The sequence below is a fragment of the Kitasatospora sp. NBC_00039 genome, from assembly GCF_045160625.1.
Taxonomy (GTDB): domain Bacteria; phylum Actinomycetota; class Actinomycetes; order Streptomycetales; family Streptomycetaceae; genus Kitasatospora.
Genome location: NZ_CP108289.1, coordinates 5533049 through 5763037, shown reverse-complemented (window position 1 = coordinate 5763037; position 229989 = coordinate 5533049). Strand labels below are relative to the sequence as shown.

The following is a 229989-nucleotide window of genomic DNA, read 5'->3' as shown; positions in this document are numbered from 1 at the left end:
TCCGGATCAGCCACTGGGGCAGCCAGGACACCCGGCTGCGCGGCTGGCTGCCCGATGGCGAACTGCTCGCCGTCACCTCCTACCACGAGCCGTTCGGCCACTACACCTGGGCACACGCCCTGCCGCCGGACGGCTCGCCCGGGCGCCGGATGCCCTGGGGGCCGGTCGGCGACGCCCAGATGAGCCGGGCGCACACCGTCCTGCTCACCGGCACCGCTCCGCACGAACCCGCCGCCTGGAAGCGCTACCGGGGAGGCGCCGTCGGGCGGCTCTGGGTGGACGGCACACAGGTCCTGGAGGGCCACCGGGGGCACCTCGCCTCCCCGATGCCGGTCACCGCCGCCGAGGGCGACCGGGTCGCCTTCCTCTCCGACCACGAGGGCATCGGCAACGTCTACTCCTGCCGCCCCGACGGCACCGACCTGCGCAGGCACACCGACCACGCCTCCTACTACGCCCGCGAGGCCGCCACCGACGGGACCCGGATCGTCTACCAGCACGCCGGCGACCTCTGGCTGCTGGAGAGCCTGGACGCGCCCGCCCCGCACCGGCTGCGCGTCCCGCTCGGCGGCGCCCGGGCCGGCCGGCGGCCGTACCAGGTGAACGCCGCCTCGCACGTCAAGGACCTCGCCTGCGACCAGACCGGCCGCGCCGGGGTGATCACCGTGCGCGGCAGCCAGTACTGGCTCACCCACCGCGACGGCCCGGCCCGGGCGCTCGCCGACACCCCGGGCGTGCGCACCCGGCTGCCGGTGGTGCTCGGGCAGACCGGCGAGGCCGGCTGGATCACCGACGCCGAGGGCGAGGACGCGGTCGAGATCGTTCCGCTGCCCGGGCACGAGCACGCCCCCGGCCGCCACGGACACCGGCTGCTCGCCGCCGCCCGGCTCGGCCGCGTCCTGGAGCTGACCGCCGCCCCCGACGGCGCCCACCTGGCCGCCGCCGCCTCCGACGGACGGCTGCTGCTGGTCGCCACCGCCGACGGGGCCGTCCGCGAACTGGCCTCTTCCGACCACGGCCCGGTCTCCGGTGCCCGCTTCTCCCCCGACTCCCGCTGGATCGCCTGGTCCCAGCCGGTGGCCGGCCGCTCACTGCGCCGGATCCGGCTCACCCGCACCGACGCGCCCTCGGCGATCACCGAGGTCACCGACGGCCGGTTCGAGGACGAGCAGCCCGTCTTCACCCGGGACGGCCGTTACCTGGCCTTCCTCTCCTGGCGCGGCTTCGACCCCGTCCACGACGTGCACACCGGCGACCTCTCCTTCCCGCTCGGCTGCCGCCCCTACCTCGTCCCGCTCGCCGCCGACACCCCGTCCCCGTTCGCCGCGCCCGCCGAGGACGGCGCCCCGCGCGGCGACGGCGGCGGCGACGGCACCGTCTACGTCGACCCGGAGGGCATCGGCGAGCGGCTGCTCCCGTTCCCCGTGATCGCCTCCAAGTACTCGGCCACCGACGCCGCCCGCAGCGGGCTGCTCTGGCTGCGCTGGCCCATCTCCGGCACCCTCGGGCAGACCTTCACCAACCCGGACGACACCTCCGGCCGCCCCTCCCTGGAGTACTTCGACCTGGCCCGGGGCACCCGCTCCACGCTGGCCGACAAGCTGGACGGCTACGCCGTCTCCGGCGACGGCGGCTCGGTCGCGGTCTACTCGGCCGGCACCCTGCGGATCGTCCCGGTCACCGCCCCCTCCGCCGGCACCACCGTGGACCTGCGCCGGATCACCCACACCGTGCACCCGGCCGCCGAGTGGCGCCAGGCGTACGGCGAGGCGGCCCGGATCGTCCGGGACCAGTTCTGGGACGCCGGGATGTGCGGGCTGGACTGGCCCGCGCTGGTCGCCCAGTACCGGCCCCTGCTGGACCGGGTGGCCGGCCCGGACGACTTCGCCGACCTGCTGCGCGAGCTCCTCGGCGAGCTCGGCACGTCGCACGCGTACGTCACCCCTGCCCGGCGTGGCGAGGGGCCCTCGCTCGCGCAGCAGCCGCTCGGGCTGCTCGGCGCCAACGCCCACCGCGCGGCCGACGGGCGCTGGCTGGTCGACCGCGTCCTGCCCGGCGAGTCCTCCGACCCGCGGGCCCGGGCCCCGCTCGCCGTCCACGGCGTCCGCGACGGCGACGAGCTGCTCGCGGTGGCCGGGCGCCCGCTGGACCCGGTCCGCGGCCCGGGTCCGCTGCTGGCCGGCACCGGCGGCACCACGGTCGAGCTCACCCTGCGCAGCGGGCCCGACGGCCCGGTCCGCCGGATCACCGTCTCCCCGCTGACCGACGAGCGGCCGATCCGCTACCAGGACTGGGTGGCCAAACGCCGCGGCCTGGTCCGGGAGTTCAGCGACGGCCGGTGCGGCTACCTGCACATCCCGGACCTCGGCGGCTCCGGCTGGGCGCAGTTCAACCGGGACCTCCGCCGGGAGCTGGACAAACCCGCGCTGGTGCTCGACGTCCGCGGCAACGCCGGCGGCAACGTCTCCGAACTGGTGCTGGAGAAGCTCACCCGGCGGGTGCTGGCCTGGGACTTCAGCCGCGGACGGCAGCCGGTGCGCTGGCCCCGGGACGCACCTCGCGGGCCGGTGGTCGCCCTCGCCGACGAGGCGACCAGCTCGGACGGGGACGTCATCATCACCGCGATCAAGCTGCTCGGGCTGGGGCCGGTGGTGGGCAACCGGACCTGGGGCGGGGTGGTCGGCATGACCGGGCGGCACACGCTCGGCGACGGGACGCAGATCTCGGTGCCGAAGAACGCCTCCTGGTTCACCGGCGGGCTCGGCTGGTCGGTGGAGAACCACGGGGCGGAGCCGGACGTGCACGTGCTGCGCACCCCGCAGGACTGGGCCCGGGGGCGGCACGTCGAGCTGGTCACGGCGGTGCGGCTCGCGCTGGACCTGCTGGAGGACGCGCCGGCCGCCGCCCCGCCACCGGACGACACCCCGCGCCCGGACCTGCGGCGGCCGCCGCTGCCACCGCGGACGTGACGAGGGGCGCGCCCTCGGTGGGCGCGCCCCTCGTGCGTCAGCACGCGGCCGGTTCAGGGTCCGGGGGTTCGGGGGCCGGCCTTCAGTCCCAGGGGTCGCCCTCGGCCGTCATGTCCTCCCGGGCCCGTTCCTCGGCCTCCCGGTCGCTGAGGCCGGCGGCCTCCTGTGCCTCGCGGGCCTTCTCGATCTCGGGGCCGAACGCGTCGGCGGCCTCGTCGTGGGCGAGGGCGGCCCGCTGGGCGGCGTCCGTCATCGCGGTGGTGTCCTGTTCGTGGCTCCCGCCGAGGGAGGACCTGGCCTCCCCGGCGTCGTCGTGCGCCCTGTGGCGGAACCTGTCGAAGATGCCCATGACTCCTCCTCCGGACGGATACCGGGCTGTCCCCACTCTCACACCGGGACGGAAGGAACGCATCCCCAGGCCACGGGCCCCGGGGTGGCGCCCCGGAGCCCGTGGCGGAGGGCTCAGCCGCTGATGCTGGCCGCGCCGGTCTCCAGGTGGCCGGTGAACCGCTGGGACCATGTGGTGTCGGCGTCCACCGTGACGGTGAAGTCGTACCAGCCGTTGTTGTACGCGACCGCGTTGAAGTAGTCGCTGACGCTGCCGCCGGCCGGCACCTGGTACGTCCAGGGGCCGTCGGTGCGGTAGTTGTTCGAGGCGATGGTGAAGGTCAGCGGGGTGGCGCCGGAGTTGGCGAGCCTGAACCAGACCGCCGGCTTGCCGGTGCCCGGCTCGACCGCGTACGAGGCGGTGACGGCCGCGTTCTTGCCCGCCTTGGTGGCGTCGCCCTTGAAACGGCGCAGGAAGCGGTTGGGGCCGACCACGGAGAGGTCGTACGGGCCGTTGCCGAAGTTGGTGCCGCAGTTGAAGAAGTCGCTCTGGTTGCCGCCCGGGTCGACGGTGTACTGCCAGGGTCCGCCGCTGCGGTAGGCGTTGGCGTAGGCCGCGAAGTGGACCGCCTTCTGCGCGGCCGTGCCCTCGTTGGCCATCGTCAGCCAGACCTTCATCACCCCGCCGGAGCCGAACTCCAGGTGGTCGAGGTTGGCGTTCGGCTGGTACGGCAGCGCGCGGGCCTGGCGGGTGCCGGACTCCTGGACGGGCAGCTTGTTGTCGACCGGGGCCGGGTTGGGCAGCGGGCCGCAGGTCGACATGCCGATCACCGCGTCGGTGTTGGGCAGCGCCGGCAGGCCGTGGACCGGGTTGGCGAAGTCGAAGAGGCCGGTGAGGTCGCCGCAGACCTTCCGGCGCCAGTCGCTGATGTTCGGGCAGGTGGCCGGCTTGCCGATGGCGGCCGTCCACTTCTCCAGGAAGCGCAGCACCGAGGTGTGGTCGAAGACCTCGGAGTTGACCCAGCCGCCGCGGGTCCACGGCGAGATGGCGATCATCGGGACGCGGAAGCCGAGGCCGATGTTGGTGCCGTTGTAGAACTCGCCCGGAGTGCCGGCCGGGGCGGCGGGCGGCGGGACGTGGTCGAAGAAGCCGTCGTTCTCGTCGTAGTTGAGGAAGAGGACGGTGGAGTTGAACACGTCCGGGTCGGCGGCGAGCGCGTCGATCACGTTGTGGACGAAGTGGGCGCCGTCGGCCGGGGTGGAGTACGGGTGCTCGGAGGAGCCCTGGTCGGGGACGATCCAGGAGACCTGCGGGAGGGTGCCGTTCAGCACGTCGGCCCTGATCGCGGCGACGATGTCGTCCGGCGTCTTCCCGGTCTTCTTGGGGACGGAGCCCATGCCCTTGACGGCGAGCGGGCTGCCGGCCGGGGCGGAGCTGAACTGGGTGAAGTAGGCGAGCGCGTTGTCGCCGTAGTTGTCGGCCGCGTTCTGGTAGACCCTCCAGCTCACGCCGGCGTTCTCCAGCGCCTCGGCGTAGGTCTGCCAGCGCAGGCCCTTCTCGTCGCCGCCGTCGTACGCCGGTCCGCCCGCGGCGCCGGCCGGGTCTATCTGGCCGGACCAGTGGTAGGTGCGATTGGGGCCGGTGGCGCTGAGGATGGAACAGAAGTAGGCGTCGCAGATGGTCCAGTTCTCGGCGAGCGCGTAGTGGAACGGGATGTCCTGGCGGGTGAGGTAGCCGAGGGTGCGGACGTTGCCCTTGGCGGCGACCCAGGAGTCCATCTTGCCGCCGTTCCACGCCCAGTGCTGATCGGACCAGCCGTGCGCGAGGTCGCCGTTGCACTGCGCCAGGCGCTCGGGGTCGGCGCCGCCGGCCGGTTTGGTGGCGCTGAACTGCCACGGGTACTGCCGGGAGAACAGGCCGTTGGGCTGGTTGAAGACGCTGTAGCCGCCCGCGATCTGGATCGCGCTGCGGTCGGCGAAGCCGCGTACGCCGCGCAGCATCCCGAAGTAGTGGTCGAAGCTGCGGTTCTCCTGCATCAGGATGACGATGTGCTGCGCGTCCGCGATGGTGCCGGTCTGCGACAGCGCCGCCGACGGCGCGGCGGCGGGAGCACCCGGCGCCGCACCCGCACCGGTGGTCCCGGCCACGGCCAGACCGGCCGCGGCCGCCCCGGACAGTGCGACGAACTTCCTACGACTCAGCTCGGCCATCAGCCCAGCCCGTCCCTTCACTGGCGATGTTGTGCAGACAAGTCGGGACCCCCGATCGCGCAGCATCCTCCACCCCGGCCGAACCTCCCCACCAGAGGGCCTCGTCAGGGTTGGCGGACTGTTCGCCCCGCCGTCACCGAGCGACGTACGGCTGAACGCCCGGGCTCAGTCCTTCACGGTGATGCCCAGAGCGTGGGCGAACTGCGGTGCCAGTTCGAGGAGTTGGGTGGAGCTGATGACGGCCCCCTTCAGCCCCTGGTGACCGTCGGGCAGGCCGAGGCGGACGGCGCCCCGCAGGTCGACCCTGCTGAGCCCGGCACCGCGCAGGCGGACCTCCTCCAGGGTGCAGCCGGGGAAGGAGACGTCGGTCAGCTTGGCCTCGCCGAAGTCCACGTCGCGCAGCAGGCAGTCCTCGAAGACGACGTCGCGCAGCACGGCGGCCCGCAGGTTGACCGCCTCCAGCTTGCAGCCGCGGAAGACCGTGCGGCGCAGCGCCGAGCCGTGCACGGCGACACCGGCCAGCACACCGCCGGTGATCGCACTGTCCTGCCACTCGGACTCGCTGAGATCACAGCCCACCCAGCGGCCGGCCTGCGCCCAGACCTCGTTGAAGCGGGCTTGGCGGAGCCTGACCCCGCTCAGTGCGACGCCGGTGAACGCGCACTCCAGGAAGGTCGCGCCGCCGGCCGACTGGTCCGTGTACTCGCCACCGTCGAAGTGCACGGTGTCGTAGCGCTCGTCGCTGCGCAGCACCCCGGTGTGCGGGGTCAGCAGGTGGGCGTAGGGCAGGTCGGCCAGGCGGTCGGGGACGGAGAGCGGCATGACGGGTGGCACCTCGCGATCGGTGGACGGGTCTCGCCCGCATGCTCGCACGCGGCACCGACAGGGCCCGGCCGCCCGGGCGGGCGGCCGGGCCGTTCCGGCTCCGGAGCGGTCGGTCAGCCGCGGGCCCAGAGGGAGTTGACCCGGCTGCGCTCGGCCGAGTTCGGGTACGGGTTGGTGCAGGAGGTGCCCGGGCCGCCACCGGACATCAGCTCGCTGCACGGGCCGGAGTAGTGGTCCGGCAGGCCGAGCACGTGCCCGGTCTCGTGGGCGGTGACCCGGGTGGAGTTGTACTGCCGGTTCTGCTGGTAGTCCAGGAAGATGTAGCCGCGGCCGTGCCCGTCGGTGCTGGCGTAGGAGCCGCGCGAGTCGTTGCCCTCGTAGTAGCGGAAGTCGGCGTTGGTGCCGGCCTGCAGCCGGACGTTGCCGACCGAGCCGTTCCAGATCTGGGCGCTCTGGGCTATCTGGTTGCGGAAGGTCGGCGCGCTGCCGGCGTCGTAGGTGACCACGACGGCCTTGAGGTACGGCGTGGCCGCCTGCTTGGCGAGCGCCGACTTCATCACGGCCTCGTAGAACGCCTGGTTGTCCGCGTCCTCGGCGGCCGAACCCGCGTAGCCGGCGGCGGCGGTGTAGCCCTGGACGGACGCGGCGGCCGGCGCGGGCGCGGCAACGGCCGCGGTGGGCAGGGCGGCCAGACCGGCCGCGAGCACCAGGCCGACGGCGGCGGAGAGCGTGCGGGACATGCGGTTCACGTGGGGGCTCCTGTTCGCGGGTGCCGCGGCCGCTCTGGGGGTGGGCCGCGGTGAACGGGTGAACGGTGGAACGGTGGTGGGACAGGCCCGGACGGTCCTCGGGTGTCGGGACCCGGCCTCGGGTGTTACGGACGGTCAGGCCTCGGGTGTTCCGGACGGTCCGGCCTCGGGTGTTCCGGACGGTCCTCAGGGCGTTCCGGACGGTCGGGGCGGCCGGGAACTGTCCCGAACGGGGCGGTGGTCAGCGCGCGGTGGCGGCCAGCCCGTTCTGCCAGAGGGAGTTGACCCGGCGCCGCTCGGCCGAGTTCGGGTACGGGTTGGTGCAGGAGGGGCCGGGGCCGCCGCCGGACATCAGCTCGCTGCACGGGCCGGAGTAGTGGTCCGGCAGGCCGAGCACGTGCCCGGTCTCGTGGGCGGTGACCCGGGTGGAGTCGTACTCCTTGTTCTGGGTGTAGTCGAGGAAGATGTAGCCGGAGCCGTGGCCGTCGGTGCTGGCGTACGAGCCGTTGCTCGGGTCGTCGCCCTCGTAGTAGGAGAAGTCGGCGTTGGAACCGGCCTGCAGCCGGACGTTGCCGACCGAGCCGTTCCAGATCTGGGCGGACCGGGCTATCTCGGACGCGAAGGACGGCGCGTTGCTGGGGTCGTAGGTGACCACAACGGCCTTGAGGAACGGCGTGGCGGCCTGCTTGGCGCGTGCCGACTTCATCACGGCCTCGAAGAAGGCCTGGTTGTCGGCCTTTCCGGCGCTCTTCTGCCCCGACGCGGGGGCCGTGTAGTGCTGCGCGGCGGCGGTGCCGGTGACCGGTGCGGCCGTCGCGGCGGTGGGCAGGGCGGCGAGGCCGGCGGCCAGGGCGAGGCCGAGGGCAGCGGAAAGGGTCCGCGGGATGCGGTTCATGTGGGGGGCTCCGATTATGCGAATGCCGCGGCCGGTGGGGGCCTGCCGCGGGGCACCGGATGATTTCCTGCCCCAGAGCTTCGGTCAGGGCGGCGGCCCGGCGGATGATGTCAACCGGCGATAGCGCGGGCCAATCTCCCCCGGGAGGCGGGGGTCGAGGCCGTCCGGGGCACGGGGCAGCTTCCTGTCATGTCCCTGGCGTCACACCCATTCGCCCGTTATGCTCCCGATGTGGAGCTCGACGTGAGACACCTCCGGGTGCTGTGCGCGATCGCCGACACCGGCAGCCTCCGCAAGGCTGCGCTGCACCTCGGCATGACCCAGCCCTCCCTCACCACCCAGCTGCACCGCATCGAACGGACCGTCGGCGGTGCGCTGTTCACCCGCGAGCAGACCGGCAGCCGGCCCACCGCGCTCGGCCACTCGGTACTGTCCCGGGCCCGGCCGGTGATCGCCGAGATGGCCGCCCTGGTCGCCGCCGCCCGGCAGGAGGCCCGGGAGGCCGCCGGCAGCGAACGCGCCCGACGGCTGCGGATCGGCAGCGTCGGCAGCCGGGCGGTGGCGGCCTGGCTGCGCCGGGTGCACGAGCGGCTGCCGGAGACGGACACCACCATCCACATCGACATCTCGGCCAACGCCCTGCTGCGGATGGTCGCCGCCGACCAGCTGGACGTCGCCTTCGTGCACGAGAGCGAGGGCTTCCCGCTGCGGGTGCCGCCGGACGCCGAGCACCGCGTCCTGATGGCCCGGGAGCCGCAGTTCGTCGCACTCGCCGCGGGCCACCCGGCCGCCGCCCGTCCGGTGGTGCACCTGGCCGACCTCGCCGAGGACACCTGGATGGTCGACCCGACCGCCGACCACGAGTACGCGGCGATGCGCCGGGTGTTCACCGAGGCCGGGCTCAACCCCCGGGTGGTGCAGGTGCGCGACAACACGACCGCCGCCGAGCTGGTCGCCTCCGGCGAGGCCGTCCGCCCCTGCCAGCCGACCTCCGCCGCCGGACCGGGCACGGTCGTCCGGCCGGTGCACGGCGACCCACTGGCCGTCCGGTTACTGCTCGCCTGGCGGCCGCGCGCGCTCAGCCCGCCCGCACTGGACGCGCTGTACGGGGAGCTGCGCGCGGCCTACCTGGATCTCGCACAGGTCAACCCGGCCTACCGGGCCTGGCTCTCCCGGCAGGACCAGGCGCTGCACCACCTGCTCGGCCACTCCCCCGAGGGGGACCCTCGCGACGGGCAGCCGCCGGGGTCCCGCCCCTCGCTCGGCCGGGAGGGTCACGCGGGCACCCCGGCCCGGGAGGGTCACGCGGCCCGGTCCGGCGAGGCCGCGCGGGCGTGCAGCGTCACGCCCAGCGCCACCACGGCCGCGCTCACCAGACCCGCCGCCAGGACACCGGAGTCGCCGGCCGCCGTGCACGCCAGCACCGCCACCGAGGCGGCCGGCAGCAGCGCCTGCTCCGCCCCGGTCTTGACGTGCCGGGCGTGCAGCAGCCAGACGGTGAACAGGTAGAGCGCGGTCGGCACGGTCACCGTCGCGGTGGCCGCCGCCTGGGAGATGTGGGCCTTGTGCACGGCCGACTCCACCGCCACCTCCAGCCCGGCGCCGATCGCCGCCGCCGAGCCGAACACCAGGTAGTGGCCGTACCCCCAGAGGAACGCCTGCCGGTTGGAGCGCAGGTGGTCGTGGACCGGCCGGGCGAAGTAGATCCACCAGGCCGAGAAACAGATCAGCAGGCCGCCGGCGGCGACCGGAAGCAGCCGGCCCAGCCCCTCGTGCTCGTCCACCGCCGACTGCACGGCGACGGTCGCCGCCGCCACCGTCTCGCCGAGCACGATCAGCGTGAACAGGCCGTACCGCTCGGCGATGTGGTGCGGGTGCCAGGGGGTCTGGGTGCGCAGCTCGGCGATCACCGGCACGGACAGCTCGGCCAGGATGCCCAGCGGGATGACGTACGACCGGACGCTGTGCGGCAGCAGCAGCACCACCACCCAGGCGATCTGGCAGACCGTGATCCCGGCCGCGTACCGCAACGCGACCGTGCGCGCCTGCCCCTCCTCGCTGGCGGCGGCGCGCAGCCACTGGGTGACCATGGCGAGGCGCATCACCACGTAGCCGACCACCGAGAGCACCAGGTCCTGGTCGGCGAACATCCTCGGCACACCGGCCGCCAGGATCAGGACGCCGGCGATCTGCACCAGCGTGGTGATCCGGTACAGGACGTCGTCGCAGTCGTACGCGGAGGCGAACCAGGTGAAGTTCATCCAGGCCCACCAGATCGCGAAGAACGCGAAGACGTAGCCGGTCAGGCCGTCACCGTAGTGGCCGTCGGCCAGGTCGTGGGCGAGCTCCCGGCCCGCCTGGCCGACCGCGACCACGAAGCAGAGGTCGAAGAAGAGCTCCAGCGGGGTGGCGACCCGGTGCGGCTCGTCCCGGCTGCGCGGGACCATCCGGCGCAGCGGGTGCCGGTCGACGGGGTGCGGGCGGTGGGCTGCGGCGGATTCGCTGGCCATGGGCGGGGTCTCCGGGCTCCGGGACGGGCGGGCTGCGCCGTCCCGCCGCATCCTGGCAGCGGCCCGGTGCGGGCGCACGCACCGGCGCGGCCGCCGTACGGCGGGGCCCGCGCCGGCAGCCCGCGCCGGAGGCCTGCGGGGCCGCCACCGGCGTGCCGCCCGGGCCGTGGCGGAGCCCGCCCAGGAGCCGCCCGCATGCCCGGTTTCGTCCGATTTGCCGTGCCGTCAGCGAGAGTTGACGCCCGGGTGCGCGAACCGGGTGACAGCTCGACGGGTTTCCGGCGCGCCCGCCGCGTACGGCACGGCGGCCCGGATCACCCCGCTAGATTCTTCCCCGGTTGGAAGCGGGCGGGTCCGGAGGGGACCCCACGACACGGGTGGCCTGCGGGCATCGCGGAAGGTCAAGGCCGGTGGCAGGAGAGCGGGGGGCGGCAGAGCCGTCCTCCCCGTGTCCGCACCACCGGCCTCGTGATCACCGCGCTGCTCGCCAGCGCCTGCCGTGCCGCCCCCGCCACCCCGGGGCCCGCCGAAGCGGACGCGGTGGCTACTTCTCCCAGCCCACCTTGGCGTAGTCGGCGCCGGCCAGGCCGAACGCACCGTAGTTGGCCAGCCCCTTGCGGACCGCCACCACGGTCGGCCGCTGGTACAGCTCGACGGTGTGGCCGAGCTCCCAGATCCTGGCGTCCGCCTGGTTGTAGAGCTTGGCGGCCTCCACCGGGTCGACCGTGCCGGCCGCCTTCTTGAGCAGCGCGTCGATCTCGGGCGTACCGAGCTTGGAGTAGTTGCCGAAGACGTTGTCGCCCTGCGGCAGCCGGAAGTTGAGCAGGCTGCTGGAGAGCGGGAACGAGTCGGTGTTGCGCCAGCTCGCGATGTCGAACTTGCCCGTGTTCACGTACTTGGTGAAGAAGTCGTTGGACGGGACCTTGTCGAGTTCGACCTTCACGCCCGCCGCCAGCCACATCGCCTGGGCGGCGGTGGCGAGGTCGAGCTGGGCCTGCGGGGTCGCGTCGTTGATGACGAAGTGCAGGGTCAGCGGCTGGCCGTCCTTGGTGCGCGGCTGGCCGCTGCCGGCCTCCTTCCAACCCGCCTCGTCCAGCGCCTTCTTGGCGGCGGCCAGGTCGAACTTGGCCCACTCGCCGGAGTTGTCCTGGTAGCCGGTCTGGTTGGGCATGAAGATGTGGTTGCCGAGCGGCTTGAACTCCACCGGCACGCCGTTGTTGGCGATCTTGATCAGCGCGGAGCGGTCCAGCGCCTTGCCGAGCGCCTGGCGCACCTTCTGGTCCGCCAGCGCACCGCCGCCGCCGAACGAGAGGTGCACCTCGTCCCACGGACTGGCGGATCGGATCACGGTGTCCTTGGCGTCCTTGAGCTGCCCGTACGCCGTCGCGGTGCCCGCCGTGGCGAGGTCGATCTCGTTGTTGAGGAACGCCTGCGTGGTCGCCGACTGCGACATCACCCGGAAGGTGATCTTGTCGGTCTTGACCTTCGCCCCCCACCAGGCCTGGTCCGGGACGAGCGTGATGGTCTGCGCCGTCTTGTCCATCGTGCCGATCTTCAGCGCCCCGGCCGTGATCGGGATCTTGTCGATCCAGCCCTTGTTGAAGTCGTCCGCGGTGCCGATCCCGGCCGCCGGGACCAGCGGGCGGAACAGGTTCTGCCAGTCCGCGTACGGCTCCGAGAAGGTCACCTTGACCTCGCTCGCGTCGGCGCCCTGCTCGACGCCGGAGATCAGCTCGTAGCCGGCGGAGTCGGCGATGTTGTAGCCGTCCTTCTTGCCGTTGCTGGCCTCCCAGTCCGCCTTGAAGTCCAGGTAGCCGAGCGGCTTGCCGTCCGACCACGTGGCCTTCGGGTTGAGCTTGTAGGTGATCACCTGCGGGGAGGTCGAGGTGACCTTGGCCTCCAGCAGGTAGTCGGTGACCGGCTTGAACGTGCCGGACTCGTCGGTGGTGAAGAGGTTCGGCTCCAGCGCTCTCATGATCTCCACGCCGTCGCCGTAGCGGCCGTCCACCTGGAACGGGTTCCACTGGGTGATCCACTGGTACAGCGGGAGCCGGACCTCGCCGCCGTCCCGCAGCTGGTCCGGCGACTTGGCGTTGATGTCGATCGAACCCTGCTTGGGGGGCTCACTCTTGGCCACGCCGTCGGCCGACCCTCCGCCGCCCGAGGTGCACGCGGTGGCCGCGAGCGCCACGGCGAGAGCGAGCGCGGCGGCCCGGCCGAAGCCGCGGGCGGATGTGCTGGAAGCGTCCATGAGGGGTCCCCCCGTGAAATGACTGGTTGTGAGAGTCGGGCGTCGCAAGGTGTGGCGAGGCTTGAGCGTGGGCAGCCAAGTCGGTGCCGGGCGGACCGAACGTAACAGCGGATCAGGACGAGTACCAGGGGGAGGAGTTCACCTCTGATCCAAACGAAACAGGCCGCAACACTGCCGCAATACCGCGGCCGTGCACCGGTGCCACACTCGTGACCTGCACCTTTCCCTCACGGCTCGAACAGGGCCACCGACCGAAGGCCACCCACCGATGCCCACCAGACGCGTCGGCCCCGCCCCCACCCCGGGCGGCCGCTGATGCTCCGCTACCTGGCGAAGCGGCTCAGTTACTACGCGATACTGCTGATCGCCGCCGTGTTCCTGGCGTACGCGCTCTCCGCCGCCGCCCTCCAGCCGCGCACCTACTTCGAGGCCAAGGTGCCGCGGCCGTCCACCGCCTCGGTCGAGCGGCAGCTCACCGACCTCAACCTGAACGACCACACACCGGTCGTCGAACGGTTCGGCCACTGGGCGGGCGGCCTGCTGCTCCACGGCGACCTCGGCCGCACCATCCACGACACCCCCGTGATGGACGACTTCCGCCGCCGGATCTGGGTCTCCCTGCGACTGCTGCTGATCGGCAGCCTGCTCGGCATGGCCCTGGGCGTCGCCGCCGGAGCCTGGAGCGCGGTGCGCCAGTACCGGATATCGGACCGGCTGCTCACCGCCTTCTCCTTCCTCCTGCTCTCCACCCCGGTCTTCCTGGTGGCGCTCTTCCTCAAGAACGGCGCCATCGCCGCCAAGGACGTCGCGGGCCACGAGGTCGTCCCGTTCACCGGCTACGAGACCCCCGGCCTGACCGGCGGCCTCGGCACCCACCTCGGCGACTGGGCGCTGCACCTGCTGCTGCCCACCCTCTCGCTGGCGCTCGGCGGCCTCGCCACCTACAGCCGCTACCAGCGCGGCACCATGCTCGACGTGCTCGGCTCCGACTACCTGCGCACCGCCGAGGCCAAGGGCCTCACCCGCAACCGCGCCCTGCTCAAACACGGGCTGCGAACGGCGGTGATCCCCATGTCGACGATGTTCGCCTACAGCTTCCTCGGCATCTTCACCGGCGCCGCCTTCACCGAGACCATCTTCGGCTGGCACGGCATGGGCGAGTGGTTCATCCAGTCCATCAACGAACAGGACGTCAACGCGGTCGTCGCCGTCAACCTGTTCGCCGCCGTCGTGGTGCTCGCCTCCGGCTTCCTCGCCGACACCCTGCACGCCGCCCTCGACCCGCGTGTGCGGTCATGACCGGAGGAGACCTGCTGTGACCACCGTCGTCGCGGAGTCCTCCGCGCCCACCCCCGACCCCGCCGCCGCTCCCGGGCCCGCCCCGGCCGTGGCCGGCCGGGGCCGGATCGTCCTCGCCCGGCTGCTCGCCGCCCGCTGGGCGGTGGCCGGCACCGTCATCGTCCTGCTGCTGTTCGCCCTCGCCTTCGGCGGCCAGTACCTGACGCCCTGGGACTACGCCGCCCCGGACTACAACGCGCTGCGCCAACCCCCCTCCGGCACCCACTGGTTCGGCACCAACGGGGTCGGCCAGGACGTCTTCGCGCAGACCGTCCGCGGCCTGCAGAAGTCGCTGGTCATCGGCCTGCTGGTGGCGCTCTTCTCGACCGTGCTGGCGTCCCTGTTCGGCGCCTGCGCCGGCTACTTCGGCGGCTGGACCGACCGGGTGCTGATGTTCGCGGTGGACCTCATGCTGGTCTTCCCCAGCTTCCTGATCATCACCATCATCTCGCCCCGGCTCAAAGGCGCCGGCTGGATCGCCTTCGTGCTGCTGCTCGCCCTCTTCAACTGGATGATCACCGCCCGGGTGGTCCGCTCGATGACCATCTCCCTGCGGGAGCGCGAGTTCGTCCGGGCCGCGCAGTTCATGGGCGTGCGACCGCTGCGGATCATCACCCGGCACATCCTGCCGAACGTCGCCTCCTTCCTCATCATCGACGCCACCATCGCCGTCGGCGGCGCCGTGATGAGCGAGACCGCGCTCTCCTACTTCGGCTTCGGTGTGAAGGCCCCCGACGTCTCGCTCGGCACCCTGCTCGCCGCCGGCACCTTCGACGCCCCGACGTTCCCCTGGCTGTTCTACTTCGCCGCCGGGCTGCTGGTGCTCTTCGTGCTGGCCGTCAACCTGATCGGGGACGGGCTGCGCGACGCCCTCGACCCCACCGCCGAGGCGGCCCGGGCCCCTCGCCGCCGCCCCCGTTTCCGGAAAGAGCGGAACCGCACGTGACCACCACCGTCGAAACCCCGCTGCCCGCGGCCCCTCTGCTGCACGTCCGCGACCTGCGGGTCGACTTCGCCGGGCCGCGCGGCACCGCCGTCCCCGCCGTCCGCGGCGTCGAGCTCACCCTGCGGCGCGGCGAGACCCTGGGCATCGTCGGCGAGTCGGGCTCCGGCAAGTCCGTCACCGCGCTGGCCGTCCTCGGCCTGCTGCCCGGCACGGCGACCGTCCACGGCTCCGTCCGGCTGGACGGCAAGGAGCTGATCGGCCTGCCCGGCCGCGAACTCGCCGCCCTCCGCGGCCGCCGGGTCGCCATGGTCTTCCAGGACCCGCTCTCCGCCTTCACCCCCGTCTACCGGATCGGCGACCAGATCGTCGAGGCCCTGCGGATCCACCAGCGCCTCGACAAGCCGGCCGCGCGCAGGCGGGCCGCCGAACTCCTCGACCTCGTCGGCATCCCGGCGCCCGACCGCGCGCTGGACAGCTTCCCGCACGAGTTCTCCGGCGGCATGCGCCAGCGCGCCATGATCGCCATGGCCATCGCCAACGACCCCGACATCCTGCTCGCCGACGAGCCCACCACCGCGCTGGACGTCACCATCCAGGCCCAGGTGCTCGACGTGCTGCGCACCGCCCAGCGGGAGACCGGCGCCGCGCTCGTCCTGGTCAGCCACGACCTCGGCGTCATCGCCGGAATGGCCGACCGGGTCGCCGTGATGTACGCGGGCCGGGTGGTGGAGACGGCCGGCGTGGACGAGCTGTTCGCCGCGCCCCGCCACCCGTACACGCTCGGGCTGATCGGCGCGGTGCCACGGCTGGACGCCCGCGGCGGGCCGCTCGTGCCGATCCCCGGCACGCCCGCGCCGATGGCCGAGCTGCCGGCCGGCTGCCCGTTCGCCGCCCGCTGCCCGCTGGTCGAGGACCGGTGCCGGACGGCGGAGCCCGGGCTCGGGGTCGCGGACGCGGGCCGGGGCGGGGGCGGGAGCCGACTCGACGGGGACTCCGACGTTGCGGGCTCCGGCGATCATCTGGCGGCGTGCGTCCGGGCCGGGGAGCTGGCCGAGCGGCGGCCGGCGCCGGCCGAGGTGTACCCCGTGCCGGTGGTGCCGCCGGCTTCGGCCGGGAGCACTGCCGGTGTGGATGCCGCCCGGGAGGAGCGCCCGCCGGTGCTCTCCGTCACCGGCCTCACCAAGACGTTCCCGCTGCTCAAGGGCACCGTCTTCAAGCGCCGGATCGGCGAGGTCTACGCCGTGGACGGCGTCGAGCTGGACCTCCGGCAGGGCGAGACCCTCGGTCTGGTCGGCGAGTCCGGCTCCGGCAAGTCCACGACGCTGTTCGAGCTGCTGCGGCTCGCCGCCCCCGAGTCCGGCCGGATCGAACTGCTCGGGCAGGACACCGCCGCACTCTCCCGGGCCGACGCCCACCGGCTCCGGGCCGAGCTGCAGATCGTCTTTCAGGACCCGATGGCCAGCCTCGACCCGCGGATGCCCGTCGGCGACATCGTCGCCGAACCGCTGCGCGCCCAGCGCGCCGCCCGCGAGGAGATCGCCCGCCGGGTGCCCGAACTGCTGCGGCAGGTCGGCCTCGACCCGGCGCACGCCGTCCGCTACCCGCACCAGTTCTCCGGCGGACAGCGACAGCGGATATCGATCGCCCGCGCGCTCGCCGTCCGGCCCAAACTGCTGGTCCTCGACGAACCGGTCTCCGCGCTGGACGTCTCCATCCAGGCCGGCGTGCTCAACCTGCTCCAGTCCCTCAAGGCGGAGCTGGGCCTCTCCTACCTCTTCGTCTCGCACGACCTCTCGGTGATCCGGCACCTCGCCGACCGGGTCAGCGTGATGTACCTCGGGCGGACCGTCGAACAGGGCGAGGTCTCCGCCGTCTTCGACCACCCCCGCCACCCCTACACCCGCGCGCTGCTCTCCGCCGTCCCCCTCCCGGACCCGGCCGCCGAACGGGCCCGCACCCGCATCCTGCTGCCCGGCGACCCGCCCTCGCCCACCGCGCGCCGCACCGGCTGCCCGTTCCGCACCCGCTGCCCCGTCTACGCCGGGCTCGACGCCGGGGCACGCATCCGCTGTGAGACCGAGGCCCCGCCGCTGACCGGCCCCGCGCCGGACGTGGACCACCGGGCGGCCTGCCACTTCCCGGAGTAGCGGCCCGCCGGCACGGTCCTCCGTGAGCAGCAGGAGCAGGCACCGCCGCGGGAAGTCGGACCGGCCGACTTCCCGCTCCGAGGGCTTCGGTCGCGGCTGCAGCTGCAGCTGTGGCTGTGGCTGTGGCTGTGTACCGGCGGCTCGGGGCCTGGTGTGCCAACGCCCGCCGACTTGGTCACGGAGCGTGTCCGGCCGGTGGCGATTCGGCGGATCGAGCCGACCCCGTGTAATGTTCTCCAGGTCAGCAGGCGCCGCTAGCTCAGTTGGTTAGAGCAGCTGACTCTTAATCAGCGGGTCCGGGGTTCGAGTCCCTGGCGGCGCACATGGCAAGGTCTCAGGCCGTCCACTCCGGTGGGCGGCCTGAGGCGTTTCCGGGCGGGTAGGTACCAGGGGTACGCGGTGTCGCTCGCCGCCCGACCGTTGGAGGTACCCGTCCGTGACTCCGCCGAACGCGCGCTCGATCCCCGAGGAGCTGTTGCTGCTCTGCGCCGATCCGGTGCGCGGCCGACTGCGCACCCCGCACTCCACCCTCCACCGGGTGATCGCGGGCGGCGTCGTCGCGGAGATGCTGATGAGCGGCGCGATCACCGTCGAGGGGCGGCGGATCACCGGGTTCCAGCCGCTGGGCGCGCATGACGAGGTCGGGGCCGGCGTGCTCGCGCGACTGGAGAAGGCGGGCAAGCGCGATCAGCGGCTCGGCCTGGACCTCGTGATCCGCCGGGTCCCGCGCAAGCCAGGGCCGGCCCCCTTCCTCGACCGGCTGACCTCCGACGGCCTGCTCGTGGTGGAGACACGCCGCTTCCTCGGCCTGCCCTACCGGCGCCATGCGGCAACGCGGCCGACCATGGGGCAGGAGATCGCCGCGCGGGTGGCCGCCACGCTCGCGCACGAGGGCGATGAGTCACCGGCGGCCGAGCGGGACCGGCAGCTGGCCGGGCTGATCGGTGCGGCGCGGCTGGAGCGCCGGCTCTACCCGGGGTCGGCGGGTGCCCCGACCCGGCGGGCCGTACGGCGGCTCACCAGGGAACTGCCGATCGCCGGGGCGGTCCGGCGGGTCATCACCTCGGACTCCGCGGCGGGCAGCGCGAGCTGAGCCGGGTTGCCCCGGGCTGTCGGGCTGCCCCGGCTGCCCCGGGGAGGGACGCGGGCGAGCGGTCGTGCCCGGGGCGCGGGGCGGCCGGCGCCTCACCGGCGAGCAGCCGGGCGCCTCGTCGGGCAGCCCGGCTCAGCACGTGTCGAGGATCGCCGAGGCCACCGCGTCCGGGCGGTCGAACATCATCAGGTGGCCGGCCGGCGCGGTGGTGCGGAAGTCGGCCCCGAGCAGCGAGGCGAGGTCCCGCTGGCTGCCCAGCCGCTCCTGGGTGCGGCGGATCCGGCACCCGTCGTCGGCGGCGAGCACGGTGACCGGCAGTTCGTCCGGCAGCGGCGCGGCGACGCGCAGCTCGGCCAGCGCGGCGGCCAGGTCCAGGTAGGCCGCGTTCTCCCGGAGCAGGGCGCGCAGGGCCCGCCCGGTCCGGTAGCAGTGCCGGACCAGCGGTGCCGGCGCGAGGTCCTCGCGGCGGACGGTGGACGCCCGGGCGACCAGCCGCCGCACGGTGGGCCCGATCAGGTACGGCACCGCGACGGCCGTGGCCGCGCCCGCGACCGTGCGGGCCGCCAGGTCACGCAGCCCCGGCGCCGGAAGCGGCCGCGGATCCGGTTCGACGCTGCCGTCCAACAGGACCAGTCCGGCCGTCCGCTCGGGGTGGAGCCGGGCGAAGGCCTCCACGTGGAACCCCGCCAGTGAATGGCCCGCCACCGTGCACGGCTCACGCAGCCCGAGCGCATCCAGCACGCCCCGGATGCGCTCCGCCTCGCCCACCAGCGTCGGGCCGGACCGGCCGGCGGCCTCCGGCGCGCTCAGCCCGTAGCCGGGACGGTCGAAGCGGACCACGGTGCGGTAAGGGGTGAGGAAGGGGACCACCAGATCCCAGTCGAACCAGCTGCTGCCGAGCCCGCCGGTGAGCAGGCAGACCGGGCCGCTGCCCTCGGTCCGGACGTGCAGGGGCGTGCCGTCGATGCGCAGGAACATCGCCGTCGAGGCCGCTCCGGCCGCCACCCCCGTGCCCGGTCGCGGCCCTGCCCCCGAGCCTGCCCCCGGCCTGGTCATCGCGGCTCCGCCTCTTCGCTGCGGGCCTCTCGTTCGCTGCGGGCTTCTCGCCCGGTCCCCCGCTCTTCCCCGGCCGGTTCCTCGCCGGCACGGACCTGGCCGGCACGGACCAGGCGCGCGGCCGGCACGGCCGACCAGAGCGCGACCAGGACCACCTCCAGCACCCAGGCCGTGTACGCCACCACGCTGAGCAGCAGCAGAGCGGCGACGACGACGGCGAGCCGAGCGTTCCGGCGACCGGGGCGGGGGCTGGACACGTTTCCACCCTAACCGGGCAGAAAAGTCCGCCCCAACCGGGTGGAAACGGGCATCCCGGCTCGGCAATGAACACTCGGCCGCCCCCGGCGGTGCGAGGCACCCCTGCGGACCGTGTATTGTTCTCCGAGTCAGCAGGCGCCGCTAGCTCAGTTGGTTAGAGCAGCTGACTCTTAATCAGCGGGTCCGGGGTTCGAGTCCCTGGCGGCGCACAGACATTGGGGAGCCTCTCGCAGCAGCGAGGGGCTCCCCGATTTTTTTGCCCATCGACGTCCGTTTTGTGTGTGATGTCGGTCTCGCTTGCCGCTCCGGTGGAGCCAACCGACCCGTTCGGCGCGTTTTGGGCTGTAAACCGGAAATGGGACAAAGGGCCCCGACCCCCGATGTCCCACGCCGTGCAGGCCGGCACGGTCCGCCCGCAGGAAAGGCCGCCGCTTTGTCCAGAAACGCCCGGAGCGGCCGCCGCGTGCCGACCGTCCGTCTCCGCCCGGTGAAGAGCCTGAAGCGTTCGTCGGAGCGCCCCGTCGGCGGCGCCGGAGGCACGAACGGTGGCGGGACCGGCGGCAGGAAGGCCCGCCACCCGAAGCGCACCGGCTGGCGCCGGCTGATCCCGACCTGGCGGCTCACCCTGCTCGGCTTCACCGCCGCCCTGCTCCTCGGCGTCGGCTTCTTCGCCCTGGGCATCACCCTGGTGAAGGTGCCGGACGCGCACGCCGCCGCGACCGCCCAGAGCAACACCTGGCTCTACCAGGACGGCTCGGTGATCGCCCGGACCGGCCAGACCAACCGGCAGAACGTCCCCCTCGACAAGGTCTCCCCCGCCGCCCAGCACGCCGCGCTCGCCGCCGAGGACCGCAACTTCTACCACGAGGGCGCCGTCAACGTGCCCGGCCTGGTCCGCGCCGCCGTCAAGACCGCCAAGGGCGAGGGCACCCAGGGCGGCTCCACGATCACCCAGCAGTACGTGAAGAACACCTACCTGAGCCAGAAGCAGTCCATCACCCGCAAGGTGAAGGAACTCTTCATAGCGATCAAGGTGGATGCCACCCAGTCCAAGGACGACGTCCTCTCCGGCTACCTCAACACCTCCTACTACGGGCGCGGCGCGTACGGCATCCAGGCCGCCGCCCAGCAGTACTTCGGCGTCGACGCGTCCGCGCTCGACCCTGCCCAGGGCGCCTACCTGGCCACCCTGCTGAACGCACCGAGCGCGTACGACGTCGCCACCGCGACCCCGGCGGGCAAGCAGAACGCGGTGAACCGCTGGAACTACGTCCTGGACGGCATGGTGAAGGAGGGCTGGCTCTCCGCCGAGGAGCGGACCGCCACCACCTTCCCCGAGGTCAGGGACCCGCAGGCCCAGCTCGGCCTCTCCGGCCAGGCCGGCTACCTGGTCAACGCCGCGACCGAGTACCTCACCAGCAACCAGATCATCGGCGAGTCCGAGCTGGCCAAGGGCGGCTACACCATCAGGCTGAGCATCGACCCGGCACGCCAGCAGGCCCTCCAGGACTCCGTCCAGGTGCAGTTGCACGACACCCTCAACCCGGACCAGCGGAAGAAGGACGCGGCCGCCCAGGCCGGCGCCGTCTCCGTCGACCCGAAGACCGGCGCCGTGGCCGCCCTCTACGGCGGGGCCGACTACACCAAGCACTACATCGACAACGCGGCGCGGCGGGACTACCAGGCCGGCTCCACCTTCAAGGCGATCGCCCTGGCGGCGGCCCTGGAGAACGACGCCAAGACCCAGTCCGGCCAGACCGTCACCCCGCGAACCGTCTACGACGGCACCAGCGGCCGCAAGGTCCGCGGCGGGAAGGGCACGCCCTACGCACCGCCGAACGAGGGCGACAAGAGCTACGGCCAGATCACCCTCCAGCAGGCCACCGACTGGTCGGTGAACTCGGCGTTCGCCCAGCTCGCCCAGGACACCGGACTGCAGAAGGTGCGGGACACCGGCATCGCGCTCGGACTGCCCAGCAGCACCCCCGGCCTCGACCCGGTACCGTCCATCCCGCTCGGCGCCGCCACCCCGAGCGTGCTCGACATGGCCGGCGTGTACGCCACGCTGGACAACGGCGGCAAGCAGATCACCCCGTGGCTGGTGCAGTCGGTGGACCGCGAGGGCGAGGCGCTCCAGCTGCCCGCCCACAAGACCACCCAGGCCATCAGCGAGGAGACCGCGCGCGAGGTGACGGCCATGCTCCAGGGCGTGGTGAGCGACCCGGGCGGCACCGGCTGGCGCGCCAAGTCCCTCGGCCGCCCGGTGGCCGGCAAGACCGGCACGACCGATGACCAGAAGTCGGTCTGGTTCGTCGGGTACACCCCCGAGCTGGTGACCTCGGTCGCCCTGTTCGGCCAGGACCCCGCCAGCGGCGCCCAGGTCAGCCTCAGCGGTACCGGCGGGATCGACGGCGCGGCGGGCGGCCAGTACCCCGCGCAGATCTGGACCAGCTACATGAAGGCCGCGCTGAAGGGCCAGCCGGTCACGGACTTCCCCTCGCCCTCGGACAAGGGCGGCTCCTGGTCGGGCGGCAGTGACACGCCGTCGGGCGGTTCGGACAGCCCCTCCACCCCGTCCGGGGCTCCCTCCGCCCCGGCCTCGCCGGACGGCGGCACGGGCTCCGGCGCCTCGCCGACCGGCTCGGGGACGTCCGGCTCCTCGGGGACGTCCGGTGGGCAGGGCGGCTCGCGCCCCGGCGGCGGGGCGACCACCGAGCCCACCCAGTCGACCGCCCCGCCCACGTCCCCGCCGACCACGCAGCCGACGACCCAACCGACCGGCAGGCCCACCCGGACGCCGACGCCGACGACCGGCCCGACCAGCGCGCCGACCACCGGCCCGACCACTGCGCCCCAGCCGACAGGCGGCACGGGCGGCGCGGGCGGGTCGGGTTCGGGCACCGGGGCGAACGTGCCTGCGGGGGCCGGGCAGTAGCGGAGCGGCCGGTCGGCGGCCGGTCGGCTGGGCCGGTCGGTCGGGGTACCGGACGGCTGCTGGTCGGGGTGCCGGGCGGCCGTTGCGCGGCGGTGGGCAGTCGTCCGTAAATCTGCCGTTGCGCACAGTTGGAGGCAGGACCAAATGCCGGAATGGCGCCTTACCGAACCGATGGCATGACTGTCACAATGCGTCGGTGTACAGCTCAAAGCCCCTGCTCGGCCGGTCCTCGGGCAGAACCCTCGGTCTCACCCTCGCCCTGGTCTCCGCCGTCTCCTTCGGAGGCTCCGGCACAGCCGCCAAACCGCTGATCGAGGCCGGCCTCTCGCCGCTGCACGTGGTCTGGCTCCGGGTGACCGGCGCCGCCGTGGTCCTGCTCCCGCTCGCCTACCGCCACCGCGGCGCGGTGCTCCGGCGGCCCGGCGTGCTGCTCGGCTTCGGCCTGCTCGCCGTGGCCGGTGTCCAGGCCTGCTACTTCGCGGCCATCTCCCGGATCCCGGTCGGCGTCGCACTGCTCATCGAATACCTCGGGCCCCCGCTGCTCATCGGTTATGTGAAGTTCGTCCAGCGCAAGCCGATCAGCCGGGGCTCGGCCATCGGCGCCGGCGTCGCCGTGGCCGGACTCGCCTGCGTGGTGGAGGTCTGGAACGGCCTGAGCTTCGACGCCCTGGGCGTCCTGTTCGCCCTCGGGGCGGCATGCTGCCAGGTCGGCTACTTCGTCCTGGCCGACGCCGGAAGCCGGGGTGACCGCCCCGTCGACCCGCTCGCCCTCAGCGCGTTCGGCCTGCTGATCGGCGCCGTCGTGCTCACCGCGTTCACCAGCCCGTGGAACGCCGACTGGGGCCTGCTCGGCGGGAACGTCGTCATGAACGGGCACTCGCTGCCCGCACTGATCCCGGCCGCCTGGATGATCCTCATCGCGACCGTGCTCGCCTATCTGACCGGTGTGATCGCCGTCCGGCACCTGTCGCCCCCGGTCGCTGGGGTGGTGGCCAACCTGGAGGCGGTCGTCGCCACCGTCCTGGCCTGGATCCTGCTCGGCGAACACCTGGGCGTGCCGCAGATGGCCGGCGGCCTGCTCGTCCTGGCCGGCGCCTTCGCGGCCCAGGCGAGCAAGCCCGCCACGGCATCCGCGGAGGTGGACGCGGCGATGGGCGCGGCAATGGGTGCGAAGATGCCTGACGCGGGCGCGGCGGCGGGAGAGGCGGGCGCGGCGGCGGGCGCAACCGCGCTGGGCGAGCGGCTCACACGGGCTGCCGCGGAGCGGGGCGTCGGAGGGCAGGACATCGCAGCGCAGAGCATCGGAGAGCACGGCGTCGGAGGGCAGGGTGTCGAGGACCGGCCCGTTGTCGACCAGGGGGTCAGTGGCCGACCCAGCCGAACCAGTCGAGGTGATTGAGCGGCCACACCACGGCCGAGACCGGCCCGACCACGTTGTCCACCGGCACGGCGCCGCCCCCCGGGCCGCGCTGGTGGTAACGCGAGTCGGCGGAGTCGCTCCGGTGGTCGCCCTCCACCCAGACGTAGCCCTGGGGCACCGTCACCGGGCCGAAGTCCAGCCCCGCGCAGGAGTCGTCCCCGGGGTGGAGGTACGGCTCGTCCACCTTGGTTCCGTTGACGGTCAGCGTGGTGCCCGAACACTGCACGGTCTGGCCGCCCGTCGCGATGACCCGCTTGACCAGGTAGTTGTCGTCCTTCGGCGGCACCAGGCCGACGAAGCTGAGCGCCGAGCCCACTGCCCGCGAGATCGGGTTGCCGTCGGTCGGCTGCGGCGGCAGCCAGTCCCCCGGGTCCTTGAACACAACCGGCTCGCCCTGCTTCGGTTCCCAGCCGGTGAGCGGGGCGAGCTTGTTCACGCCGACCCGGTCGCCGATCCGCAGCGTGTTCTCCATCGACCCGGAGGGGATGGTGAACACCTGGAACAGGCAGGTCTTGATCAGCAGCGCGACCACCAGCCCGACCGCCGCCATCGCGGGGATCTCTATCCACCACGGCCGCTGACGACGCCCCGACCGCCGGTCCTTCGATCCTCTCGGCGGCTTCGGGCCGTTCGATGACCTCGCGCCCTTGCGCGCCTTCCGGCTGCGCGCCCGCCGCGCCGCGGCACGGCCGCCGACGGGCGCATCGGAATCGCCGGGATCACCGTCGCCGGCGCCGGCGGCCCAGGCCTGGCCGGTCCCGGCATCGCCGTGCGTATCGGGCAGGTTCACCGCCATCGTCGCTGCTCCACCTCTCCGGCTGGGGGAACCTGCACGCTACGCCAACCGCGAAGCCTCGCGAAATCGGGCATTTACCCGCGCCAGACATCACGCCCTGGGTATGGGCCTCCGCCGTGCCCTCTGCGGTCGGCGAGTCCGGAGACGATCTCGAGGGTAGTCCGCCGATGCCCGGGAAGGCCCGGAATCCCCCTGAAGGCACGGGAACCCTCTGAAGGCCGGGAAGGCCCGGGAACGACCCGGAAGGCCCGAGAATGGCCCTGAATGCCTCTGAATGACCCTGAAGGCCCGGGCCGCCTGGAGGCGCCCCGGGGGGCGCCGGGGCGGATTCGTCAGCCGGCGACGTTCTGGCCGGTCACCGTATCGCTGGCGATCTTCTCGTGGTGCCGGATGACTTCAGCGATGATGAAGTTGAGGAACTTCTCCGCGAACACCGGGTCCAGGTGCGCCCCGGCAGCCAGCTCCCGCAGGCGCTTGATCTGGTCCCGTTCCCGCGCCGGGTCGGCCGGGGGAAGCTTGTGCTCGGCCTTGAGCCGACCGACCCGCTGGGTCGCCTTGAACCGCTCGGCCAGCATGTGGACCACCGCGGCGTCGATGTTGTCGATGCTCTCGCGCAGGCTGGTCAGCTCGGCCCGTACGGCATCGTCGATCCCCTTGGGCAGTCCGGCATCGGGGGTCGTGGGGTGATCCGTCATCGGGGCGGCTCCGCGGCTCTCAGATTGGTGGGCACCCAGCCGTCCGAGGCCGGGGATCAGGCCCGGGCAAATCTAACAGGGCACCCGGTCCGGATCCGCACCATTTGGCGTATCCGTCCACGATCCGGACAGCGCGTGGAGCAGCGGTCGCCTCCGGCCCCGAGCCTGCCGGTTTCCCGCCACGGCACCTCCGGGCGCTTCCTGTGATCCGCCCCCGGCCTGCCCGTAGTCTGGTGCGCGGCATGACCGGAAGTGACGACTCAGCAGTTCCTCAGTGATGGAGGTACCGATCGTGGCAACCACTCGCACCGCACGCACCGCCTGGGAAGGCAACCTGCTCGACGGCAAGGGCCAGGTGACCTTCGCCTCGTCCGGCATCGGCGAGTACCCGGTCTCCTGGCCGGCCCGGGCCGAGGAGCCGAACGGCAAGACCAGCCCGGAGGAGCTCATCGCGGCCGCTCACTCCGCGTGCTTCTCGATGGCCCTCTCGCACGGCCTCGCCGGCGCGGGCAACCCGCCCACCAAGCTCGACACCCAGGCCGATGTCACCTTCCAGCCGGGCACCGGCATCACCGGCATCCACCTCACCGTCATCGGCGAGGTGCCCGGCCTGGACGAGACCGGCTTCGTGAAGGCTGCCGAGGACGCCAAGGCGAACTGCCCGGTCAGCCAGGCCCTCACCGGAACGACCATCACCCTCACGGCCAAGCTGGCCTGACCCTCCGACGATTTCGGCGGGACCGCGACCACGGAGCGTTGCGGCCGCGCCGGACGGCGCGTTCCGGCGCTCGACAAGCGCCCTGGGGCGCACTGTGGAGCACGCGCCCCTGGTACACATCATGTGATGTGCACCAGGGGCGTCCGCATGTACCGCCACACATAATCGGAAAGCGGGCGAATCACCCTGGCGGCGGTTACCGCGCGTTGCCGCCGCGTCCTATGATCGGCCGCAACGCCCTGTTCTTCACGCGGATCCCCGCCCGAGCGCTCCTCCGCGAGCGCTCCGCACCGGACTGCGAGGACCTCGACAGAGTGCGGGAGCCGGCCGCCGCAGTTCCGGGTGACCGGCCGGACCAGCGTCAAGCGTCAGCAGCGGACGGGAGCATGCCGTGCCGGGCCAGAACGAGGGGGCCGACGCACACCACCCAGGCGTGCGGCACGAGGAACCGCAACACCACCGCCGCCTCCGGTCTCCGATCCTCCGGCCCGCCGACGACAGCGCCACCGGCAGCGCGACCAGTGGCGGGCCCACCGACTTCGGCCCCGTCAACGGCGGCTCCGGCAAGGGCGGCTCCGGCAACGGCACTCCGGCCAACGGCGGCTCCGGCAACGGCAGTCCGGCCCACGGCGCGGCCGTCGGCACCGCTCTGGACGACACCCGCGGAAGCGCCGTCGACACCGTCGACGGAGTCGACACCGCGAACGGCGGCCCTTCTCCGGTACTGCCGAAAGCTCCGCCCGGCGCCGACGCCGGCCCCCGGGACACGGAGCGTGCGGGTGGCACGGACGGCGCCGACATCGTCCTCTGCCCGACCTGCGCGGCCCCGCTCGCCAGTGGCACGCACCGGCCCGCCGACGTGGTGGGCCTGCCACCCGGAGGGCCCGACCGGCTGCTGGCCGCACTGAGCGCGAGCGAGTCCCGGTTCCGCGCCGCCTTCTGCGACGCCGGCATCGGCATGGCCCTGATCGACCCCGAGGACCGGATCATCGAGGTCAACCCCGCCTTCGCTGCCCTGATCGGCTGCGGGGTCGGCGAACTGGTCCGCACCCCCATCCGTGAGCTCATCGACCCGGAGGGCATGCCGGACCGGCTCTTCCCCGCGCTGGTCCGCGGCGAACGCGAACGGCTCCGTGTCGAGAAGCAGCTCAGGCACCGCGAAGGCCGCACGGTCTGGAGCAAGGTGACCATCTCCCTGATCCGGGACGGCTCGGGCAGTCCGCTCTACACCCTCGCGATGGTCGAGGACATCACCGAGCAACGCCGGCTCGGCGACCGCCTGGAGTACCAGGCCCTGCACGACCCGCTGACCAGGCTTCCCAACCGGACGTTCTTCTTCGAACGGCTCGACGCCGCCTGCCTCGCGGTGACAGCCGGCCCGGTGGCCGGGAGCGGGGGCACGGTCGGCGGCCCGGGCGCGGGGGCGGACCCTCGCGGGGACTCCGGGGCGGCGGACGCGGGGGCGGGTACTCCGGCGGCGGGTGCATCCGGAGCGGGCGCATCCGGAGCGGGTACCGCCGCGGCGGACGGCCGCCGGGTGGGCGTCTGCTATCTGGACCTCGACGGCTTCGCCGCGATCAACGAGACCCTCGGACACCACATCGGCGACCAGTTGCTGATCGCCGTCGCCACCCGGCTGCGCCGCGGGTTCTCCGAACGCAGCGCCCATCTGGTGGCGCGGATGGGCGGCGACGAGTTCGCCGTCCTGGTGACCGACAGCCGGGGCAGCGAGCAGCTGACCGAGCTGGCCGCCCGGATCCTCGAAGCGCTGGAGCGCCCCTTCGACGTGGCCGGGCACCGGCTGGTGGTGACCGCCAGCGTCGGCGTCGTCGAACGCTCCGTGCACGAGACCACACCGACCGACCTGGTCAAGGACGCCGACGCCACCCTCTACTGGTCCAAGGCGGACGGCCGGGCCCGCTGGACCCTCTACGACCCGGACCGGGGCGCCCACCAGCTGACCCGCCAGCTGCTCACGACCGCACTCCGCCCGGCTCTGGAACGCGGCGAGTTCACCATCGAGTACCAGCCCCTCGTCGGCCTCGCCGACGGGGCGGTGCACGGCGCGGAGGCCCTGGTCCGCTGGCGTCACCCGCGCTACGGGACGCTCTCCCCGGACCGCTTCATCCCGCTCGCCGAGGAGTCCGGCGCGATCGTGCCGCTCGGCAAGTGGGTCCTGGAGGAGTCCTGCCGTCAGGCGCACCGCTGGCTCACCGAGTTCCCCGACACCGAGACCTTCGTGAGCGTCAACCTGGCCGCCCGCCAGATCTGGGACTCGGACGTGGTCGCCGACGTGGCCCAGGCGCTCGACAGCACCGGCCTGCCGGCCCGGCTGCTGCAGCTGGAGATCACCGAGAGCGCGTTGCTGGGCCCCGGAGGGCGACCGCTGCAGGCTCTGCAGGCCCTCGCCGACATGGGCGTCCGGATCGCGATCGACGACTTCGGCACCGGCTACTCCAATCTGGCGTACCTCTCTCGGCTGCCGGTGCACGTCCTGAAGCTGGACGGCACCTTCATCGAGGGATTCCGTGACCCGGCCCCCGCCGGCCGGCCGGAACTCCCCGCGTTCAGCTCCCGCCGGAGCGACGCCGACGAGCAGATCGTCGGCGCGATGGTGCAGCTGGCGCACACCCTCGGCCTGACCGTCACCGCCGAGGGGATCGAGAGCGCGGCCCAGGCCGAACGGCTGCGGCTGACCGGCTGCGACACCGCCCAGGGCTGGTACTTCGCCCGGCCCGGCGAGGCCGAACTCGTCGCGGCCATACTCCGGGAGAGTCGCCCGGGGGTGGACGGAGCGCCCGGCGGCGCCTGAGCGGTAGGGCGCCCCGAGGAGGAGCGATCGCCCGCCAGGCTCCGCCGACTGTGCTGCCGGTCCGGGCGTAGGGGCGGAGCGGGGGCAGGGAGGACCGGGCGCAGGGCGGACCGAACTGCCTGGTCCGCTACGCCCAGGCCGCCCCTACTCCCCGGTCAGCCCGTACGCCTGGGCGATCAGCCCGTACGAGCGATAGCGGGCCTCGTGGCCGTGGATGTGCGAGGTGACCATCAGCTCGTCCACCCCGGTCCGCTTGCGCAGCGCCTCCAGGCCGTCGGCCACCTCTCCGGGCGAGCCCAGGACGACATTGCCCAGCCAGTCGTCGACGAAGTCCGCCTCCACCGGGCTGTACGGGTAGGCCTCGGCCTCCTCCGGTGTGGGGATCGGGCCCGGATTTCCGCGCCGCAGCCGGAGCATTCCGAGCGCCGCCGAGCGGGCCAGCCTGCGGGCGGAGGCCTCGTCGTCGGCCGCGACCGCGCTCACCCCGATCAGGGCGTACGGCTCGTCGAGCACGGCCGAGGCGCGGAACGACGAGCGGTAGAGGTCGAGGGCCGGGATGGTGTTGGTGCTGCTGAAGTGGTGCGCGAAGGCGAATGGAAGGCCGAGTCGCCCAGCCAGCTGGGCACTGAAGCCGGACGAACCGAGCAGCCAGACGGGCGGACGCCCGTCGCCCTTCGGAACGGCCGTGAGCCGTGCATAGGAGTGGCCGGCCGGGAAGTCACCGTCCAGGAAGTGGGTCAGCTCGGCCAGTTGCTGGGGAAAGTCGTCGGCCCCCTCGGCCAGGCCTCGGCGCAGGGCCCGGGCGGTGGCCGGGTCGGTGCCGGGCGCGCGGCCGAGCCCGAGGTCGATACGGCCGGGGTGCAGCGCCTCCAGCAGGCCGAACTGCTCGGCGATCGCCAGTGGGGCGTGGTTGGGCAGCATCACCCCGCCCGAGCCGAGCCGGAGCGACGTGGTGTGGGCCCCGAGGTGGGCCAGCAGGACCGCCGGGGTGGAGCTGGCGACGCCGGGCATGCCGTGGTGCTCGGCGACCCAGAAGCGGTGGTAGCCCCATTCCTCCGCGCTGCGGGCCAGTGTCGTGGTCGCGGCCAGTGCCTCGGACGGGGTGTAGCCGACGCCGACGGTGGCCAGGTCCAGGATGGAGAGCGGCGCGGGGGCCGTGCCGCGGACGGTGCCACGGATCGCCGCACCGGTCTGCGGCTCGGGCCCGCGCTCCTGCTGGTCGTCGGTGGTCATGCCGTCCGCCCTTCTGGCCGCCCTGGCGGCCGCTCCTGTGGCCGTCGTGACGGCCGCCGTCGAGGCCATCTCTCCGGCGTCTTCATAGCCGTCGTGATGACCGTCGTCATGGCCGTCTTCATAGCCGTCTTGATCGCCGACTTGATCGCCGACTTGATCGCCGACTTGATCGCCGTCTTTTCGGCTGCGAACGACCGCGTCCTTGGCCGGCGGTCGCTGCTGCCGACGGACGTCAACCACGCCACCGGTCCGGGTGTTCCCGGCTCCCGGAGCCCGGTCTCCGTCGCAGCGGCCCGGCGCGGGCCATGTCGCCACGCGACGGACCGGCGCGAGCCGTGCCGCTGCACGACCGGCGAGCGACAGCCTGCCTACCGACCGTTCGGCTGACTCACAGCCAGCAGGCGGACACGCGTGGCGACTTCACGCCACCGCGGGAAGTCGCCAGCCGCAGGGCTCGCGACCGGCGACCGGCGTCCGGCAGGCTAGGGAGCAGAGCGGATCACCCAACCGGATCCGTCCTCAACAGCAAGGTCATCGGGCTGGACCAGCGCCGATCGATCCCCACGAGCCCCCGGAGCGGCACCCCGCCCCGGGGGTTCGCGCCTTTGTGAGGTCCGGCACAGCCGGGGTGCTTCATGGCATGAAAAGTCGAGGCGCTAGCGTTGTCCCCTGCAGCCATCTGCTCCCCCTGGGCAGCCTGGAGGGAGTCGGACCTTGGACATCTCAGCGGTGATCGGATCCTCATGGATCTGCGCCCTGGCGCTCTTCGCCGTACTCGGCGACGCCTTCCTCCCCTTCATCCCCAGCGGGACGCTGGTCATCCTGGCCGTGCTCAAGACGGCCCAGATAGACGGCGCGCCACTGCTACTGGGGCTCGGCGTCGCCGTGGCCTCGTTCCTCGGGGACCTGCTTCTCCTCCAGCTCGCCCGCCGTGGCGCCCCTTCGGTGCAGCGACGACTCGAACACCGCCCCAAGCTGGCCGCCAGCGTGGCCCGGGTCCAGCAGGCGTTGGACGGGCGGACCACCGGGGCGGCCGCCGCGATGGTGGTCGTCGCACGCTTCGTGCCGGCCGGGCGCACCGTCCTCGACCTGGCCATCGGCCACTCCCCCGGCCAGCCGCACCGGTTCCTCCGCTGGTCCGCCCTGGCCGCGCTGATCTGGGCCGCCTACATCGTCACGCTGGGCTGGCTCAACAGCCACTGGTTCGACACTGCCTGGCTGAGCCTCGCGGTCTCCTGCACTGCCGCCACCGCGGTCAGCACGACGATCGCCCGGATCGTTCGCCGCCACCGCCGGCTCGCCACCGCCTGACGCCCCGCCGGCTCATCTCCCGGCGGTTCATCGCCGACAGGCCGTCGACTCACCCTGCGACACACCCGAGCAATACCAGGGTGGGTGGAGCCGAGCGTCACAGGACGGCAACAGAAGGACTGTCTCCGCAGCCCCTGCGCAGGCATTCTGCGTATTGACTGTCAATGGACCTCGGCGCCTTGGTGCCCCCTGAGTCCACATGGCATGCTAAAAGCGCAATAATCATCAATTGCCCGATTTGACCGGTACGGCCCACGGACGCCATCACCACCCGGCCAGCGGCACCCAGGGGAGACCATGACCAACATCTCGCGCAGGACCGTGCTCAGTGCCACCGCCGCGACCGTGGCCCTCGGCGCAGTGACGGCGTGCTCCAGCGGCGGATCGGGTTCGGGGTCGGGCTCAGGGTCGAGTACCGCCCCCACCCCGGGCAGCAGCAGTGCAGACAACGGACCGACGGGCAGTGGCTCTCCGAGCAAGGGTGTACCCAAGGGGACTCCGATCGGCGACGGTTCCACGTCCGACACCGGCCCCCAGCCGAACCAGCCCAAGCCGGAGAAGCTCAAGCCCGGTGAGCGCCCGCCGCAGTTCGTGGTGTTCTCCTGGGACGGCGCCGGCGCCACCGACGACGGCCAGTTCCCCCGGTTCCTCAAGCTGGCCGAGGAGCACAAGGCGTCGATGACCTTCTTCCTCTCCGGGATCTACACCCTCCCGAAGGGCAAGTCCGACCTGTACCACCCGCCGAAGCACTCGGTCGGCGCGTCCGACATCCCGTACCTGTCGGACGGCGCGGTCAAGAACACGATCAAGCTGATCAGCCAGGCCTGGCTGGCCGGCCACGAGATCGGCACCCACTTCAACGGTCACTTCTGCTCGACCCGCTCGGACGGCAACGGCGTCAACAAGTGGACGCCGGAGGACTGGCAGAGCGAGATCGACCAGGCGATCGGGTTCGTCACCCAGTGGCGGACCAACACCGGCTTCACCGACGTCGACCCGCTCCCCTTCGACTACAAGAAGGAGCTCATAGGCGGCCGCACCCCGTGCCTCGAGGGGCAGAAGGCCCTGCTTCCGACCGCGGCCAAGATGGGCTGGAAGTACGACGCCAGCTCCTCCGGCGGCCAGCAGATATGGCCGCAGAAGGTGCAGGACGGCAAGGTCTGGGACTTCCCGCTGCAGAGCATCCCGTTCCCGGGGCACGCCTTCCAGGTCCTGTCGATGGACTACAACATCCTGGCCAACCAGTCGGCCGGCAGCACCAAGGGCGACCCGGCCAAGTACAACGACTGGCGCACCCAGGCCCGGGACGCCTACCTCGCCGGGTTCGACCGGGCCTACAACAGCAACCGCGCGCCGTTCTTCATCGGCAACCACTTCGAGCAGTGGAACGGCGGCATCTACATGGACGCCGTCGAGGAGACTCTCAAGACCATCGCGGGCAAGCCGGACGTCCGGCTGGTCTCCTTCCGGCAGCTGGTCGACTGGCTGGAGGTGCAGGACCAGTCCACGATCCGCAAGCTTCGCTCGCTGAACGTGGGGCAGGCGCCGACCGGCGGGTGGGAGTCCTTCCTCGGCACCGCCGGCTGAGCCGCGCGCACTGCCCCCACAGTCAGGCACGACCGTGACGCACCGGCCGGCGCAGGCGTGAGGGACCGGCCGACGAGGCCGCAACAACCAGCCCTGCCTACCGGTTCCCCGACTGCTACCCGGCCGCCGGCCCGGTGCCGAGCAGGCTCTGCACCACGGCCTCGCTGCCGGCCCGTCCCCAGAGGATCGAGTAGTGGTTGGTGTCGGGCACCAGCGACGACGCCACCACCCGGGCCTTGTCCAGGCCTGCCATCGCGATCCGCTTGTCGTCGTAGAGGCCCTGCGGCTCGTCGAGCAGGCCGCGTTCCGCCCACAGCAGTTCACCGGGGCAGGGCAGCCGGTGCACCGCGGCGGCCGCGTCCTGGTCCAGCAGGACCTGCGCGCCGTCGGTCTGAACCGCCTCCAGGACGCAGGCGGAACGCAGTTCGGGCTCGGTGCCGATCAGATCGCGCTGGGTGTAAGCATCGATCTCCTCCGACCAGTCGGCGTTGAAGGCGGGGTGCTGCTGCCAGAACGCGCGGTAGGCGGCGCGGTCGGGAAAGGTCATCGACAACCGGGCCAGGGCCGGGCCGAGCACCGCGGCCAGCGCCTCCTCCTCCCGGACGCCCTCCGGAAGCGGGAAGCTGACCGCCCCGTCGACCAGCACCACGCGGCTGACCAGCTCGGGGTGGCGCACCGCCGTCAGCGCCGTGATCCAGGCGCCCATGGAGTGCCCGACGACCGGCGTCGGCCCCAGGTCGAGCGCAGTGATCAGGGCGGCCATGTCGTCCGCGTGGCGGGCCAGGCCGTACGGTCCGCCCACGGTCCGGCTGGCCCCGCGTCCACGCAGGTCGGGCGCGAGCAGTGTGGCCCGGCCGGCGAGCCTGCGGGCGACCTCGAACCAGGCGAGGCCGTTGGCGGTGATGCCATGCACCGCCACGACGGCATGCGCCCCCGGCGCAGTGGCGGGCCAGCGGAGCACCGCCAAGTCGCCCCCGGGAACGGGGGCCGTCAGCTGCTCGGGCTGCGGAAATGACCGGCTCACGCGGGGCTACCTCCTGTGGGGCGGGCACCGGGGGCACCGGCGTGGCCGGTGGCCCGGGCCGATCGGCCGGAGCGGGCGACACGGATGCGGGCAGGCAGTCTGGCCAGGCCGCCGGGCAGCAGGTAGACCACGGCGACGAAGAGGCCGCCCAGCAGGAAGAGCGGCTGGGAGAGCGGGACACGCAGGACGGCGGGAAGGCCGGCGATGGCCTCGGAGTTGGCGAGGTCGCCGAGCCGGTGACCAGCCCAGGTGTAGATGACGCCGCCGAGCAGCGGCCCCCAGCGGGTACCGGATCCACCGAGGACGACCATGACCAGCAGTGAGAGCGTGGCGTCGGAGGTGGCGGCCTGCGGAGTGGCCCCACCGGTCAGCAGGAGGTAGACGACCCCACCCACCGCGGCGAGGGCTCCGGCGAGGACGAAGGCCATCAACTTGTAGCCGTAGGGGCGGAGTCCGAGCACCTCGACCCGGCGCTCGTTCTCCTTGATGCCCTCCCAGACCCGCCCGGCCGGGGAGCCGACGACCCAGTGGACCGCAGCCAGGGTGAGCACCAGGTATGCGATGGCAATCCAGTAGAGGTTGGCGGTGTTCTCGATGCCCAGGAAGGCGGAGGGCAGTTGGCCGGCCGGCGCCGACCGGCCCTCCTCGCCACCGGTGACGCCGCCGGGGTTGCGCTGGACGAGGATCGAACCGGCCTGCGCGAAGGCCAGGGTGACCATGGAGAACCCGATGCCGGTGACGCGGAGGCTGACCGAGCCGAGCAGCAGGGCCAGCGCGACGGCACAGGCGACGCCGAAGGGCGCCGCCGCGGCGAACGGCAGTCGGAACTCCAGCATGCCGACGTTGGTGGCGTAGAGGCCGGTCGCGAAGTAGAGCGCGTGGCCGAAGGAGAGCAGTCCGGTACGGCCGAGCAGGAGGTCGTAGCCGGTGGCGAGGGCCCCGTAGAGCAGGCACAGGGCGATGAGTTGGAGGCTTCCGGGGCTGCCGAGCGGGCCGTCGAGCAGTCCCGGGACGGGAAGCGCACTGTATGGGGCGACAAGGAGCAGGATCAGCAGAGCGATCGGCCACCAGCGTAGCGCTCGGTGCACCGCTGTCGAGCGCTCAGTGATTGATTCACCTGTTCGAGGGATGGCGCCGGCCTCGCCCGTCCGTCCAGAATGTCTCTCGGCAGGGCTGGTGTCAGTCCCCCCTGCTGAAGTGGCGGCAGTGCGGTCGGCCGCGGTGCCACCGGTGCTCGTGGTGGAGGTGTTGGTGCTCACGCGAGCCTCCCGGTGAGTCCGCGGGGTCGTACGAGGAGCAGTACGGCCAGCAGGACGACGACCGACAGGTCGCCGAGCCCTGCAGCGGTGTAGTAGTTGGCGAACTGCTGGACGAGGCCGACACAGACCGAGGCCACGGCGGCCCCGGTGACGGAACCCATACCGCCCATCACGACAACAACAAAGGCGAAGATGAGCAGGCTGGTCCCCTGGCCGGGGTTGACCGAGCCGAAGTAGAGGCCGCCGAGGGCACCGCCGAGAGCGGCGGCGGCGCCACCGAGGGCGAAGACGAGGGTGAACGCCTTGCGGACGTCTATGCCGAGCGCCGTGACCATCGCCCGGTCCTCGACGCCGGCGCGGACGATCAGCCCGTAGCGGGTACGGGCGAGGAACAACCGAAGAGCGAGCAGCAGCAGGGCCGCCGCGGCCACCAGCACGAAGCGGTTGACCGGGACGGTCGCACCGAACAGGCGCCAGGTGCCGGCGAGCAGCTCCGGCTGCGGGAAGGGCCGGGCGTCCGCGCCCCAGATGCCCATGAGGAGAGCGGGCACGGCCAGCCCGACGCCGACGGTGGCGAGGATCTGGTCGCGCGGCCGGCTGTAGAGCGGCCGGATCAGGAAGAGCTCCAGCAGGACGGCGGCGGCCGTCCCGACCAGCGTGCCGAACGGCACGGCGAGCCAGAAGGGGAAGCCGGCCTCCGTGCCGGCCCACCAGGTGGCATAGGCGCCGATGGAGAGCAGGGCGCCGTGCGCGAAGTTGAGCACGTCCATCAGACCGAAGATCAGCGAGAGACCGGAGGCCACCAGGAAGTACAGCGCACCCAGACCGAGTCCGGTACAGGTGAGGAGGACGATCGTGTCCATCAGGGGTTCACCTCCGTGGTGACAGCAGGGCCGGGTGGAGCTTGGCCGGCCGCCGGGGAGCCGGTCACCTGACGGCCGTCGACCGCGGCGCCGGCCGTCAGAGGGGCGGTCACCACGGGACCGGCTCCGGATCGGCGGCTGCCGACGCCCAGCAGGCGGCGGGCCGCCGCCTCGTCGGCCAACAGCTCGGCGGTGCCGCCCCGGTGGGCGGTGCGGCCGTCGGCCAGCACGGCGCAGGTACCGGCGAGCCGGCGAACGAGGGCGAGGTTCTGCTCGACCAGGAGAACGGGCACGGCCTCGGCCGCGCGTGCCAGCACGTCGGCCACCTCAGCCACGATCTTCGGCGCCAGGCCCTTGGTGGGCTCGTCGGCGATGATCAGCCGGTTGCGGTTGAGCAGGGTCCGGCCGATCGCCACCATCTGCTGTTGGCCGCCCGAGAGGGTTCCGGCCAACTGGTGGGCCCGCTGCTTGAGTTCGGGAAACAGTTCATGGACGAGGTGGTAGGCCGGTTCGGCGTCGTGGTCCCGCTCGGCCAGACGCAGGTTCTCGGCGACCGTGAGGCCCGCGAAGATACCGCGGTCCTCGGGGGCGTACCCGATGCCCTGACGGACCACGAGGTGTGTGGACAGAGAGGAGAGTTCGGCACCCGCGAACAGCACGCCGCCGGTACGCGGTACCAGGCCCATCACGGCCTTGACCGTGGTGGTCTTGCCCGCGCCGTTGCGTCCGAGCAGCGCGGTGACGCCGGTCGGCGCCACGTCGAAGTCGACCCCGTGCAGGATGTGCAGTCCGTTGATGACCACCCGCAGATCGCGAACGGAGAGGAGGGCCCCGTCGACAGCCGGTGCTCCGGATGGGGCACCGGGCCCGGCGGTGTCGGCGACACCCGCCGGCCCGCCGACAACAACACCGGAGGAGGTAGTGGGGAAGGCAGAGTCGGTCACAGCGCCTCGCCCAGGTAGGCCTGTTGCACAGTGGCGTCCGCCATCACTGCCTCAGGGGTGTCCAGTGCGAGCAGGGTTCCGTGGTGCATCACGGCCAGGCGGTCGGCCAGGCCGAGCAGGACATCCATGTGGTGCTCCACCATCAGTACGGTGCGGCCGAGGTCGCGGTGCACCGAGCGGATCAGCTCGGTGAGGGCCGGCACCTCCTCCGCGCTGACCCCGGCCATCGGCTCGTCCAGCAGGATCAGCCGCGGGTCGGAGACGAGCAGGACGGCGAGTTCGAGCTTGCGCTTCTCACCGTGGGAGAGCGCACTCGCCAAGGAGCCTGCCCGGTGCCGGAGTTCGGTGCGCTCCAGGGTCTCGGCCACCTGCTCCGCATAGCGGTCGGCGCGGCGCCAGATCCGGTACGAGGCCCGCGGCCCGGCCGCGGCCTGGGCGGCCAGCCGGACGTGGTCGGCCACCGTCATGCCCGGCCAGAGAGAGGAGGTCTGGAACGTACGACCGAGCCCGCGGCGCGCCCTGGCGTGAACGGCCCCGGAGGTGATGTCGGTGCCGTCGAGTTCAAGGGTGCCGTGGCTCGCCGGGTGGATACCGGAGATCAGGTTGAAGAGGGAGGTCTTGCCGGCACCGTTGGGCCCGATGAAGGCGATGAACTCGCCTTCCCCGACCGAGAAGGAGACGTCTTCGACGATCGGCACACCGCGGACGGACCAGCCGAGGCCGGTGAGCCGCAGCACCGGCGTGCCCATGGCGGACGAGGATGCGACCTTGGTGAATGACGCCGTAGCCCCGGTGGGCGGGGTCATGACCCCGGCGGGCGAGGGCGTGGCCCCGGCCGACGCGGGCGAGGGCCCAGCGGGCGAGGGCGTGCCCATGGCGGACGAAGCAGGACCGGGCATCGGGGTCAGCCCGCCATCGGGGTGACCGGGGGCGCCGCCTCGTCCGCGGTCAGCGTCTTCTCCACGGTCGGCTTGGCGGCAGCGCCGGTACCGGTCAACCGGACCTGGAACATCGGCTGGAGCAGGGCGTGGTCCTCGGCACGCACCGTGGCCCGCCCCTTCACCGCGTCGAAGCTCCAGCCCTCCAGCGCGTTGACCAGCGCCGAAGTGTCATCGGTCGAGCCGTGGTTGGCCTCGATCGCGTGCACGACCATCTGGGCGGCGGTGAAGCCGTCCGGGGTGAAGATGTCGGACTTGCCGCCCCCGGCGGTGACGGCCTCGTCCATGGCCTTCTCCACCGGGGTGCCGGCGGCACCCCCGAAGTAGTGGTCCAGGAAGGAGATCTTCTCGCCCGCCGGGCCGAAGAGCGGGTAGGAGGCGGCGAGATCCAGGCCGGTGACGACCTTGGTCTCGGCGAAGACGTCCTGCTGGTTCAGCGCCGTCCACAGGGCCGACGAGGTATCGCCGGCCCAGGCGACGAACAGCAGGTCGGGCTTGGCGGTCTTGGCCTGGGAGGCGAAGGGGGTCAGGTCGGTCGCGCTCGGCGGGGCGAGCACGGCGTCGACCGTGGCGCCCTGGGCGCCGAGCACGGCCTTGACGGCGGCCACATTGGCCTGTCCGAAGGCGTTGTCCTGAGCGAGCACGGTGACCTTCCTGCCCTTGGCGTCACCGATGAACGAGGCCGCGGTCCTGATGTCCTGGTAGGACTGGCGGCCGGAACGGAAGGTGTACTTGTTCAACCCGGTGACCTTGTCGGCGGCGGCCGGGCCGCTGATGAAGAGCACCTTGTTCTGGGCGGCGATCGGGCCGACCTGGAGGGCGACGCCCGAAGCGGTGGAGCCGGCCAGGATCTTGTGCCCCTTGCCGATGAGGTCCTTGGCGGCCGACACCGCCTTGGCCGGGTCACCCGCGTCGTCCTGCTCCTCGAACTCGATCTTGTGCCCGTCGACCGCGCCGGTGCCCTTGGTCGCGTAGTTCAGACCGGCCTTGAAGCCCTCCAGGTACTGCTTGCCGTACGCGGCCAGCGGCCCTGTCCTGGAGTACACCAGCCCGACCTTGACCGGACCCTTGGAGCCGCCACCGTCAGCCGCGGTGGTGCCCGCCGTACCGGCTTTGGCGCAGCCGGCCGCGAGGAGGGCGCAGGCCGCGATCGCGGCAAGTCTGCGGCCGGGGCCGGCAGCTGCCTTGCAGGCCGTGCCGGCAGCTCCGGCTGCGCCTGCGGTGGCACCGGAGGCGGTCCTGGTGAGGGCTGTCGAGCTGCGCATGATGACCGACTCCTGGGGTGCTGCGGGGGTGGATGCCGGAACCGTAGGTGTGGCGCGAAAGCTGCAACATGTGCCCGGTCGACGTATCAGCCCGCCCGGATATGGCTGCGCCCGCCATACCACCGCACCTGCGGCCCACCGGCGATCACCCGGTGTGGGCGGCCGCCACGGGTCGGCGTACGTGCGTGGCGTCGCCCGCCATGGCACGGGCAGGGTGCGCACGGTGACGGTGGTGGCGGGCGAGGGCACTCCCCTCCCTCCACCCACCCCCGTTCACCCACACCCCCTCACGAGGTGACCCTTTGGACAAGGTCCTGGAATCCGCCGCCGCAGCGGTCGGGGACATTCCCGACGGAGCGGTACTGGCCGTCGGCGGCTTCGGCCTCTGCGGCATCCCCAGCACCCTGATCGGCGCCCTGGCCGCCACGGACACCACCGGTCTGCGGGTGGTCTCCAACAACTGCGGGGTGGACGACCGGGGGCTCGGACTGCTGCTGCGGGCCGGGCGGATCGCCCGGATGACCTCCTCCTACGTCGGCGAGAACAAGGAGTTCGCCCGGCGGTACCTCTCCGGCGACCTGGAGGTGGAGCTGACGCCGCAGGGCACCCTCGCCGAGCGGCTGCGGGCCGGGGGCGCCGGCATCCCGGCGTTCTTCACCCCCGCCGGGGTCGGAACCCAGGTCGAGGAAGGCGGGCTGCCCTGGCGGTACGGGGCGGACGGCTCGGTGGCACTGGCCTCACCGCCGAAGGAGGTCCGGGAGTTCGGCGGCCGCCGCTACCTGCTGGAGGAGGCCATCACGGCCGACTTCGCCCTCGTCCGCGCCGAGGTGGCGGACCGGTACGGCAACTGCGTCTTCCACGCGGCCGCCCGCAACTTCAACCCGCTCTGCGCGGCGGCCGGCCGGATCACCCTGGTCGAGGCGGACCGGATCGTCGAGCCGGGCGAGCTCGGGCCCGACGCCGTCCACCTCCCCGGCGTGTACGTCGACCGGGTGGTCGCCGCCGATCCCTCGGACCGCCGCATCGAGCGTCGGACCGTTCGCACCACACCTCAGGAGGCCTGACCGCGATGACCACCAGGACGACCACCGACACCACCGAGCCGATCACCGAGCCGACCTCCGCCACGTCCGCCGAGCCGACCGCCGCCGTGTCCGCCCTGGCGCCCATCCACCCCGCAGAGGCACTCACCCCGCTCGCCGCCGGAAGCCCACCAGCCCCCCGCGACCCGCTCGACCCACGCGGCCCGCTCGACCCCCGGAACGCGCTCGCCGCGCGGGCCGCCCGCGAGCTGAGGGACGGCCAGTACGTCAACCTGGGTATCGGTCTACCGACCCTGATCCCCAATCACCTTCCGCCCGGCGTCCACGTGGTGCTGCACTCGGAGAACGGCATCCTGGGCGTCGGCCCGTACCCGGAGGACGGGGCCGAGCACCCCGATCTGATCAACGCGGGCAAGGAGACCGTGACGGTCGCCGCCGGGGCCTCGTACTTCGACTCCGCGTTCTCCTTCGGCATGATCCGGGCGGGCCGGATCGACGTCTCGGTGCTGGGGGCGATGCAGGTCTCGGCCGCCGGGGATCTCGCCAACTGGATGATCCCGGGCAAGATGGTCAAGGGCATGGGCGGAGCCATGGATCTGGTGCACGGCGCCCGCCGGCTGATCGTCGTCATGGAGCACACGGCGAAGGACGGCTCGCCGAAGATCGTCGACGAGCTCTCGCTCCCGGCGACCGGCCGACGGGTTGTCGACCGGATCGTCACCGATCTGGCGGTCATCGACGTCACACCGGCCGGGCTGCGCCTGGTGGAAACGGCCCCGGGGGTGGGATTCGAGGACGTCCGGGCGGCGACCGGGCCACGCCTTCTGCCGATCGGCTGAGAACGACCGCCCCAGCAGCACGCACGCGAAGACGAGAAGGACGGACACGCGTGCAGGGACACGCGACGTACGGACACGCCAACTACGGAGACGCGAACCACGGACGCGCAGAAGAGGCACGCGACGGCGACCCCGGCGGCGACATGCGGAGACACGAAGGTCGGACTGCCCGCGCGGCGGTCCGGCCTTCGCGCATTTATTCGACCGACTCGGAATGCCCGGACGTGAATCCACCCCCATAGCACCGTCGGCGACCCAAATGGCCGGGAACCGTCATATCTTCATGCTTGCGCAATGATCGTTTCTCAGATCGGTTGCGATCACGCCTGCGCTCCGGGAGAGTTGGGGCAGCCAAGGGTCCCACACCCCCGGAGGGGAGTCCGGAGAACGAGCGGGATCCCGCATTCGAGGCAGGCGCGCAGATACACGACAAAATCGATCGTATACGTTTTAATGATTGACTGCCCGGAAACTGCCTGGAAACGGCGCAGTTCACCGGGCGGTGTTCTGCTTCGAAAGCAAGGCTCTGGGGGGAGCGCTCGATCCCAGCGCGCACAGTTCGCAGCGCGGGACTCCAGGTCCATCGCATACCCCCGGTCGGAGCACGCACGAACGGCCGGCGCAAGCGGCCGGCCACGGGGGGAGCCACACATGATCAAGCTGTTCTCGCGACAGACGGACGCCGAAGCCGGAGCCGCCCCGGAAGCACCCACCTCGCCGACACCCACCCCGGCAATGCACGCTCCGGAGGCCGCCGCTCCGGAAGCCACGGTCGAGGACGACCTTCGCTCCGTACCGGTCCCCGAAGCCCCTTACGACTACGTCCACTTCAGTCGCCTGGCCGGCCCGGCCACCACCCCCGAAGTCACCGATCCCGCCAAGACCACCGATCCCGCCAAGACCACCGATCCGGCCAAGGCCGCTGATCCCACCACGGCCCCCGAGCCCACCGAAGCGTTCGAGCCCACCGAGACGTCCTCCCCTCCCTACCGCGTCCGGTACCGCAGCCTGCTGGGCCGCGAGCCGCACCGGATCCGGGCGGCGCTGCTCCTGCTGGCCGCGCCGCTGGTCGAGGCGGTGCTGCTCGTCTGGCTGCTGCTCCCCGGCCACTGGCCGGTCCGGCCGGGCGAGACGCACGCCTGGCTGCTGCTCGGCGACAAGGTGATGATCGGGATCATCGCGGTGGTCGAGGTGTTCCGGCTGGTCAACGTGGTCTCCAACACCCACGCCACCCTGGTCGCCCGCGACCCCGTCCCGGTCACACCCGAGGCGGGCACCCGGGTCGCGTTCATCACCACCTGCGTGCCGGGCAAGGAGCCGCCGGAGATGGTGCGCACCACGCTCACCGCCGCATTGGCCGTCCGGCACGACGGTCCGTACGACGTCTGGCTGCTCGACGAGGGAAACGATCCTGCTATGCGCGCGCTCTGTGCCGAGCTCGGTGCACGGCACTTCAGCCGGCGCGGGGTCGAACAGTGGAACCAGTCCAAGGGCCGGTTTCGCGCCAAGACCAAACACGGCAACTACAACAGCTGGCTCCAGGCCCACGGCGGCGCCTACGACTTCTGGGTCTCGGTGGACACCGACCACGTCCCGCTACCGGAGTTCTGCGAGCGGATGCTCGGCTACTTCCGCGACCCGGACGTCGCGTTCGTGGTCGGGCCGCAGGTCTACGGGAACTACCGCAGCTCGGGGTCGGCGGTCACCAAGTTCTCGGAAAGCCAGCAGTTCCTGTTCCACGCGCTGATCCAACGGGCCGGGAACCGTTACGGCGCACCGATGTTCGTCGGCACCAACAACGCCGTTCGGATCAGCGCGTTGCAGTCGATCGGCGGCCTGTACGACTCGATCACCGAGGACATGGCGACCGGACTGGAGTTCCACCGCCGCCGGAACCCGGCCACCGGCGCGCGCTGGACGTCGGTCTACACACCTGACGTGCTCGCGGTCGGCGAGGGGCCGTCGTCCTGGACCGACTTCTTCTCCCAGCAACTGCGCTGGAGCCGGGGCACCTACGAGACCCTGCTCACCCAGTACTGGCGGGCGGCGTGGCGGCTGTCGCCCGGCCGGCTGCTCAACTACACGCTGATGGTCTGCTTCTACCCGATGGCGGCCTTGACCTGGCTGCTCGGCGGCGTGTCGAGCGTGCTCTACCTGGGGTTCGGGGCATCGGGCGTCCATGTGTCGTCCGAGATCTGGATGATGCTGTACAGCGACGCGGCCGCCCTCCAGGTGCTGCTCTACACCTGGAACCGGAAGCACAACGTGAGCCCGCACGAGCCGGCCGGGTCGTCCGGAGTCGCCGGGATGGTGATGTCGGCGCTCTGCGGGCCGATCTACGCAGCATCGTTTCTGCAGGCGGCACTTCGCCTCCGCAGCCGCTTCGTGGTGACACCGAAGGGCGACTCGGCCAGCCCGGACCGGGTGGCGACGTTCCGGATCCACCTGTTCTGGGCGCTGGTGTTCGGCGGCGCGGTCACCGCGTCCTTCTTCACCGGACACGATCACGTCGCCATGCGCACCTGGGCCTGCCTGGCGTTCTTCCTCAGCGTGCTGCCGATGCTCGTGCTGGCCGCCGACGCCGTCCGGCGCAGCCGGGCCCGGCCGACGTCCACCCTCTCGGTCACCGGCGCCGCGACGACCTCAACAGCAACGGCCCCGGCACAGGCCGCCGCCGCCGTCGTCCCCGCGCAGAGCCGTACCGAACCCGCCCCGGCGCCCACCACCACACGCTGAACCGCATCCGCAGCACGAGGGGACCAACCACCGTGAAGATCCGCAACGCCGGCCGCACCAGGCGCTTCGCCCTCGGCAGCACGGTCGCGCTGACCGTCGCCGGGATGAACGCGCCGGCCGTGCTCGGCTTCGCCGACGCGCAGTACCACGACTACGTGATCAACCGCCCCGAGTACAAGGCCGAGTACGGCCACTGGCAGACCGTCGTCCTCCCCGCCGCGTTCCGGATCAACGCCATCCACGCCAGCCTGCTGCGCACCGGCAAGGTCCTGATCATCGCCGGTTCCGGCAATGACCAGCGCAACTTCGACGCGGGCAGCTTCAAGAGCGTGCTCTGGGATCCGGCCAGGAACACGTACAAGGTGGTCCCGACCCCGGCCGACATGTTCTGCGGCGGCCACACCGCCCTGCCCGACGGGCGGTTGCTGGTGGCCGGCGGCACCCAGCGGTACGAGGCGCTGGACGGCGCGGTGAAGAAGGCGGCGGGCACCATGCGGGTGCGCAACGAGAACCCGGACGCGGCCCGGACGTTCCCCGAGGGCACCGTGTTCACGGCCCCGAACGGCCGCGAGTACGTGTCGACCGCCGAGGTGACCGTCCCGGCCGCGGTCAAGACCGGCGCCGGCGACCGCACCGTCGTCAAGGCCAGCGAACAGCACGTCTTCGTGGAGGCGGTCGCGCAGGGCGCCGACTACGTCAACGACTCCCCCGCCCAGTACGCGATCAAGGGCCTGAGCGGCGCCGAGGCCCGGAACCTCTACGGCATGGCCGACCGCATGACGCTGGAGAAGCAGGACTTCCAGGGCATCCGCTCCGCCTTCGAGTTCAACCCGGACACCGAGATGTACGAGCAGGTCACCGACATGGCGTACGCCCGTTGGTACCCGACGCTCACCGGGCTGGGCGACGGGCGGGTGGTCACCGTCTCCGGGCTGGACGACACCGGACAGATCCTCAGTGGCAACGACAACGAGATCTACGACCCGGCGAACAAGACCTGGTCCAAGGCGCCCGACCGCTACTTCCCCACCTACCCCTCGATCTTCCTGACCGCCTCCGGCAAGCTCTTCTACTCCGGTTCCAACGCCGGCTACGGCCCGGCGGACAAGGGCCGCGAGCCGGGGCTCTGGGACCTCGGGGACAACAGCTTCCAGCCGGTGCCGGGGCTGCGCGACCCCGCTCTCACCGAGACTTCGTCCTCCGTACTGCTGCCGCCCGCCCAGGCGCAGAAGGTGATGGTGCTCGGCGGCGGGGGCGTCGGCGAGTCCCCGCTCTCCACCGCCCGCACCGACATCGCCGACCTCTCCGCCGCCAAGCCCGCCTTCACCCCCGGCCCGGACCTGCCGGCCGGCGGCACCCGCTACCTCAACAGCGTGATCCTGCCGGACGACACCGTGTTCACCACCGGCGGCTCCAGCGACTACCGGGGCAAGCACAAGAGCGACCTGCTCAAGGCGCAGATGTACCACCCGGACACCAACACCTTCACCACCGCGGCCGAGCCGACCGTCGGGCGGAACTACCACTCCGAGGCGCTGTTGCTGCCCGACGGCCGGGCGGTGGTCCTCGGCTCCAACCCGCTCTTCGCCGACAAGGCCGACACCGAGCCAGGCACCTTCGAGCAGCGGATCGAGATCTACACACCGCCGTACCTGTTCCACGGCGAGCGCCCGCAGTTGACCGACGCCCCGGCCACCGCGCGGCTCGGCACCGGCATCACGGTCAAGTCCCCCAAGCCGGACGGCGTGGTGACCGCCAAGCTGGTCCGGCCGAGTTCGGTCACCCACGCGACCGACGTCGAACAGCGGTCGGTGGCCCTGGACGTCGGCGCGCGCTCGGACGGCGGCGTCGCGCTCACCCTTCCCGCCAACCCGGACCTGCTCCCGCCGGGCTGGTACATGCTGTTCGTGACGGACGGCTCCGGCACCCCCTCGGTGGCCCGGTGGATCAAGGTGACGGCCTGACCGATCAGGGTGACCGCACAGCCGGCCTCCGCAGAGCGGCTATGAGCCCCCGCGTGCCAGCCCCAGGGCGTACGGCAGCCAGAACTCGCCCGCCCGGGGCTCGCCGCGGCCGCACTCGCCGTCGGACTCGCCGGGGTTCTTGATCCAGAGGTAGGCGTCGACGCCGGAGCGGCCGGTCTCGGTGGTGGGCGGTTCGCCCAGCGCACGGCCGGGCGGGTTGCACCAGGCGTCGCCGCTCAGCGGGCCGTTGCCGTTGCGGCTGGTGTCGATGACGAAGTGTTTCCCGCCCAACGCGGCGGAGAGCTCGGCGCCGTACGCCGCGTTCCGGTCGGTGCCGTAGAAGTTGGAGACGTTGACCGCGAAGCCGTCCGCCATCGCGACACCGGACTTGCGCAGGGCGTCGGACATCGTCGACGGGTCCTGTGCCCAGCCCGGGTTGCCCGCGTCCAGGTAGACGCGCACCTGCGGGCGCTTCTTCAACTCCTGTACGGCGAAGGCCAGCAGGCCGTACCTCTCGGCGGCGGCCGCCCCCTTCACCCCGCAGGCGTCCAGGGTGTGCGCGACGGCGTCCGGCTCCAGGACCACCCACGCCTTGCGGTCGCCCAGCGCCTCCGCCAGGCCGGTGATCCAGGAGCGGTAGGCCGCGGCGTCCGACGCACCGCCGGCCGAGTACTGGCCACAGTCGCGGTGCGGAATGTTGTACGCGACGAAGACCGGTGTACGGTCCACGGCGGCGGCCCGGCGGCTCACCTGCTCGACGATGCCCTTGGCCGCCTGGTCGCCGAGCCACTGCGAGGAGGGCTGGGCGGCGATCTTCAGCAGGGTGTCGGCCTCGGCCGCCCGGCCCTGGCCGCGCAGGGTGACGAGCTGCTGGGCGGCCGAGGTCTGGTCGGAGACGTAGAAGGCCTGGCCGGGCAGCTGGGCGAGCCCGGCGGCGGACGCCCCTCCGGCGGCACCGCCGACCGAACCGGTCGTCTCCCCCGAACCGGCCGAGCCCGCCGTGCCGCCCGCCCCACCGGCCCCGGTCGGCGCAGGCGCCGCCCCCGTGCCCGAACCGCCGCCCGAACCCCCGGACGCGCCACCGCCGTTGCACCCCGCGACGCCTGCCACCAACCCCAGCAGAGCCGCCCCCGCAGCCAGCCGGAATCCCGCTCCTCGCCCTACCCGGCGCACGTACCGCCCCTCCCCAGACCCGGTCCGGCGACCCGGTCGGCACCCAGCTTCGCACACCGGGTACCGACCGGCGGCCGAGGCCGGTGAACAGCTGGCAGCGGCGACGAGTAGACGAGGCATCAGCTCATCGCGAGGCCGTCAGCCCTGCTTGAGGTTCGGCACCTGCCAGTCGATCGGGTCGACGCCGAAACCGTCCAGCGCCTCGTTGATCTGCGAGAACGGCCGGCTGCCGAAGAACAGCTTGGCCGAGAGCGGCGACGGGTGGGCGCCCTGGACCACGACGTGCTTGGTGGTGTCGATCAGCGGCAGCTTCTTCTTCGCGTAGTTGCCCCAGAGCACGAAGACCACCGGCTCCTCGCGCGCGCTCACCGCCTTGATCACCGCGTCGGTGAACTTCTCCCAACCCTTGGCCTTGTGCGAGTTGGCCTCGTGCGCGCGCACGGTGAGCACCGCGTTGAGCAGCAGCACGCCCTGCTCGGCCCAGTGCTTCAGATAGCCGTTGTCCGGCGCCGGAATGCCGAGGTCGGCATCCAGCTCCTTGAAGATGTTGCGCAGCGACGGCGGCGTCTTGGTGCCCGGCAGCACGGAGAAGCTCATGCCGTGGGCCTGGCCGTCGTCGTGGTACGGGTCCTGGCCGAGGACGAGCACGCGGACCTTCTCGTACGGGGTGGCCTCCAGCGCGGAGAACTCCTGCCCGCTCGGCGGGAAGACCTGGTGCTCCGCGCGCTCGGCCGCCACGAAGGCCGCCAGCTCGGCGAAGTACGACTTCTCCGTCTCGGCGCCCAGCACCTCTCGCCAGGCCTCGGGCAGCTCCAGCCCGGCACCCGCTCCAGCCTCGCCCACGCCCGTTTCGACCGCTTCCGCCTCGACCGTGTCCGTCACGACATCAACCTCCCACCGGACGGCCGCTCACCGCCGCACCGCCCCGACCCTCGGACGCACCGCGGTCTCGCGCCGCACGCCCACTTTCCACCCCGAACGCTACACATCCCGACTGACACTTCACTCCGCCGGAGCCGCCGGGACCTTCCGGACTGCGACGTCCTCCGCGACGGTTTCCGCAACGGCTTCCGCAACGGCCGCAGCCTTCGGGACCTCCTGGGCCGCCTGGACCGCCGAAGCCGCAGAGCCCGCCGTGGCCGCCGGCCCCGCCGTGGCCACGCCGGCAGAACGGGCAGCCGCCCGCCCCACCCGCACGTGCTCGACCACGTTCAGCGCCACCAGCAGCACCGCGAGCGTCACCAGCACCACGAGCGCCGGCAGCCGCACCATCACCGGGACCAGCCCCAGCACCACCGCCGCCGCCACGATCCGCGTCGTCGACACCGCGCGGAACATCATCCACCGGGTGTACCCGAAGGTCAGCAGGTACAGCCCGCAGCCCCCGTACAGCAGCGCCACCGAGCCCGCGCCGAGCACCTGTCGCGGGTCGGCCACCGTCTCGCCGAAGCCGACCGCCACCGCGATCACCCCGGCCACCAGCGCCAGGTGCCCGTACTGGAACACCCGGCGGATCACGTCCCGGCGCGAGTCCGCCACGGTGACGGCATGCCGCATGGCGTCCGCCGCATAGACGAAGTACTGCCACCAGAGCCCGCAGGAGATGGTGAACGCCGCCGCCACCGCGCCCAGTTCGGCCGCGTCGAGCCGGGCGCCGGCGGCCGTGGCGCCGATTCCGACGATCGACTCGCCGAGCGCGACCAGCAGGAACAGCGCGAACCGCTCCGGCATGTGCGACGGGTGGTAGGCCACCTTGGCGAGGCGGTTGCGGAACAGCACCGGCCCCGACAGGTCGCAGAGCGCCGCCAGCGACCAGAGCACCATCCGCGGCCCCTCCGGCAGCAGCCCGCCCACCACCAACAGCGGTCCGCTGACCAGCACGCCCACCCCGTACGGCCCGCGCCAGACGCCCGGGACGCGGATCAGCATCACCAACAGCACCACCCGGGCCGCCCAGTACCCGGCGCCCAACAGCACACCCCGGCCCTCGTACGCGCCGGGCACGGCCAGCGCCATGAAGAGGCCGGCCAGCCCGACGCCGAGGATACCGATCCGGTCCCGCGGGGTGTCGACGTCCCGGATGTTGGCCTGCACCGTGGTGCCGACCCAGCACCAGTAGACCGGCACGAACACCACCAGGGCCTGCGCGACGCCCGCCCAGTCGTGGTGGTGGTGCAGCAGGCCGGACACCTGGGTGATCGCGAAGACGAAGACCAGGTCGAAGTAGAGCTCCGCCCACGTCACCCGCTTCTCATCGGTGAACGGCTCGGTGAACGGCTCGGTGACCGGCTCGGTGAACTGCTCGGCCATCGGTTCGGCCCTCGCTTCGGCCCTCGCTTCGGCCCTCGGTTCGGTCACCGGCTCCGTTAACGGCACGGTCACCGGTTCGGTCACCGGCTCCGTGCGCTGCCCGGCGAAGTCATCGCCGGACTCCCCCGTGGAGCCCCCGCCGGACTCCGTCGTCGTGCTCATCCGCCCCCTCCTCCGCACACGCAACAGCTAGGCACAACACGCGGGCCCCACCCCGGCCGGACGGCCAGGGCAGGGCCCGGAAACGAACAGTGGTGAGGCTAGACCAGGTCGACCAGGTCCGCGATCGAGTTGACCACCCGGGTCGGCCGGTACGGGAAGCGCTCCACGTCCGCGGCGGCGGTCAGACCGGTGAGCACCAGGATGGTCTCCATGCCGGCCTCCATGCCCGCCACGATGTCGGTGTCCATCCGGTCGCCGATCATGACCGCGGTCTCCGAGTGGGCGCCCGCCGTGTTCAGCGCCTCGCGCATCATCAGCGGGTTGGGCTTGCCGACGAAGTACGGCTCCACGCCGGTCGCCTTGGTGATCAGCGCCGCGACTGAACCGGTGGCCGGCAGCACGCCCTCGGTCGACGGGCCGGTCTCGTCCGGGTTGGTGCAGATGAAGCGGGCACCCTGGTTGATCAGGCGGATCGCCTTGGTGAGCGCCTCGAAGCTGTAGGTGCGGGTCTCACCGAGGACGACGTAGTCCGGGTTGTTGTCGGTCAGCACGTAGCCGGCCTGGTAGAGCGCGGTGGTGAGGCCCGCCTCGCCGATCACGTACGCGGTGCCGCCCGGGCGCTGGCCCTCGAGGAACTTGGCGGTGGCCAGGGCCGAGGTCCAGATGCACTCCTCGGGCACCTCGAGGCCCATGCCGGCCAGACGGGCGCTGAGGTCGCGCGGGGTGTAGATGGAGTTGTTGGTCAGCACCAGGAACGGCTTGCCGGACTCCCGCAGCCGGCGCAGGAACTCCTCCGCGCCGGGGATCGGCGTGCCCTCGTGGATGAGGACCCCGTCCATGTCGGTCAGCCAGGACTCGATGGGCTTGCGGTCTGCCACGTGCGTGTCTCCCGAAGTCTTGCAAGGGTCGTGCTCTTGCAACGTCTAGCGATGGTCGTACGAATCCGCGGCGCACCGCCGTCACCGTTGCGCCTCCCACCGGCCGGGCCCTCCTCGGGACGCCGGACCGCCGGGGGTCCTGCTGGCTGCCCCAACGGGCCACAGCCTAATCCGCACACCAGGTCGACGGCATCATGTCCCGCCCACCGAAACGGCTCCCTTCGAAACGGCCGCCCACCGAGACGGCGGCCCTTCGCACCCGACCGGCCCGCGCCCGTCTCGACGGCTCCTTGAGCCGCCTCCAATCGCCCTGATCGCCCCTCAGCACGCCCGCACCCCCGGCCGGCGTGAACGGCACCACCTTCACCGCGCTCCCTCGCAGGAGTCCCCCGCCCTGCCCGTTCGCCGACGTCTCCCCGCCGCCGACGCCGCCGCACCCCCGGCACGCGCGCATGCTGAGACCGCGCCCTCGGGCCCTCCCGGCGAGTGCGGGGCGCAACGCACCGAAACCAGGGCCAACCGGGCGCACCGTGATTGAGTAAGCCGCATGAGCCCCTCCTCGCGCCCCACCCCTCACCACGACGGCCCCTTCCGCGTCGGCCTGATCGGCTACGGCCTGGCCGGCTCCGCCTTCCACGCCCCGCTGATCGCCACCACCCCCGGGCTCCGGCTGGACGCGGTGGTGACCGCCAACCCCGACCGCCGAGACCAGCTGCACCGGGAACACCCCGGCGCCCGTGCCGTCGACACCCCCGAGCAGCTGCTCGCCGACCCGGACGCGCTCGACCTGGTCGTCATCGCCTCTCCCAACCGCACCCACGTCCCGCTCGCCCGGGCCGCGCTGAACGCCGGGCTGGCCACCGTCGTCGACAAACCGCTGGCCGCCACCGACGCCGACGCGCTGGCGCTCTGCGAACTGGCGGAATCCCGGGGCGTCCTGCTCTCCGTCTTCCAGAACCGCCGGTGGGACGGCGACTTCCTCACCGCCGCCCGGCTGGTCCGCGGGGGCGCGCTGGGCCGGGTGCACCGCTTCGAGTCCCGGTTCGAGCGGTTCCGGCCCAAGCCCAAGGCGGGCTGGCGTGAGCTGGCCGACCCGGCCGAGGTCGGCGGCACCCTGTACGACCTGGGCAGCCACCTGGTCGACCAGGCACTCACCCTGTTCGGGCCGGTCGAGACGGTGTACGCGGAGGTCGACGTCCGCCGGGACGGCGCGGTCGTGGACGACGACTCCTTCCTCGCCCTCACCCACGTCTCCGGCACCCGCTCCCACCTGTGGACCAGCGCCATCACCCCGCTGGCCGGCCCGCGGCTGCGGGTGCTCGGCGACACCGCCGGCTACGTGAAGTCCGGCATGGACCCGCAGGAGGCCGACCTGCGCGCCGGCCACCGGCCCGACGGCACCGGCCGCGCCGGGGTCCCCTGGGGAGCCGACCAGCCCTCCCATTACGGCACCCTGGGCACCGACGAGGCCGCCGCCCCCGTCCCCACCGACCCGGGCGACTACCCCGCCTACTACGCGGGAATCGCCGCCGCCCTGGCCACCCCCGGCACCCCGCCCCCGGTCGACCCGCGCGACGCCGCCGCCACCCTCACCGTCCTGGAGGCCGCCCGCACCTCGGCCGCCACGGGTACGACCGTCCGGCTCGACTGACCCGTCCCTCCGCGGCGGCCGCGCCCCGGCCCGGCCGGTCAGATCCCGATGATCTCCACCGCCGAGCCCAGCCCCCGGAAGTCCGCGACGTTGCGCGTGTACAACGGGAGCCCGTGCGCGGAGGCGACCGCGGCGATCATCAGATCGATCCGGCGCGGGCGCGGCTGGCGCCCGGCGGCGATGGTGAGGGTGACCAGCGTCCCGTACCGGGCGGCGGCCGCCGCGTCGAACGGCAGCGGGTCGAAGTCCGCCATCGCCGCCCCCAGCACCTCCAGCCGCGCCGCCCGGGTGGCCGGGTCGCGCGCCATCGAGACGCCCTGCTGCAACTCGGCGAAGGTGATCGCGGTCAGCTCGGGCACGGCCGGCAGCTCGGCCGGGTTGAGCAGTGCCAGGTCGATGTAGACGCAGGTGTCCAGCACCCCGGCCGGCCGCCGCCGGGACGCCCTGTGCCGCTCAGCCACGCCGCCGCTCGAACGGGTCGTCGCCCTCGTCCCCCACCAGCTCCTCGGGGCCGAAGTACTCCTCGGCCTCCTTGCGCATCTGCTGGTAATCGACCCGCGGCAGTTTCACGTGGCGGGCCACCAGCTCCTCCGCCGTGAGCCTCCGCCGCCCCGCCACCGGCCGCAGCTCCGCCACCTCGACCCCGTTCCTGGTGATGTGGAAGGTCTCCCCCGCCTCCACGGCATCCATCACCGCGGCGGAGTTGTTCCGGAACTCCCGCTGGGAAATCGTCTTCATCCCTCCAAGGTAGCCCCGCGTAGCCCCTCTGGCTACGGCGCACGGACCCGCGAAAGCGCCCCTCCTGCACGGGTGGTGCGAGTGCGGACGATGATCGTTCCCGACGATCCCGACGCACGGGAACTCCGCAGGCCGTACGATCGTCGACAACGTCCGAAGCCGGTGACCGGAGCTCGAGAGGAGCACGCCGTGGGATTCGTCGCGATGCTGCTCGGGATGCTCCGGGTGCTGACCGGGGAGGTGCTCACCGAGGGTGGGACGCTCACCTCGGTGGCGGCCGCCGCAGCCGTGGTCCTGGTGGCCGGTGCGGTGGCGGGAACGCTGGCCGCCGCGCGGCTGCTCGGCGCGCGGGCGCCGGCCACCGTACGGGACGGGACACTGCGCAGGCGTGCGTTCCGGACCGCCTTCCTTCCGCAGCGCGATCCGGACGCCCGGGGCAGGCGACGCCCCAGGGCGCCGGGTGCGGCCCCGGCGGCCGCGTAACCCTCCCTCATGACGAGAGCTCCTTCCGAGAGCTCTTTCCGAGAGCCGTCGAACGCGGCCGTCCTCCGTAGATCACTAGTGTCCTGAGACGTTGAGACCCCCGGAGGGCTCGCATCACCATGTCCGTTTTCGCACTCCTCGACCCGGCCGTCGGCCTGGCTCACGATGTCGTCGCCGCCCTGGCCCAGGTCCTGCCGACCGCGCTGGCGATCGTCCTGTTCACCGTCTGCGTCCGGCTCGCCCTGCACCCGCTGGCGCGGGCGGCGGCGCGCGGGGAGAAGGCGCGGGCGCGGCTCGCGCCGAGGGTCGCCGAGCTGAACCGCAAGCACAAGGGCAAGCCGGAGAAGCTCCAGGCCGCGCTGGCCGAGTTGTACAAGGAGGAGAAGGCCTCGCCGTTCGCGGGGTGCCTGCCGATGCTGGTGCAGATCCCGTTCTTCTCGGTGATGTACCGGCTGTTCACCACCCCGAACGACCTGCTCGGCCACACCCTGTTCGGCGTCCCGCTCGGCCTGCACGTGGGCAGTGCGCAGGGCCCGGCCCAGTGGGCGGTGTTCGGGGTGCTGTACGCCGCGCTGGCGGCGGTCGCATACGTCGGCTTCCGGCGGGCCCGCCGGGCGCAGGCGCTCCAGGCGACCCCGCAGCCGGGGACGGCGTTCCTGCCGTACCTGTCGTTCGGCACGGTGCTGTTCGCCGCGCTGGTGCCGTTGGCCGCCGGGATCTACCTGGTGACGACGACCGCCTGGTCCGCCACCGAACGCGCCTGGCTGCACCGGGGCGCGCCGGTGCCGGAGGCGGTTCCGGCCCTGGTCTGAGCCGCCGGTCCGAGGCACGGGTCCCGAGCCGTGGGTTCCGAGCCCTGGGTTCCGAGCCCTGGGTTCCGAGCCCTGGGTCCGAGCCCAGCCGCGCTCGCGGGCCAGTTCCGCGAGTGCGGCCGTCAGGGCCCGGAGAGGCGCCCGGCAGCCACGACCTCGGCGGCCCGCGTGATGCGGCGGATCTCCGTCCCCGCATCCAAGACCCGGCCAGGGTCCCGGTCAAGGCAGGTCGTAGCCTGTGCTGATCGTTGCGAAGTCCGGCGGGACAGGTGGAGGAAGTCATGGTGGTCGCGGCCCCGTCGTTGACCGAGTTGCGGGAGGTCTGCCAGCCGCAGGCCAAGCTGCAGAGCCGCAATGGCGAGCACTGGGCGGGCCGCCTGTACATGCGGGCGATCTCACTGCGGACGACGCGGCAGCTGGTACGCACGTCCGTCTCGCCGAACACCCTGACCTGGATGATGGTGGTCTGCGGCGTCGGCGCCGGGGCGGCCCTGCTGATTCCGGGGCTGACGGGCGCGGTGCTGGCGGCGGTACTGTTCCAGGGCTTCCTGCTCTTCGACTGCGTCGATGGCGAGGTGGCCCGCTGGAAGCGCCAGTTCAGCACGGCGGGCGTCTACGTGGACCGGCTCGGCGCGTACCTGGCCGACGCGGCGCTGATGATCGGCGCCGGTGTGCGGGCCGCGCGGGGCGGGTCGGAGCTGTGGGTGTCGGTCGGGCTGGCGACGGCGCTGGGCGTCGTCCTGCTGAAGGCCTCGACCGACCTGGTGGACGTGGCACGGGCCCGGAGCGGGCTGGCGCCGGCCGACGAGGAGTCGACCCAGCCGCGCTCCCAGGGCATCGCCACCGCGCGCCGGCTGGCGTCCGTGTTCAAGATCCACCGGGTGACCAACGGCATCGAGGCCTCGCTGGTGCTGCTGGCGACGGCGGTGGCCGACGCGGCGGTCGGCGACATCGGCCCGACCCGGGTGGCACTCGCCGCGATCGCGGTGATCACCTGGGGCATGGTGGTCGCGCACCTCGCGTCGATCCTGTCCTCGTCCCGGCTGCGCTGAGCACCGGTTCCGGCCGAGGCCCGCGCCCGCGGACCACGGCCGGAACCCAGCCGGAGCACGGCCGGAGCGCGGCCAGAGCGTGAGGCGAAGGTCAGACCTTCTTGAAGCACAAGGTGTAGTCAGCGGCCCGCCTGCTGGAGTACTTGATCCCGTAGTCGTACGCCGACCCGCAACTCCGGTCGGGGCCGTAGAGGGTGTCGGCCATCTTGTACTGGGCCTCGGCGGACTTGCAGTCGACGATCACCGGCAGCGGCGAGCCCTGGGGGTCCTGGATCCTGACGCAGTCACCGACCTTCGGCTCGTACTTCTTGTTCTCCTCCGCCTGCGCGGAGCGCGTGGCCTCGGCCTTGGCCTTGCCGCCATTGGGATCCGTGTTGTACTTCCACACGTACCAGGCGCCGCCGCCGAAGACCGCCAGGACGATCGCGATCGAGAGCAGTGAATGCAACGGACTCCTGCGCCGCGGACCCTGGGGAGGCCGGGGCGCCGGCGGCTGTTGGCCGGCATTCGGCTGCTGAGCGACGTACGGCTGCTGTCCGTACTGGGACGGCTGGCCGTACTGCGGCTGCTGCCCGTACGGGGGCTGCTGCCCGTACGGCATCTGCGGCGGCGGTGCGTAACCGTAGCCCTGCTGGGGCGGCTGGTTCTGGTAGGGCGGCGGTGCGGACATGACTGATATCCCCGTGACGACTGCATGATGGACGGTCAACACGCTGTTGACCGATGCAGGCTACCGTCCTTCCGGAGCCCGACGATCACCAGCCCGGCCGTGATGGCGTCACACCCGCCGACGGCACCACCTGCGTCATATCGCTTGCGACGTAAGGACCTTGCGGGAGACACGGCTCTCTCACCCCGCGCCCGCGGGATCTCCCTGACACTCGCACCGACACAGGGACAGCGCCCGCGGTGGCGTTCGTCGCGCCCTCGGCGGCCATGACCCCGGCCCGCGAGGATGGGCGGCCGAGGCGTCGGGCAATCTCCGTACAGGCGAGGCCGCCGGTCAGCCCGAGTGCAATCTGCCGAAGGGCCGGACCGCCGCCCGGCGTCGCATAGCGTTCACCTCCAGTCCAATGCAACGCAATCGGTGTCCGTCATTGCGTTAGATATAGGACTGTTGCAACGATATTCGGCCTCTCACCTGCAATGATGGCGTCTGCGTGCAACGAGTACGTTGCGGGCTTCGCGAACGCAACGTAGCTTTTCCCTCGTCAGAAACAACGAGCGCAGGAGAGCACACCATGCAGAAGTTCGCCACCACCGCCCCGATCGCCGCCGTCCTGGACATCCCCGCCGGACACATCCGCCTCATCGCCGCCGACCGGGCCGACACCACCGTCGAGGTCCTGCCCGCCAATGCCGCCAAGGGCCGCGACGTCAACGCCGCCGAACAGATCACCGTCGACTACACCGCCGGCGTCCTGCGGATCGCCGCCCCCGCCGCGAAGAACCGGATCCTCGGCAACTCCGGCGCCGTCGAGATCACCGTCCAGCTGCCCGCCGGATCCCGGGTCGAGGCGAAGGCCGCCAGCGCCGAACTCCGCGGCGTCGGACGCCTCGGCGACGTCACCTTCGACGGCGCCCAGGGCACCGTCAAGCTCGACGAGACCGCGAACGCCACCCTCACCCTCCAGGCCGGCGACATCACCATCGGCCGCCTCGGCGGCACCGCCCACCTCACCACCCAGAAGGGCGACCTCCACATCACCGAGGCCACGCACGGCACCGTCGAACTGCGCACCCAGGCCGGCGACATCACCATCGGCGCCGCCCGCGCCACCACCGCCTCCCTCGACGCCGGCACCGCCCACGGCCGCATCAACAACGCCCTCAAGAACACCGACAACGACACCGCCGAACTCGCCATCCTCGCCACCACCAGCTACGGCGACATCACCGCCCGCAGCCTCTGACCCACCCACCGGTCACCCGCCACCCGCTGCCCGCTGCCCGCCACCCGCCACCCGCCACCCGCCACCCGCCACCCGCACAAGGAGCACCCACACCGTGGAACGGTCGCCGAGCACGGGCCGAAAGGGGGCCGTCCGGCCGGGCCGGCCGCCCGGCGACTGCCCCGGCGGGCGGGGGCTCCCGAGCGGGAACCGCCGGCGACCGCCACCTCTCGCGGTGACGGCCCGGCGGGACGGAGAGCGGGCGGGCTACCGCCGTGCGGTGCGGTGGAAGGTGTTGCGCGCCCAGAGGTAGCCGACGGCGGCCAGCGCGATGCACCAGGCGAGGGCAGCCATCGCGCTGCTGCCTATCTCCGTGCCCATCAGCAGGCCTCGCAGGGTCTCGATGACCGGGGTGAAGGGCTGGTACTCGGCGAACCACCCCAGTGCCGTGGGCATGGAGTCCGGCGGGACGATGGCACTGCCGATGAAGGGCAGGAACTGGAGCGGCATCGGGAGGTTGCTGGCGCTCTCCGGAGTCTTCGCGACCAAGCCGATGCCGGCGGCGAGCCAGGTCAGGGCCAGGATGACGAAGACGAGCAGGCCGGAGGCGGCGAGCCACTCCACCGGGGTCGCGTTGGGCCGGAAGCCCATCGCGAGGGCGGCGGCGAGCACGAGGACCATGCCGATCACCGTCTGGATGACGCTGCCGACCACGTGCCCGGTGAGGAAGGCCGAGGGCGAGATCGCCATCGTCCGGAAGCGGTTGACGATGCCCTCGGTCATGTCGACGCAGACGCCGACCGCCGTCACCAGTGCCCCGGACGTCGCCGCCATCAGCAGGATGCCGGGGGTGACGTAGTCGATGTAGTCGCCTCCGCCGATGCCGAGGCCGAGTGCTCCGCCGAAGGCGTAGTCGAACAGCAGCAGCATCATCACGGGCATCATCACGACCGCGAAGGTCATCGACGGGTACCGCCGTGCGTGCTTGAGGTTGCGCCGCAGCATGGTCAGGGAGTCGCTGACGGCGTAGGTCGTCGTGCTGCTCATCGGGAGGCCCCCTCGGTCAGGGTGAGGAACACGTCGTCCAGGTCGGGGGTGTGCACGGTCAGTGACTCGGCCCGGACCCCGGCGTTGTCGAGCACATCCAGGACCGCCTTCACCGTGATGACGGAGTTGTCGCCGGGGATGGAGAGGGCGAGAGCCTCCTCGTCGGCCGCGGCGTAGGTGAAGTGCGCGGCGGCCGCGGCGAGTTCGGCCGGACCGGCGAACCTCAACCGAAGGTGACCGCCCGGGATGAGCCGCTTCAGCTGCTCCGCCGTGCCCTCGGCGACGATCCGGCCATCGTCCAGGAGGGCTATCCGGTCGGCGAGTTGGTCGGCCTCCTCCAGGTACTGGGTGGTGAGGAAGACGGTGACGCCGTGGTCGGCGACCAGGCCCCGGATGATCTCCCACATCGTGCGCCGGCTGCGCGGGTCCAGGCCGGTGGTGGGCTCGTCCAGGAAGATGATCCGCGGGGCTCCGACCAGCGTCATGGCGAGGTCCAGCTTGCGTCGCATACCGCCGGAGAAGGTGACGGCCGGCCTCGTCGCCACCTCCGTGAGGTCGAACCGCCGCAACAGCTCCTCCGCCCGACTCCGCCCCTCCCGACGGCCGAGGTGGTTGAGGTCGGCCATCAGCAGCAGGTTCTCCCGGGCGGTGAGCAGGTTGTCCACCGCCGAGAACTGCCCGGTGACGCCGATCGCCGCGCGGACCGCGCCGCCCTCCCGGACGAGGTCGTGGCCGGCCACCCGTACGGCGCCGTCGTCGGCCGGGATCAGGGTGGAGAGGATCTGCACGGCGGTGGTCTTGCCGGCACCGTTCGGCCCGAGCAGAGCGAAGACCGTGCCCTCGGGGATGGTCAGATCGATGCCGCGGAGCACCGTCTTCCCGCCGTAGGACTTGGTCAACCCGGTGGCGGTGATCGCCGACGCGGTGAGCGTGGCGGAGGCGGGCGTTAAGGTCATGACGGTCACGCTTCCTTGGGTGCCGAGTGCCGAGGTTCCGAGAGGTGCCACGAGGTGCCGAGAGGTACGAAGAGGCACCGGCGGCCGGAGATGGCGGATGGTCAGGAACGCCGGATCACGATGTCGCCGAGCTGCGTCCGGCCGCGGACCTCGACGGTCTCGTTGGCCCCGCCCGGGCCCTCCGTGGATGCGAGCGTGTTGCGGACGCTGCCGAGCCGGGTGTGGACGTCGAGCCAGGCGGCCGACGCTTCGCGGATGCCGATCTCCAGGTCCCCCACGGCGGTCTGCAGGACCACCTGCCCGCGGACGACCTCGCCGATCCGGATGGCGCCGTGGGCCGACTTGATGTCGACGTCCGCGCCGGCGACGCCGACGCCGACCTGGCCGTTGGACGAGTTGACCTTGAGGTCGCCGCCGACCTCGCCGATGACCGTCTCGCCGTTGAGGTTCTTCACCGTCGCCGCGCCCAGGATGGCGCCGATCTCGACCCGGCCGGAGCCGGCGATCTCGGCGTCCCCGCGCGCGCGCTGGAGGCGGATGTCGCCGTGGTCGGTCTTCAGGCGGACGGTGGCCGCCTGCTCGACCTGGATCCGGCCGACCGAGGTCTTCAGCCGGCAGTCACCGAGCAGGCCTTCGCAGAGGAAGTCCGCGATGGGCGCGTCCCCGTTGATCTCGGATCCGGCCGGCAGCTCGATGGTGACGTCCACCGAGCCCGGCTTGCCGAAGAGGGAGCGCTTCTTAGGGCCCTTGACGACCAGGGCGCCGCCGGCGTAGCTGACCTTGGTCTGCGCCGCGGTCTTGACGTCCGCCTCCACGTCGGCGTCGGCCGGCCGCACCTCCACCACGGTATCGGTGCGCTTCCCCGCGGTGATCCGCACGGAGAGGATGTCGAATTCGAGGGTGACGTTGATCGGGTCGGGGGTGTCGAAAGAAGGCATGGCTGTCCCGTCCTCTTGGCTCTGGTGGGTGTTCCCGCCCGTCGGGCGGGTGACGTCGAGACTGGTGACGTGGGAAGGAGCGGAGCGAGAAGCGGCTACCGGACCCAGCCGGTGTAGCCCTGGCCCGTCGCCCGCCTGGTCCGGCCGACGGCGCGGACGGGCTCGCTCGGCTCCAACGCGGCGGCGGCCGCCCGGACCAGCCAGGCGTTGACCGAGAGGCCCTCCTGCCCGGCGGCCTCCTCCACCCTGGTCTTGAGATGGGCGGGCAGACGGAAGTTGATCCGGGCGGTGTTGCTGTCGTCCGCGTCCGGCGCCACGGATGGCGCCATCGATGCCGCCGCTGGCACCACCGGTGACGCCGGCGCCAGGAGCTCGCCGGACTCGTGGAACGACTCCACCGAGGGCGGCACCGTCACCACGAACTCCGGATCGAGCCCGCGGAGCCGGACGTCCACCGAGCCCGGGGCGAGGTCACGGGTGACCTCGCCCATCGCGGCGGAGAGGGCGTTGAGCAGGGTGAGCCGTGCGGCCGACTCCAGCGGCAGAGTCAGGCGCTCGGCCAGAGCGCGGGCTTCGTCCCCGCCCGCGCCCGCCGCTACCGCGAGCTCGTGCCGGAGATTGTCGACGTACGGCGTGAGGTCCATGGCCCACAGCATGGCACATCGGTGGCGCCATGAGAAGTGCCATCGTGGCGCCATCACCCGTAAGGGTGGCGCCAGACGCGGAACCGCCCCTGCCGGGCGAACCCGGCAGGGGCGTTCACCACCACCCGGCCGGCCCGGAGCCGGCGCAGGAGGACGCAGGTCAGCCGCGGTCCCACCCGGCCAGGTAGGCGTCGATCTCGCCGACGATCCGGGCCTTGCCGGGCGCGTCCAGGAAGGACGCCTCGACGGCGTTGCGCGCCAGCGCGGCGACGCCCGCCTCGTCCAGGTCCAGCAGCCGGGCCGCCACCGCGTACTCGGTGTTGAGGTCGGTGCCGAACATCGGCGGGTCGTCACTGTTGACGGTGACCAGCAGGCCCGAGTCGACCATCTGCTTGATCGGGTGCTCCTCGATCCGCTCCACCGCCCGGGTGGCGATGTTGGAGGTCGGGCAGACCTCCAGCGGGATCCGGTGCTCGCCGAGGAAGTCCAGCAGCGCCGGGTCCTTCACGGCCTGCGTGCCGTGGCCGATGCGCTCGGCGCCGAGCACCCGCAGGGCGTCCCAGACCGTCTCCGGACCGGTGGTCTCGCCGGCGTGCGGGACACTGCGCAGGCCGGCCGCGCGCGCCCGGTCGAAGTACGGCTTGAACTGCGGGCGCGGCACGCCGATCTCCGGGCCGCCGAGGCCGAAGCTGACCAGGCCTTCGGGGGCGAGGTCGACGGCGAGGCGGGCGGTCTCCTCGGCGGCGGCCAGGCCGGCCTCGCCGGGGATGTCGAAGCACCAGCGGAGCACCACGCCGAGCTCCTTCTCGGCGTGAAGCCGGGCGTCCTCGATGGCCTCCATGAAGGCGACGTCGGGGATGCCCCGGCTGACCGAGGAGTACGGGGTGACGGTCAGCTCGGCGTACCGGATGTTCTGCCGGGCCATGTCCTCGGCGACGCCGTAGGTCAGCGCGCGGACGTCCTCGGCGTCGCGGATGAGGTCGACGACGCTGAGGTAGACCTCGATGAAGTGGGCGAAGTCGGTGAAGGTGAAGTACTCGGCGAGGGCCGCCGGGTCGGTCGGCACCCTGGCCTGGCCGCGGTGGCGGGCGGCCAGCTCGGCGACGACGCGCGGCGAGGCCGAGCCGACGTGGTGGACGTGCAGCTCCGCCTTGGGCATCCCGGCGATGAACGCCTCGATGCCCCGCCCCCCGGCACGGCCCCCGGCCGTGCTCCCGGTGGGGTTTCCGCTGGGGTTTCCGATCCGACTTCCGTCCGGCTGGACCACGGTGGTGCCCTTCTTCTCTACGTTTCTACGCGTTCTCTACGTTTCTACGCGCGTATCGAGCAGTGTCCGCCAGGATAAGCACACCCGGCCGACCCCGTCCCGCCCCGGCGCGACCCGGCTCACCCCCCGAGGGCGACCGCCACGGTGTGGATGATCAGTCCGGCCAGGGCGCCGACCACGGTGCCGTTGATCCGGATGAACTGGAGGTCGCGGCCGACGTTGGCCTCGATCTTGCGGGAGGCGTCGTCCGCGTCCCAGCCTGCCACCGTCTCGGAGATCAGCGAGGTGATCTCCGCCCGGTAGGTGTCGACCAGGTACTGGGCGGCGTCCTGGAGCCAGCGGTCCACCTTGGCCTGGAGTTTCGGGTCGGTCGCCAGGCGTGCGCCGAAATCGCGCACTCCGGTGCGGATGCGCCGGCGCAGTTCGCTGTCCTCGTCCTCGGCGGCAGTCAGCACCAGGGTGCGGACGGCGGCCCAGGTGGAGGCGATCAGGTCCTGCACCTCGGAGCGGGCCAGCAGGTCGGACTTGGCCCGCTCGACCCGGGCGATGGTCTCCGGGTCGGTCTGCAGCTCGGTGGCGAAGTCGGCGAGGAAGCTGTCGACGGCGCCACGGGCCGGGTGCTCGGGGTCGTCGCGGATGTCGGAGACGAAGCGCATCAGCTCCTTGTAGACCCGCTCGCCGACCTGGTTGTCCAGGAACTTCGGCGTCCAGCCGGGGGTCTTCTGGGTGACCTTCCGGACCACTTCCTCGTGGTTCTCGGCCAGCCAGTCGTGCGCCCGGACGGCGACCAGGTCGACCACCCCGTGGTGGCCGCCGTCGGCGACCACCTTGCCGAGCATCCGGCCCATCGGCTCGGCGACCGAGGTGGCGCCGGCCCGCCTGGTCACCGCCTCGCCGACGACCGCCTGCACGTCGTCGTCGCGCAGCACCGCGAGCACCCCGCGCAGCGCGGCCGAGGCCTCCTTGGTGACCCGCTCGGCACTGCCGGGGGCGGACAGCCACTCACCGAGCCGGCGGGCGATGCCGAGCGCGGCGAGCCGGCCGCGCACCACGTGGCCGGAGAGGAAGTTGTCGCCGACGAAGTCGCCGAGCGACCGGCCGAAGGCGTCCTTCTTGGTCGGGATGATCGCGGTGTGCGGGATCGGCAGGCCGAACGGACGGCGGAACAGCGCGGTCACCGCGAACCAGTCGGCCAGGGCGCCGACCATGCCCGCCTCGGCGGCCGCCGCCACGTAGCCGGCCCAGGCGCCGGCGCCGGCCGCCTTCGCCCAGGTGGCAAGGGCGAAGACCAGGGTCGCGAAGGCCAGCAGACCGGTCGCGATGGTCTTCATCCGGCGGACGCCACGTCTCTTCTCCTCGTCGGCCGCGGTGAACCGGACGCCGGGGCCGGTCCCGCTGAAGGGTTCGTCGCTCACCCCGCCAGTCTGCCCGTTGCCCGGCGCGAGCGGAGGGCGCGCCCCGCCAACGCACGCCGGGAGTCCGCCTCCAAGGGCCCCGGCTCATCGCGGGCACGCACGCCCTGACACTCAGGCAACACGCCCCCCGGCACTGCCCTCCGCCTCACCGCGCACCCACACCTGAGCGCCCCGGCCGAACGTACGCGGCCCGGCCGACGATCCTCCTCACCCCGTCCGCCCCGCCGGGCCGCCGTCCCGGCCGGCGGCCCGCGCTGCTGCGCCCACCCGGGAGCCGCCCGGCCCCGCCCGTATCGGGCCGGAGCCCGGCGCACCCCGCCCGGGTCAGCCGATCGCGACCTCCGCGTACATCCGGGCGATCACGTCCTCGATCGCGGGCTCGCGGACCGAGAGGTCGACCAGCGGGTACCGGTCGGCGACGGCCGCGACGATCGGAGCGGCGCTCTGCTGGGCGGGGAAGGCCAGCCACTGCCGCGGTCCCTCGACCTTCACGACCCGTGCGCCGGGCACCTCGATCGGCGGCCGGTCCTCGGCGAGGTCGACCACCAGGATCCGTTCGCTCTCGCCCGCCGCGTGCAGGCCGTCCAGCCCGCCGTCGTAGACGACCCGGCCGTGGTCGATCACCATCACCCGGTCGCAGAGTTGCTCGATGTCGGTGAGGTCGTGCGTGGTGAGCAGCACGGTGGTGCCCTGTTCGCGGTTGGCCTCGCGCAGGAAGTCGCGGACCTTGCCCTTGCTGATCACGTCGAGCCCGATGGTGGGTTCGTCCAGGTAGAGCACCTGCGGGTCGTGCAGCAGCGCCGCCGCCAAGTCCCCGCGCATCCGCTGGCCGAGCGAGAGCTGGCGCACCGGCGTGTCCAACAGCGCGCCGAGGTCCAGCAGTTCGACGTAGCGTCGGAGGTTGGCGCGATATCGGTGGTCGGGGATCCGGTAGAGCCGGCGGGCGAGTTCGTAGGAGTCGCGCAGCGGCAGGTCCCACCAGAGCGTGGTGCGCTGCCCGAAGACGACGCCGATCCGGCGGGCCAGCGCGACGCGCTCCCGGGCCGGGTCGACGCCGGCGACGCGCAGCCGCCCGCCGGAGGGCACCAGGATGCCGGTGAGCATCTTGATGGTGGTGGACTTGCCGGCGCCGTTCGGGCCGATGTAGCCGACGCACTCGCCGGCCTCCACCGTGAAGCTCAGCCCGTCCACCGCGCGCACCTCGCGCTTCTCGCGCTTGAACCGGCCGGCCTTGGCGCGGACGGTGAAGGTGCGGCGGACGTCGTCGAGTTCGATCAGTGCCATGGGAGTTCTGCTTTCACGAGGGGGTGGGGGTCAGCTGCCGGTGCCGCGGTACGCGCGCAGGCCGGCCCGCCAGGCGAGGCCGGCGACGGCGCAGCAGAGCACCGCGGCGACGGGCGAGGCGTACTGGAAGGCCGCCGGCAGGCCGAGCGGATCGGGCCGATTGAGGATGCGCAGGGCGGGCAGCCAGTTGGCGAAGGCCAGCGGGACGCCGAAGACCACGCCGGCCACGAGCTCCTTGGCGAAGATCGTCGGCGGGTACTGCAGCAGGGTGGCGCCGCCGTAGGTGAGGGAGTTCTGCAGCTCACCGGCCTCGCCCCACCAGAACTGCACGGTGGCTCCGCCGATGAAGACCGCCGCGAAGATGGTGGTGCCGCAGACGAGCAGGACGGGCACCAACAGCACCCGGTCCCACGTCCAGTCGACGTCCAGCGCCGCCAGCGACCAGACCAGCACCGCCGTCGCCTGCACGGGCCGCCCGAGCCGGCGGAGGGTGAAGCGTTCGGCGCAGAGCTGGGCCAGCGCGGGGGCGGGGCGGATCAGCATGGTGTCCAGGCTGCCGGCGCGGATCCGTTCGCCGAGCGCGTCGGCCGTGCCGACCAGCAGGTTGGCGGCGCCCAGCGCGAACGCCGACGTTCCGTACAGGAAGCCGAGTTCGGGCAGGGTCCAGCCGCCGAGGGCGTGGGTGTGCTGGAACATCAGCAGGATGACGACGAAGTCCAGGAAGGTGATGACCGTGCTCGCCACGGCCATCAGGGCGAAGGAGAGCCGGTAGGACATGGTGGAGCGGTTCCACATGGCGGCCACCAGCCACCAGGAGCGGACCGCCCAGCGGACCCGCGCAGCGACGGTCTCGGACCGGACGGCGGCCGCCTCGGTGCGGACGGGGAGCGCCCCGGTGCGGACGAGGTCAGCCACCCTGGACCACCACCTTGCGGGTCGCGAGCCGCTGGACGGCGTGCCCGGCTCCGAGCAGCAGGGCCGCCCAGAGCGCCTGGAGGCCGAGGATGCCGAGCAGGCCGGTGCCGGTGTGCCGCTCCAGGAAGACGTCCGTGGGGATCTGGATCATGGCCGCGAAGGGCAGCGCCCCCGCGAGCCCGCCGAGCCAGCCGGGGAAGAGGCCGAGCGGCAGCAGCATGCCGGAGAAGAACATCGTCACCACCACCATGACCGACCGGATCCCCTCCGCGTCCTGGAGCCAGAAGCCGGTCAGCGAGACCAGGAAGCGCAGCCCGAAGCTGACCACCACCGCGAGCAGGACGGACAGCAGGAACACGGCCCAGACCGCCGGGTGGTGCGGCAGCCGGGTGTCGAAGGCGAGGCAGCCGGCGACGGTCGGCAGCACGCCGCGGGCCAGCAGCTGGAAGCCGGCCCGGCCGAGGTCGTTGGCCAGCCACCACCCCTGGAAGTCGACCGGCCGGTGGAGGTCGACCGCGATGTCCCCCTTGCGGAACCGCTCCTGGATGTCGTCCTGGAAGCCGCCGCCGAAGACCGCGACGGTGGCCAGCAGGGACTGGCTGATCCAGATGTAGGTGACGGCCTGGGAGGCGTCGTAGCCGCCGAGCCCGGGCCTGGCCTGCCAGAGGGCGAGGAAGGTGTAGGCCAGGATGAAGCCGAAGACGGTGTTGGTGACACCACCGGCCAGGGTGGCGGCCCGGTAGGTGGAGTAGCGGCGGAAGCCGCCGCGGACGACGGCGAGGTAGAGGCGGACGGTGCCGCCGACGTCCGGAGGGGGCCTGAGCTGCATCTCGGCCGGCACAGCGCTGGGCATATTGTCTCCTTATCGACAAATACGGGCAGGCGGAAGTACCCCGGAACAGCGCACCGGGCACCGGCGCGGAACACCGGCGCACGAACGCCGGCGGCAGGCACCGGCGCATGCCGGACCGGCCCCGACCGGCCCCACCCGGGGGTACCGGGCGAGCGGGCGGAGCTGTCCGAGCCGCGTACGCGAGAACTGGGTGCGCTATATGGTTTGCACCTTTCACCGTACCGCCGACGATCAGTGGACGCACCCGGTTTTTCCACCACCTGATCGCGGATCAAATAGCACATAATCGCGGCATGACCTTGAGGGCAGACCACCGCACCCGACGTCAGGCCAAACGGGCCGCCCGTCGCGAGGCGCGCCGCGCCAAGCCGTTCTGGCGCCGGCTCCTGCCCACCTGGCGGATCACGCTCGGCGCACTCACCGCCGTCCTGCTCCTCGCCGTCGGCTCCTTCGCCGTGCTCTACCTCATCGTCCCCGTCCCCGACCCCAACGCCCATGCCGTCGCCCAGAACAACATCTACCTCTACGCCGACGGCACCACCGAGATCGCCCGCACCGGCGCCGTCAACCGCACCGACGTGACGATCACCCAGATCCCGCCGGACACCCAGCACGCCGTCGTCTCCGCCGAGGACCGCACCTTCTACCGGAACGGCGGCATCGACCTGAAGGGCATGGTCCGCGCCGGCTGGAACACCCTCACCGGCAAAGGCATGCAGGGCGGCTCCACCATCACCCAGCAGTACGTCAAGAACTACTACCTGACCCAGGACCAGACCATCGAGCGCAAGGGCCGCGAACTCTTCATCGCCCTCAAGGTCGACCAGCAGCGCAGCAAGAACGAGATCCTCACCGGCTACCTCAACAGCAGCTACTTCGGCCGCAACGCCTACGGCATCCAGAGCGCCGCCCGCGCCTACTACGGCGTCGACGTCTCCCAGCTCACCCTCCCCCAGGGCGCCTACCTCGCCGCCCTGCTCCAGGCCCCCAGCATCTACGACGTCAGGACCGCCACCCCCGCCAACCGCGAGAAGGCCGTGGCCCGCTGGAACTACGCCCTCGACGGCATGGTCCAACTCGGCTTCCTGACCGCCGTCGAACGCGCCTCCATCACCTTCCCCGAGCCGATCGACCCCCAGCCCGCCACCGGCCTCGGCGGCCAGGCCGGCTACCTGGTCGGCGTCGCCGACGACTACCTCGTCTCCAGCGGCATCATCGACACCGCCACCCTCAAGGCCGGCGGCTGGCGGATCACCACCACGTTCGACAAGGACAAGCAGGACGCCTTCACCCACGCCGTCCAGCAGGAACTCACCGACGAACTCGACCCCGCCAAACGGCCCACCACCGACACCGACGTCCGCGTCGCCGGCGCCTCGGTCGAACCCGCCACCGGGCGCGTCGTCGCCGTCTACGGCGGACCCGACTACGCGAAACAGCCCTACAACGACGCGTTGCGCCAGGACAACCAGATCGGCTCCACCTTCAAGCCCATCGACCTCGCCGCCGGCCTCAACTCCGGTCGCAGCAGCGGCGACGGCCGCCCGATCACCACCGAGACCCGCTACGACGGCACCAGCGAACGCGCCGTCACCGGCGGCCCCACCCCGTACGCCCCGCCCAACGAGGACGACATCGACTACGGCGACATCACCCTGCGCCAAGCCATGGCGAAGTCCGTCAACTCGGTCTACGCGCAGGAAGGCGTCGACGCCGGGCTCGCCCACGTCCGGGAGACCGCCATCCGGCTCGGCATCCCCGACAACGTCCCCGGCATGGACCCGGCCAACACCTCGATGACCCTGGGCACCGCCACCCCCAGCGCCCTCAACCTGGCCGGCGCCTATGCCGCGTTCGCCAATCACGGCCAGGCCTACACCCCGTGGTCCGTGACCAAGCTCGAACGCGTCCACACCGGCGGCGCCATCGACGTCCCCAAGATGCCCGAGCACGTCCCGACCAGCGCGATCGACCGGGGCACCGCCGACGCCGTCACCGACGTCCTGCGCGACGTCGTCAGCCCGCGCGGCACCGGCGCCGCCGCCCTCGACCTCGGCCGCCCCGCCGCCGGCAAGACCGGCACCACCGACTCCAACCTCTCCGCCTGGTTCGCCGGCTTCACCCCCGAACTCACCACCACCGTCGGCCTCTTCCGGGAGAACCCGAAGACCCACGCCAAGGAACCGCTCTCCGGCACCGCCGGCTACACCCGGATCAACGGCGGTGCCTTCCCCACCGAGATCTGGACCGCGTACATGGCCGACGTCCTGGACGGCACCGACGTCCAGCACTTCGACCTCCAGCCCGGCCGCGGCAACGGCCGGCCGAGCACCCCGGCCACCACCGCCCCGGCCTCGCCGTCCCCCAGCGCGAGCGCCACCAGCGCACCGCCCAGCGCCCCCGCCCCCTCAGCGCCCGTACCGGTACCGGTACCGGTACCGGACGGGCCCACCCCGAGCAGCCGGCCGACCGAGACCCGGCCCACCCCCGCCCCCGAGGCACCCCACCCGACGCCCACCCCCGAGCCACCGGTCACCACCCCGACCAGCCGGCCCTCCTCGGCCAGGCCCACCCCGCCGCCGACCCCGACCCCGACCACACACCCGTCGGCCACCGGCCCGAGCACGGGCCCGAATCCGGGCCCGAATCCGGGCCCGAACCCGGCGGCCGCCACCCCACCCGCCCCGTGAGCCGAACCGCCGCCGCCGACCCGGACCGCGCGGGCGAACCGGACCGCCGGCGAGCCCGACCGTGGGTGCCCAGGACCGCCGGTGAGGCGGACAGCTGCCGCCGAGCCGGGCCGCCGGTGAGCCGCTACGCCACCAACTCCCGCTCCAGCGGCGTCCGGAACCGCGGCGTCACCCGCGCCTCCCCCAACCAGCCCGACAACCGCGCCGCCTCCCCCACGACCGCCGCCTCCGCCTCAGCCCCGACATCCGCGAACAGCCGCCACACCACCTCGCCGTCCGCACGCTGCGCCCAACCGCCCACCACCCGGCCGCACCACCAGACCGTCGGCCCCGCATTGCCCGCCCGGTCGAACAGCGCCGGGACGTCCTCCGGCCGCAGATACCACTCACGCCCGCGCCAGCCCATCACCGTCGGGTCCAGCGCCGGCAACAGCGCCGCCCACGGCTCCGGCTCCGCCACCGGCTCCACGTCCCCCGGCAGCACCAGGCCCGCCACGCCCCCCGCCAGCGCCACGTCCACCGCGCCCACGTCCGCCAGCGCCTTACGGGTGTCCGCCAGCGTCCAGCCCGTCCACCACTTCACGTCCTCGACCGTGGCCGGCCCGTACGCCGCCAGCCAGCGCCGCACCACCTCCGCCTTGGCCTCCCGCACCGGCACGTCCGGCCACTGCGGCACCCGCGCCCACGGATAGCTGCTGCTCAGCCAGGACCCGCGCGGCCGGCACCGCCGCAGATGCCCGTCCGAGGCCAGCAGTCGCAGCAACCGGCTCCCCACGCTCTGCTTCGCCTCGTACGGCTTGCCCGCAGACATCAGCATCGTCTCGCGCAAAGCCGGTACGTCCGCGCCGAGTTCACTCGTCGTCGCCTCACCGCGCCGGTCCAGCGCGGCCAGCACCGCCAGCTCCGTCTCCGCGAGGCGCCGCTCGTCCCAGCCCTCGGCGAAGTCGCGCAGGTGCTTCAGCAGCGTCGCCCGCTCCTTGACCGCGATCGCCCGCGCCGTGGACGCACTCACGTACGGCGCGAACTCCTCCGTCACCGCGAAGATCGTCCGCCGCATCGACAGCAGCTTCACCAGCGAGACGTCCTCGTACAGCGCCCGCTCGACCTCGGCCGCCGACGGCTCCGCCAGCCGCGCGCACGCCGACAGGTAGACCGTCGCCGCATCGGTGGCGTGCAGCCCGACCACGGCCTCCGTCACCTGCTCGACCCGCGCCGCCCGCCCCGAGGGCGCCAGAAGATGCCGCCGGCCCACCCGGGCCCGGCGCTGCTCGTCACCGACCGGAGGCACACTGCTGGAACGCACACCGCTGCTCATGCCGGGACCCTACTGCCGGCCACCGACAGACCGGCCCCGACATGACGCGGCGGGCCGCCACGCACCACGGCGTGACGGCCCGCCCCGGGCCGGTCAGGTCCTCACAGGTAGAGCCCGGTCGAGCCCTCCGTGTCGCCGAAGCGCATCGCGGCCACGGCGTGCAGGTCACGCTCGCGCAGCAGCACGTAGGTGGCGCCGCGGACCTCGACCTCCAGCTTGTCCTCCGGGTCGTACAGGACGCGGTCGCCCGGCTCCACCGAGCGGACGCTCTGGCCCACCGCGACGGCCTCCGCCCAGGTGCAGCGCTTGGACAGCTCCGCGGTCGCGGGGATGAGGATGCCGCCGGTCGAGCGGCGCTCGCCCTCGCTGCCCTCGGTCTTCACCAGGACGCGGTCGTGCAGCATCTTGATCGGCAGCTTCTCGCCCAGCCGGTCGTGGCGCGGCGAGTCGTGCTCCGGCGAGGCGGTCTGCGGGGTCGGTTCGTCGTTCGTACTCACGATCCCGAAGGTACCGCCCCCGGGCCCGCGGCGTGACGCTGGCCCGGAGTACGAGACCGCCGGGACGTACGAGACCGCCGGGACGTACGAGAACGCCCGGGACGTACGAGACCGCCGTACGGACAGGCGGAAGGCCGGGCACCACCGGCGCCCGGCCCCGACAACCCCGCCGTTCAGCCCTTGCGACGCTTGCGGGCGGACGCGACCAGCAGCACCAGACCGACGCCGACCAGCGCGGCCGGGACGACCCGCTCCTTGCGCGGCTGCCCCTTCTCGTCCACGAACTGCGCCTTGGCCTTCTCCACCAGCCCGCTCGCCGCCACGTACGCCCGGCCGGCCTTCTCCTCCACGGAGGCCACCGCCTTCGCCTTGACCTGCGCGGAGATGGTGCTCGGGTGGACGCGCATGGCGAGCTCGTCCAGGGTCGCCGCCAGCTGGGTGCGGGTGCGGGAGATGTCCGCCTCGATCTGGGCGGTCGTCCGCGCCGACTTGTCCTTCGTGCTCGCCTCGCCCACTCGGGCCACCCCAATTCACTGATGTTGTCCTGTGCGACTGACCCAGTTTGTCAGTTGCCACGCAGGCCCGCGCGGCCCCACCCACCATCGGAGGTAAGTTTGCCGTGGTACGACCACCCGCCCACGCACCAGGAGAGTCCCCCGTGACTGAGCGTCTCCAGCCCGGCGACACCGCGCCCGCCTTCAGCCTGCCGGACGCCGACGGCAACCAGGTGTCCCTCGCCGACCACCTCGGCCGCAAGGTGATCGTCTACTTCTACCCCGCCGCGCTCACCCCGGGCTGCACCAAGCAGGCCTGCGACTTCACCGACAACCTGGAGGTCTTCGCCGGCGCGGGCTACGACGTCATCGGCATCTCGCCGGACAAGCCGGAGAAGCTCGGCAAGTTCCGCGAGGCCGAGGACCTCAAGGTGACCCTGCTCTCCGACCCGGACCACGCCGTCCTGGAGGCCTACGCCGCGTACGGCGAGAAGCAGAACTACGGCCGCACCTACCAGGGCGTGATCCGCTCCACCGTGATCGTGGACGAGCAGGGCAAGGTCGAGCGCGCCCTCTACAACGTGAAGGCCACCGGCCACGTCGCCAAGCTGCTGCGCGACCTCAAGGTCGAGAGCGCCTGAGCGAACTGCTCCGGCAGGCGCCACCGGGGCGCGGCGGTGCGGCACCGGCCCGCCGCCGCGCCCCGGTCCCGTCCGCGGAGGCTGCCCGCCCCCGGGGCCCGGCAACGGAGCGGTGGCGGCACACCCCCCGACCGGGTGCACCGCCACCGCCGCCTCTCACCTCAGCGGACCGCTGTCATCAGCAGGTCCCGAGGTCGCTCCAGACGCCCCACGAGCCGCTCGCGCCGGGGTCGTCGCCCTTGGTCCACCACTTGTTCCGGTAGTAGTGGCCCTTCCACGACACCTTGGTGGTCGTCGCGTAGGTGGTGCCCGCGTCCCAGCTCGGCGCACCCGCGCAGGTGCCCGAGGTCGGGGTCGCGGTGGGGGTCACCGTCGGCGTCACGGTGGGCGTGACGGTCGGCGTCACCGTCGGCGTCACGGTCGGGGTCGGGGTCGGGGTCGCGGTCGGCGTGACCGTCTGCGACGGGGTCGGCGTCGCGGTGCCGCCGTCGACGGCGCCCCGGCTCAGGTCGCCCTCGAGGCCGTACAGCGTGCCCCCGACGTTGACCGTCCAGTTCGAGGGCGTCGACACCGGCAGGTAGTAGACGAAGTCCATGTCGACCGACGCGCCCGGCGCCAGCGACTGCCAGCCCGGCAGCTTCACCGACACCCGGTTGTAGGTGCCCTTGAGACCGCCCACGTTGCCCGGCCCGGGGTTGTCCTGCTTGATGACGGTCAGCCCGAAGCCCGACTGGTCCTTCGCGTTGCCCGGGGCCGAGTTGCTGTAGTCGAACTGGAACTCGGTACCGCCCGGCAGGGTCACCGTCGAGTTGTTGACGATGTGGATCTTCGGGTTGATCGGGTAGTTCGAGTCACCCAGCGCGAAGTCGGTGAACGACACGTCGATCGGCAGGGTCTGCTGCGGCAGCGCGGTCGTCGAGCGGACCGCACCGTACGGCGAGGCCGCCTTGAACTTGTCGTACATCAGCGAGGTCAGCGTCGAGCCCGGCACGTACTGGCCCTTGCCGCCGTTGGCGGTCGCGTCCCACTTGTAGTCGCCCGCGAGCTCCCAGATCATCGCGCCGCCCGCGCCCTGGTTGACGATGTAGTCCGCCTTGGCGCCCACCGACTGCTCGTCCTCGGTGGAGAGGAAGACCTTCTTGGAGTCGTTCCACAGCCACGGCGCCACCAGCGAGGAGCTGTAGTTGCGGGCGTAGGTGCCCTGCAGGGCGGTGTCGGTCACGCCGTACTCGGAGAGGTAGTCGGGCACGATGCCCTTCTCCAGGTTCTTCGCGTGCCACATCGGGTTCGAGCCGGCCGGGGACTCCTTGCCCGCGTCGTCCTTGTCGTTCCAGATGTTGTCGACACCGACCGCGCCGTCCCCGCACGCCGTCAGCCCCGAACCCACCGGGCAGGTGGTCGCCGACGCGGTGCCCCAGAGGCCGTTGGTCCCGCCGGTCACGTTCTTGAACCCGCGCGTGTAGTACGGCAGGCCGACATTGATCCGGCCGCCCGGCATCGCACCGCGGAAGTAGTGGTACGACCAGTCCGCGTTCAGGTAGCCGATCCCGCCGTACTGGCCGGTGCCGTACACGTTGGCCGCCGCCAGCTCGCCGTCCTTGCCGTCGTCGAACAGCGAGGCGTTCGGGCCGACGTACTTGTTCCAGGCGCCGTGCAGGTCGTACGACATGATGTTGACGTAGTCCAGGTACTGCGCCACCTGGAAGGTCTCCATGCCGCGCAGCAGGTAGCCGGACGACGGGGCCGCGACCGAGAGCAGGTAGTGCTTGCCGTCGGCGGCACCCGCCCGGTCCAGCTTCTCCCTCAGCGTCTTCATCAGCGCCGCGTAGCCCTTGGCGAGCGACGCGCGCTTGGAGTTGGCCAGCTGCCAGTCCAGCGGGTTGCCCGCGTCCTTCATCGAGGTCGGGTACTCGTAGTCGACGTCGACGCCGTTGAAGCCGTACTTCTTGATGAAGTCCACCGAGGAGTCGGCGAAGGTGTCGATGCCCGCCTGGTTGACGGAGCCGTCCGGGTTGACGGTCATCGAGTAGAAGCCGCCGGAGTCGACGCGCTTGCCGTCGTCGCCGAAGTACCCGCCGGTCTCGGTCCAACCACCCACCGAGATCATGGTCTTGACGTTTGGGTACTGCTTCTTGAACTTCGTCAGCAGGTTGAAGTGCCCCTTGTAGGGCAGCGACGGGTCCAGCTCGGCGCCGGGCACGCCCGGGAAGGAGATCCCGGTGGCCTCGTTCTTGTCGTCGTCGGTGCCGACGGAGATCTTGTTGTCGCCGCCGACGTGCCCGAACGCGTAGTTCAGGTGGGTGACCTTGTCCCAGGGGACGTCGCTCACCAGGTAGGGCTGGGTCCCGTCCTTGCCGGTGCGCCAGCCGGTGAAGTAGCCGATGATGCGGCGCTGGTGGTCCGCGCCCATCTTCTCGCGGCCCGCGGTGTCGTAGACGCTGCAGTACGGGACGTCCACCCCGGGAGTCCGGTACATGCCGTCGGGCCGACAGGCCGCGTTGTCGACGGTCGCGGACGCCTGCGAGGGCGCCGCGCCCAGCGTCGCCACCAGCAGGCCGGCAAGGCCGGCAGCCGCCAGCGAGGCCAGACCCGCCCGGGCGGCCGGGCTCTTGGAGTGACGGGCAGCGGTGGGACGCCGCTCCGCCGTGGATCGGATCAACACTCGGTCCTCCGGGAGAGAGTGTCGGCGCGTACCTTGTGGGGGAGCACGCACGTGGGGGAATGCAGATTGGCGCTGAAGCTATGTGGTCTGAACCACATAGGTCAATAGGTCTGTACCAATTGGCAATCAATTCCCCAACAGCGCCGGTCGAACGGCCGATACCCGACGGTCACCCACGGTCGGCCCGCGAGCCGCCCACTTGCCCGCCCCCGGCCGACTCCCGACCCGCCCCGGCCGGTTTCCGGCCGGCACCCGTTCAGCCGTCCGCATGCCGACGACTGTGCCGGGCCACCCGGACCCGCGCCCCGCAGGCCGTCGAACACCACGCCCGGCGCGCATGCTGCTGCAGGAAGAACAGGATGCAACCCGGCGCCGGACACGCCCGCACCGACCGGCGCCGACCCCCCGTCAGAAACCCCACTCCCGCCTGCGCCACCCGCCCCAGCAGCACCACCCCGTACTCCCCCGCCGCCGAACGGCGCACCCCCTCCGCGGCCGCCCCCGGCGACAGCTCCACCCACCCCGGCGCCGCCCGCACCGCCGCGTTCACCACCGCGACGTCACCCGCTTCCTCCCCCTGCTCCTCCTCGCCACCCTCCTCCTCGCCGGCACCGCCCTCATCGGCGCCCGCCTGACGGGCCGCAAGTACCCGAAGTAGTGCTGGTGAGGCCGTAACCGAACGGGACGACGACCACCCGCACACACGGGGGACGGGCGCACACACAGGCCCGAAGGGGGACGACCATGCCGGTCAAGTACACCCGTGAGCTGCTCACGACACTCGCAGCGGAGTCGAACAGCGTCAACGACATCATGCGAAGGCTCGGCGTGCCGATGGCGGGCGGCACACACAGCTACCTGAGCAAGCGGCTTCGGTTCTACGGGATCGACACCTCGCACTTCAACGAAGGCCGGCCGGACTACGGGCGCCGCCGGTACTCCCGGCAGCAGCTGGCCGAGGCAGCGGCCAACAGCGACAGCATCAACTCCGTCATGGCATACCTCGGAGTCACGCCCTACGACAGCCTGTACTCCTACCTCAAGAAGCGGCTGGCCGAATTCGGCATCGACACCTCGCACTTCACCTTCAGGGGCAACGGCCGCAACAGGATCGAGGCCATCCCCAAGGACGCGCTGGCGCAGGCCGTGGCAACGCACCGCAACTTCCGCGGCGTCATTCTCGCCCTCGGGATGACCGACTGTGGCAGCTCCCGAACACTGGTCAGGGAGAGCATCGCCTTCCACCAGCTCGACACCAGTCACTTCACGGGGCAAGCACACAACAAGGTCCGGAAGACCGGGCCGCGGCGCAAGGCCGAGGAGCTGCTCGTGCAGCGCCCGCCGGAAAGCCACCGCGTGCCGGGCGACCGCCTCCGCGCCATGCTCGTACACATCGGGCGCCCCGACATCTGCGAGATGTGCGGCGCCCCTCCGACCTGGCTCGGGCACGCCATGACCTTGGAGGTCGACCACATCAACGGCAACTGGCTCGACAACAGGCGGGAGAACCTTCGCCTCCTCTGCCCCAACTGCCACTCCATCACGCCCACCTGCTGCGGCCGGAACAGGAGCCGGGACGCGCGCGCCGAGGGCATCGCGGCGTAGCGCGACCCTCGGCCGGCAAAGGTGCGGCCTGCGGCACAGTCAGCCGGTAGGCTAGAGCCGATGTGCGCCCGTACTCCAGCTGGCTAGAGAGATGCGGTTTAGGTCCGCAGTGTCGTGGGTTCGAGTCCCACCGGGCGTACCGACTGAAATGGCCCGCCTGCCTTCAAATCGAAGGCAGGCGGGCCATCGTCGTTCCTGCCGCTCGTCAGCCCAGCAGTTCCTTCACCACCGGCACCAGCCCCCGGAAGGCCTTACCGCGGTGGCTGATGGCGTTCTTCTCGTCCGCCGTCATCTCGGCGCACGTACGGCTCTCACCCACGGGCTGGAGGATCGGGTCGTAGCCGAAGCCGCCCTCACCGGCCGGCGCGGTCCGCAGGGTGCCGAGGAGGCGGCCCTCGACCACGCGCTCGGTGCCGTCCGGCAGTGCCAGTGCCGCCGCGCAGTAGAAGTGGGCGCCGCGGTGCTCCGCGTCGATGTCGGAGAGCTGGGCGAGGAGCACGTCCAGGTTGGCGCGGTCGTCGCCGTGCTTGCCGGCCCAGCGGGCGGAGAAGATGCCGGGGGCACCGTTGAGGACGTCCACGCAGAGGCCGGAGTCGTCGGCGACGGCGGGCAGGCCGGTGGCCCGGGCGAGGGCGTGGGCCTTGAGGAGGGCGTTCTCGGCGAAGGTGACGCCGGTCTCGCGGACGTCGGGGATCTCGGGGTAGGCGTCGGCGCCGATCAGTTCGACGTCCAGGCCGGCGTCGCCGAGGATGGCACGCAGTTCGGCGATCTTGTTCTGGTTGCGGGTCGCGAGGATCAGGCGGGTCGACATGAACCCACCCTAACCGGACGTCAGCCGGTGCAGACCTGGGTGAGGTTCCCCGCGGCGTCGCCGAGCGGCTTGAGGTCGGGGACCTGCTTGCCGTTGACCGCCTGCTGGACCTTGTCGACCTGGGTGTTGAGGTCGTTGATGGCCTTGACGACGTCGGTGTTCTTGGAGTTCTTGCCGAGCTGGTCGAGGTCGTTCTTCAGCTTCTGGAGCGCCTGTCCGGCTGCGGCCGCGTCGTTGCTCGCGTTGTTGTAGGCGTTGGTGACGTCGGCGATGTCGCCGGTGATACGGACGGCGGTGTTGCCGCAGTCGAGCGCCTTCTGGGCGGCCGAGCAACTCACCACGCTGAGCGGGAGGATGGCGATCAGGCCGGCCACGGCGAGGGTGGCGGGGCGGGCGATGCTCTGGGGCATCCGGTCCTCCTGGGTGCGCGGGTTCCGTAAGGGGAGGACGCGCGGTGAGGGGTGCGCGGTTCCCGCATTCGGGTGCTGCGGGAACGGTAAGGGCTCCGGGCCCGGCCTGTACAGCGGCGGTGCCCGGAGCCCTCGGTTTTCGGAAGCGCGACCGGACCCGGTCTCAGGCCTCCAGGGCCTTGCGCTGGATCTCGTCGAGTTCGGCGCAGCCGAGGGTGCCGAGGTCGAGGAGGCGGTCGAGGAGGGCGCGGTCGAAGGGGGCGCCTTCCGCGGTGCCCTGGACCTCGACGAAGCGGCCGTCGGAGGTGCAGACGATGTTCATGTCGGTCTCGGCGCGGACGTCTTCCTCGTACCGGAGGTCGAGCATGGGGGTGCCGTCGATGATGCCTACGCTGACGGCGCCGACGCCGCCGGTGATGGGCTGGCCCTTGGCGCGGAGGATCTTCTTGTCCCGGGCCCAGGCGACGGCGTCGACGAGGGCGACGTAGGCGCCGGTGATGGCGGCGGTGCGGGTGCCGCCGTCGGCCTGGAGGACGTCGCAGTCGAGGACGATGGTGTTCTCGGCGAGGGCGCGGTGGTCGATGACGGCGCGCAGGGAGCGGCCGATGAGGCGGCTGATCTCGTGGGTGCGTCCGCCGATGCGGCCCTTGACGGCTTCGCGGTCGCCGCGGGTGTTGGTGGCGCGGGGGAGCATGGAGTACTCGGCGGTGACCCAGCCTTCGCCGCTGCCCTTGCGCCAGCGCGGGACGCCTTCGGTGACGCTGGCGGTGCACAGCACCTTGGTGTCGCCGTAGGAGATGAGGACGGAGCCTTCGGCGTGCTTGCTCCAGCCCCGCTCGATGGTGATGGGGCGGAGCTGTTCGGGGGTGCGGCCGTCGATGCGTGACATAGGAACCGAGCGTAGCCGCTTCTGCCGGGTGGTCCCGGTACGCCCCGACGGGTCCGGATCGGTGCCTGTGGGGCCGGGTGGCGGGGTGCCGCCTGGGCTGCGGGTGTTGCCCGTCCGGTGCGGCCGGGTTGCCCGGAAGTCCTCGGCCCGCCGCCCCTGGGCGGGGCCGGCGGGCCGGAGGGTGGTGAGCCGGGTGGGCTCAGCTCACATCATGTCTTCGATGTCGGCGGCGATCGGGTCGGCGTCGGTGCCGATGACGACCTGGATCGCGGTGCCCATCTTCACGACGCCGTGGGCGCCGGCGGCCTTGAGGGCGGCCTCGTCGACGAGGGAGGCGTCCTTGACCTCGGTGCGCAGGCGGGTGATGCAGCCTTCGACCTCTTCGATGTTGTCGATGCCGCCCAGACCGGCGACGATCTTCTCAGCCTTGCTGGCCATCTGTTGTTCTCCCTCTGTCTCGGCCCGTCGGCTGCTCTGCCGGGTGCCGTCCTGCGCTGTGCTCGGGTCCCCGGCCGAGGCTGGGGTGGGTGGCTGCCGGTGCTGACGCGGTTTCAGCGGCCGTCGCGCTGCACGGCAGCGCGACAAGCATCACCCGACCAGGACCGATCTGCCACGTTAGTCCACTTTTGGCCCATTCCGGCGCGCACGATCTGGATCTTCGTCCGAGGATGACGATCAGCGGGGCTTGCGCCCCGGCGCGCCCGGCCTGCGTCTCCAAGAGTGGTCTACACCAATATATGGGTACTCCGATGAACGCAGGAAGGGCCCCCGGGTGTTCCCGAGCCCCGCCCGACGGCCCAGGGGGCCAGCGGCCGGCAACTGCTCCCGGAGGGCGAAGGATGAGTTCGGCAGGCGCCACGGCCCCGCAGACCGTGTGGTGGCACACCTTCTACGGCGGACTCCAGAAGATGGGCCGCTCGCTCCAGCTGCCGGTCGCGGTGCTGCCGGCGGCCGGCATCCTCAACCGGCTCGGACAGCCCGACGTCTTCGGCAAGGACGGGCTCGGCTGGGACAACGTCGCCAAGGTCTTCGCGGCGGCGGGCGGCGCGCTGCTGGACTCCTCGCTCGGTCTTCCGATGCTTTTCTGCGTCGGCGTCGCGATCGGCATGGCGAAGAAGGCGGACGGCTCGACGGCGCTGGCGGCCGTGGTGGGGTTCCTCGTCTTCTACCAGGTGCTGCACGCCTTCCCCGAGGACTGCAAGGCGCCCACCGTCCTGGTCGGCAACCAGTGCGTGGACTACACCTCGGCGAAGGCCGCCGCCGCGACGTACCAGAACCCGGGCGTCCTGGGCGGCATCCTGATCGGCCTGATGTCGGCCTGGCTGTGGGTGCGCTTCCACCGCACCAAGCTGGTCGACTGGCTCGGCTTCTTCAACGGCCGCCGCCTGGTCCCGATGATCACCGCCCTGGTGGGCATGCTCGCCGCCTGCCTGGCCGTCTGGGCCTGGCCGCCGATCGACCGCGTGATGACCGACTTCAGCCAGAACCTGGTCGATCTGGGCTCAGGCGGCGCGGGGATCTTCGGCGTCGCCAACCGCGTGCTGCTGCTGGTCGGCATGCACCAGCTGTTGAACACCTTCGTCTGGTTCCAGTTCGGCGCGTTCACCAAGCCGGACGGCGTGATCGTGCACGGCGACATCCCGCGCTTCCTGGCCGGCGACCCGACGGCCGGCCAGTTCCAGTCCGGCTTCTTCCCCATCATGATGTTCGCCCTGCCCGCCGCCGCGCTGGCCATCGCGCACTCCGCCAAGGTGCACCGCCGCAAGGAGATCTACGGACTGATGCTCTCGGTCGGCCTGACCTCCCTCATCACGGGTGTGACCGAGCCGATCGAGTACTCCTTCGCCTACGTCGCCCCGGTGCTGTACGCGGTGCACGCCCTGCTGACCGGTGCGTCGATGGCGATCACCTGGGGTCTGGGGGTGCACGACGGGTTCAGCTTCTCGGCCGGCCTGATCGACTACGCGATCAACTGGAGCCTGGCCACCAAGCCCTGGATGATCATCCCCATCGGGCTCTGCTTCGCCGCCGTGTACTACGCGCTGTTCCGGTTCATCATCGTGAAATTCAATATGAAAACACCCGGACGCGAGGACGAGAGTCAGGTCGAGGACGTGACCAGGGCATAAATCCAGCGTCACCACGAGCCCTCCGAAAAGGCCTTCGGACCATCGGCCCGAGGGCCTTCGGCATATCCGGAACAGGCCGATGGTCCCGATACGGAAGTCCCGCCATTGGCGCGCCGGAAATTCGGCGACCCGGCCGGTCCGTGACCCGTCGCCCCGCCCCGGCACTGCGCGGGGGGCGGGGTGGTAGCCGCTCCCCGCCTGCCCGCCGGCGCGGCTCCGGCGGGGGCGCCGGGTGGGGGAAAGATCGCCGCGGCGGCACGGCGGGCCGGCCGGCAAATCCGCCGCAGCCGTTCCGCACGGGCGCGGCCACGGGTTTCTCGCGGCGAATGGGATGGCGCGGCGGAGTGCGGTGACAATCCGGCGGCGATGACCGGACGGCGGCCGGGGAGGTCGGATCCGCCCACCCTCCCCGCCCGACCGCACCGGCGGGCGGCCCGCACCCGGTCCCACCCACTCCCGACCCCGGCCGGGCCGCCCACGGACACCTCCGCCCGCCTCCGTCCGGTCTCCGCCGGACCGGCCGCACCCGCCGGCCGCCCCGCCGACCGGCCCCCGCCGGACGGCCGGCTCTTTTTGTTGCGCAAATAGCCAAAATGCCAATCGCGGCGGGTAATCATGATCGTCGATCCGCAAGTAGGTTTCGATTTCATAGCGCTTCTCACCAGCACCGCTTTCAGGGGTTCCCCCCCTTCTCCACCCGTGCTACAAAACTGGTCTACACCACGTGTGGTGTAGACCAGTTCGCGGTTCGGCCCCCTGTGCACCTACCCCCGACCGACCCGCCCTGCCGTTAGGAACCCACCCCCATGAGTCAGTCTGCGCAGGCGCCGGCGCCCGCCGCGGCTCCGGCCACGCCAAGCCCCACCAAGAAGTTCGGCCAGAACCTGCTGCAGGGCCTGCAGAAGATCGGCCGCAGCCTCCAGCTGCCCATCGCCGTTCTCCCTGCCGCCGGTCTGCTGCTGCGCCTCGGCCAGGACGACGTGTTCGGCAAGGACGGCCTCGGCTGGAACAAGGTCGCCGCGGTGTTCGCCACCGCCGGTGACGCGGTCTTCGCCAACCTGCCGCTGCTGTTCGCGGTGGGCATCGCGATCGGCTTCGCCAAGAAGGCGGACGGCTCCACCGCGCTCGCCGCGCTCGTCGGCTTCCTGGTCTACAAGAACGTGCTGACCGCGTTCCCGGTCACCGAGGCCGTGGTCGCCGACGGCAAGTACACCGCCGCCACGTACCAGAACCCGGGCGTGCTCGGCGGCATCGTGATCGGTCTGCTCTCCGCCGTGCTGTGGCAGAAGTACCACCGCACCCGGCTGGTCGACTGGCTCGGCTTCTTCAACGGCCGCCGTCTCGTCCCGATCATCATGGCCTTCGTCGGCACCGCCGTCGGTGTCCTCTTCGCCCTGACCTGGGGCCCGATCGGCGACGCCATCAAGAGCCTGAACGACACCCTGATCGGCGCCGGCGCGTTCGGTGCGGGCGCCTTCGGTCTGGTCAACCGCGGTCTGCTGCCCGTCGGCATGCACCAGTTCGTGAACTCCTACGCCTGGTTCCAGACCGGTGACTTCACCAAGCCCGACGGCACCGTCGTCCACGGTGACCTGACCCGATTCTTCGCCGGCGACCCGACCGCCGGACAGTTCATGTCGGGCTTCTTCCCGATCATGATGTTCGCCCTGCCCGCCGCGGCGTTCGCCATCGCCCACACCGCCAAGCCGCACCGCCGCAAGGCCGTCACCGGCATGATGCTGTCGCTGGCGCTGACCTCCTTCGTCACCGGTGTCACCGAGCCGATCGAGTTCGCATTCGTCTTCATCGCCCCGGCCCTGTACGTCATCCACGCGGTGCTGACCGCCGTCTCGATGGCCCTCACCTGGGCGCTCGGTGTGCACGACGGCTTCACCTTCTCCGGCGGCCTGATCGACTACGCCCTGGCCTGGAACAAGGCCACCGACCCGTGGATGATCATCCCGATCGGTATCGCGTTCGCCGCGCTCTACTACTTCCTCTTCCGCTTCGCGATCGTCAAGTTCAACCTCAAGACCCCCGGTCGCGAGGACGACGACGAGATCGAGGACGTCACCAAGGCCTGACGCCGAGGTGCGACCCGCAGCACCCCCGGCCCCGCCCCTGCCGCTCGCTCCCCCGAGCGGTAGGGCGGGGCCGTTCGCATGCCCCGCCCCTGCCGCGCCGCCCCTCGCCCCCGCTCCTCCCTCCCCGTCCCACCCCCGGGGCCCGGCAGTGAGACGACGGTTGACGAACCGGCAGGGCCGCTGGTCAACCGAAGCGGTGAACGCCCGGCGCATCCTGGTCACCCGCAGCCACATCGACTTCGGTCGCGTGTGGTCGGCGGCGTGTTGCGCCTGACCTGACCGTTCCCCCGCCGCCGCCCGACTGACGCCCCGCCGCGCCCCGGCCCCGCTTCCCGTCGCACGTGACCGCCCGCCGTCCGGGCCGCCGCCGCGTGCCCGCCCGCACCCGCGCTCACACCGCTCCCGTACGAGGAAAGCCAAGGCCTCGCCATGCCCCGCCAGTTACCGGTGCGCCGGCGGCGCCGATCACGACCGGGGCGTGGACGGCGAGGCCGAGCGGCCCGGCGTCGGCGAACGCCGGCGCGGCGGTCACCGTGGCACCGGCGACCAGCCCGGCGGTGACGACGACGGCCGGTACGACGCCGCGGATTCGGCGCAGGGCACGGTTGAGCTGCTTCTGACGCATGGGTGTTCCCCCCGGAACCTGCCCGGCCGGCGCGGACGCCTCCGGGCAGCACGACGTGGACGTACGGTGACATGGGTGGTTGCCGGCCTGACAGGCCCGGCCGTTACGAGCGGCTTCCCCGCCGCTCACTTGGACAGACGTCCGGGGGGACGGGAGGTTGCAGGTGGTTCCGAAGGTGTTTTCGTGGCCGCGAGAACCGCCGCCGACCTGCTCAGATCTCGTACACCGCGCCGGCCCGGGCGATCTCGACGGGGCCGGTGAAGGCGGCGGCGGCGTCGCGGCGGTTGTGCTCGGCGTCGGTCCACGGCGGGATGTGGGTGAGGACGAGCCGGCGGGCGCGGGCGGCGGTGGCGTGCTCGCCGGCTTCGCGGCCGTTGAGGTGGACGGCCCGGTAGGTGTCGCGGCCGTCGATGTAGGCGGCTTCGCAGAGGAAGAGGTCGGTGTCGCGGGCGAGCTCGACGAGTTCGGCGCTCTCGCCGGTGTCGCCGGAGTAGACGAGGCTGCGGCCTTCGTGTCCGACCCGGAAGGCGAACGCGTCGACGGGGTGGTTGACTTGGGCGACCTCGATCCGGAACGGGCCGAGGTCGAAGGTGCCGGGGGTGAGGGTGCGGAAGTCGAAGACCTCCTTCATCCCGGGGTTCTCCGGCATGTCGTAGGCGCGGGCGAGCCTCTCGGCGGTGCCGGCCGGGCCGTAGACGGGCATCGGGTCGGGACAGCCCTCGGCGCGGTAGTTGCGGGCGACCCAGTAGGCGCAGAGGTCGACGCAGTGGTCGGCGTGCAGGTGGCTGAGCAGGACGGCGTCGACCTCGTACAGGTCGACGTACTTCTGCAGGGCGCCGAGTGCGCCGTTGCCGAGGTCGAGCACGACGCGGTAGCCGTCGGCCTCCACGAGGTAGCTGGAGCACGGCGAGTCGGCGGACGGGAAGCTCCCCGAGCACCCCACCACGGTCAGTTTCATCCGAGCCCCTCCGCCCCGACACGTCCTGGCTGCCGCTGGTCATGACAGTGCGGGGCCGGTGAACCGGCCGGCAGCGCTGCCCTCGCGTGTGTCGAGGGTAAGGGCGGAGGGGCACTTTGCCCCCGTCTCCGTGCCGCGCTGTGGCTGGAATCACCAGAACGCCGGGGCGGCGGTTCGACGGGGGCCGGGGCGGCGGTTCAGCGGTGGCCCGGGCGCCGACGGGCCCAGGCCTTGATCGAGTCGGGGTACCAGCGGGGGTGGCCGCTGCCGTCGATGACGTCCGGGTCGGGGAGCAGGCCGTGCCGGCGGTAGTTGCGGACGGTCTCCGGCCGGACGTTGATGTGGCGGGCGATCTCGGCGTACGACCACAGGTCGGTGCTGCGGCTCACGGGGGCCTCCGGGATGTGTGGGGGCGTGCGTGGTCAGCTTTTCCGGCGCTCGGGGGCGGCTTTACCGCAGATCGGACTCTGTGGTCATTCCGTGACGAACCGGGAGCAGGGTACGGATAAATGCTCAACTGTCACGGTGGCCACAGTGGTGGGAGCGGGCGCGGTCCCGGTACGGTTCGCCGCATGACTGGCATCTGGGTGGTCCTGGCCGTGGCGGGTGTCGCGGTCCTGGCGTTGGCCGTGTCGGCCCTGCTCCGCCGGGCGCGCGGGGCGTCGGCTCCGGCACCGTCCCGTCCGGCCCCGCGCCCGCGTGAGCGGGCGTCGCGCGGGCAGGCCCCGGCACCGCAGGAGATCTGGTGGGCGCAGGTGCCGTTCGAGGACGGTCCGGGGACGAAGGACCGCCCCTGCCTGGTGCTGCGGGTGAACAGCCGCACCGCGACCGTCGCGAAGATCACCAGCAAGCACCACGCCGACCGCCCGGGGGTGCTGCCGCTGCCGCCGGGCTCGGTGGGCGACCGCCAGGGCCGGACCAGCTGGCTGGAGACGGACGAGCTGCGCGAGGTGGCGCTCGCCGACTTCCGCCGCCGGGCCGGCGTGGTGGACCGGCAGATCTGGGCCCGCGCGCAGCGGGCGATGTCGGCCGGTCAGTGAGGCGTCAGGCCCAGAGCTGGCCCTGGAGCGCCTCGACCGCGGCCTCGGTGGACTCTGCGGTGTAGATGCCGGTGGACAGGTACTTCCAGCCGCCGTCGGCGACGACGAAGACGATGTCGGCGCGCTGCCCGGCCGCGGCGGCCTTACGGCCGGCGCCGAGCGCGGCGTGCAGGATGGCGCCGGTGGAGACGCCGGCGAAGATGCCCTCCTGCTGGAGGAGTTCGCGGGTGCGGCGGACGGCGTCGGCAGAGCCGACCGAGAAGCGGGTGGTGAGCACCTCGGCGTCGTACAGCTCGGGAACGAAGCCCTCGTCGAGGTTGCGCAGGCCGTAGACCAGGTCGTCGTAGCGCGGCTCGGCGGCGACGATCTGCACGCCGGGGACCTTCTCGCGCAGGAAGCGGCCGACGCCCATCAGGGTGCCGGTGGTGCCGAGGCCGGCCACGAAGTGGGTGACGCTGGGCAGGTCGGCGAGGATCTCGGGGCCGGTGGTGGCGTAGTGGGCGCCGGCGTTGTCCGGATTGCCGTACTGGTAGAGCATGACCCAGTCGGGGTGCTCGGCGGCGATCTCCTTGGCGATCCGTACCGCGGTGTTGGAGCCGCCGGCGGCCGGGGAGGCGATGATCTCGGCGCCCCACATGCGCAGCAGTTCGCGGCGTTCCTCGCTGGTGTTCTCGGGCATCACGCAGACCATCCGGTAGCCCTTGAGCTTGGCCGCCATGGCGAGCGAGATGCCGGTGTTGCCGCTGGTGGGCTCCAGGATGGTGCAGCCGGGGGTGAGCAGTCCGGAGGCCTCGGCGCGCTCGATCATGTGCAGCGCCGGGCGGTCCTTGATGGAGCCGGTGGGGTTGCGGTCCTCCAGCTTGGCCCAGAGGGTGACCCGGCCGTCGGTGTTGCCGGGGACGGCGGCGGAGAGTCGGGGCAGGCGGACCAGCGGGGTGTTGCCGACGGCTTCGAGCGGGCTGTCGTAACGCAAGGGGGGCCTCCGGCAACGGCGGTGAGGGTCGGGAGCGGCGGCTCTCCCGCCTGCGCGGGGCGGGCGGGAGAGCGGGCGGTCAGCGGGCGCCGCCGGCCACGGCGGGCAGGATGGTGACGCTGTCGCCGTCGGCGAGGGCGGTGGAGATGCCCGCCAGGAAGCGGACGTCCTCGTCGTTGAGGTAGACGTTGACGAAGCGGCGCAGCTCGCCGCCCTCCAGCAGGCGGGCGGCGATGCCCGGGTGACGGGCGTCGAGGTCCTGGAAGAGTTCCCCGAGGTTGCTGCCGGTGCCCTCGACGGCCTTGGCGCCGTCGGTGTAGGTGCGGAGGATGGTCGGGATGCGGACCTCGATGGCCATGGGTGCGCTCCTGTGCGAGTCGTGAGGTGGGTGGGCCGCAGCGGGCGCGGCAGGGCGGGTCGGGCCCGGGGCGCAGGGCGTGCGGCGGGCCTGTGCGGGCGGCTCAGCGAGAGCGCGCGGGCGTGCCGGGACAGATCGCACTGGCGAGCCGGCACAGGTCGACGTGCAGGCGCGCCACGAGGCGGGTGCCCGGGGCCTGGGTGCTCACATCGACGGAACGCATGGGCTCATCGTATAGATTCCCGGCCTGGCTTAGACATGCCCGTCTCGCGATCCGGATGTTTCTGTTTCTGCTGTCGAGATGACACCGGCCCGCCGACAACGCGTGGGCAGTCGGCGGGCCGCGCCCAGGTGGGTGCTGGTCAGGGCTGGTAGGCCTCGACGACCTGGACGTCTTCCTCTGCGATCTCGCCGTCCACGATGCGGAACGAGCGGAACTGGAACGGGTCGTCCGGGCCGTTGCCGTCGGCGGTGGAGACCAGGACGTAGTGGGCGAACGGCTCGGAGGCGTAGCTCACGTCGGTGCGCGAGGGGTAGGCCTCGGTCGCGGTGTGCGAGTGGTAGACGATCACGGGCTCCTCGTCCCGGTCGTCCATCTCGCGGTAGAGCTTGAGCAGGTCGCCCGAGTCGAACTCGTAGAAGGTGGGCGAGCGGGCGGCGTTGAGCATCGGGATGAACCGCTCGGGCCGTCCGGTGCCGGCCGGGCCTGCCACCACGCCACAGGCCTCGTCCGGGTGGTCGGCGCGGGCGTGGGCGACGATCGCGTCGCGCAGTTCTCGGGTGATGGTCAGCATGCGGTCAGGATAGCCACGCCCCGGCGGCTGCCCGCTGGGGCGTCCACGGCGTTGGTCCGCCGGGCCGTCAGCCGCCGTTGCGGGCGTGCAGGTGGTCGTGGGCGACGGCGTGGACGGCGGCCGGGCTGCGGCGCTTGAGCACCTGGTAGCCGATCACCAGCACGACGGCCCAGGCGGGGAAGACGTACAGCGAGATGCGGTTGTCCTTGTCCAGGGCGATCAGGACGACGACCAGGACGAGGAAGGCGAGCGCGGCCCAACTGCTCCAGAGGCCGCCGGGCGCCTTGAAGCTCGGCGGCGGGAGGTGGCCGCCCTTCCAGGACTTGCGGTAGCGGATCTGGCAGATCAGGATCATCGCCCAGGTCCAGAGGCCGCAGACGGTGGCGACCGAGGTGATGTACTCGAACGCCTTGGCGGGGACGAGGTAGTTGAGGACGACGCCGGCGCCCATCAGCAGCGAGGAGAGGGTGATCGCGGCGGCGGGGGTGCGGCGGGAGTTGAGCTTGGTGAGCTGCCCGGGGGCCTGGCCGCGCAGGGCGAGGTCGCGCAGCATCCGGCCGGTGGAGTACATGCCGGAGTTGCAGGAGGAGAGCGCGGCGGTGAGCACCACGAAGTTGATGATTCCGGCCGCGGCGGGGATGCCGACCTTGCCGAAGGCGGCGACGAACGGGCTGACGCCGGGCTGGAATTCGGTCCACGGGACGAGCGAGAGGATGATCACCAGGGCGCCGATGTAGAACAGCATGATGCGCCACGGCAGGGTGTTGATCGCGCGCGGCAGGGTCTTCTGCGGGTTCTCGCTCTCGCCTGCGGTGACGCCGACCAGTTCCACGCCGAGGTAGGCGAACATGACGATCTGCAGCGTCATCACGGTGGCGCCGATCCCCTTGGGGAAGAAGCCTCCGTCCTTCCAGAGGTTGGTGATCGACGCGGTGTCACCGGCGTCGCTGAAGCCGAGGGTGAGCACGCCGATGCCGATCAGGATCATGCCGATGATGGCGGTGACCTTGACCATGGAGAACCAGAACTCGATCTCGCCGAAGAGCTTCACCGAGATCAGGTTGGCCGCGTAGAGGATGACCAGGAACGTCAGCGCGCTGAGCCACTGCGGGATGCCGGGTGCCCAGAACTTCACGTAGACGGCGGCCGCGGTGGTTTCCGCCATGCCCGTGACCACCCAGAACAGCCAGTACGTCCAGCCCGTCACATAGCCCGCGAAGGGGCCGACGAACTCCCGGGCGTACTCGGCGAAGCTGCCGGACACCGGGCGGTAGGTGAGCAGTTCACCGAGCGCCCGCATGATCACGAAGATCGCCACGCCGGCCACCGCGTACGACAGGATCAGGCTCGGGCCGGACTTGGAGATCGCGGTGCCGGCGCCGAGGAACAGGCCGGTGCCGATGGCGCCGCCGATCGCGATCATCTGGATCTGGCGGCTGCCGAGCCCCCGCTCGTAGCCCTCCTCGTCCGGTTTGGTGCCGACCACTTCGTCGTAGAGCTTCTCGGTCATGGCACACCGTCCTGGATGGGTCTCGTGGGGTGGAGAAGTCGTACCACGCAGACTCCGGACAGCGGTGTCCATCTGAGCGATATTTGAGCATGGAGTGGTATGGTTTCGCCCGTTTTGAACGGAAAAGCCCCGACCCCTTGTCCAGCATGCGGACGTGGGGCCGGGGCTGCCCGGAACCGGGCACGATTCAGTCCGAGACCGCCTCCAGCAGCGACTCCTGGAGTGCCCCCAGCCACAGGTACGCCATCACCAGCGGCTTGCGCTCGTCGGTGTCGGGCAGGTCGTACAGACCCTGCTCGTCCTCCTCGGTGATCTCCAGTCGCACGCCCAGGGTCAGCCGCAGGTCGTTGAGCGCGCCCAGCCAGCGCGGGCAGTCACCGGCGGGCAGCTTGAGCACCCCGCCCTCGCCGCCGAGACCGTCCAGCGCCCGGACCACCTGCAGCGCGTCGTCGCGCTTGCGAGCGCGCAGGTCCAGCTCGGTGTAGCGGCGGAACTCGCCGGAGGCCGCCTTGCCCTCGGCGTCCTGGGGCTTCTCCGGATCCCGGTAGGCGTCCGGGAAGAGCCGGGCCAGCGCCGGGTCGGAGGGTGCCTCGCTCGGCCCCTCGGCGAACAGCGCGGCGAGCGGATCCCCGCCCTCACCACCCGGGCCGGGGCCGATCAGCTCCAGCATCTGCACTTCCAGGGATCGCAGGATCGAGGCCTCGACCTCGTCCAGCACGATCGCCGCACTCCCGCCGCCGCCACTCTCGAACAACCCAGCCATCTGTATCGGTCAGCCCGTCTTCGTCGTCTTCGGTGATACCCCAGGGCGCGGCCCGCGGTTCAGTCGTGCTGGAGCGTGGCCCAGAGGCCGTAGCCGTGCATCGCCTGCACGTCGCGCTCCATCTCCTCACGGGACCCGCTGGAGACCACCGCCCGACCCTTGGTGTGCACCTCCATCATCAGCTTCCGGGCCTTGTCCTTCGGGTAGCCGAAGTAGGCCTGGAAGACGTACTGGACGTAGCTCATCAGGTTGACCGGGTCGTTGTGCACGATGGTCACCCAGGGGGTGTCCGGCTCAGCCACCGGTAGGCCTTCGACCTCCGGGCGCTCGATCTCTGCGGGCGCGACACTCACCGCCGGGTCCTCCTCGCCGTTCCTCCGGGTACCTGCACCTTCAGCCCCCATGCTGCCATCCGGGGGACCTCCGGGCGATTCCGCCCCATGGCTGCGCGAACGCCCCCCACGAGAAATCGTCAATCTGACGCTAAGTGGTAGTAGCATCATCCTCATGGACGCCACTTCAGTGCGCGCGGCCGGTTCGACCGCGCTCCTCACCGACCGCTACGAGCTCACCATGCTGCAGGCCGCCCTGCAGAGCGGGGCCGCGCACCGCCGCTCCGTCTTCGAGGTGTTCACCCGCCGACTGCCCGGCGGCCGCCGCTACGGCGTCATGGCCGGGACCGGCCGGGTGCTGGACGCCGTCGAGAACTTCCGCTTCACCGCCGTGCAGCTCGACTGGCTGGCCGCACAGAACGTCGTCGACACCGACACCCTGCGCTTCCTGGCCGACTACCGGTTCACCGGCGACATCCACGGCTACCCGGAGGGCGAGGTCTACTTCCCCGGGTCGCCGCTGCTGACCGTCGAGGGCACCTTCGCCGAGGCGGTGATCCTGGAGACGGTGATCCTGTCGGTCCTCAACCACGACTCGGCGATCGCCGCCGCCGCCTCCCGGATGACCGCCGCGGCCGGCGGGCGCCCGGTGATCGAGATGGGCGCCCGGCGCGCCCACGAGCAGGCCGCCGTCTCGGCCGCCCGGGCCGCGTACGTGGCCGGCTTCTCCGCCACCTCCGACCTGGAGGCCGGGTTCACCTACGGCATCCCGACCACCGGCACCGCCGCGCACGCCTTCACACTGGTGCACGACAGCGAGCGGGACGCGTTCCGGGCGCAGATCGCCTCGATGGGCAAGGGCACCACACTGCTGGTCGACACCTTCGACCTGCGCGAGGCGGTCCGCACGGCCGTCGAGGTGGCCGGCCCCGAGCTCGGCGCGGTCCGGATCGACTCCGGCGACCTCACCCTGCTGGCGCACCGGGTCCGCCGCCAGTTGGACGAGCTCGGCGCCCACAAGACGAGGATCATCGTCACCTCGGACCTCGACGAGTACGCGATCGCCGCGCTGGCCGCCGCCCCGGTGGACGGCTACGGCGTCGGCACCAGCCTGGTCACCGGCAGCGGCCACCCGACCTGCGCGATGGTCTACAAGCTGGTCGCCCGGGCCGAGTCCGAGGACGGGCCGCTGGTCGCGGTCGCCAAGCGCGCCGCCGGCGGCAAGACCAGCATCGGCGGCCGCAAGTGGGCGGCCCGGCGGCCCGACGCGGACGGCGCGGCCGAGGCCGAGGTGGTCGGCACCGGGCCGGTCCCGGCCGAGCTGGAGCCGCACCTGATGCAGGTGCCGCTGGTGCTGGCCGGCGAGGTGGTCGGCCGGGAGCCGCTGAGCGCCGCGCGCGAGCGGCACGTCCGGGCCCGGGCGGGGCTGCCGCTGTCGGCCACCCAACTGTCCAAGGGCGACCCGGTGCTGGCGACCGAACTGCTCCTGTGACACCGCTCCGCGGCCGCCGGGCCCACGGGGGCACGGACCCGGGTGCTCCCCGGGCCTTCCGCCCCCGGGTGCCACTGCCTACAGTCGACCGTAGAGTTCCCACCGGAAGCGCACAGAACCAGCGCACCACCCCCCACAACCGAGGATGCGAGCCATGCACCGGGCACTGATCGTCGTCGACGTGCAGAACGACTTCTGCGAGGGCGGCAGTCTGGCCGTCGCCGGCGGGGCCGAGGTCGCCGCCTCGATCACCGACCTGATCGCCGAGGCCCGCCCCGGGTACCAGCACGTCCTCGCCACCCGCGACAACCACATCGACCCGGGCGACCACTTCTCGGACCACCCGGACTACGTCGACAGCTGGCCGGTGCACTGCGTGGCGGGCACCGAGGGGGTGGGCTTCCACCCCAACTTCGCGCCGTCGGTCACCTCCGGCGCCATCGAGGCCGTCTTCGACAAGGGCGCCTACGCGGCGGCGTACAGCGGCTTCGAGGGGCTGGACGAGAACAACCGCGGGCCGATCGACTGGCTGCGCGAGCGTCAGGTCACCGAGGTGGACGTGGTCGGCCTGGCCACCGACCACTGCGTCAAGGCCACCGCGCTGGACGCGGCCCGGGCGGGCTTCACCACCCGCGTCCTGCTGGACCTGACGGCGGGTGTGGCGCCGGACACCACCGCCGCCGCGCTGGAGGAGCTGCGGGCGGCCGGGGTCGAGCTGGTCGGCACCCCGACGGTGCGCGGCTGAACCCGGTCAGCCCGCACCGACCAGCATTTCCACCACGTCGGTGCCACCCTTCCGGAAAGCCTCGCACAGTTCGGCGCCGACCGCGTCCGGCTCGGCGGCCAGCCTGACACCGGAGAGGTAGACCACCCGGATCCCCAGGTACTCCATGCGGTGCTGGCCGCCGCGCACCCAGGCGGCCTCCCCCTCGCTGACGCAGCGCAGCTCCGAGTCGACCTCCACCGCCACGCCCGCCTGCGGCCAGTAGAGGTCCGGCACGGCGATGTAGGTGCCGCCGCGCATCCGCAGCTCCGGGCCGGCCAGCGGGGCGGGCAGCAGCCACTCGTCGGCGAGCTCACCGAGCCGCGCCAGCACGGCGTCCCGCTCCTCGGAGAGCAGCTCGTCCAGCGCGGCCCGCACCCGCAGGTCGGCCGCGAGCCCGGACTCGGTCAGCTCGGCGACCAGCTCCCTCACGGTGCAGCGGGCCTCGGGCCGCCCCATCCGGGAGCCGGGCCGGCCCACGGCCTCCCGCAGCACCTCGCGGACCGGCAGCGCGGCGCCCCCGCCGAACTCCGGCGCCGCGCCCTCGGCCGTCCACTCGCGCAGCGCGTCCGCCACCGCCCGGGCGACCGGCGCACAGGCCAGGCCGTGCACCGAGCGGGCCACCAACTCCCTTTCGGTGCGCCGGATCCGCACCTCCCCGGCGTCCTTGAGCCGACGCTGACGGGGCACCAGGACATCCACCCCCGTGACGGCCGGCAGCCGGGGCACCGCGGCGAAGCCGTACAGCGCCAGTGCGGCGGTGCCGGTGATCACCGCACCCTCACGGCGGCCCTCCTCACGGCCGTTCTGCGCCGCGTACAGCAGCGCGGCCCACATCCGCTGCTCCGGGGTCGGCTCGCCGGACTGCAGCAGGTAGACCCGGGGCAGCAGGCGCTGCCACGGGCCGCCGCGGCGGCAGTGCCCGCTGACGACCCGGGCCGGCACGCCCCGGGCGCGCAGCTGGCTGGCGGTGATGACGTTCTGCTGACGCTTCGCCAGTTCCTCCAGGGAAGGTGGCGGCGAGGGAATCCGGTAGCTCATGCCGACACCATCCCCAACAGCCCGGACCGGCCATCGGCCGCCTGACGCACTGTTACCCAACCGTCGCGAAACCGGGACCAGCCTGCACTAAAGTCCCCATACCCTCACCCATTCGGAGTAATGGGAGGTCACGGGATTGCCGGCCCCGGCCGAAGCCGATCAACGACCAGCGCTTCTGACCGTGAGTGACCAAGGGCATACGCCGAAGCGCCGCCGGGCGTCACTCCAGCTCCCTGGATTGCCTACCCTTAGTTCATGTCACGTGACGAGACCGCCGGCCTCCGCGCGGCCCAGCTCCGCCTCGGCCGCCTGCCCGGATACGTCCGCCGGCCGGACCCGGCCCGCCGCAGCGGCGAACAGGGCCATACGTACAAGAAGGGCTGGGAGGTCCGCTTCACGGCCCGCAGCGAGGCCGAGATAGCCGAGATCCGCGACCTCGTGGTCGCCGCCGGATTCGCCCCGGCCAGACCCTTCTTCAAGGGCCACCAGCTGATCCAGCCGGTCTACGGGATGGCCGCCGTCCAGGCCTACCTGGCCGCGAGACAGGCGGCCGAGGAACAGGCCGCCCGCGCGACCGCCGGCCGGGGGCGGAGCGGAACCGACGGGGCCGACGGCGCCGACGAGGCCTTCCGGCGGCGCGAGGAGGGCGCGGCGGAGAATGCGGCGGCAGCGGCCGGACCGGCGCGGCAGAGGGCTGTCGATTCGTTTCCCGCCCAGCTCGGGCGGAGCACCGCGACGGACGACCGACCCTCCCCCTCGGAAGCCCGGCAACTGGGCTGAATGAGCGTCATACCGGTTTCCCCAGCGGCTCCTTGCCATTGCCCCCCACTCCGTACTGCTCCGTCCGGCGGAGGCGGGCGCGGCGGGCACGAACGGGGGCCGGACGGCGGGTGCCGGACGGTTGGTGCCGTCTGGGGGCCGGACGGCGGGCGCGAGCGGGGCCGGACGGCGGGCGTCGGACGGCCCGCCTCCGCCACCCCGGAACCGCCCCTTCGCCACCCCGGACGGCAGCCCCACCCACCCCGGCGCGCCGCCGCCCGGGGGAGCGCACCACCCACCCGCGCACCCACGTCCGCGCCCGCTCCCACCCTCCGCGCGCGCGACAGGTGGCGCGGGCGCGGCTTCACGCCTCGGGTGTGGACGGGAGCCACCGGACCGCCTACGGTGGCCCATCAACCGCTCCACCGCTCCCCGCCGACCACCCTGGCTGACCGGCCATGACGCTCTCACTCTCGCGACCCTGGCAGCGCTGCGCACCACCCCCACCACCGGCCCCGCGCCACCCCGCCGCCCGTCGACCCGCACCCGGCCACCGCCGGAACCGGCCGAGCGGCGGCACGTTCCGGGCATTCAATCCGATTGGTCACCCAGAGCACCGAGCGCCTACCGTAGAGTGAGCACAGATGATCGACCGTCAGAAGCCCATCTCACTTGCCGAGAAGCCGAGATGACCAACCGTCATGACAGCACCGCCGAGCCTCCCCCGGCGCCCGGCGATCCGTCCGTCGTACCGCTGGAGTTCGCGGCGTTCTGCGAGCTGCACCGGCCGCGTTACCTCAGCTACGCCCGGGTCTGGCTGCCGGACCACGCCGAGGCGACCGGCGCCGTGCAGCAGGCCTTCACCGAAATCGCCGTCCAGTGGCGCGAGTTGCTGGGCAGCTCCAATCCGACCGCGCACGCCTGGCAGATCCTGCGCGGCACGGTCAACGAGCACACCCTGCGGGCCGACCCGCCGGCCCGGCCCAGCCACCCCGCCGACGACGACCTGGCGATCCTGCACTACATCGTCGGCCTCGCCGCCCCCGAGATCGCCGACGTCATCGGCACCGACACCGCCAGCGTGGCCGGCCGACTCCGCCGCACCATGCTCCGCGAGGCCTCCGGCTGGTGATCCCGGCCGGGCGCCCGCGCCCAACTCCCCCGCGTCGCGTACCGATCGGCAGGATCAGGCCCGCTCGCCCGTCACGTCGTACAGGTGGTGGACCGGGTCGTGGACCAGGTAGTGGGAGAACGACTCCACCGTGAAGCGCGCACCGTCACTGCGGTTGCCGGTGCGGTGCCACTGGTCGCCGGACACCTGCTCGAACGCGTCCGCGAGGACCCGCGCGGCCTCGGCCAGGTCCGCCGCGACCTCCTCCGGCTGCGCCTCCCAGTAGCGCTCGGCGGCGGCCGTCTCGTCCTGGTCCCAGTTCGGGAAGTCCGGGTTCTCCTGGTCGAGCATGAGGTTCAACCGGAAGTGGAACAGCCGGAAGACGTCCCGCACATGGCACGCGTACTCGAGGTCCGACCAGATCTCCGGGCGGGGACGGCGGCGCAGCGCCTCCTCGTCCCCGGCCAGCACGGCCACCCAGGCATCGGCGTTGTCCCGGATCAGCCCGGGGACGGCCTCGCGGGACACGGCCGCCGACTCCAGGCCGCAGTCCGGGCAGGGGCGCTCCAGGACCCACGTCCAGTCCTTGGTGTCCGGGACGATGCTGTCGGCGGGGGTGGCGGGGGCGTTCTCGGGAGTGGTCATGTGCCCAGGATGGCCGCCCCGGCACCGGGCCCACCAGCGGTCATAGCGCCAGCGGCCGCCGAAATGCTGCCAGGCTCAGCCGGCCTGCCCGACAGCGCGTGCGTCCTGCTCTTCCTGCCTGCCCTGCTCGTCCCGGGCGGCCTGCTCCTCCCGGGCGTCCTACTCGTCCCGTTCTTCCTGCTCTTCCCGCTCGAACGCCTCGCGGGCCTCCAGCAGGACGGCCAGGTGTTCGCGGCTCCACGCGCAGACCGCGTCCATCGGCCCCAGCAGCGACTGGCCCAGCGGCGTCAGCGCGTACTCCACCCTCGGTGGATTCTCGTCGTAGTCGGTCCGGGTCACCACCCCGTCGTGCTCCATCGCGCGCAACGTCTCGGCCAGCACCTTCGCCGTGATGCCCACCAGCGGCACCCGCAGTTCGGAGAAGCGTCGCGGGCCTCCCTCCAGACAGCGCATCAGCTTCCAGGTCCACTTCCTGCCGCCCAGCACCGGCATCGACTGCACCGGGCAGTCCAGGTCGAAGAAGTCCACCGACAGGGGCGCGGGCGCCAGGGATTCGAGCACGGTCTGCGACATGGCACCGACGGTAGCGGACCCGGAATCCGTGCAGGCCCCCGCCGGTACCGTTGAAGTAACCGGCACCCCCCGGTCTACCGTCACGGCAACGGTGGCGACAACGCCCCCGGCCAACGGACGGAGACCGTCATGAGCAGCACCCACGAGCAGATCGACCGCGGCATCGTCGTCTACGGCGCGGGCGGGCAGGTCGGCCGCGCCGTCGTCACCGAGGCCCGGCTGCGCGGGCTGGCGGTCACCGCCGCCGTCCGCGATCCCGAACGCCACCCGGACCTCGCCGACGAGGGCGTCACCCTCGTCCGCTGCGACGTCACCGACCCCGCCGACGTCGCCGCCGCCGCACACGGGCACGCCGCCGCCGTCTCCACCGTCTACACGCCCGACGTGCCCTCCGCGGACTTCTACCGGGCCACCGCCGACGCCCTGGTGACCGGCCTCGGCACCGCCGAGGTCCGTCGGCTGGTCCACGTCGGCGTCGCCACCACCCTGGAGACCGCGCCCGGCACCGCCGTCCACGACGACCCCGACTTCCCCGAGGCCTACCGAACCTTCTCGCTCGGCCACGCCCTCGCCCTGGACCTGCTGCGGGAGTCCGACACCTCCCTCGACTGGGTCGTCGTCACCCCGCCGCTCGACCTCGACCGCACCGCCCCCCGAACCGGCCGCTACCGGACCGGCGGCCCGCAGGTCCTCGGCGAGCGGATCGCCCAGGCCGACCTCGCGGTCGCCGTGGTCGACGAACTCACCGCCCCCGCCCACCACCGTGAGCAGATCGCCGTCGCCGAGTAGCCGGTGTGGCCTCTCGGCGGAGGTCGGGCTCCGACCTACTGGTACGGGTTACCCGTCGGCGGCACCGGAGGCTGCTGCTGCGGCGGCGGGGCATGGCCGTAGCCCTGCTGCCCCGGAGGACCGGCGGGCGGTGGTACCGGATACGGGTACCCGGCAGCACCGGGCACCGCCACGGCCGACCGCCGCTGCCGACCGCGCGCCACCACCAGCACACAGACGGCGACGAGGACCAGCCCGAACAGCACCCCTGCACCGATCAGCGTGTACGTGATCCCCTGGTTCCCCTCGGCCGCGGCAGCCGGCACCGCGGGCGGCACCCCGGAGGGGTCCTCCGCACCATCGTCCGGAGCCCCCTGCGACTCGGCCCGGCCCAGCAGCGGGTTCTCCTTCGGGCCCCCGTCAACAGCCGGGTTCGGCTCCAAAGCCTTGGCCGGGGACACGGTCCCGTAGCCGTAATGGGCGTTTGGCACCGAGGAACCGTCCGGGGGCGGAGTGGCACTCTTGATCATCCGATTGATGACCTGACCGGCGGAGAGACTGGGGTACTTCGAGCGAATGAGAGCTGCCGTGGCGGAAACATAGGCGGTGGCATCGGACGTTCCGTTGCCGACACCGTAGGCCGATGTGGACTTGGCAGTGGCCCGATAGACCTCTACACCTGGGGCGGCGATCGTGGTTTCGGGCCCGAAGGTGGATTTCTCCCACGCCTTGCCCTGTTCATCGACCGCCGCAACCGCTACCACCCCAGGGAACGCAGCTGGGTAGTCAACGGGCTTGGACTTGTCTCCGCTGTTTCCTGTGGACGCCACGACGACAACGTCCTTGGTCACGGCATACTTGATCGCATCACGCGCCTCCGGATCGGTCCTCAAGTAGCCCCCGAGGGAGATGTTGATGACCTTCGCACCGTGATCCACGGAGAATTTTACGGCCTGCGCAAAACCCGATTGCTGAGCACTGAACAATTCGTCCTTGGCCGTGACTTTAACGGGAAGGATCTTGGCCTTCGGCGCGATGCCCTTGATCCCCGCTTGCGAGCCGTGTCCGATACCCGCGATCAAACTTGCCATTCCGGTGCCGTGTCCGTCATCGTCCTTCCGACCGTCCGACGTCCCTCCGGAGAAATCAGCGCCGGGCAACACCTGACCGATGAGATCCTGATGATCCTGGTTGACGCCACTGTCAACCACGGCAACAACAACACCATCGCCTTGGCTTACCGGCCAGACCTTCGTCTCGGCTTCGAACGTCTTCAGTGGCCACTGTGAGTCTCTGATCTGATCCGCCGCCGCCGGTGATGACGCCATCCCCCACAACAAGGCTCCAGCAGTCAGCACAGCTGCCCCGCGCCCTACTCGACTGCCTGTCAAGCCTGGTCACCCCACTCAGTGAAGCGTCCCGCAGGTCACCGACCTGCGGGACGACCGGTCATCGGCCCGTCCTCCAGCGAACAGGAATCATTCCACCACGTTCGGGTTGGCCGGTTTGTCCGACGCCCAGGTCTCCTCGTCCTCGACGAGATAGTCAGGGCGCTTGCCGTCCTTCTCCTTGTCCTTCTTACGACGCTGGGAATCCCCGATCGGCATCCCCGGTCCCATGCCGGCGCCGGAGTTCGTACCCAGCTCTCCCCTGGCCCGGCCGCGGGCCCCGAGGCCGGAACCGCCTTCGGTGAAGGCCTGCTTCGCGCCTGACCCGCCGCCCGGACGCGCGCCCCCGCCGACGATGCCTCCGGTCCGCCCCGGCAGGGCGCTTCCGGGGCGAGCGGCAGCGCGGCCTCCCGTGCCGAAGCCGCCTTCATAGCCCTCGCCCACGCCGAAGGCCTTACCCCCGCGGGCGCCGGCCTTGCCGGGAGCGCCCGTCGTACGACCGAAGGCGTCCTTGTTCTGCGTCACGCCGCCCTTGCCCGGGTCGTTGCCCTGCCCTCCCTTGCCACCCAGAATCGGCCCACCGCCGGCCGGGCCGGGCCCGCCCTCGATGCCACCCTTCGGGACGCCAATGGGCGGACCGGGATTGGAAGTCGGGTTAGTGGTGTTGGTGGACAGCGGGCTGGTACCAGGCGTACTGGAGGGAGTGATCGTCGTACCGTCGATCGCGGTGCCCGGTCCGTAGTTCGTGACGGATGGAGGCTTGGGAGCCGCCTGAGCGGTGCCACCCTTGATGCCTGAATCCGTCCTCGGCGGTGTCGGCGTCGGTTTCGTCACCGCGGGCTTCGGTGCCGGACGCTCGGCGGCCTTGCCCAGCGGAGTCGCCGATCCCCCGCTGGCAGTCGGCGCCGTTCCCGTACCACCGGTGTAGCCCATACCTGCCATGACGGCACTCAGCGCCGGCGCCCCTGCGGACGGGTCGGCAGGAGTGGCGGAGACGTCTCGAACATCATCCTTGTGCTCAAGCCGCGGCGGCTTCAGCATCGGCGTGGCCACCCGGTAGTGCATCGCCAGCGTCTGCATGACCGCCGCCGCTTCGGCCTTCTTCTGCTCGGCGACGGCCGTCTTCGTGTCCTCGTCGTCGCCGCCGAAGATGGACGAGACCGTGTCACCCACGCCGTCGGTGAACTGTTCCCAGCCGCTGGGCTCTTCGGGCATGTCGCGCTTGGCCTGGGAGATGGCCTCGGACAGGTGCTTGAGCGTGTTGGCGGCGTCGTTGGCGTAGGAGGACGCGTTGTTGATGGTGGCCGCGAGCTGGAGCATGCGCTTGTGGAAGGCGTCGCTGGTGCTGCCCTCCCAGCTGACGGCGGCCTCTGTGCTGGCGCGGGTGAGGGTGGCGCGGATGGCCTTGAGGGTGTCGGCGGCGCGGCGCCAGGGGTCGCTGGCGGCCATCACCTCGCCGGGGTTGAGGGCCTGCGCCATCTTCCGGAGTTCGGCGTGGCTGTAGTCGTTGAACTTGGTGTAACCCGAGCCGCTCATCGGTGGCCGTCTCCGTTCTCCAGGGGCTTCCGGCGTGGGGCGCTCATCGCTCGGACTTTCCGCCGGTGTGCTTGGCCGGGGTGACGGTCTGGGCGTAGGCGGCGGTGCTGGTGGCGGAGGGGCTGGCGACCGACCAGCCGTCGTCGCCGAGTTTCAGCTTGCCCGAGGTGCGGTGTTCCTGCTCCTCGTAGTTGGTGGCGGTGAGTTCGGCCTTCTTCTGGGCTTCGTCCACGGCGTCCTGGAGCTGGTTGAGGACGTCGCGCAGGCCGTCCCGCATGATCTCGTAGCGGCCGTGCAGTTCGGTGGCCTCCGCGAAGGTACCGAGGGCGTTCTTGCCGACGGCGCTCTGGCCGTGTGCGGTGGTGCCGTCGGCGTGGTGCTGGAACTCGGCCAGCAGTCCGCGTACCTGGGCCGCGAAGGCCCGTAGCTGTTCGACCTCGACCTTGTAGCCGCTGCCGGCCCCGCCGGTCGATCCGGTCCCCGTTGCCACTTTCCGGCGCCTCCCCCGTGCGTCCGTCGTTCCGCTGTCCTGTACAGCCCCGAAGACACATGTCTAACACATGGTCCGGGCCGGGAGAATGGTGCTTCGGCCGAACCACGGGTGGCCTGCTGCGCCGTCAGTTCGCGGGCGTCCCCTCCTGCAGGGCGGTGAGGGTGCGGCGGCAGAGCGAGTCGGCATGGCGGGTGGTTTCGGGCAGCCGGTACTGGCGGGCGAGGGCCAGGGTGGTGTCGACGGCCTCGGCCAGGCCGATGCGGTGGCCGACGGAGACGAAGACCGGTTTGACGCCGGCCCGGGTACGGACGGCGCGACCGACCTCCTCGCCGGTGGCGGGGTCGGTGAGCGGGGTCCAGGAGCCACGGGGGGCGTCGGGTGCGCGGTGGTCGAAGGTGAACGGGGTCTTGGCGACGCCGATGGTGCGCAGACCGGTGAGCACACCGAGGTGGCTGGCGAGGCCGAGGCGGCGCGGGTGGGCAAGGCCGTAGCCGTCGCAGACGACGGTGCCGGGGGTGTGGGTGAGCCGTTCCAGGGCGCCGAGGACGGTGGGGAGTTCGCGGAAGGCGAGCAGGCCGGGGACGTAGGGGAAGGCGATCCGGTCGACGGCGGTGGTCTCTTCGACGACGGCGAGGCTGTCGAGGTCGAGCACGACGGCGGCGGCGACCACGAGGTCCCGCTCGTCGTCGTAGGCGACGTCGACGCCGGCGATCAGCCGGTCGTCCGCCGTGCCGGAAGGGGCGGGGCCGTGCGGCTGGACGAGTGGGCGGAGCCGTTCCTGTTCGGCGATCGCCTCGGTCTCGGTGGTGGGCCAGTCGGCGACGGGCACGGTGGTTCCCCCTGGATGTGTGGACGGTGCGGTCGCGATCACCGTACCGAGCGGGGCGGACGACCCCGCGGTGAGCCTGTGCGCCCCCCGTGCCCCGGACCCGGCGGGTTAGGCTGCACTTACCGAACTCCCCTACCGGGTAGGAACATTCGGTACGGCACCACCCGCCCGTTTCCCCCGACGTGCGAAGGACCGACGCCATGCCGCGCCCGACCACCGCCCAGATCTGCCTCGGTACCTTCACCGTCGTCGCCGCCACCGTGGCGCTGCTGGCCGTCTCGGGCGTCTCGGGCGTCCTGGAGGTCGCGGTGCTGGTGGGGTTCGCGCTCGCGCTCGGCACGCTGGTGACGCTGCTGTCACTGTCCACCGCCGCGCAGCGCGGGGCCCATGCACCGAAGCCGACTCCGACGCCGGGACCGGCACCCGCAGCCACTCCCGCACCGGCGCCCGCAACCGCGCCCACGCCCACGCCCGCAGGACAGGAGTACGCCCGGCAGCGCTGAGGCGCCACCGGGCGGTACCGGGCGGTGCCGGGCTCACCGGCGCTCAGACCATGGAGACCACCACGGTCGCTCAGACCGTCGAGACCACCACGGTCTTGGCGGCCTTGTCGTGGATGCACTGGCGGTACGGCTTGTCGAAGACGCCGAACAGGCCGTCGATCAGCCACCACAGGGCGGCGCAGCAGACGAGCGCCGGAAGGATGAAGACGGCGGACCTGGTCCAGGCGGCGGACGGGGTCGGCGTACTGCCGTCGATCAACATGGCTGCGCGGATCTTCATGGCCTTCTTGCCGAGGGTCTGGCCGTCCCGGCTGAGCATCAGACCGTCGTAGACCAGGTACAGCAGACAGGCGAGCCAGAACGCGCCGGCCGAGCCGGAGCGGTCGCTGAGGCTGGCGAAGGGCAGTACCAGCAGGAGTGCAACGACCTGCACCAGCACGTAGTCGATCAGCTGCGCGAGGATGCGGTTCGGCCAACTGCCGAGGGGTGGCATCCCGGGGACGGGCCCGGCGCCCGGCGTGCCGTGGCCGGTGGGGCCGTAGCCGGGCGGCGGCTGGTCGTAGGGCGACTGGCCGGGACCCTGCCCGTACGGTGGCTGCCCGTACGGCGAACCGCCGGGGGTGCCGCCGTAGTTGCCGCCGTACGCGCCGGGGCGGTCGTCGGGGCCGCTGGGCTGTGGGTTTCCGTACGGGTCCGACGGCGCACCTTCCGGCGTGCCGCCGGCCGGCTGTGGGGGCTGCTTGTCGAAGGAGGGCTTGCCGCCCCCCTCCGGCTCGGGGCCTGAGGGATTGGAGGTGCTCATTCCCCGAGTAGAACATCGCACATTCTCTGGACTTCGGATATTTAGTCCGTTTTGCCCGGCAACCTCCGTGGAGCCTGGTCAGGCCCGGACGACCCGGGTGCGGCCCGCCCGGTCGTGCCAGCCACGCCGGGCCGGGCGGTCGAAGACCGGCCAGACGAGTCCGAGCAGCAGGACCGCCGAGACGTTCCTGACCAGCCATCGGCAGAGCGAGCGGCCGAAGGTCAGCCGGACGCGGGCTGCCGAGGGGGCCGCGTCGATCACCTTGATCCGGGCCAGCCGCTTGCCGAAGGTCTGGCCGGTGCGGGCGGTCGGCAGGACCTCGTAGAGCAGGCCGACGAAGGCGAGGATGCCGACCAGGACGGCGAACTTGCCGACCACCACGCCGTCCACCAGCCAGACGTCGACCTGGCGGCGGGTGAGTGAGCTGGCCATCCGGGCCTGGTCGAGTTTGTCCTGCAGGTGGGTCTGGACGGAGCTGCCGAGCGGGATGGCTGCCGCGATGGCGACGACGGCCAGCACGACGGTGTCCACCAGCCGGGCGGCCAGCCTGCGGCCGAGGCCGGCCGGGACCGGCGGGGCGGGCCGTCGGCGGGCTGCCGGGCGCGGCGCGGACGCGGCGGACGCCGGACGCGCAGCGGGCACCGTGCGCCCGGCGGGCACCGTGCGCATCGGGCGGGTGGCGGGCACCGGGGCAGGGGCGGGCGCGTTGGCCGCGCCCTGCACCGGGACCGGCTCCGGCTCCACAACGGGTTCCGATTCGGGTTCGGGTTCGGGTGCCGACCCGGGCGCCGGCCGGGGTGCCGACCGGGGCTCCCACCCGGGCTCGGCACCCGGCGCGGGCACAGGAACGGCGGCCCGTAGGGCCACCGGCACCGGGACCGGAACGACCTCGGCGTCGGCAACCGCCGGCCCGCCCACCGGCTCGACGGCCTGTGCCGCCACCGGATCGCCCGCCTCCGCAGCCGGCTCCACCCCGGGCAGCACGCCCCAGGAGACCCAGCGCGGCGCACCGCCCGTATCCATCAGCCCCCGCTGCGCCCGCGGATCGACCTGCCAGCCGGACGGGTCCTCGCCCGTGGCGCCGGACCAGCCCTCCGCCTCACCCTCCGCGCCCGCCGGCCGGAACACCGGCCCGCCGGCCAGCTGCGGCCCGAGGGTGAACGATGCCCCGCCCGCCGTCTGGTCCAGGTACACCGGCCCGGTCTCTCCCGGCAGCGGCTCCGGCGCCCGCTCGGCGACGGCCGCCGCATCCACCCCGCCCCCCGCGTCCACCGCGCCCACCGGATCCACCGGATCCACCGGATCCACCGGATCCACCCCATCCGCCGGACTCACCCCGCCCCCCGCGCCCACCTCGGCCACCTCGGCCGCGTCGACCACCGGAGCCACCGCATCCGGAGCCACCGGCGGCGGTGCGTACCGCGCCCCGACGCCCGCACCCGCAGCCCCCGCCGCGCCGCTGCGACGGGCCACGAACCGCGGCGGCTCCAGCACCTCGCCCTCCGCCGGCGCGGGCCGGCTGCTCCCGGGCACCCAGGCCGTGCCACCCCAGTAACGGACGAAGCCGGGGACGGAGGGGTCGGGGTAGTAGCCCGGCGTGGGGCCGACGGCCGTGTCCTTGCCGCCGGCGAAGGGCCGGTCCGTCATGGGGGTCTTCTTTCCTGGCAGGGCCGATGCGGCGCACCCGGCGAGCAGTACACGCGGTGGCGGCTCGGGCGACACGGGTGGCTTCGCCGTCGGCGCGCGCGAGGGTACCGCCGGATGGGCGGACAGTCGCCGGGCAGTCACAAAGGGTAGTACCTCGGAAGCCCCGAGACTGGAACTTGGCCAATCACCGGACAGCCCTGGCCCAGCCGGGGTAAGGACGGGGGCGCACAGGGGGCGATCACGCGCCCCCGCGCCCGCTTTCACCACAGCCGGTCCGCAGCCCGCAGAAGTCCGCGAGGAAAACCCGGAAACGTGTGTAAGAACGCCCTCCGCCCGCGCTCTCCAAGGTCACAGGGCCCGAAACCGGGCACGAACCGCAGGCAGAGAGGAACCGATCATGGAGCGCCCGACGAGCGTGGTGGAGCAGGAGCTGGAGCTCAACCTGGTGCTCTCCCCCGAGCACAGCGTCCCCGTCCCGGCCCGTCTGTCCTACAGCAGCCACGACCCGTACGCCGTGCACATCACCTTCCACCTGGACACGGGCTCGCCGGTCACCTGGGTGTTCGCCCGCGAGCTGCTGGTGGAGGGCACCTTCCGCCCGTGCGGGCAGGGCGACGTGCGGATATGGCCGACCAGGTCGGGCCGGCGCAGCGTGCTCTGCATGGCGCTGAGCTCGCCGGCCGGGGACGCGCTGCTGGAGGCACCGCTGCCGGCGGTGGCCGCCTGGCTGGAGCGGGCGCACCGGCTGGTTCCGCCGGGCAGCGAGCTGGCCGTGCTGGACATGGACGGCTCGCTCGCCGAACTGCTCGCGTGAGTGCGCGCGACCTGGTCGCGCGGCGCGACTCAGGAGCCTCCGACGGCTCGGCAGACCCCGACGGCCACCCGGCAGTCCCCGGTGACCTGGCCCGCCCCGACGACTCAGCGGGCCGCGGGGGCCTGCTGACGGTCGCGCGCGGGGCCCTGGTGGCCGTCGCCCGCCCGCTGCCCGGGCAGCCGGACGAGCGGAGCGCCGGCGGCCCGCCGCCGTGCCCTTATCCGTAGCGCGGCGGCCAGCAGGAAGCAGATCCCGACCAGGGGGTAGACGGAGGTCGGGATCTGGCGGAGCGGCGAGAGGTGCAGGACGAGCGCGCCCACCGGCTTCGCGGCCCACATCGCGAAGGAGAGGAAGGCGACCAGCGTGGCCCCGAAGGCGGCGCGCCAGCGCACCTTGCGGACGGCGGCCGGACGGCCCTGCTCGACCGCCGCCTCGCAGGCGAGCAGGGCGAGCACGGGCACGCACCAGACCCAGTGGTGGGTCCAGCTGATCGGCGAGATCAGCGCGGCGGTGACGGCGGCGCAGCAGACGCCCCACGCCTCGGCGCGCGGCAGCCAGCGGGAGCTGGCGGAGGCCCAGGCGGCGACGGCGAGGCCGGCCACCGCGACCAGGCCGGCGCCCAGGGTGGCGACGGTGCCGGGATCGGCGGTGTGCAGCAGCCGGGCGAAGGCGCCGCGGAGCGACTGGTTGTCGACGATCTCGGTCTTGCCGACCCGGGTGGAGTCGTAGAGGTACTTGGTCCAGAAGCCCCAGGTGGCGTCCGGCAGCACCAGCGCACCGATCAGGAAGGTGCCGAGGAAGGTGAAGCCGGCCACGAAGGCGGCCCGGATCCGGCCGGTGAGCAGCAGGTAGACGGCGAACAGGCCGGGCGTGAGCTTGATGCCGGCGGCGATGCCGATCGCGACGCCCTTGCTGCGGCGGCCGTCCGGGCGGGTGAGGTCCCAGAGGATGAGGCAGGCCAGGGCGAGGTTGATCTGGCCGTAGCGCAGCGTGGTGAAGACGGGTTCGAGCCAGACCCCGGCGCCGGTGACCAGGATCACGCCGATGGGGCGCAGTTCCCGGCGCGGCCAGCCGACGAGCTTGAACGACAGGTGGGTGAGGACCGCGAGCAGCCCGAGGTTGCCGAGCGTGATCGCGACCCGGAGGAACGGGACCGGGAACCAGGTCGTCGGCACGAACAGCATCGCGGCGAACGGCGGGTAGGTGGCGGGCAGGTTCCACTCGGTGACGCGCAGGCCGTAGAGGTCGCGGCCGTCGGCCACTGCGGCGCCCTCGGCCCGGTAGACGATCATGTCGACCATCGAGGTGTGGACGAAGTGCCGGACCACCGCGTAGACCACGAGGGACAGCAGAGCCACGGCGGAGACGGCCAGCAGCGGTCGGCGCGGGGCCTCGCGCAGGGCCCGCAGGGGTGCGCCGAGGGCGCCCGCGAGGCGGTCCGGCCGGGGGGCGAGCGCCGGGTCGGGTGCGGTCTGCACCGGGCTGTGCTCGTCTTGCACCGCTGTCACTGTTCGCTCCGTCCACCGCTGGGCCAACCAGCGACGATACCGGATGCCCGTCGGACAGGCCCGCCGGATCCGTCACGGAAAGTAGTCGCAGGCGGGGCGAGAGCCTGCCCGCGCGCGTACGCGGGCAGGTGGGCGAACGCCCCGGCCGGCCGTGCTCCGTTGCAGGCGGATCACGGCCGGCCGGCGCCCCGGGGGAAGCTCGGGGAAGGGGCGGGGAAGGCGGGGAGGGGTCGGGGAAAGGTCCGCCGAGAGGCGGGCGGGCTCAGCCCGTGTAGGCGCCGAGGGCCCGGGTGAACTCCAGCGGCTGCTGGGCGATGCTGCTGCAGGAGGCGTCGGCATAGGCCTTGGCGCCGCCCTCGCAGGCCTTGTCGCGGGTGCCGGACCACATAGCCAGCCAGGCCAGGTGCTTGGCCCGCGCGAAGTCGGCGAGCTGCTTGGCGTCGGCCACGGTGAAGACCTCGCTGGCCACGTCGTTGACGCCGATCATCGGGGTGACGGCGACCTTGCGCCAGGCGGTGGCGTCGTCCACGCCGAGGACGCTCTTCACCTGGGCCTGGGTGGCGGTGGCGGCGGCGATGGCGTACTTGCCCATCTGCCCCTGCGGGTTCGGGGCGACGCCGTCGCCGAAGTCCATCGCCATGATGTTGACCGCGCCGATCGCGACACCGTTGTTCTTGGCGTCGGCGACCAGGTTGACGCCCTCCTGGGTCAGGCCGGAGGGCAGCGCGGGCAGGGTGAAGGAGACGTCCAGGGCCTTGCCCTTGGCGGCGGCGTTCTTCTGCAGCTGGGCGATGGCCTGAGCACGGCGGGTGTTGGCCGCGGCGTTGGCGATCGCGCCGCCCTCCACGTCGAAGTCGACCTTGGTGAGGCCGAAGGTGTCGACGGTCTTCTGGTAGACGGCCGTGAGGTCGGCCGCCGAGGAGCAGGTGAGGGCCGGCTCGCTGCCGTTGGCGCCGCCGAAGGAGACCCGGACGTCGCCGCCGACGGCCCGCAGCGCGCCGATCTGGGCGGCCACAGCGTCGGCGGCGAGGTCCGTGACGCCGCCCCACTTCGGGGTGCAGCCGCCGCCGGAGACCACGAAGGCGAGGTTGAAGTTCCTGACGCCGGTGGCCTTGGCGGTGGCGACGAGGTCGTACGGCGGGTAGAGCGAGGTGTCCACGTACGGGGCGAACCCGGCGCCCCCCGGCGCCGGGGTGGGGGTTCCGGTGGGGCTCGGGGTGGCGCTGGTGGGGGCAGCGGTGGGGCTGGGTGAGGCGGTGGTGGGCTTGGCCGTGGCGGTCGGGCTCGGCGGCGCCGTGGTGGGCTTCGCGGTCGCGGTCGGCGTCGCGGTGGGGGCCGTGGTCGGCGAGGCGGAGGGCGTGGTGGTCGGACGGCCCGAGGGGGTCGGCGCGGGGCCGTCGCCGGCCTTGCAGGAGACGTTGTCGATCAGGCAGTTGCCCGGCTCGGCCTGGGCGGCGCCGGCGCCCTGGGCGACGAAGCCGACCACCACGCTCTTGCCGGGCTCCAGACGCTTGTTCCACGACTCGGGCCTGACGGTGATGTGCTGCCCGTCGGCGCTGAAGGTGGCGTTCCAGAGCGAGTCGATCTTCGCCCCGGCCGGCAGGTCGAAGGTCAGCGTCCAGTTCTCGATCGCGCTGCCGTCCGGGTTGGTGACCAGGTACTGGCCGGTGTAGCCGGCGTCCCAGGTGCTGGTGCGGCTGTAGACGGCGCCGAGCGAGGCGGCGCTGGCCGAGGAGGCGAGGACGACGACGCCGCCGGTGACCAGCGCGGCGGCGACCGCCGAGGCCCCGATGACGACGCCCTTGCGGCTGCGCCGGCGGTGGCCTGAACGGCGGTTGGGCTGAGTCGGCATGGTGGCGTACCTCCGCGGGTGGCAACTGGGGCCGGACGGGGTCGCCGCGGCCGGGCAGGGGTCCGTGGACCCGTTGCGGGCGGCGTGCCCCGGCTCGGTCGGGTGACCGGCGCGGATGACGCTAGCGGTGCCGGATGGCCGAAACCGGCCCCCTGAGCGAGGGGTACAGCTCCCTTAGGGCCCGCTTAAGGAAGAGAGAGGGGAGGAGCGGCCCGGGAGAGGGAGACCGCCCGGAACGCGCGCGGGGGATCCGGACCGCGGGCTCACCGCCCGCCGGTGGTCACCGTTGGAACAGCGTGTTGCGGCTGCGCCGGCGGCTGGCGCGGGCCGGGGCGCCGTCGGGCCGGGCCTGGAGCCGCAGCCGGATCTCGGCGCCGCCGAGCACGGCGGAGCGGCCGAGGGCGAGGTCGCCGCCGGTGGCCTCGGCGAGCTTGCGGACGATGTCCAGGCCGAGGCCGGTGGAGCCGTCACCGCCGTGGCCCTGGCCGCGTTGGAGGGCGGACTCGGGATCGGTGAAGCCCGGGCCGGCGTCGCCGACCAGGACGATGACGGAGCTCTCGGTGGCCAGCACGTCCACCGAGAAGGCGGTGCCGACGGTGGTGTGCCGGAACACGTTGCCGAGCAGTGCGTCCACGGCCGCGGCGAGGTCGCCGCGCTGGACCGGCACCGGGACGGGCCGGTCGGCGCCGGCCAGCTGCCAGCGGCGGCCCTCGTCCTCGGCGAGCGCGGACCAGAAGCCGACCCGCTCCTGGATCACCTCGGCGGCGTCGCAGCCGACGGTGACGGCGGGCGCGGCCTCGGGGGCGCGGCGGGCCGAGCGGATGATCTGGTCGACCTCGCGTTCCAGCTGGGAGACGGCGTGGCGGGTGGCGTCGGCGGCGTCGCCCTCGCCGAGCGAGGCGGCGTTGAGCCGCAGCACGGTGAGCGGGGTGCGCAGCCGGTGCGACAGGTCGGCGGCCAACTCTCGCTCGGCGGCCAGCAGTTGGACAACACGGTCGGCCATCGCGTTGAACGCGTGGCCGGCCTCGCGCAGTTCCTCGGGGCTGCCGGCGCTCCGCGGGCCGTCGACCGGCACCCGGACGGCGAGGTTGCCGCCGCCGAGCGAGCGCGCGGCCGCGGCCAGCCGGCGGGCGGAGGCCACGATCCGCGCGCCCATCCGGTCGGCGACCAGCACCGAGATGGCCACCAGCGCGAGTGCGACCGCGGAGAGCACCAGCCAGGCGGTGGAGACGCCCCGGGTGAGGTCGCCGTCGGCGACGAACACCTCGACCACCGCGGTCCGGCCGGTGTCGACGGCGACCGGCTGGAGCAGGGCGAAGCCGCCGGGCACCTCGACGGTGAACGAGCGGCCCTGGCCGCCCGCCGTGGCCACGTCGGCGGCCAGGGCGCGGGCCTCGCCGATGGTCGCGCCGCCGTCCGGCCCGGCCATCGCCGTCGCGCCGGATGCCGTCACGCCGGGCGGTGTCGCCACGGGCAGGGTCGCGCCGGGCGGTGTCGCCACAGGCAGGGTCGCGCCGGGCGGTGTCGCCACAGGCAGGGTCGCCACGGCCGGTGTCGCGCCGGGCGGTGTCGCCACAGGCAGGGTCGCCACGGCCGGTGGCGCGCCCGGCCCGCCGGGCGGGGCGGACGGCGCCGGGGAGGCCGGCGGAGCCGGGGCGCCCGCCCCCGTCGGCAGCGGCAGGTGGACCGCCATCCGCCGCTGCGCGCCGGCGTCCGTACTGGCCACCGCGCGGGCGATGGCGTCCTGGTCGGTGGTGATGGCGAGGGCCGGTCCGAGCGCCGCCGCCTGCCGCTCGGCCGCCGTGAACGCCCGGTCCCGGGCGGTCTGTTGGACCATCAGCCCGAGCGGGATGAGGAAGGCCAGCGCGACCATGGTGGTTCCGGCCACGGCGGCCTTGATCAGGGCCCAGCGCAGCGAGTGCCCGGACCTCCTCATGTCCGGCGCTCCGCGGGGGCGGGCCCGGGCCCGGCCGGGTGCTCGGCCGCCTCCAGCCGGACGCCGACGCCGCGCACCGTGTGCAGGTAGCGGGGGTTGGAGGCGGTCTCGCCGAGCTTGCGGCGCAGCCAGGAGAGGTGGACGTCGATGGTCTGGTCGCCGCCGTAGGTCTGGCGCCACACCTCGGCCAGGATCTCCTTGCGCGGGACGACCACGCCGGGCCGGGCGGCGAGGAAGGCCAGCAGGTCGAACTCACGCCGGGTCAGGTCGAGCGGCCGGCCGTCCAGGGCGGCCTCGCGGCGCTGGAGGTCGATGGCGAGCCCGCCGACCCTGAGCACCTGGGCGACCGGTGCGGTGCCGCCGCCGAGCCGGCGCAGCACGGCGGCCATTCTGGCGCTGAGGTGTTCCCCGGAGAAAGGTTTCACCAGGTAGTCGTCGGCACCGTCGTTGAGCAGCCGGACGATCTCGGCCTCGTCGTCCCGGGCGGTGGAGATGATCACCGGCACGTTGGTCAGCCCGCGGATCATCTTCAGCGCCTCGCTGCCGTCCAGATCGGGCAGTCCGAGGTCGAGGATCACCAGGTCACAGCCGACCTGGGCGACCTCGCGCAGCGCCTCGAGCGCCGTGCCCACACTGCGGACCGCGTGGCCGGTGTCGGTCAGGTGTCGGATGAGGGCGGAGCGTACGAAGGGGTCGTCCTCGACCACGAGCACTGTTGCCATGGCCCTGCACGGTACGCCATCGGCCTCCGGTGGTCTGTACCTCGGGTGGGTCCGGACCGGCGACGCGACCGGCCGCGGGAGAGGTGCCGGGGCCGGGCCGGGGCCGTTCCGGTGCGACCCTCGCGGTCTGTGCAACTTCCCTGCTGAATAGCAGGGGTGCCCACCTGCGGTGCCCCGGAATGCGGCAGGATGTGCGGACGATGCGGAACGGACTGGTACAGCTCGGCGCCTGGGCGGCGGCCACCGGGGCGGCGGTGGCGCTGTCCTGGTTCGGCGTGCACGCGGTGCTGACCGGCGCCGCGTTCGAGCAGCCGACGGCGCTGCCGCTGCCGTCCCCGGCGTCCACCGGGGCACGGACGCCGACGCCCACCACGACGGTCGAGGCGCAGTCCGCACCCCGCTCGGAGCCGCCCGCCTCTCCGGCCTCCCCCACGTCGGCCCCGGCCTCGACGGCCGCCTCGCACAGCGTGGCCCCGCCCGCCAGTGCCCCGCCCTCCTCGCGCCGGCCCTCGCCGACCGCCACCACCACGTCCTCCGTGAGCAGCTACCCGGTGCCGGGCGGCCGGGTGGCGCTGGACCTCAAGGCGGACAGCGCCTCGTTGGTCTCCGCCACGCCGGACCCGGGCTGGCAGATGCAGGTCTGGAACGGTCCGCAGTGGCTGCGGGTGGACTTCACCAAGGGCGACCAGGCCAACTCGGTCTTCGTCGCCTGGAACGGTCACCCGCCGACCGTGGAGACCGCCGTCCGGTGACCGGCTACCACCCCGCGAACGGCACGTACCCGGGGAGGTAGGGGCCGCGGTAGCGGGAGCGGTCGACCAGGGTGTGCCGGGTGCCGCCGGGCACCCCGATCGCGGCGAGCACCACCGTCCCGTGCCGGTCCTGCACCTCGTAGGGCTCGGCGAGCGAGCCGGCGCCGCGGTCCACGGCGTAGTCGTACGCGTAGTAGACGTCGGGCACGGCCACCGCGAGGTCGACCACCCCGTCGCCGTGCCGGGCCAGGTGTCCGGCCAGCTCCCGGCCGCGCGGCCCGATCACCTGGACCAGCGAGGTGATCACGAACCTGGTCCCGGGCGCGTGCAGGACGTAGGAGACGGTCTCCGGCTCGCCGGTCTCGGGGCCGGCGTAGGCGGTACAGCGCAGCCCGAGCGCGGTGGCGTAGCGGCGGGCCGCCCGCGCGGCGTCGCCGACCGCGAAGACCACCGCGTCGGCGCGCCCCATCGGGACGAGGTCGGGTTCCTCCCGGCCCGCGGTGGGCAGCACGGGTTCGGCGGCGGTGTCGGTCATGACGGCCCTCCCGGTAGGCGTACGAGACCACGGTCTGTCCCCGGGGGCCGGTGTGGGGCCCGGCTCACGGGGTTGTGGCTGGAGGGTGGCGCCGCGCCGACCGCCGCGCAACTGTTCCGTTTCCTCCTGGTCAAGGTGTGCTCCGGGGCGGGAGAATCGGCCGCACCGCTGTACAGAATGCCCACCGGAGGACGGAGCCCGCGATGCCCCCCGCCCACTCCCCCAGTGACCCCGACTCCCCTGCCGGGCAGGCGGCTTCCGCCCCGGCGGGCGGCAGCAACGACGCGATCGACGTGCTGGACGGCCGGCTGATCCGGCTGCTCGCCGAGGAGCCGCGGATCGGGGTGCTGGAGTGTTCGCGCCGCCTCCAGGTGGCGCGGGGCACCGTGCAGGCCCGGCTGGACCGGCTCCAGTCCAAGGGGGTGATCGGCGGCTTCGGGCCGGAGGTGGACCCGGCGGCGCTGGGCTACCCGGTGACGGCCTTCGCCACGCTGGAGATCTCCCAGGGGCAGGGCTCCGACGTGCGGGCGCACCTGGCTGCGGTGCCGGAGGTGCTGGAGCTGCACACGATCACCGGTCGCGGGGACATGATGGTGCGGATCGTCGCCCGGTCCAACGCCGATCTCCAGCGGGTGATCGACCGGGTGGTCGGCTTCGACGGGATCGTCCGGTCCTCGACGGCGATCGCCCTGGAGAATCCGGTGCCGTACCGGATCCTGCCGCTGGTGGACCAGGCCGCCGCCGAATAGCCCCGCCGCACCGGCAGGGCGCACCTGCCGATACCGCACCCGCCGCGCCGACGGCTCAGCAGCCGGGGACGGCGCCGCCGGTGCGCAGTGCGTCCAGCGCGGAGACCGCCTCGCCCAGCGTGCCCACCGGGACCAGCCGCAGCCCCTGGGGCGTGTTCACCTTGGCGTCCGCGCACTCGTCCTTGGGCAGCAGGAACACCGTCGCACCGTCCCGGGCGGCGGCCTGGGTCTTCAGCGGCACACCGCCGACCGCGCCGACCATGCCCTGGTCGTCGATGGTGCCGGTGCCCGCGATCTTCAGCCCGCCGGTGAGGTCGCCGCCCTTGCCGTCGCCGGCGAGCTTGTCCACGATGCCCAGTGCCAGCATCTGGCCGGCGCTCGGGCCGCCGATGTCGCCGAGGTCGACCTTCACCTTGACCTGGGCCGGCGAGAGGTGGAGGTAGGAGAGCGCGGCCGTGGTGGCACTGTTCTGCGACTCCGCCATCTGCTGGGCGGTCACCTCCTCCGCCTTGGCGGGGTCGCCCTGCGGGTAGACCGTCTCGGTCGGCCGGATCGCCTCGTCCTGGTCGAACCAGGCCCGCAGCGAGCGCCAGAAGGTGGTCCGCTCGCCCGGGTTGGTCGCCGAGATGGTGACCATCCGCAGCTGGCCGTCGGTGGTCCGTACCGGCGCACCGGTGATGGTGATCACCGGCTTGTCCTGGTAGGTGCCGAGGGTGTCCGCGGTCACACCCGGCCACGTCAGCGTGTACGGCAGCGGGACGAAGGCGGCCACGCCGAACAGCGCGGCGATCAGCACCCCGCAGAGCGTCAGCGCGCGGGTCCGCGGCGAGGTCAGGGCCTTGGGCAGCTTGGAGTCGGACACAGAGGCATCCAAACACACCGGGGCCTACCGCAGGGCGTCGGCGACCTCCGTCGCGGCTTCCACCACCCGGGGGCCGACCCGCTCGGGGACCAGCCCGTTCAGCATCACCACGCCGACACTGCCCTCGATCCCGCTCAGCCCGACCAGCGCGGCGGCCGCGCCGCACGCCCCGGACTGCTCCTCCGCGCGGGTGATGACGAAGCCCTGCTCCGGACGGCGCTGGCTGGGGAAGCCCCGCGCCTCCAGGATCGCCCGCCCGGCGGCGCTCTCGCCCAGCGGGTGGCGCAGCCCGGTCCGGTAGGCGACGTGGAAGTCGGTCCAGCTTGGCTCGACCACGGCCACGGCCAGTGCCTCGTTGCCGTCCACCAGGGTGAGGTGGGCGGTGGCGCCGAGGTCCTCGGCCAGGCTGCGCAGGGCCGGCAGCGCCGCCTCGCGCAGCAGCGGGTGCACCCGGTGGGCCAGCCGCAGCACGCCGAGGCCGACCCGGGCCCGGCCGCCGATGTCCCGGCGGACCAGCCCGTGCTGTTCCAGGGTGGCCAGCAGCCGGTAGACGACGGTCCGGTTGACGGCGAGCCGGGCCGCCAGCTCGGTGACGGTCAGCCCGCGCTCCGAGTCGGCGAGGAGCTTGAGGACCCGGACGCCACGGTCCAAGGTCTGGGAGGTCTCTGCAGTCACGACGCGCAATTCCTTTCCGCGGCGGGTCGCCGGAACGGCGGCGCCGGTCCGGGACTCAAGGTGTCGCACGCAGGCGGGTGGCCGCGCTCGGGCCGCGGTGTGTCGTCCTTGACGTCCTGGCGGTCCTGCGGCGCCCGTCTCGCGGGGGGTTTCCCGGCGGGAGAGCGTGTGGGAAAGGTAGTGAAGGAATTGTCGCGGCGGAAGTGCTTGTCCAAAATTCGGGCATGATCATTTTCGCCCGGCGTGCCAGATGCGGGCAAATGCCCACAATTCACCGGTGGGGACCGGGCGCAGGTCCGAGCACATTCCGAAGTCCGGACAACCGGGCCCGGAGCGGCGCCGCCCGTCCGGGCGACGGTTCGGAGCAGGGTGCGCAGGACCGGCCGGGCCGGTGCACCGCGGGCCCCGCGGTGCACAGGCGGGCGGGCATCGCGAAGCCGGCCGGCCGGGGACGCGGGCACCGCGAAGCCGCCCCGGCCGGAGCCGGGGCGGCGTGCCGCGAACGGCGTGCGCAGGATCAGCCGCGCAGCAGACGGCGCCGGGGGTCCGTGCGGTCGTCGCCGGCGAGGAAGAGGGTGCCGTCGACCAGGACCGGAGGCCGGATGGCCAGCTGGCGGACCGCTACTTCGCCCATTCCCGAATGCGGTCGATCCGCGCCTTCAGCTGATTGACGGTCGCCTGCGCGGTGAGCGGGCCACCGCACTGGCGGCGCAGCTCGTTGTGGATGGTGCCGTGCGGCTGGCTGGTCCGGTGGTGCCAGGCCGCCACCAGCGCGTTCAACTCCTTGCGCAGCTCGCGCAGTTCCTGGTGGGTGACGACCGGTCGCTGCTCGGCCGGCAGCTCCAGCAGGTCGGCCTCCTCGGCCGGCTTGGCCTTGCTGCGCTGGATCTGCCGGTGCTGGCGCTTCTGCAGCAGCATCTGCACCTGGTCCGGCTCCAGCAGGCCCGGGATGCCGAGGTAGTCCTCCTCCTCCTCGCTGCCCGGGTGCGCCTGCATGCCGAACTCCATGGCGTTGTACAGCACCCGGTCGAAGACCGCGTCGGAGCCGATCGCCTCGTAGGAGAACTCGTCGCCGCCGGCGCCGTCCGGCCCGTCGTTGGCCCGCTCGGCCTCGGCGAGCAGCCGGTCCTCCTCGTCGAAGAGCCCCTCGCCCTCCTTCTTCGGCCGGTCCAGCACGTGGTCACGCTGAAGCTCCATCTCGTTGGCGAAGCCCAGCAGCGTCGGGATGGTCGGCAGGAAGACGGAGGCCGTCTCGCCGCGCTTGCGGGCGCGCACGAAACGCCCGACGGCCTGGGCGAAGAACAGCGGGGTGGAGATCGAGGTGGCGTACACGCCTACGGCCAGGCGCGGCACGTCGACGCCCTCGGACACCATCCGGACGGCGACCATCCAGCGCGAGTCGCCCGCCGCGAAGTCGGAGATCCGCTTGGAGGCCTCCGCCTCGTCGGAGAGCACCACGGTGGCCTTCTCGCCGCTGATCTCGCGCAGCATCTTGGCGTAGGAGCGGGCCGTGTTCTGGTCGGTGGCGATCACCAGGCCGCCGGCGTCCGGGATCGCCTTGCGGACCTCGCTCAGCCGGCGGTCGGCGGCCTGCAGCACGCTGGGGATCCACTCGCCCTGCGGGGCCAGCGCGGTGCGCCAGGCCTGGGCGATCAGGTCCTTGGTCATCGGCTCGCCGAGCCGCGCCTCCAGCTCGTCGCCGGACTTGGTGCGCCAGCGCATGTTGCCGCTGTAGGAGAGGAAGATCACCGGGCGGACGACGTGGTCGGCGAGCGCGTGCCCGTAGCCGTAGGTGTAGTCGGCGACCGATTTGCGGATGCCGTCGCCGCCCGCCTCGTACTGGACGAACGGGATCGGGTTGGTGTCCGAGCGGAACGGCGTACCGGTCAGTGCCAGCCGGCGGGAGGCCGGCTCGAAGGCCTCGAAGCAGGCCTCGCCCCAGGACTTGGAGTCACCGGCGTGGTGGATCTCGTCCATGATGACCAGCGTCTTGCGGGCCTCGGTGCGGTTGCGGTGCAGCATCGGGTTCACGCCGACGCCCGCGTAGGTGACCACGATGCCGTGATACTCCCGGGAGAGCGGTCCGGAGGAGTAGGCCGGATCCAGCTTGATGCCTATCCGGGCGGCGGCTTCGGCCCACTGCTTCTTCAGGTGCTCGGTCGGCGCGACGACGGTGATCTGCTGCACCAGGTGGTTGTGGAGCAGATAGGAGGCCAGGGTCAGCGCGAAGGTGGTCTTGCCTGCGCCCGGGGTCGCGACCGCGAGGAAGTCGCGCGGCTGGCTCTCGATGTACTTGTCCAGCGCCCCCTGCTGCCAGGCCCGCAGCTTGCCGGCGGTGCCCCAGGGGGCCCGGCCGGGGAAGGCCGGCGACAGGTGGTGCGAGGAGGTGGACGACGCATGGCCGCCGGCCCGGACGGGCGCGTGCGGCTCCTGCGCGTCGGAGAAGAGCGGCATCGAGGAGGCGGCGGCAGTACTCACGGTCTCCGAGGGGGGATCATCGCAGGTCAGAGGCGGTTTGGCAGCCCTGACCCACGGTCGGGAGGCAATCGGACAACCCGCCCAGCCTACCCGGCCCGGCGCCGTTCGGGCGGCCAGGCCGGGCCCGCGCGCGGCCCGCGCGGCCGGAAATGGATGTGACGCGGGTCACGGCGATCGGCGGGGAAAAGCGGGTAATCGCAGCCGCCCCCGCCGACTCTCACCAAGGTGAGGCCGCCTCGTCCTCCACAGCCGTCACCGCGGCCTCACGCCACCGAGAAGGCCCCACACCACCGAGAAGGCCCCACACCACCGAGAAAGGCGCCGCGCCGTGCACACCGCCGTCGAAGAGAACGTCCAGGCCCGTCTGATCCTCTCCACCCACCGCTCCGCCCGGCTGCGGGTCACCCTCTCCTACCGCCCGGAGGACCCGCTCGCCGTCCGGATGGCCTTCCCGGCCGAGTTCTCGCTGGACGAGCCGGCCGACCGGCCCGGCCAGGACACCAGCCAGGACACCGGCACGGACGGCGACTCGGACGGCGGCCAGGACATCGTCTGGGTCTTCGCCCGCCAGCTGCTCTCGGCCGGCCTGGAGCTGCCCGCCGGCGTCGGCGATGTCCACATCCGGCCCGCGGCCGGCCGGCGCACCATGGTCGAGCTGCGCGCGCCCGAGGGCACCGCACTGCTCCAGTTCGACAGCGCCGACGTCCGCCGCTTCCTCTGGCGCAGCCGGCTGGTCGTCCCCGAGGGCGAGGAGCACCTGCACCTGGAGCCGACCGGGCCCTGGCCGAGCTCCTCGGCTAGGGCGGGTCCCGCCGGAGCCCCGACGTCCGGGGGCGTCCCGGCGCCCCGCCCCTGCCCGCCGTCGGGCCGGGGCACCTTCCGGCCGAAGGCCGGGCGAAGAAGCGGCGGCCGCCCGGCCCGGACGGATCAGGAGGAGAGCCGGCGCATGAGCCGGACGCCCTGGGCCGCCGTCAGGTGCGGCAGGTACGCCTTGCCGATCGCCCGGGTGATGCTGGGCAGCGCCGCCGGGTCCGGGTACGCCATGAACAGCGGCCGGTACTCCGGCTGGAACTTCGCCTTGAACGCGAGCAGCGAGCGGAACCCGTACACCGGCTCCAGTACCCGGCCCATCCAGTCCAGCATCCGCTCCAGGCCGGTGGGCGCCGCGTCCTTCCCGGAGCGGGCCAGCGGTGCGCCGGAGAGCGAGAGGAAGCGCGCGCCCTCCTCCTTGAAGCCCAGTGCGGCCGAGGCGATCAGGAACTCCGTCACCCCGCGGAAGCCGTCCGAGCGCCGGCGCATGAAGTCCAGCGTCCAGCCGACCGGCGCCCCGTTCTCGTACACCGGCATCCAGCTGGTCAGCCCGTGTACGGTGCGGTCGGCGTCCACGGCGATCAGCAGCCGGACCGCCGGGTCGTCCAGCTCCTCCAGACCGCCGAGGGTGAAGCCCATCTCGGGCAGGCCCTTCTCCGAGACCCACTCCTCCGAGATCGAGCGGATCTGGTCCCGCAGCGCGAGCGGCGCGTCGTGGTAGGACCACCACTCGGCGGTGATGCGCTGCTTGCCGGCCTTGTTGAGGGCGGTGCGGATGTCCTGCCACTTGCGGCCGGTGAAGGCCAGCCCGGGCAGGGCGACCACGGTGTCCTCCGCGACCTGCAGCGAGCGCCAGCCGAGCTGTCCGGCGGCGGCCCTGGTCTCCGGGGTGACGCTGTAGAAGCACGGCGTCCAGCCGCGGGCGTCGCAGTAGCGGGCGAAGCCGGCCACCGCCCGGCGGCGGGCCTCCGGTTCGCCGAACGGGTCGCCGGTGGTCAGCGCCACGGTGGAGAGCACCCGGTAGGCGACGCCCGCCCGGCCCTCCTCGTCGAACCAGTAGTGGTTGCCGTCCCAGGTGGTGACGAAGGAGAGCGTGCCACCGCCGTACGCGGTGAGCAGCGCCCGGGCACGGGCCGCGTCCGCGGCGTCCGCGTGCACCACCGGCCGCCGGAAGGCCACCAGCAGCGCGGCCAGCGCGACCACCCAGAAGGTCAGGCCGCAGTACGTCTCCAGCAGCCGGGCCCCCCGGCCGACGGCTATCGGGTAGTCGGGCAGCAGGTCGTTGTAGGCGGGCGGCAGGAACTGCGCCGGCAGCCCGGAGACCAGCCCGCGGAAGGTCGCGCCGGGCTCGAACTGCCCCGCCAGCAGGAGGCCGAGGCCCGCGTACGCGGCGGAGGCGGCCAGCATCGCACCGCCGAGCAGGGCGGCGAGCCGGCCGAGCACCGCGCGCGGCAGCCGCAGGCCGAACCGCTGCCGGGTGACCAGCAGCAGGCCGCTGGTGAGCAGCGGCAGCAGCAGCGCCTCGACGAAGTACTGCACGACGTCGCCGGAGCCCGTCCCCGTCTCGGTGTACAGCCAGACCAGCAGCGCCGCCCAGAGCAGCTCGGTGGCGACGGTGATCCGCCAGGCGAGCCGCAGGCCGCGCCGCAGCCCCTCGGCGAGGACCAGCAGCAGGGCCGGGAAGAGCGCGGCCATCAGCCGGGCCGGGGTGTCGAAGATCCGCTCGACGGCGTGCGCACGGGCGCAGTCGTGGGCGGAGAGCGCGCAGAAGTCGGCCACCTCGTCGGGGGTGAGCCGGTGGGAGAAGTAGAGCTCGGAGAAGGTGTTGAACGGCCCGGCGGCGTTGTCGTACAGCGAGGCGATCAGCGGCCCGAGGGCGGCGGCCACCAGGCAGAGCGCGACCAGCACCCGGGCCTCGGTGTGCGAGGAGCGGTGCCGGCGCAGCTGCCACCGGCCCCGGGCCAGCAGCGCGCCGGCGCCGAGGCCGAGCAGCGCGCCGGCGAACCGCTGGACGCTCTGCAGGTGGCCGACGTACAGCGTCATCACCAGGGGGACGAGCACCACCAGCAGGTGCAGCCGGCGCCGCCAGAGCACGGTGAGCCGGAATCCGAGCACCCCGGCCAGCGCGAACAGGCCGGTGGCCGGGCCGATGGCGGTCTGCCCGGAGACGGCGGCGGTCCACGGCTCGCCGGCGCGCGAGCCGGCGGCGACCACCGCGGTGCCGAGCAGGGTGCCCACCAGCTGGCCGGCGACGAGCACGCCGGCCGTCCGCAGCTGCCCGAGCCGGTTCTCGGCGGCCGGGCCGACGAGGAGCAGCAACAGGCTGGTGAAGACGTACGAGGTGGGACTGGGGCACCAGAACAGCGAGGTGAACGGGGTCCACCAGCGCCCCTCGGTGAGCGTGGGCAGGCCGACGCCGACCTGGGCCAGCAGCCCCCGGGAGGGGCCGTGGGCCAGGCTGCCGGTGGCGCCGGCGACCGCCCAGAGGACGGCGAGCAGCGTGAGGGTCAGCGGCGCGGCGCGCAGCCGGGCGGCCGGCCCTGCGGGGGCCCGCCGCCCGGGCTGCGGGCCCGGTTCCGGGGCGGCCTCCGGCACCGGGGCGGCGGGGCCGATCCGCTGGGCGGGCAGCGCCGGGGCCGTTCCGAGGCGTATCACGGGGTCAGCCCGGTCTGCTGGGCCAGCCACGGCAGTTGGTCGATGATTCCGGGCCGGAAGATCACCCAGCCGTGTCCGCCCGGCATCAGGTCGAACTTGGCCTTCATACCCGCCGCCAGTACCGCCTGGTAGACCTTCTCCTGCTGCCCGCGGAACTGCTCGTCGGTGCGTCCGACGACGATCGCGCCGGCGGTGTCCGGGAACTGCTTGCGGGCCATGACGTGCAGGGGGTCGACGGCCTCGAACGCCGCGTTGTCCCCGCCGAAGGCGGCGTCGACGGTCTCCGCCCGGGTGCCCAGCGTGGGCTCGTCCTGGCCGGACATGTCGAGGAAGGAGCCGTAGACCTCGGGGGCGTTGACCGCGAGCTGGAGGGCGCAGGTGCCGCCCATGGAGGCGCCTCCGATCGACCAGGAGCCCCGGCCCTTGGCGGCCTGGAGGTGCTGGTGCACCCAGTCCGGGACGTCCTGCGCCAGGTAGGTCTGGACCTTGGCGATCTTCGAGTCGAAGCAGAGCGTGTTGGCCCAGGTGGAGCCCAGCTGGTCGGGCATCACCACGATCGGCGCCAGGCCCTCGTGTGCGGCGGCGAAGGTGTCCAGCGCCTCGTTCACCTGGGCGGTGTTCACCCAGTCCTCGGGCACGCCGGGCTGGCCGCCCAGCAGGACCACCACGGGAAGCAGCGGCCGGGGCGAGGCCTGGTAGGCGGGCGGCAGGTAGACGTAGGCGTCGCGGGCCTTGAAGCCCGACTTGGTCCCGGGGATGGGTGTCCGGGAGACGGTGCCCTTGTCCGGCAGCCCGGGCGGGGCGTGCCAGACCTCGGACAGCGGCTTTCCGGGCGGCGCCTCCACGGTGTCGGCCTTCTTGCTGGTGGTCAGCTCCTGCGTCTTGTTGAGCCAGGGCGCGAGCATGACCCGGCCGCTGGGGTACTGGTCGAAGCCGCGGTTGACCTGCGAGGAGGACATCAGCAGGACCAGCACCGCGCCGCCGACGGCCAGCAGCTTGCCCCGGCGGGGCAGCCTCGCCGCCCGGAATCCGGCCAGGCAGCCGGCGAGCAGCGCGACGGCCGTCCACCACCGGACGTACCGCGGCAGCCCCTCCGGGAAGGGGTGCCACCAGCCGTCGACGACGGCGTCCACCAGCAGGCTGAGTGCGGCGGCAGCGAGCAGCGCGGCGGGCAGCCGGCGGCTCCACCAGGCGCGGCCGCGGGCCAGCGCCAGCAGGAGCAGGGCTCCCCAGCCGGCGGCGAGCACGGCGTACGGGATCGGGCCGTGCGTCAGCGGCCAGTCGATCGGGTTCCAGCGGACGGCGAGCGAGACGGGCGTCATATCTTCTTTCCCGGCCGGGTGGTGTCGGCCAGGAAGCCGTAGGCGACCACGTTTCCCTGGTAGCCGCGTTCCTCGCTGTACCCGCCGCCGCAGGTGATCACCCGGAGCTGGGCGTCGGCGGCCTGGCGGTACACCCGGTCGTCCGGGAAGTCCTTTCGGTCGTGCACTTCGATGGCGTAGAGCTGGTAGACGGCGGTGGCGCCGTCCTCGCGGGCGATCTCGATCCGGTCGCCGCGGTGCAGCGCCCCCAGATGGTAGAAGACGGCGGGCCCGGTCCGGTTGTCGACGTGCCCGGCGATGATCGCGGTGCCGCGCTGCCCGGGTGTGGCGCCGCCGCGGTACCAGCCGGCGAGGTTCCGGTCGGCCTCCGGGGGTGCCTGGAGGTGACCCTCGCCGTCCAGGCCGAGGCCGGTGACGGGGGCGTCGAGCTTGACGGCGGGGATCCGGATCCGGGTGGGGGCGGAGGGGCCGAGCGGTGGGACGACGGAGACCGGGGCGAAGCCGGAGAGGGCCTGGCCGGCGGCCGGGGCCGGGGGCAGTTCGAGGTGACCGCCCTGGTTCAGCAGCCATGCCCCGAGGACGAGCGCGGCGCCGACCGCCAGGGTGCCCGGCCACGGGCTCCTGTTCTGCTGGGCGCCCACCCGGCGCTCCCCTCTACTGACAACGTGCTGGTTCCTGGGAGTTCCCTGGGAACCCATTCAACCGGACCGGACCTTAAGACACATCAATACGATGGTCGTACTGACACCCCCCGATTGGCAGGGCCGGGGGCGCGAGGCGTGCTCCGAGTAGGCCGTCGACCACCCAGAGAGAGCATCGGTCACCGCGGCGACCACCTGGCTCCACCCGCATGGACATCGACAACCCCAGCCGCCAGTCCGGTTGCATCAATCGGGCGATCACTTCCGACCGTCCGTGGTGCATCGCCGACCGATCGCGACCACATGCCATGCTGACCCCGCTCAAGGTCTATCACCGCATTTGTCTGACCGGACGTGCGACCGCCCCCCTCCTCCAGGCTGTCACGCTCCGTCCGCACGCCTCACGAACGGAGTGACCATGGACGCTCTCTCCCGCCGCACCCTACTGGCCGCCGGTGCCGCGACCGCAGCCACCCTCGCGGCCGGCTGCGGCGGAACCGGCGGGCCGGGAGGCGCGCACGCGGGCACCCCGGTGCCGGTACCGGCCAGCCCGGCGGCGGACCAGGCCGCACCCACATCCGAGACCCCCAAGCCCCCCGCCACCCTGATCGGCGACGGCTCCACCTCGGACACCGGCCCGCAGCCGGGCCAGCCCACCGGCGAACCGCTGAAGCTCGGCGAGCGGCCGCCGCAGTTCGTGGTCTTCTCCTGGGACGGCGCCGGCGAACTGGACAACGGCCTCTTCCGCCGGTTCCGCAAGCTCGCGCGGGAGCACAACGCGTCGATGACCTTCTTCCTGAGCGGCCTCTACCTTCTGCCCGAGTCCAAGAAGGACCTCTACCGCCCGCCGCAGCACAAGGTCGGCGCCTCCGACATCGGCTACCTGAGCGATCAGCACATCCACGACACGCTGGAGAACCTGCACGCGGCCTGGCTGGAGGGGCACGAGATCGGCACCCACTTCAACGGGCACTTCTGCGGCGCCACCGGCGTCGGCCAGTGGTCGCCGGAGGAATGGGACAGCGAGATCCAGCAGGCGATGGACTTCGTCATGAACTGGAAGACCAACACCGGCTTCACCGACCTGCCCGCGCTGCCCTTCGACTACCGCAAGGAGCTGATCGGCAGCCGCACCCCCTGCCTGGAGGGCCAGCGCAACCTGCTGCCGACCGCCGCCCGGCGCGGCTGGAGGTACGACAGCAGCGGCAACGGCACCCAGATCTGGCCGCAGAAGATCCAGGGCGGCGCGCTCTGGGACCTCCCGCTGCAGTCCATCCCCTTCCCCGGGCACACCTTCCAGGTGCTGTCGATGGACTACAACATCATGTTCAACCAGTCCGGCAGCAACACCAAGGCCGACCCCTCGCTGCACGCGGCGTACCAGACGCAGGCCCGGGACTCCTACCTGATGGGCTTCGAGCGGGCCTACACCACCAACCGGGCGCCGTACGTCATCGGCAACCACTTCGAGCAGTGGAACGGCGGCATCTACATGAACGCCGTCGAGGACGCGCTCAGGGCCATCGCCGGCCGGCCCGACGTCCGGCTGGTCTCCTTCCGCCAGTTGGTGAACTGGCTGGACGCGCAGGACCCGGCGGTGCTGCGCAAGCTCCAGAGCCTCGCCCCCGGCCAGGCCCCGGCCGGCGACTGGGAGACCTTCCTCGGCTCCCCCGCCCCGGCGAGTGCCCCCGCCGCCGCGGCCTCCCCCGTCGCCGGGGGCAAGTGACCGTCAGCCCTTCCGCACCCGGCCGGCCACCAGCGCGCCCAGCAGCGCCACCCCGGTCATCGTCAGGAAGATCACCGCGAACGCACCGGCCGAGCCGGTGCCCTCGACGCCCTCGTGGGCGGCGGCCGTCGCGCCGCCGCCCAGCGCCGAGAACAGCACCCCCGACAGGCCGACCAGCAGGACGTTGCCGAGCGCGTCGCTCATCTGCAGCGAGGCCGAGTTGGCCCCGGCGTCCTCCGGCGCCGACAGCTTCATCATCAGCACGCTGACGCTCGCCACCGTCAGCCCCATGCCGATCCCGCCGACGCCCCAGGCCACCACCGCCGCCCAGACCGGCACCGCCGGCACCAGCACCAGCGCCGCGCCCGCGATCGCCAGCGCGGTCAGCACGAAGCCACCACGGATCATCGCCTCCCGGTACCGCTCCGCGCCCGGCCGGCCCTGCAGCCAGGAGCCCAGCGCCCAGGAGAGGCCGCCGCTGGTCAGCGTGAGCCCGGCCAGCGTCGGCGAGAGGCCGCGCTGGGTGACCATCATCAGCGGGATGAACGCCTCGGCCGCGAAGAACGCCCCCGCCGCCACCCCGCGCAGCAGGATCACCGTCGGCAGACCGCGCCCGGCGCGCAGCGTCCCGGTCGGCAGCAGCCCCAGCACCGCGGGCAGCAGCAGCGCCGCACCCACGACCGCCGGGACCAGCCCGAGCAGGTCGAGCCGCTGGCCGGCGTACTGCAGCAGGCCCGCGCCGACCGCGGCCATCGCGGCCAGCAGGGTGCGGCGGCGGTCGAAGCCGGCGCCCTTCAGCACCGGCTGCTCCCTCTCGGAGCGGCGCAGCGCGGGGCCCATCACCGCCAGCGGCAGCAGTATCAGCACCGGGACGGCGAGGAACACCCAGCGCCAGCCCAGGTGCTGGGTGACGAGGCCGGACACCACCGGGCCGACGATCGAGGGCAGCACCCAGGCCGAGGAGAAGGCAGCGAAGACGGACGGCCGCAGCCGCTCCGGGTAGGCCCGGCCGACCACGACGTACAGCGCGACGATCACCAGACCGCCGCCCAGGCCCTGGATCGCCCGGCCCCCGACGAAGACCCACATCCCGGGCGCCGCCCCGGCCACCACCAGGCCCGCGCCGAACACCGCGATACCGGTGAACAGCGGTTGCAGCGGGCCCCGCCTGTCGCACCACTGGCCGGAGACGACCAGGGCGAACAGGGTGGTGGTGAAGTAGCCGGAGAACGCGAAGGCGTACAGCCCCAGCCCGTCCAACTGACGGGCCGCCACCGGCATCGCGGTGTTGACGGCCGTCGCCTCGAAGGCGAGCAGCAGGACCACCGAGACGATGCCCAGGGTCAGCGCGCGGTAGCGGCCGCCGAGAACCCCTCCGGAGTCGGTCGTGTCGGGGGGTGTCGGGGCGGCGTCGACCGGGGTGGGGGAGGCTGTGGTCATACGAAACATCGTAAGACCCGTCCAATGGTATGACCCCTGACCCGGGTTGGTGATCGACTACTCCGAGGGACCTAGGACCGGGCCCGCCCCGGCGTCAGTGCAGCACCTTGAGGCCCACCACGCCGGAGACGATCAGCAGCAGGCAGCCGATCCGGGCCGCCGTGACCGCGTCCCCGAGCACCGCCATGCCGTACAGCGCCGTCCCGACCGCGCCGATGCCGACCCAGACCGCGTAGCCGGTGCCGATCGGGATGGACCGCATCGCGTACGCCAGCCCGCCCATGCTGAACGCCAGCGCGACGCCGAAGACGACGGTGGGGACGAGCCGGGAGAACCCCTTGGACGACTCCAGGGCCACCGCCCAGACGGTCTCCAGGACGCCGGAAAGAATCAGAACGAGCCACGCCACGACGACAGCACCTCCGCAGTCAGCAGCGGCCGGGTTGCCGCTGTGCTGCGCCGTCTTGTCGTCACCGGGTACGACGCGCTCGTCCGGGGCGGCCGGAAAACGACCACCTGCCTTCGACGGTAGCACAGCCCGCCATGCAGAATTTACAAAGGGATATTGACGTTCCCCGCCCATTCCGCCAAGATGAATTCACCAACACGGTGAACGACGACAGGAGTCGGCAATGGACAGGAAGACGGCGGCCCCCGCGGCCCTCCGCACCTGTACCCCCGCTCCCCTGTGTTGTCGCGCCTGTCGCTGCTGCCGCTGCGCCTGAGCCGCACCCGCAGTACAGCTCCACCCCATGGCCGTGTGCCCGAGTGGTTGAGGGAACCGCCTGCAAAGCGGTTTACACGGGTTCGATTCCCGTCATGGCCTCCACGAAAGAGAATTGCCGGTCGGCGCCGTTTGCGCCGACCGGCAATTCGCCGTTCCATTTTCCGGAGAATTCCCGGAGAATTCCCGGAGAAATTCCCGGGGGTGACCGGCGGGCCGCCCCCGCCGGGCCGCCCCCACCGGGTCAGCCGGTGACGGCGTCCTCGGGGCGGATCGGAAGGCGGCCGACGGGGAGCCCGGTGGCGGCGCGGACGGCGGCTGCCACGGCGGCGGGGGCGACCACGGCCGGGGCGGCGCTGACCGCCTTGGCGCCGAAGGTGGCGACCACGTCGCGCTCCTCCAGCAGGGCGGCGATCCGGACCTCGGGGGTGTCCAGGGCGGTCGGCAGGCGGTAGCCGGTGAGGGAGGTGTTCACCAGCACGCCGCCCTCGGTGCGCAGGTCCTCCAGCAGGGCCAGGCCGACGCCCTGGGCGACGCCCGCCTCGATCCGGTCCTCGATCTGGCGCGGGTTGAGCGCCCGGCCGACGTCCTGGGCCACCGTCATGTCGACGACCCGGACGGCGCCGAGCTCGATGTCCACGTCCACCACGGCCCGCATCGCGCAGAAGGCGATGGAGACGAAGGCGTCGCCCTGCCCGGCCTCGTCCAGCGGCTCGGTCGGGTGCGGGCGGCACTGCGCGGTGGCCCACAGCTCCTTGCCCTCCAGTGCCTCGGCGACGGGCATGCCGAGCACCCCGTCGTAGGAGGTGATCTTGCCGTCGGAGATCTGGAGCAGCTCGACCGACATCCCGAAGTCGGCGGCGATCGGCTGGAGCAGCTGGTGGCGGACCATCAGCGCGGCCCGCTCGACCGCGCCGCCGGAGACCCAGGTGTGCCGGCCGCGGGCGGAGGGCCCGGCGATCGACTGGTCGCTGTCGGCCGGCGCGATGTACACCTCGCTGACGCCCAGCACCGACTGCACGATCTGCCGGGCCAGGGTGGCGAAGCCCTGGCCGGAGTCGACGGCCGCGCAGATCACCGTGGCGTGGTCGCCGCTGACGCGCACCGTCGCGGTGGAGACCTCGTCCTCGCCCTCGGCGCCCAGCATGTGCACCATGCCGACCGCGTAACCGATGCCGCGCCGCACCGCCGCCGGGTCGCCGGCGCCGCCGGGCCCGCCCGGCAACAGCCACTCGGCGTCCGGGTCGTCCACCGGCAGCGGCGGCAGCGGCTCGGAGGAGACGGCCTCCAGCAGCGCGGCCACCGGCGCGGGGCAGGTGACGGCCTGTCCGGTGGGCATCGGGTCGCCGGTGGCCATCGCGTTGCGGCGGCGGATCTCCACGGGGTCGACGCCGACCCGGGCGGCCAGCTGGTCCAGCTGGGACTCGTAGGCGAAGCAGGCCTGGAGGGCGCCCTCGCCGCGCATCCGGCCGGCCGGCGGGTTGTTGGTGCGCACGGCCCAGGCGTCCACGAAGACGTTCGGGCAGACGTAGGGGCCGACCGAGAAGGCGGTGGCGGCGGCCAGCGCCTCGGCGGAGACGTCCGCGTAGGCGCCGCCGTCCAGCAGGATCTGCGCCTCGACCTTGACCAGCCGGCCCTCGGCGTCGGCGTGGTGGCGGTAGCGCAGCAGCGCGGGGTGGCGGGAGGTGTGGGTCTGGAAGGACTCCTCGCGGGTGAGCGTCATCTTCACCGGCCGGCCGGTGCGCAGTGCCAGCAGCGCCAGGGTGACCTGGAAGGAGAGGTCCTCGCGGTCCGAGGTGGCGCCGGGCACACCGGTGACGACCAGTCGGACCCGGTCCGGCTCCAGGCCCAGGCAGGTGGCGGTGCGGTCGCGGTCGCCGTGCGGGTCGGTGGAGGAGAGGTGCAGCTCGACGCCGCCGTCCGGGCGCGGCACGGCCAGGCCCGCCTCGGCGCCGAGCGGTGCCGGGTCCTGCCGGCCGACCTGGTAGAGGCCTTCGACGATGATCTCGCCGGCCGCCTCCGGGTCCCCGGTGCGCAGCGGCAGGTGGCGGAACAGGTTGCCGTCCGGGTGCAACGCCGGCGCGGTGAAGGCCTGCTCGGGGTCGGTGACCGCCTCCAGCGGCTCGTAGTCGACGGTGATCAGGCCGACGGCGAGGCGGGCGGTGTCCGGGTGGTCGGCGGCGACCGCGGCGACCGGCTCGCCGTGGTGGCGGACCACGCCAGCGGCGAGCACCGGCCGGTCGGCGACGATCGGGCCGGCCGGCGCGCCATCGGGGCCGCCGTCCGGGCCGGCCGGCAGGTCGGCGGCGGTGACCACGGCGTGCACGCCGGGCAGGGCGAGCGCGGCGGAGGTGTCGATGCCCTTGATCCGGGCGTGCGGGTGGGGCGAGCGCAGCACCGCGCCCCAGAGCAGGCCCTCGGCCCAGAGGTCGGCGGCGTACGGGTAGATGCCGAGCGCCTTGGGCAGGGCGTCGCTGCGCAGCGGGGAGCTGCCGAGCCCGAACGGCTCCGGTGCGCCGCCCTCGTCGCCGTCCTGCTGGGGTGCTGCGCCGATGTCGGTAGGCGACGTCATGATGCGTGGTCGTCCTCGGGGAGCCGGATGCCGTGGGCGGGGGTGGCGCCGTACGGGACGCCGGCGGGGGCGGTGCCCTCGGCCGGGACGCCGTGCGGGGGCGTGGGGACGTACGGCGTGCCGTGCGCGGGCGTGCCGTCGAAACCGGTGCCGTCGAAACCGGGACCGCCGTAGCCGGGACCGCCGTAGCCGGCGCCTTCGAAGGCGAGGCCCGGCAGGGCGGTGCCGTGTGCGGGGGTCGGTTCGTAGACCGGGCCGTCGTAGGGCGAGGCGGGGTCGTAGGACGGGGCGTCGGCGTAGCCGGGCTGCTGCGGGTAGCCGCCATCGGCGAAGGCGCCGGGCGGGTAGCTGCCGTGGGCCGGGGCGTGCGGGCCGCCCTCGCCCTGCCCGCCGGTCGCCTGCCCGCCTGGCCCCTGCCCACTCATCTGCGGGTAGCCGGCCTGCTCGGGGTAGCCCTGCTGCGGGTAGTAGCCCTGGCTGCCGTCGGCCTGTGCGGGGATGCCCGGGACCGGCGGGAGCACCGCGGTGTCGTAGACGCCGGCGTCGTAGCCGCCGTGGCCGTCCGGCGTGCCGTACTGCATGCCGCCGCCGACGCCCGTCCCGGCGGTTGCCCCGCCGGCCGGAGCCTCCTCGGCGGGCGGCTGCGGGACGTGCTCGATCCAGGCGTCCTCGTCGGTGTACACCGGCAGGTCGGCGGCCGGCCCGGGCTCCTCCGGCGCAGCCGGGACGGGGGCCCCGGCGGTGCGGGCGGCGGCCTCCCCGGCCGGCTCCTCGGCGGGCGCCTCGTCCGTGCCCTCGGCCTCCACCGCACGCGCGTCGGCGATGGTCTGGACCGCGGCCAGCACGCCCCGGTAGCCGGTGCAGCGGCAGAGGTTGCCGCAGAGTGCCTGCCGGGCCTCGACCTCGGTGGGCCGGTGGTTGCGCTGGAGCAGGTCGTGCACGGCCATCGCCATGCCGGGCGTGCAGTAACCGCACTGCACCGCGCCGGACTCGGCCAGCGCCTGCTGGACGTCGCTGGCGCCACCGGCGGCCGACAGGCCCTCGACGGTGTTGATCTCGCTGTCCGCGGCCAGCGCGGCGGGCACCAGGCAGCCGGCCACCAGCTGCCCGTCGACCTGCACCGAGCAGGCGCCGCACTCGCCCTGCTCGCAGCCGTCCTTGGCGCCGGCCAGGCCGAGCCGCTCGCGCAGCACGTAGAGCAGGCTCTCGCCGATCCAGGCGTCGGTGACGGGCCGTTCGAAACCGTTGACCCGCAGCGTGTACGAGGCGCAGGGGCGCAGCTCGCGACTGACCTGCGGCGCATGGTCGAACAGGCCCGCGTCGAGGGTTTCGATGGGGTCAGTGGTCACTTCAGCGCCCTTCCCAGTGCCCGTCGGGCCAGCACCGATACGGTACGCCGCAGCCGAACGGCGGCCGCGCTCGGCCCCTCGGTCACGGCCTCCCAGGCGCCCTCGGCGCCGTAGCTGTCGGGTACGCAGGCCGCGGCCACGTACTCGCCGAAGGCAGCGGTCGCGGCGGGGTCGATCTCCCGGCTGCCGTCCCAGTCGATGCAGCCCGCCACCCAGGCCTCGGCCTCCAGCGGCCGAAGCGGGACGGGGGCGACGGCGCCGACGGCGCAGCGCACGGCGCGCCGGGCGGGGTCGAGGACGAGGGCGACGGAGGCGGTGGCGCGGGCCGGGCCGCTGCGGCCGGTGGCCTTGAGGAAGACCTGCGGGGCGTGCAGCAGCGGGACGCGGACCCAGGTGAGCAGTTCGCCGGGGCGCAGCGGGTCGAGGCCGGTGAGCAGGTGGCTGACCGGGACCTCGCGGGTGGCGCCGGCCCGGGCGAGGGTGACGGTGGCCTCGAGCGCGGTGAGCACCGGGAGGGTGTCGCCGGCCGGCGCGGCGGTGGCGATGTTGCCGCCGAGGGTGCCGACGTTGCGCACCTGCGGGGGTCCGGCGGTGCGGGCGGCGTCGGCGAGGGCGGGGATGAGCGCCGCGAAGTCGGGGCGGTCCATCCGGGCGTGGGTGAGCCCCGCGCCGAGGACGGCGGTGCCGCCGTCCTCGTAGCGCCAGCCGCGCAGCTCGGTGATCCGGCCCAGGCCGATCAGGGCGGCGGGGCGCAGCCGTCCGGCGTTGACGGCCTCCATCAGGTCGGTGGCGCCGGCCACCGGTACTGCGGCCGGGGTGGCGGCCAGCGCGTCGACGGCCTCGTCGAGGGAGGCCGGCAGCATGATCGTCCGGTTCACCTGGGTCCCACCGTGCTCCACTTGCTCATCGATCGCCTGCCGCCCGCGGCCCTCGGCCGGGGTGTCCGCGTCGGCAGCCCGGCCTGGCCCGTAGGGTACGGGCGATCGGGCCGGGTTGGGCAACTCTGGCACACAATGCTCGATGATCATTTCGGGACGGGCGTACGGAACTGCCCGATTGGGACGGATACCGGGCGGTATCTGCTCCACTCCGGACCGGACTGAAGCAGATGTTCATCTGTTCTTGACGTCAGATGACCACTCAGAAGTTCCCGGATGCCACGGTCAGCCCGCCGGCAGCCCGCCTCAGACCGCCGGCGGCGGTCCGTCGAGCGGGCGGCCGGCCACGCCGGGCCGGCGCTGCCACGGGTGCGGCCCGGCCGCCGGGCGGTACTCGACGCCGAGCGCGTCCAGCACGGCGCGGTGCGTCTCCATCCGCCGCTCGAAGCCGGCGTAGTCGCGCGCGGCCGGGTCGGTGGGCAGCGCCGACCAGGCCACCTCGGCGAAGGCGGCGAGCCGGGGGAAGGCCCGGTAGTCGACGTCCCGGGCACTGTCCGCGAACTCGCTCCACAGGTTGGCCTGGGTGCCGATCACCCGGCGGGCCGCGGCCTCGCCCAGCTGCGCCGGCACCGGCTCGAAGCGGTACACGTCCTCCAGGGTGCGGACGAAGCCGACCGGGATCGGCTCCTCCGGGCCCGGCGCCTGCCGGTGGTCGAGGTAGACGTGCTGCTCGGGACACATCACCACGTCGTGCCCGGCCTCGGCGGCGGCGATCCCGCCCCCGTAGCCGCGCCAGGAGGAGACCGCCGCACCGGGGGCCAGGCCGCCCTCCAGGATCTCGTCCCAGCCGATCAGCCGGCGCCCGCGCTCGGCCAGCCAGCGGTCGAAGTGCCGGATCACATGGCTCTGCAGCTCGTCCTCGTTGGCCAGGCCCAGCTCCCGGATCCGTGCCTGGGCGGCCGCGCTGTCCTTCCACTGCTCCTTGGGGCACTCGTCGCCGCCCAGGTGGATGAACTCGGACGGGAAGAGCTCCAGCACCTCCTCCAGCACGCCCTCGAAGAAGCGCAGGGTGCCCTCGGAGGGGTTGAGCACGTGGTGACTGACGCCCCAGTCGGTCCAGACGCCCAGCGCCGCGGTGTCCACCACATCGGTGTTGCCCAGCTCCGGGTAGGCCGCGATGGCGGCCTGCGAGTGCCCCGGGAGGTCGATCTCCGGGACGACGGTGACCGCCCGCTCGGCGGCGTAGGCGACGATCTCGCGCACGTCGTCCTGGGTGTAGAAGCCGCCGTGCGGGCGGTCGTCGCGGCGCCCGCCGGCCCGGTAGCCGACCATCGAGCGCTCGCGCCAGGAGGCCCGCTCGGCCAGCTTCGGGTAGCGCTTGATCTCCACTCGCCAGCCCTGGTCGTCGGTCAGGTGCAGGTGCAGCACGTTGAGCTTGTGCGCGGAGAGCTGGTCGACGAAGCGCAGCACGTCGGCCTTGGGCAGGAAGTGCCGGGCGACGTCCAGCAGCGCGCCGCGCCAGGCGAAGCGGGGGGCGTCCTCGATGTCGGTGCCGGGGAGCACCCAGCCGCCGTCGCGCAGCGGGGCCCGGCGGTAGGCGTCGGGGCCGAGCAGCCGGCGCAGCGTCTGCGCGCCCCAGAGCGCGCCGGCCGGGCCGCCGGCGGTGATCACGGCGCGGCCGGGGCGCACCGAGAGCCGGTACGCCTCGCCGGCCAGCGACCCGTCGTGGACCAGCTCGACGCCCTCACCGGGCCGGCCCGGGGCGAGCGGCAGTCCGGTCGCGGCGGTCAGCGAGGCCCGCAGCCACCGCTCGGCGCCGGCCAGCGCGGGCCGGGCGGTGAGGGTGGTGCCGCGGGCGAGGGAGAAGTCCTGGTCCTGGAGGCGGACGGAGCTCAAGGCGGCGGGAATGAGGTCCATTCCGCCATCCTGCCCCCGTCCGCTCAATTGGCATAGACCACTTGCAAAATGGTCCGCTGTGCAAAACGGTCCGGGCCCGCGGGCTACTTGTCGTCGCCGCCCTTGCCGTCCTGCGGCTTGCCGATGCCGTCGTAGATCTCCTTGCACATCGGGCAGACCGGGTACTTCTTCGGGTCGCGCCCGGGCACCCAGACCTTGCCGCACAGCGCCACCACGGGGGATCCGGAGAGCGCGCTCTCCATGATCTTGTCCTTCTGGACGTAGTGCGCGAAGCGCTCGTGGTCGCCGTCCCCGTTGGACACCTGCGGGACGGGCTCGACCAGGGTGCCGGTGCCGAGGCCGCGCTCGGGCTCAAGAGTGCTCATGGGTGCCAAGTCTATGGGGGCTCCGGGAAAGCGGGCCAGTGTCGTGCCCGGGGCGGTCGCACGTCAGTTCAGCGTGGGGTCGTCCGGGTACGTCGCGAGCAGCGCCAGCGGGCCGCGCTGGCGGCGCAGCACTGCGCGCCAGAGCCGCTCCGGCTCCGGGCTGGAGATGTCGCCCGGCTCGCAGTCCACCAGGTACCAGGCCCCGGAGGAGACCTCCGCCTCCAGCTGGCCCGGCGACCAGCCCGCGTACCCGGCGAAGATCCGCAGGCCGCCCAGCTCCCCGGCCAGCACCTCGGGCGGCGCCTCCAGGTCCACCAGGCCGATCGCGCCGTGCACCCGCCGCCAGCCGAGCGGCTCGACGGAGCCGGGCTCTCCCGGCGCCACCGCCAGCCCGAGCGCCGAGTCCAGGGCCACCGGCCCGCCCTGGAACACCACGGCCGGCGGCCCGACCAGTCCGCCCCAGCCGTCCAGCACACTGCCCACCTCGACCGGCGTCGGTCTGTTCAGTACGACGCCGAGCGCCCCCTCGGCGTCGTGGTCGAGGAGGAGCACCACCGCCCGCGCGAAGTTCGGGTCGGTGAGCACGGGGGTCGCGACGAGCAAACGGCCGGTGTGGGACCGGCCTCCGTGCGAATGGGCCGCCGTCATGCCTCACATGATCCCGCAGAACCCCCGGAGGCGGACACCGCAACACGAAGGCCCCGTGACGGCCGCCACCGCGCCGCACGAACACCCGCACGAACACCCGTACGGACGCACCGGCGGGCGCGACACCACCCCGAGAGAGCACCATCACGGGAGAGGCTCACGGGAACCACCGGGACGCCCACTACCATCTACTGATGGTGGACGCCCTTATACGGTGCCGACTCGGTCACGCCGGGGGCCCGAACGCGCCCGTACGACCGGTCCACCGCCGGCTCCCCTCCCGGAGCCACACCCACTCCTCTGGCACCCCGGATTGCGAGAACGATGACCGACGACGTCCTGCTGGTCCACGGCGGAAACCCGCTCGAAGGCGAGATCCGCGTCCGTGGTGCGAAGAACCTGGTCCCCAAGGCCATGGTCGCCGCCCTGCTCGGGCAGGGACCCAGCAGACTGCGCAACGTCCCGGACATCCGCGACGTCAAGGTGGTCCGCGGCCTGCTCCAGCTGCACGGCGTGACGGTGCGCACCGGTGACGAGGACGGCGAGCTGATCCTCGACCCGTCCCACGTGGAGAGCGCCAACGTCGCCGACATCGACGCGCACGCCGGCTCCTCGCGGATCCCGATCCTGTTCTGCGGCCCGCTGCTGCACCGCCTCGGCCACGCCTTCATCCCCGGCCTCGGCGGCTGCGACATCGGCGGCCGCCCGGTCGACTTCCACTTCGAGGTGCTCCGCCAGTTCGGCGCCACCATCGAGAAGCACCCGCAGGGCACCTACCTCGTCGCCCCGCAGCGCCTGCGCGGCACCCGGATCGAGCTGCCCTACCCGTCGGTCGGCGCCACCGAGCAGGTCCTGCTCACCGCCGTCCTCTGCGAGGGCGTCACCGAGCTGCGCAACGCGGCCGTCGAGCCGGAGATCGTCGACCTCATCTGCATCCTGCAGAAGATGGGCGCGATCATCACCATGGGCACCGACCGCACCATTCTGATCACCGGTGTGGACGAGCTCTCCGGCTACAACCACCGCGCGCTGCCGGACCGCCTGGAGTCCGCCTCCTGGGCCTGCGCGGCGCTGGCCACCAAGGGCGACATCTACGTCCGCGGCGCCCGCCAGCTGGAGATGATGACCTTCCTCAACACCTTCCGGAAGGTCGGCGGCGCCTTCGAGGTGGACGACGAGGGCATCCGCTTCTGGCACCCGGGCGGCGAGCTCAAGGCGATCGCCCTGGAGACCGACGTGCACCCCGGCTTCCAGACCGACTGGCAGCAGCCGCTCGTGGTCGCGCTGACCCAGGCGACCGGCCTGTCCATCATCCACGAGACGGTGTACGAGTCGCGGCTCGGCTTCACCGGCGCGCTGAACCAGATGGGCGCCCACATCCAGCTCTACCGCGAGTGCCTGGGCGCCACCCCGTGCCGCTTCGGCGCCCGCAACTTCCTGCACTCCGCGGTCGTCTCCGGCCCGTCCAAGCTGATGGGCGCCGAGCTGGTCATCCCCGACCTGCGCGGCGGCTTCTCGTACCTGATCGCGGCGCTGGCGGCCGAGGGCACCTCGACCGTGCACGGCATCGACCTGATCAACCGCGGCTACGAGAACTTCATGGAGAAGCTGCGCGACCTCGGCGCCCACGTCGAGCTGCCCAGCGAGCGGCTGGTCACCGCCTGACCGGCGGCCCCGCACACGCCGAGAGGCCGGGCTCCCCGAAGGGAACCCGGCCTCTCGGCGTTCAAGGGGTTGCTCAGGCGCCCTTGGCGGCTTCCTTGAGCTTGGAGCCCGCGCTCACCTTGGCGCTGTAGCCGGCCGCGATCTGGATCGGCTCACCGGTCTGCGGGTTGCGGGCGGTGCGGGCAGCGCGGTGGGTGCGCTCGAAGGTCAGGAAACCGGGGATGGTGACCTTCTCGTCGCCCTTGGCGACGACCTCGCCGACGATCTCGGCGAAGGCGGCCAGAACGGCGTCGGCGTCCTTGCGGGTCACCTCGGCGCGCTCGGACAGCGCGGCCACCAGCTCACTGCGGTTCATGTGTACTCCTGTGGTCTGTTCGCTTGCGGTGTGCGGGGGCCCATCGGTGCTCCCTCCGGGGGGCACCCGGATAGGCCGCAGGTCCGCACACAGTGCTCATTCAGGCAATGCGTGGTCGCGGGCCGGGTTCGTGCCCCGTGCCGCGGCGCCGGTACCGTCGAAGGCCCGCCTGCCTGCCCGGATACGAATCCTGCCCCGACCGGCCCCGAGAAAGCCAATCGGGCCCCGGCTGCGCCACCCGAACAACGCCCGCCCGCCGGAGGTGTGATGCTCCGTCGGCTCCGGCGGACCGGGCGCGGGCGGCGGTCGGGACGACACGCCGGAAGACCAGGGGGACGTTCCGTACTTGTCGGACACGCCTGCCCCGTGCAGGGCTACCGTACGCCCTAGGCACGACAAGCCCAAACACGCCCCTCGCCCTTGTGTCGCAAGGGTTCGGGGCGGACTTGGGCGGGTAAGCGCGGTAATCGGTCATTTGACCGATCCGCGACACGTGCCGCGGGGCCGCCGTCAGAGCTTGACGGAGGGGAAGGACGCGGTGTCGAGGGTGCCGACGATGCCCGGGGTCGGGCGGGACGGCTCGCGGTCCTCCTGCGGGCCGGCCAGCGCGGCGTCACGGACGGCGGCGGCCACCGTCTTGGCGACGTCCTTGTGGAAGACGCTCGGGATGATGTAGTTGGCGTTCAGCTCGTCGTCAGCGACGGTGGTGGCCAGCGCACGGGCGGCGGCGATCATCATCTCGGTGTTGACCGTCCGGCTCTGGGCGTCCAGCAGGCCGCGGAAGACGCCCGGGAAGACCAGCACGTTGTTGATCTGGTTCGGGAAGTCGCTGCGGCCGGTGGCGACCACGGCGGCGGTCTGCCGGGCGATCGCCGGATCGACCTCCGGGTCCGGGTTGGCCAGCGCGAAGACGATCGCGTCCTCGGCCATGGTGGCCAGGTCGTCGCCGTCCAGCACGTTCGGGGCGGAGACGCCGATGAAGACGTCGGCGCCGGCCACGGCCTCCTTGAGGGTGCCGGTGCGGCCCGAGCGGTTGGTGTGCTCGGCGATCCAGCGCAGCGAGTCGTTGAGGTCCTCACGGCCCTGGTGGACCACGCCCCGCACGTCCGCGACGGTGGCGTGCTCGACGCCGGCCGCCAGCAGCAGCTTGAGGATCGCGGTACCGGCGGCGCCGGCACCCGACATCACCACGCGGATCTCGGAGATGTCCTTGCCGACCACCTTGAGCGCGTTGGTCAGCGCCGCCAGCACCACGATCGCGGTGCCGTGCTGGTCGTCGTGGAAGACCGGGATGTCGAGGGCCTCGCGCAGCCGGGCCTCGATCTCGAAGCAGCGCGGCGCGGAGATGTCCTCCAGGTTGATGCCGGCGAAGCCCGGGGCGATCGCCTTGACGATGGCCACGATCTCGTCGGTGTCCTGGGTGTCCAGGCAGATCGGCCAGGCGTCGATGCCCGCGAAGCGCTTGAACAGGGCCGCCTTGCCTTCCATCACCGGCAGCGCGGCCGCCGGGCCGATGTTGCCCAGGCCCAGCACCGCCGAGCCGTCGGTGACCACGGCGACGCTGTTGCGCTTGATGGTGAGGCGGCGGGCGTCCTCGGGGTTCTCGGCGATCGCCATGCAGACCCGCGCGACACCCGGGGTGTAGATCATGCTGAGGTCGTCACGGTTGCGGATCGGCAGCTTCGAGGACATCTCGATCTTGCCACCGAGGTGCATCAGGAAGGTACGGTCGGAGACCTTGCCGATCGACACGCCGTCGATCGTGCGGAGCTTCTCGACGATCTCCTCGCCGTGGGCGACGGAGGACGCGGCGACGGTCACGTCGATCCGCAGCGCCTCCAGGCCGGAGGCGGTGACGTCGAGCCCGGTGACCGAACCGCCGGAGGACTCGACGGCCGTGGTGATCGCACTGACGGCGTTGCCCCTGGCCGGGACCTCCAGCCGCACCGTGATCGAGTTGGAGACACTGGGCACCGTCGCCATCGACGTTCCTTCTTCCGTCCGGTCAGTCGCTTCAACATATTGTTGAAGGCCTTCGCCTGCGCATGCTAGACCTCGATCGTCGCATCTACCAGGCTGAAGCCAGAAATAATGTTCATTGAGTGTGCGAAGTCGACAACTTCTTGCCTCAGCGGGCCGATGCGTTACATTGGACGGGACACCGGCTCGATCCAAGCCCCCGGGCCCAACCTTCGTCCCTTCGAGGGACCACTTGCCGCGAGGCGAGCATGGCGGGTCGGTGTCATCAACGTCTGAAGGCCCCTCACCACCGGTGAGGGGCCTTCTTCGTGTGCCGCCCGTCGTGACGGGCGGTCAGCCGTCCAGCAGCGCCGGAACGCCGTCCGCGTCCGGCAGGTCGTCCGGACCGGAGAGCACGGTCAGCCGCTGGGTCGCCCGGGTCAGCGCCACGTACAGCACGCGCAGGCCCGCCTCCGACTCGCCGGCGATCCCGGTCGGGTCGGCCACCACGGTCGCGTCGTACTCCAGGCCCTTGGCCTCCAGGCTCCCCAGCGCCACCGCCCGCTCGCCCAGGCCGGCGATCCACCCGGCCGCCTCGGCCCGGCGGTCCATCGGCACGACGACCGCCACGGTGCCGTCCACCTCCGCCAGCAGCCGCTCCAGCTCCGCCCGGGCCGCCGCGCCGAAGGCCTCCGGCGACGGGTCCGTGACGGCCGCGAACCGCGGCTCCACGCCGACCCGGCGCACCGCGCTCGGCGAGGGCGTTCCCGGCGCCGCCAGCGCCAGCACCTTGGCTGCCACCTCGGCGATCTCGGCCGGGTTCCGGTAGTTGACGGTCAGTGTGTAGCGGCGGCGCGGCTTGCCGGAGAGCACCTCGTCCAGCGCGGCCTGCGCCTCCTGCGGGAACGGCCAGGAGGACTGCGCCGGGTCGCCGACGATCGTCCAGGTGGCCATCCGGGCCCGGCGGCCGATCATCCGCCACTGCATCGGGGTGAGGTCCTGCGCCTCGTCCACGATGATGTGGGCGTACTCGGTGCGCTCGACCGGCACCCTCTCGCGCTGTCTGGAGTTGCGGTCGGCGAAAGTGGTGACCTCGTCCAGGCCGCTCAGCAGGTCCACCGCGTCCACCTCGCGGACCTTCGGGCGGACCGCCTCGCCGAGCAGCACCTGGAGCTCGTCCACCAGCGCCACGTCGTGCGCCGACAGCCCGCCCTCGCCGCGCTCGGACAGGTGCCGCCAGGAGCCGGCCAGCAGCCGGGCCTCCTCCGGGGTGACGGCGCGCCGGGCGATCCGGTTGGTGTGCCGGGTCTGCTTCAGCGTGCCGAGCACCCGCCGCGGGGTCACCGCGGGCCACCAGGCGTCCAGGAAGTCCAGGAACGACGCCTCGTCCGAGACGTACTCGTCGAAGCTCTCCTTCTCCTCCTGGCGCTGCTCGCGGGCGTAGTGGTCGGCCGGCTTCGGCAGGTGCCGGGTCGCCTCCTGCCACAGGGCGTCCAGCAGCAGCCGGCGGGCACGCGGGCGGAGCAGGTTCAGCGGGGTCCCGCCGGAACCGATCACGTTGCCGCGCACGGCCTTCAGCCGGCCCGCGTCCAGCCGCAGCACCTCGCCGCGGGCGACCACCTTCAGCTCCTGCGGCGCGCCCAGCTCCAGGGCCGCCCGGGCGGCCCTGCGCAGCAGCTGCACCATCCGGGCCGAGCCCTTGACCCGGGCCGCCTCCGGGGTGTCGTAGGTGCCCGCCTCGATGCCGTCCACCAGGGAGCCGACCGCGCGGATGGCGACCTGCCCCTCCTCGCCGAGCGAGGGCAGCACGCCCTCGGTGTAGGAGACCAGCAGCGGGGTCGGGGAGACCACCAGGATGCCCCCGGCGTAGCGGCGGCGGTCCTGGTAGAGCAGGAAGGCGGCGCGGTGAAGGGCGACTGCGGTCTTGCCCGTGCCCGGGCCGCCGGTGACCAGGGTGGCCCCGGCCGCGGCGGCGCGGATGACCTCGTCCTGCTCCTTCTGGATGGACGAGACGATGTCGCGCATCGAGTGGCTGCGGGCCCGGCCGAGCGAGGCCATCAGCGCACCGTCGCCGACCACCGCCAGCTCGCGGCCGTCCAGGGTGGGGGTGAGGTCGGGGCGGAGCAGGTCGTCCTCGACGCCGATCACCTTGCGGCCCTTGGAGCGGATCACCCGGCGGCGGATGACCCGGCCCGGCTCCAGCGGGGTGGACCGGTAGAACGGCGCGGCGGCCGGCGCCCGCCAGTCGATCACCAGCGGGCCGTACTCGGCGTCCAGCACCCCGAGCCGGCCGATGTGCAGGGTCTCGGCGACGGCCGGGTCGGCCGGGTCGAGCGGGGTGTCGGAGGGGATGCCGTGCTCCTCCGGCGCGTCTGCCTGCTGGAGGTCGATGCGGCCGAAGAGGAAGTCCTCGAACTCGTTGTTGAGCCGCTGGAGGTGGGCGCCGGCCCGGTAGACCTGGGCGTCCCGCTCGGCGAGCGCGCCGGGGGTGCCGACCTGCACGCGCTTGGCGGCGTCCTCCAGGATGTACTCGGCCTCGGCGAGCTTCTCCTCCAGGCGGTGGTAGACCGTGTCGAGGTGGTGCTGTTCCCCGGCGATCTCGCGCTCGCGGACGGTCTCGGAGTCGGTGGCGGCGGTGGTGTCCGTATTGCTCTGCATGGCCTCGGTGGTAGCGGCGGGAGTCCGGCTCTGGGAAACGAGCGGACGGAAGATCCTACGCCCCCGCCGCTCCGCCGTGCCGCACCGGGACGGGAAAAACGCGAAGCGGGGGCGCAGCCGGGCGGGGAAACGCGAAGGCCGCCCTCCGCTGAGCGGTGGGCGGCCTTCGCCGTGCAACATGGGGTGGTGGAGATGCCGGGAATCGAACCCGGGTCCAGTGGAGTGGATTCAGGACTTCTCCGAGCGCAGTCCGCTGTGAGTTTCTCGGCCCTGGCAGTCACGCGGACAAGCCGCCAACAGGCCCAGCTGCTGTTTGATTTCCCATCCACCCCCGCAGCCCGGGTGGACGGTTGAGTTCCCTAGATTATGCCAGGGTCCGGGTCGGGAACTCCCCGGTCTGACACCCAAGCACTCTTAGCTGTTATTAGGCAGCGAGAGCGAACTGCTGGGAATCGCGCTTAGAGTTGGCGATTATTTTTTTGCGACAGATGGTTAACGAGATCATTGCCGCGTTCCTCGGCTCGCTTCTCCTGTTTCGACTTCCCCTGTCGAAACCGATCATCCCCATGTTTTGTTGAGAAACAGCTCGGACGGTTGCCGTCCGTGTTGCTGGCGCCATACTACGCGAGGCGACCGGCGGGGGTCCAGCGGATTAACGCCGGCGCCGCCGGGTGTCAGCCCTGGCGGCGTCGCGCCGCCGCCACCGCACGGGCAGTCTCGCGGGTGTCCTGCTTCTCGCGCAGCGTCTGCCGCTTGTCGTACAGCTTCTTGCCGATGGCGAGCGCGAGTTCGAGCTTCACCCGGCCGTCCTTGAAGTACAGCGAGAGCGGGATCAGGGTGTGGCCGGCGTCCCGGACCTTGGCCTCGATCTTGTGGATCTCCATCCTGTGCAGCAGCAGCTTGCGCTTGCGCCGCGCGGCGTGGTTGGTCCACGTCCCCTGGGTGTACTCGGGGATGAAGACGTTATCGATCCACGCCTCGTGGTTCTGGATGTAGGCGTACCCGTCGACCAGGTTGGCCCGCCCCTCGCGCAGTGACTTGACCTCGGTGCCGGTGAGCACGAGACCGCACTCGTAGGTGTCGAGGATGGTGTACTCGTGTCGCGCCTTCTTGTTCTGCGCGATCAGCTTCTGTCCGGTTTCCTTTGCCATCTGACCTTTTCTTGATCCAGCGTCGCGGAGCGACGCAGCCCTAATACCGTGCCCGCCTGCTTTCGGGCAGCGGGCAGGGCTTGTCCGCGTCTCGGCCGCCACGCCGAGAGGGAAGCCCGCCGGCTTCAGCCGTGGGGGAGGAGTCACAGCGCCGTCATTGTCGCACTCCGACGCCGGGTGGGGCAGCTCCTTAAAGGCAGCCCCTAAGCCCGGGTCCCGAGGCCCGCCAGGACCCGCAGGGCCAGCTCGCCGGCGTCCTCGGAGCCGGACGCGGGCACGTCTGGGGTCAGGCCGGTGCCCTCCGGGGAGCGGCCGGCGGGGGTGTAGTAGCGGCCGACGGTCAGCTCCAGCACCGCGCCGTCGGCGAGCCTGCTGGGCTGCTGGACGGTGCCCTTGCCGAAGGTCCGGCCGCCCACCACGACGGCCCGGCTGCGGTCCTGGAGCGCGCCGGTGAGCAGCTCGGCGGCGCTCATGGTGCCGCCGTCCACCAGCACCACCAGCGGGGTGCGCTGGTCGCCGCCGGGCGGCGCGGTCAGCTCGCGGGTGCCGCCGCGCTCCTGGTAGGAGCCGACCGGGCCGCCGTCCAGGAAGACCGCGGCGGTGCCGGCGGCCTCGTCGACCAGCCCGCCGGAGTTCCCGCGCAGGTCCAGCACCACCCCGGCGTGCGGGCCGCGCAGGGCGGCGCGCACCTGCCCGGCCACACCGCTGGTGAAGGCGCGCACGGTGATCCGCACGACGCCCTTCTCCAGGTGCTCGGCCGTGACCTGCTGACTGTCCAGCAGGGCCCGGCGCAGCCGGACCTCGCGGATGTCGCCGTCGCCGCGCTGGACGGCGAGGGTGACCTCTGAGCCGACCTGCCGCTCCCCCTCGCGCCCGCGCAGCCGGGCGACCACCTCGGTGACCGGCAGGCGGTCGGCCTGGTCCGGGCCGATCCGCAGCAGCCGGTCGCCGGCGGCGATCCCGGCCTCGGCGGCCGGCCCGGCCGGCTGCACCTGCGAGACCGCGGTGGCGCCGTCCTGCCCGCGGCCGACCGAGAGGCCCACGCCGAGGTAGCGGCCGTCCAGGCCCTGGCTGAACTCGGCGTACTCCTGCGCGCTGTAGTAGGCGCCCCAGCGGTCGCCGTTGGCGCCGATCAGGTGCTCGGCCTGCTGCTCGGAGAGCGCGGTCCCGGCCGGGTCCTGCCCGGCCGCGACGGTGGCCACGGACGCCGGGACCGCGTCCGCGGACGGGTGCGCGGGCCTGCTCGGGTCGCCCCAGGCGCCGGTCGCGGCGCCGGCCAGCAGCACGGCGCCGAACACCAGGCTGAGGGTGGCCGCCTGGCGTGCCCTGCGCGGAGTTTCTGGCATGGCATCGGAGTGTAGGCGCAGCGCGCGACGCGGCGGGCCGGAACGGCTGACGGCGAAACGCCGACGGCCCCGGACGGCGCAGTGCCGTCCGGGGCCGTCGCAGCGCCGGGGCCGGGCCGGGGCCGGGTCGGGGCCGGTGCCGGACCTTGCCGGTGCTAGACCTTCAGGTACTTCCGGAGGGTGAAGAACGCGGCGATGCCGGCCATGCCCATACCGACCACCACGAGCAGCGGTATCACCGCCAGCACCGAGCCGAGCCCGATGAAGTGGATGAACTGCACCCGGTCGGCCAGCCAGCTGTGGACGAAGAAGTGCCCGCCGAGCAGCAGTCCGGAGGCCATCACCGCGCCGAGCAGCGCGGCGAACGCGGCCTCGGCGATGAACGGCATCTGGACGTAGAAGTTCGAGGCACCGACCAGGCGCATGATGCCGGTCTCGCGCCGCCTGCTGTACGCCGACACCCGGACGGTGTTGACGATCAGCAGCAGGGCGACGAACAGCATCAGCACCATGATCACGAACGCCGCGGTCTGCAGGCCGTTCAGCAGGCCGAAGAGGTTCTCCAGGATCTTCCGCTGGTCCTCGACCGACTTGACGCCCGGCTTGCCCGCGAAGGCGCTCTGGATGACGTCGTACTTGGTCGGGTCCTTGAGCTTCACCCGCCAGGACTGCGGGATGGCCTCCGGGCCGAGGACGGAGATGAGCGGGTTGTCCGGGTTCATCTCCTTCCAGTGCTTGTACGCCTCGGTGGAGTTCTCGAAGGTCGAGGACTGCACCACCGAATCCATCTTGTCCAGCTGGGACTTGATGTCGGCGATCTGCGGGTCGGTGGCCGCGCCGTTCTGGCACTGCGGCGAGTTGCGGGCGTCCGACTTCGTACAGAAGTAGATGCTCACCTCGACCTTGTCGTACCAGTACCCCTTCATGGAGTTGACCTGGTCACGGACCAGGAGGGAGGCACCGGCGAGGGCGAGGGAGAGCGCGACGCTGACGACGACCGCGATGGTCATCGTCAGGTTGCGGCGGAGACCCACACCGATCTCCGACAGGACGAACTGGGCGCGCATGCGTGTAACAACTCCAGGGTCGGTACTGCTGGTCGGGCGGGACGGGCCGGGGGCCCACGGGATCAGCGCCGGAGAGTCAGTGCTGGTACCCGTAGACGCCGCGGGCCTGGTCGCGGACCAGCAGCCCCTTGTCGAGCTCGATGACGCGCTTGCGCATCTGGTCGACGATGGCCTGGTCGTGGGTGGCCATCAGCACCGTGGTTCCGGTGCGGTTGATCCGGTCGAGCAGCTTCATGATGCCGACCGAGTTCTGCGGGTCGAGGTTGCCGGTGGGCTCGTCCGCGATCAGCAGCATCGGCCGGTTCACGAACGCCCGGGCGATCGCGACGCGCTGCTGCTCACCACCGGACAGCTCGCCCGGCATGCGGTCCTCCTTGCCGCCGAGGCCGACCAGGTCCAGCACCTCGGGGACCACCTTGTTGATGGCGCTCTTGGGCTTGCCGATCACTTCGAGGGCGAAGGCCACGTTCTGCGCGACCGTCTTGTTGGGCAGCAGGCGGAAGTCCTGGAAGACGGTGCCCAGCTGGCGGCGCATGTGCGGCACCTTCCAGTTGGACAGCTTGCCCAGGTCCTTGCCCAGCACGTGCACCTCGCCGGTGCTGGGGCGCTCCTCGCGCAGGCACAGGCGCAGGAAGGTGGACTTGCCCGAGCCGGACGAGCCGACCAGGAAGACGAACTCACCCTTCTCGATCTCCAGCGAGACGTTGTCCAGGGCGGGACGGTTCTGCTTGGGATAGGTCTTGGAGACGTTGTCGAATCTGATCACGGCTGCATCACGGAGGCCATCCTAGGCGGCGCCAGTCCTCGGTCGGTCCACCCCGGGCGCCCGGCCCGGGGGCGGGCGGCGGGAGCGGAAAGGGCCGCTCCCGGCTTGGGACCATACGCGAAGCGGCGGCCGGCCCGCAGGGGCAGCCCGTGACAGAAACCGAATCCTGGGGGACAATGACCGGTTATGCCCCGAAAACTGGGAGGCATCTCACAGCCCGGGGGCCGGAACGGCCGGAACCTGGCAGAGTGGAGGTGGCGGCCGAGGTTGGCCGCTCCCCCGCACAGGGCAAGTAGAGGAACCAAAGCCCCGTCCGGTGCGTTGGCTGTAGCAGCGAGGAGGAGATCGCATGACCTGCGACCATCTGGTGTGCGCCAACTGCAACGGCCGTGTGAGCGATGGCCGCTGCCCGGTGTGCCGCGCCAACCGTGCCCGTCTGCAGGACCAGCAGGGGCCGTTCGCCGCGCTCTCCCCCGCGATGCTGCTCGCCCTTCTGACCGGGCTGCTCGCGGTGGCGCTGATCGCCCGGCAGGCGCTGGCCTGATCCCGGCGGACGTACGGGACGGACGTACGAGAAGGCCCCGACGGATCACCGTCGGGGCCTTCTTCGTGTCACTGCCTACCGCGCGGCGGCCTCGACGCCGTGCTCGATGACCGTCGAGGCCGGTGTCCTCACGCCTGGTTCGCGGCTTCCCGCTGCTTCCTCCAGCGGATGCCCGCCTCGATGAAGCCGTCGATGTCGCCGTCCAGCACGCCCTGCGGGTTGCCGACCTCGTACTCGGTCCGGACGTCCTTGACCATCTGGTACGGGTGCAGCACGTAGGAGCGCATCTGGTTGCCCCAGGAGCTGCCGCTGTCCTTGAGCGCGTCCATCGCGGCCCGCTCCTCCTGGCGGCGCCGCTCCAGCAGCTTGGCCTGGAGGACGTTCATCGCGGACGCCTTGTTCTGGATCTGCGAGCGCTCGTTCTGGCAGGAGACCACGACACCGGTCGGGATGTGCGTGATGCGCACCGCCGAGTCGGTGGTGTTGACGCCCTGGCCGCCGGGGCCGGAGGCGCGGTACACGTCGATGCGCAGCTCGGACTCGTCGATGTCGACGTGGTCGGACTGCTCGACGACCGGGAGCACCTCGACACCGGCGAAGGAGGTCTGCCGGCGGCCCTGGTTGTCGAAGGGCGAGATACGCACCAGCCGGTGGGTGCCCTGCTCGACCGAGAGCGTGCCGTAGGCGTACGGGGCCTTGACGGTGAAGGTCGCGGACTTGATGCCGGCCTCCTCCGCGTAGGAGGTGTCGTACACCTCGGTCGGGTACCCGTGCCGCTCGGCCCAGCGCAGGTACATGCGCATCAGCTGCTCGGCGAAGTCGGCGGCGTCCACGCCACCGGCCTCGGCGCGGATGTTGATCAGCGCTTCGCGGGCGTCGTACTCGCCGGAGAGGAGCGTACGGACCTCCAGCTCCTCGACCGCCTTCTTGACGGCGCCCAGCTCGTTCTCGGCCTCCACGCGGGTGTCCGCGTCGTCCTCGGCCTCGGCGAGCTCGAAGAGGACCGCGAGGTCGTCGATGCGGCTGCGCAGGCTCTCGACCCGGCGCAGCTCGCCCTGGAGGAAGGAGAGCCGGCTGGTCACCTTCTGCGCGTTCGCGAGGTCGTCCCACAGGTCGGGGGCGGCTGCCTCCTCCTCCAGACGCGCGATGTCGGCCCGGATCTTGTCCAGGTCGAGGACGGCCTCGATCGACCCCATGGTCGTTTCGAGGTTCTTGAGCTCTTCGGAAGGATCGACGGCTGCCACGCACCCAGGGTAATGCCCCCGGGGGGGCTCCTGGCGACACCGGGTGCCTCCGGTTCCCCGACCGGGTGCCCGCCGTCCCCTACGGGGCCCGCTGCGGTGCGGAGTGGACCACCGGGCGGGGCGCCTTCCCGGCGTCGGAGGCGGTGGCGGCGAACGCCGTCCAGGCGGCGGCCGCACCGGCCAGCAGCAGGACAGTGGCCAGCAGGACGGCCAGCACCCGGCGGCGGCGCAGCAGCGCCTGGCGGTCCCGGCGGTGGGCCGTGGGGGCGGTGCGCTGGGCCCGGGACTCGGCCGCGTAGGAGGCCAGCTCCTGGGCGGAGGGGCGGCGCAGGCTGGTGTGGGTGTCCCGGGTCGAGTCCGGGGCGACGCCCGGCACCAGCGGGACGGCCGGGCCGCGGCGGCGCTTGTGGGTGCCGGGGCCGGCGTCCACCTCGGCGTAGACGGCCTCGCCGGGGGTCAGCAGCTCCTCGGCGGGGGGCCGGCCCTGCTGCGGGACGGCCAGCACCGGGAGCCCGGCCAGTGCGGGCAGCTGCTCGCGCAGCCGCGCGGCCAGCTCGGCGGCACGCAGCCGGGAGGCCGGGGCCTTGGCCAGGCACTCGGAGATGATCCGCCAGAGGCCGTCCGGCAGGCCGGGGATCGGCGGCACCTGCTCGGTGACGTGGCGGCGCAGCACCGCGCCGGTGTGGCCGCCGCCGAACGGGGTGGAGCCGGCCAGCAGCTCGTAGAGCACGGTGGCGAGGGCGTAGATGTCGACGGCCGCGCGCGGCTCCAGGCCCTCGATGATCTCGGGGGCGAGGTAGTCGGGGGTGCCGATGATCCGGGTGGCGCGGGTCCGGCGGGGGGCGTCGACCAGGCGGGCCACACCGAAGTCGGTCAGCTTGGCGCGCGGGGCACCGCCGGGGCCGGGGGCGGCGGCGAGGTCGAGCAGGACGTTCTCGGGCTTGACGTCGCGGTGGACGATCCCGGCGGCGTGCGCGGCGGCCAGGCCGTCGGCGACGTCCGCGATGACCGAGACGGCGGTCTGCGGGGCGAGTGCGCCGTCGCGCTCCAGCCGGGAGCGCAGGTCGGTGCCCTGGACCAGCTCCATGACCAGGGCGAGGTCGCTCCCGTCGACGACCATGTCGCGCACGCCGACCACCCGGGGGTGGTCGAGGCTGGTCAGCGCGGCGCGTTCCTGGACGAAGCGGCCGACCAGCACCTGGTCGGCGGCGAGGTCCTCGCGCAGCAGCTTGACCGCCACCGGGCCGTCCGGCCCCTCGCCGAGCCAGACCGTCCCGGCCGAGCCCCGGCCGATCACCTGGTGGACGGTGTAGCGGCTGCCGATCTTGCGTGCCAATGCTGCTCCGTGGGCGGCGGGAGCGCGCCGGGGGTCCGGTGCGCTCGGTGGGGCGGGACAACAGCGACCAACCTACGCGCCCGGACCCCCTCCGCGGGCCGCCTGAGGGGGTCCGTCGGGCACTGGCGGCCGAGAAATATTGCGAATTATCGACAAAGCGTCAATGTCGCTGCCAGGCCCGGCGCCTGGAGTCCGTGCCGGGCCGGGCCGTCACTTGTTCGAGTCGAGGATGCTGCTCACCCAGTCGCTCGCGCTGTTGAACCAGTCCTGGACGTTGGCCCAGTACTGCGGCAGCGGCGTGAAGTTCCACAGCGCCACCGCGGCCACGGCCAGCACCAGCAGGACCATCAGGCAGCCCTTGAGGCAGCCGAGGCCCGGGATGTACATCCGGTTGCGGCTGCGCCGGCGCGGCTCCCGGGGCTCCGGCTCCCGGCGGGCGGGCTGCGGCGGCGCCTCCCGGCGCTGCGGGGGCTCGCGGTGCTGCGGCGCCGGGGGCTCGGCCCGGCGCGGCGCGGCGGGCGGAGCGGACTGCGGCGGCGCGGCCTGGTAGCCCTGCGGCGGTCCGGCCGGCGGCTGCTGCGGGCGGCCCTGCGGCTGCCGGTACGGCTGCGGGGGCTGGTAGCCCTGCGGCGGGCGGCCGTGCTGCGGGGGCTGGTTGTAGCCGCCGGGGGCCGGCTGACCGCCCGGCCCGGCCTGGTAGGGCGGCGGGGCCACCGGCGGGCGCTGGGCGTACCCGGGCGGCGGGGCCTGCCGGTAGCCGCCCGGCGCCTGCTGCGGGTAGCCCTGCGGACCCTGCGGGCGGCCGCCGGCGTGGCCCCCCTGCCCGGCCTGGAAGGGCGGCGGGGCGACCGGTGGGGCGTCGAAGTCCTCCGGGTCGAAGTAGCCGATCTCGGTCTGCTGGTTGCGGTCCCGGGCGGCGCGCAGCTGGGTCTGCCACGGGTGCGGCGCCTCCGGCTGCGGCGGCCCGGGCGGGACGGGCGGGGAGGCCGTGGGCGGCATCAGCTGGGTGCGGTCCGCCGCGCCGTACGGGGCGGCCGGCGGCGGCTGGGTGCTCATCACCGCGGTCGCGGCGGCCGGGTCGTACTGCTGGCCGGACTGGACGGCCGGGCCGGCCGGGAGCACCTGGGTGCGGTCCTCGGCGGGTGCGCCGCCGGGAGCGGCGGGGGGCACCGCGGCCGGCTGCGGGTCCGGCAGCAGCAGCGCGCCGACCGCGAGCGCCGCGTCCACCGCCACCGGCGAGGCGTGCACCCCGACCCCGGTCGCGACCACGCGCAGCGCGCGGGCCAGCGAGACGGCACTCGGCCGCTGCGCAGGGTCCTTGCGCAGGCAGCGCTCGATCACCGTCCAGAGCGGGTCCGGCATGGTGGACGGGCGCTGCGGCTCCTGGGCCAGGTGCGCCTGGAGGATCGCCAGCGGGCCGTCGCCCTGGAACGGCTGCCGGCCGGTGACCAGCTCGTACAGCATGATGCCGGCGCCGTACACGTCCACCGCGGAGGTCTGCGGGCGGCCCTCGGCGGACTCCGGCGCGACGTAGGCCGGGGTACCGACGAACTCGTGGGTGCGGGTGATGCCCGGGGAGTCGGCGAGCCGGGCGATGCCGAAGTCGGTCAGCATCGGGTGCATCTGCTCGGTGCCGTCCACCATGGTGGAGGCGAGCAGCACGTTGGCCGGCTTGAGGTCGCGGTGGACGACGCCGTCGGCGTGGCTGGCCGCCAGCGCGTCGGCGACCTGGGCCATCAGCAGGGCGCCGGCGATCGGGCTGAACGGGCCGTTGCCGCGCAGGTAGCGGGCCAGGTCGGGGCCCTCGACCAGGTCCATCACCAGGGCCAGCAGCTCGCCCTCGACGACGAGGTCGCGGACCTTGACGATGTTGGGGTGGGTCAGCCGCAACAGCAGCGAGCGCTCGCGCAGGAAGCGCATCACCACGTCCGGGTCGGCCGCCAGCTCCTCGCGCAGCACCTTGATCGCGACCGGCTGGCCGGGCTCGGTGCCGGGCACCACGACGTCCGGGCGCACCCGTCCGCGCCAGACGGTGCCGGTGGCCCCCCGTCCGAGGGTCTCCTCAAGCAGATACTTGCTGCCGACTGGCCGCACCTGTCGCACTCCTCGCCGTGCCGCCCGCGCGGGGCGCTCCTCCGCCGGTGCGGTGAGCCTGCCGGGCCCGTGTTCCGGCCACTCTAACGGTGTCCGTTCACGTTTTTGAGGCGACCGGCGAGGGGTTCGGCGCGGCTCTTCGGGACATCCCTCGGGGGGGTCCCGGGGACCGGCGGCCGGGACCGGGCGGGCGGCGGTTGACCTGACTCCCCGTCGCCCCCACCATGGCGATGATCGCAAGATCGTCAAATCCTGTACCGTGCGCGGACTGTCGGTGACGGATGGCAGGATGACACTTGCCACTCTTGTGGCCCAATGCCGTCGCGGCGGCCCGCAGGGCGCCAGGCGCCGGCGGGCAGGCAGCACAGCCCGGGCAGCAAGCGTCGGCACCAGGCGTCAGCACCAGCAGAAGGGACCGCGGGCGAGATGCAGATCCGGCTGACCGTCCTCCGACCGCGCAGCGGACCGGCAGCCGCCGGATCCGCCATCCCCTACGTGGACGTGCTGGTCACCGCGCCCGTCGGCACCGCGCTCGGCTCCCTCGCGGGCGCCCTTGCGGGCGCCGTGGGCGTGCGCGGCCCACGGGCCGCCACCCATGTGCACCTGTACACCGGGGCGCACCGGGTGGACGAGCACACCCTGCTCGGCCACCCCCCGCTGCTCGACGGCGCCGTGCTCAGCCTCAACGAGCCCGACCCGACCGCCGACGACCCCGACGACGGCCCGGGCGCCGCCGAGCTGCGGGTGGTCGGCGGCCCCGACGCCGGCGGCGTGCACCGCCTGCACGGCCGGGAGATCCGGGTCGGCCGCTCCGGCGAGGCCGACGTCCCGCTCGACGACCCGGACGTCTCCCGGCTCCACCTCGCCCTCCACCTCGGCGAGGACGGCCGGGTCACCGTCCGCGACCTCGGCTCCACCAACGGCACCACCCTGGACGGCCGGATCGTCCCGCCCGGCCCGGCCGAGGAGGCCGTCCCGCTCGACGGCACCGGCCTGCTGCGGATCGGCGAGTCCACCCTCCAGGTCGCCGCCCCGGAGCTTCGGAACGGATCCGGGGCGCCCACCCGCTCGGCACTCCCCGACGGCCACGGCCACCTCCAGCTCGCCCCGCCCGCCCCGCTGCGACCCTCGCCCCCCGTGGTCGAACCGCCCGCCGCACCCGAGCCCGCCGCCGGCCGCACCCGCGGCCTGCTCTCGCTCCGGCTCGGCCGCGCCGCCGCGGAGCCGCCCGGCCAGGAGAGCGCCGAGCGCCACCACGCCGCCGTCCGCACCCGCCAGGCCGCCGCCCAGCGCGAGCGCTGGCCCGACCCCGCCACCCTGCTGCTCAACGCCCTCGGCCCCGGCCCCCGGCTCTGGGAGCGCGGCCCCGGCCACCCCGACGCGCTCACCCTGCGCCTCGGCACCGCCGACCGGCCGGGCGGCCCCGGCACCACCCCCGGCACCCTGCTGCCCGCCGTCCCCGTCACCCTCGACCTCCAGACCGCCGGCAGCCTCGGCCTCAGCGGCCCGCGCGAACGCCTCGACGCCCTCACCCGCGCCGTTGTCGCCCAGCTCGCCGCCCTGCACCCGCCCACCGGCCTCAGCCTCGTCGTGGTCGACGCCGACCCCGCCCGGCCGACACAGGACCGCGCCGACACGTGGGCCTGGGCACTCTGGCTGCCGCACCTGCGCCCCGCCGACGGCCAGGACTGCCGGCTGCTGATCGGGCTCGACGACGACCAGGCCACCGCCCGCCTCACCGAGCTCACCGCCCGGCTCAGCGGCCCGACCGGCCTCGGCGGCCACCCCGCCACCGTCGTCGTGGTCGACGGCCGCCCGGCCACCGAGGCCGCCCGGCAGGCGCTCGACCTGCTGCTGCGCCAGGGCCCGGCCGTCGGCATCTTCCCGGTCTGCCTCGCCGAGCAGCCCGAACTGCTGCCGCGCGGGCTCGGCGCCACCGCCCTGATCACCGGCGAGGTCGGCACCCAGCTCTCCCTCGACCGGCCCGTCGCGCGCGGCCGCGAGACCCTGCACGAGGTCTCGCTGGACGCCGTCTCCGACGCCTGGGCCGAGCGGCTGGCCCGCGTCCTCGCCCCGCTGCGCGAGGCCGTCCCGGCCGCCCGGGGCCCGCTGCCCGACGCGCTGCGCCTGCTCGACCTGCTCCAGCTCGACACCGTCACCCCCGCCAAGCTCTCCGCCCGCTGGGCGGCACACGCCGGCGGCATCGGCGCCGCCACGGCCCTGCTCGGCACCACCCGGGACGAGCTCTGCACCCTCGACCTGGCCGACCCCGAGCTCACCCTCCCCTCCCCCGACCCGGGCGGCCCGCACCTGCTCATCGGCGGCGCGCGCGGCTCCGGCAAGACCGAGCTGCTGCGCACCCTGGTCGCCTCGCTCGCCGTCTCCGAGCGGCCCGAGCGGCTGGCCGTCACGATCATCGAGGGCCGGGCGTCGGAGGACGGCCTGGACGGCTGTACCGAGCTGCCGCACGTCACCGGCCATCTGAACGCCGCCACCGACCCGCGGGCCGCGCTGCTCGCCGCGGAGTCGCTGGAGGACGAACTCGCCCTGCGTGAGCGGCTCTTCGACGGGCTGGACTTCGCCTCCTGGCACGCGGCCCGCATCCTCGACGGGGAACGGGGCCTGGAGGGGGACGACCGCCCGGCCGTCCCGGTGCCCGCCGCGGTCGGGGCGGCCGGCGCCGCACCCGTCCCCCGGATCGTCCAGCCCCGCAGCGGCGACTCCCCCCGGCCGGCCCCCGCCGCCGCACCGGTACCGGCCCGGCTGGTCGTCGTGGTGGACGACTACGACGCCCTGCTCGCCCCCACCTCCCCGGCCGGCCGCCCGCTCGCCCGGGCACTGGCCGCGGTCGCCCGCCGCGGCGGCCCGCTCGGCGTGCACCTCGCCGTCGCCACCGGCCGCCCGGAGGAGAGCGCCGGCACCGAGGTCGACGAGGCCGCCCTGCTCCGGATCGCCCTGCGCACCGACGACCCGGCCGACTCCGACCTGCTCATCCACCTCGGCGACGCGGCCGCGCTCGCCGAGGACACCCCGGGCCGCGGCTACCTGCGGCTGCCCGACGGCGGCGTCACCGCCTTCCAGACCGCCCGGATCAGCGGCCGCATCCCGCGCACCGCGACCCTGCGGCCCACCGTCGTCGCCATAGACCCGCTCCAGCTCGGTGCCCCGCCCGCCCGCCGCCCGGTCCGCGAACTGGGCAACGGGCCGACCGATCTCGCCCTGCTGGCCAGCGCCCTGCAGCGGGCCGCCGGGCGGTAGCCCCACGGCGGACCGATGGCCCCGGCCGGATCTCACCGGCCGGGGCCGTCCGCCGTCCGCCGCCCGGCCGCGCCCCCGCACGGCTTCCGAATGCTCAGGAGCAGAACGTGCCGCGGTTGACCAGGGCGAGGCCGGCGACCGTCGCACCGTCCATGGTGAACTCGTACATCCAGCCCTCGCTGCCCTGGCGGCCCTCGGCCGGCATCTCGTACTTGCCGGTCCCCTCCTTGGCGGGCTGGAGACCCTTCCCGTCGTAGGCCCGCTTGAGCTCGTCCAGCGTCGAGCCGGCGCCGATGCCCTCGGCGGTCCTCGTCCCGGCCGGGGCGACGAGTTCGCGCAGGCCCTCGGTGCCGAAGCCGACCCGGCCGGTGGTCAGGAAGGTCTTGTCCCGCGTCTCGCGCGCCGTGCCGAGGACCTTCGACTCCTCGGAGAGCCGGGCGACCTCCTTCATGTCGGCGGCGTCCTGGTCGAGCCGGGCCGCCTGGCGCTTGTAGTACTCCTGCATCTCCTTCAGCGACGCGCCCGGCGGCAGCGTCTCCGTCGGCTTCTTCTTGGCCTTGATCTCGTCCAGCTTGGCCGTCAGCGCGTCGGACTTGGCGCGGGCGTCCGCCTCGGCCGCCATCCGGACCGGGTCCGGCGCCGGGCCGCCCTTGTAGACGAAGTCGGTGCAGCCGTTGAGCAGCGACACCGGGGCCGCTTCCAGGGCGCCGGTGGCCAGCGCCGTCTCCTTGGTCATACCGGGCTTCAGACCCTTGTAGCCGCCCGCGCCGAACGGCTCCGGCGGCGGGCTCACGGCGGTGGCCGCTTCGGCGGCGTCGGTCTTGGTCCTGTTGTCGCAGGCCGCCGCGCCGGTCACGACGAGCGCGGCGGTCAGTACGGTCACCGCCAGACGCCCGGTGCGCGTCGTTCCCATGATGATCATCCCCCCTGTTTCCGCAGGCCACCGTACCGAAGCCGGATCCGTGACCCGCATCCGGCACCAGGCTGCGCTGCGAGGGAGCGGTCGGACCGCCCGAACGGTCCGTCCACCCGAACGGTCCGTCCGTCCGGAAGGTCAGTCCACCCGGAAGCCGCCGTGCCGGGCCGTCTCCTGGAGCCAGTCGAGCCAGAGCGGCCAGACCGGGCCGGCCTCCAGCTCGCGGCGGACGGCGGCGGGCGCGGTGGCGTAGCGAGCCAGGGCTTCGGTGATCTCCTCGGGGCCGACCAGCCAGGGGCCGCTCTCCGTCATCTTGAACTCGGGTATCCCCGCCATGCCGGAGACGCGGTGGGCCTGGGCGGCGCGGTCCGCGGCGTTGTGGGCGTCCCGGACGCCCTGGGGTGCGGCGTACCAGTCGGCCATGCCGGCGAACGGCCAGTCGGGGAAGTCCGGTTCGTCGGCCTCGTAGCTCATCCGGGTGCGACGCATGCCCTCACGGCAGACGCCCATCTGGTGGTGGTCGAGGGTCATCCGGTAGTCGGGCACGAGCGCTTCGTACTCCGCCCGGCAGCCCGGGGTGTGCGGGCATTCGGGGAGCCGTTCCACGCAGGTCTCGAAGCGTGCGCGGGCGGCGGCCGCCGGCTCCGGCAGCTGCTCCCACTCCAGGTCGTACTCGATGTCCAGGTCGTCCACGGGCTCCCCCTTCAGGCGGAGCAACAGAATAGGGCGGGACCGCGTCGGGTGACGCGGTCCCGCCCCATCTGACCGGAACTCAGGCTGCCCGGGCCGTCAGCGCATCGACCCCGTGCGGAGCAGGGTGCGGATGACGCGCATGGCCACCGACAGGCTGGACAGCTCGTAGTTGTCCGAACCCCTTATGTCATCGAGCGTGCTCTTGGCGCGGTTCAGCAGGGTGGCGTTGAGGTCCGCCCACGCGGTGTACCGCTCCTCGGGCGTGGCGCCCTCGGGGCCGCAGGCCAGGATGTCGGCGGTCAGGGCCGCGTGGGCCGCGAAGAGGTCCTCGCGGATGGCGGCGCGGGCCATCGACGACCAGCGGTCGATGCGCGGCAGCTCGATGATGCGGTCGAGCAGGTGGGTGATCTGGAGGCGGTCGGCGAGGTCGTAGTACAGCTCGGCGACCTCGGCGACGTCCTTGCCGGACCGGTCCGCGACCTCGGTGATGTCCAGGGTCGGGAAGGTCGAGGAGAGACCCGCGATCCGGTTGGCCAGGGCCTCCGGGACACCGGCGGCGGCCAGCTCGTCGTAGACCGACTCGAACCAGGCCAGGTCCTCACCGCGCAGCGGCTTGGGCAGCGAGCCCCAGACCTGGTTGACCCGGTCGTGGAAGAACTCGATGGTGGCGGCGATGTCGAGCGGCTGGCGGCGGTTGTTGAGCATCCACCGGGTGGCACGCTCGACGAGCCGGCGCGAGTGCAGCCGCATCTTGGTCTGGGCGCGGGCGGGGACCTGGTTGTCCAGGGCCTCGATCTCGGACCAGATCTCCTCCAGGCCGAAGACGGCCCGCGCGGCGGTGTGCGTCCGGGCGATCTCCTCGTACGTGGCGCCGGTCTCCTCCTTCAGCCGGAAGGCGAAGGTGCAGCCACCGCGGTTGATCGTGTCGTTGACGATCAGCGTGGTGATGATCTCGCGGCGCAGCGCGTGGTTGTCGATCGCGTCGGCGAACTTGGCCCGCAGCGCGCTCGGGAAGTACTCGTGCAGCGCGGCGCGGAAGAACGGGTCGTCGGGCAGCTCGGTGGCGAGCAGCTCGTCGGCCAGCGTGATCTTGGTGTAGGCGAGCAGCACCGACAGCTCGGGCTGGGAGAGGCCGCGGCCGTTCTGCTGGCGCTCGCGGATCTGCCGCTCGGTGGGCAGGAACTCCAGCGCCCGGTCGAGCCGGCCGTCGCGCTCCAGGCGGTTGATCATCCGGGAGTGGACGTTGACCATGCTGACGGCCTGGGCGACCGCGTTGGCCAGCACCACGTTCTGCGCGTAGTTGTTGCGCAGCACCAGGTGGCCGACCTCGTCGGTCATCTCGGCCAGCAGGGCGTTGCGCTGCTTGACCGTCATGTCGCCGTCGGCGACGACCTGGTTGAGCAGGATCTTGATGTTGACCTCGTGGTCCGAGGTGTCCACGCCGGCCGAGTTGTCGATGGCGTCGGTGTTGATCCAGCCGCCGGTGCCCTCGGGACCGCCGGTGGCCGCGTACTCGATGCGGCCGAGCTGGGTGCAGCCGAGGTTGCCGCCCTCGCCGATGACCCGGGCCCGGACCTGCTCGCCGTTGACCCGGATGGCGTCGTTGGCCTTGTCGCCGACCTCGGCGTTGGTCTCGGCCGAGGCCTTGATGTAGGTGCCGATGCCGCCGTTCCAGAACAGGTCGACGGGCGCCTGAAGGACGGCCTTCATCAGCTCGGCCGGGGTGAGCCGGGACTCCTCGATGCCGAGCGCGGCCCGGACCTGCGGGCTGAGCTGGATCGACTTGGCGCTGCGCGGGAAGACGCCGCCGCCCGCCGAGATCAGCGACTTGTCGTAGTCGTCCCAGGAGCTGCGGGGCTGCTCGAAGAGGCGGCGGCGCTCGGCGTACGAGGCGGCCGCGTCCGGGTTGGGGTCGAGGAAGATGTGCCGGTGGTCGAAGGCGGCGACCAGGCGGATGTGCTCGCTGAGCAGCATGCCGTTGCCGAAGACGTCACCGGACATGTCGCCGATGCCGACGACGGTGAAGTCCTGGGTCTGGGTGTCGTGGCCCAGCTCGCGGAAGTTGCGCTTGACCGACTCCCAGGCGCCGCGGGCGGTGATGCCCATGCCCTTGTGGTCGTAGCCGGCCGAGCCGCCGGAGGCGAACGCGTCGCCCAGCCAGAAGCCGTACGACTCGGCGACACCGTTGGCGATGTCGGAGAAGGTCGCGGTGCCCTTGTCGGCGGCGACGACCAGGTAGGTGTCGTCCTCGTCGTGGCGGACCACGTCGGCCGGGTGCACGACCGCGCCGCCGACCAGGTTGTCGGTGATGTCGAGCAGCGCCGAGATGAACGTCTTGTAGGACGAGATGCCCTCGGCCAGCCAGGCGTCCCGGTCCACCGACGGGTCCGGCAGCTGCTTGGCGACGAAGCCGCCCTTGGCACCGACCGGCACGATGACGGTGTTCTTCACCATCTGCGCCTTGACCAGGCCGAGGATCTCGGTCCGGAAGTCCTCACGCCGGTCGGACCAGCGCAGACCACCGCGGGCGACCTTGCCGAAGCGCAGGTGCACGCCTTCGACCTGCGGCGAGTACACCCAGATCTCGAACGCCGGGCGCGGGGCCGGAAGGTCCGGGATGGCCTTCGGGTCGAACTTCATCGACACGTAGGAGTGCCACTCGCCGGTGCCGTCGTGCTGGAAGAAGTTGGTCCGCAGGGTGGCCTTGATGAGGTGCAGGAAGGAGCGCAGGATGCGGTCCTCGTCCAGCGAGACGACCTCGTCCAGCGCGCCGGAGAGCTCCTCCACGATGCCCTCGGTCAGCTCGGCGGAGCCCTGCTGGTGGCTGGGGCTCAGCCGGGCCTCGAAGAGGTTGACCAGCAGGCGGGTGGTGTGGGTGTTGTTGCGGAGCGCGTCCTCCATGTAGTCCTGGGAGAACGTGGAGCCCGCCTGGCGCAGGTACTTGGCGTACGCGCGGAGCATCATCGTCTGGCGCCAGGTCAGCCCGGCGGTCAGCACCAGCTCGTTGAAGCCGTCGTTCTCGGCCCGGCCGGTCCAGGTGGCGGCGAACGTCTCCTGGAAGCGGTCGCGCGCCTCGTCGGTCAGCTCGACGGCCTCGCGCAGCCGCAGGCCGAAGTCGTACACCCAGGCGGTGGTGTGGTCCGAGCGGGTCAGCGCGTACGGGTGCTCGTCGAGCACCTCGACGCCCAGGCGCTGCAGGACCGGCAGGACCTCGGTGAGCGAGATCGGGCCGCCGACCCGGTAGATCTTGAAGCGGCGCTCGTCGTCGCCCGCGCCGACCGGCTGGTACAGGTTGAGGCGGAAGTCGCCCTCGCCGTGCAGCGACTCGATCTGCTTGAGGTCGGCCACGGCGGTGCGCGCGGTGAAGTCGGCGCGGTAGCCGTCCGGGAAGGCGTTGGCGTACCTGCGGGACAGCTCGGCGGCCCGCTCCTCGCCCAGCTCCAGGTGCAGCTGGTCGTTGAAGCCGTCCATCCAGAACCGGGCGGCCTCGGCGAGCTTGCCCTCGATCCGCTCGATCTCGGCGTCGGTCAGGTGCGGCAGCTCGCTGCCGGGGGTGACCCGGACGACGAAGTGCAGACGGGTCAGCACGGACTCCGTCGACCAGACCGTGTAGTCGATCGAGGCGCCGTTGAGCTCCTGCATCAGGATGTCCATCAGGCGCAGCCTGATGCGGGTGGTGTAGCGGTCGCGCGGCAGGTAGACCAGCGCGGAGAAGTAGCGCCCGTACTCGTCCTGGCGCAGGAACAGCCGCAGCCGGCGGCGCTCCTGCAGGTAGAGCACGCTGGTGGCGATCTGGAGCAGCTCGGCGGCCGGGGTCTGGAAGATCTCGTCCCGGGGGAAGGTCTCCAGGATCTGCAGCAGGTCGCGGCCGTCGTGGCTCTCGGTGGAGAAGCCGGAGCTGGCGATGACGTCCTGGACCTTGCGGCGGACGACCGGGATGCGGCTGACCGACTCGGTGTAGGCGGCGGCCGAGAAGAGGCCGAGGAAGCGGCGCTCGCCGATGACCTCGCCGTTGGCGTCGAACTTCTTCACGCCGACGTAGTCGAGGTAGGCGGGGCGGTGCACGGTGGCGCGGCTGTTGGCCTTGGTGAGGACGAGCAGCTTCTTCTCGTGCGCCTTGGCGCGGACCGGCGCGGAGAGCCGGCCGAAGGCCTCGCTCACCGGGTGGTGGTCGTCGTCGTGGCTGATCGGGTCGGAGCGCAGGATGCCGAGGCCGGTGCCGGCGACGGCCTTCAGGACCTCCTCGCCCTCGTGCTCGACCAGGTCGTACTCGCGGTAGCCGAGGAAGGTGAAGTGGTCGTCGGCGAGCCAGCGCATCAGCTCCCAGGCCTCGCCGACCTCCTGCTCGGGCAGGTGGGCCGGGGGCTCCTCGGCGAGCTCGTCGGCGAGCCGGAGCGCGGAGTCGCGCATCTTCGACCAGTCCTCGACGACCTCGCGGACGTCGCCGAGCACGCGGCGCAGGTCGGTCTCGATCGCGCGGAGGTCCTCGCGGTCGGTCTCGCGGTCGATCTCGATGTGCATCCACGACTCGACCACGGCGTCGGCGGGCCACTCGGCACCGGCGGCCTGGCTGCGGGCGCAGGCGTCGATGTCCAGGATCTCCAGCAGCTTGCCGGTGATGTCACGGCGGACGACCAGCTGGGGGTGGATCACGATGTGGATCGCGCGGTCCTGGCGGGACAGCTCGTTGGTGACCGAGTCGACCAGGAACGGCATGTCGTCGGTGACGACCTCGACCACGGTGTGGCCGCAGGACCAGCCGTTCTCCTCCACCGAGGGGGTGTGCACCCGCACCTCGGCGGTGCCCTGCGGGCGCTTGAGCCCGAGCCGGTAGTGCGAGGCGGCCGCGCCGTACACGTCGACCGGGTCGCGGTAGACCAGGTCCTCGGCCGCGGTGTGCAGGTAGTAGTGGTGCAGGTACGCGGACAGAGCGCCGTTGCTCAGGCCCTCCCCCGGCGCCGCTCCCCCCACCTGGCTGTTCTCAGCGGCTGCTGCTGCCTTCGTGAGCAGTTCGGCCTTGGCTGCGTCCAGCTTGGTCTGCATGACTTCTTGGCTCCTGTCGCGCGCCGTTGCGTGACTCGGTGGTGTGTGGATGTGCACCGCCGGGTCCACCGCAATCCTGCCGCACCGACCGACTGAAAGGCTTCCATGGCACGCATGAAACACCTCTGCAGCGGGTAGGACGAGACGTTCGGCCTGCAGCACCCGACGACGCCAGCCAGCCTAACGGGAGGATTTGAAGGTGTCAGGGGACAGGGAGGCACAATCCTGCAGGAAGATCCCTCCGTCCTGGACACCATGTCCAATCCGGCCCGTCATGTTCGCCATCAGCTGGAATGCGTTCACCCACGGCCGTACGGCGTTCACGCTGAGCCCATGTGCGGGTAGCCGTACGCGGTCGGCGGGACGAAGGTCTCCTTGATCGACCGGGCCGACGTCCAGCGCAGCAGGTTCTGCGCGGCGCCCGCCTTGTCGTTGGTGCCGGACGCCCGGCCGCCGCCGAACGGCTGCTGGCCGACCACCGCGCCGGTCGGCTTGTCGTTGATGTAGAAGTTGCCCGCCGCGAACCGCAGCTCCTCCACCGCGCGGGCGATGGCGTAGCGGTCCTGGGCGATCACCGCCCCGGTCAGGCCGTACGGCGCGCCGGAGTCGACCCGCCCGAGCACGTCGTCCCAGCGGGCGTCCTCGTAGACGTGGACGGCCAGGATCGGGCCGAAGTACTCGGTCCGGAACATCTCGTTGCGGTGGTCGGAGGAGACCAGCACGGTCGGGCGGACGAACCAGCCGATCGCGTCGTCGTACTGGCCGCCGGCCGCCAGCTCCACCGTCGGGTCGCTCTTGGCCCGCTCGATCGCGTCGCGGTTCTTCTCGAAGGCCCGGCGATCGATCAGCGCGCCCATGAAGTTGGAGAGGTCGGTGACGTCGCCGACGGCCAGTGCGTCCACCTCGGCCAGGAAGTCGTCCTTGATCTTCTGCCAGAGGCTGCGCGGCAGGTACGCGCGGGAGAGCGCCGAGCACTTCTGGCCCTGGTACTCGAAGGCGCCGCGGATCAGGGCGGTCTTCAGGATCTCCGGGTCGGCCGAGCGGTGGGCGAGCAGGAAGTCCTTGCCGCCGGTCTCGCCGACGATCCGCGGATACGTCCGGTAGCCGCCGATGTTGGCGCCGATGGTCTGCCAGAGCGACTGGAAGGTGGCGGTGGAGCCGGTGAAGTGCAGCCCGGCCAGGGCCGGGTCGGCCAACGCCACCGCGGAGAGCTGCTGCCCGTCGCCGGTCACCAGGTTGATCACCCCGGGCGGCAGGCCGGCCGCCTCCAGCAGCCGCATCAGGTGGTGGGCGGCCAGTGTCTGGGTCGGCGCCGGCTTCCAGACCACGGTGTTGCCCATCAGCGCGGGTGCGGTCGGCAGGTTGCCGGCGATCGCGGTGAAGTTGAACGGGGTGATCGCGTAGACGAAACCTTCCAGCGGGCGGTGGTCGGTGCGGTTCCACACCCCCGGCGAGGAGACCGGCTGCTCGGCCAGGATCCGGCGGGCGAAGTCCACGTTGAACCGCCAGAAGTCGATCAGCTCGCAGGCGGAGTCGATCTCGGCCTGCTGCACCGTCTTGGACTGGCCCAGCATGGTCGCCGCGTTGAGCGTCTCCCGCCAGGGCCCGGCCAGCAGGTCGGCGGCGCGCAGGAAGACCGCCGCGCGGTCGTCGAAGGAGAGCGAGCGCCACTCCCGCCCGGCCGCCAGTGCCGCGTCCACCGCCGCCCGGGCGTCCTCCCGGGTGGCGTTGCCGAGCACGCCGAGCTTGGCCGCGTGGTGGTGCGGCTGGACGACGTCGATCCGCTCACCGCCGCCGAACCGCTGCTCGCCGCCGATCGTCATCGGCAGCGGGATCTGCTCGGCGGCCAGCTCGTCCAGCCGGCGCACCAGCCGGGCCCGCTCCGGGCTGCCGGGCGCGTAGCCGTGCACCGGCTCGTTCCCCGGGACCGGGACCTGGGTGACTGCGTCGATGGGCATGGCGGCTCCGCTCGTCCTGGTGGCCCGGCCCACAGCGGCCCGGCGTCAATCCAGACTGACCAGCGGCGGGCCGGTTCGCCCGCTCAGACACGCCACGGGCGGACGTGGTTCACGCCACGCCCCGGGCGGCCGCGGGGGTCAGCCCGCCATCCGCCCGGCCAGCTCGACCGCCTCCGCCAGACTGTCCACCACCGGGACGCCGACCGGCTCCAGCTTCTCCCGGGTGTGCGAGCCGCCGGTGTACAGCACGGCCTGGGCGCCCGCGTTCAGCGCCGCCAGCGCGTCGTCCGCGGCATCGCCGATCAGCACCGTACGGGCCGGGTCGACGTGCGCGCCGAGCGCCGCCAGGTGCCGGGTCAGGTGCTCCGCCTTCTGGCCGCCGGACGGGCCGCTGCGGCCGTCGACCCGCAGGAAGCGACCGGTCAGGCGGAACGCATCGACCACCGGCAGCAGCCTCTCGTGGTCGTACATCGACAGCAGCGACTGGCTGTGCCCGGCCGCCTGCCAGCCGTCCAGCAGCTCCACGACCCCGTCGGTCAGACCGCAGGCCACGCTCAGCTCCCGGTAGCGGTCGTGGAACGCGTCGTCCAGCAGCAGCCACTCGGCCTCGGAGGGCATCCGGCCGAGCAGCCGCTGGTAGAAGCGGGGAATGGGGATCTCGTACTGCTCCCGGTACTCCTGCATGGTCATCGGCGCGATGCCGACGGTCGCGAACGCGGCGTTGCTCGCGCCGAGCACCGCCTCCATGTCATGGAAGAGCGTGCCGTTCCAGTCCCAGACGATATGAGTGCGCACGGAGGGAACGGTAACCCCGGCGGCCGACAGGCCGGTAGGACGGGGCTCACGCGGGCCGCCCGCCGGGGCCGGCGGCTCAGGCCAGCAGGGAGGGGATCTCCTGGGTGGCGAACCAGAGCAGGTCGTGGTCCTCCGCGCCGTCCACCGTGAACTGGGCGTCCTGGTCGCCCGCGTCGGCCGCCGCCACGGCGGCCACCGCCGCCTCGACGTCCGTGACCACCTCCTGGTCGGCCACGTCCGCGTGCACCGCGGCCGCCTTCGCCAGCCGCACCGGGCCGGCCAGCACCACGCGGCCCAGCGAGGCCTGGTCCTGGTACTCGTCGCCGGGGAACGGCTCGACCGCGGAGTCGGCGACGTCCAGCGCCACCACCACCCGGCGGCGCGGCGTGTCCGGATCCGCCGCCAGCAGGCGCAGCGAGGACTGGGCGGCCCGGTTGAGCGCCGCGTACTCCAGCTCCTCGATGTCGTCGCTGACGTACCACTCGCGCAGCGCGGGGGTCACGGCGTACGCCGCGGACTGCTCCAGGGCGCCGCCCGGGTGCGCCGCCGCCAGGCCGGTCAGGGTGGTGGGCACGTACACGCGCATGGGTGGCACTCTCCGGTTCGTCCAGCGGCACAGCTTCCAGCGCCCCAAGAATAAGCGCCGGGACGGCGCCCGTGATCACGCGCTCACCCCCGTCCGCGCCCCGTGCGCCGGGTACGGAGGGGGCGACCCGGCCCGACGGGCGCCACGTGCGCCGGGTACGGAGGGGGCGACCCGGCCCGACGGTCGCCGCGTGCGCCGGGTACGGCAGGCCCGGCCGCGCGCCCCTGGGGCCGCCTTCACGCCCGGGCCGCCCTACCCCCGGGGCCCCTTCCTCGCGCCTGGTCACCGGACGCCGTCCAGGGCCGCCCGGCTGGTCTGCAGCGCGCTCTCCAGCACCGCGCCGCGGCGGGCCGGGTCCATCATGTTCGGGCCCATCACCGCCAGGTCGGCCAGGGTCGGCGCGAGCAGGTGCACCCGGACGCCGCTCTCCCGCAGCACCCTGGCCTCGCGCAGCAGCTGCCGGGTCACCGCCCGGCGGTAGCGGCCGACCAGCTGGGCGAGCACCCCGCGCGGGCGGTCCCGGGCACGCCACTCGCGCAGCGCCGCCAGAGTGCCCCGGCCCGGGCCCTCGGACGACTCGGTGCGGCCTCGGGGGTCCAGCCGCAGGCCCATCGGGGCGAGCACGTAGACCTCGTCCAGGCCGCGGCCGAGCATGAGGTCCGCGTTGGTGGCCGACCAGCAGCCGCCGTCCACGTACGCCGAGCCGTCCACCCGGACCGGGGTGAACCAGCCGGGGATCGCGCAGGAGGCCATCACGGCCTCCGCGACCACCGCGGGCGGCGCGTCCGGGTCGCCGAAGACCACCCGGTGACCGCTGCGGTAGTCCACCGCGGCCACCCGCAGCGGCGAGCCGTCCGGAAAGCCGCCCGGGCCGAGCAGGCCGCGCACCAGGTCGCCGACCGGGGCCAGCGAGCCGCGGCCGTGCGGCGCCATCGCCGAGACCATGGTCAGCAGCGGGTACTCGCGCGGGTGCCGGACGGCGTCCCGGAGCAGGCCCGGCGAGCCGATTCCGGCGCGTGGCCGCGGGGGCAGGGCGCCGCCGACCGCCGTGTCGTAGTCGAAGTCCACCCCCGCGAGCGGGCCGGTGGTGACGGGCAGGCCGCGCTGGTGGTCGCGGAGCTGGTCGGCGCGGACCCCGCCGGCCAGCATCGCGCCGAGGATCGCGCCCGCCGACGTGCCGAGGACCACCTCGGCGCTGCCCGGCTGCCAGCCGACGGCCTCCTCGACGGCGCAGAGCGCGCCGACCGTCCAGGCCGCGCCGAGCATCCCGCCGCCGCCCAGCACCAGGCCGCGCCGGGGAGCGTCATCGGCGGGGCGTGGCGCCGCCGCCCTCGTCTCCGATACCCGTGTCGTCATGCCGGCCGCCTGTCGTCGTCGGGGCGGTTGTCGTCCGTGCCGGGGCTGTCGTCCGTGCCTTGGTTGTCGTCCGCTTCGGGCGCTGTCCTCCGTCTCGGGGTGCAGACGCCGGCCTCCGCGGCTTCCAGTCCGGATCCGATCGTGCGCGCCGACCGGCCGGCCGCGCAACGCCGCACCCCCGGCGCGACCACCCGTCCCGGCGTACCCGACCGTCCCCTTTCGGGCCTTCCGACCGGGCCCCGCACGTCAACCGCGTGCCCCTCAAGCAGTGCCGACGCCCTTCGCCACACTGGCCCGTTCACCCGGATAGGTGAACCTCCGGAGCGGCCGGGAGCGAGCCGGGAACCCGGTTGCCGACCCGCGCGAGGCACAACTACCAAGGACCCGTCCGTACTCGCACCACCCGCTCCGAGGAATGCCCATGACCGCCCGCCCGACCCCCACCGGCCCTGTTCCCACCGGTCCTGCCCCGGCCGGTCCTGTGCCCGGCGGCCCCGCCGACCCGCACCACGCCGCCCGAACCGGCCCGCCATCGGCCCGCCCGCACCACCCGCACCCCACCGCCCGGGCCTGCCACCGCCCGCCCGCCGGCCGGCGTCCGCGCCACCCGCGGGCCGCCTGCACCACCGCCGGCTCCTCCCCCACCGCCCCGGGCCTCCGCAGCGGGCTGAGCACCCGGTTCGCCCACCAGCTGGTCGAGGTGCTCACCGGCGCCCGGCCGTCCGGCCAGCTGATGCGCCACACCTCGCTGGACGGCTACGGCCAGCTGGCCGCCCTCGTCCGTGCGGGCACACTGCGGCGCGGCGGCGCCGCCGGCCGACCGCGGCTGGGGCCGGTGCACGACAGAGCGCCCTCCCCCGACGTGGTCGAGGCCTGCGTCCGGGTCGACCTCGGCAGCCGGCACCACATGGTGGCGTTCCGGCTGGAGCTGCGCGGACCCGCCGGGCAGTGGCAGTGCACGGCCGTGGAGGCCCGGTGAGCAGCGGGCCGGCGACCGCGCCCCCGGCTCCCGCCGCGCTCGGCCGTTGCGCCCCGGCGGCCCTCACGCCGGCCCGCTCCACCCCGGGCGTCCCCGCCCCGGCCGCCGCAACCGCCCCGGCCGCCGTCCCCGCCCCGGCCGCCGCAACGGCGCAGGGCGCCACCCCCGTACGGGAGTGGCGCCCTGCGTGGCCGCGGGCCGGGCGGACCGGCCGTGCCTCAGCTCTTGCGACGGCGGCCCTTGGCCGACTTGGCGGCCTTGCGACGCTCGGCGCGGGTGAGCCCGTCGCCCTCGTCCTCCGGCGCGAGGTCGTCGAAGTCGCCCTCGACGACACCGCCGCCGACCTCGTCCGAGGGGGCCGTGTAGTGCAGCCGCTGCGGCTTGGGGGCCTCCAGGCCCTTGGCCTTGATCTCCGGACGGGCGGCGTCCTTCTCCAGCTTGTCGAGCACCACCTCGGCGTCCTCGACCGGCACCTCCTCGACCTGCTGCTCGACCTGGACCTCCAGGTTGAACAGGTAGCCGACGGACTCCTCCTTGATGCCCTCCATCATCGCGGTGAACATGTCGAAGCCCTCGCGCTGGTACTCGACCAGCGGGTCGCGCTGCGCCATGGCCCGCAGGCCGATGCCCTCCTGGAGGTAGTCCATCTCGTAGAGGTGCTCGCGCCAGCGGCGGTCCAGCACCGAGAGGACGACCCGGCGCTCCAGCTCGCGCATGATCTCCGCGCCGAGCTGGTCCTCACGGGCGCCGTACTGCGCCTGGATGTCCTCCTGGACGACCTTGGTGAGGAACTCCGGGGTGAGCCCGGCGGTGCCGCCGGCTTCCTCCTCCAGCTCCTCCAGCTCCAGGGTGACGGGGTAGAGCTGCTTCAGAGCCGTCCAGAGCTTGTCGAGGTCCCAGTCGTCCTCGAAGCCCTCGCCGGTCGCCGCCTTGACGTACGCCTCGACGGTGTCGTCCATGAAGTGGCCGACCTGCTCCTGCAGGTCCTCGCCCTCCAGCACGCGGCGGCGCTCGCCGTAGATGACCTCGCGCTGACGGTTCAGCACCTCGTCGTACTTGAGGACGTTCTTGCGGATCTCGAAGTTCTGCTGCTCGACCTGGGTCTGCGCCGAGGCGATGGCGCGGGTGACCATCTTGGACTCGATCGGCACGTCCTCGGGCACGTTGGCCATCGAGAGCACGCGCTCGACCATGCCGGCCTTGAACAGGCGCATCAGGTCGTCGCCGAGCGACAGGTAGAAGCGGGACTCGCCCGGGTCGCCCTGACGGCCGGAGCGGCCGCGCAGCTGGTTGTCGATCCGGCGGGACTCGTGCCGCTCGGTGCCGAGGACGTAGAGGCCACCGGCCTCCTTGACCTCGTCCTGCTCCGCCTTGACGGAGGCCTTGGCCTTCTCCAGCGCGGCGGGGAACGCGGCCTCGTACTCGTCCGGGGTCTCGGTCGGGGTGATCCCGCGCTGCGCCAGCTCGGCCGCCGCGAGGTGGTCGGAGTTGCCGCCGAGCATGATGTCGGTGCCACGGCCGGCCATGTTGGTGGCGACGGTGACGGCGCCCTTGCGGCCCGCCTGCGCGACGATCTGCGCCTCGCGCTCGTGGTGCTTGGCGTTCAGCACCTCGTGCGGGATGCCGCGCTTGCGCAGCTCCTGCGACAGGTACTCGGACTTCTCCACCGACACGGTGCCGACCAGCACCGGCTGGCCCTTCTCGTGCTTCTCGGCGATGTCCTCGACCACGGCGGCGAACTTGGCCGGCTCCGACTTGTAGATCAGGTCGGGCTGGTCGATGCGCAGCGGCGTCTTGTTGGTCGGGATCGGCACCACGCCGAGCTTGTAGATCTGGTGGAACTCGGCCGCCTCGGTGGTACCGGTACCGGTCATGCCGGCCAGCTTGTCGTACAGGCGGAAGAAGTTCTGCAGGGTGATGGTGGCCAGCGTCTGGTTCTCGTTCTGGACCTCCACCCCCTCCTTGGCCTCGATGGCCTGGTGCATGCCCTCGTTGTAACGGCGGCCGGCGAGGATACGGCCGGTGTGCTCGTCGACGATCATGACCTCGCCGTTCATCACGACGTAGTCCTTGTCCGCCTTGTACAGCTCCTTCGCCTTGATGGCGTTGTTCAGGAAGCCGACCAGCGGGGTGTTCACCGACTCGTAGAGGTTGTCGATGCCGAGGTAGTCCTCGACGCGGGAGACACCCTCCTCCAGCACGCCGACGGTGCGCTTCTTCTCGTCGACCTCGTAGTCGCGGTCGATCTTCAGGCGCTGCACCAGCTTGGCGAAGTCGGCGTACCACTTGGTCGCCTGGTCGGCCGGGCCGGAGATGATCAGCGGGGTACGGGCCTCGTCGATGAGGATCGAGTCGACCTCGTCGACCACGGCGAAGTTGTGGCCGCGCTGGACGAGTTCGTCCTTCGACCAGGCCATGTTGTCGCGCAGGTAGTCGAAGCCGAACTCGTTGTTGGTGCCGTACGTGATGTCCATCCCGTACTGGCGCTTGCGCTCGGCGGGCGTCATGTTGCCCAGGATCACGCCGACTTCCAGGCCCAGGAAGCGGTGCACCCGGCCCATCCACTCCGAGTCACGCTCGGCGAGGTAGTCGTTGACGGTGATCAGGTGCACGCCCTTGCCGGTCAGCGCGTTGAGGTACGCGGGCAGGGTGCCGACCAGGGTCTTGCCCTCACCGGTGCGCATCTCGGCGACGTAGCCGTGGTGCAGCGCGGCGCCACCCATGAGCTGGACGTCGTAGTGCCGCTGGCCGAGCACGCGCTTGGCCGCCTCGCGGACGGTGGCGAACGCCTCGGGGAGGATGTCGTCCAGGGTCTCGCCGTCGGCGAGTCGCTGCTTGTACTCGTCGGTCAGCGCGCGCAGCTCGGCGTCGGTGAGGTTGACGAAGTCCTCTTCGATGGAGTTGACCTGGGCAGCAATCCGCTGCAGCTTGCGAAGGATCTTGCCTTCGCCGGCGCGCAGGATCTTGTCGAAGACGGACACTTGAGCGGGCTCCTTGCCTGTATTGGCACTGGACGACTGCACGGGGGGTCCACCCCACCGCACGGGCCATCGTATGCGAGGAGTCCAACGCCCCGGGAGGTGCGTCAGCACGCTATTCCCGTGTCACTCGTGCGAGCACATGGCCTGATAGCACCGCCCACCGGGGCAAAACGGTCAGCGCTGCGGGCAGTTGGGCGGTTTAACCGGCTAATCGGATGCTCCCATTCCTCCCTGCACGGAATAATCCGCACATGACAGAGCGACCCGACACCCCCGCCCCCGTCACCCTCGGCACCGAGCGCCTGATCCTGCGGCCGCCGCAGCAGTCCGACGTCGACGCGATCTTCGAGGCCTGCCAGGACGCGGAGATCCAGCGCTGGACGGTGGTCCCGAGCCCCTACCGGCGCGAGGACGCGGAGTACTTCGTCAACGACCTGGCCGCCAACGGCTGGCGCACCGGCGACAACCTCATCTGGTGCGTGCTCGAGCGCGAGACCGGCGCCCTGGTCGGCACCCAGGGGCTCGTCAGCTGCCCCGGGCGCCCGGGTGCCGCCGAGGTCGGCTGGTGGGCGGCCAAGGAGTTCCGCGGCCGCGGGTACACCGCCGAGGCCGCCCGCGAGGTGGCCCGCTACGGGCTCACCGAGCTGGGCCTGCGCCGGCTGGAGTGGGTGGCCTACGTGGGCAACGAGGGTTCGCGCGCGATCGCCGAGAAGGTCGGTTTCCGCTTCGAGGGCACCCTGCGTTCGTTCGCGGAGCAGCGCGGCGAGTTCCGCGACTCCTGGGTCGCCGGGCTGCTCGCCACCGACCTTGCCGGCTGAGCTCACCGACTGAGTTCACCGGCCGGGTCCGCCGACCGGCCCGCCGCCGGAGTCCCGCACCGCCCGCGCCCGCCCGCCGCGCGCATGGACGGGCGCCCGCATGGACGCGGGCGGGCGGGCAGGCAGGCGGACGCGCGTTGTCAGTGCCCCGGTCTACGCTCGCCGGCATGACCGCCTCGACTCCCGCCCCGGCCCCCGTCGCCACCCTCGGCGCCGACGACGCCCGCCGCATCGCCCTGCGCGCCCAGGGCCTGCTCGGCGCGCCGGACCGCCGCGGCGGGATCCGCGGAGTACTGCGGCACCTGGGCGCCGTCCAGCTCGACACCATCTCGGTGCTGGCCCGCTCGCACGAGCTGATCCCGTACGCGCGGCTCGGCGCCGTCGGCCGCCCGGCCGTCGAGGCGGCGTACTGGGGCTCGGGGGCGAGCTTCGAGTACTGGTCGCACGCGGCCTGCATCCTGCCGATCGAGGAGTGGCCGCTGTTCGCGTTCCGCCGCCGGCGCTACCGCGAGCGCGCGCACGTCTGGGGCAAGCAGGTGGACGAGGCCACCTACCGCTCGGTGCTGGACCAGCTGCGCGCCGAGGGGCCGCTCACCTCCACCGAGCTGGGCGGCGCCAAGAAGACGGCCGACTGGTGGGACTGGTCCGACACCAAGATCGCGGTGGAGCGGGCGCTGGCCTTCGGCGACGTGGTCTGCGCCGAGCGCCGGAGCTGGAAGCGGCTCTACTCCCTGGCCGAACAGGCCGTCCCCGCCGGGCTGTTCGAGGCCGAGCCGACCGACGAGGAGTGCCTGCGTACCCTCGTCGCGCAGTCCGGCTCCGCGCTCGGCGTGGCCACCCGGGCCGACCTGCTCGACTACCACCGGCTGCGCGCCGACCAGTTGGACGCGGTGCTGGCCGACTCCGGCCTCGTCCCGGTGGAGGTGGCCGGCTGGGGTCCGGCCGGCGCCCCCGCCGCCGCCTGGGCCGATCCGGCCGCCCTCGCCGCCCCGCCGCGCGGGCGCCACCGCACCACGCTGCTCTCCCCGTTCGACTCGCTGATCTGGGACCGCGCCCGCACCGAGCGGATCTTCGGCATGGCGCACCGGCTGGAGGCCTACACGCCCAAGCACAAGCGGGTGCACGGCTACTTCGCGATGCCCTTGCTGGCCGGCGGGCAGCTGGTCGGCCGGGTCGATCCGGCCCGTGAGGGAAGGACGCTGGTGGCCCGTCAGATCTCGCTGGACTCGGCACGGCACGTCGGGGCACTGGCGGCCGCCCTGCGCGAGGCCGCCGAGTGGGTGGGCTGCGACGCCGTCCGGGTCGAGGCGCTGCACGACGAGTCCTTGCGCCCCGCCCTGGAGAAGCTGCTCACGAGCTAGGGCCGGCGCACCCCGGGCCCACAACTGCGGCCCGTGTCACCCTATTTCGAGGATCTTCTCCCGCATCGCGTAGACCACGGCCTCCATCCGGGAGTGCAGCTGGAGCTTCTCCAGGATGTTGCGCACGTGGTTCTTCACGGTGTTCTCGCTGATGAACAGCTCCTTGGCGATCTCCCGGTTGTTCATCCCGGTGGCCACCAGCTTGAGCACCTCCAACTCCCGGTCGGTCAGCCGGGGCGCGGGCACGAGGTCCCGGTCGTCGGAGCGGCGCTGGATCATCGACTTGAACTCGGTGAGCAGCTTGGAGGCCATCGACGGGCTGATCTGGGACTGCCCGTCAGCGACCGCGCGGATCGCGGTGGCGACCTCGTCGGTGGAGATCTCCTTGAGCAGGTAGCCGGTCGCACCGGCCTTGATCGCCTCGTAGAGGTCGGCTTCCTCGTCGCTTATCGTCAGCATGATGATCTTGGTGCTGGGCACCACGTCCTTGATCGCGGTGCAGGCCTCGATCCCGCTGCGGCGGGGCATCCGGACGTCCATCAGGATGATGTCGGGCAGCAGGTCGGCCGCCTTCAGCACGGCCTCCGCGCCGTCCCCGGCCTCACCGATGACCTTGATGTCCTCCTCCTCCGCGAGCACGATCTCCAGCCCGCGGCGGAACAGCGCATGGTCGTCCACCACCAGGACGCGGATCGGCTCCCGCCTGTGCGGGGCGTACTCGGACTCGTCCCCCCGCCCGGGCGCCACCCCCGTGACCGGCCCCGTAGCGGGCCCTAGCCCGAAGTGATCCCCCATCCGCTCCTCCCCCGTCGCCGGTCGTCGTGCGCCAATCATTCCACGGCCCGGACACCCTCCGGTCACCCTCCGGCGCCGAATCCTCTGCAGCGGGTGACCCCGAGGGCACCGGAGGGACGGCCCGGGCGCGCCAGGGGCAGGTCAGGGGCAGGTCCGGGAACGCCGCCCCCACCCCGGAACGCCGGTGACCCCGGCGGCAACGGCCGCCGGGGTCACCTCTCCCAACAAAGCTCGGACGGTCAGTCCTCGTCGTCGGACCCGCCGATCGCACCGCCTGCGCCACCACCGGCCGTGGACGAGCCGTCGGCCTTCAGGTGGATGACGCCGTAGTTGTAACCGTGCCGGCGGTAGACGACGCTCGGCAGGCCGCTGTCCTTCTCCACGAAGAGGTAGAAGTCGTGGCCGACCAGTTCCATCTCGTAGAGCGCCTGGTCCAGCGCCATGGGGGCGGCCGGGTGGGTCTTCTCCCGGACCACCAGCGGGCCTTCGCCCTCCACTTCCAGGGATCCCATCATGGTCTTGCGGACGGCCCCGTTGGTCTCGCCCTCCTGCTGCGTCGTGGCGGGCAGCGCGGCCAGGGCCGCGGTCGCCTCGGCGACGCTGATGGGGGTGCGGCCGTTGCCGCCCTTGTGCACCCGGCGCCGGTCTGCGGACTTGCGCAGCTGCGCGTCGAGCTTCGCCGAAGCCAGGTCGAGCGCCGCGTACGGGTCTCCGGCGGCGGCCTCGGCCCGGATCACGGGCCCACGGGTACGGAGAGTGATCTCCACCCGCTCGGACCGGTCGGCCTGACGCGGGTTGTGCTCCTTGGACACCTCGACGTCGAGGCTGATCACCTTGCCGTCGAACTTCTGGACCTTCTCCAGCTTCTCGGCCACGTGCTCGCGGAACCTCTTGGGCACCTCGGTCTTGCGGCCCTTGACGACGATGTCCACGCAGAACTCCGATCCCTCGTGCTGACGCCGATCCGGGTGCTACCGGATCGGGCTGAGACCCAGCCGGACCAGCCCATCCACTGCCGGCCCTCCGCCCCCGCCGCGAGCGACGGAAACGACTGGCCCTCACCTCACTTCCTCCCCACCAGGGACGGTTGAAACCCCCTGGAGCCTCATCGAACACCTCACACGGGGTTTTCGCCTCCCCAGGCGGGGGAGCGGGTATGACCCGATGCCGTGGGCTGGCGGTCAAGCTGTTGCACCCTGTCTACCCTCCCGCGAGTGAAACATGGGTAAATGCCTGGACAACACCCCCCGTACGGCGCATTCTTTGCTCACTCTCCGTGCCTGCCGTCGCCAGGAGCAGCCGTGCCGCCCACCCCCAGCGCCACCCACCCGCAGACCGCCCAAGGGCCGTTCGCCAACGCACTGGCCGGGCTGCTGGACGTGCTGCTGCCGGCCCGGTGCGCCGGCTGCGGCGCCGACCGCGCTCAGCTCTGCCCGGCCTGCCTCACCGCCCTGGCCACCGCCCGCCCTGGCCCGACCGCACTGCCCTGGGTGCACGCCGCCGCCCCGTACGCCGACCCGGTCCGCCAGCTGCTGCTGGCCCACAAGGAGCGCGGCGCGCTGCGGCTGGCCGGCCCGCTCGGCGAGGCGCTCGCCCGGGCCGTGCGCTCCTCGCTCGGGCCGCGCGCCGGGCTCGCGCCGCTGCTGCTGGTCCCGATGCCCTCCGCCCGAGCCGCCGTCCGCGCCCGCGGGCACGACCCGACGCTGCGGCTGGCCGGCGCCGCCGCCCGGTCGCTGCGCCGGGCCGGGCTGGACGCCCGCGCCGCGGCACTGCTGCGGCACACCCGGCCGGTCGCCGACCAGGCCGGCCTCACCGCCGCCGAGCGCCGGCGCAACCTGCACGGCGCGCTGACCGTCCTGCCGGGCGCGAACCACCGGCTGACCGGCCGTCAGCCGGTCCTGGTGGACGACCTGGTGACCACGGGTGCCAGCCTCGCCGAGGCCGCGCGGGCCCTGGCCGCCGCCGGCCTCCCGCCGAAGGCCGCCGCCACCGTCGCGGCCGCCGTCCCGCACCTGCCCGCCGTCCCGCACCGCACCGCCGGTCCTGCGCGCCACCCGGCCCGTACGGACCCGGCCGGCCGGGCCTGGTCCAAGCCCTAGCCCGGGTAGATGAAGGAGGTCGCCCGCAGGTTCGGGTTGACCTCCCGCCACTGGTTGTTGGTCAGCCGGAAGATCGTGCCGGTGGAGGTCTGCCGTGCGATCACCGGCGGCACCTGGTTCGGGGACTCCGCGCGGAACTCCGAGGCCTCCGCCGAGGACATGCCCTCGCCGCCCTGCAGCGAGGCGTCGCTGCTCTGCGAGCCGTCGGTGCTGATGTAGTGCAGCTGCTGGATGCGGCCGTTCTCCTTGCCCAGCACGAGCAGCTGGTCGGTCTCCGCCCAGGACACCGAGGCGATCTCGGTGAGCAGCGGAGCGGCCGAGCGCAGCCCGGTGATCCGCGCGGTGGGCGCCTCCTTGGTGCCGCCGTGCACCACCAGGCCGAGCCAGAGCGACCGCACACCGGCCGGGTTCCTGAGGACCAGGGCGATCCGGACGCCGTCCGAGGAGACCTTGAGGTCCTGCACGACCTGCCCGTCGAGGCCGTCGACGGGCGCGGTGTACACCTTGCTGCCGCGCACCATCAGGACCCGCCGGTTCTGCGGGTCGCGGTCCACCAGCCAGAGGTCGCCGCGGCCGTCCCAGCTGGGCGAGGCGAGCGCGTCCTCGGTGCGGTCGCCGGACCGGGCCGGGGTGGCGAGCAGCGGTTCGGGCATCGTCGGCATGCTGTCCGAGAGGGCCACCGAGTAGAGCTGGTGGCCGTTGCCGCTGATCGCCGCGGCGCGTTCGCCGTCCCGTGCCACCGCGATCGGGCCGAGCGCCGGCTGCTTGTTGGGCTGGGGCTTGCCGAGCGGGCCGCGGACGGCGGTGCCGTCGGTGTCGCGGGCCTCCATCAGCACGCCGTCGTCGGCGCGCTGGAAGTACTGCCTGGCCGCGGCCGAGCCGGCCAGCGCACCGGGGCCGGTGACGGGTACGTCGAGGCTGGCGGCCTGGCAGCCGTTGCCGTGCGAGCTCTTCAGCTCCACCCGGTCCACCTGCCCCTTGCCCTGGTCGGCGAGGGTGTAGAAGAGCTGGGTGGCCATCTGCCGGCAGGCCGTCTGGTTGGCGAGGTCGGCGCCGTTGAGCACCACGTGGGCGGTGCGGCCCTCGTCGACGCTGACCCGGTCGACGGTCGCTCCGGTCGGGAAGGCGGTCCGTGCCACAGGCGAGAGCCAGTCGGACGGACCGGCGACCACGGCCTTGGCGGCCGAGGTCAGCGTGTCTATTCGGCGCCGCAGGTAGATCGGGTCGGCGATCAGCACGTCCTGGGTGCTGACCGCCGTGGTGCCGGCCGCCGACGGGTCCTGGGCCGCGTAGAAGAATCGGTCCACCTGGCGGAAGCTGTTGCGGAAGTTGGTCTGGTTGATGATCAGACCGTCGGGCAGCTTGGCGATGCGCCACTCGCCGCCCTTCTCCCGGACGAACGTGAACGGGAGGTCCACGTCCAGCTGCCCGCCCGAGAAGGTGTAGGAGTGCTTGTCGTCCACCTTGGCGACGACCTTGCCGGGGACCTGGGCGGAGTACGACGTGTCGGCGTCCGTCACGGTCTGGTTGGACCGCGGAATGGGATTGGCCTCCAGCACCTGGATGCCGGCGTCCGGGTTCCAGTGGGCGGCCGCTTCGTCGGTGAGGTACTTGCGCGCGGTGTCGTAGCTCTCGTCCGCGGTCAGCGCGTCCAGGAAGCCGGTGAGCAGGCCGTCCGGCTTGGCGCCCTTGACCGGCCCCACCGGGAAGACCCTGACCTGGAGGTTCTTGTCCGCCGAGCCCTGCGCCAGCTCGACCTTGCCGATGCCGCCGGAGTCCGGCATCGCCGCGCAGCCGCCCGCCAGCAGGGCGACCAGCACCGTGCCGGTCACCGCGGCCGTCCGCGGTTCAGTACTGCTGCTGGTCCTTCGCACGCTGCGACCCCTCCGTGTCCGTCCCGCCCGCGCCGACCGCGGCCTCCGCCGCACCCGCAAGGTCCGGCTCCGACGTCCGCTGCGCCATCGACGGCCGCCCCGGCGTCGGGTCCACCATGACCTGGGCTCCGGTGGCACCGTACCCGGCCCCCACGGTCCGCACGTCCGAGGGGTCGGAGCGCGGCCCCTCCGGCAGCCTGGGGCTGCCCAGCCCGGGGCCGATGCTCAGCACGCCGCCCAGCCCGCTGCCGAACCCGTTGCCGGCGCTCTCCGGGGTCTCCGGCACGGCCTGGTCCTCGGTGGCGGTCAGCGCGGTCGCGCCGGACGGGCGGATCGCCCGCCGGTACGGGGTCCCGTACGAGCCGAGGCCCCGGTTGTTGCGGGAGTCCTCCGGCTCCAGCCGGAACGGCGCCCGGCTGATCTCGCCGCCGCGGGTGCGCGGCAGGGTGAGCCGGAAGTGCGAGCCGCCGCCGGGTTCGCCCCAGGCCTGCAGCCAGCCGCCGTGCAGGTGCGCGTCCTCGACCGCGATGGAGAGGCCGAGCCCGGTGCCGCCGGTGGTCCGCACCCGGGACGGGTCGGCCCGCCAGAAGCGGTGGAACACCCGGGACGCCTCGCCGGGCTTGAGTCCGATGCCGTAGTCGCGCACGCCGACCGCGACCGCGCCGTCGGCCGAGCCCAGCCGGACCACGACGTCGCGGCCCTCACCGTGCTCCAGCGCGTTGACGACGAGGTTGCGCAGGATGCGCTCGATCCGGCGGGAGTCGACCTCGGCCAGGACCGGCTCGCCGTCGCCGCGGACCACCACGGCGCTGCCCTTGGCCTGGGCCAGCGGGTCGGCGGCCTCGATCACCCGGCCGACGATCTCGCGCAGGTCGACCGGCTCGGCGTCGAGGATCGCGGCGCCCGCGTCGAAGCGGCTGATCTCCAGCAGGTCGGCGAGCAGCGACTCGAAGCGGTCCAACTGGCCCTGGAGCAGCTCGGCCGAGCGGGCCGCCATCGGGTCCAGGTCCTCGCGGCTGTCGTAGATGAGGTCGGCGGCCATCCGCACGGTGGTGAGCGGGGTGCGCAGCTCGTGCGAGACGTCCGAGACGAAGCGCCGCTGCACGCGGGAGAGCTCCTCCAGCTGGCGGATCTGCGCCTGCAGTGCGTTGGCCATCCGGTTGAACGACTCACCGAGACGGGCGATGTCGTCCGTCCCGGTGACCTTCATCCGCTCCTCCAGGTGCCCGGCGGCCAGCCGCTCGGAGATCCCGGCGGCCATCCGGACCGGGGTCACCACCTGGCGCACCACGAGCCAGGCGATGCCGCCCATCATGATCACCACGAAGACGCCGGCGGTGGCCAGCGTGCCGGTGATCAGGCCGAGGGTGTCGGTCTCCTGGCCGAAGGAGAAGACGTAGTACAGCTGGTACGGGGCGCCGGTGGGCCCGGAGAACTGCATGCCGACGGCCAGACCCGGCTCGGTCCGGCCACCGCTCTCCGGGGCGCGCCGGATCACGGTCGGCTGGTCGAAGATGCCGGCCTCGGACGTCACCTTGGCACGCAGGGAGTCGGGGATGCTGCTCGGCTGGATGTCGCCGGAGTAGCGCGGCCCGAGGCCGGTCTTCTCCAGCGAGAGGTGCTGCTCGCTGTCGGGCATGATCGCGATCACCGAGTAGACGTTCTGCCCGCTGGCCGCGAGGTCGCCGACCTGCTTCAGCAGCCAGGTGCCGATCTCCTCGGTGGTCGGGTCGGCGATCGGAGCGACCTTGAGGCGCAGCTCCTTCGCCTCGTCGATCTTCTTCTGCTCGGTCTGGAAGCCGGCCCGGGCCTGGCTGCGCGCCGAGTCCCGCTTGGTGTTCAGCAGCCCGTTGCGGACCTGGGCCACCACCACGACACCCAGCACCAGCACCACGACGACCGACAGCATCAGGGTGGCCGCGACCACCCGCAGCTGGATGGAACGCCGGTACAGCGCCAGGACCCGGTTCACGGGCCGGCGCAGCTGACGGATCACGGGTGCGAGCAGGCCCGCGGGGCCGCGCCGGCCGCGGCTGCGCGTGGTCGAGCTCAGCACGTCCCCGCGCACGGCGGCGCCCCCGTCGGTCGCGGTACCCGACGGGGTCTCGTCAGCCTGGTACGTCACGTCAGCTGGGTCCGGCCTTGTAGCCGACGCCGCGGACGGTCACCACGATCTCGGGGCGCTCCGGGTCCTTCTCGATCTTGGAGCGGAGCCGCTGGACGTGCACGTTGACCAGGCGGGTGTCCGCCGCGTGGCGGTACCCCCAGACCTGCTCCAGCAGCACCTCGCGGGTGAACACCTGCCAGGGCTTGCGGGCCAGCGCGACCAGCAGGTCGAACTCCAGCGGGGTCAGCGGGATGCCCCGGCCGTCCCGCTTCACCGAGTGGCCGGCCACGTCGATCACCAGATCGCCGATGGTCAGCTGCTCGGGCGTCGGCTCCTCGGCACGACGGAGCCGGGCCCGCACCCGGGCCACCAGCTCCTTGGGCTTGAACGGCTTGGTGACGTAGTCGTCGGCCCCCGACTCCAGGCCGACCACGACGTCCACGGTGTCCGTCTTGGCGGTCAGCATGACGATCGGAATGCCCGACTCGGCCCGGATCTGCCGGCAGACATCGATGCCGTCCCGTCCGGGCAGCATCAGGTCCAGCAGGACCAGGTCGGGCTTGGTCTCCCGGAAGGCGGCTAGCGCCTTGTCCCCATCCGCGACGAAAAACGGCTCAAAACCCTCACCACGCAGCACAATACCGAGCATCTCGGCCAGTGCGGAGTCGTCATCAACGACGAGGACGCGTCCCTTCATGCATCCATCCTCTCATTACCGGATTGTGACCTGCCGCACAGCAGTCCCATTGCTCCAGAACGGCCAAGTACCCGCCCGGGCGAATTCCGGCCATACCGGGCGAATATCCCGGCCTGAACCGTCACCCGAGCCCCGCAGGCCTCCCGCCGGCCGGCCGCCGGCCTCCCGTTGCGGTTCAGCAACCGGATACCCCTGGGGCCCGTCCGACCACCATGGCACGATGGGCGCTGCGCGCGGGTGAAGATCCACCCGCCCCCGCGAACCCTGACGCCCCTCCGAGGAGCAGTGATGACCGACACCCCGGGCTGGGCCTCGCCCAGCTCGTCCGAGCCGCCCCGCGACGAGGCCCGGCCCCCGGCCGACGCATCCGCCGCCGTGCCCGGGCAGTCGGTACCACCCCACGGCGCACCCGCCGCGCACCCGGCCCGGGACGCCGGCCACGGCGGCCAGCAGCAGGGCAGCGGTCCCCAGTACGGCGGCCAGGGCCCCTACGGACAGCCCGGACAGTACGGCTGGGGCGCCCCGGCCAGCCCCAAGCCCGGCGTGATCCCGCTGCGCCCGCTCGGCCTCGGCGAGATCCTCGACGGAGCCGTCTCCACCATCCGCAAGCACTGGCGCACCACGCTCGGCCTCTCCCTCGGCGTCGCCGTGGTCCAGGAGGCCGCCGTCGTCGGCACCCAGCTGGCCGTCGACGGCGACACGGGCGACCTCACCCCCGTGGTGTCCGCCCTGGTCAGCCTGCCGGTGGCGATGCTGCTCGGCGTGGTCGCCGCCGCCCTGCTGACCATGGTCGTCAGCCGCGCCATCCTCGGCCAGACCGCCACCGTCCGCGACGCCTGGCGCGACGCCCGCCCCCGGCTGCTCCAGCTGATCGGCCTGACCCTGCTGACCGGCCTGATCGGCGCCGGCATCGTCCTGCTCGGCTTCGCCCCGCTGATCGGCTACCTGCTGGCCGGCGCGGACGAGCCCATCATCGTGGGCCTGCTGGCCGTGGTCGGCATCCTCAGCATCCCGGTCGCCTTCTGGATCTGGATCCAGCTCAGCCTGGCCGCCCCCGCCCTGATGCTGGAGAAGCAGGGCGTCCTGCCCGCCCTCTCCCGCTCCCGCCGCCTGGTCCGCGGCTCCTGGTGGCGGCTGTTCGGCATCAACATCCTCGGCCGGCTGCTGGCCGGCCTCGTCGCCGGAATGCTCAGCATCCCGTTCGCCGTCATCGGTTTGGTCCTCGGCTTCGACGACCTCTCCAACCAGCTCGACTCCGGCGAGCCGGCCACCCTGCCCGTCGCCATGCTGATCAGCAACGCGATCGCCGGCGTGATCTCCTCCACCCTCACCATCCCGTTCACCGCCACCATCGGCGTCCTGCTCTACGTCGACCAGCGGATCCGCCGCGAGGCCCTGGACATCGAGCTGGCCCGCGCCGCCGGCCTGCCCGAGTACGGCGGCACCGGCTGGAGCGACCCGGTCGGCCAGAACCCGGCGAGGCTCTGAGCCGGATGCCGAACTGGGGGGAGAAGGTGCTGGCCGCGGGCGGGGCCCCGGTCACCACCCCGCGTGACCCGGCCCGCGACGCCGTCCGCGACGAACTGCTCAAGGCCGACTACCACCGGCACGACCCGAGCCTCCAGCAGCGGGTCCTCGACTGGATCACGGAACGGATCGACGACGCGCTCAACGCCATCACCGGTGACGGCACCACCGGCACCACCGGCCTGATCCTGTTCCTGGTGGTCGCCGTCGTGATCGCGGCCTCCCTCTGGTGGCGCCTCGGCGCGCCCAAGCGGGCCGCCCGCACGGCGCTCGACGTCTTCGGCGCCGCCGCCCCGCGCAGCGCCGCCCAGTACCGGGCCGACGCCGAACAGCACGCCGCCGCCGGCCAGTGGGCCGAAGCCGTCCGCGAGCAGATGCGCGCGGTCGTCCGGGCCCTGGAGGAGCGCACCCTGCTCGACACCCGCCCCGGCCGCACCGCCGACGAGGCCGCCACCGAGGCGGGCCGCATGCTGCCCGCGCACGCCGCCGCCCTCACCACGGCCGCCCGCACCTTCGACGACATCGCGTACGGCGAGCGCACCGCCGACCAGGCCGCGTACCAGCTGCTCCGCGACCTCGACCAGGCCCTCGAACGCGCCCGCCCGGCCCTCGCCGCGGCCCCGGGAGGAGCGGCATGACCACCACCACCCCCGGCGCCTCCCCCGGCCCGGCCGCACCGCCGACGCCCACCGGAGCACCGGCCGTACCGCCCGGCGCCACCGCCACCGCCACCGCCACCGGAGCACCCTCACCCGCCGGGCCGCCCGCACCACCCGAGCCCCGCGTCAGCCCCAGCAGCCTCGCGCCCACCGGCCGCAGCCTCTGGTACCGCTCGCGCTGGTTCCTGCTCACCGCCGTCCTGGTCCTGTTCGCCGGCGCCCTCCTGGCCGCCCTGAGCCAGGACCGCCGCTACCCGCCGCTGGACCCGCGCTCCTACGACCCCTCCGGCGCCCACGCCGTGGTCGCCCTGCTCCAGCGGGAGGGCCTCAAGGTCGACATCACCACCGACCCGACCGCCCGCACCACCGGCAACGACACCCTCGTCGTCCCCGAACCCGACCTGCTCAGCCCCGAACAGCTGCGCACTATCGCCGCCGCCAAGCACGCCCGGCTGATCCTCCTCTCCCCCGGCCCGGCCGCGCTCAGCGCGCTGGCCCCGGGCGTCCGCACCTCCGACGAGGGCGGCGGCGTGCCGTACGCCGGGGTCCGCAGCACCGCCGCCCAGTGCGCGCTCACCGAGGCCGTCCGGGCCGGCACCGCCCACCTCGGCGGCCTGCTCTACACCACCGGCAGCCGCGGCGAGGGCTGCTACCCCCGCGGCCACGGCTACCCCCTGGTGGCCGTGCCGACCGGCAAGGGCACCGAGGTCGTCGTCCTCGGCAGCGGCGACTTCCTCAGCAACGAGCTGATCAAGAAGGACGGCAACGCCTCGCTCGCCCTCGGCCTGCTCGGCTCCCAGCCCAACCTGACCTGGCACCTGCCCGACTACTCCGCCCCGGTGGCCGCGGGCGGCGACAAGCGGTTCACCGACTACATCCCCGACGGCTGGCGCTGGGGCGCGTACCAGCTCGCCATCGCCGTCCTGCTGGCCGCCGTCTGGCGCGCCCGCCGGCTCGGCCCCGTCATCAGCGAGAACCTGCCCGTGGTCGTCCGCGCCGCCGAGACCACCGAGGGCCGGGCCCGCCTCTACCGCCGGGCCAAGGCCCGTGGCCGTGCCGCCGACGCCCTGCGCCGCGCCACCGTCCACCGCCTCGCCCCCGCCCTCGGCCTTCCGCTCAGCGCCGGCGCCCCCGACCCGACCGCACTCTGCGCGGCGGTCGTCGACCGCCTCCCCGACCGCCCGGCCGGAGACGTACGGACCCTCCTGTACGGCCCGCCCCCGACCGACGACGCCGCACTGCTGCGACTCGCCGACGACCTCGACGCCCTCGAAAGGCAGGTACGGAAGCCGTGACCGAACAGGCCACCGCCCAGCTCCGCATCACCCCCGGCACGGCACCCGCCACCCCCGGCACCACCGTCACCCCCGGCACCGCGGGCGACCCCCGCCAGGCGCTGACCGCCCTGCGTTCCGAGATCGCCAAGGCCGTGGTCGGCCAGGACGCCGCCGTCACCGGTCTCGTGGTCGCCCTGCTCTGCGGCGGCCACGTGCTGCTGGAAGGCGTCCCCGGCGTGGCGAAGACCCTGCTGATCCGCACCCTCTCGACGGCGCTCAGCCTGGACACCAAGCGCATCCAGTTCACCCCCGACCTGATGCCCGGCGACGTCACCGGCTCCCTCGTCTACGACGCCCGCACCGCCGAGTTCTCCTTCCAGCCCGGCCCGGTCTTCACCAACCTGCTGCTCGCCGACGAGATCAACCGCACGCCGCCGAAGACCCAGGCCGCCCTGCTGGAGGCCATGGAGGAGCACCAGGTCACCGTCGACGGCGAGCCCCGCAAGCTGCCCGTCCCGTTCCTGGTCGCCGCGACGCAGAACCCGGTCGAGTACGAGGGCACCTACCCGCTGCCCGAGGCCCAGCTCGACCGCTTCCTGCTGAAGCTGATCCTGCCGCTGCCCGACCGCGACCAGGAGTACCAGGTCCTCGCCAAGCACGCCTCCGGCTTCGACCCGCGCGACCTCGCCGCCGCCGGCGTCCGCCCGGTCGCCGGCCCCGAGCACATCGCCGCCGCCCGTGAGCAGATCGCCAAGCTCACCGTCTCGCCCGAGGTCCTCGCCTACATCGTCGACCTCTGCCGGGCCACCCGGCAGTCCCCGTCGCTCTCCATCGGCGTCTCCCCGCGCGGCGCCACCGCCCTGCTCGCTGCCTCCCGCGCCTGGGCCTGGCTGGCCGGCCGCGACTACGTCACCCCCGACGACGTCAAGGCGCTGGCCCTGCCCACCCTGCGCCACCGCGTCGCGCTCCGTGCCGAGGCCGAGATGGAGGGCGTGACCGCCGACTCCGTCATCCAGGCCGTCCTGGCCCAGACGCCCGCCCCCCGCTGACCGCCTCCACCGCCTCGCTCACGAAGGAGCGCACCGCATGGCCCTCACCGGGCGAACCGCCCTGCTCGCCGCACTCGGCGCGCTCGTCGTGGGCCTGCTCCTGCCCTCCTGGGGCGGGATCGCCGCCGTCACCGGCGCGGTCCTGCTCGCCGTCGTGACCGACCTGGTCATCGCCGCCCCGGTCCGCCGTCTGCGGATCACCCGGGGCGGCGACACCACCGTCCGGCTCGGCGAGCCCGCCTCCGTCGAACTGACCGTCACCAACCCCGCCGGCCGCCCGCTCAGAGCCCGCGTCCGCGACGCCTGGGCCCCCTCCGCCTGGCGGCCCGGCAGCGAGATCGCCGCCTCCCGGCACACCCTGAGCATCCCCGGGCACGAACGACGCCGCGTCACCACGGTGCTCACCCCGACCCGGCGCGGCGACCACCACGCCCACAAGGTGACGATCCGTTCGCTCGGCCCGCTCGGCCTGGCCGGCCGTCAGGGCTCCCACCTCGTCCCGTGGACGGTCCGTGCCCTGCCGCCGTTCAACAGCCGCAAGCACCTGCCCTCCCGGCTCGCCCGGCTGCGCGAACTCGACGGCCGCACCTCCGTCCTGACCCGTGGCCAGGGCACCGAGTTCGACTCCCTGCGCGAGTACCTGCCCGGCGACGACATCCGCTCCATCGACTGGCGCGCCAGCGCCCGCCGGCACACCGTCGCCGTCCGCACCTGGCGCCCCGAACGCGACCGGCACATCCTGGTCGTCCTCGACACCGGCCGCACCTCCGCCGGCCGGGTCGGCGACGCGCCCCGCCTGGACGCCTCGCTCGACGCCGCACTGCTGCTCACCGCGCTCGCCACCAAGGCCGGCGACCGGGTCGACCTCCTCGCCCACGACCTGCGCAAGCGCGTCTCGGTGGCCGGTCGCGCCCCCAACGAGATCCTGCCCGCCTTCACCACCGCGATGGCCACCCTCGAACCGGCGCTCTACGAGACCGACATGCGCTCGCTGGTCGCCACCGCGCTGAAGATGGCGCCGCACCGCTCACTGATCGTCCTGCTGACCGGGCTCGACGCGGCCCCCGTCGAGGACGGCCTGCTCCCGCTGCTGCCGCTCCTCACCAAGCGCCACGAGGTCGTCCTCGCCTCGGTCTCCGACCCGCACCTGGACGAGCTGGCGGCCGGCCGCGGCACCGTCGAGGCCGTGTACGGCGCGGCCGCCGCCGAACAGACCCGCGCCGACCGCCGACTCACCGCGGACCGGCTCACCCGCGCCGGCGTCACCGTCCTCGACGCCCCGCCCGCCGCCGTGGCCCCCGCCCTCGCCGACACCTACCTCGCTCTCAAGGCCGCCGGCCGCCTCTGACGGCCGGCGGCTCCGCCCGCTCCGGGCTACCGCTCTGCCTGCCGCTCCTGCCGCTCCCCGCGGCCGGTGCGCTTGCCGCCGACCGGAGCCGTGAGAAGGGCCAGTCCCAGGGCAAGGACGGCCAGCCCGCACCAGGAGGCCACCGGCAGACGCTCACCGAGGACGGTCACACCCAGGACAGCCGCCACAGCCGGCTCGGCGAGGGTCAGCGTCGTGGCCACCGAGACGCCGGTGTGCCGAAGGCCGCGTCCGAAGAGCCGGTAGGCCAGGTAGACGGTGAACACAGCCAAGTGCAGGGCCACCGCCGCGCCGCGGACGCCAGCGAGCCACTGCGCCCCGGCGGACAGCACGATCGGCAGGACGAGCAGCGCGGCGGCGCCGAACAGCACCCCCATCACCGCGTCGGAAGGATGTCCACGCGTGATGAGCCGGCCCCCGATCAGGGAGTACACGGCGTAGGACAGCCCGGCGGCCGCGGCGAGCGCGATACCGGTCAGGTCCACGGGTGTGGCACGGCCGGCCAGCCCGGGGCCCAGCACCAGCAGCGTGCAGCCCAGAACGGCGGCCGCGGTGGCACCGGCCCAGCGCGCGGCCGGCCGGCCACCCCCGGCGATCCAGGACAGCAGCCCGGCGAAGACCGGCGCGCTGCCCAGCGCGACCACGGTGGCCACGGCCACGCCGGTGCGGCCCACGGCCGGGTAGAAGGTCACCGGGTAGCCGGCCACGGCCGGTGCGCCCACGCCGAGCAGCCAACGCTCGGTTCGCGTGCAGGCCGCAGGCAGCGCGCGGGCACCCCGGGACGTCAGGAACAGCAGCAGGCCGCCGAGAGTGAGGCCGGCACAGCCGACGGCCGCCGCCGGCACACCGGCCGGGGCCAACGAGCCGGCGGTCCCGGTCGTCCCCCACAGGACGGCAGCGGTGAGGATGGGTACCGGCCCGCCCAGGAGGCCGGCGCTCTTCGTCTGCGAGGCATCGCTGGTCGGGCAGGCGGGAGTTCGGGGAGAAGTGCGGTTCGGCACAGTCGTGGTCTTCCGTCGTCGAATGCGTCAAGGACCGGATTCGAAACGGGCGCACGACAGGAACCCCTGACCACCCTGCGGGCCGGCCGGGATCCCGGGTCAAACCATCAGCATCGGCGCCCGGTCAGGCGCCGAGCGGCGGCAGAACGACGTGCCAGTAAGCGTTCACCCGACGATCGTACCTGCGGGGAGTCTGGGAAATGCAGAGAACCCCCGATCCGTGGCGGATCGGGGGTTCTCTGTGAATGATTGTTCGGCGGCGTCCTACTCTCCCACAGGGTCCCCCCTGCAGTACCATCGGCGCTGTGAGGCTTAGCTTCCGGGTTCGGAATGTAACCGGGCGTTTCCCTCACGCTATGACCACCGAAACACTATGAAACTGTCAACCGCACCACGACAGGCCATGTCATGGGGTCGTTGTTTCAGAACAACACAGTGGACGCGAGCAACTGAGGACAAGCCCTCGGCCTATTAGTACCGGTCAACTCCACCCCTCACAGGGCTTCCATATCCGGCCTATCAACCCAGTCGTCTACTGGGAGCCTTACCCTCTCAAGGAGGTGGGAGTGCTCATCTCGAAGCAGGCTTCCCGCTTAGATGCTTTCAGCGGTTATCCCTCCCGAACGTAGCCAACCAGCCATGCCCTTGGCAGGACAACTGGCACACCAGAGGTTCGTCCGTCCCGGTCCTCTCGTACTAGGGACAGCCCTTCTCAACACTCCTACGCGCACAGCGGATAGGGACCGAACTGTCTCACGACGTTCTAAACCCAGCTCGCGTACCGCTTTAATGGGCGAACAGCCCAACCCTTGGGACCTACTCCAGCCCCAGGATGCGACGAGCCGACATCGAGGTGCCAAACCATCCCGTCGATATGGACTCTTGGGGAAGATCAGCCTGTTATCCCCGGGGTACCTTTTATCCGTTGAGCGACGGCGCTTCCACAAGCCACCGCCGGATCACTAGTCCCTACTTTCGTACCTGCTCGACCCGTCAGTCTCACAGTCAAGCTCCCTTGTGCACTTACACTCAACACCTGATTGCCAACCAGGCTGAGGGAACCTTTGGGCGCCTCCGTTACCCTTTAGGAGGCAACCGCCCCAGTTAAACTACCCACCAGACACTGTCCCTGATCCGGATCACGGACCCAGGTTAGACATCCAGCACGACCAGAGTGGTATTTCAACGACGACTCCACAACAACTGGCGTTGCTGCTTCAAAGTCTCCCACCTATCCTACACAAGCCGAACCGAACACCAATATCAAGCTATAGTAAAGGTCCCGGGGTCTTTCCGTCCTGCTGCGCGAAACGAGCATCTTTACTCGTAATGCAATTTCACCGGGCCTATGGTTGAGACAGTCGAGAAGTCGTTACGCCATTCGTGCAGGTCGGAACTTACCCGACAAGGAATTTCGCTACCTTAGGATGGTTATAGTTACCACCGCCGTTTACTGGCGCTTAAGTTCTCAGCTTCGCCTGGACGAATCCAAGCTAACCGGTCCCCTTAACGTTCCAGCACCGGGCAGGCGTCAGTCCGTATACATCGCCTTACGGCTTCGCACGGACCTGTGTTTTTAGTAAACAGTCGCTTCTCGCTGGTCTCTGCGGCCACCCCCAGCTCTGGCAGCAAGTGCCGTCACCAGGAATGGCCCCCCTTCTCCCGAAGTTACGGGGGCATTTTGCCGAGTTCCTTAACCATAGTTCACCCGAACGCCTCGGTATTCTCTACCTGACCACCTGAGTCGGTTTGGGGTACGGGCCGCCATGAAACTCGCTAGAGGCTTTTCTCGACAGCATAGGATCATCCACTTCACCACAATCGGCTCGGCATCAGGTCTCAGCCTTAATGAGTGACGGATTTGCCTATCACTCGGCCTACACCCTTACCCCGGGACAACCACCGCCCGGGCTGGACTACCTTCCTGCGTCACCCCATCGCTCACCTACTACCCCATTGGGTCACCGGCTCCACCACGTCCCATTGTCCGAAGACTCCGGGCCGGCTTCACGGGCTTAGCATCAAGAGGTTCAGCGTTGGCGCTTCAAAGCGGGTACGGGAATATCAACCCGTTGTCCATCGACTACGCCTGTCGGCCTCGCCTTAGGTCCCGACTTACCCTGGGCAGATCAGCTTGACCCAGGAACCCTTGGTCAATCGGCGCAAGAGTTTCTCACTCTTGTATCGCTACTCATGCCTGCATTCTCACTCGTGTACCGTCCACGACTGGTTTCCACCGCCGCTTCACCCGGCACACGACGCTCCCCTACCCATCACAGCAGGCGTTGGCCCTTCATGCTGCAATGACACGACTTCGGTGATGTGCTTGAGCCCCGCTACATTGTCGGCGCGGAATCACTTGACCAGTGAGCTATTACGCACTCTTTCAAGGGTGGCTGCTTCTAAGCCAACCTCCTGGTTGTCTCTGCGACTCCACATCCTTTCCCACTTAGCACACGCTTAGGGACCTTAGTCGGTGTTCTGGGCTGTTTCCCTCTCGACCATGGAGCTTATCCCCCACAGTCTCACTGCCACGCTCTCACTTACCGGCATTCGGAGTTTGGCTAAGGTCAGTAACCCGGTGAGGCCCATCGCCTATCCAGTGCTCTACCTCCGGCAAGAAACACGTGACGCTGCACCTAAATGCATTTCGGGGAGAACCAGCTATCACGGAGTTTGATTGGCCTTTCACCCCTAACCACAGGTCATCCCCCAGGTTTTCAACCCTGGTGGGTTCGGTCCTCCACGAAGTCTTACCTCCGCTTCAACCTGCCCATGGCTAGATCACTCCGCTTCGGGTCTTGGGCGTGCAACTCAAACGCCCTATTCGGACTCGCTTTCGCTACGGCTACCCCACACGGGTTAACCTCGCTACACACCGCAAACTCGCAGGCTCATTCTTCAAAAGGCACGCAGTCACGAGACACACAGCAAGCTGCATGTCCGACGCTCCCACGGCTTGTAGGCACACGGTTTCAGGTACTATTTCACTCCGCTCCCGCGGTACTTTTCACCATTCCCTCACGGTACTATCCGCTATCGGTCACCAGGGAATATTTAGGCTTAGCGGGTGGTCCCGCCAGATTCACACGGGATTTCTCGGGCCCCGTGCTACTTGGGAGTTTCTCAAACGAGCCGCACAGATTTCGTCTACGGGGGTCTTACCCTCTACGCCGGACCTTTCGCATGTCCTTCGACTATCCATACGGTTTCTGACTCGCCGACCGGCCGGCAGACCGGTCAAGAAAAATCCCACGACCCCCAAGTGGCAACCCCTGCCGGGTCTCACACCACCTGGGTTTAGCCTCATCCGGTTTCGCTCGCCACTACTCCCGGAATCACGGTTGTTTTCTCTTCCTGCGGGTACTGAGATGTTTCACTTCCCCGCGTTCCCTCCACATACCCTATGTGTTCAGGTATGGGTGACAGCCCATGACGACTGCCGGGTTTCCCCATTCGGAAACCCCCGGATCAAAGCCTGGTTGACGGCTCCCCGGGGACTATCGTGGCCTCCCACGTCCTTCATCGGTTCCTGGTGCCAAGGCATCCACCGTGCGCCCTTAAAAACTTGGCCACAGATGCTCGCGTCCACTGTGCAGTTCTCAAACAACGACCAGTCACCCACCCCCAAGACCCGAACGGATCTCTTCAGTGGGACCGGCATCTCTGAAGCAACAGCCATACGGCCGTTCCCTCAGGACCCAACAACGTGCCCGACACAAGTCAATCGCAAGCCCGTCTTCCACGCCCGGAGGCAGTACTAACAGGTGCTCTTCACTCGTGCCGAATAGTCAACGTTCCACCCATGAGCAACCGTGCAGAACATTCGCCTGCAAGCGGCATATTGCTCCTTAGAAAGGAGGTGATCCAGCCGCACCTTCCGGTACGGCTACCTTGTTACGACTTCGTCCCAATCGCTGGTCCCACCTTCGACGGCTCCTCCCCTTACGGGTTAGGCCACCGGCTTCGGGTGTTACCGACTTTCGTGACGTGACGGGCGGTGTGTACAAGGCCCGGGAACGTATTCACCGCAGCATGCTGATCTGCGATTACTAGCAACTCCAACTTCATGGGGTCGAGTTGCAGACCCCAATCCGAACTGAGGCCGGCTTTTTGGGATTCGCTCCGCCTCGCGGCATCGCAGCCCTTTGTACCGACCATTGTAGCACGTGTGCAGCCCAAGACATAAGGGGCATGATGATTTGACGTCGTCCCCACCTTCCTCCGAGTTGACCCCGGCAGTCTCCTGTGAGTCCCCATCACCCCGAAAGGCATGCTGGCAACACAGAACAAGGGTTGCGCTCGTTGCGGGACTTAACCCAACATCTCACGACACGAGCTGACGACAACCATGCACCACCTGTATACCGACCACAAGGGGGCGACTATCTCTAGCCGTTTCCGGTATATGTCAAGCCTTGGTAAGGTTCTTCGCGTTGCGTCGAATTAAGCCACATGCTCCGCTGCTTGTGCGGGCCCCCGTCAATTCCTTTGAGTTTTAGCCTTGCGGCCGTACTCCCCAGGCGGGGAACTTAATGCGTTAGCTGCGGCACCGACGACGTGGAATGTCGCCAACACCTAGTTCCCAACGTTTACGGCGTGGACTACCAGGGTATCTAATCCTGTTCGCTCCCCACGCTTTCGCTCCTCAGCGTCAGTAATGGCCCAGAGATCCGCCTTCGCCACCGGTGTTCCTCCTGATATCTGCGCATTTCACCGCTACACCAGGAATTCCGATCTCCCCTACCACACTCTAGCCTGCCCGTATCGAATGCAGACCCGGGGTTAAGCCCCGGGCTTTCACATCCGACGCGACAGGCCGCCTACGAGCTCTTTACGCCCAATAATTCCGGACAACGCTCGCACCCTACGTATTACCGCGGCTGCTGGCACGTAGTTAGCCGGTGCTTCTTCTGCAGGTACCGTCACTTGCGCTTCTTCCCTGCTGAAAGAGGTTTACAACCCGAAGGCCGTCATCCCTCACGCGGCGTCGCTGCATCAGGCTTTCGCCCATTGTGCAATATTCCCCACTGCTGCCTCCCGTAGGAGTCTGGGCCGTGTCTCAGTCCCAGTGTGGCCGGTCGCCCTCTCAGGCCGGCTACCCGTCGTCGCCTTGGTAGGCCATTACCCCACCAACAAGCTGATAGGCCGCGGGCTCATCCTGCACCGCCGGAGCTTTACACCCAGGACCATGCGGTCCCAGGTCATATCCGGTATTAGACCCCGTTTCCAGGGCTTGTCCCAGAGTGCAGGGCAGATTGCCCACGTGTTACTCACCCGTTCGCCACTGATCCACCCCGAAGGGCTTCACCGTTCGACTTGCATGTGTTAAGCACGCCGCCAGCGTTCGTCCTGAGCCAGGATCAAACTCTCCGTGAATGTCTGCCCGTAATCGGGCCGCACTCGCGTCGAGCGGCACGGCAACCACCGGAATAGGGTGGCCCCGCGCACTGCGTCCTCGCTAGTGTTTTACTTCAAAAGGAATCTCCAACCCCGGTCAGAAGACCGAGGCTGGGGATGTCAACATATCTGGCGTTGACTTTTGGCACGCTGTTGAGTTCTCAAGGAACGGACACTTCCTTCGGACCGCCTTCCAGCGGGCCCTCCGGGCGCTTCGTTCTTTCGTGTTTCCAGCTTACCAGATCCTCGCGGCCGTTCTTGCCGGCGTTTGTTTCTCTGATTTCCCGCTGGGGGGATTTCCTTCGACTTCGCTCCGAAGCTTATCAAAGCTTTCGGTGTGCTCAGTTCCGGGATTTACCTCGTCGGAGGGCGCGTATTTCGTGAAACACGCTCGCCTCGATTTGGCGGTGTCGTAGACACTAGCGCCTGGATCAGGTCGTTGTCCAACCTGTCCCAACCGTTCAAACCTACTAGCCCAGCCCCACCACGTCAATGGTTTGGCTGCGATGCGAGAAGAGTACCAGGTCAGAGGCGTGTGGATCACCTCGGCTCAGGCCGCGACCGGCTGCAGGTCCGCCCGGTCGGCCGCGTCCAGGTCACCGGTCTCGCCGGCCTCGGCAGCCTTCCGGCCCAGGACGAGGGCGTACAGCAGGAATGCGATCTCGGCCAGCACGCCGATCGAGATGCGGGCCCAGGTGGGCAGGCCGGACGGGGTCACGAAGGCTTCCAGGACACCGGAGACGGCCAGCACGGTCGCGAGGCCGATTCCCATGCCGATGATCGAGCGGCCCTGTTCCGCAAGGGCCGTCGCACGGGTGCGCGGTCCGGGGTCGATGATCGTCCAGCCCAGCCGCAGACCGAGGCCACCGGCCACGAAGACGGCGGTCAGTTCCAGCAGGCCGTGCGGGATGAGCAGGCCGAGGAAGATGTCGAGCCGGCCGGCGGAGGCCATCAGCCCCACTCCGAGCCCCAGGTTGAGGACGTTGCTCCACAGCACATTGAGCACCGGGATGCCCAGCGCGATGCCGAAGAGCAGGCACTGCACCGCGATCCAGGCGTTGTTCGTCCAGACCTGGGCCGCGAACGAGCTGGCGGGGCGGTCCGAGTAGTAGGCCTCGTAGTCCCCGCCGGGCCTGGTCATCTCGCGGATCGTCTCCGGCGTGGCCAGGCTGTTCCGGACCTCGGGGTGGGTCGCCACCCACCAGGCGACGAGGGCGGTGCCGAGGAGGGAGAGAACCGCGACCGGCAGCCACCAGCGGCGCGAGCGGTAGAGCGCGGCCGGGAAGCTCACGCTGTAGTAGCGCGCGACGTCCCGCCAACCGCTGCTGCGGCTGCCGGTGACCGCGTCGCGGGCCCGGGAGACCAGGCTGGTGAGCCGGCCCTCCAACGTGGGGTCGGGAGCTGCGGCCTGGACCTTGGCCAGATGGCCGGTCACGCGCTGGTAGAGGGTGACCAGTTCGTCCGCCTCCTCACCGGTGAGCCGACGGGTCCGGGCGAGGGCGTCCAGCCGGGCCCACTCCCCCTGGTGGGTGGCGACGAAGACGTCCAGGTCCATTCGGCAGCTCCATGGTCGGCGCGGGGCGCGCGGGCAGGCGGGTGCGGACAGGTGCGCCCAGCATGCCAGGGGAAAGGAGTGCCCGGGCGCCCGGGATCTCCTTTCCCCGGCGGCCCGGGACCTCCCTTCCCGCGCGGCTACGCGGCCCCGTATGTTGACGACTGCGGATCACGGGATCGTGGGGGCCGATCCGATGGAAGCTCCCTCCCCGGATCGCGGACCATGAACCACCAACCACGAACCACCGACCATGAATCACCGACGGGAACGGACGGGTGTCTTGAGCGACCTGGTGACGGGTGAGGCGGTCGTCCTCGGCCTGCGCACGGCGAAGCTTCCGAGCCGGGCGCTGGCGATCGGGCTGGACCTGACCGTGCAGGGTGCCGCGCTCCTGGTGTGCTCCCTGACGCTGAGCTTCGTCCTGGTCGACCTCGACCCCGCCGCCCTGACCGCCCTGATGCTCGGGCTCGTGGTCTTCTTCACGGTGGCCCTGCCCGTCATGGTCGAGACCCTCACCCGCGGGCGCTCGCTCGGCAAGGCCGCCCTGGGCCTGCGGGTGGTCCGCAGCGACGGCGGTCCGGTGCGGTTCCGGCACTCGCTGGTGCGCGGGCTGGTCGGCTTCTTCGAGCTCATCATGCTGAGCGGCGTGCCGGCGGTGATCTGCTCGGTGGTGTCGTCGGACGGCAAGCGGCTCGGTGACGTCTTCGCGGGGACCCTGGTGGTCCGCGAGCGGGTGCCGGGGGGCGGCGCTGCCGTGAACCCGCTGCCGCCGGTGCCCCCGCAGCTGCTGCAGGCGATCGGCGGCGAGCTGGTGGCGCTGGACCTCTCCGCCGTGCCGGAGCCGCTCTGGCTGGCGATCCGGCAGCTGCTCGGCCGGGTCGGCCAGCTGGACCCGGCGGTGGCGCACCAGATGTCCGCGCGGCTGGCCGACGACCTGGCGGCCCGCACCGGCCACCCCGTCCCGTACGGGCTGCACCCGGCGGCCTACCTCGGCGCGGTGCTGACCGAGCGCCAGCGGCGCGAGTGGATCCGGGTCCAGGGCTACGCGTTCCAGCCGCAGGCCCAGCCCCAGCTCCACTTGCAGGCCCAGCCGCACCCTGCCCCCCACCCGCAGGCCCACCCCCAGCCGTCGGCCCCGCCCGTGGAGCAGCCGGCCGCCCCGGCCACGCAGCAGCCCACGGCCCCGCCGCAGGCCCCCGCCACCGGCTTCGCCCCGCCGGCCTGACGCAGCCCGGCCCCGCCCGACCCGGGCCGGCTCGCCACCGCCCCGGCCGGCGCTACCCGCCGAACTCCACCGGCCAGGGGTTCGGGGGCGACTCCAGTTCCTCCAGCTCCACCCCGGCCGCGGCCAGCACCACGTCCCCGGCCAGGTGCACCACCTGCTGCTCGCCCGTCTCCAGGTCCGCCACCTGGTACCGCTCGACCAGCAGCGGGCCGGAGTCCGTCTCGTGGGTGTCGATGCCTTCCAGCAGCCAGCCCTGGTCGAAGGTCCGCGGCGCCAGCACCGGCTCGCTGAACGCCACCAGCCGCACCTTCGCGCTCGCCCCCTCCCGCAGCCGCAGCAGCCGCGCAGTGGCGACCAGGAAGCCCGGCGAGCGCCCGGCGAAGCCGTGGGCCCGGTCGTGCCCCTCCACCGTGTGCTCCCCACCGGGGTCGGCCGCGTCGGTGCGCACCCAGGCCACCCCGTCGACGGCGCCGCCCCGGACCTGCCAGCCGCCCGCCCTCAGCTCCATCCGCAGCGGCCGGGCCCGCGAGTCCAGCGTCAGGTCGACCGTGCCGAGCACCTGGCCCTCGGGCCCGTACGTCTTGGAGACGTACCGCCAGCCGGCCGGGCCGGGGGCGCAGCTGAAGCGCTCCTCGCCGAGCAGCACGTGGTCATGGGTGTCGTGGAGCGAGTACCGGCCGTTGGGCATGCCCGAAAGCCTACGTGGACGATCACGGCAGTCCGGCATGCAACGTTCGGTCCGGGCGCCTGCATTAGGGGGGTGGACGGCGCCGATCGGCGCCGCCGGTACGAGGGAAAGGGGGGCAGGGATGGCGAAGACGGCACGCGAAGCGGAGTTCACCGCGTACGTGGCCTCCAGGAGCGGCTGGTTGCGCAAGGTCGCCTACTTGCTGTGCGGGGACTGGCACCGGGCGGACGACCTGGTCCAGGAGAGCATCACCAAGCTCTACGTGAACTGGCCACGGGCCGGACGGGTCGAGAACGTCGACGGCTACGCCCGCAAGGTCCTGGTCAACACGTTCCTCGCCGAGCAGCGATCACCCTGGTGGCGCCGGACGACGCGCAACGGCGTCGAGCCCGACACGGAGAGCGTGAGCATCGACCTGGATGCCTCCCTCGACCTGCGGAAGGCGCTGGCCGCCCTGCCGCCACGTCAGCGGGCCACCGTGGTGCTGCGTTACTACTGCGATCTGACGATCGACCAGGCCGCCGAGGCCTTGGGCTGCTCGTCCGGCAACGTCAAGAGCCAGACCTCGCGCGGCCTGGAGGCGCTCCGCGTCACCCTCGCCGTCCGCCCCACCACCGCCGAGAGGACGTCATGACGAACAACGAGCACCAGAACCTCACGGGGCGGCTGAACTCGCTGGCCGACGAGCCCGCCCCGCCGTCCGCCGTCGACACCGGCTGGGCCGTCGTCCGCGGCCGGGTGCGGCTGCGTCGCCGGCGCCGGGCCGTGTTCGGCGCAGCGGCCGTGGTGACGGCGGCGGTCCTGACCGGTTCGCTGATGATCCGGCCGGCCGGCGACGCCGCCACCCCGGCGGCACCGACCACACTCGTCGCCGCGAGCTCCGGCCAGGCCTCGTCCGCCCCGCGGGCGGGCACGGACCCGTTCTTCACCGAGGTGCGGTTCGGCTGGCTGCCGGAGTGGGCGAAGGGACCGGGTGGCATCGGCTACGGCTACGCCGACGCGCTGGGAGCCGATCACACGTCCGCCAAGGTGTGGACCAAGGGACAGTCGACGGCGAACCTCTCGCTGTCGCTCGCCCCGGGCACCGCCGAGCCCCCGCACGTCGGCCAGCACCCGGTGCCGGCCCCCGCGGTCGACGGGCGTTCGGCCTACTGGCTGGTCTCCGACAATCCGCTGCCGGTCGACCCGCTGACCCTGCGCTGGCTGACGGCCTCGGGCCGGTGGGCACAGCTGGACGCCTACTCGCCGAAGGAGGCGAAGCCCGAGGAGATGATGCTGCGGGTCGCGGCCGAGGCCCGGTTCGGGCGAACGGACCTCCCGCTGCCGGTCCACCTGACGGGTCTGCCGGCCGCGTTCAAGGTGACGGCGGTGTCCTTGCTGCGCCCGTCGGCCGTCATCGACGAGCCCTGGCGGATCAGCCTGGTGCTCACCGCCGAGAAGCGGCAGGTCCAGATCATGGTCCAGCCGGAGGGCGCCGAGCCCGCGATCGCTCCACCGGGCACCGACCCGCGCGAGTGCAAGGTGGAGCAGGGCGTGCGGATCTGCGCGTCGACCGCTCCCGGGGCGAACCCGACGCTGGAGGCGACCGGCGGACTCCCCGGGCTGCTGTCGACGATCGGGGCCGTGGGCGCCGACGAGAGCGCCTGGACGACCGACGTGCTCCGCTGACCGCCCCCGAACACGCCGGTGGCCGGTATCCCGCGCGGGGTACCGGCCACCGGTGCGTGTCACCGCATCAGTAGCGGTACTGGTCCGCCTTGTACGGGCCCTCGACCGGGACGCCGATGTAGTCGGCCTGGTCCTGGGTCAGCGTGGTCAGCTTCACGCCCAGCGCGTCCAGGTGCAGACGGGCGACCTTCTCGTCCAGGTGCTTCGGCAGCACGTAGACGCCGATCGGGTACTGCTCGGTCTTCGTGAACAGCTCGATCTGCGCGATCGTCTGGTTCGCGAAGGAGTTGGACATCACGAACGACGGGTGGCCGGTCGCGTTGCCCAGGTTCAGCAGACGGCCCTCGGAGAGGATGATGATCGTCCTGCCATCGGCCTTGCGCCACTCGTGGACCTGCGGCTTGACCTCGGTCTTCACCACGCCCGGCAGCTGGGCCAGGCCCGCCATGTCGATCTCGTTGTCGAAGTGACCGATGTTGCCGACGATCGCCTGGTGCTTCATCCGGGCCATGTGCGAGGCCATGATGATGTCCTTGTTGCCGGTCGTCGTGATGAAGATGTCCGCCGACTCGACGACATCCTCCAGCGTCGCGACCTGGTAACCGTCCATCGCCGCCTGCAGCGCGCAGATCGGGTCGATCTCGGTCACGATGACCCGCGCACCCTGACCGCGCAGCGACTCCGCGCAGCCCTTGCCCACGTCACCGTAGCCGGCGACGACGGCCACCTTGCCGCCGATCAGCACGTCGGTGGCCCGGTTGATGCCGTCGATCAGCGAGTGCCGGCAGCCGTACTTGTTGTCGAACTTCGACTTGGTCACCGAGTCGTTGACGTTGATCGCCGGGAACAGCAGGTTGCCGTCACGGTGCATCTCGTACAGCCGGTGGACACCGGTCGTGGTCTCCTCCGTCACGCCCTTGATCGTCGCGGCGACCTCGGTCCACTTGTTCGGCGTCTCGACCAGGGTGCGGTTCAGCAGCTCCAGGATGATCCGGAACTCGTCGTTGTCCGCGGTCGACGGGTCCGGCGCGGCACCGGCCTTCTCGAACTCGACACCCTTGTGGATCAGCAGCGTGGCGTCACCGCCGTCGTCCAGGATCATGTTCGGGGTCTGCCCGTCCGGCCAGGTCAGCGCCTGCTCGGTGCACCACCAGTACTCCTCCAGCGTCTCGCCCTTCCAGGCGAACACCGGAACACCCCGCGGGTTCTCCGCCGTGCCCTCCGGACCGACCGCGATCGCCGCGGCCGCGTGGTCCTGGGTGGAGAAGATGTTGCACGAGCACCAGCGGACCTCGGCACCCAGCGCCGTCAGGGTCTCGATCAGCACCGCCGTCTGCACCGTCATGTGCAGCGAACCGGTGATCCGCGCACCGGCCAGCGGCTGCGCCGCGGCGTACTCCGCACGGATGGACATCAGGCCGGGCATCTCGTGCTCGGCCAGCTGGATCTCCTTGCGCCCGAACGGCGCCAGGGAAAGGTCGGCAACCTTGAAGTCACCGGTGATGTCGGTCGACATGCGTCTGCTCCTCGCTGATGGGGTGGGGCATGGCCAAGGTCCTCAGGGTGCGTCACAGCACGGCGGGCCGCACGGGTGCGCGGCAACGCCGGATCGGCCGTCCGCGGTGGGACGGCTCCCTGCTGCTCGGCACATACCGTCGGAGGACCTCTCTCCCTCGACCGGCGCGCACCCTCGCGGGCACGGACCGCCGATCGACCGCCATCAGCAGCGACGTTCTGGCTCTGGTGACGAATCTACACCGACGGCCCCGCGCACCGGCCCGGTACGACCGGATTCGGCCGCCGCGCCCGGCCCGAAGGAGCCCGTGCGTGCCGGGTGTCAGTGCGCGCCCGGCACCGGACCGCCGGGGGTGGCGTACGGGTCGTCGCCCGCGGCCTCCTTCTCGGCGCTGTAGATGTCCGGCTCCAGGTAGATGACGCGGGCGATCGAGACGGCCCGCCGGACGCGCACCTCGGCGGCGTCGATCGCGGCGGCCACCTGCGCCGCGGTGTCCTCCGCGTTGACCGCGACCTTCGCGGCGACCAGCAGCTCCTCCGGGCCGAGGTGCATGGTGCGCATGTGGATGACGCGGGTGACGGTGTCGTGGTCGACCAGGGCGTCGCGGATCTCGGCCACCACCTCGGGGTGTGCGGACTCGCCGATCAGCAGCGACCTCGTCTCCAGCACCAGCACGATCGCGATGGCGATCAGCAGCACACCGATGGACAGGGTGCCGATGCCGTCCCAGACGCCGTCCCCGGTGATCGCGGTCAGGCCGACGCCGAACAGCGCCAGCACCAGGCCGATCAGCGCGCCGGTGTCCTCCAGAAGGACGACCGGCAGCTCCGGCGCCTTGGCCCGGCGGATGTAGGCGGGCCAGCCGTGCACGCCCTTGTCCTTGACGGCCTCGCGGTAGGCGGTGAAGAAGGACCAGGCCTCCAGGCCGATGGCCAGGAGCAGCACGCCGACCGGCCAGTACCAGTTGTCCAGCTCGTGCGGGTGGGCGATCTTCTCGTAGCCCTCGTAGAGGGCGAACATGCCGCCGACGCTGAACAGCACGATCGAGACCAGGAAGGCGTAGATGTAGCGCTCGCGCCCGTAGCCGAACGGGTGCTCGGGGGTGGCCATGCGCTGCGAGCGCTTGCCGCCGACCAGCAGCAGCACCTGGTTGCCCGAGTCGGCCAGCGAGTGGACGCCCTCGGCCAGCATCGAGGACGAGCCGGAGAACGCGAAGGCCACGAACTTGCCGACCGCGATGCCCAGGTTCGCGGACAGGGCCGCGACCAGGGCCTTGGTACCGCCTTCGGTGCTCATGCTCGGGTGGGTCCCTCCGCCGGGGGCCGTTCAGCCCGCGCTCAGTCGTTGTCGAGCGCATACGGTACCGGGCCTCCGTCCCCGGGCTCAGGACTGCGCTGCCGCGAGCCCGAGGTAGACGGCGGCGAAGTCGGTCAGCGCGACCAGGTCGGCGAGCGCGTGCAGCGGGTCGGGCCGGGCGCTGGCGTACTCGGTGAGCCGGACGCCGTGGGCGGCGGCCAGCCGGTGCGCCCGGGCGGCGCCGAAGCTGCGCGGGCCCTCGTCCTCGGCCGGCACCTCGGCCGGGCCCGTCTCCTCGTCGGGCGGGCCGCCCGGGGTACCGGGGACGTGCCGCAGCAGCAGCACCTGGAGGTGCAGCGGGTCCGGCTCGTCGACCCGGTCACGGAAGAAGTCCTCGGGGTCGGCGCCCGCGCCGAGCTGCCCGGTGAACATGCCGCGGTGCGCGGTGAGCACCTGCGGCAGCTGCCCGGCCAGCGCCGGACGGCCGGCCCGCTCGGCCAGCTGGGCGGCGAACCGGGCGGCGGCCGCCCCGGCCACCGGGCCCTCGGCCCAGAGCAGCGGGACGGTGCCGGCCAGCCGGGCGGCCAGGCCCTTGGCCGGGTTGGTGTACGCGGCGGCGTCCGGCCGGCAGCGGACGGCGGCCGCGTCCAGCAGGTCGGCGGTGGCGGCCGGCGCGTCGTACGGGAGCTGGGTGACGCCGAGCTTCTGGGTGAGCGCGAGCAGCGGGGTGAGGTGGGCCCAGAGCGCGGCCGGGTCCTCGGCCGGCAGGTCGGGCTCGGCGGCCGGGCCGGGCGGCGGTGTGCCGTCGTCGGGCAGGTTCGGCGGGACGTACGGCAGCGGCAGCGCGCGCACCTGGAGGGCGGCCTCCGCGAGCGGGCTGCCGGCCGGGGCGGTGACCACGATGGCGCAGCCGCGGGCGTACGCCTGCTCGGCGAGGGCGATCAGGCCCTGCTCCCCGCCGCCTGCGGAGCTGACGACCAGCAGGTCGAGCGGCCCGGCCCAGCCGGGGAGCTGCCAGGCCAGTCCGGCAGTGAAGACGGGCGGGGCGGCGGCCCGGTCGGTGCGCGGGACGTACGCGGCATCGGTGGGCCCCAGCGGGGAGACCAGGACGGCGGTGCCGGCCAGGGCGGCGAGGATCTCGGCCGCCGTCAGGGCACTGCCGTGGCCGGCGACCAGCACCGCGCGCGGGCGCCCGTCGGGGCGCAGCCGGTCGAGGCCGGCTGTGTCGGCGAGCCGCAGCGCGGTGCGCACCCGGGCACCGGCACCGGCCAGGGCGAGCAGGGCGCGGTCGTGGTCGGCGCGCTGGAGGGCGGCCGGGTCGTCGAGCAGGGTGTCGTCGAGCATGCGGCGGGCCTCCGGCTGCTGGCTGGGCGCTGAGGGCTGCGGGATCGGGGTGCGGGTGTCCGCCCCAAGGATCAGGCCGGGCGGCGGGCCTCGTCCACCAGCAGTACCGGAATGCCGTCGCGGACGGGGTAGGCGAGGCCGCAGCTCTCGGCGGTGCAGACCAGCTCGGGGTGGTCCTCGGTGCCGCCCTCGGTGAGCGCGGCCCGGCACTGCGGGCAGACCAGGATCTCCAGCAGGAAGGATTCGAGCTTCATGGCGTTCGGGCTCCCAGTCTCGGGTGGCGGGGTCGGAGGGGTGGCACGGCAATGCCCCGGCCGAGAGGAAACCCTACCGGCCGGGGCACCACGGGCGTGCGTCAGGCGCGTGCGCGAGGTCGCGTACGTCCGGGCCGCGCCCGGACCGCGTCCGTCAGGCGCGGACGATGGCGAGGACGCCGTCGCGCAGCTCGGCCATCCTCGCCGGCTCCTTGGCCTCGACGTTGAGGCGCAGCAGTGGCTCGGTGTTGGAGGCGCGCAGGTTGAACCACCAGTCCGGGCCGGCCACGGTGAGGCCGTCGAGCTCGTCCACCGTGGTGCCCTCCAGGCCGGCGTAGGCGGCGCGGACGGCGGCGGAGCGGTCGGCCTGGTCGGCGACGGTGCTGTTGATCTCGCCGGAGGCGGCGTACCGGTCGTACTCGGCGGTGAGCGCCGAGAGGGTGCCCGGCTGCCCGCCGAGGGCGGCCAGCACGTGCAGGGCGGCCAGCATGCCGGTGTCGGCGCGCCAGAAGTCGCGGAAGTAGTAGTGCGCGGAGTGCTCGCCGCCGAAGACCGCGTCGGTCTCGGCCATCTCCTGCTTGATGAAGGAGTGGCCGACCCGGGTGCGGACGGGCTTGCCGCCGAGCTCGCGGACCACCTCGGGGACGGTCCAGGAGGTGATCAGGTTGTGGATGATGGTCGGCTCGTCCTCGCCGGCGGCCCGGGCGCGGGCGATCTCGCGGGCGGCGACCAGCGCGGTGATCGCGGACGGGGAGACCGGCTCGCCGCGCTCGTCGACGACGAAGCAGCGGTCGGCGTCACCGTCGAAGGCGAGACCGATGTCGGCGCCGACCTCGCGCACCTTGGCCTGGAGGTCGACCAGGTTCTTGGGGTCGAGCGGGTTGGCCTCGTGGTTGGGGAAGGTGCCGTCCAGCTCGAAGTACATCGGGACGAGCTCGATCGGCAGGCCGTCGAAGACGGTCGGCACGGTGTGGCCGCCCATGCCGTTGCCGGCGTCGACGGCGACCTTGAGCGGGCGGATCGCGGTGAGGTCGACCAGGCCGAGCAGGTGGTCGGCGTAGCCGCGCAGGGTGTCCTGGGCGGACAGCCCGCCGGGCTTGACGTCGAGCGCCGGGACGGTGACGGTGTCGTCCTCGCCGGTCCAGGACTCGACCAGCTCGCGGATCTCGGAGAGGCCGGTGTCCTGGCCGACCGGGGCGGCGCCGGCCCGGCAGAGCTTGATGCCGTTGTACTGGGCCGGGTTGTGGCTGGCGGTGAACATCGCGCCGGGCAGGTCGAGCTTGCCGCTGGCGTAGTACAGCTGGTCGGTCGAGCAGAGGCCGATCTCGACCACGTCGGCGCCGTACGCGGCGGCGCCCTCGGCGAAGGCCCGGCTGAGCGACGGGGAGGAGGGCCGCATGTCGTGGCCGACCACGATCGCGGACGCTCCGGTGACCTGCACGAACGCGGCGCCGAAGGCGCGCGCGAGGCTCTCGTCCCACTGGTCCGGGACCACGCCTCGTACGTCGTACGCCTTCACGAGCTGCTTGAGGTCGCGCACTGCGGCTCCACCCTGGTTCTCTGTCTGATCGGCGGGCTGGTCGCCCATGGTCACGATACGTCCGAGTACGGCACCGGTCGGTGCCCGGACAGGGGGGCAGCGTACCGGGAGGCGGCGGACGGCCGGTCCGCGGCAGGGGTGGGGCGGGGCTCGAGCGGGTGGAGCGGGGCCCGGACGGGGCTGAGCGTCGGGGCTGAGTCGTCGGGCTCGGCCGTCGGGCTCAGTTGTCGGGCGAGCGCAGCACCCGCAGGTGCCCGCGGCGGCCGGCCTCGGTCGACTCGCCCTCCGGGCCGCGGCCCTGACGGGGGGTCTGCGGGCGGGCGGCCTCGCGGACGGCGTTGGCGAGCGCTTCGAGGTCGTCGCTGCTGCGGCGCAGCGGGCCGGCCTCGGCGGCGAGCCGGACGACCTCCCAGCCGCGCGGGGCGGTGAGGCGTTCGGCGTGCTCGGCGCACAGGTCGTAGCAGTGCGGCTCGGCGTAGGTCGCGAGGGGGCCGAGGACGGCGGTGGAGTCCGCGTAGACGTACGTCAGCGTCGCGACGGCCGGTCGGCCGCACGCGGTCCGCGAACAACGACGTACAGAGCTCACGAGGGTGGACGGTACAGCACTCCTCGCCGGGGAGCGAAGACCGCCTGTCCGGAGGGTGTGCCGTGTCGCGGTCGGCGCGCCTTCGACACCCCCCTCGCCGCGGTCGGCGGGCGCGTCGCGCAAGGCGCACCCCCGGTGATCTGCTCGGTCAGCTCGCTCATGCGCGCCCCCTCCGCCCCGGGCGATTCGGCGCCGGGGTGGTCCACTTCCGACCGCCCAAGGACTACCCTCGGCAGTGATATGGACAGCTCTGCACCGCAGTCATCGACGGGACCTTCGCGCCGCCCCCGGCACCGCGACCGGCACGGCCGGGGTCTGCGCGGCCCGCTGGCGCCTCCGCAGGTGCCGATCTCGCTCACCCGCTCCGAGTTGTTCGACGACTACGTGCGCGAGTCGGTGGAGCGTCTCGAACGGCGCTGGCCGCAGCTGATCGAGGTGGAGTTCGCCGTCCAGGAGGTGCCGCTGCACGAGGCGGACGGCCCGGACGCGGACGGCGGGGTGCCGCTGGGCCGGGTGTCGCCGGGGCAGCAGGGGCGCAAGAGCCAGATCGTGGTGTACCGGCGGCCGGTGGAGATCCGGGCGAAGTCGCGGGAGGACCGCGCGGCGCTGGTGCACGAGGTCCTGATCGAGCAGGTGGCGGAGCTGCTGGGGCTGTCGCCGGACGCCATCGACCCCCGCTACGACGAGGACTGACGCGGCGACGCGCAGGTGTGACGACGAAGGGGCGGTACCCGGAGGCCCGGGTACCGCCCCTTCGTCGTCGGCGGGTCAGCGCAGCACGACGCCCGGGTCCTGGGCGGCCTGCGGGACCTTGACGCTGCTGCGGTCGTCGCGCAGCGCCTGGACGGTGAACATCGGGACGTCCTTCGCGGGGATCGCGAGCATCCGGGCAGCCATGACCGGCCCGCCGGAGACGGTCTCCACGGTGAGCGCGAAGCTGCCGTTCAGCCCGCCGGGCTCGGGGGCCGGGATGGCGACCGTGCCGCCGGCCGGCAGCTGGACGTCCTTGCTGACCGGGGTGCCGCCGCCGGTGCCGGCCGAGGCGGTGACCTTGACCGTGGCGGCCTCGCCGGCGGAGGTGAGGAACAGCGTGCTGGCGCCTCCGCCCCGGTTGTCGGCCACGGTGGCGCGGGCGCCGACCGGGACGGTGCCGGCCAGCCAGGCCGCGTCGGACTTGCCGTTCTGGCCGGCGCGGTCGATCCGCAGGCCGGCCACGACCGGGGTGGGGTGCTTGGTGTCGCTGGGCGACAGCCGCAGGCCTGCCACCTCGTCGCGGGTGATCTTGCCGAGGTCGACGGCGGCCACCATGCCGGCCTTGACGTGGATCGACTCGTTGCCGGCCGGGGTGAACCAGCCGTTCTTGCCGGAGAGCTCGATCTTCAGGTCGGCGTCGTCCTCCGGCGGCGCCCAGACCACCAGGCGGGCGCCGGCGGTGTCGGCGGGCAGCCCGGGGAGCACCTGGGTGGCCGCCGGGTCCGCCGAGGCGGGCACCCAGTCGGCGCCCTTGCTGCCGTCGGCCGCGTGCAGGGCGGCGCCGACCCGGCCGGTGCGGGCCACCACGTGCACGGCGAGGTCGGCGACCTGGCCCTTGCTGATGGTCGGCAGCAGGACGGACTGCGAGCTGCCGGCGGCGACGGTGATGCTGTTGGCCGCGTCGTTCTCGATCAGGCCCTTGTCGCCGTACAGCTTGATGTCGACGACGGCGGCGGTGGCCTCGGGGTTGACGAGGCTGACGTAGTCGGTGCGGTCGCCGGCCGTGCTGGCGCCGGCGAACCAGAAGCTGGTGCCGGCCGGGGTGCAGGTGATGCCGGACAGGCCCAGCCCGCGCTGCTCGGTGACGGTGGTGGTCTGGGTGACGGTGAAACCGGGCGCGAGGGCGCCGTTGGCAACCGCGCCGGCGCCGGGCGCGGTGTCGCCGTTGGCCGCGGGGCCGGTGACCGGGGCGCCGGGCTTGGCCAGGGTCAGCCGGGCGTCGGAGGGTGCACCGCCCTTGTCGGGGGCGGGCGCGCCGGACGCGGACGGCGCCGGGGCCGGGGGCGCGGCGGCGGACGGCGTCGCCGATGGCGCGGCGGTCGGCGGGGTGGCGGGGGCGGCCGCGTCGGTGATCCAGCCGGCCCCGGTGGCCGCTCCGTCCGCGCCGGCCGTGCCGCCGGGCGGGGTGTAGGCGGTGAGGCTGGTGGAGCCCGTCAGGCCCTGGAGCGGCTGCGGGCAGACCGCGGCCGTCCGCTCGACCTGCGCCGAACTGGCGACGCCGCCCCGGTCGGCGCCGGCCGGCGCGGACGGCGGGCGGAGCTCGGCGATGCCGAACACCACGGCGAGCACGGCCGCGGCGGCCAGCAGCGACTGGGTGGTCCTCGTCCCGCCGGACGACCGGGGGGCGCCGTCGGGCCCGGGTGCCCCCGGGCCTGCGGAGAACCCGGCGGCGTCCGCCGGCACGGCGCCGGCCTGGTCCTGCGGCTTCTTCTTGAACGCGGGCTTCTTCATCGCGGGTCAGCTCCCCGATCCGTGGTGGTGCGGGTACCGGCCCGGCCCGTGGGGATGGTCGGGATCCTGCGGGTCGTGCGGGGCATTGGGGTCGTAGTAGACCTCGCCCTGCGGCTGCCCCGGCAGCCAGGGCTGCTGACCGTCCTGCTGGTAGGGGTCGTAGCCGTACTGCTGGTCCTGCGGGTACTGCTCGTAACCGGGCTGGCCGCCCTGCTGCGGGTAGGCCTGCTGCTGCGGGTAGCCGTCGGGGCCGTACCCCTGGCCGCCGTAGGGCGCGGCCACCGGCTGCTGGGCGGTGTACGGGTCGTAGCTGTACGGGTCGGCCTGCTGGTAGCCCTGGTACGGGTCGGCGTACGGTTCGCTCTCCTGGACGGCGGCGGCCGCCCGGACCGCCTCGACCGGCGGGTCGCCGGCGGGCTGCGCCGGGATCGCGCCCGGCCTCCCCTCGTACACGCCGCCGTCCCCGTCGCCGCCCTCGCCGCCCTCGCGTTCGGCCATCCGGCGGGCCCGGCGGCTGCCGGGGGCGGGCGCCTGCGCCTGGGCGGCGGCGGCCAGCGCGGCGGCGGCGACCACCTCCTCGGGCAGGTCGTCGTCCTTGTGGCTGCGGCGGCCGGGCAGGGCCAGCACCAGGAGGGTCAGGCCGAGCAGCAGCTGCGCCCAGATCCAGCCGGTGTGCAGGAAGCCGCCCTCGCGGGTGACGACCAGCTTGCCGCCGCCGGCCGGGAGCTTGAAGCCCTGTGCCCAGCCGTCGACGGTGGTGGCCTCCAGCGCGGTGCCGTCCAGGGTGGCCTTCCACTCCGGGGCGGCGGCCTCGGCGAGACGGAGCACCCGGCCCTCGGGGCCGGCCGGGACGGTGGCGTCGAGGTCGCGCTCGCCGGAGGGGACCACGACCGCCGTGGCGCCGGGGGCGGTGATCAGGGCACGGGCCGCCGGGGCGCCGTTGACCTGCCAGAGTGCGGCGCCGTCGTCCTGGTTGGCCTTGACCAGGCCGGGGGTGGTGTCCAGGACGTCCTTGAAGGCGGCGATCGCCGGCCGGTCCACCAGCACGTACGCGATGCCGTAGCCGGTGAGCGCGCCGGCCTGGTCGGCGCCGGAGCCGGCCAGCAGGCTGCCGACCACCTTGTTCAGGCCCGCGATGGTCCCGGTCTCCGGGTCCACCGTGGACTCGGCCTGGCCGAGCGTCAGGCCGGCGCCGCGCACCAGGGTGTAGCGGACGGAGCCGCCCTTCGGGTCACCGGTGACGACGAGGGTGCGGGCACGGTCGGTGGTGCCGGCCTCCTCGGCGATGAACGCGGGCACCTGGGCGGCCTGCGACCGGTGCAGCGGGCCGTCGGCGCCGGTGACGGCCCACCAGACACCGGTGCCCAGCGGGGCGAGCACGGCGGCGGCCACCACCAGGGCGGCGACCGGCTGGCGCCAGCCGAAGGCAATGCCGGCCACACGGGCGTTGGCGCCGTCGGCGCCGATCGCGGCGGCGGCGAGCAGGGCGATACCGGCGAGCAGGGAGGCCGGGCCGGCCCAGGCGGGCACGGCCGGGCCGCCGGAGGCGGGGGTCACCGAGGTACCGGCCACGGCGACCGCGAAGGCCATGGAGGCCCCGGCGGCGCCCCAGGCGGCGAGCACCGCGCGGCGGCGGTCGGCGCGCAGCAGGGCGGCCAGCGCGGCGAGCACCACGCCTGCCGAGAGCCAGACCGGCGGCACCCCGGCGCCGCCGGGGTTGACCAGCACCAGGCCGAGCGCGCTGGCGCCGCCGCCGTGCAGGCCGGGCAGGCCGGCCTCCAGCAGCAGCCGCTGCGGGTGCGAGAGCACCTGCAGCGACCAGGGCGCGAGCACCAGCACGGGCACTGCGAGGATCACCAGGACGCGCAGCCCGAGCAGGCGCAGCGCCTGCGCGCCGGAGCCGAACGCCCCGCCGCGCACCACCGCGACGGCCAGCACGGCCAGGCAGAGCGGTACGGCCAGCGCCCAGACCAGCGGGACGAACGCGGTGGCCAGGGTGAGCAGGAGGACGGCCATCCAGACGGGCCGCCAGCCGGGCCGGGCGCCCTTGGCGGCGCTCTCGGCGCGGATGCCGAGGCCGGCGGAGATGGCGGCCGCGCGGGCCAGCGGCGGCAGCAGCACGGCCAGCACGGCGGTGCCGATCCGGCCCTGGGCGAGCGCGCCGGTGGCAGCGGGCAGCAGCGCGTAGGTGGCGCTGGCCCAGGCGCGGACGAGCTTGGAGTCGAGCAGCGGCCGGGAGACCAGGTAGGCGCTGACGGCGGCGAGCGGCACCGAGAGGACGACCAGCAGGGTGACCGCGAGGTCGGCGTGGTCGAACAGCATCCAGGAGAGCACCGACAGCACGCCGAGGTACGGCGGCGCGGCGGCGGTGGAGCCGGTGCCGACGGGGTGCCAGGCGTCCGCGTACATCGACCAGAGGCCGCCGGCACCGCCGGTGGCGGGCAGCAGCGCGCCGCCGAAGAGCTCGCCGCCGCCGAACAGGCCGCGGCAGGCGACCAGGGCGAAGACCAGCAGGGCGGCGAAGAGCACCGGTGCCGGGCGCCGGGCCAGCTTCTTGATCAGCGCGAACTGCTCGACGACCAGGTCCTCGGTGTCCTCGTCGCCCGGTCCGGCCTCGACCGAGCCGTGGCGGCCGGCCCCGGAGTCGTCGGCGCCCCCTATGCCGAGGGAGCTGATCACACCCTCGACGGCGAGCCGGGCGGTCGCGCCCGGCGCGGGGAAGAGCGTCCGGTCGTCCAGCGCGTCGGCGGCCCGCAACCGGGCCCGTCGTTTGCGGGCGGCCAGCACCCGGGGCAGCCGGACCAGTTCGTGGCTCAGGCCGGCCAGTTCGTCGAAGGCCTGCTTCGGGTCCTTGCCGAGCAGGTTGGTGACGACCCGCAGCAGGGTCCCGAGCACCAGCCGGAGCAGGACGTAGGGGAAGAGCAGGCCCTTGTAGTTGGCGAGGAGGGTGAAGACGGCGCCGGCCTTGTCCACCCGGTGCGGGTGGGTGGGGCCGCAGTCGATGACGCGGCGCTCGCGGCTGGCCGCCTCGGCGTGCCGCAGCACCGCGTCGGGGGCGATGACGACGCGGTGGCCGGCGGCGTTGACCCGCCAGCAGAAGTCGGTGTCGTCGCGCATCAGCGGCAGCGCCTTGTCGAAGCCGCCGAGCTCCTCGAAGACGTCGCGGCGCACCAGCATGCCGGCGGTGGAGACGGCGAGCACCGGGCGGACCTGGTCGTGCTGGCCCTGGTCCTGCTCGCGGCGGTCCAGGCCGGTCCAGCGGCGGCCGGAGCGGGCGATGCTGACGCCGACCTCGAGCAGCTGGCGGCGGTCGTACCAGCTGCGCAGCTTGGGGCCGACGACGGCGGCGCTGGGGGTGGAGTCGGCGACCTGGAGCAGCCGGCGCAGCGCATCGGTCTGCGGTTCGCAGTCGTCGTGCAGGAGCCAGAGCCATTCGACCGGCTGGGTCTCGCGGGGGCCGCCGCGGCCGAGGTCGTCCTCGTGGCCGAGCGGGTCGCCGAAGTCGTCCCAGCCGCCGGTGACCGGGTCGTACCCGGAGGGGTCGAGCCGGTACGGCAGGTCCTCGGGCCGCAGCGGCGGGCTGTTGAAGACGGCCTCGCCGACGGCGGTGCCGAAGCCGGCCCGGCGGCCGAGAATGATCGGGCCGCCGTCCGGCATCCCGTCGGCGTGACCGAAGTCGTCGAGCGCCTTGGCGAGCAGCTGCGGGGAGTTGTCGGTGGAGCCGGTGTCGACGGCGAGCACCCGCTGGACCTGGCGGTCCTGGCCGAGCAGGCCGGCCAGGGCCTGCGGCAGCCAGCGGGCGCCGTCGTGCGAGACGATCACGGCGGTGACCAGGTGGCGCGGATAGGCGGGCGGCCTGGCAGCGGTGAAGCCGCTCTGGTGGCTGTAGACGGTCATCGAGTGCGCGGGCCCCAGTTCTCGGTGGACACAGCCGGTGAACGGCAACCGGATGGCGCACCACACTAACGGCTCCGGATGGCGCCTTTGTCCGCGGTGTCCGTGGAGAGGCTGTGGACGGCGGACGCCGGGGACGCCCATACGGGCCCGGGAACACGAAAGCGCCCCACCACCGCGGTGAGGCGCCCGTAACAGCTGTGTGGTTGTCGGAGGGTCAGCAGGGTCAGGGGCCGACCCGCTCAGACCGCGCTCTTCTTGAGCCGACGGCGCTCGCGCTCGGAGAGGCCGCCCCAGATACCGAACCGCTCGTCGTTGGCGAGGGCGTACTCCAGGCACTCGGAGCGGACCTCACAGGCGAGGCAGACCTTCTTGGCCTCGCGGGTGGAGCCGCCCTTCTCCGGGAAGAAGGACTCGGGGTCGGTCTGGGCGCACAGCGCGCGCTCCTGCCAGCCGAGTTCCTCTTCTTCCTCCTCGATGCCGTCACCGATCAACAGCTCAAAGAGCTCGCTCATGTGGCGCGCCTCCTCTGCCCCTATTTGGCGTCCCCGTGGTTGCCGTTGCCTCGTGCGGCTGACGACACGAGTGAAATTACAGTTGCGTCACTCTGGCCCAGTCAAGCCGAGCTCTGGTATTGGGGCCAGGATTCACTCCCCGGCACCAAGCCGTTACGAATAGTGTACATATTCGGACACATCAGACTTACTGCCCGGATGGCATCGAACCATTCGCAACCTGCCGCCGAGTGACGCGCAGTCACCGTCACAGGCCGGTCATCGGCCTGCCTTCCCGGCGATCTTCCCATCGAAACATAGAGGGTGATTTATCACCCCATCGGGTACTTCATGACCTAACCCGCCCGAATGCCCCAGCTCCGGACTTGACACCGGCCTCCCGCATGCGGTCTCCTTCCCCCATGTCAGAGTTGGCCAGCACCCGGAGCGGTTCCACGCTTCGCCCTGCCGCGAACTCTTGTTGTCGCCTCTGTTCCTGCTGTATCTAGGCGCCCGCGTCCCACCGCGCGCCGCCCAGGAAGCACAGAGGCCGCCCGCGATTCCCGCCCCAGGACATCCCGGATCCGGCTGATCCCCCGACGAACCAGCCGTACTCCGAGGACGACCCCGTGCGAATGACCCGCATCCGCAAGCGGAACCGCGACCGCAACAAGCCGGCCCACCGTGGCCTCGCCCCGACCGCCCCTCCCCCCGCACCCGCCCGCGCCGTTCACCCCGCGCAGACCGTGCACCCCGGTCAGGCGTGGGCCGACGGCCTGAGCGACGTCTCCATCGCCGGCGACCCGCTCGCCTTCCCGCACCTGGCCCGCACCGACCTGCCCAGCCACCCCACCACCGTCGCCGGCTACGCCAGGCTGGTCCGCGAGATCGCCGCCGACCGCGCCCGCTGGGAGCCGCTGGTCCGCTACGACGCGCTCACCCGCTGGTACTCCCGCCTGGAGACCGGCCCCGGCTACGAGGTCTGGCTGCTCAGCTGGCTGCCCGGCCAGAGCAGCGGGTTCCACGACCACGGCGTCTCCTCCGGAGTGATGACCGTCGTCCAGGGCGAGCTGATCGAGCGCTCCCTCACGCACGCGGGCGAAGGCGCCCGCACCCTCAGGCCCGGCGGGCAGCGGGTCTTCTCCTCCGGCTACCTGCACGAGGTGGTCAACGGCGCGCTGGAGCCCGCCGTCTCCGTCCACCTCTACACGCCGGGCCTGACCGAGATGAACCAGTACGGCGGCACCGCCGTCCCCGAGCAGCACCCGCAGGAGCAGGCCGAGGCCCGCTGACGGCGGGCGCGGCAGCGGCCGGTCGAGGGTCGGGCTGACGACCTGTCGGGCCGTGGCAGGATGGGCGCATGCGCATCGTGGCACTGGCAGGCGGGATCGGCGGAGCGCGTTTCCTGCGCGGACTCCGGGAGGCCATCGGTCCGGAGGACGAGATCACCGTCATCGGCAACACCGGTGACGACATCCACCTCTACGGTCTGAAGGTCTGCCCCGACCTCGACACCGTCATGTACACCCTCGGCGGCGGCATCCATGAGGAGCAGGGCTGGGGCCGGACCGACGAGACCTGGTCGATCAAGGCCGAGATGAAGGAGTACGGCGTCGGGCCCGAGTGGTTCGGGCTCGGCGACCGCGACTTCGCCACCCACCTCGTCCGCAGCCAGATGCTCACCGCCGGGTACACCCTCAGCCAGGTCACCGAAGCGCTCTGCGTGCGCTGGAAGCCGGGCGTCCGGCTGCTGCCGATGAGCGACGACCGGGTCGAGACACACGTGAAGATCACGGACGGGGACGGGACCCGGGCCGTCCACTTCCAGGAGTACTGGGTCCGGCTGCACGCCGCCGTCGACGCCGAGGCGATCATCCCGGTCGGCGCGGACACCGCCAAGCCCGCGCCCGGCGTCCTGGAGGCCATCGCCGCCGCCGACGTGATCCTCTTCCCGCCGTCCAACCCGGTCGTCTCGATCGGCACCATCCTCGCCGTCCCCGGCATCCGGGCCGCGGTCGCCGCCGCCTCCGCACCGGTGGTCGGGCTCTCCCCGATCATCGGCGGGGCGCCGGTGCGCGGCATGGCCGACAAGGTACTCGCCGCCGTCGGCGTCGAGGCCACCGCGGAGGCCGTCGCGCTGGACTACGGCTCCGCGCTGCTGGACGGCTGGCTGGTGGACACCGCCGACGAGGCCGCGGTCGCCGCCGTCGAGGCCGGCGGGATCGCCTGCCACGCCGTCCCGCTGCTGATGACGGACGTCGACACCACCGCCGAGATGGCCCGGGCCGCGCTGGCGCTCGCCGAGCAGGTCCGCGCGTGAGGCCTCGGGGCACGAGCCCTGCGTCCGGCGAGGCGGGCGCATGAGCCTGCACATCCTGCCGGTCGAGGGGCTGCCCGAGATCGACGCCGGTGCCGACCTCGCCGGGCTGATCGCCAAGGCCGCCACGTACGAGGACGGCGACATCCTGCTCGTCACCTCGAAGATCGTCAGCAAGGCGGAGGGCCGGCTGCTGCACGCCGCCGACCGCGAGGCCGCGATCGACGCCGAGACCGTCCGGGTGGTCGCCCGGCGCGGCCCGGCCCGGATCGTCGAGAACCGCAACGGCCTGGTGATGGCCGCCGCCGGCGTCGACGCCTCCAACACCGCCCCCGGCACCGTGCTGCTGCTGCCCGAGGACCCCGACGCCTCCGCCCGCGCCCTTCGGGCACACCTCCAGCAGCTCACGGGCCGCCGGCTCGCCGTCGTCGTCACCGACACCTTCGGCCGGCCCTGGCGCAACGGGCTCACCGACGTCGCCATCGGCGCCGCCGGGCTGCCCGTCCTGGAGGACCACCGGGGCCGCACCGACTCCCACGGCAACGAGCTGGCCCTCACCGTCACCGCGACGGCCGACGAACTCGCCGCCGCCGCCGACCTGGTGAAGGGCAAGGCCACCGGCACCCCGGTCGCCGTGGTCCGCGGCCTCGGCCACCTGGTCACCGCCGAGGACGGCGAGGGCACCCGGCCGCTGATCCGCCCCGCCGCCGACGACATGTTCCGGCTCGGCACCTCCGAGGCGCTGCGGCAGGCCGTCACCCTGCGACGCACCATCCGCGCCTTCGGCCCCGAACCGGTCGACCCCGGCGCCGTCCGCCGCGCCGTCGCCGCCGCCGTCACCGCGCCCGCCCCGCACCACACGACGCCCTGGCGGTTCGTGCTGCTGGAGTCGGCGGAGACCCGGACGGGGCTGCTGGACGCGATGCTCGCCGCCTGGCAGCGCGACCTGCGCGAACTCGACGGCTGGGACGACGCCAGGATCGCCCGCCGCACCGCCCGGGGCGACGTCCTGCGCGCCGCGCCGTACCTGGTGGTCCCCTGCCTGGTGATGGACGGCTCGCACGACTACCCCGACCGGCGCCGGGCCACCGCCGAACGCGAGATGTTCACCGTCGCCATCGGCGCGGCCGTGCAGAACCTCCTGGTCGCCCTCACCGGCGAGGGCTACGGCTCCGCCTGGGTCTCCTCCACCATGTTCTGCCGCGACACCGTCCGCGAGGCCCTCGACCTCCCCGCCGGATGGGACCCGATGGGCGCCATCGCCGTCGGCCGCCCGGCCGAACCCCCGCGCGAGCGCCCCGACCGCAGCGCGGACGCCTTCATCGAGGTGCGGTAGGGGCCGGAGCCGGCGACGCGTCCCGGCGGTCGCTCATCTCCCCCGGTGGTCGTTGGGGGTGAGGCGGGGGCCGTAGCGGGGGGCGTGGGTGCCGGTGGCGAGGAGGAGACGGCAGAGGCGGTGGCGGTGGGGCCGGTAGGGCTCCAGCAGCGCGAGCATCTGGGCGTCGTCGCTGCGGGGCCGGCCGGCCAGGGCCCAACCGACCAGGTTGGGCAGGTGGTAGTCGCCGACCGAGACCGCGTCCGGGTCGCCGTTGCTGCGCTGGAGGGTCTCGGCGGCCGTCCAGATCCCGATGCCCGGCACCGCGGTGAGGCGGGCGAAGGCCTCGGTGTGGTCCATCGCGGCGGCCTCCTCCAGCCGTGGGGCCAGCCGGACCGCGCGCACGACCGTCGCCGAGCGCTTCGGGTCCACGCCGGCGCGGTGCCACTCCCAGCTGGGGACGAGCGCCCAGTCGCGGGCCGACGGCGCCACCCGCATGCCCTCGGCCGGACCGGGTGCCGGCGTGCCGAAGTCGCGCAGCAGCGTCCGCCAGGCGCGGTACGCCTCGCTGGTGGTGACCTTCTGCTCCAGGATCGCCGGCACCAGTGACTCCATCACCAGCCCCGTCCGGGCCAGCCGGACCCCGGCCACCCTCCGCTGGGCGTCGCGCAGCGGGCCGGGCGGGAGCACCAGGCCGGCCGGGTCGTCCTCCGCGCCGAGCAGGACCGGCAGCTTGTCCAGCAGCCACTCCGCGCCCGGGCCCCAGGCGTTCGCCTCGACCGTGCCCTCGGCGGGGCGGGCCAGCACGCGCAGGGTGCCGATGCCGGCCGGGGTGCGGGAGGCCCGCCAGAGCGCGCCGTCGCCGGTCGTCCGGTACGCCGGGTCGGCGGGACCGCGGCGCAGCGGCAGCAGGGTGCGGGCCGCGTCCAGGGGGAAGCCGGGGCGCCAGCGGCGTACCGCGCCCTCGCTCGTCGCCGTGGGGGCTGTCACCGCCGTGCACCTCCTTCGCTCTCCGCCGACCATGGGGTTATGAACGATACGCGGCTGCCGGAGCTGTCCCCCGCGGACGAGGGCGCCGTCCGGGCGCTCTACCACCGGGTGCTGGAGGGCTGGAACCTGCGGGACGGCGCGGCCCTCGCCGGGCCGTTCGCCGAGGACGGCGAGGTGATCGGGTTCGACGGCACCCGGCACAGCGGCCGCTCGGTGATCGCCGCCGAGCTGGGGCGGATCTTCGCGGACCACGTCACTCCCGAGTACGTCGCCAAGGTCCGGCGGATCCGGGGGCTGGGGCCGGGGGTGGCCCAGCTGGACGCCGTCGCGGGGCTGGTGCCGGACGACGCCGAGGACCTCGATCCGGCGCTGAACGCCCTGCAGACGGTGATCGCGGTCAACGCGGGGACGGGCTGGCGGATCGCGCTGCTGCAGAACACCCCGGCCCGGTACGACCTGCGGCCGGACCTCGCGCGGGCACTCACCGCGGAGCTGCGGACGCTGATCGGACGCGGGCCGGGGCCGGTGTAGGGCGCGGAGCCGCCGACGGCCCGGGTCAGTGCGTCCGGAGGTACACGGCGTGGGAGCGGATGGTGGGGAGGAGGGGGTAGAGGGCGGAGCCGGGGCACTCGGTGGCGAAGGCGTCGCGGTGGCCGGAGATGGCGTCGAAGGTGACCGCCGTACCCTTGGGGTAGAGGCTGCCGTCGGAGGTGGAGGTCAGCTCGGTGGTGCCGGCCGGGTCCTGGCCGGTGAGGCCGAGTTTCCAGGCGGCCGTCCGGGCGAGGCCGTCGAGCAGGGCCGGCGGGGGGAGGTCGGTGACGTAGGTGCCGATCGCGGCGACGCCCGCCGAGTCGGTGTTGAAGCCGAGGGTGTGCGCGCCGTGCACCGGCAGGTCGGCGCCGCCGGCCCGGCCCTCGTAGACGGTGCCGCAGCGGTCGACCAGGAAGTTGTAGCCGATGTCGCGCCAGCCGTTGGTCTGCACGTGGTACTGGTAGATGGCCCTGATCACCCGGGGCGCGTCCGCGCAGTCGTACGCGGTGGCGCTGGCGGTGTGGTGGACGAAGACCTCCCGGACCGGGCCGGTGTACTCGAAGTCCGGGTCCCGAAGGGACTCGTCGGCGCCCCAGCCGGCCCGGGTGATGATGGCGGGCCGCGGGGCCTGGTGCCCGTCCGACGGCCTGGCGGGCAGCGTCCGGGCCGTGACGGGGGCGGCGCCCCCGCCGGGGTCGACCAGTTCGACCCGCAGGCCGGCCGGCAGGCCGCCGGGGCCGGGGGTGACCTCGACGGCGACACCGTCGCTGCGCCCGGTCCAGAGCGGGGCCGTCGCGCTGTGCGGCCCGGCGTCCGTCGAGGCCGTGTCCGGCCCGTCCTCGCCGTCCGCCTCCAGGGTGTGCCAGCCGGTCCAGATCCCGGTGGCGGCGTCCCTGGTGCGGACCCGGACCGAGCCGCCCGCGAGCGCGCCGCCCGGGCCGTCCCAGCCGACGCCGAGCAGCTCGAACGGTCGGGTGGTGCTCGGGGGCATGGCCCGGCCGCCCGGCAGCGGCAGGGCGGTGACGGAGCCGCCGCCGGCCGAGGCGCGGTACCGCGGGGCCGGGCCGGCCGGGGCACCGGCGGCGGCCGGCTGGAGGAGTAGCACGGCGGTGCAGCCGGCGAGGACGGCGGCGGGGAGGGCGGCGGGGAGGGCCGCCGGGAGAGAGATGCGCATAAAAGGGATGTTCACGGTAAAACGCCGTGCCCGCCACGCCGCCTCGCCCCCTCCCGGGCACCCCTCCCGGTCGCCCACCCGAAGGCCGTAGGCTGGGGCGCACCATGACTGCGCCTTTCGCTGCCGATGCCCGAACCCCCGTCGAGCTGCTGCACGCATACCTGCGAGGTGGCACTCCTTCAGTCGATCCCGCGGCCCCGCTGGTCACCTTCTACGACGACGCCACCGGCGAACGGGTGGAGCTCTCCGCCCGGACCTTCGACAACTGGGTGGCCAAGACCGCCAACCTCCTCCAGGACGAGCTGAACGCCGGCCCGGGCGACCGCGCCGCACTGCTGCTGCCCGCCCACTGGCAGAGCGCCGTCTGGCTGCTGGCCTGCTGGTCGGTCGGGGTGGCGGCGGTCCCCGGCGGTGAGCCCGCCGACGCCGACCTGGTGGTCAGCGGCCCGGACGGCCTGGAGTCCGCCCAGGCCTGCGAGGGCGAGCGGGTGGCCCTCGCGCTGCGCCCGCTCGGCGGCCGCTTCCCGCAGCGTCCGGACGGCTTCCTGGACTACGCCGCCGAGGTGCCCGGCCAGGGCGACCGGTTCGCGCCGTACTCCCCCGTCACGCCGGACGCGCCCGCGCTGGAAACCGGGGTGGACGGCCTGCCGCTGAAGCTGACCGGTGACCAGACGGTGCAGCTGGCCCGGGAGGGTGCCGCCCGGCTCGGCATCAAGACCGGCGACCGGGTGCTCTCGACCCTCTCGTTCGACGACTGGTCGGGCCTGGAGGCCGGCCTGTTGGCGCCGCTGGCGGCCGGCGCCTCGGTGGTGCTCTGCCGCAACTCGGAGGGCCTCAGCCCCGAGCAGTGGGAGAAGCGGACCGAATCCGAACGGGTGACACTGCGCCTCGGGTAACTCCCGGCCCCGGCCCGGCGGGTAGGGATCCCTGCCATGGCCGAGGACGACACCGAGCACCCCCCGACCGACAACCCCCCTCCCCGGGACACCGCCGAGGCCCCGGACACCCCGACCGCACCCGGACGACGGCGCCGGCGGTGGCTGATGATCACCGCCGGCGTCCTCGCCTTCCTGCTGGTCGCCTGCGGCGCGCTGCTCTGGATCGCCTACCGCAAGCTCGACGGGAACATCCAGACCGACTCCACCACCGACCGGCTGCTGGCCCGGCTGGAGGCCGAACGGCCCAGCCGCACCTCCGGGGCCAAGGGCGCCGAGAACATCCTGCTGATCGGCAGCGACGACCGCACCGGCACCAACGCCTCGTACGGCGAGGCCGGCGGCCAGCGCTCGGACACCACGATCCTGCTGCACCTGGCGGCGGACCGGAGGCACGCGACGGCGGTCTCCATCCCCCGCGACGTCATGGTCACCGTCCCCGCCTGCGAGAAGCCGGACGGCACCCGGAGCCGGCCCGCGCTGCTGCAGTTCAACGCGGCCTTCGAGACCGGCGGCCCGGCCTGCTCGATCCGGACCGTGGAGCAGCTGAGCGGCATCCGGATCGACCACTACGTGATCCTCGACTTCACCGGGTTCAAGTCCATGGTCGACGCCGTCGACGGGGTCGAGGTGTGCCTACCGCAGGCGATCCACGACAAGGACGCCAAGCTGGACCTCCCGGCCGGGCGGCAGACCCTGCACGGCGAGCAGGCGCTCGGCTACGTCCGGGCCCGGGAGACCCTCGGCGACGGCAGCGACACCCAGCGGATGGGCCGTCAGCAGCAGTTCCTGGCCGCGCTGATCCGCAAGGTGCAGTCGCAGGGCGTGCTGCTCAACCCGGCCCGGCTCTGGCCGGTGCTGGACGCGGCGACCTCCTCGGTCAAGGCCGACGGCGGGCTCTCCTCGCTGGGCGCGCTCTACGACCTGACCCAGGACCTGCGCGGGATCCCCTCCTCCGACGTGGTGTTCCTGACCGCGCCGCGCCGCCCGTACCGCTTCGACTCGGACCGGGACGAGTTCGTGCAGCCGCAGACCACGCAGCTGTTCACGGCGCTGCGCGACGACCGTCCGGTCGCCGTCCGCCCGCCGGGGTCCGCCGCTCCGACCACGGCGGGACCGAGCGCAGGGCCGAGCACGGGACCGACTGCGACGCCGGGCACGACCGCCGCACCGAGTGCGACTGCCGGGGCGACAGCGGCGGGCGGGGCGGACCGGGCTGCCGGGGCGTCACCCTCCGCCACGGCGCCGCCCTCCTTCGAGGGGCACACCGCCGACGTGGACTCCTGCGCGATCCATTGACCGCGGGCCGGGTCACCCTTTTGTGTACAGATCATGAGGCTGCCAGGCATTCCCCGGGAATTCCCAGGCGCCTGATTGGCTGGTGAATTGGGGTTTCCGGACATGGCGGAGATCACATCAGGAACAATTCCCCCATGCGGCTCGTCTAGTGTGTCCGGGTCGGTGCGTGGCACGCGCGCCGGCCCGTGCAGACCGGTCGGAGGGAGGGAACCCCCGTGCAGCAGGACAGGCAGGAGGTCGACCCCGCCGACCAGTGGGTGCTCGACCCCGACACCGGGCAGTACCGGCTCGACCCGGACGCGGGCATCCCCGCGCAGCACCGCCGGGCAGCCGCCCCCGAGCCGGGTTCCGCGGCCGCCGCGCCGGAGGCCGCCACCGAGCCCGGTCACCCCGGGGGCCGGGCCGGACACCGCCGCAGGGGCGCGGCCAGGCGCAACCGGCGGCGCCGGGCGCTGAAGTGGACGGCCGGAGTCGGCGCGCTGGTCCTGGTGGCCGGCTGCGGCGGCGCCTACTACGCGTACCAGCACTTCAACGACAACATCACCGCCGTCAAGGTGCAGCTGGGCAGCGACGAGGAGCGACCCAAGGCGGCCGGTGACGCGCTGAACATCCTGGTGATCGGCACCGACAGCCGGGAGGGCCTGGGCCGCGAGTACGGCGACGAGGGCAGTGCCGGGCACGCCGACACCACCCTGCTCTTCCACGTCGCCAAGGACCGCAGCAACGCGACCGTGATCAGCATTCCGCGCGATCTGATGGTGCCGGTCCCGGAGTGCGACACCGATACCGGAAAGAAGATCCCCGGCTCGGCACGGGCGATGTTCAACGAGAGCCTCGGGCAGGAGGGCCGCGATCCGGGCTGCACCTGGAAGACCGTCGAGAAGATGACGGGTATCCGGGTCGACCATTTCGTCATGGTCAACTTCGATGCCGTGAAGACGCTCTCCACCGCCGTCGGCGGAGTCGAGGTGTGCGCGGCCAAGGACATCAACGACCCGGACTCCCACCTGAAGATGACCAAGGGCCGGCACGTGGTGCAGGGCGACGAGGCGCTGGCCTTCGTCCGCACCCGGCACGCCGTCGGCCTGGGCGGGGACCTCACCCGGATCCCGCTCCAGCAGCAGTTCATCAGCTCGATGATCCGCTCGGTCAAGAGCAGCGACACCCTGACCAGCCCGACCAAGCTGTGGAAGCTCGCCGACGCCGCCACCAAGGCGCTCACCGTGGACTCCGGCATCGGCAGCGTCGACAAGCTGAAGGACCTGGCGCTGGACGTCAGCAAGGTCGACACCAAGAACATCACCTTCGCCACCGTGCCGGTGCTGGACGACCCGAAGGACGAGAACCGGCTGGTGCTGAAGCAGCCGGACGCCGGGCAGGTGTTCTCGCTGGTCGCGAACGACCGCTCGCTGACCGAGACGGCGGCCCCTGCCGCCCCGGCCGCCCCCGGGGCCACCACTCCGGAGGCCGCGGCGGCCCCGGCACCCTCGCCGACGGCCACCACCCCCGCGGTGGACGCCAAGGACGTCCGGGTGATGGTACGCAACGGCAGCGGGACGCCCGGGCAGGCGCAGCAGGCCGTCGACAAGCTCCAGGCGAAGAGCTTCTCCAAGGCCGCGACCGCCGCCAACGCACCTGCCACGCCCACCACTTCGGTCGCGTACCCGGCCGGGAAGGCCGCCGAGGCCGCCGCGCTGGCCGCCGCCCTCGGCCTGCCGGCCGATGCGGTCAGGGAGGACCCGAAGGCGGGTGCCAGGGACGCTCTGGTCCTGGTGCTCGGCAAGGACGTGCTGGCGGCGCCGGCCACCCCGAGCGCCGCGCCGACCGAGGCGCCCAAGGACCTCCAGCGCGTCCAGGCGGACGACACCGACGTCTGCGCCAAGTAGCGGCCGGGTCGTATCCGGGTCCTGGCCGGTCGGTCGCGCGCCCGGCAGGACCGGCCGGCCGAGACCTAGAGCAGCGCGAGGGTGCCGTCGGTCTCGCGGTACCGCTCGCCGGTGCGCGGGCAGCGCCAGTGGTCCGGGCCGTCCGGCTCCAGCGGCTCGCCGGCCCGGCCGACCCACTTGATCCGGCGGGCCGGGACGCCGGCCACCAGGGCGAAGTCCGGGACGTCGCGGTGCACCACGGCGCCTGCGGCGACCAGCGCCCAGCGGCCGACCGTCACCCCGGCGACGAGGACGGCGCGGCCGCCGACCGAGCAGCCCTCGCGGAGCGTCACCCCGCGGGCGTGCCAGTCGTCGCCGCGCTTCAGCTTCCCGTCGACGTCGACGGAGCGCGGGTAGAGGTCGTTGGTGAGCACGGCCGCCGGGCCGACGAACACGCCGTCCTCGACCACGGCGGGCTCGTACACCAGCGCGTGGTTCTGCAGCTTGACGCGGTCCCCGATCCGCACGCCCGGGCCGACGTAGGCGCCGCGGCCGATGATGCAGTCGGCGCCGACCACGGCGTCCTCCCGCACCTGGGCGAGGTGCCAGACGGTCGTACCGGAGCCGAGCACCGCCCGGTCGTCCACGTCCGCGGTCGGCTCGACGCGGGCACCGGCGACGGGCCCGCCCTCAACTGTCCCCATGGCGCCCGACGATAGCGTCGGCGCAGGGGGCACGAGGGCGGGTCCGCGGGATTGGCCGGATCGGGTCAGCCGACCTCGGCCACGACGTCGGTGGCGGCCGGGGCGCGGCTGCCGATCACCCGGCGCGCCAGCGAGCGCGGCGAGGTGAGGAAGCCGAAGCCCCAGCTGAGGTGCATGGTCGCGAAGGCGACCGGCAGCAGTGCCTTGGCCTTCGCCGGGAGGCCGCGGCCCACGACCACCGCGCCGCCGAGGATGCCCAGCAGGTAGGCGGCCGGAACCGCGAGGAACGCCGGGTGGACGGCCGCGCCGAGCACCAGCCCGAGGGTGACGCCCAGGAACGCGGCCGGCGGGGCGAGGTAGCGGAAGTTGACCGAGCCCCGGTGGTAGCGGGTGACCACCCGGCGCCACCGCCCGTAGTCCTTGTACTGCTTGGCCAGCGCTCGCACGGTGGGGCGCGGGCGGTAGGTGACCCGCAGCTGCGGGGTGAACCAGACCAGGCCGCCGTCCTGGCGGATGCGGTAGTTGAGCTCCCAGTCCTGGGCGCGGACGAACTCCTCGTTGTAGCCGCCGAGCCTCTCCAGCACCTCGCGCCGGAACACCCCGAGGTAGACGGTGTCCGCCGGGCCGGCCAGGCCGCCGGTGTGGAAGGCCGCGTTGCCGACACCGATCTTGGAGGTCATCGCGGCGGCGACCGCGTTCTCCCAGTCGGTCTCGCCCTCGGCGTGCATGATGCCGCCGACGTTGGCGGCCTCCATGTCGCCGAGCAGCCGGACCGCCGTGGTGATGTAGCCGGGGGTCAGCAGGCCGTGACCGTCGACGCGGACCACTATCGGGTGGCTGGACCCCCGGATCGCCGCGTTCAGGCCGGCGGGCGTGCGGCCGGTGGGGTTCTCCACGGTACGGACCCGCGGGTCCTCGGCGGTCAGCTCGGCGGCGATCTGCGCGGTGCGGTCGGTGGACGGGCCGAGGGCGATCACCACCTCCATCGGCCCGGCGTAGTCCTGTTCCAGGATGTGCCGGACGGCCGTACGCAGGTGTCGTTCCTCGTTGAGCACCGGCATGATCACGGAGACCGCCGGCAGCTCCTCAGCAGCCTTGGTGTTCATCGGGGCCAACCGTACCGGTGCCGAAGGGTCGCCGTCTTGTCCCGGTTCGGGTACCTCCGCACACCCTTCACCGGAGGAACGTTTCATCGACGAGGCCCACCGTACTCCTCACCCCCGGCGCGCCCTCACCCAGCCCGGAGCGGGCCGCCCCTACCATCCGAGAGATGCCCGTCTCCCCCCTGCACACCCCGCCCGGGCGGCGCCGCGCCTGGCCCCGCCGGCTGGCCGCCGGCATCGCCTTCAGCGTCCTCGCCACCTCCTGCGGCGGCTGGGCGGTGCTGCACGGCCTCGGCTCGATCGACCGGGTCGACGCCTTCAGCGGCGACCAGGCCCGGCCCGCCGACGACGGCTCCACCACCTTCCTGGTGATCGGCACCGACGAACGGGACGGCATCCCCGAGAGGACCCTCAAGGACGTGCTGCACGCCGGGGGCGAGTCGTGCCACTGCACCGACACCATGATGATCGTCCAGCTCGCCGGGGACGGCGCCCGGGCCAGCGTGGTCAGCATCCCGCGCGACTCGTACGTGGACATCCCCGCCCACCGGGACCAGACCACCCGCAAGGAGGTCCCGGCCGCCAAGGGCAAGATCAACGCGGCGTACGGGATGGGCGGGCCGCGGCTCACCGTCGCCACCGTCGAGCAGAACACCGGGTTGCGGATCGACCACTACCTCCAGGTCGACTTCGCCGGGTTCGTCTCCGCCGTGGACGCCGTCGGCGGGGTGAAGGTGTGCACCGCCAAGCCGCTCAAGGACGAGTACTCCGGCCTCGACCTGCCGGCCGGCACCAGCACCCTGGACGGCGCCGGGGCGCTCAAGTACGTCCGCGCCCGGCATGTGGACGCCACCTCCGACCTGGGGCGGATGCACCGGCAGCAGAAGCTCGTCGCCCAGCTGCTGCACCAGCTCACCAGTGGCGGCACCCTGCTCAACCCGGTCCGGCTGGCCCGGGTGACCGACAGCCTGCTCGGCTCGGTCAAGGCCGACAAGGACCTCACCGCGGACGACCTGATCACCCTGGGCACCCGGATGAAGGAGCTGTCGACGGGCCAGGCGGACTTCGCGACCGTGCCGCTGGCGCAGCTCGACCACCCGGTGAGCGGGTGGGGCTCGACGGTGCTCTGGGACCAGGCCGGGGCGCGGGCCCTGTTCGACGCGGTGCGGGCCGGGCGGCCGCTGGGGGACGGGACGGCGGGGACGTCGCCTTCGGCGGTTCCGGCTCGGGCGCCGGCCGGGGCTGCCGGTCCGGCCGCTGCCACCGCACCCGCCGTCGCGCCGGAGCAGGTGCACGTCCAGGTGTTCAACGCGGCCGGGGTCGTCGGGCTCGGCGCGCGGGTCGACGGCGACCTGCGACGGGCCGGCTTCGCCACCACCGGCGCGCCGTCCAACGCCCCCGCCGGGACGGCGCCCGGCCGGACGGTGGTCCGGTACGACCCGCGCTTGGCCGAGTCGGCGCGGAAGCTGGCGGCCGCCCTGCCGGGCGCGGAGCTGGCGACCGTTCCGGGGCTCGGGCCCACCCTGCAGGTTTTCGCGGGCGCGGACTACCCGGCGGCCCCGGGGGCGTCGGCGAGCGCTGGTCCCGGCGCGGGTCAGGGCGCGGATCCGAGCGCGGGTCCGAGCGGGGGGCCTGGCGCGTCCGGGCCGCCCGCGCCTCCGCCGCCCCCGGCCTCTTCGCCGCCCCCGGCCTCTTCGCCGGCTCCGGCCTCTCCGGCCGCCACGGCGGCGCCTTCCGTGCCGGTGACGGCCGAGCGGGCGACGGACATCATCTGTCCTTAGGCCCTGATCTTCCGGACAGGACCCGGCCGACGCGGGTACGCGGCAGGGGCCGGGTGCTGTCGCGCACCCGGCCCCTGCCGTCCCCCGGTCCCCCGATCCGGGGGGGTCAGTCCGTCGCGATCGCCGCGAGGACGTTCATCCGCCCGGCCCGGAAGGCCGGGACGAGGGCGGCGACCAGACCAATGACCACCGAGGCGACCAGCGTGACCGCGATCGTGCCGGTCGGCACCGCCAGCGTCGCCAGGCCCTGGTCCTTGAGGACCTGCTGCCCGGTGATTCCCCAGGCCAGGCCGAGGCCGGTGCCGAGGATCGCGCCGAACAGGGCGATCACCACGGACTCCAGCCGGATCATCCGGCGCAGCTGGCGGCGGGAGAGCCCGATCGCCCGGAGCAGGCCGATCTCGCGGGTCCGCTCGACCACCGAGAGCGCCAGGGTGTTGATCACACCGAGCACCGCGACCACGATCGCCAGGCCGAGCAGGCCGTAGATCATGTAGAGCAGGGTGTTGATCTGCTGCTGGACGAGCTCCTTGTAGCCGGCCTGGTCCCGGACCTTGAGCTGCGGGTAGTCCTTGAGCGACTCCTCCAGCGCGGCGAGCGTCTTGGCGACGTCGGCGCCGGCCGCGGCCTTGCCGTAGATCTGCACGTCGAGCGGCATCTCGGCCGCCGGAATGGCCTTGGCCACGGTGTCGATGCCCACGAACGTGGCGCCGTTGAAGAGCGAGTCGCCCTTGGACATCACCACCCCGACCGGCACGGACTGGGCCCGCCCCTGGCCGTAGTCCAGCTTGACCGTGTCGCCGACCTTGAGGCCGTAGTCCTTGGCGAGGTCCTCGCCGATCGCCAGCGAGCCCTGGTTCAGCGAGCCGGCCGCGCCGGACTTGACCGGGAGCCGGAAGTCGTCGGTGAAGTCCGCCGAGACCGCGGAGATGCCCGTGGTCACCGTCCGGCCGTCCGGCACGTTGATCTTCACCCCCCGCAGTTCCTTCTGCTCGGTGACGTGCGCCACGCCCGGGGTCTTCTTCGCCGCCTGGACCATCGCCTCGCCGATGATGCCCTGGCTGCTGGAGATGACGTAGTCGGCACCGACCGACTTGTCGATCTGCTCGTTGGTCGACTTGACCATCGAGGAGGTGAAGACGGAGGCGCCGATCACCAGCGCCAGCCCGATCATCAGCGCGGCCGCCGTGGCCCCCGTACGACGCGGGTTGCGCATCGCGTTGCGCTGGGCCAGCCTGCCGGACGGGCCGAACAGGGCCGGCAGCGCGGCGCCGAGCCCCCGCACCACCGTGGTGGCCAGCAGCGGGCCGAGGACGACGAAGCCGATCAGGGTGAGCAGCACGCCGAGGCCCAGGTACTGGCCGCCGGTTGCGGCCTTGCCGGCCTTGGCCGCCAGCACCAGCAGGCCGCCACCACCGGCGGTCAGCACGAGGCCGACGACGGTGCGGACCACGTTGGAGCGGGCCTCGGCCGGGGTGCCGTGGTCACGCAGGGCCGCGATCGGAGCGATCTTGCTAGCCCGGCGCGCGGGGATCCAGGCGGCCAGCACGGTGATCACGATGCCGACCGCGTACGCGGCGACCGGCACGTTCAGCCCGATCTGCAGATCGGTCGCGCTGAGGTTCATCCCGACGGCCTTCATCAGCTGGATGAGGCCGGTCGCCAGGCCGAGGCCGGCGCCGAGGCCCAGCGTCGAACCGAGCAGGCCGAGGATCAGCGCCTCCACCAGCACCGAGCGGTTGACCTGCTTGCGGCTGCCGCCGATGGCGCGCAGCAGGCCGATCTCACGGGTGCGCTGGGCGACCAGCATGGAGAAGGTGTTGATGATCAGGAAGCCGCCGACCAGCAGCGAGATACCGGCGAAGCCGAGCATCGCGTACTTCATGAAGTTGAGGAAGGAACCGACGCTCTTGTTGTTCTCCTCCTTCTGCTCGGCCGCGGTCTTCACCTGGTAGCCGGCGCCCAGCTTGCCGAGCGCGTCGGCCTTGAGCTGGTCGTTGGAGCGGCTGCCGTCGCCGAAGACCTCGACCGACGTGAACTCGGCCTTCCCGAGGAGGTCCTGCTGCGCCGTCGGGGTGTCCAGGAACGCGAGCGCCGCACCCGGGTTGGTGGTCTTGAAGGTGGCGATTCCGGCGAGGGTGAAGTCGTGGTTGCCGTTGGTGGCGGTGATGACGCGCACCTTGGCACCGAGGCCGAGCTTCGCCTTCTTCGCGGTGTCGGCGTCCAGCACGATCTGGTCGCCGCCCTGCGGCACGTGGCCGCTGGTGATCTCGACCGAGTTGCGCGGGGTGTCGGTCCAGTTGCCGGTCAGTGTCGGGGCGCCGCCGGTCGGGCCGATCTGCTTGTTGGTGAGCGGGTCGACCAGCACGGCGCTGCCGACGAAGACCTGGCCGAGAGCCTGCTTGACCCCGGGCGTGGCCGCGGCCTTCTGGATCACGTCGGCCGGCACGGTGGCGACCCTGCCGGCCGGCTGGTCCGGCTCGTCGCCGTCGGCCTTGGCCGGCTGGACGGATATGTCGGAGGCGGTCGAGGCGAAGAGCCTGTCGAAGGTGCTGGTGGCGGTGTTGGAGAACACCAGGGTGCCGGACACGAACGCGACCGACAGCACGACCGCGATCAGCGAGAGCACCATCCGCCCCTTGTGGGCGAAGAAGGTTCTCAGTGACGTCTTGAGCAGCATGAGTCTGTGTCCCGCCCGCTCAGCTGGTGCGCTTGCCGTCGAAACGGCGCATGCGTTCGAGGACGGAGTCGGCGGTGGGGGCGTGCATCTCGTCGACGATCACGCCGTCGGCGAGGAAGAGCACGCGGTCCGCGTAGCCGGCGGCGACCGGGTCGTGGGTGACCATGACGATGGTCTGGCCGAGCTCGTCGACCGAGCGGCGCAGGAAGGTCAGCACCTCGGCGCCGGAGCGCGAGTCGAGGTTGCCGGTGGGCTCGTCCCCGAAGATGATCTCGGGGCGGGCGGCCAGCGCCCGGGCCACCGCGACGCGCTGCTGCTGGCCGCCGGAGAGCTGGGTCGGGCGGTGCTTGAGCCGGTCGGCCAGCCCCACCGTCTCGACCACCTGGTTCAGCCAGGCGGTGTCCGGCTTGCGGCCGGCGATGTCCATCGGGAGCGTGATGTTCTCCAGCGCGTTCAGCGTCGGGAGCAGGTTGAACGCCTGGAAGATGAAGCCGATCTTGTCCCGGCGCAGCTTGGTGAGCTGCTTGTCCTTGAGGCCGGTGATCTCGGTGTCACCGATCCGGATCCGGCCCTCGGACACGGTGTCCAGGCCGGCCAGGCAGTGCATCAGGGTCGACTTGCCCGAACCCGAGGGGCCCATGATCGCGGTGAAGCGGCCGCGCTGGATGTCCACGTCCACCGCGTCCAGCGCGGTGACCCTGGTCTCGCCGGTGCCGTAGGCCTTGGTCACCTGACGGGCCGAGGCGGCGACGGCGGCCGCGCCGCCGGGAAGTTGGGGGTCGTACACGGCTGCTGCCGTCGTCACTGGATTCTCCTAAGAAGTGGGCCCACCCGTTGCCCCCCAGCCTTGCCGCTGCCACCTGTGCTGCGACAGGGTGCAGGAGAGAGTCCTCGACCGGGAGTCAGCCCCACCCTTCCGGTGGACCTGGCTGCCGACCCGACAGAACCGGACCCTCCTCGGACGGGCGGGGATGTGATCCACGTTAGGAGCGGCGGCACGATCGCTCGTCATCCGCCGGTATGAAGCGCCTCAACCGTAGTTGTACGGGGCGCGGCGCCCCTCCCCCTAGGGGTAGCCGCCATCCGGGTCGGGGTCGGCCCGTACGGGGCCGTTCCCGAAGGCCGTCAGCCGGTGAGCGCGGGCACGGCGAGCCGCTCCAGCGCGGCGGCGAAGGCCTCCACCACCGGCGTCAGCAGCACGTCCGTCTCGCGCTCGATCGCGGTGCCGCCGTCCTCCCGGACGGTGATGTGGCGGTCGAGCACGAACCAGCCCTGGGTGATGTGTCCGGCGCCCATCGAGCTGAGCACCGGGCGCAGTGCGTAGTCCACCGCCAGCACGTGCGCGGTGGAGCCGCCGGTGGCCAGCGGCAGGACGGCCTTGCCGGTCAGCGCGTACTGCGGGAGCACGTCCAGCAGGGTCTTCAGCAGGCCCGAGTACGCGGCCTTGTAGACGGGGGTGCCGATGACGATGCCGTCCGCCCGGGCGAACAGCTCCAGGGCGGCGACGATCTCGGGGTGGGAGAAGTCCGCCGAGAGCAGCGCGTGCGCGGGCAGGCTGCGCACCTCGAACGGGACGACGTGGTGGCCGCGGGCTTCGAGCTGCGCATCGACGTGGCGCAGCAGGCGGGTGGTGCGGGACGTCGCGGACGGCGAGCCGGACACGGACAGGACGGTGGCCATGGAGTTCACCTCTGGGGCGGGAAGCGGGGACGGCGCTGCGGCTGCGGGGCGCACGCTGCGCGGGCAGCGGCGGAGCAGGGTGCGGAGCGGTGCGGGAGCTGGAGAGGGTTCGACGGGCGCGCGTCAGCCACGACAGAGCGAACAGGACACACGCTGAAGGTCGACGTGCCGCCGACGCGTGAGGGTCCATCGCTGATCCATGGCAGTCATGCAAACACGCAGCGTTCCGGCCGGTCAAGGATTGTTCCGGCAGATGAACCAGGGGCGGGACGGATGGCGGGACACGGTAGTGGGACGCGGTGGTGCGCGCTGGGGGGCTCGCCCGCCGCGGCGCCGGCCGCCGGGGCCACCCCGCGCGAAGTTGCGGCGGAACGATCCGGCACGTGCATCAAAACTGCTACAAGGCGCCTGGTGGGGGCCCCGGGGGGAGTCACCGCACCCGGCGTCGGGCATCCTCTCCCACATGAACACGTGGCAGGAGGGCCGCCCGGGCGGCGGCGGGAACCCTTCCCCAGCCTTTGGCTGGGGGGACCCCCATGGCGGCGGCAGCGGCAACGGCGGCGCGTACGGACGCAGCGGGGACGGTACGGCGGCCGAACCGCCGCTGCCGGCTTCGCTGAACCCGCGCGGGCCCGGGGCCCCCGCGCAGCGGCAGCCACAGGAGTACGGGCAGCCGTCCGGCGGGCAGGCGCCGGTTCCGGCGCAGGCCCCCGGGTACGGGCCGTCCCAGGGCTACGGGCAGCCGCCGTCGCACGGGCAGCCGGGCACTCGGCCCGGGGTGCCCGCGCAGGGGCCGGGGGCACCCGGTGGCGCCGGTGGCCCCGGCGGGCCGATAGCCCCGGGCGGCACCCAGCCGCCCTCGGCCGCCAGCCCTTCGCGCTGGCCGCGGCGCCGGATCATCAAGTGGTCGGTGTTCGGTGTCCTGATCGCGATGATGGTGACCGCCGTCTCGACCTGGTTCTGGGCCGGCTCCAAGCTGAACCACGAGAACGTGCTCACCGACTACGCGGGCCGCCCCGCCGCCGGCAAGGGCACCAACTGGCTGATCGTCGGCTCCGACAGCCGCAACGGCCTGTCCGACTCGCAGGAGGAGGACCTGCACACCGGCCACGCGGGCGGCAAGCGCAGCGACTCGATGATGGTCCTGCACATCGGGGACAACGGGAACACCCTGATGAGCATCCCGCGTGACTCCTGGGTGCCGATCCCCGAGCACCCCGGCGACAACGGGAAGACCGTCAAGGCCACCACCTCGAAGATCAACTCGGCCTTCGCGGCGGGCGGCGGCAAGCTGCTCGCCCAGACCGTCGAGCAGAACACCGGCATCCGCATCGACCACTACGCCGAGATCGGCTTCGCCGGGTTCGTCGGCATCGTCGACTCGGTCGGCGGCGTGGACATGTGCATCGACCAGGACGTCAAGGACAAGGACTCCGGCCTCGACCTCAAGGCCGGCTGCCAGAACCTCACCGGCACCCAGGCGCTCGCCTTCGTCCGCCAGCGCCACCAGATGGCCGACCAGGACCTCGGCCGGATGCGCAACCAGCAGAAGTTCCTCGGCGCACTGGCCAAGCAGGCCGCCTCGCCCGCCACCCTGCTGAACCCGTTCACGTTCTACCCGCTGGTGGACTCCGGCCTCGGCACCCTGATCGTCGACGACGACGCCGGCCTGACCGACCTCGGCTCGCTCTTCCTCGCCATGAAGGACGTCAACGGCGGGGGCGGCAAGAGCATCACCGTGCCGATCGCCAACCCGGACTTCAAGACCAACACCGGCGAGTCTGCGGTCAAGTGGGACAGCGCCAAGGCCAAGCAGGTCTTCGACGCGTTCAAGAACGACACGGCCGTCCCGGACACGAAGTAACCCCCGCGACCGCACATGACGCGGCGTGACGCATTCGACACAATGGGTGGATGTCACTCGTCACCGCACTGATCTACCGCCGCCGTCACCGCCTCCTGGGCCGCCTGGTCCAGGAGGCGCTCGCGCTATACGGGATGGAG

The 229989-nt window shown here is 72.5% G+C and carries 188 protein-coding genes, 4 tRNA genes, 3 rRNA genes, 1 other RNA gene, 3 pseudogenes and 1 riboswitch (2 of these 200 only partly in view); of the genes and pseudogenes, 70 read left to right on the top strand and 129 right to left on the bottom strand.

From position 1 onward, the window contains the following. Positions 1-2969, top strand: the 3' portion of a protein-coding gene (locus OG286_RS25675) for a S41 family peptidase (RefSeq protein ID WP_396322641.1). 250 nt of this gene lie to the left of the window's left edge; 2969 of the gene's 3219 nt are visible here — the last part of the coding sequence; its start codon lies beyond the left edge, outside the window; the stop codon is at positions 2967-2969. Between the two features lie 82 nt (positions 2970-3051). Here the strand turns inward: OG286_RS25675 and OG286_RS25670 are convergent, their stop codons facing one another. The 5 genes from OG286_RS25670 to snpA (OG286_RS25650) form a co-directional block, all read right to left on the bottom strand. After that, positions 3052-3318, bottom strand: a complete 267-nt coding sequence (locus OG286_RS25670) for a hypothetical protein (RefSeq protein ID WP_396322642.1) — start codon at positions 3316-3318, stop codon at positions 3052-3054. Between the two features lie 113 nt (positions 3319-3431). Next, on the bottom strand, positions 3432-5507 hold the full coding sequence (locus OG286_RS25665) for a phosphocholine-specific phospholipase C (RefSeq protein ID WP_396322643.1): 2076 nt from the start codon (positions 5505-5507) through the stop codon (positions 3432-3434). A 165-nt stretch (positions 5508-5672) separates the two neighbouring features. Next, the gene (locus OG286_RS25660) at positions 5673-6329 is read right to left on the bottom strand and encodes a pentapeptide repeat-containing protein (protein WP_396322644.1); all 657 of its coding nucleotides are present in this window, start codon (positions 6327-6329) and stop codon (positions 5673-5675) included. A gap of 116 nt (positions 6330-6445) precedes the next feature. Further along, positions 6446-7072 carry a snapalysin gene (gene snpA, locus OG286_RS25655; RefSeq protein WP_396322787.1) on the bottom strand — a complete coding sequence of 209 codons (627 nt, stop codon included), beginning with the start codon at positions 7070-7072 and terminating at the stop codon, positions 6446-6448. Positions 7073-7322: 250 nt separating this feature from the next. Further along, on the bottom strand, positions 7323-7976 hold the full coding sequence (gene snpA, locus OG286_RS25650) for a snapalysin (RefSeq protein ID WP_396322645.1): 654 nt from the start codon (positions 7974-7976) through the stop codon (positions 7323-7325). A gap of 189 nt (positions 7977-8165) precedes the next feature. Here snpA (OG286_RS25650) and OG286_RS25645 point away from each other — a divergent pair. Further along, a pseudogene (locus OG286_RS25645) lies at positions 8166-9041 on the top strand (LysR family transcriptional regulator); the annotation flags it as partial. A 236-nt stretch (positions 9042-9277) separates the two neighbouring features. Here OG286_RS25645 and OG286_RS25640 read toward each other — a convergent pair. Then, positions 9278-10486 carry a low temperature requirement protein A gene (locus OG286_RS25640; protein ID WP_396322646.1) on the bottom strand — a complete coding sequence of 403 codons (1209 nt, stop codon included), beginning with the start codon at positions 10484-10486 and terminating at the stop codon, positions 9278-9280. 544 nt (positions 10487-11030) lie between these two features. Continuing rightward, the gene (locus OG286_RS25635; RefSeq protein ID WP_396322647.1) at positions 11031-12737 is read right to left on the bottom strand and encodes an ABC transporter family substrate-binding protein; all 1707 of its coding nucleotides are present in this window, start codon (positions 12735-12737) and stop codon (positions 11031-11033) included. Between the two features lie 315 nt (positions 12738-13052). On the opposite strand from OG286_RS25635, the gene OG286_RS25630 reads away from it, so the two are divergent. From OG286_RS25630 to OG286_RS25610, 5 genes are all read left to right on the top strand, one after another. Then, complete coding sequence (locus OG286_RS25630; protein WP_396322649.1) at positions 13053-14036, top strand: ABC transporter permease; 984 nt, start codon at positions 13053-13055, stop codon at positions 14034-14036. A 16-nt stretch (positions 14037-14052) separates the two neighbouring features. Then, positions 14053-15021, top strand: a complete 969-nt coding sequence (locus tag OG286_RS25625; protein ID WP_396322650.1) for an ABC transporter permease — start codon at positions 14053-14055, stop codon at positions 15019-15021. Beyond that, positions 15018-17168, top strand: a complete 2151-nt coding sequence (locus OG286_RS25620; protein ID WP_396322651.1) for a dipeptide ABC transporter ATP-binding protein — start codon at positions 15018-15020, stop codon at positions 17166-17168. Before OG286_RS25625 ends, OG286_RS25620 begins: the two co-directional genes overlap by 4 nt. Before the next feature lie 248 nt (positions 17169-17416). After that, positions 17417-17490, top strand: a tRNA-Lys gene (locus OG286_RS25615). 114 nt (positions 17491-17604) lie between these two features. Further along, positions 17605-18261 (top strand): GPP34 family phosphoprotein, encoded by a 657-nt coding sequence (locus OG286_RS25610; RefSeq protein WP_396322652.1) that lies wholly within the window; start codon positions 17605-17607, stop codon positions 18259-18261. Between the two features lie 132 nt (positions 18262-18393). On the opposite strand, the gene OG286_RS25605 is transcribed toward OG286_RS25610, so the two are convergent. Both OG286_RS25605 and OG286_RS25600 read right to left on the bottom strand, forming a co-directional pair. Continuing rightward, the gene (locus OG286_RS25605) at positions 18394-19239 is read right to left on the bottom strand and encodes an alpha/beta fold hydrolase (protein ID WP_396322653.1); all 846 of its coding nucleotides are present in this window, start codon (positions 19237-19239) and stop codon (positions 18394-18396) included. A 74-nt stretch (positions 19240-19313) separates the two neighbouring features. Then, positions 19314-19574: a hypothetical protein gene (locus OG286_RS25600; protein WP_396322654.1), complete on the bottom strand. Its 261-nt coding sequence runs from the start codon at positions 19572-19574 to the stop codon at positions 19314-19316. A gap of 136 nt (positions 19575-19710) precedes the next feature. Between OG286_RS25600 and OG286_RS25595 the strand changes: the two genes are divergently transcribed. From OG286_RS25595 to OG286_RS25585, 3 genes are all read left to right on the top strand, one after another. Continuing rightward, positions 19711-19784 (top strand) — tRNA-Lys (locus tag OG286_RS25595). A gap of 254 nt (positions 19785-20038) precedes the next feature. Next, entirely contained in the window at positions 20039-22510 is a 2472-nt protein-coding gene (locus tag OG286_RS25590; RefSeq protein WP_396322656.1) for a transglycosylase domain-containing protein, read from the top strand. 196 nt (positions 22511-22706) lie between these two features. Then, a complete protein-coding gene (locus tag OG286_RS25585; protein WP_396322657.1) occupies positions 22707-23909 on the top strand; it encodes an EamA family transporter in 1203 nt (400 codons plus the stop codon). On the opposite strand, the gene lepB is transcribed toward OG286_RS25585, so the two are convergent. Together lepB and OG286_RS25575 are read right to left on the bottom strand one after the other, a co-directional pair. Beyond that, a complete protein-coding gene (gene lepB, locus OG286_RS25580) occupies positions 23872-24480 on the bottom strand; it encodes a signal peptidase I (protein WP_396322658.1) in 609 nt (202 codons plus the stop codon). The genes OG286_RS25585 and lepB overlap by 38 nt on opposite strands. 578 nt (positions 24481-25058) lie before the next feature. Continuing rightward, positions 25059-25421 carry a chorismate mutase gene (locus OG286_RS25575; protein ID WP_396322659.1) on the bottom strand — a complete coding sequence of 121 codons (363 nt, stop codon included), beginning with the start codon at positions 25419-25421 and terminating at the stop codon, positions 25059-25061. 292 nt (positions 25422-25713) lie between these two features. On the opposite strand from OG286_RS25575, the gene OG286_RS25570 reads away from it, so the two are divergent. Continuing rightward, positions 25714-26139, top strand: a complete 426-nt coding sequence (locus OG286_RS25570; protein ID WP_396322660.1) for an OsmC family protein — start codon at positions 25714-25716, stop codon at positions 26137-26139. A gap of 433 nt (positions 26140-26572) precedes the next feature. Then, positions 26573-28951: a putative bifunctional diguanylate cyclase/phosphodiesterase gene (locus OG286_RS25565; RefSeq protein ID WP_405365802.1), complete on the top strand. Its 2379-nt coding sequence runs from the start codon at positions 26573-26575 to the stop codon at positions 28949-28951. Positions 28952-29095: 144 nt separating this feature from the next. Here OG286_RS25565 and OG286_RS25560 read toward each other — a convergent pair whose 3' ends face one another. Beyond that, a complete protein-coding gene (locus OG286_RS25560) occupies positions 29096-30184 on the bottom strand; it encodes an LLM class flavin-dependent oxidoreductase (protein WP_396322663.1) in 1089 nt (362 codons plus the stop codon). A 96-nt stretch (positions 30185-30280) separates the two neighbouring features. On the opposite strand from OG286_RS25560, the gene OG286_RS25555 reads away from it, so the two are divergent. The 3 genes from OG286_RS25555 (at position 30281) to OG286_RS25545 (ending at position 33082) form a co-directional block, all read left to right on the top strand. Beyond that, positions 30281-30571: a hypothetical protein gene (locus tag OG286_RS25555; protein WP_405365801.1), complete on the top strand. Its 291-nt coding sequence runs from the start codon at positions 30281-30283 to the stop codon at positions 30569-30571. Between the two features lie 327 nt (positions 30572-30898). Next, a complete protein-coding gene (locus OG286_RS25550) occupies positions 30899-31495 on the top strand; it encodes a DedA family protein (RefSeq protein WP_396322666.1) in 597 nt (198 codons plus the stop codon). A gap of 297 nt (positions 31496-31792) precedes the next feature. Then, complete coding sequence (locus OG286_RS25545; protein ID WP_396322667.1) at positions 31793-33082, top strand: hypothetical protein; 1290 nt, start codon at positions 31793-31795, stop codon at positions 33080-33082. A 115-nt stretch (positions 33083-33197) separates the two neighbouring features. Here the strand turns inward: OG286_RS25545 and OG286_RS25540 are convergent, their stop codons facing one another. From OG286_RS25540 to OG286_RS25515, 6 genes are all read right to left on the bottom strand, one after another. Then, complete coding sequence (locus OG286_RS25540) at positions 33198-34106, bottom strand: alpha/beta fold hydrolase (RefSeq protein WP_405365800.1); 909 nt, start codon at positions 34104-34106, stop codon at positions 33198-33200. Then, on the bottom strand, positions 34103-35194 hold the full coding sequence (locus OG286_RS25535; protein WP_405365799.1) for a branched-chain amino acid ABC transporter permease: 1092 nt from the start codon (positions 35192-35194) through the stop codon (positions 34103-34105). The genes OG286_RS25540 and OG286_RS25535 overlap by 4 nt, the downstream gene beginning before the upstream one ends. Before the next feature lie 167 nt (positions 35195-35361). Beyond that, positions 35362-36228 (bottom strand): branched-chain amino acid ABC transporter permease, encoded by an 867-nt coding sequence (locus tag OG286_RS25530; RefSeq protein ID WP_396322671.1) that lies wholly within the window; start codon positions 36226-36228, stop codon positions 35362-35364. Continuing rightward, positions 36228-37031: an ABC transporter ATP-binding protein gene (locus OG286_RS25525; RefSeq protein WP_405365798.1), complete on the bottom strand. Its 804-nt coding sequence runs from the start codon at positions 37029-37031 to the stop codon at positions 36228-36230. Before OG286_RS25525 ends, OG286_RS25530 begins: the two co-directional genes overlap by 1 nt. A gap of 137 nt (positions 37032-37168) precedes the next feature. Further along, entirely contained in the window at positions 37169-37921 is a 753-nt protein-coding gene (locus OG286_RS25520; RefSeq protein ID WP_396322673.1) for an ABC transporter ATP-binding protein, read from the bottom strand. Between the two features lie 155 nt (positions 37922-38076). Next, on the bottom strand, positions 38077-39375 hold the full coding sequence (locus OG286_RS25515; protein ID WP_396322675.1) for a substrate-binding domain-containing protein: 1299 nt from the start codon (positions 39373-39375) through the stop codon (positions 38077-38079). 302 nt (positions 39376-39677) lie between these two features. On the opposite strand from OG286_RS25515, the gene OG286_RS25510 reads away from it, so the two are divergent. From OG286_RS25510 to OG286_RS25495, 4 genes are all read left to right on the top strand, one after another. Then, positions 39678-40439, top strand: a complete 762-nt coding sequence (locus OG286_RS25510) for a CoA transferase subunit A (protein WP_396322676.1) — start codon at positions 39678-39680, stop codon at positions 40437-40439. Between the two features lie 227 nt (positions 40440-40666). After that, positions 40667-41257, top strand: a complete 591-nt coding sequence (locus tag OG286_RS25505) for a 3-oxoacid CoA-transferase subunit B (protein WP_405363711.1) — start codon at positions 40667-40669, stop codon at positions 41255-41257. A 651-nt stretch (positions 41258-41908) separates the two neighbouring features. After that, on the top strand, positions 41909-43993 hold the full coding sequence (locus OG286_RS25500) for a glycosyltransferase family 2 protein (RefSeq protein WP_396322677.1): 2085 nt from the start codon (positions 41909-41911) through the stop codon (positions 43991-43993). A gap of 32 nt (positions 43994-44025) precedes the next feature. After that, positions 44026-45957 (top strand): galactose oxidase-like domain-containing protein, encoded by a 1932-nt coding sequence (locus OG286_RS25495; protein WP_396322678.1) that lies wholly within the window; start codon positions 44026-44028, stop codon positions 45955-45957. A gap of 39 nt (positions 45958-45996) precedes the next feature. Here OG286_RS25495 and OG286_RS25490 read toward each other — a convergent pair whose 3' ends face one another. From OG286_RS25490 to OG286_RS25475, 4 genes are all read right to left on the bottom strand, one after another. Continuing rightward, on the bottom strand, positions 45997-47067 hold the full coding sequence (locus OG286_RS25490; protein WP_396322679.1) for a glycoside hydrolase family 6 protein: 1071 nt from the start codon (positions 47065-47067) through the stop codon (positions 45997-45999). Positions 47068-47268: 201 nt separating this feature from the next. Beyond that, a complete protein-coding gene (locus OG286_RS25485; RefSeq protein WP_396322789.1) occupies positions 47269-47946 on the bottom strand; it encodes a uracil-DNA glycosylase in 678 nt (225 codons plus the stop codon). A gap of 186 nt (positions 47947-48132) precedes the next feature. Continuing rightward, positions 48133-49440 (bottom strand): low temperature requirement protein A, encoded by a 1308-nt coding sequence (locus tag OG286_RS25480; RefSeq protein WP_405365797.1) that lies wholly within the window; start codon positions 49438-49440, stop codon positions 48133-48135. 260 nt (positions 49441-49700) lie between these two features. Continuing rightward, positions 49701-50480 (bottom strand): HAD-IIA family hydrolase, encoded by a 780-nt coding sequence (locus tag OG286_RS25475; protein ID WP_396322681.1) that lies wholly within the window; start codon positions 50478-50480, stop codon positions 49701-49703. A 547-nt stretch (positions 50481-51027) separates the two neighbouring features. Here OG286_RS25475 and OG286_RS25470 point away from each other — a divergent pair. Further along, positions 51028-52131, top strand: coding sequence for a Gfo/Idh/MocA family oxidoreductase (locus tag OG286_RS25470; protein ID WP_396322682.1), 1104 nt, complete (start codon positions 51028-51030; stop codon positions 52129-52131). 38 nt (positions 52132-52169) lie between these two features. On the opposite strand, the gene OG286_RS25465 is transcribed toward OG286_RS25470, so the two are convergent. Both OG286_RS25465 and OG286_RS25460 read right to left on the bottom strand, forming a co-directional pair. Further along, positions 52170-52592 (bottom strand): type II toxin-antitoxin system VapC family toxin, encoded by a 423-nt coding sequence (locus tag OG286_RS25465; protein ID WP_396322683.1) that lies wholly within the window; start codon positions 52590-52592, stop codon positions 52170-52172. Further along, on the bottom strand, positions 52585-52869 hold the full coding sequence (locus OG286_RS25460; RefSeq protein WP_396322684.1) for a type II toxin-antitoxin system Phd/YefM family antitoxin: 285 nt from the start codon (positions 52867-52869) through the stop codon (positions 52585-52587). The genes OG286_RS25465 and OG286_RS25460 overlap by 8 nt, the downstream gene beginning before the upstream one ends. A 189-nt stretch (positions 52870-53058) precedes the next feature. Between OG286_RS25460 and OG286_RS25455 the strand changes: the two genes are divergently transcribed. The 3 genes from OG286_RS25455 to OG286_RS25445 all read left to right on the top strand — a co-directional run bounded on the left by OG286_RS25455 (position 53059) and on the right by OG286_RS25445 (position 55216). Further along, positions 53059-53352 (top strand): DUF6412 domain-containing protein, encoded by a 294-nt coding sequence (locus OG286_RS25455; RefSeq protein WP_396322685.1) that lies wholly within the window; start codon positions 53059-53061, stop codon positions 53350-53352. A gap of 119 nt (positions 53353-53471) precedes the next feature. After that, entirely contained in the window at positions 53472-54164 is a 693-nt protein-coding gene (locus tag OG286_RS25450; protein ID WP_396322686.1) for a YidC/Oxa1 family membrane protein insertase, read from the top strand. Between the two features lie 281 nt (positions 54165-54445). Beyond that, positions 54446-55216 carry a CDP-alcohol phosphatidyltransferase family protein gene (locus tag OG286_RS25445; protein ID WP_396322687.1) on the top strand — a complete coding sequence of 257 codons (771 nt, stop codon included), beginning with the start codon at positions 54446-54448 and terminating at the stop codon, positions 55214-55216. Positions 55217-55307: 91 nt separating this feature from the next. On the opposite strand, the gene OG286_RS25440 is transcribed toward OG286_RS25445, so the two are convergent. After that, a complete protein-coding gene (locus tag OG286_RS25440; RefSeq protein ID WP_405365796.1) occupies positions 55308-55886 on the bottom strand; it encodes a hypothetical protein in 579 nt (192 codons plus the stop codon). Between the two features lie 571 nt (positions 55887-56457). On the opposite strand from OG286_RS25440, the gene OG286_RS25435 reads away from it, so the two are divergent. Then, on the top strand, positions 56458-57129 hold the full coding sequence (locus OG286_RS25435) for a DUF4097 family beta strand repeat-containing protein (RefSeq protein WP_396322691.1): 672 nt from the start codon (positions 56458-56460) through the stop codon (positions 57127-57129). A 246-nt stretch (positions 57130-57375) separates the two neighbouring features. On the opposite strand, the gene OG286_RS25430 is transcribed toward OG286_RS25435, so the two are convergent. The 9 genes from OG286_RS25430 to OG286_RS25390 all read right to left on the bottom strand — a co-directional run bounded on the left by OG286_RS25430 (position 57376) and on the right by OG286_RS25390 (position 66427). Beyond that, positions 57376-58155 carry an ABC transporter permease gene (locus tag OG286_RS25430; protein ID WP_396322692.1) on the bottom strand — a complete coding sequence of 260 codons (780 nt, stop codon included), beginning with the start codon at positions 58153-58155 and terminating at the stop codon, positions 57376-57378. Then, positions 58152-59111, bottom strand: coding sequence for an ATP-binding cassette domain-containing protein (locus OG286_RS25425; protein ID WP_405365795.1), 960 nt, complete (start codon positions 59109-59111; stop codon positions 58152-58154). The genes OG286_RS25430 and OG286_RS25425 overlap by 4 nt, the downstream gene beginning before the upstream one ends. 101 nt (positions 59112-59212) lie before the next feature. Continuing rightward, positions 59213-60049: a DUF4097 family beta strand repeat-containing protein gene (locus OG286_RS25420; RefSeq protein ID WP_396322694.1), complete on the bottom strand. Its 837-nt coding sequence runs from the start codon at positions 60047-60049 to the stop codon at positions 59213-59215. 95 nt (positions 60050-60144) lie between these two features. Next, the gene (locus tag OG286_RS25415) at positions 60145-60693 is read right to left on the bottom strand and encodes a hypothetical protein (RefSeq protein ID WP_405365794.1); all 549 of its coding nucleotides are present in this window, start codon (positions 60691-60693) and stop codon (positions 60145-60147) included. Positions 60694-60853: 160 nt separating this feature from the next. Further along, on the bottom strand, positions 60854-61873 hold the full coding sequence (locus tag OG286_RS25410; protein ID WP_396322790.1) for an adenosine deaminase: 1020 nt from the start codon (positions 61871-61873) through the stop codon (positions 60854-60856). A 206-nt stretch (positions 61874-62079) separates the two neighbouring features. Further along, entirely contained in the window at positions 62080-63375 is a 1296-nt protein-coding gene (locus tag OG286_RS25405; protein ID WP_396322697.1) for a DUF445 domain-containing protein, read from the bottom strand. Positions 63376-63699: 324 nt separating this feature from the next. Further along, the gene (locus OG286_RS25400; RefSeq protein WP_396322698.1) at positions 63700-64659 is read right to left on the bottom strand and encodes an ATP-binding cassette domain-containing protein; all 960 of its coding nucleotides are present in this window, start codon (positions 64657-64659) and stop codon (positions 63700-63702) included. Between the two features lie 30 nt (positions 64660-64689). Then, a complete protein-coding gene (locus OG286_RS25395; protein WP_396322791.1) occupies positions 64690-65454 on the bottom strand; it encodes an ABC transporter permease in 765 nt (254 codons plus the stop codon). A gap of 112 nt (positions 65455-65566) precedes the next feature. After that, positions 65567-66427, bottom strand: a complete 861-nt coding sequence (locus tag OG286_RS25390) for an ABC transporter permease (protein WP_396322699.1) — start codon at positions 66425-66427, stop codon at positions 65567-65569. A gap of 293 nt (positions 66428-66720) precedes the next feature. Between OG286_RS25390 and OG286_RS25385 the strand changes: the two genes are divergently transcribed. Then, positions 66721-69117 (top strand): transglycosylase domain-containing protein, encoded by a 2397-nt coding sequence (locus OG286_RS25385; protein WP_405365793.1) that lies wholly within the window; start codon positions 66721-66723, stop codon positions 69115-69117. Between the two features lie 124 nt (positions 69118-69241). Here OG286_RS25385 and OG286_RS25380 read toward each other — a convergent pair whose 3' ends face one another. From OG286_RS25380 to OG286_RS25370, 3 genes are all read right to left on the bottom strand, one after another. Then, the gene (locus tag OG286_RS25380; protein ID WP_405365792.1) at positions 69242-70432 is read right to left on the bottom strand and encodes a winged helix DNA-binding domain-containing protein; all 1191 of its coding nucleotides are present in this window, start codon (positions 70430-70432) and stop codon (positions 69242-69244) included. A 101-nt stretch (positions 70433-70533) separates the two neighbouring features. Continuing rightward, complete coding sequence (locus OG286_RS25375) at positions 70534-70836, bottom strand: co-chaperone GroES (RefSeq protein ID WP_148645002.1); 303 nt, start codon at positions 70834-70836, stop codon at positions 70534-70536. 266 nt (positions 70837-71102) lie between these two features. Then, the gene (locus tag OG286_RS25370) at positions 71103-71444 is read right to left on the bottom strand and encodes a DUF3618 domain-containing protein (protein ID WP_396322702.1); all 342 of its coding nucleotides are present in this window, start codon (positions 71442-71444) and stop codon (positions 71103-71105) included. 143 nt (positions 71445-71587) lie between these two features. Between OG286_RS25370 and bcp the strand changes: the two genes are divergently transcribed. After that, positions 71588-72064 (top strand): thioredoxin-dependent thiol peroxidase, encoded by a 477-nt coding sequence (gene bcp, locus OG286_RS25365; protein ID WP_396322703.1) that lies wholly within the window; start codon positions 71588-71590, stop codon positions 72062-72064. A 178-nt stretch (positions 72065-72242) separates the two neighbouring features. Here the strand turns inward: bcp and OG286_RS25360 are convergent, their stop codons facing one another. Next, positions 72243-74723, bottom strand: coding sequence for a chitinase C-terminal domain-containing protein (locus OG286_RS25360; protein ID WP_405365791.1), 2481 nt, complete (start codon positions 74721-74723; stop codon positions 72243-72245). A gap of 259 nt (positions 74724-74982) precedes the next feature. Then, entirely contained in the window at positions 74983-75114 is a 132-nt protein-coding gene (locus tag OG286_RS25355; RefSeq protein ID WP_405366081.1) for a CGNR zinc finger domain-containing protein, read from the bottom strand. Between OG286_RS25355 and OG286_RS25350 the strand changes: the two genes are divergently transcribed. From OG286_RS25350 to OG286_RS25340, 3 genes are all read left to right on the top strand, one after another. Beyond that, positions 75086-75361 carry a hypothetical protein gene (locus OG286_RS25350; protein ID WP_396322798.1) on the top strand — a complete coding sequence of 92 codons (276 nt, stop codon included), beginning with the start codon at positions 75086-75088 and terminating at the stop codon, positions 75359-75361. The two genes, OG286_RS25355 and OG286_RS25350, sit on opposite strands and share 29 nt — an antisense overlap. A 109-nt stretch (positions 75362-75470) precedes the next feature. After that, complete coding sequence (locus tag OG286_RS25345; RefSeq protein ID WP_396322705.1) at positions 75471-76331, top strand: HNH endonuclease; 861 nt, start codon at positions 75471-75473, stop codon at positions 76329-76331. Between the two features lie 64 nt (positions 76332-76395). Further along, positions 76396-76470 (top strand) — tRNA-Leu (locus OG286_RS25340). Between the two features lie 66 nt (positions 76471-76536). Here the strand turns inward: OG286_RS25340 and rdgB are convergent. From rdgB to OG286_RS25320, 4 genes are all read right to left on the bottom strand, one after another. After that, on the bottom strand, positions 76537-77142 hold the full coding sequence (rdgB, locus tag OG286_RS25335) for an RdgB/HAM1 family non-canonical purine NTP pyrophosphatase (protein ID WP_396322706.1): 606 nt from the start codon (positions 77140-77142) through the stop codon (positions 76537-76539). Between the two features lie 20 nt (positions 77143-77162). Then, positions 77163-77552 carry a hypothetical protein gene (locus tag OG286_RS25330; protein WP_396322707.1) on the bottom strand — a complete coding sequence of 130 codons (390 nt, stop codon included), beginning with the start codon at positions 77550-77552 and terminating at the stop codon, positions 77163-77165. Between the two features lie 163 nt (positions 77553-77715). Continuing rightward, a complete protein-coding gene (gene rph / locus OG286_RS25325) occupies positions 77716-78441 on the bottom strand; it encodes a ribonuclease PH (protein WP_396322708.1) in 726 nt (241 codons plus the stop codon). A gap of 204 nt (positions 78442-78645) precedes the next feature. Beyond that, positions 78646-79026: a glucose PTS transporter subunit EIIB gene (locus OG286_RS25320; protein ID WP_396322709.1), complete on the bottom strand. Its 381-nt coding sequence runs from the start codon at positions 79024-79026 to the stop codon at positions 78646-78648. 254 nt (positions 79027-79280) lie between these two features. Between OG286_RS25320 and OG286_RS25315 the strand changes: the two genes are divergently transcribed. Together OG286_RS25315 and OG286_RS25310 are read left to right on the top strand one after the other, a co-directional pair. Continuing rightward, a complete protein-coding gene (locus OG286_RS25315; RefSeq protein ID WP_396322710.1) occupies positions 79281-80570 on the top strand; it encodes a PTS transporter subunit EIIC in 1290 nt (429 codons plus the stop codon). An 806-nt stretch (positions 80571-81376) separates the two neighbouring features. Next, complete coding sequence (locus OG286_RS25310; RefSeq protein WP_396322711.1) at positions 81377-82654, top strand: PTS transporter subunit EIIC; 1278 nt, start codon at positions 81377-81379, stop codon at positions 82652-82654. A 391-nt stretch (positions 82655-83045) separates the two neighbouring features. Here OG286_RS25310 and OG286_RS25305 read toward each other — a convergent pair whose 3' ends face one another. From OG286_RS25305 to OG286_RS25295, 3 genes are all read right to left on the bottom strand, one after another. Continuing rightward, entirely contained in the window at positions 83046-83279 is a 234-nt protein-coding gene (locus OG286_RS25305; RefSeq protein ID WP_396322712.1) for a hypothetical protein, read from the bottom strand. Positions 83280-83490: 211 nt separating this feature from the next. Further along, positions 83491-84237 (bottom strand): MBL fold metallo-hydrolase, encoded by a 747-nt coding sequence (locus OG286_RS25300; RefSeq protein WP_396322713.1) that lies wholly within the window; start codon positions 84235-84237, stop codon positions 83491-83493. A gap of 197 nt (positions 84238-84434) precedes the next feature. After that, positions 84435-84626 carry a MerR family transcriptional regulator gene (locus OG286_RS25295; protein WP_396322714.1) on the bottom strand — a complete coding sequence of 64 codons (192 nt, stop codon included), beginning with the start codon at positions 84624-84626 and terminating at the stop codon, positions 84435-84437. A gap of 183 nt (positions 84627-84809) precedes the next feature. Here OG286_RS25295 and OG286_RS25290 point away from each other — a divergent pair, with 183 nt between their 5' ends. Then, positions 84810-85277, top strand: a complete 468-nt coding sequence (locus OG286_RS25290; protein ID WP_396322715.1) for a type II toxin-antitoxin system PemK/MazF family toxin — start codon at positions 84810-84812, stop codon at positions 85275-85277. Positions 85278-85281: 4 nt separating this feature from the next. On the opposite strand, the gene OG286_RS25285 is transcribed toward OG286_RS25290, so the two are convergent. From OG286_RS25285 to clpS, 7 genes are all read right to left on the bottom strand, one after another. After that, a complete protein-coding gene (locus OG286_RS25285; RefSeq protein WP_396322716.1) occupies positions 85282-86250 on the bottom strand; it encodes a PLP-dependent cysteine synthase family protein in 969 nt (322 codons plus the stop codon). Between the two features lie 79 nt (positions 86251-86329). Beyond that, positions 86330-86608 (bottom strand): MoaD/ThiS family protein, encoded by a 279-nt coding sequence (locus tag OG286_RS25280; RefSeq protein WP_396322717.1) that lies wholly within the window; start codon positions 86606-86608, stop codon positions 86330-86332. A 103-nt stretch (positions 86609-86711) separates the two neighbouring features. Then, entirely contained in the window at positions 86712-86831 is a 120-nt protein-coding gene (locus OG286_RS25275) for a putative leader peptide (protein WP_327677307.1), read from the bottom strand. A gap of 139 nt (positions 86832-86970) precedes the next feature. After that, positions 86971-87402 carry a Mov34/MPN/PAD-1 family protein gene (locus OG286_RS25270; protein ID WP_396322718.1) on the bottom strand — a complete coding sequence of 144 codons (432 nt, stop codon included), beginning with the start codon at positions 87400-87402 and terminating at the stop codon, positions 86971-86973. Between the two features lie 67 nt (positions 87403-87469). Further along, the gene (locus OG286_RS25265; RefSeq protein ID WP_405359970.1) at positions 87470-88912 is read right to left on the bottom strand and encodes an amino acid permease; all 1443 of its coding nucleotides are present in this window, start codon (positions 88910-88912) and stop codon (positions 87470-87472) included. Positions 88913-89099: 187 nt separating this feature from the next. After that, a complete protein-coding gene (locus OG286_RS25260; protein WP_396322720.1) occupies positions 89100-89675 on the bottom strand; it encodes a DUF2017 domain-containing protein in 576 nt (191 codons plus the stop codon). Positions 89676-89734: 59 nt separating this feature from the next. Continuing rightward, complete coding sequence (clpS, locus tag OG286_RS25255) at positions 89735-90028, bottom strand: ATP-dependent Clp protease adapter ClpS (protein WP_148644646.1); 294 nt, start codon at positions 90026-90028, stop codon at positions 89735-89737. A gap of 154 nt (positions 90029-90182) precedes the next feature. Between clpS and OG286_RS25250 the strand changes: the two genes are divergently transcribed. Both OG286_RS25250 and OG286_RS25245 read left to right on the top strand, forming a co-directional pair. Continuing rightward, positions 90183-91499, top strand: a complete 1317-nt coding sequence (locus tag OG286_RS25250; protein WP_396322721.1) for a nicotinate phosphoribosyltransferase — start codon at positions 90183-90185, stop codon at positions 91497-91499. Between the two features lie 154 nt (positions 91500-91653). After that, positions 91654-92244: an isochorismatase family protein gene (locus OG286_RS25245; RefSeq protein ID WP_396322722.1), complete on the top strand. Its 591-nt coding sequence runs from the start codon at positions 91654-91656 to the stop codon at positions 92242-92244. A 6-nt stretch (positions 92245-92250) separates the two neighbouring features. On the opposite strand, the gene OG286_RS25240 is transcribed toward OG286_RS25245, so the two are convergent. Next, positions 92251-93303 (bottom strand): hypothetical protein, encoded by a 1053-nt coding sequence (locus OG286_RS25240; protein ID WP_396322723.1) that lies wholly within the window; start codon positions 93301-93303, stop codon positions 92251-92253. 255 nt (positions 93304-93558) lie between these two features. On the opposite strand from OG286_RS25240, the gene OG286_RS25235 reads away from it, so the two are divergent. Both OG286_RS25235 and OG286_RS25230 read left to right on the top strand, forming a co-directional pair. After that, the gene (locus OG286_RS25235) at positions 93559-94083 is read left to right on the top strand and encodes a hypothetical protein (RefSeq protein ID WP_396322724.1); all 525 of its coding nucleotides are present in this window, start codon (positions 93559-93561) and stop codon (positions 94081-94083) included. 667 nt (positions 94084-94750) lie between these two features. After that, entirely contained in the window at positions 94751-95194 is a 444-nt protein-coding gene (locus OG286_RS25230; protein ID WP_396322725.1) for an RNA polymerase sigma factor, read from the top strand. A 54-nt stretch (positions 95195-95248) separates the two neighbouring features. Here the strand turns inward: OG286_RS25230 and OG286_RS25225 are convergent, their stop codons facing one another. Continuing rightward, a complete protein-coding gene (locus tag OG286_RS25225; RefSeq protein ID WP_396322726.1) occupies positions 95249-95818 on the bottom strand; it encodes a DinB family protein in 570 nt (189 codons plus the stop codon). A gap of 159 nt (positions 95819-95977) precedes the next feature. Continuing rightward, positions 95978-96391, bottom strand: coding sequence for a winged helix-turn-helix transcriptional regulator (locus tag OG286_RS25220; RefSeq protein WP_405365790.1), 414 nt, complete (start codon positions 96389-96391; stop codon positions 95978-95980). Positions 96392-96520: 129 nt separating this feature from the next. Here OG286_RS25220 and OG286_RS25215 point away from each other — a divergent pair, with 129 nt between their 5' ends. Continuing rightward, on the top strand, positions 96521-97180 hold the full coding sequence (locus OG286_RS25215; protein WP_405365789.1) for an NAD(P)-dependent oxidoreductase: 660 nt from the start codon (positions 96521-96523) through the stop codon (positions 97178-97180). A 35-nt stretch (positions 97181-97215) separates the two neighbouring features. On the opposite strand, the gene mycP is transcribed toward OG286_RS25215, so the two are convergent. The 4 genes from mycP to OG286_RS25195 form a co-directional block, all read right to left on the bottom strand. Beyond that, positions 97216-98487: a type VII secretion-associated serine protease mycosin gene (mycP, locus tag OG286_RS25210; RefSeq protein ID WP_405365788.1), complete on the bottom strand. Its 1272-nt coding sequence runs from the start codon at positions 98485-98487 to the stop codon at positions 97216-97218. A 150-nt stretch (positions 98488-98637) separates the two neighbouring features. Further along, positions 98638-100083 carry a WXG100 family type VII secretion target gene (locus OG286_RS25205; RefSeq protein ID WP_405365787.1) on the bottom strand — a complete coding sequence of 482 codons (1446 nt, stop codon included), beginning with the start codon at positions 100081-100083 and terminating at the stop codon, positions 98638-98640. Between the two features lie 43 nt (positions 100084-100126). After that, complete coding sequence (locus tag OG286_RS25200; RefSeq protein WP_396322731.1) at positions 100127-100573, bottom strand: hypothetical protein; 447 nt, start codon at positions 100571-100573, stop codon at positions 100127-100129. Positions 100574-100700: 127 nt separating this feature from the next. Beyond that, positions 100701-101405: an endonuclease V gene (locus OG286_RS25195; protein ID WP_396322732.1), complete on the bottom strand. Its 705-nt coding sequence runs from the start codon at positions 101403-101405 to the stop codon at positions 100701-100703. Between the two features lie 200 nt (positions 101406-101605). Between OG286_RS25195 and OG286_RS25190 the strand changes: the two genes are divergently transcribed. Beyond that, the gene (locus OG286_RS25190) at positions 101606-101908 is read left to right on the top strand and encodes a hypothetical protein (protein WP_405359980.1); all 303 of its coding nucleotides are present in this window, start codon (positions 101606-101608) and stop codon (positions 101906-101908) included. Positions 101909-101978: 70 nt separating this feature from the next. On the opposite strand, the gene OG286_RS25185 is transcribed toward OG286_RS25190, so the two are convergent. Further along, positions 101979-102710 carry an RDD family protein gene (locus OG286_RS25185; protein WP_405359982.1) on the bottom strand — a complete coding sequence of 244 codons (732 nt, stop codon included), beginning with the start codon at positions 102708-102710 and terminating at the stop codon, positions 101979-101981. A 78-nt stretch (positions 102711-102788) separates the two neighbouring features. Then, entirely contained in the window at positions 102789-104357 is a 1569-nt protein-coding gene (locus OG286_RS25180) for an RDD family protein (protein ID WP_405365786.1), read from the bottom strand. A gap of 397 nt (positions 104358-104754) precedes the next feature. Here OG286_RS25180 and OG286_RS25175 point away from each other — a divergent pair, with 397 nt between their 5' ends. Beyond that, positions 104755-105171 carry an SsgA family sporulation/cell division regulator gene (locus OG286_RS25175; protein WP_396322736.1) on the top strand — a complete coding sequence of 139 codons (417 nt, stop codon included), beginning with the start codon at positions 104755-104757 and terminating at the stop codon, positions 105169-105171. Positions 105172-105275: 104 nt separating this feature from the next. On the opposite strand, the gene OG286_RS25170 is transcribed toward OG286_RS25175, so the two are convergent. From OG286_RS25170 to OG286_RS25155, 4 genes are all read right to left on the bottom strand, one after another. Continuing rightward, the gene (locus tag OG286_RS25170; protein WP_396322737.1) at positions 105276-106679 is read right to left on the bottom strand and encodes a glycosyltransferase 87 family protein; all 1404 of its coding nucleotides are present in this window, start codon (positions 106677-106679) and stop codon (positions 105276-105278) included. A gap of 262 nt (positions 106680-106941) precedes the next feature. Then, positions 106942-108531: a cellulose binding domain-containing protein gene (locus OG286_RS25165; RefSeq protein ID WP_405359987.1), complete on the bottom strand. Its 1590-nt coding sequence runs from the start codon at positions 108529-108531 to the stop codon at positions 106942-106944. Positions 108532-108811: 280 nt separating this feature from the next. Then, entirely contained in the window at positions 108812-110467 is a 1656-nt protein-coding gene (locus tag OG286_RS25160; RefSeq protein ID WP_405365785.1) for an ATP-binding protein, read from the bottom strand. Further along, positions 110464-111189 (bottom strand): response regulator transcription factor, encoded by a 726-nt coding sequence (locus OG286_RS25155; protein ID WP_396322740.1) that lies wholly within the window; start codon positions 111187-111189, stop codon positions 110464-110466. Before OG286_RS25155 ends, OG286_RS25160 begins: the two co-directional genes overlap by 4 nt. Positions 111190-111389: 200 nt before the next feature. On the opposite strand from OG286_RS25155, the gene OG286_RS25150 reads away from it, so the two are divergent. Further along, positions 111390-111941, top strand: coding sequence for a hypothetical protein (locus OG286_RS25150; protein WP_396322741.1), 552 nt, complete (start codon positions 111390-111392; stop codon positions 111939-111941). A 4-nt stretch (positions 111942-111945) separates the two neighbouring features. Here OG286_RS25150 and OG286_RS25145 read toward each other — a convergent pair whose 3' ends face one another. Then, positions 111946-112476 carry a VOC family protein gene (locus tag OG286_RS25145; protein ID WP_396322742.1) on the bottom strand — a complete coding sequence of 177 codons (531 nt, stop codon included), beginning with the start codon at positions 112474-112476 and terminating at the stop codon, positions 111946-111948. Between the two features lie 203 nt (positions 112477-112679). On the opposite strand from OG286_RS25145, the gene OG286_RS25140 reads away from it, so the two are divergent. After that, positions 112680-113225 carry an Lrp/AsnC family transcriptional regulator gene (locus OG286_RS25140; RefSeq protein ID WP_396322743.1) on the top strand — a complete coding sequence of 182 codons (546 nt, stop codon included), beginning with the start codon at positions 112680-112682 and terminating at the stop codon, positions 113223-113225. A 55-nt stretch (positions 113226-113280) separates the two neighbouring features. Here the strand turns inward: OG286_RS25140 and OG286_RS25135 are convergent, their stop codons facing one another. From OG286_RS25135 to OG286_RS25120, 4 genes are all read right to left on the bottom strand, one after another. Then, on the bottom strand, positions 113281-114087 hold the full coding sequence (locus tag OG286_RS25135; protein ID WP_396322744.1) for a S16 family serine protease: 807 nt from the start codon (positions 114085-114087) through the stop codon (positions 113281-113283). A 24-nt stretch (positions 114088-114111) separates the two neighbouring features. Continuing rightward, positions 114112-114762 (bottom strand): IclR family transcriptional regulator, encoded by a 651-nt coding sequence (locus tag OG286_RS25130; protein ID WP_380316659.1) that lies wholly within the window; start codon positions 114760-114762, stop codon positions 114112-114114. 621 nt (positions 114763-115383) lie between these two features. After that, entirely contained in the window at positions 115384-117216 is a 1833-nt protein-coding gene (locus tag OG286_RS25125; protein ID WP_405363714.1) for a DEAD/DEAH box helicase, read from the bottom strand. A 241-nt stretch (positions 117217-117457) separates the two neighbouring features. Then, positions 117458-117859, bottom strand: coding sequence for a hypothetical protein (locus tag OG286_RS25120; RefSeq protein ID WP_405365784.1), 402 nt, complete (start codon positions 117857-117859; stop codon positions 117458-117460). On the opposite strand from OG286_RS25120, the pseudogene OG286_RS25115 reads away from it, so the two are divergent. Continuing rightward, positions 117788-117934 (top strand): annotated as a pseudogene (locus OG286_RS25115) (SsgA family sporulation/cell division regulator); the annotation flags it as partial. The gene OG286_RS25120 and the pseudogene OG286_RS25115 sit on opposite strands and share 72 nt — an antisense overlap. A 233-nt stretch (positions 117935-118167) precedes the next feature. On the opposite strand, the gene OG286_RS25110 reads toward OG286_RS25115, so the two are convergent. The 3 genes from OG286_RS25110 to OG286_RS25100 are packed head-to-tail and all read right to left on the bottom strand — an operon-like array spanning position 118168 to position 122668. After that, positions 118168-120705 carry a rhomboid family intramembrane serine protease gene (locus OG286_RS25110; protein WP_405359993.1) on the bottom strand — a complete coding sequence of 846 codons (2538 nt, stop codon included), beginning with the start codon at positions 120703-120705 and terminating at the stop codon, positions 118168-118170. Beyond that, on the bottom strand, positions 120702-122027 hold the full coding sequence (locus tag OG286_RS25105) for an alpha/beta hydrolase (protein ID WP_396322747.1): 1326 nt from the start codon (positions 122025-122027) through the stop codon (positions 120702-120704). The genes OG286_RS25110 and OG286_RS25105 overlap by 4 nt, the downstream gene beginning before the upstream one ends. Continuing rightward, positions 122024-122668: a class F sortase gene (locus OG286_RS25100; RefSeq protein ID WP_396322748.1), complete on the bottom strand. Its 645-nt coding sequence runs from the start codon at positions 122666-122668 to the stop codon at positions 122024-122026. Before OG286_RS25100 ends, OG286_RS25105 begins: the two co-directional genes overlap by 4 nt. A gap of 418 nt (positions 122669-123086) precedes the next feature. Between OG286_RS25100 and OG286_RS25095 the strand changes: the two genes are divergently transcribed. Then, positions 123087-124394: a hypothetical protein gene (locus tag OG286_RS25095; protein WP_396322749.1), complete on the top strand. Its 1308-nt coding sequence runs from the start codon at positions 123087-123089 to the stop codon at positions 124392-124394. A 3-nt stretch (positions 124395-124397) separates the two neighbouring features. Here OG286_RS25095 and OG286_RS25090 read toward each other — a convergent pair whose 3' ends face one another. Together OG286_RS25090 and OG286_RS25085 are read right to left on the bottom strand one after the other, a co-directional pair. Next, entirely contained in the window at positions 124398-125834 is a 1437-nt protein-coding gene (locus tag OG286_RS25090) for an MFS transporter (protein ID WP_396322750.1), read from the bottom strand. Positions 125835-125928: 94 nt separating this feature from the next. Further along, on the bottom strand, positions 125929-126243 hold the full coding sequence (locus OG286_RS25085) for a DMT family transporter (RefSeq protein WP_396322751.1): 315 nt from the start codon (positions 126241-126243) through the stop codon (positions 125929-125931). 44 nt (positions 126244-126287) lie between these two features. Then, a riboswitch (guanidine-III (ykkC-III) riboswitch) is annotated at positions 126288-126353 on the bottom strand. Between the two features lie 235 nt (positions 126354-126588). Between OG286_RS25085 and OG286_RS25080 the strand changes: the two genes are divergently transcribed. Continuing rightward, positions 126589-126663, top strand: a tRNA-Cys gene (locus OG286_RS25080). A gap of 139 nt (positions 126664-126802) precedes the next feature. Here OG286_RS25080 and OG286_RS25075 read toward each other — a convergent pair. From OG286_RS25075 to OG286_RS25050, 6 genes and pseudogenes are all read right to left on the bottom strand, one after another. After that, positions 126803-129130 (bottom strand): xanthine dehydrogenase family protein molybdopterin-binding subunit, encoded by a 2328-nt coding sequence (locus tag OG286_RS25075; RefSeq protein ID WP_396322752.1) that lies wholly within the window; start codon positions 129128-129130, stop codon positions 126803-126805. 826 nt (positions 129131-129956) lie between these two features. Next, positions 129957-130404 (bottom strand): annotated as a pseudogene (locus OG286_RS25070) ((2Fe-2S)-binding protein); the annotation flags it as partial. A gap of 71 nt (positions 130405-130475) precedes the next feature. Then, a complete protein-coding gene (locus tag OG286_RS25065) occupies positions 130476-131342 on the bottom strand; it encodes an FAD binding domain-containing protein (protein WP_396322794.1) in 867 nt (288 codons plus the stop codon). 321 nt (positions 131343-131663) lie between these two features. Next, complete coding sequence (locus OG286_RS25060; RefSeq protein ID WP_405365783.1) at positions 131664-133274, bottom strand: beta-N-acetylhexosaminidase; 1611 nt, start codon at positions 133272-133274, stop codon at positions 131664-131666. An 83-nt stretch (positions 133275-133357) separates the two neighbouring features. After that, positions 133358-133639, bottom strand: a complete 282-nt coding sequence (locus OG286_RS25055) for a DUF3039 domain-containing protein (protein ID WP_174315682.1) — start codon at positions 133637-133639, stop codon at positions 133358-133360. Positions 133640-133702: 63 nt separating this feature from the next. Next, the gene (locus OG286_RS25050) at positions 133703-134287 is read right to left on the bottom strand and encodes a YqgE/AlgH family protein (protein WP_396322755.1); all 585 of its coding nucleotides are present in this window, start codon (positions 134285-134287) and stop codon (positions 133703-133705) included. A 324-nt stretch (positions 134288-134611) separates the two neighbouring features. Here OG286_RS25050 and murA point away from each other — a divergent pair, with 324 nt between their 5' ends. Then, positions 134612-135952: a UDP-N-acetylglucosamine 1-carboxyvinyltransferase gene (gene murA, locus OG286_RS25045; RefSeq protein ID WP_396322756.1), complete on the top strand. Its 1341-nt coding sequence runs from the start codon at positions 134612-134614 to the stop codon at positions 135950-135952. A gap of 73 nt (positions 135953-136025) precedes the next feature. On the opposite strand, the gene OG286_RS25040 is transcribed toward murA, so the two are convergent. The 8 genes from OG286_RS25040 to ftsE all read right to left on the bottom strand — a co-directional run bounded on the left by OG286_RS25040 (position 136026) and on the right by ftsE (position 145254). Then, positions 136026-136307, bottom strand: coding sequence for an HU family DNA-binding protein (locus OG286_RS25040; RefSeq protein WP_030059737.1), 282 nt, complete (start codon positions 136305-136307; stop codon positions 136026-136028). Between the two features lie 510 nt (positions 136308-136817). Next, on the bottom strand, positions 136818-138290 hold the full coding sequence (locus tag OG286_RS25035) for an NAD-dependent malic enzyme (RefSeq protein WP_405360001.1): 1473 nt from the start codon (positions 138288-138290) through the stop codon (positions 136818-136820). Between the two features lie 330 nt (positions 138291-138620). Next, positions 138621-140924, bottom strand: a complete 2304-nt coding sequence (locus OG286_RS25030; RefSeq protein ID WP_396322758.1) for a HelD family protein — start codon at positions 140922-140924, stop codon at positions 138621-138623. 184 nt (positions 140925-141108) lie between these two features. Then, positions 141109-141490, bottom strand: a transfer-messenger RNA (tmRNA) gene (ssrA, locus tag OG286_RS25025). 108 nt (positions 141491-141598) lie between these two features. Beyond that, complete coding sequence (gene smpB / locus OG286_RS25020; RefSeq protein WP_396322759.1) at positions 141599-142075, bottom strand: SsrA-binding protein SmpB; 477 nt, start codon at positions 142073-142075, stop codon at positions 141599-141601. Positions 142076-142278: 203 nt separating this feature from the next. Further along, on the bottom strand, positions 142279-143421 hold the full coding sequence (locus OG286_RS25015) for a S41 family peptidase (protein ID WP_396322760.1): 1143 nt from the start codon (positions 143419-143421) through the stop codon (positions 142279-142281). A gap of 155 nt (positions 143422-143576) precedes the next feature. Then, entirely contained in the window at positions 143577-144488 is a 912-nt protein-coding gene (gene ftsX / locus OG286_RS25010) for a permease-like cell division protein FtsX (RefSeq protein ID WP_396322761.1), read from the bottom strand. Positions 144489-144564: 76 nt separating this feature from the next. After that, positions 144565-145254, bottom strand: a complete 690-nt coding sequence (ftsE, locus tag OG286_RS25005) for a cell division ATP-binding protein FtsE (protein WP_148644607.1) — start codon at positions 145252-145254, stop codon at positions 144565-144567. A gap of 349 nt (positions 145255-145603) precedes the next feature. On the opposite strand from ftsE, the gene OG286_RS25000 reads away from it, so the two are divergent. Then, complete coding sequence (locus OG286_RS25000; RefSeq protein WP_396322762.1) at positions 145604-145798, top strand: hypothetical protein; 195 nt, start codon at positions 145604-145606, stop codon at positions 145796-145798. A 128-nt stretch (positions 145799-145926) separates the two neighbouring features. Here the strand turns inward: OG286_RS25000 and prfB are convergent, their stop codons facing one another. The 3 genes from prfB to OG286_RS24985 form a co-directional block, all read right to left on the bottom strand. Continuing rightward, positions 145927-147042, bottom strand: coding sequence for a peptide chain release factor 2 (prfB, locus tag OG286_RS24995; RefSeq protein ID WP_396322763.1), 1116 nt, complete (start codon positions 147040-147042; stop codon positions 145927-145929). Positions 147043-147121: 79 nt separating this feature from the next. Then, positions 147122-148378, bottom strand: coding sequence for a serine/threonine-protein kinase (locus OG286_RS24990; protein ID WP_396322764.1), 1257 nt, complete (start codon positions 148376-148378; stop codon positions 147122-147124). Positions 148379-148588: 210 nt separating this feature from the next. Continuing rightward, positions 148589-150472, bottom strand: coding sequence for a serine/threonine-protein kinase (locus OG286_RS24985; protein ID WP_405360005.1), 1884 nt, complete (start codon positions 150470-150472; stop codon positions 148589-148591). A 426-nt stretch (positions 150473-150898) separates the two neighbouring features. Here OG286_RS24985 and OG286_RS24980 point away from each other — a divergent pair, with 426 nt between their 5' ends. Beyond that, complete coding sequence (locus OG286_RS24980; RefSeq protein ID WP_396322766.1) at positions 150899-153730, top strand: FtsK/SpoIIIE domain-containing protein; 2832 nt, start codon at positions 150899-150901, stop codon at positions 153728-153730. A 94-nt stretch (positions 153731-153824) separates the two neighbouring features. On the opposite strand, the gene OG286_RS24975 is transcribed toward OG286_RS24980, so the two are convergent. The 7 genes from OG286_RS24975 to OG286_RS24945 all read right to left on the bottom strand — a co-directional run bounded on the left by OG286_RS24975 (position 153825) and on the right by OG286_RS24945 (position 165077). Further along, positions 153825-154643: a hypothetical protein gene (locus tag OG286_RS24975; RefSeq protein ID WP_396322767.1), complete on the bottom strand. Its 819-nt coding sequence runs from the start codon at positions 154641-154643 to the stop codon at positions 153825-153827. A 141-nt stretch (positions 154644-154784) separates the two neighbouring features. Further along, positions 154785-155339, bottom strand: coding sequence for a hypothetical protein (locus tag OG286_RS24970; RefSeq protein ID WP_405360008.1), 555 nt, complete (start codon positions 155337-155339; stop codon positions 154785-154787). Between the two features lie 96 nt (positions 155340-155435). After that, positions 155436-160382, bottom strand: a complete 4947-nt coding sequence (locus OG286_RS24965) for an NAD-glutamate dehydrogenase (protein WP_396322769.1) — start codon at positions 160380-160382, stop codon at positions 155436-155438. Between the two features lie 320 nt (positions 160383-160702). Continuing rightward, positions 160703-162334 carry an L-glutamate gamma-semialdehyde dehydrogenase gene (gene pruA / locus OG286_RS24960; protein WP_396322795.1) on the bottom strand — a complete coding sequence of 544 codons (1632 nt, stop codon included), beginning with the start codon at positions 162332-162334 and terminating at the stop codon, positions 160703-160705. Positions 162335-162478: 144 nt separating this feature from the next. Beyond that, positions 162479-163135: an HAD family hydrolase gene (locus tag OG286_RS24955; protein ID WP_405360010.1), complete on the bottom strand. Its 657-nt coding sequence runs from the start codon at positions 163133-163135 to the stop codon at positions 162479-162481. A 76-nt stretch (positions 163136-163211) separates the two neighbouring features. Next, positions 163212-163721 carry a DUF6912 family protein gene (locus OG286_RS24950; protein ID WP_396322771.1) on the bottom strand — a complete coding sequence of 170 codons (510 nt, stop codon included), beginning with the start codon at positions 163719-163721 and terminating at the stop codon, positions 163212-163214. 282 nt (positions 163722-164003) lie between these two features. Next, positions 164004-165077: a patatin-like phospholipase family protein gene (locus OG286_RS24945; RefSeq protein ID WP_396322772.1), complete on the bottom strand. Its 1074-nt coding sequence runs from the start codon at positions 165075-165077 to the stop codon at positions 164004-164006. A gap of 421 nt (positions 165078-165498) precedes the next feature. Here OG286_RS24945 and OG286_RS24940 point away from each other — a divergent pair, with 421 nt between their 5' ends. Continuing rightward, entirely contained in the window at positions 165499-166056 is a 558-nt protein-coding gene (locus OG286_RS24940) for an Rv3235 family protein (RefSeq protein ID WP_396322773.1), read from the top strand. A gap of 218 nt (positions 166057-166274) precedes the next feature. Here OG286_RS24940 and secA read toward each other — a convergent pair whose 3' ends face one another. Beyond that, on the bottom strand, positions 166275-169037 hold the full coding sequence (gene secA / locus OG286_RS24935; protein WP_396322774.1) for a preprotein translocase subunit SecA: 2763 nt from the start codon (positions 169035-169037) through the stop codon (positions 166275-166277). Positions 169038-169288: 251 nt separating this feature from the next. Between secA and OG286_RS24930 the strand changes: the two genes are divergently transcribed. Together OG286_RS24930 and OG286_RS24925 are read left to right on the top strand one after the other, a co-directional pair. Then, positions 169289-169855 carry a GNAT family N-acetyltransferase gene (locus tag OG286_RS24930; protein WP_405360013.1) on the top strand — a complete coding sequence of 189 codons (567 nt, stop codon included), beginning with the start codon at positions 169289-169291 and terminating at the stop codon, positions 169853-169855. Between the two features lie 167 nt (positions 169856-170022). Further along, complete coding sequence (locus OG286_RS24925) at positions 170023-171216, top strand: winged helix-turn-helix domain-containing protein (protein WP_396322776.1); 1194 nt, start codon at positions 170023-170025, stop codon at positions 171214-171216. 36 nt (positions 171217-171252) lie between these two features. Here the strand turns inward: OG286_RS24925 and OG286_RS24920 are convergent, their stop codons facing one another. Together OG286_RS24920 and hpf are read right to left on the bottom strand one after the other, a co-directional pair. Beyond that, entirely contained in the window at positions 171253-172011 is a 759-nt protein-coding gene (locus tag OG286_RS24920) for a response regulator (protein WP_396322777.1), read from the bottom strand. A 239-nt stretch (positions 172012-172250) separates the two neighbouring features. Next, positions 172251-172943: a ribosome hibernation-promoting factor, HPF/YfiA family gene (gene hpf / locus OG286_RS24915; protein WP_396322778.1), complete on the bottom strand. Its 693-nt coding sequence runs from the start codon at positions 172941-172943 to the stop codon at positions 172251-172253. Positions 172944-173393: 450 nt separating this feature from the next. Between hpf and OG286_RS24910 the strand changes: the two genes are divergently transcribed. Further along, the gene (locus OG286_RS24910) at positions 173394-174110 is read left to right on the top strand and encodes a ComF family protein (RefSeq protein WP_405363717.1); all 717 of its coding nucleotides are present in this window, start codon (positions 173394-173396) and stop codon (positions 174108-174110) included. Here OG286_RS24910 and OG286_RS24905 read toward each other — a convergent pair. Genes OG286_RS24905 through mtrA form a run of 3 tightly spaced genes read right to left on the bottom strand, consistent with a single transcriptional unit; the run spans position 174107 to position 178788 of the window. Beyond that, the gene (locus OG286_RS24905) at positions 174107-175984 is read right to left on the bottom strand and encodes an LpqB family beta-propeller domain-containing protein (RefSeq protein WP_396322779.1); all 1878 of its coding nucleotides are present in this window, start codon (positions 175982-175984) and stop codon (positions 174107-174109) included. The two genes, OG286_RS24910 and OG286_RS24905, sit on opposite strands and share 4 nt — an antisense overlap. After that, complete coding sequence (gene mtrB, locus OG286_RS24900) at positions 175959-178109, bottom strand: MtrAB system histidine kinase MtrB (RefSeq protein ID WP_405365782.1); 2151 nt, start codon at positions 178107-178109, stop codon at positions 175959-175961. Before mtrB ends, OG286_RS24905 begins: the two co-directional genes overlap by 26 nt. Before the next feature lies 1 nt (position 178110). Then, complete coding sequence (mtrA, locus tag OG286_RS24895) at positions 178111-178788, bottom strand: MtrAB system response regulator MtrA (protein ID WP_030061806.1); 678 nt, start codon at positions 178786-178788, stop codon at positions 178111-178113. Positions 178789-179076: 288 nt separating this feature from the next. Here mtrA and OG286_RS24890 point away from each other — a divergent pair, with 288 nt between their 5' ends. The 5 genes from OG286_RS24890 (at position 179077) to OG286_RS24870 (ending at position 184648) form a co-directional block, all read left to right on the top strand. Beyond that, entirely contained in the window at positions 179077-180276 is a 1200-nt protein-coding gene (locus tag OG286_RS24890) for a hypothetical protein (protein ID WP_405365781.1), read from the top strand. A gap of 5 nt (positions 180277-180281) precedes the next feature. Then, positions 180282-180953: a DUF4129 domain-containing protein gene (locus OG286_RS24885; protein ID WP_396322782.1), complete on the top strand. Its 672-nt coding sequence runs from the start codon at positions 180282-180284 to the stop codon at positions 180951-180953. Then, entirely contained in the window at positions 180950-182269 is a 1320-nt protein-coding gene (locus OG286_RS24880; protein ID WP_405365780.1) for a DUF4350 domain-containing protein, read from the top strand. Before OG286_RS24885 ends, OG286_RS24880 begins: the two co-directional genes overlap by 4 nt. A 101-nt stretch (positions 182270-182370) precedes the next feature. Then, positions 182371-183300, top strand: coding sequence for an AAA family ATPase (locus tag OG286_RS24875; RefSeq protein WP_396322797.1), 930 nt, complete (start codon positions 182371-182373; stop codon positions 183298-183300). Positions 183301-183337: 37 nt separating this feature from the next. Then, positions 183338-184648 carry a DUF58 domain-containing protein gene (locus tag OG286_RS24870; RefSeq protein WP_405365779.1) on the top strand — a complete coding sequence of 437 codons (1311 nt, stop codon included), beginning with the start codon at positions 183338-183340 and terminating at the stop codon, positions 184646-184648. Between the two features lie 26 nt (positions 184649-184674). Here OG286_RS24870 and OG286_RS24865 read toward each other — a convergent pair whose 3' ends face one another. The 5 genes from OG286_RS24865 to OG286_RS24845 form a co-directional block, all read right to left on the bottom strand. Beyond that, on the bottom strand, positions 184675-185667 hold the full coding sequence (locus OG286_RS24865; RefSeq protein WP_396322785.1) for a DMT family transporter: 993 nt from the start codon (positions 185665-185667) through the stop codon (positions 184675-184677). 251 nt (positions 185668-185918) lie between these two features. Further along, positions 185919-186035, bottom strand: a 5S ribosomal RNA gene (gene rrf / locus OG286_RS24860). Positions 186036-186118: 83 nt separating this feature from the next. Then, positions 186119-189241, bottom strand: a 23S ribosomal RNA gene (locus OG286_RS24855). A gap of 281 nt (positions 189242-189522) precedes the next feature. After that, positions 189523-191046: ribosomal RNA gene (locus OG286_RS24850) — 16S ribosomal RNA — on the bottom strand. The 16S, 23S and 5S rRNA genes sit together here, the layout of an rRNA operon. A 571-nt stretch (positions 191047-191617) precedes the next feature. Continuing rightward, complete coding sequence (locus tag OG286_RS24845; RefSeq protein ID WP_396326159.1) at positions 191618-192622, bottom strand: stage II sporulation protein M; 1005 nt, start codon at positions 192620-192622, stop codon at positions 191618-191620. Between the two features lie 280 nt (positions 192623-192902). Between OG286_RS24845 and OG286_RS24840 the strand changes: the two genes are divergently transcribed. Further along, on the top strand, positions 192903-193847 hold the full coding sequence (locus OG286_RS24840; protein WP_396326158.1) for an RDD family protein: 945 nt from the start codon (positions 192903-192905) through the stop codon (positions 193845-193847). Between the two features lie 52 nt (positions 193848-193899). Here OG286_RS24840 and OG286_RS24835 read toward each other — a convergent pair whose 3' ends face one another. After that, the gene (locus OG286_RS24835; RefSeq protein ID WP_396326157.1) at positions 193900-194535 is read right to left on the bottom strand and encodes a hypothetical protein; all 636 of its coding nucleotides are present in this window, start codon (positions 194533-194535) and stop codon (positions 193900-193902) included. 121 nt (positions 194536-194656) lie between these two features. On the opposite strand from OG286_RS24835, the gene OG286_RS24830 reads away from it, so the two are divergent. Beyond that, positions 194657-195169, top strand: coding sequence for a SigE family RNA polymerase sigma factor (locus OG286_RS24830; protein ID WP_396326156.1), 513 nt, complete (start codon positions 194657-194659; stop codon positions 195167-195169). Continuing rightward, complete coding sequence (locus tag OG286_RS24825) at positions 195166-196203, top strand: hypothetical protein (RefSeq protein WP_396326155.1); 1038 nt, start codon at positions 195166-195168, stop codon at positions 196201-196203. Before OG286_RS24830 ends, OG286_RS24825 begins: the two co-directional genes overlap by 4 nt. Positions 196204-196270: 67 nt before the next feature. Here the strand turns inward: OG286_RS24825 and ahcY are convergent, their stop codons facing one another. From ahcY to OG286_RS24795, 6 genes are all read right to left on the bottom strand, one after another. After that, the gene (gene ahcY, locus OG286_RS24820) at positions 196271-197719 is read right to left on the bottom strand and encodes an adenosylhomocysteinase (protein ID WP_405360024.1); all 1449 of its coding nucleotides are present in this window, start codon (positions 197717-197719) and stop codon (positions 196271-196273) included. A 321-nt stretch (positions 197720-198040) separates the two neighbouring features. Continuing rightward, complete coding sequence (locus OG286_RS24815; protein WP_405360026.1) at positions 198041-199015, bottom strand: cation diffusion facilitator family transporter; 975 nt, start codon at positions 199013-199015, stop codon at positions 198041-198043. An 87-nt stretch (positions 199016-199102) separates the two neighbouring features. Further along, a complete protein-coding gene (locus OG286_RS24810) occupies positions 199103-200359 on the bottom strand; it encodes an SIS domain-containing protein (RefSeq protein ID WP_405360028.1) in 1257 nt (418 codons plus the stop codon). Between the two features lie 71 nt (positions 200360-200430). Further along, positions 200431-200613: a Trm112 family protein gene (locus OG286_RS24805; RefSeq protein WP_396325779.1), complete on the bottom strand. Its 183-nt coding sequence runs from the start codon at positions 200611-200613 to the stop codon at positions 200431-200433. Positions 200614-200767: 154 nt separating this feature from the next. Beyond that, positions 200768-202201, bottom strand: a complete 1434-nt coding sequence (locus OG286_RS24800; protein WP_396325780.1) for a phosphomannomutase/phosphoglucomutase — start codon at positions 202199-202201, stop codon at positions 200768-200770. 172 nt (positions 202202-202373) lie between these two features. After that, on the bottom strand, positions 202374-202739 hold the full coding sequence (locus tag OG286_RS24795; protein ID WP_360192635.1) for a DUF3499 domain-containing protein: 366 nt from the start codon (positions 202737-202739) through the stop codon (positions 202374-202376). Between the two features lie 240 nt (positions 202740-202979). On the opposite strand from OG286_RS24795, the gene OG286_RS24790 reads away from it, so the two are divergent. After that, entirely contained in the window at positions 202980-203432 is a 453-nt protein-coding gene (locus OG286_RS24790; protein WP_396325781.1) for a metallopeptidase family protein, read from the top strand. A 75-nt stretch (positions 203433-203507) separates the two neighbouring features. Here OG286_RS24790 and OG286_RS24785 read toward each other — a convergent pair whose 3' ends face one another. The 3 genes from OG286_RS24785 to OG286_RS24775 form a co-directional block, all read right to left on the bottom strand. After that, positions 203508-205223, bottom strand: a complete 1716-nt coding sequence (locus OG286_RS24785) for a DUF5719 family protein (RefSeq protein ID WP_396325782.1) — start codon at positions 205221-205223, stop codon at positions 203508-203510. A 6-nt stretch (positions 205224-205229) separates the two neighbouring features. Next, complete coding sequence (locus tag OG286_RS24780; protein WP_405360031.1) at positions 205230-209120, bottom strand: glycosyltransferase; 3891 nt, start codon at positions 209118-209120, stop codon at positions 205230-205232. 239 nt (positions 209121-209359) lie between these two features. Next, the gene (locus OG286_RS24775) at positions 209360-209632 is read right to left on the bottom strand and encodes a WhiB family transcriptional regulator (protein ID WP_148644569.1); all 273 of its coding nucleotides are present in this window, start codon (positions 209630-209632) and stop codon (positions 209360-209362) included. Between the two features lie 755 nt (positions 209633-210387). Here OG286_RS24775 and OG286_RS24770 point away from each other — a divergent pair. The 3 genes from OG286_RS24770 to OG286_RS24760 all read left to right on the top strand — a co-directional run bounded on the left by OG286_RS24770 (position 210388) and on the right by OG286_RS24760 (position 213264). Continuing rightward, a complete protein-coding gene (locus tag OG286_RS24770; protein WP_396325811.1) occupies positions 210388-210903 on the top strand; it encodes a cysteine dioxygenase in 516 nt (171 codons plus the stop codon). Between the two features lie 68 nt (positions 210904-210971). Next, positions 210972-211931, top strand: coding sequence for a 2-phospho-L-lactate transferase (gene cofD / locus OG286_RS24765; RefSeq protein ID WP_405360034.1), 960 nt, complete (start codon positions 210972-210974; stop codon positions 211929-211931). A gap of 40 nt (positions 211932-211971) precedes the next feature. Continuing rightward, positions 211972-213264, top strand: a complete 1293-nt coding sequence (locus OG286_RS24760; protein ID WP_405360036.1) for a coenzyme F420-0:L-glutamate ligase — start codon at positions 211972-211974, stop codon at positions 213262-213264. Positions 213265-213297: 33 nt separating this feature from the next. Here OG286_RS24760 and OG286_RS24755 read toward each other — a convergent pair whose 3' ends face one another. Next, entirely contained in the window at positions 213298-214266 is a 969-nt protein-coding gene (locus OG286_RS24755) for a DNA-3-methyladenine glycosylase family protein (protein WP_396325786.1), read from the bottom strand. A 6-nt stretch (positions 214267-214272) separates the two neighbouring features. On the opposite strand from OG286_RS24755, the gene OG286_RS24750 reads away from it, so the two are divergent. Continuing rightward, the gene (locus tag OG286_RS24750) at positions 214273-214764 is read left to right on the top strand and encodes an SgcJ/EcaC family oxidoreductase (RefSeq protein WP_396325787.1); all 492 of its coding nucleotides are present in this window, start codon (positions 214273-214275) and stop codon (positions 214762-214764) included. Positions 214765-214789: 25 nt separating this feature from the next. Here the strand turns inward: OG286_RS24750 and OG286_RS24745 are convergent, their stop codons facing one another. Continuing rightward, positions 214790-215938 carry a peptidoglycan recognition protein gene (locus OG286_RS24745; RefSeq protein WP_405360039.1) on the bottom strand — a complete coding sequence of 383 codons (1149 nt, stop codon included), beginning with the start codon at positions 215936-215938 and terminating at the stop codon, positions 214790-214792. A gap of 104 nt (positions 215939-216042) precedes the next feature. On the opposite strand from OG286_RS24745, the gene OG286_RS24740 reads away from it, so the two are divergent. The 3 genes from OG286_RS24740 (at position 216043) to OG286_RS24730 (ending at position 220058) form a co-directional block, all read left to right on the top strand. Next, positions 216043-216834 carry a TIGR03089 family protein gene (locus OG286_RS24740; protein ID WP_396325789.1) on the top strand — a complete coding sequence of 264 codons (792 nt, stop codon included), beginning with the start codon at positions 216043-216045 and terminating at the stop codon, positions 216832-216834. 36 nt (positions 216835-216870) lie between these two features. Beyond that, complete coding sequence (locus OG286_RS24735; protein ID WP_396325790.1) at positions 216871-218172, top strand: LCP family protein; 1302 nt, start codon at positions 216871-216873, stop codon at positions 218170-218172. A 215-nt stretch (positions 218173-218387) separates the two neighbouring features. Next, positions 218388-220058: an LCP family protein gene (locus OG286_RS24730; protein WP_396325791.1), complete on the top strand. Its 1671-nt coding sequence runs from the start codon at positions 218388-218390 to the stop codon at positions 220056-220058. A gap of 65 nt (positions 220059-220123) precedes the next feature. Here the strand turns inward: OG286_RS24730 and OG286_RS24725 are convergent, their stop codons facing one another. Next, entirely contained in the window at positions 220124-220741 is a 618-nt protein-coding gene (locus tag OG286_RS24725; RefSeq protein ID WP_396325792.1) for an acyltransferase, read from the bottom strand. Positions 220742-220806: 65 nt separating this feature from the next. Further along, positions 220807-221847, bottom strand: coding sequence for a glycosyltransferase family 2 protein (locus OG286_RS24720; protein ID WP_396325794.1), 1041 nt, complete (start codon positions 221845-221847; stop codon positions 220807-220809). A 164-nt stretch (positions 221848-222011) separates the two neighbouring features. Here OG286_RS24720 and OG286_RS24715 point away from each other — a divergent pair, with 164 nt between their 5' ends. After that, entirely contained in the window at positions 222012-223625 is a 1614-nt protein-coding gene (locus tag OG286_RS24715; protein WP_405360042.1) for an LCP family protein, read from the top strand. A gap of 106 nt (positions 223626-223731) precedes the next feature. Here OG286_RS24715 and OG286_RS24710 read toward each other — a convergent pair whose 3' ends face one another. The 4 genes from OG286_RS24710 to OG286_RS24695 form a co-directional block, all read right to left on the bottom strand. After that, positions 223732-226305, bottom strand: a complete 2574-nt coding sequence (locus OG286_RS24710) for an ABC transporter permease (RefSeq protein WP_405360044.1) — start codon at positions 226303-226305, stop codon at positions 223732-223734. 19 nt (positions 226306-226324) lie between these two features. Continuing rightward, a complete protein-coding gene (locus OG286_RS24705; protein WP_396325797.1) occupies positions 226325-227110 on the bottom strand; it encodes an ABC transporter ATP-binding protein in 786 nt (261 codons plus the stop codon). A gap of 320 nt (positions 227111-227430) precedes the next feature. Further along, the gene (gene ssuE, locus OG286_RS24700; protein WP_396325798.1) at positions 227431-227985 is read right to left on the bottom strand and encodes an NADPH-dependent FMN reductase; all 555 of its coding nucleotides are present in this window, start codon (positions 227983-227985) and stop codon (positions 227431-227433) included. A 123-nt stretch (positions 227986-228108) separates the two neighbouring features. Further along, on the bottom strand, positions 228109-228186 hold the full coding sequence (locus OG286_RS24695; RefSeq protein WP_359810240.1) for a putative leader peptide: 78 nt from the start codon (positions 228184-228186) through the stop codon (positions 228109-228111). Between the two features lie 262 nt (positions 228187-228448). On the opposite strand from OG286_RS24695, the gene OG286_RS24690 reads away from it, so the two are divergent. After that, complete coding sequence (locus OG286_RS24690) at positions 228449-229849, top strand: LCP family protein (RefSeq protein ID WP_405360047.1); 1401 nt, start codon at positions 228449-228451, stop codon at positions 229847-229849. Between the two features lie 50 nt (positions 229850-229899). Next, positions 229900-229989 carry the start of a hypothetical protein gene (locus tag OG286_RS24685; protein WP_396325800.1) on the top strand. Its footprint extends 450 nt past the window's final position, so only the first 90 of its 540 coding nucleotides appear in the window; its start codon is at positions 229900-229902; the stop codon falls past the right edge of the window.

What these genes read in the sequence shown, in the direction of transcription:
- OG286_RS25375 (WP_148645002.1), bottom strand. Translation starts at nt 70,836, where the DNA reads ATGCTGCACGACCGCGTCCTGGTGAAGACCGAGGGCAGCGAGGGCGAG.
- OG286_RS24720 (WP_396325794.1), bottom strand. Translation starts at nt 221,847, where the DNA reads ATGAACACCAAGGCTGCTGAGGAGCTGCCGGCGGTCTCCGTGATCATG.
- OG286_RS24835 (WP_396326157.1), bottom strand. Translation starts at nt 194,535, where the DNA reads ATGCCCAACGGCCGGTACTCGCTCCACGACACCCATGACCACGTGCTG.
- OG286_RS25670 (WP_396322642.1), bottom strand. Translation starts at nt 3,318, where the DNA reads ATGGGCATCTTCGACAGGTTCCGCCACAGGGCGCACGACGACGCCGGG.
- OG286_RS24885 (WP_396322782.1), top strand. Translation starts at nt 180,282, where the DNA reads ATGCCGAACTGGGGGGAGAAGGTGCTGGCCGCGGGCGGGGCCCCGGTC.
- OG286_RS24780 (WP_405360031.1), bottom strand. Translation starts at nt 209,120, where the DNA reads ATGACCGTCTACAGCCACCAGAGCGGCTTCACCGCTGCCAGGCCGCCC.
- OG286_RS24880 (WP_405365780.1), top strand. Translation starts at nt 180,950, where the DNA reads ATGACCACCACCACCCCCGGCGCCTCCCCCGGCCCGGCCGCACCGCCG.
- OG286_RS24790 (WP_396325781.1), top strand. Translation starts at nt 202,980, where the DNA reads ATGGACAGCTCTGCACCGCAGTCATCGACGGGACCTTCGCGCCGCCCC.
- OG286_RS25605 (WP_396322653.1), bottom strand. Translation starts at nt 19,239, where the DNA reads ATGTTCCTGCGCATCGACGGCACGCCCCTGCACGTCCGGACCGAGGGC.
- OG286_RS25040 (WP_030059737.1), bottom strand. Translation starts at nt 136,307, where the DNA reads ATGAACCGCAGTGAGCTGGTGGCCGCGCTGTCCGAGCGCGCCGAGGTG.
- OG286_RS24715 (WP_405360042.1), top strand. Translation starts at nt 222,012, where the DNA reads ATGCCCGTCTCCCCCCTGCACACCCCGCCCGGGCGGCGCCGCGCCTGG.
- OG286_RS25575 (WP_396322659.1), bottom strand. Translation starts at nt 25,421, where the DNA reads ATGACGGATCACCCCACGACCCCCGATGCCGGACTGCCCAAGGGGATC.
- cofD (WP_405360034.1), top strand. Translation starts at nt 210,972, where the DNA reads ATGCGCATCGTGGCACTGGCAGGCGGGATCGGCGGAGCGCGTTTCCTG.
- OG286_RS25305 (WP_396322712.1), bottom strand. Translation starts at nt 83,279, where the DNA reads ATGCGTCAGAAGCAGCTCAACCGTGCCCTGCGCCGAATCCGCGGCGTC.
- OG286_RS25180 (WP_405365786.1), bottom strand. Translation starts at nt 104,357, where the DNA reads ATGACGGACCGGCCCTTCGCCGGCGGCAAGGACACGGCCGTCGGCCCC.
- OG286_RS24815 (WP_405360026.1), bottom strand. Translation starts at nt 199,015, where the DNA reads ATGAGCACCGAAGGCGGTACCAAGGCCCTGGTCGCGGCCCTGTCCGCG.
- OG286_RS25190 (WP_405359980.1), top strand. Translation starts at nt 101,606, where the DNA reads ATGCCGCGCCCGACCACCGCCCAGATCTGCCTCGGTACCTTCACCGTC.
- OG286_RS25250 (WP_396322721.1), top strand. Translation starts at nt 90,183, where the DNA reads ATGGACGCCACTTCAGTGCGCGCGGCCGGTTCGACCGCGCTCCTCACC.
- OG286_RS24950 (WP_396322771.1), bottom strand. Translation starts at nt 163,721, where the DNA reads ATGCGCGTGTACGTGCCCACCACCCTGACCGGCCTGGCGGCGGCGCAC.
- OG286_RS24690 (WP_405360047.1), top strand. Translation starts at nt 228,449, where the DNA reads ATGAACACGTGGCAGGAGGGCCGCCCGGGCGGCGGCGGGAACCCTTCC.
- OG286_RS25520 (WP_396322673.1), bottom strand. Translation starts at nt 37,921, where the DNA reads ATGGGCACGCCGGTGCTGCGGCTCACCGGCCTCGGCTGGTCCGTCCGC.
- OG286_RS25385 (WP_405365793.1), top strand. Translation starts at nt 66,721, where the DNA reads ATGACCTTGAGGGCAGACCACCGCACCCGACGTCAGGCCAAACGGGCC.
- OG286_RS25230 (WP_396322725.1), top strand. Translation starts at nt 94,751, where the DNA reads ATGACCAACCGTCATGACAGCACCGCCGAGCCTCCCCCGGCGCCCGGC.
- OG286_RS24695 (WP_359810240.1), bottom strand. Translation starts at nt 228,186, where the DNA reads ATGGATCAGCGATGGACCCTCACGCGTCGGCGGCACGTCGACCTTCAG.
- OG286_RS25430 (WP_396322692.1), bottom strand. Translation starts at nt 58,155, where the DNA reads ATGAGCAGCACGACGACCTACGCCGTCAGCGACTCCCTGACCATGCTG.
- OG286_RS24930 (WP_405360013.1), top strand. Translation starts at nt 169,289, where the DNA reads ATGACAGAGCGACCCGACACCCCCGCCCCCGTCACCCTCGGCACCGAG.
- smpB (WP_396322759.1), bottom strand. Translation starts at nt 142,075, where the DNA reads ATGGCAAAGGAAACCGGACAGAAGCTGATCGCGCAGAACAAGAAGGCG.
- OG286_RS25245 (WP_396322722.1), top strand. Translation starts at nt 91,654, where the DNA reads ATGCACCGGGCACTGATCGTCGTCGACGTGCAGAACGACTTCTGCGAG.
- OG286_RS25500 (WP_396322677.1), top strand. Translation starts at nt 41,909, where the DNA reads ATGATCAAGCTGTTCTCGCGACAGACGGACGCCGAAGCCGGAGCCGCC.
- OG286_RS24925 (WP_396322776.1), top strand. Translation starts at nt 170,023, where the DNA reads ATGACCGCCTCGACTCCCGCCCCGGCCCCCGTCGCCACCCTCGGCGCC.
- OG286_RS25350 (WP_396322798.1), top strand. Translation starts at nt 75,086, where the DNA reads ATGCAACCCGGCGCCGGACACGCCCGCACCGACCGGCGCCGACCCCCC.
- OG286_RS25030 (WP_396322758.1), bottom strand. Translation starts at nt 140,924, where the DNA reads ATGCAGAGCAATACGGACACCACCGCCGCCACCGACTCCGAGACCGTC.
- OG286_RS25150 (WP_396322741.1), top strand. Translation starts at nt 111,390, where the DNA reads ATGCGGAACGGACTGGTACAGCTCGGCGCCTGGGCGGCGGCCACCGGG.
- OG286_RS25140 (WP_396322743.1), top strand. Translation starts at nt 112,680, where the DNA reads ATGCCCCCCGCCCACTCCCCCAGTGACCCCGACTCCCCTGCCGGGCAG.
- OG286_RS25240 (WP_396322723.1), bottom strand. Translation starts at nt 93,303, where the DNA reads ATGAGCTACCGGATTCCCTCGCCGCCACCTTCCCTGGAGGAACTGGCG.
- OG286_RS25380 (WP_405365792.1), bottom strand. Translation starts at nt 70,432, where the DNA reads ATGAGCAGCGGTGTGCGTTCCAGCAGTGTGCCTCCGGTCGGTGACGAG.
- OG286_RS25050 (WP_396322755.1), bottom strand. Translation starts at nt 134,287, where the DNA reads ATGACGGCGGCCCATTCGCACGGAGGCCGGTCCCACACCGGCCGTTTG.
- OG286_RS25095 (WP_396322749.1), top strand. Translation starts at nt 123,087, where the DNA reads ATGGACGCTCTCTCCCGCCGCACCCTACTGGCCGCCGGTGCCGCGACC.
- OG286_RS25660 (WP_396322644.1), bottom strand. Translation starts at nt 6,329, where the DNA reads ATGCCGCTCTCCGTCCCCGACCGCCTGGCCGACCTGCCCTACGCCCAC.
- OG286_RS25460 (WP_396322684.1), bottom strand. Translation starts at nt 52,869, where the DNA reads ATGAAGACGATTTCCCAGCGGGAGTTCCGGAACAACTCCGCCGCGGTG.
- OG286_RS25280 (WP_396322717.1), bottom strand. Translation starts at nt 86,608, where the DNA reads ATGGCCATCGAGGTCCGCATCCCGACCATCCTCCGCACCTACACCGAC.
- OG286_RS24810 (WP_405360028.1), bottom strand. Translation starts at nt 200,359, where the DNA reads ATGCTCGACGACACCCTGCTCGACGACCCGGCCGCCCTCCAGCGCGCC.
- OG286_RS24830 (WP_396326156.1), top strand. Translation starts at nt 194,657, where the DNA reads ATGGCGAAGACGGCACGCGAAGCGGAGTTCACCGCGTACGTGGCCTCC.
- OG286_RS25445 (WP_396322687.1), top strand. Translation starts at nt 54,446, where the DNA reads ATGGTGGTCGCGGCCCCGTCGTTGACCGAGTTGCGGGAGGTCTGCCAG.
- mycP (WP_405365788.1), bottom strand. Translation starts at nt 98,487, where the DNA reads ATGGCGTCATCACCGGCGGCGGCGGATCAGATCAGAGACTCACAGTGG.
- OG286_RS25345 (WP_396322705.1), top strand. Translation starts at nt 75,471, where the DNA reads ATGCCGGTCAAGTACACCCGTGAGCTGCTCACGACACTCGCAGCGGAG.
- OG286_RS25155 (WP_396322740.1), bottom strand. Translation starts at nt 111,189, where the DNA reads ATGGCAACAGTGCTCGTGGTCGAGGACGACCCCTTCGTACGCTCCGCC.
- OG286_RS25035 (WP_405360001.1), bottom strand. Translation starts at nt 138,290, where the DNA reads ATGGCGACGGTGCCCAGTGTCTCCAACTCGATCACGGTGCGGCTGGAG.
- OG286_RS24785 (WP_396325782.1), bottom strand. Translation starts at nt 205,223, where the DNA reads ATGAAGAAGCCCGCGTTCAAGAAGAAGCCGCAGGACCAGGCCGGCGCC.
- OG286_RS24760 (WP_405360036.1), top strand. Translation starts at nt 211,972, where the DNA reads ATGAGCCTGCACATCCTGCCGGTCGAGGGGCTGCCCGAGATCGACGCC.
- OG286_RS25060 (WP_405365783.1), bottom strand. Translation starts at nt 133,274, where the DNA reads ATGGACCTCATTCCCGCCGCCTTGAGCTCCGTCCGCCTCCAGGACCAG.
- rph (WP_396322708.1), bottom strand. Translation starts at nt 78,441, where the DNA reads ATGTCACGCATCGACGGCCGCACCCCCGAACAGCTCCGCCCCATCACC.
- OG286_RS24805 (WP_396325779.1), bottom strand. Translation starts at nt 200,613, where the DNA reads ATGAAGCTCGAATCCTTCCTGCTGGAGATCCTGGTCTGCCCGCAGTGC.
- OG286_RS25630 (WP_396322649.1), top strand. Translation starts at nt 13,053, where the DNA reads ATGCTCCGCTACCTGGCGAAGCGGCTCAGTTACTACGCGATACTGCTG.
- OG286_RS25000 (WP_396322762.1), top strand. Translation starts at nt 145,604, where the DNA reads ATGACCTGCGACCATCTGGTGTGCGCCAACTGCAACGGCCGTGTGAGC.
- OG286_RS25215 (WP_405365789.1), top strand. Translation starts at nt 96,521, where the DNA reads ATGAGCAGCACCCACGAGCAGATCGACCGCGGCATCGTCGTCTACGGC.
- lepB (WP_396322658.1), bottom strand. Translation starts at nt 24,480, where the DNA reads ATGGCGGCGGTCGGGCTGGTGGTCGCGCTGCTGATCAAGACCTGCCTG.
- OG286_RS24745 (WP_405360039.1), bottom strand. Translation starts at nt 215,938, where the DNA reads ATGCGCATCTCTCTCCCGGCGGCCCTCCCCGCCGCCCTCCCCGCCGCC.
- OG286_RS24775 (WP_148644569.1), bottom strand. Translation starts at nt 209,632, where the DNA reads ATGAGCGAGCTCTTTGAGCTGTTGATCGGTGACGGCATCGAGGAGGAA.
- OG286_RS24755 (WP_396325786.1), bottom strand. Translation starts at nt 214,266, where the DNA reads ATGGTCGGCGGAGAGCGAAGGAGGTGCACGGCGGTGACAGCCCCCACG.
- OG286_RS25545 (WP_396322667.1), top strand. Translation starts at nt 31,793, where the DNA reads ATGACCAACATCTCGCGCAGGACCGTGCTCAGTGCCACCGCCGCGACC.
- OG286_RS25425 (WP_405365795.1), bottom strand. Translation starts at nt 59,111, where the DNA reads ATGACCTTAACGCCCGCCTCCGCCACGCTCACCGCGTCGGCGATCACC.
- OG286_RS25560 (WP_396322663.1), bottom strand. Translation starts at nt 30,184, where the DNA reads ATGACCACCGACGACCAGCAGGAGCGCGGGCCCGAGCCGCAGACCGGT.
- OG286_RS25205 (WP_405365787.1), bottom strand. Translation starts at nt 100,083, where the DNA reads ATGAGCGGCTCGGGTTACACCAAGTTCAACGACTACAGCCACGCCGAA.
- OG286_RS24825 (WP_396326155.1), top strand. Translation starts at nt 195,166, where the DNA reads ATGACGAACAACGAGCACCAGAACCTCACGGGGCGGCTGAACTCGCTG.
- OG286_RS24750 (WP_396325787.1), top strand. Translation starts at nt 214,273, where the DNA reads ATGAACGATACGCGGCTGCCGGAGCTGTCCCCCGCGGACGAGGGCGCC.
- OG286_RS25265 (WP_405359970.1), bottom strand. Translation starts at nt 88,912, where the DNA reads ATGACCGAGAAGCTCTACGACGAAGTGGTCGGCACCAAACCGGACGAG.
- OG286_RS25415 (WP_405365794.1), bottom strand. Translation starts at nt 60,693, where the DNA reads ATGGACCTCACGCCGTACGTCGACAATCTCCGGCACGAGCTCGCGGTA.
- OG286_RS25440 (WP_405365796.1), bottom strand. Translation starts at nt 55,886, where the DNA reads ATGTCCGCACCGCCGCCCTACCAGAACCAGCCGCCCCAGCAGGGCTAC.
- OG286_RS25635 (WP_396322647.1), bottom strand. Translation starts at nt 12,737, where the DNA reads ATGGACGCTTCCAGCACATCCGCCCGCGGCTTCGGCCGGGCCGCCGCG.
- OG286_RS25225 (WP_396322726.1), bottom strand. Translation starts at nt 95,818, where the DNA reads ATGACCACTCCCGAGAACGCCCCCGCCACCCCCGCCGACAGCATCGTC.
- OG286_RS25395 (WP_396322791.1), bottom strand. Translation starts at nt 65,454, where the DNA reads ATGTGGAACCGCTCCACCATGTCCTACCGGCTCTCCTTCGCCCTGATG.
- OG286_RS25055 (WP_174315682.1), bottom strand. Translation starts at nt 133,639, where the DNA reads ATGAGCACTCTTGAGCCCGAGCGCGGCCTCGGCACCGGCACCCTGGTC.
- OG286_RS25275 (WP_327677307.1), bottom strand. Translation starts at nt 86,831, where the DNA reads ATGCGTTCCGTCGATGTGAGCACCCAGGCCCCGGGCACCCGCCTCGTG.
- mtrA (WP_030061806.1), bottom strand. Translation starts at nt 178,788, where the DNA reads ATGAAGGGACGCGTCCTCGTCGTTGATGACGACTCCGCACTGGCCGAG.
- OG286_RS24980 (WP_396322766.1), top strand. Translation starts at nt 150,899, where the DNA reads ATGCAGATCCGGCTGACCGTCCTCCGACCGCGCAGCGGACCGGCAGCC.
- ftsX (WP_396322761.1), bottom strand. Translation starts at nt 144,488, where the DNA reads ATGCGCGCCCAGTTCGTCCTGTCGGAGATCGGTGTGGGTCTCCGCCGC.
- OG286_RS24965 (WP_396322769.1), bottom strand. Translation starts at nt 160,382, where the DNA reads ATGCAGACCAAGCTGGACGCAGCCAAGGCCGAACTGCTCACGAAGGCA.
- OG286_RS25065 (WP_396322794.1), bottom strand. Translation starts at nt 131,342, where the DNA reads ATGCTGCCGGCCTCCCTCGACGAGGCCGTCGACGCGCTGGCCGCCACC.
- OG286_RS25315 (WP_396322710.1), top strand. Translation starts at nt 79,281, where the DNA reads ATGAGTTCGGCAGGCGCCACGGCCCCGCAGACCGTGTGGTGGCACACC.
- OG286_RS24845 (WP_396326159.1), bottom strand. Translation starts at nt 192,622, where the DNA reads ATGGACCTGGACGTCTTCGTCGCCACCCACCAGGGGGAGTGGGCCCGG.
- OG286_RS25450 (WP_396322686.1), top strand. Translation starts at nt 53,472, where the DNA reads ATGTCCGTTTTCGCACTCCTCGACCCGGCCGTCGGCCTGGCTCACGAT.
- ahcY (WP_405360024.1), bottom strand. Translation starts at nt 197,719, where the DNA reads ATGTCGACCGACATCACCGGTGACTTCAAGGTTGCCGACCTTTCCCTG.
- OG286_RS25515 (WP_396322675.1), bottom strand. Translation starts at nt 39,375, where the DNA reads ATGCGCAGCTCGACAGCCCTCACCAGGACCGCCTCCGGTGCCACCGCA.
- murA (WP_396322756.1), top strand. Translation starts at nt 134,612, where the DNA reads ATGACCGACGACGTCCTGCTGGTCCACGGCGGAAACCCGCTCGAAGGC.
- OG286_RS25330 (WP_396322707.1), bottom strand. Translation starts at nt 77,552, where the DNA reads ATGCCCCAGAGCATCGCCCGCCCCGCCACCCTCGCCGTGGCCGGCCTG.
- OG286_RS25420 (WP_396322694.1), bottom strand. Translation starts at nt 60,049, where the DNA reads ATGCCTTCTTTCGACACCCCCGACCCGATCAACGTCACCCTCGAATTC.
- OG286_RS25300 (WP_396322713.1), bottom strand. Translation starts at nt 84,237, where the DNA reads ATGAAACTGACCGTGGTGGGGTGCTCGGGGAGCTTCCCGTCCGCCGAC.
- OG286_RS25480 (WP_405365797.1), bottom strand. Translation starts at nt 49,440, where the DNA reads ATGGCCGAGCAGTTCACCGAGCCGGTCACCGAGCCGTTCACCGAGCCG.
- OG286_RS25015 (WP_396322760.1), bottom strand. Translation starts at nt 143,421, where the DNA reads ATGCCAGAAACTCCGCGCAGGGCACGCCAGGCGGCCACCCTCAGCCTG.
- snpA (WP_396322645.1), bottom strand. Translation starts at nt 7,976, where the DNA reads ATGAACCGCATCCCGCGGACCCTTTCCGCTGCCCTCGGCCTCGCCCTG.
- OG286_RS25145 (WP_396322742.1), bottom strand. Translation starts at nt 112,476, where the DNA reads ATGACCGACACCGCCGCCGAACCCGTGCTGCCCACCGCGGGCCGGGAG.
- OG286_RS24800 (WP_396325780.1), bottom strand. Translation starts at nt 202,201, where the DNA reads ATGGGCGACCAGCCCGCCGATCAGACAGAGAACCAGGGTGGAGCCGCA.
- OG286_RS25160 (WP_405365785.1), bottom strand. Translation starts at nt 110,467, where the DNA reads ATGAGGAGGTCCGGGCACTCGCTGCGCTGGGCCCTGATCAAGGCCGCC.
- OG286_RS25165 (WP_405359987.1), bottom strand. Translation starts at nt 108,531, where the DNA reads ATGCCGACTCAGCCCAACCGCCGTTCAGGCCACCGCCGGCGCAGCCGC.
- OG286_RS25640 (WP_396322646.1), bottom strand. Translation starts at nt 10,486, where the DNA reads ATGGCCAGCGAATCCGCCGCAGCCCACCGCCCGCACCCCGTCGACCGG.
- OG286_RS25235 (WP_396322724.1), top strand. Translation starts at nt 93,559, where the DNA reads ATGTCACGTGACGAGACCGCCGGCCTCCGCGCGGCCCAGCTCCGCCTC.
- OG286_RS24920 (WP_396322777.1), bottom strand. Translation starts at nt 172,011, where the DNA reads ATGGGGGATCACTTCGGGCTAGGGCCCGCTACGGGGCCGGTCACGGGG.
- OG286_RS25530 (WP_396322671.1), bottom strand. Translation starts at nt 36,228, where the DNA reads ATGGACACGATCGTCCTCCTCACCTGTACCGGACTCGGTCTGGGTGCG.
- rdgB (WP_396322706.1), bottom strand. Translation starts at nt 77,142, where the DNA reads ATGTCGACCCGCCTGATCCTCGCGACCCGCAACCAGAACAAGATCGCC.
- OG286_RS24890 (WP_405365781.1), top strand. Translation starts at nt 179,077, where the DNA reads ATGACCGACACCCCGGGCTGGGCCTCGCCCAGCTCGTCCGAGCCGCCC.
- OG286_RS25105 (WP_396322747.1), bottom strand. Translation starts at nt 122,027, where the DNA reads ATGACGCCCGTCTCGCTCGCCGTCCGCTGGAACCCGATCGACTGGCCG.
- OG286_RS25270 (WP_396322718.1), bottom strand. Translation starts at nt 87,402, where the DNA reads ATGCTGACCATCACCCGAGAACTGCGCGACGCGATCGTCGCCCACGCC.
- OG286_RS25310 (WP_396322711.1), top strand. Translation starts at nt 81,377, where the DNA reads ATGAGTCAGTCTGCGCAGGCGCCGGCGCCCGCCGCGGCTCCGGCCACG.
- OG286_RS25400 (WP_396322698.1), bottom strand. Translation starts at nt 64,659, where the DNA reads ATGGCACTGATCGAACTCGACGACGTCCGCCGCACCTTCACCGTCCGC.
- OG286_RS24740 (WP_396325789.1), top strand. Translation starts at nt 216,043, where the DNA reads ATGACTGCGCCTTTCGCTGCCGATGCCCGAACCCCCGTCGAGCTGCTG.
- OG286_RS25260 (WP_396322720.1), bottom strand. Translation starts at nt 89,675, where the DNA reads ATGGCTGGGTTGTTCGAGAGTGGCGGCGGCGGGAGTGCGGCGATCGTG.
- OG286_RS25175 (WP_396322736.1), top strand. Translation starts at nt 104,755, where the DNA reads ATGGAGCGCCCGACGAGCGTGGTGGAGCAGGAGCTGGAGCTCAACCTG.
- OG286_RS24975 (WP_396322767.1), bottom strand. Translation starts at nt 154,643, where the DNA reads ATGGGAACGACGCGCACCGGGCGTCTGGCGGTGACCGTACTGACCGCC.
- OG286_RS25125 (WP_405363714.1), bottom strand. Translation starts at nt 117,216, where the DNA reads ATGCCGCTCTTCTCCGACGCGCAGGAGCCGCACGCGCCCGTCCGGGCC.
- OG286_RS25665 (WP_396322643.1), bottom strand. Translation starts at nt 5,507, where the DNA reads ATGGCCGAGCTGAGTCGTAGGAAGTTCGTCGCACTGTCCGGGGCGGCC.
- snpA (WP_396322787.1), bottom strand. Translation starts at nt 7,072, where the DNA reads ATGTCCCGCACGCTCTCCGCCGCCGTCGGCCTGGTGCTCGCGGCCGGT.
- OG286_RS24710 (WP_405360044.1), bottom strand. Translation starts at nt 226,305, where the DNA reads ATGCTGCTCAAGACGTCACTGAGAACCTTCTTCGCCCACAAGGGGCGG.
- OG286_RS25555 (WP_405365801.1), top strand. Translation starts at nt 30,281, where the DNA reads ATGACCGTCGTCATGGCCGTCTTCATAGCCGTCTTGATCGCCGACTTG.
- ssuE (WP_396325798.1), bottom strand. Translation starts at nt 227,985, where the DNA reads ATGGCCACCGTCCTGTCCGTGTCCGGCTCGCCGTCCGCGACGTCCCGC.
- OG286_RS25075 (WP_396322752.1), bottom strand. Translation starts at nt 129,130, where the DNA reads ATGACGTCGCCTACCGACATCGGCGCAGCACCCCAGCAGGACGGCGAC.
- OG286_RS25435 (WP_396322691.1), top strand. Translation starts at nt 56,458, where the DNA reads ATGCAGAAGTTCGCCACCACCGCCCCGATCGCCGCCGTCCTGGACATC.
- OG286_RS24945 (WP_396322772.1), bottom strand. Translation starts at nt 165,077, where the DNA reads ATGACGACACGGGTATCGGAGACGAGGGCGGCGGCGCCACGCCCCGCC.
- OG286_RS25390 (WP_396322699.1), bottom strand. Translation starts at nt 66,427, where the DNA reads ATGCCCAGCGCTGTGCCGGCCGAGATGCAGCTCAGGCCCCCTCCGGAC.
- OG286_RS25220 (WP_405365790.1), bottom strand. Translation starts at nt 96,391, where the DNA reads ATGTCGCAGACCGTGCTCGAATCCCTGGCGCCCGCGCCCCTGTCGGTG.
- OG286_RS24725 (WP_396325792.1), bottom strand. Translation starts at nt 220,741, where the DNA reads ATGGGGACAGTTGAGGGCGGGCCCGTCGCCGGTGCCCGCGTCGAGCCG.
- OG286_RS24870 (WP_405365779.1), top strand. Translation starts at nt 183,338, where the DNA reads ATGGCCCTCACCGGGCGAACCGCCCTGCTCGCCGCACTCGGCGCGCTC.
- OG286_RS24735 (WP_396325790.1), top strand. Translation starts at nt 216,871, where the DNA reads ATGGCCGAGGACGACACCGAGCACCCCCCGACCGACAACCCCCCTCCC.
- OG286_RS25290 (WP_396322715.1), top strand. Translation starts at nt 84,810, where the DNA reads ATGACTGGCATCTGGGTGGTCCTGGCCGTGGCGGGTGTCGCGGTCCTG.
- OG286_RS25470 (WP_396322682.1), top strand. Translation starts at nt 51,028, where the DNA reads ATGAGCCCCTCCTCGCGCCCCACCCCTCACCACGACGGCCCCTTCCGC.
- OG286_RS25090 (WP_396322750.1), bottom strand. Translation starts at nt 125,834, where the DNA reads ATGACCACAGCCTCCCCCACCCCGGTCGACGCCGCCCCGACACCCCCC.
- OG286_RS25185 (WP_405359982.1), bottom strand. Translation starts at nt 102,710, where the DNA reads ATGAGCACCTCCAATCCCTCAGGCCCCGAGCCGGAGGGGGGCGGCAAG.
- OG286_RS24940 (WP_396322773.1), top strand. Translation starts at nt 165,499, where the DNA reads ATGACCGCCCGCCCGACCCCCACCGGCCCTGTTCCCACCGGTCCTGCC.